Origin of the sequence: Antarctobacter sp. (genome assembly GCF_965277915.1) — a bacterium.
Taxonomy (GTDB): domain Bacteria; phylum Pseudomonadota; class Alphaproteobacteria; order Rhodobacterales; family Rhodobacteraceae; genus Antarctobacter.
In genome coordinates this window covers 171693-400466 of sequence record NZ_OZ255849.1, presented here as the reverse complement: position 1 = coordinate 400466, position 228774 = coordinate 171693, and the positions used below count along the sequence as shown (strand labels likewise).

Annotated in this window: 203 protein-coding genes, 1 tRNA gene and 6 pseudogenes (2 of these 210 running past the window's edge); 109 read left to right on the top strand and 101 right to left on the bottom strand. The window is 64.8% G+C overall.

Annotation, left to right across the window (positions count from 1 at the left end; all coding sequences use genetic code 11):
* The 3 genes from ACQY5B_RS02815 to ACQY5B_RS02805 all read left to right on the top strand — a co-directional run.
* Positions 1–531 carry the 3' portion of an NAD(P)/FAD-dependent oxidoreductase gene (locus ACQY5B_RS02815; protein ID WP_420326462.1) on the top strand. It extends 675 nt beyond the left edge of the window, so the window shows 531 of its 1206 coding nt (coding positions 676–1206); the start codon falls outside the window, past its left edge; its stop codon occupies positions 529–531.
* Positions 528–1094 carry a 16S rRNA (guanine(966)-N(2))-methyltransferase RsmD gene (gene rsmD, locus ACQY5B_RS02810; protein WP_420326463.1) on the top strand — a complete coding sequence of 189 codons (567 nt, stop codon included), beginning with the start codon at positions 528–530 and terminating at the stop codon, positions 1092–1094. Before ACQY5B_RS02815 ends, rsmD begins: the two co-directional genes overlap by 4 nt.
* A gap of 126 nt (positions 1095–1220) precedes the next feature.
* The gene (locus tag ACQY5B_RS02805; protein ID WP_420326464.1) at positions 1221–2201 is read left to right on the top strand and encodes an MBL fold metallo-hydrolase; all 981 of its coding nucleotides are present in this window, start codon (positions 1221–1223) and stop codon (positions 2199–2201) included.
* Between the two features lie 51 nt (positions 2202–2252).
* Here the strand turns inward: ACQY5B_RS02805 and ACQY5B_RS02800 are convergent, their stop codons facing one another.
* Entirely contained in the window at positions 2253–3458 is a 1206-nt protein-coding gene (locus ACQY5B_RS02800; RefSeq protein WP_420326465.1) for an MFS transporter, read from the bottom strand.
* Positions 3459–3465: 7 nt separating this feature from the next.
* A complete protein-coding gene (gene map / locus ACQY5B_RS02795; protein WP_420328721.1) occupies positions 3466–4203 on the bottom strand; it encodes a type I methionyl aminopeptidase in 738 nt (245 codons plus the stop codon).
* A gap of 293 nt (positions 4204–4496) precedes the next feature.
* Between map and ACQY5B_RS02790 the strand changes: the two genes are divergently transcribed.
* The 4 genes from ACQY5B_RS02790 (at position 4497) to ACQY5B_RS02775 (ending at position 7863) form a co-directional block, all read left to right on the top strand.
* Complete coding sequence (locus ACQY5B_RS02790; protein ID WP_420326466.1) at positions 4497–5156, top strand: histidine phosphatase family protein; 660 nt, start codon at positions 4497–4499, stop codon at positions 5154–5156.
* Positions 5157–5234: 78 nt separating this feature from the next.
* Entirely contained in the window at positions 5235–6290 is a 1056-nt protein-coding gene (locus tag ACQY5B_RS02785; protein WP_420326467.1) for a saccharopine dehydrogenase, read from the top strand.
* Entirely contained in the window at positions 6287–7417 is a 1131-nt protein-coding gene (locus ACQY5B_RS02780) for a saccharopine dehydrogenase C-terminal domain-containing protein (protein WP_420326468.1), read from the top strand. Before ACQY5B_RS02785 ends, ACQY5B_RS02780 begins: the two co-directional genes overlap by 4 nt.
* Positions 7414–7863, top strand: coding sequence for a hypothetical protein (locus tag ACQY5B_RS02775; protein WP_420326470.1), 450 nt, complete (start codon positions 7414–7416; stop codon positions 7861–7863). The genes ACQY5B_RS02780 and ACQY5B_RS02775 overlap by 4 nt, the downstream gene beginning before the upstream one ends.
* 143 nt (positions 7864–8006) lie before the next feature.
* Here ACQY5B_RS02775 and ACQY5B_RS02770 read toward each other — a convergent pair whose 3' ends face one another.
* From ACQY5B_RS02770 to ACQY5B_RS02760, 3 genes are read right to left on the bottom strand one after another with little or no spacing between them, the layout of a single operon-like run.
* On the bottom strand, positions 8007–9134 hold the full coding sequence (locus ACQY5B_RS02770; RefSeq protein WP_420326471.1) for a CaiB/BaiF CoA transferase family protein: 1128 nt from the start codon (positions 9132–9134) through the stop codon (positions 8007–8009).
* On the bottom strand, positions 9131–9805 hold the full coding sequence (locus ACQY5B_RS02765; RefSeq protein ID WP_420326472.1) for a DsbA family protein: 675 nt from the start codon (positions 9803–9805) through the stop codon (positions 9131–9133). Before ACQY5B_RS02765 ends, ACQY5B_RS02770 begins: the two co-directional genes overlap by 4 nt.
* A gap of 36 nt (positions 9806–9841) precedes the next feature.
* Positions 9842–10354, bottom strand: coding sequence for a DUF721 domain-containing protein (locus ACQY5B_RS02760; RefSeq protein ID WP_420326473.1), 513 nt, complete (start codon positions 10352–10354; stop codon positions 9842–9844).
* Between the two features lie 94 nt (positions 10355–10448).
* Here ACQY5B_RS02760 and mutY point away from each other — a divergent pair, with 94 nt between their 5' ends.
* From mutY to ACQY5B_RS02745, 3 genes are all read left to right on the top strand, one after another.
* Positions 10449–11495: an A/G-specific adenine glycosylase gene (mutY, locus tag ACQY5B_RS02755; protein ID WP_420326474.1), complete on the top strand. Its 1047-nt coding sequence runs from the start codon at positions 10449–10451 to the stop codon at positions 11493–11495.
* Positions 11496–11562: 67 nt separating this feature from the next.
* Positions 11563–12696, top strand: coding sequence for an alkane 1-monooxygenase (locus ACQY5B_RS02750; protein ID WP_420326475.1), 1134 nt, complete (start codon positions 11563–11565; stop codon positions 12694–12696).
* 112 nt (positions 12697–12808) lie between these two features.
* Positions 12809–13729 (top strand): manganese-dependent inorganic pyrophosphatase, encoded by a 921-nt coding sequence (locus ACQY5B_RS02745; protein ID WP_420326476.1) that lies wholly within the window; start codon positions 12809–12811, stop codon positions 13727–13729.
* A gap of 107 nt (positions 13730–13836) precedes the next feature.
* Here the strand turns inward: ACQY5B_RS02745 and sfsA are convergent, their stop codons facing one another.
* Complete coding sequence (sfsA, locus tag ACQY5B_RS02740) at positions 13837–14559, bottom strand: DNA/RNA nuclease SfsA (protein WP_420326477.1); 723 nt, start codon at positions 14557–14559, stop codon at positions 13837–13839.
* Between the two features lie 48 nt (positions 14560–14607).
* Here sfsA and ACQY5B_RS02735 point away from each other — a divergent pair, with 48 nt between their 5' ends.
* The 4 genes from ACQY5B_RS02735 (at position 14608) to ACQY5B_RS02720 (ending at position 17645) form a co-directional block, all read left to right on the top strand.
* Positions 14608–15342, top strand: coding sequence for a competence/damage-inducible protein A (locus ACQY5B_RS02735; RefSeq protein WP_420326478.1), 735 nt, complete (start codon positions 14608–14610; stop codon positions 15340–15342).
* A gap of 86 nt (positions 15343–15428) precedes the next feature.
* Positions 15429–16166, top strand: a complete 738-nt coding sequence (locus ACQY5B_RS02730; RefSeq protein ID WP_420326479.1) for a GNAT family N-acetyltransferase — start codon at positions 15429–15431, stop codon at positions 16164–16166.
* On the top strand, positions 16163–16732 hold the full coding sequence (locus ACQY5B_RS02725) for a peroxidase-related enzyme (protein ID WP_305969234.1): 570 nt from the start codon (positions 16163–16165) through the stop codon (positions 16730–16732). The genes ACQY5B_RS02730 and ACQY5B_RS02725 overlap by 4 nt, the downstream gene beginning before the upstream one ends.
* Positions 16704–17645 carry an OmpA family protein gene (locus ACQY5B_RS02720; protein WP_420326480.1) on the top strand — a complete coding sequence of 314 codons (942 nt, stop codon included), beginning with the start codon at positions 16704–16706 and terminating at the stop codon, positions 17643–17645. Before ACQY5B_RS02725 ends, ACQY5B_RS02720 begins: the two co-directional genes overlap by 29 nt.
* Before the next feature lie 12 nt (positions 17646–17657).
* Here ACQY5B_RS02720 and ACQY5B_RS02715 read toward each other — a convergent pair whose 3' ends face one another.
* Positions 17658–18563 carry a LysR family transcriptional regulator gene (locus ACQY5B_RS02715; protein ID WP_219513589.1) on the bottom strand — a complete coding sequence of 302 codons (906 nt, stop codon included), beginning with the start codon at positions 18561–18563 and terminating at the stop codon, positions 17658–17660.
* A 162-nt stretch (positions 18564–18725) separates the two neighbouring features.
* Here ACQY5B_RS02715 and ACQY5B_RS02710 point away from each other — a divergent pair, with 162 nt between their 5' ends.
* A complete protein-coding gene (locus tag ACQY5B_RS02710) occupies positions 18726–19211 on the top strand; it encodes a DUF4399 domain-containing protein (protein ID WP_421917720.1) in 486 nt (161 codons plus the stop codon).
* An 88-nt stretch (positions 19212–19299) separates the two neighbouring features.
* Here ACQY5B_RS02710 and ACQY5B_RS02705 read toward each other — a convergent pair whose 3' ends face one another.
* The gene (locus tag ACQY5B_RS02705; RefSeq protein ID WP_420326481.1) at positions 19300–19860 is read right to left on the bottom strand and encodes a type 1 glutamine amidotransferase domain-containing protein; all 561 of its coding nucleotides are present in this window, start codon (positions 19858–19860) and stop codon (positions 19300–19302) included.
* Positions 19861–19938: 78 nt separating this feature from the next.
* Positions 19939–21963, bottom strand: a complete 2025-nt coding sequence (locus ACQY5B_RS02700; protein ID WP_420326482.1) for an FAD-dependent oxidoreductase — start codon at positions 21961–21963, stop codon at positions 19939–19941.
* 155 nt (positions 21964–22118) lie between these two features.
* Here ACQY5B_RS02700 and deoC point away from each other — a divergent pair, with 155 nt between their 5' ends.
* The 6 genes from deoC to rlmH all read left to right on the top strand — a co-directional run bounded on the left by deoC (position 22119) and on the right by rlmH (position 27356).
* Positions 22119–23114, top strand: coding sequence for a deoxyribose-phosphate aldolase (deoC, locus tag ACQY5B_RS02695; RefSeq protein WP_305969239.1), 996 nt, complete (start codon positions 22119–22121; stop codon positions 23112–23114).
* Between the two features lie 133 nt (positions 23115–23247).
* Entirely contained in the window at positions 23248–23532 is a 285-nt protein-coding gene (locus tag ACQY5B_RS02690; protein WP_428400316.1) for a hypothetical protein, read from the top strand.
* A complete protein-coding gene (locus ACQY5B_RS02685; RefSeq protein WP_420326485.1) occupies positions 23529–23888 on the top strand; it encodes a hypothetical protein in 360 nt (119 codons plus the stop codon). Before ACQY5B_RS02690 ends, ACQY5B_RS02685 begins: the two co-directional genes overlap by 4 nt.
* Positions 23885–26218, top strand: a complete 2334-nt coding sequence (locus tag ACQY5B_RS02680; RefSeq protein ID WP_420326486.1) for an aldehyde dehydrogenase family protein — start codon at positions 23885–23887, stop codon at positions 26216–26218. The genes ACQY5B_RS02685 and ACQY5B_RS02680 overlap by 4 nt, the downstream gene beginning before the upstream one ends.
* A 184-nt stretch (positions 26219–26402) precedes the next feature.
* Positions 26403–26882 carry a ribosome silencing factor gene (gene rsfS, locus ACQY5B_RS02675; protein ID WP_305969243.1) on the top strand — a complete coding sequence of 160 codons (480 nt, stop codon included), beginning with the start codon at positions 26403–26405 and terminating at the stop codon, positions 26880–26882.
* 3 nt (positions 26883–26885) lie between these two features.
* Positions 26886–27356: a 23S rRNA (pseudouridine(1915)-N(3))-methyltransferase RlmH gene (rlmH, locus tag ACQY5B_RS02670; RefSeq protein ID WP_420326487.1), complete on the top strand. Its 471-nt coding sequence runs from the start codon at positions 26886–26888 to the stop codon at positions 27354–27356.
* A 3-nt stretch (positions 27357–27359) separates the two neighbouring features.
* Here rlmH and ACQY5B_RS02665 read toward each other — a convergent pair whose 3' ends face one another.
* Complete coding sequence (locus ACQY5B_RS02665) at positions 27360–28163, bottom strand: undecaprenyl-diphosphate phosphatase (RefSeq protein ID WP_305969245.1); 804 nt, start codon at positions 28161–28163, stop codon at positions 27360–27362.
* A gap of 227 nt (positions 28164–28390) precedes the next feature.
* On the opposite strand from ACQY5B_RS02665, the gene ACQY5B_RS02660 reads away from it, so the two are divergent.
* The 5 genes from ACQY5B_RS02660 to mtgA all read left to right on the top strand — a co-directional run bounded on the left by ACQY5B_RS02660 (position 28391) and on the right by mtgA (position 36687).
* Positions 28391–29827 carry an NAD(P)-dependent oxidoreductase gene (locus ACQY5B_RS02660; protein ID WP_305969246.1) on the top strand — a complete coding sequence of 479 codons (1437 nt, stop codon included), beginning with the start codon at positions 28391–28393 and terminating at the stop codon, positions 29825–29827.
* 134 nt (positions 29828–29961) lie between these two features.
* The gene (locus tag ACQY5B_RS02655) at positions 29962–30690 is read left to right on the top strand and encodes a hypothetical protein (RefSeq protein ID WP_420326488.1); all 729 of its coding nucleotides are present in this window, start codon (positions 29962–29964) and stop codon (positions 30688–30690) included.
* Positions 30687–31133, top strand: coding sequence for a GFA family protein (locus tag ACQY5B_RS02650; RefSeq protein WP_305969248.1), 447 nt, complete (start codon positions 30687–30689; stop codon positions 31131–31133). The genes ACQY5B_RS02655 and ACQY5B_RS02650 overlap by 4 nt, the downstream gene beginning before the upstream one ends.
* 147 nt (positions 31134–31280) lie before the next feature.
* Positions 31281–35816 carry a glutamate synthase large subunit gene (gene gltB, locus ACQY5B_RS02645; protein WP_420326489.1) on the top strand — a complete coding sequence of 1512 codons (4536 nt, stop codon included), beginning with the start codon at positions 31281–31283 and terminating at the stop codon, positions 35814–35816.
* Positions 35817–35949: 133 nt separating this feature from the next.
* On the top strand, positions 35950–36687 hold the full coding sequence (mtgA, locus tag ACQY5B_RS02640; protein WP_420326490.1) for a monofunctional biosynthetic peptidoglycan transglycosylase: 738 nt from the start codon (positions 35950–35952) through the stop codon (positions 36685–36687).
* A gap of 202 nt (positions 36688–36889) precedes the next feature.
* On the opposite strand, the gene ACQY5B_RS02635 is transcribed toward mtgA, so the two are convergent.
* From ACQY5B_RS02635 to ACQY5B_RS02615, 5 genes are all read right to left on the bottom strand, one after another.
* Entirely contained in the window at positions 36890–48226 is an 11337-nt protein-coding gene (locus ACQY5B_RS02635; RefSeq protein WP_420326491.1) for a DUF7933 domain-containing protein, read from the bottom strand.
* Positions 48227–48543: 317 nt separating this feature from the next.
* Complete coding sequence (locus ACQY5B_RS02630; protein ID WP_420326492.1) at positions 48544–49752, bottom strand: type II secretion system F family protein; 1209 nt, start codon at positions 49750–49752, stop codon at positions 48544–48546.
* Positions 49749–51251, bottom strand: a complete 1503-nt coding sequence (locus ACQY5B_RS02625) for a GspE/PulE family protein (protein WP_420326493.1) — start codon at positions 51249–51251, stop codon at positions 49749–49751. Before ACQY5B_RS02625 ends, ACQY5B_RS02630 begins: the two co-directional genes overlap by 4 nt.
* A gap of 106 nt (positions 51252–51357) precedes the next feature.
* Positions 51358–53253, bottom strand: coding sequence for a type II secretion system secretin GspD (gene gspD, locus ACQY5B_RS02620; RefSeq protein WP_420326494.1), 1896 nt, complete (start codon positions 53251–53253; stop codon positions 51358–51360).
* Between the two features lie 155 nt (positions 53254–53408).
* Positions 53409–53882 (bottom strand): type II secretion system protein N, encoded by a 474-nt coding sequence (locus ACQY5B_RS02615; protein WP_420326495.1) that lies wholly within the window; start codon positions 53880–53882, stop codon positions 53409–53411.
* A 116-nt stretch (positions 53883–53998) separates the two neighbouring features.
* Between ACQY5B_RS02615 and ACQY5B_RS02610 the strand changes: the two genes are divergently transcribed.
* Positions 53999–54511: an outer membrane protein assembly factor BamD gene (locus ACQY5B_RS02610; RefSeq protein WP_420326496.1), complete on the top strand. Its 513-nt coding sequence runs from the start codon at positions 53999–54001 to the stop codon at positions 54509–54511.
* A 7-nt stretch (positions 54512–54518) separates the two neighbouring features.
* Here the strand turns inward: ACQY5B_RS02610 and ACQY5B_RS02605 are convergent, their stop codons facing one another.
* On the bottom strand, positions 54519–55505 hold the full coding sequence (locus ACQY5B_RS02605) for a DMT family transporter (protein WP_305969257.1): 987 nt from the start codon (positions 55503–55505) through the stop codon (positions 54519–54521).
* Positions 55506–55638: 133 nt separating this feature from the next.
* Here ACQY5B_RS02605 and ACQY5B_RS02600 point away from each other — a divergent pair, with 133 nt between their 5' ends.
* Together ACQY5B_RS02600 and ACQY5B_RS02595 are read left to right on the top strand one after the other, a co-directional pair.
* Positions 55639–56577 carry an ABC transporter ATP-binding protein gene (locus ACQY5B_RS02600; protein WP_420326498.1) on the top strand — a complete coding sequence of 313 codons (939 nt, stop codon included), beginning with the start codon at positions 55639–55641 and terminating at the stop codon, positions 56575–56577.
* Positions 56574–57335 (top strand): ABC transporter permease, encoded by a 762-nt coding sequence (locus tag ACQY5B_RS02595; RefSeq protein ID WP_420326499.1) that lies wholly within the window; start codon positions 56574–56576, stop codon positions 57333–57335. Before ACQY5B_RS02600 ends, ACQY5B_RS02595 begins: the two co-directional genes overlap by 4 nt.
* A gap of 12 nt (positions 57336–57347) precedes the next feature.
* On the opposite strand, the gene ACQY5B_RS02590 is transcribed toward ACQY5B_RS02595, so the two are convergent.
* Both ACQY5B_RS02590 and ACQY5B_RS02585 read right to left on the bottom strand, forming a co-directional pair.
* Entirely contained in the window at positions 57348–58148 is an 801-nt protein-coding gene (locus ACQY5B_RS02590; protein ID WP_420326500.1) for an alpha/beta fold hydrolase, read from the bottom strand.
* Positions 58148–58747 carry a 2-hydroxychromene-2-carboxylate isomerase gene (locus ACQY5B_RS02585; RefSeq protein ID WP_420326501.1) on the bottom strand — a complete coding sequence of 200 codons (600 nt, stop codon included), beginning with the start codon at positions 58745–58747 and terminating at the stop codon, positions 58148–58150. Before ACQY5B_RS02585 ends, ACQY5B_RS02590 begins: the two co-directional genes overlap by 1 nt.
* A gap of 99 nt (positions 58748–58846) precedes the next feature.
* Here ACQY5B_RS02585 and ACQY5B_RS02580 point away from each other — a divergent pair, with 99 nt between their 5' ends.
* Positions 58847–59854, top strand: a complete 1008-nt coding sequence (locus ACQY5B_RS02580; protein ID WP_420326502.1) for a ribose-phosphate pyrophosphokinase — start codon at positions 58847–58849, stop codon at positions 59852–59854.
* A gap of 137 nt (positions 59855–59991) precedes the next feature.
* Here ACQY5B_RS02580 and ACQY5B_RS02575 read toward each other — a convergent pair whose 3' ends face one another.
* The 9 genes from ACQY5B_RS02575 to ACQY5B_RS02535 form a co-directional block, all read right to left on the bottom strand.
* On the bottom strand, positions 59992–60339 hold the full coding sequence (locus ACQY5B_RS02575; RefSeq protein ID WP_420326503.1) for an H-type lectin domain-containing protein: 348 nt from the start codon (positions 60337–60339) through the stop codon (positions 59992–59994).
* Between the two features lie 76 nt (positions 60340–60415).
* Positions 60416–61066, bottom strand: a complete 651-nt coding sequence (locus ACQY5B_RS02570; protein ID WP_305969263.1) for a MarC family protein — start codon at positions 61064–61066, stop codon at positions 60416–60418.
* A 96-nt stretch (positions 61067–61162) separates the two neighbouring features.
* Positions 61163–62386, bottom strand: coding sequence for an MFS transporter (locus tag ACQY5B_RS02565; protein ID WP_420326504.1), 1224 nt, complete (start codon positions 62384–62386; stop codon positions 61163–61165).
* Between the two features lie 98 nt (positions 62387–62484).
* Positions 62485–62916 (bottom strand): F0F1 ATP synthase subunit epsilon, encoded by a 432-nt coding sequence (locus ACQY5B_RS02560; protein ID WP_420326505.1) that lies wholly within the window; start codon positions 62914–62916, stop codon positions 62485–62487.
* A gap of 55 nt (positions 62917–62971) precedes the next feature.
* Complete coding sequence (gene atpD / locus ACQY5B_RS02555; protein ID WP_305969266.1) at positions 62972–64396, bottom strand: F0F1 ATP synthase subunit beta; 1425 nt, start codon at positions 64394–64396, stop codon at positions 62972–62974.
* Between the two features lie 19 nt (positions 64397–64415).
* On the bottom strand, positions 64416–65297 hold the full coding sequence (locus ACQY5B_RS02550) for a F0F1 ATP synthase subunit gamma (protein WP_420326506.1): 882 nt from the start codon (positions 65295–65297) through the stop codon (positions 64416–64418).
* Between the two features lie 12 nt (positions 65298–65309).
* On the bottom strand, positions 65310–66845 hold the full coding sequence (gene atpA, locus ACQY5B_RS02545) for a F0F1 ATP synthase subunit alpha (RefSeq protein ID WP_305969268.1): 1536 nt from the start codon (positions 66843–66845) through the stop codon (positions 65310–65312).
* Complete coding sequence (locus ACQY5B_RS02540; protein ID WP_305969306.1) at positions 66846–67412, bottom strand: F0F1 ATP synthase subunit delta; 567 nt, start codon at positions 67410–67412, stop codon at positions 66846–66848.
* Positions 67413–67790: 378 nt separating this feature from the next.
* Positions 67791–68531, bottom strand: coding sequence for a methyltransferase domain-containing protein (locus ACQY5B_RS02535; RefSeq protein WP_305969269.1), 741 nt, complete (start codon positions 68529–68531; stop codon positions 67791–67793).
* 68 nt (positions 68532–68599) lie between these two features.
* Between ACQY5B_RS02535 and gloB the strand changes: the two genes are divergently transcribed.
* The 3 genes from gloB to ACQY5B_RS02520 all read left to right on the top strand — a co-directional run bounded on the left by gloB (position 68600) and on the right by ACQY5B_RS02520 (position 72812).
* The gene (gene gloB, locus ACQY5B_RS02530) at positions 68600–69361 is read left to right on the top strand and encodes a hydroxyacylglutathione hydrolase (RefSeq protein ID WP_420326508.1); all 762 of its coding nucleotides are present in this window, start codon (positions 68600–68602) and stop codon (positions 69359–69361) included.
* A gap of 149 nt (positions 69362–69510) precedes the next feature.
* The gene (gene clpA / locus ACQY5B_RS02525; RefSeq protein ID WP_420326509.1) at positions 69511–71841 is read left to right on the top strand and encodes an ATP-dependent Clp protease ATP-binding subunit ClpA; all 2331 of its coding nucleotides are present in this window, start codon (positions 69511–69513) and stop codon (positions 71839–71841) included.
* Complete coding sequence (locus ACQY5B_RS02520; RefSeq protein ID WP_420326510.1) at positions 71838–72812, top strand: M23 family metallopeptidase; 975 nt, start codon at positions 71838–71840, stop codon at positions 72810–72812. Before clpA ends, ACQY5B_RS02520 begins: the two co-directional genes overlap by 4 nt.
* Positions 72813–72841: 29 nt before the next feature.
* On the opposite strand, the gene ACQY5B_RS02515 is transcribed toward ACQY5B_RS02520, so the two are convergent.
* The 3 genes from ACQY5B_RS02515 to ACQY5B_RS02505 form a co-directional block, all read right to left on the bottom strand.
* A complete protein-coding gene (locus ACQY5B_RS02515) occupies positions 72842–76303 on the bottom strand; it encodes a peptidoglycan -binding protein (protein WP_420326512.1) in 3462 nt (1153 codons plus the stop codon).
* A gap of 3 nt (positions 76304–76306) precedes the next feature.
* Positions 76307–77482 carry a biopolymer transporter ExbB gene (locus ACQY5B_RS02510; protein ID WP_305969274.1) on the bottom strand — a complete coding sequence of 392 codons (1176 nt, stop codon included), beginning with the start codon at positions 77480–77482 and terminating at the stop codon, positions 76307–76309.
* A gap of 115 nt (positions 77483–77597) precedes the next feature.
* Positions 77598–78227: a TetR/AcrR family transcriptional regulator gene (locus tag ACQY5B_RS02505; RefSeq protein WP_420326513.1), complete on the bottom strand. Its 630-nt coding sequence runs from the start codon at positions 78225–78227 to the stop codon at positions 77598–77600.
* Positions 78228–78361: 134 nt separating this feature from the next.
* Between ACQY5B_RS02505 and ACQY5B_RS02500 the strand changes: the two genes are divergently transcribed.
* Entirely contained in the window at positions 78362–79318 is a 957-nt protein-coding gene (locus ACQY5B_RS02500; protein WP_420326515.1) for a homocysteine S-methyltransferase family protein, read from the top strand.
* Between the two features lie 59 nt (positions 79319–79377).
* Here ACQY5B_RS02500 and ACQY5B_RS02495 read toward each other — a convergent pair whose 3' ends face one another.
* Positions 79378–79911 (bottom strand): gamma-glutamylcyclotransferase, encoded by a 534-nt coding sequence (locus tag ACQY5B_RS02495; RefSeq protein WP_420328723.1) that lies wholly within the window; start codon positions 79909–79911, stop codon positions 79378–79380.
* A gap of 66 nt (positions 79912–79977) precedes the next feature.
* On the opposite strand from ACQY5B_RS02495, the gene ACQY5B_RS02490 reads away from it, so the two are divergent.
* The 3 genes from ACQY5B_RS02490 (at position 79978) to ACQY5B_RS02480 (ending at position 82701) form a co-directional block, all read left to right on the top strand.
* Complete coding sequence (locus tag ACQY5B_RS02490; protein ID WP_420326517.1) at positions 79978–80889, top strand: DUF2125 domain-containing protein; 912 nt, start codon at positions 79978–79980, stop codon at positions 80887–80889.
* A gap of 58 nt (positions 80890–80947) precedes the next feature.
* Positions 80948–82219 carry an acetylornithine deacetylase/succinyl-diaminopimelate desuccinylase family protein gene (locus ACQY5B_RS02485; RefSeq protein ID WP_420326519.1) on the top strand — a complete coding sequence of 424 codons (1272 nt, stop codon included), beginning with the start codon at positions 80948–80950 and terminating at the stop codon, positions 82217–82219.
* 65 nt (positions 82220–82284) lie between these two features.
* A complete protein-coding gene (locus ACQY5B_RS02480; protein ID WP_305969279.1) occupies positions 82285–82701 on the top strand; it encodes a hypothetical protein in 417 nt (138 codons plus the stop codon).
* Positions 82702–82718: 17 nt separating this feature from the next.
* Here the strand turns inward: ACQY5B_RS02480 and panC are convergent, their stop codons facing one another.
* Together panC and panB are read right to left on the bottom strand one after the other, a co-directional pair.
* The gene (gene panC / locus ACQY5B_RS02475) at positions 82719–83561 is read right to left on the bottom strand and encodes a pantoate--beta-alanine ligase (protein ID WP_420326521.1); all 843 of its coding nucleotides are present in this window, start codon (positions 83559–83561) and stop codon (positions 82719–82721) included.
* Positions 83558–84391, bottom strand: a complete 834-nt coding sequence (gene panB, locus ACQY5B_RS02470; protein ID WP_420326522.1) for a 3-methyl-2-oxobutanoate hydroxymethyltransferase — start codon at positions 84389–84391, stop codon at positions 83558–83560. The genes panC and panB overlap by 4 nt, the downstream gene beginning before the upstream one ends.
* 183 nt (positions 84392–84574) lie before the next feature.
* Between panB and ACQY5B_RS02465 the strand changes: the two genes are divergently transcribed.
* From ACQY5B_RS02465 to ACQY5B_RS02400, 14 genes are all read left to right on the top strand, one after another.
* Positions 84575–86044, top strand: coding sequence for an ABC transporter substrate-binding protein (locus ACQY5B_RS02465; protein ID WP_420326524.1), 1470 nt, complete (start codon positions 84575–84577; stop codon positions 86042–86044).
* Positions 86045–86200: 156 nt separating this feature from the next.
* Positions 86201–87085 (top strand): alpha/beta fold hydrolase, encoded by an 885-nt coding sequence (locus ACQY5B_RS02460; protein WP_420326525.1) that lies wholly within the window; start codon positions 86201–86203, stop codon positions 87083–87085.
* Between the two features lie 67 nt (positions 87086–87152).
* Positions 87153–88094, top strand: coding sequence for an ABC transporter permease (locus ACQY5B_RS02455; RefSeq protein ID WP_420326526.1), 942 nt, complete (start codon positions 87153–87155; stop codon positions 88092–88094).
* Complete coding sequence (locus tag ACQY5B_RS02450; protein ID WP_305969285.1) at positions 88091–88906, top strand: ABC transporter permease; 816 nt, start codon at positions 88091–88093, stop codon at positions 88904–88906. The genes ACQY5B_RS02455 and ACQY5B_RS02450 overlap by 4 nt, the downstream gene beginning before the upstream one ends.
* Complete coding sequence (locus ACQY5B_RS02445) at positions 88903–90543, top strand: ABC transporter ATP-binding protein (RefSeq protein ID WP_420326527.1); 1641 nt, start codon at positions 88903–88905, stop codon at positions 90541–90543. Before ACQY5B_RS02450 ends, ACQY5B_RS02445 begins: the two co-directional genes overlap by 4 nt.
* Before the next feature lie 204 nt (positions 90544–90747).
* Positions 90748–91479, top strand: coding sequence for an SDR family NAD(P)-dependent oxidoreductase (locus ACQY5B_RS02440; RefSeq protein WP_305969287.1), 732 nt, complete (start codon positions 90748–90750; stop codon positions 91477–91479).
* An 11-nt stretch (positions 91480–91490) separates the two neighbouring features.
* The gene (locus ACQY5B_RS02435) at positions 91491–92231 is read left to right on the top strand and encodes a glucose 1-dehydrogenase (protein ID WP_420326528.1); all 741 of its coding nucleotides are present in this window, start codon (positions 91491–91493) and stop codon (positions 92229–92231) included.
* Positions 92232–92353: 122 nt separating this feature from the next.
* Positions 92354–92923, top strand: coding sequence for a hypothetical protein (locus tag ACQY5B_RS02430; RefSeq protein ID WP_420326530.1), 570 nt, complete (start codon positions 92354–92356; stop codon positions 92921–92923).
* Positions 92920–93582, top strand: a complete 663-nt coding sequence (locus ACQY5B_RS02425; protein WP_420326532.1) for an ABC transporter ATP-binding protein — start codon at positions 92920–92922, stop codon at positions 93580–93582. Before ACQY5B_RS02430 ends, ACQY5B_RS02425 begins: the two co-directional genes overlap by 4 nt.
* Positions 93579–94733, top strand: a complete 1155-nt coding sequence (locus ACQY5B_RS02420) for an ABC transporter permease (RefSeq protein ID WP_420326533.1) — start codon at positions 93579–93581, stop codon at positions 94731–94733. The genes ACQY5B_RS02425 and ACQY5B_RS02420 overlap by 4 nt, the downstream gene beginning before the upstream one ends.
* A gap of 37 nt (positions 94734–94770) precedes the next feature.
* The gene (locus ACQY5B_RS02415; protein ID WP_420326535.1) at positions 94771–95535 is read left to right on the top strand and encodes a DUF4198 domain-containing protein; all 765 of its coding nucleotides are present in this window, start codon (positions 94771–94773) and stop codon (positions 95533–95535) included.
* The gene (locus tag ACQY5B_RS02410) at positions 95532–95867 is read left to right on the top strand and encodes a hypothetical protein (RefSeq protein WP_420326537.1); all 336 of its coding nucleotides are present in this window, start codon (positions 95532–95534) and stop codon (positions 95865–95867) included. Before ACQY5B_RS02415 ends, ACQY5B_RS02410 begins: the two co-directional genes overlap by 4 nt.
* Positions 95867–96739: a metal ABC transporter substrate-binding protein gene (locus ACQY5B_RS02405; RefSeq protein ID WP_420326539.1), complete on the top strand. Its 873-nt coding sequence runs from the start codon at positions 95867–95869 to the stop codon at positions 96737–96739. Before ACQY5B_RS02410 ends, ACQY5B_RS02405 begins: the two co-directional genes overlap by 1 nt.
* A gap of 332 nt (positions 96740–97071) precedes the next feature.
* Positions 97072–98070, top strand: a complete 999-nt coding sequence (locus ACQY5B_RS02400; RefSeq protein ID WP_420326541.1) for a P1 family peptidase — start codon at positions 97072–97074, stop codon at positions 98068–98070.
* Positions 98071–98078: 8 nt separating this feature from the next.
* On the opposite strand, the gene ACQY5B_RS02395 is transcribed toward ACQY5B_RS02400, so the two are convergent.
* Together ACQY5B_RS02395 and ACQY5B_RS02390 are read right to left on the bottom strand one after the other, a co-directional pair.
* Complete coding sequence (locus ACQY5B_RS02395) at positions 98079–98873, bottom strand: SseB family protein (protein ID WP_420326542.1); 795 nt, start codon at positions 98871–98873, stop codon at positions 98079–98081.
* The gene (locus tag ACQY5B_RS02390) at positions 98870–99451 is read right to left on the bottom strand and encodes a uracil-DNA glycosylase family protein (protein WP_420326543.1); all 582 of its coding nucleotides are present in this window, start codon (positions 99449–99451) and stop codon (positions 98870–98872) included. Before ACQY5B_RS02390 ends, ACQY5B_RS02395 begins: the two co-directional genes overlap by 4 nt.
* 236 nt (positions 99452–99687) lie before the next feature.
* Here ACQY5B_RS02390 and ACQY5B_RS02385 point away from each other — a divergent pair, with 236 nt between their 5' ends.
* The 4 genes from ACQY5B_RS02385 to ACQY5B_RS02370 all read left to right on the top strand — a co-directional run bounded on the left by ACQY5B_RS02385 (position 99688) and on the right by ACQY5B_RS02370 (position 103519).
* Positions 99688–100032: an ArsR/SmtB family transcription factor gene (locus ACQY5B_RS02385; protein WP_305969298.1), complete on the top strand. Its 345-nt coding sequence runs from the start codon at positions 99688–99690 to the stop codon at positions 100030–100032.
* Positions 100025–101050: a permease gene (locus tag ACQY5B_RS02380; RefSeq protein ID WP_305969299.1), complete on the top strand. Its 1026-nt coding sequence runs from the start codon at positions 100025–100027 to the stop codon at positions 101048–101050. The genes ACQY5B_RS02385 and ACQY5B_RS02380 overlap by 8 nt, the downstream gene beginning before the upstream one ends.
* 149 nt (positions 101051–101199) lie before the next feature.
* On the top strand, positions 101200–101859 hold the full coding sequence (locus ACQY5B_RS02375) for an ABC transporter ATP-binding protein (RefSeq protein WP_305969300.1): 660 nt from the start codon (positions 101200–101202) through the stop codon (positions 101857–101859).
* Positions 101837–103519: a KpsE/RkpR family capsule polysaccharide export protein gene (locus ACQY5B_RS02370; RefSeq protein WP_420326544.1), complete on the top strand. Its 1683-nt coding sequence runs from the start codon at positions 101837–101839 to the stop codon at positions 103517–103519. Before ACQY5B_RS02375 ends, ACQY5B_RS02370 begins: the two co-directional genes overlap by 23 nt.
* Positions 103520–103531: 12 nt before the next feature.
* Here ACQY5B_RS02370 and ACQY5B_RS02365 read toward each other — a convergent pair whose 3' ends face one another.
* Complete coding sequence (locus ACQY5B_RS02365) at positions 103532–104224, bottom strand: nitroreductase family protein (protein ID WP_420326545.1); 693 nt, start codon at positions 104222–104224, stop codon at positions 103532–103534.
* Between the two features lie 157 nt (positions 104225–104381).
* Here ACQY5B_RS02365 and ACQY5B_RS02360 point away from each other — a divergent pair.
* The 6 genes and pseudogenes from ACQY5B_RS02360 (at position 104382) to ACQY5B_RS02335 (ending at position 111085) form a co-directional block, all read left to right on the top strand.
* Positions 104382–104471, top strand: a tRNA-Ser gene (locus tag ACQY5B_RS02360).
* A gap of 450 nt (positions 104472–104921) precedes the next feature.
* Positions 104922–105173 (top strand): DUF6880 family protein, encoded by a 252-nt coding sequence (locus tag ACQY5B_RS02355; protein WP_420326546.1) that lies wholly within the window; start codon positions 104922–104924, stop codon positions 105171–105173.
* An 88-nt stretch (positions 105174–105261) separates the two neighbouring features.
* A pseudogene (locus ACQY5B_RS02350) lies at positions 105262–106028 on the top strand (DUF6880 family protein).
* 220 nt (positions 106029–106248) lie between these two features.
* The gene (locus ACQY5B_RS02345; protein WP_420326547.1) at positions 106249–106404 is read left to right on the top strand and encodes a hypothetical protein; all 156 of its coding nucleotides are present in this window, start codon (positions 106249–106251) and stop codon (positions 106402–106404) included.
* 80 nt (positions 106405–106484) lie between these two features.
* Positions 106485–107420 (top strand): sulfotransferase, encoded by a 936-nt coding sequence (locus ACQY5B_RS02340; protein ID WP_420326548.1) that lies wholly within the window; start codon positions 106485–106487, stop codon positions 107418–107420.
* Positions 107417–111085 carry an amino acid adenylation domain-containing protein gene (locus tag ACQY5B_RS02335; RefSeq protein ID WP_420326549.1) on the top strand — a complete coding sequence of 1223 codons (3669 nt, stop codon included), beginning with the start codon at positions 107417–107419 and terminating at the stop codon, positions 111083–111085. Before ACQY5B_RS02340 ends, ACQY5B_RS02335 begins: the two co-directional genes overlap by 4 nt.
* A gap of 143 nt (positions 111086–111228) precedes the next feature.
* Here ACQY5B_RS02335 and ACQY5B_RS02330 read toward each other — a convergent pair whose 3' ends face one another.
* Entirely contained in the window at positions 111229–111939 is a 711-nt protein-coding gene (locus ACQY5B_RS02330) for a GntR family transcriptional regulator (RefSeq protein ID WP_420326550.1), read from the bottom strand.
* Between the two features lie 247 nt (positions 111940–112186).
* Here ACQY5B_RS02330 and ACQY5B_RS02325 point away from each other — a divergent pair, with 247 nt between their 5' ends.
* The 6 genes from ACQY5B_RS02325 to ACQY5B_RS02300 are packed head-to-tail and all read left to right on the top strand — an operon-like array spanning position 112187 to position 118381.
* Complete coding sequence (locus ACQY5B_RS02325; protein ID WP_420326551.1) at positions 112187–113755, top strand: ABC transporter substrate-binding protein; 1569 nt, start codon at positions 112187–112189, stop codon at positions 113753–113755.
* Positions 113752–114735 (top strand): ABC transporter ATP-binding protein, encoded by a 984-nt coding sequence (locus tag ACQY5B_RS02320; protein WP_420326552.1) that lies wholly within the window; start codon positions 113752–113754, stop codon positions 114733–114735. The genes ACQY5B_RS02325 and ACQY5B_RS02320 overlap by 4 nt, the downstream gene beginning before the upstream one ends.
* Positions 114732–115757 carry an ABC transporter ATP-binding protein gene (locus ACQY5B_RS02315; protein ID WP_420326553.1) on the top strand — a complete coding sequence of 342 codons (1026 nt, stop codon included), beginning with the start codon at positions 114732–114734 and terminating at the stop codon, positions 115755–115757. The genes ACQY5B_RS02320 and ACQY5B_RS02315 overlap by 4 nt, the downstream gene beginning before the upstream one ends.
* A complete protein-coding gene (locus ACQY5B_RS02310; protein ID WP_420326554.1) occupies positions 115754–116680 on the top strand; it encodes an ABC transporter permease in 927 nt (308 codons plus the stop codon). The genes ACQY5B_RS02315 and ACQY5B_RS02310 overlap by 4 nt, the downstream gene beginning before the upstream one ends.
* Positions 116640–117503 carry an ABC transporter permease gene (locus tag ACQY5B_RS02305; protein ID WP_420326555.1) on the top strand — a complete coding sequence of 288 codons (864 nt, stop codon included), beginning with the start codon at positions 116640–116642 and terminating at the stop codon, positions 117501–117503. Before ACQY5B_RS02310 ends, ACQY5B_RS02305 begins: the two co-directional genes overlap by 41 nt.
* A gap of 17 nt (positions 117504–117520) precedes the next feature.
* Complete coding sequence (locus tag ACQY5B_RS02300; RefSeq protein WP_420326556.1) at positions 117521–118381, top strand: endonuclease/exonuclease/phosphatase family protein; 861 nt, start codon at positions 117521–117523, stop codon at positions 118379–118381.
* A 213-nt stretch (positions 118382–118594) separates the two neighbouring features.
* Here ACQY5B_RS02300 and ACQY5B_RS02295 read toward each other — a convergent pair whose 3' ends face one another.
* From ACQY5B_RS02295 to ACQY5B_RS02270, 6 genes are all read right to left on the bottom strand, one after another.
* Positions 118595–118858, bottom strand: a complete 264-nt coding sequence (locus tag ACQY5B_RS02295) for a type I restriction-modification system subunit M N-terminal domain-containing protein (RefSeq protein WP_420326557.1) — start codon at positions 118856–118858, stop codon at positions 118595–118597.
* A gap of 1069 nt (positions 118859–119927) precedes the next feature.
* Positions 119928–120986, bottom strand: coding sequence for a helicase RepA family protein (locus ACQY5B_RS02290; protein ID WP_420326558.1), 1059 nt, complete (start codon positions 120984–120986; stop codon positions 119928–119930).
* On the bottom strand, positions 120983–121786 hold the full coding sequence (locus tag ACQY5B_RS02285; RefSeq protein WP_420326559.1) for a bifunctional DNA primase/polymerase: 804 nt from the start codon (positions 121784–121786) through the stop codon (positions 120983–120985). Before ACQY5B_RS02285 ends, ACQY5B_RS02290 begins: the two co-directional genes overlap by 4 nt.
* A gap of 134 nt (positions 121787–121920) precedes the next feature.
* Positions 121921–122325 carry a helix-turn-helix transcriptional regulator gene (locus ACQY5B_RS02280; protein ID WP_420326560.1) on the bottom strand — a complete coding sequence of 135 codons (405 nt, stop codon included), beginning with the start codon at positions 122323–122325 and terminating at the stop codon, positions 121921–121923.
* A gap of 25 nt (positions 122326–122350) precedes the next feature.
* Positions 122351–123037, bottom strand: coding sequence for a hypothetical protein (locus ACQY5B_RS02275; protein WP_420326561.1), 687 nt, complete (start codon positions 123035–123037; stop codon positions 122351–122353).
* Positions 123034–124326 carry a tyrosine-type recombinase/integrase gene (locus ACQY5B_RS02270; protein ID WP_420326562.1) on the bottom strand — a complete coding sequence of 431 codons (1293 nt, stop codon included), beginning with the start codon at positions 124324–124326 and terminating at the stop codon, positions 123034–123036. The genes ACQY5B_RS02275 and ACQY5B_RS02270 overlap by 4 nt, the downstream gene beginning before the upstream one ends.
* Positions 124327–124902: 576 nt before the next feature.
* On the opposite strand from ACQY5B_RS02270, the gene ACQY5B_RS02265 reads away from it, so the two are divergent.
* From ACQY5B_RS02265 to istB, 5 genes and pseudogenes are all read left to right on the top strand, one after another.
* Positions 124903–125196 (top strand): hypothetical protein, encoded by a 294-nt coding sequence (locus ACQY5B_RS02265; protein WP_306043515.1) that lies wholly within the window; start codon positions 124903–124905, stop codon positions 125194–125196.
* Positions 125197–125354: 158 nt separating this feature from the next.
* A pseudogene (locus ACQY5B_RS02260) lies at positions 125355–125655 on the top strand (transposase); the annotation flags it as partial.
* Positions 125656–125765: 110 nt separating this feature from the next.
* Positions 125766–126785 carry an IS110 family RNA-guided transposase gene (locus tag ACQY5B_RS02255; protein ID WP_420324722.1) on the top strand — a complete coding sequence of 340 codons (1020 nt, stop codon included), beginning with the start codon at positions 125766–125768 and terminating at the stop codon, positions 126783–126785.
* Positions 126786–127100: 315 nt separating this feature from the next.
* Positions 127101–128125, top strand: a pseudogene (locus ACQY5B_RS02250) (Mu transposase domain-containing protein); the annotation flags it as partial.
* Positions 128058–128786, top strand: a complete 729-nt coding sequence (gene istB, locus ACQY5B_RS02245; protein WP_420326563.1) for an IS21-like element helper ATPase IstB — start codon at positions 128058–128060, stop codon at positions 128784–128786. The pseudogene ACQY5B_RS02250 and the gene istB, both read left to right, overlap by 68 nt.
* Before the next feature lie 135 nt (positions 128787–128921).
* On the opposite strand, the pseudogene ACQY5B_RS02240 reads toward istB, so the two are convergent.
* The 13 genes and pseudogenes from ACQY5B_RS02240 to ACQY5B_RS02180 all read right to left on the bottom strand — a co-directional run.
* Positions 128922–129263 (bottom strand): annotated as a pseudogene (locus ACQY5B_RS02240) (transposase); the annotation flags it as partial.
* A gap of 334 nt (positions 129264–129597) precedes the next feature.
* Positions 129598–130224 carry an isochorismatase family protein gene (locus ACQY5B_RS02235; protein WP_305971743.1) on the bottom strand — a complete coding sequence of 209 codons (627 nt, stop codon included), beginning with the start codon at positions 130222–130224 and terminating at the stop codon, positions 129598–129600.
* 86 nt (positions 130225–130310) lie between these two features.
* Positions 130311–131342, bottom strand: coding sequence for a 2,5-dihydroxypyridine 5,6-dioxygenase NicX family protein (locus tag ACQY5B_RS02230; protein WP_420328724.1), 1032 nt, complete (start codon positions 131340–131342; stop codon positions 130311–130313).
* A 23-nt stretch (positions 131343–131365) separates the two neighbouring features.
* Complete coding sequence (locus tag ACQY5B_RS02225) at positions 131366–132151, bottom strand: alpha/beta fold hydrolase (protein WP_420326564.1); 786 nt, start codon at positions 132149–132151, stop codon at positions 131366–131368.
* 10 nt (positions 132152–132161) lie between these two features.
* Positions 132162–132911 (bottom strand): maleate cis-trans isomerase family protein, encoded by a 750-nt coding sequence (locus tag ACQY5B_RS02220; protein WP_500862051.1) that lies wholly within the window; start codon positions 132909–132911, stop codon positions 132162–132164.
* A gap of 102 nt (positions 132912–133013) precedes the next feature.
* Positions 133014–133619, bottom strand: coding sequence for a TetR/AcrR family transcriptional regulator (locus ACQY5B_RS02215; protein WP_420326565.1), 606 nt, complete (start codon positions 133617–133619; stop codon positions 133014–133016).
* Positions 133620–133746: 127 nt separating this feature from the next.
* Positions 133747–135231, bottom strand: coding sequence for a tripartite tricarboxylate transporter permease (locus tag ACQY5B_RS02210; protein ID WP_421917722.1), 1485 nt, complete (start codon positions 135229–135231; stop codon positions 133747–133749).
* Positions 135232–135300: 69 nt separating this feature from the next.
* Positions 135301–135816 carry a tripartite tricarboxylate transporter TctB family protein gene (locus ACQY5B_RS02205; protein ID WP_420326566.1) on the bottom strand — a complete coding sequence of 172 codons (516 nt, stop codon included), beginning with the start codon at positions 135814–135816 and terminating at the stop codon, positions 135301–135303.
* Positions 135817–135876: 60 nt separating this feature from the next.
* A complete protein-coding gene (locus tag ACQY5B_RS02200; protein ID WP_420326567.1) occupies positions 135877–136863 on the bottom strand; it encodes a Bug family tripartite tricarboxylate transporter substrate binding protein in 987 nt (328 codons plus the stop codon).
* A 293-nt stretch (positions 136864–137156) separates the two neighbouring features.
* Positions 137157–138209, bottom strand: a complete 1053-nt coding sequence (locus ACQY5B_RS02195) for a 2Fe-2S iron-sulfur cluster-binding protein (RefSeq protein ID WP_420326568.1) — start codon at positions 138207–138209, stop codon at positions 137157–137159.
* Between the two features lie 25 nt (positions 138210–138234).
* Positions 138235–139305 carry an aromatic ring-hydroxylating dioxygenase subunit alpha gene (locus ACQY5B_RS02190; protein ID WP_420326569.1) on the bottom strand — a complete coding sequence of 357 codons (1071 nt, stop codon included), beginning with the start codon at positions 139303–139305 and terminating at the stop codon, positions 138235–138237.
* 246 nt (positions 139306–139551) lie between these two features.
* Positions 139552–140025, bottom strand: coding sequence for a MarR family winged helix-turn-helix transcriptional regulator (locus tag ACQY5B_RS02185; RefSeq protein ID WP_420326571.1), 474 nt, complete (start codon positions 140023–140025; stop codon positions 139552–139554).
* Positions 140026–140079: 54 nt separating this feature from the next.
* Entirely contained in the window at positions 140080–140544 is a 465-nt protein-coding gene (locus ACQY5B_RS02180; RefSeq protein ID WP_420326573.1) for a MarR family winged helix-turn-helix transcriptional regulator, read from the bottom strand.
* A 112-nt stretch (positions 140545–140656) separates the two neighbouring features.
* Here ACQY5B_RS02180 and ACQY5B_RS02175 point away from each other — a divergent pair, with 112 nt between their 5' ends.
* Positions 140657–140911, top strand: a complete 255-nt coding sequence (locus ACQY5B_RS02175) for a hypothetical protein (protein WP_420326574.1) — start codon at positions 140657–140659, stop codon at positions 140909–140911.
* 80 nt (positions 140912–140991) lie between these two features.
* Here ACQY5B_RS02175 and ACQY5B_RS02170 read toward each other — a convergent pair whose 3' ends face one another.
* The 13 genes from ACQY5B_RS02170 to ACQY5B_RS02110 all read right to left on the bottom strand — a co-directional run bounded on the left by ACQY5B_RS02170 (position 140992) and on the right by ACQY5B_RS02110 (position 154410).
* Positions 140992–142191 (bottom strand): alpha-hydroxy acid oxidase, encoded by a 1200-nt coding sequence (locus tag ACQY5B_RS02170; RefSeq protein ID WP_420326575.1) that lies wholly within the window; start codon positions 142189–142191, stop codon positions 140992–140994.
* Positions 142188–142481, bottom strand: a complete 294-nt coding sequence (locus tag ACQY5B_RS02165; protein WP_420326576.1) for an SMP-30/gluconolactonase/LRE family protein — start codon at positions 142479–142481, stop codon at positions 142188–142190. The genes ACQY5B_RS02170 and ACQY5B_RS02165 overlap by 4 nt, the downstream gene beginning before the upstream one ends.
* A gap of 20 nt (positions 142482–142501) precedes the next feature.
* Positions 142502–143545, bottom strand: a complete 1044-nt coding sequence (locus ACQY5B_RS02160) for a DUF475 domain-containing protein (protein WP_420326577.1) — start codon at positions 143543–143545, stop codon at positions 142502–142504.
* A 34-nt stretch (positions 143546–143579) separates the two neighbouring features.
* Positions 143580–144323 carry a ribonuclease activity regulator RraA gene (locus ACQY5B_RS02155; RefSeq protein ID WP_420326578.1) on the bottom strand — a complete coding sequence of 248 codons (744 nt, stop codon included), beginning with the start codon at positions 144321–144323 and terminating at the stop codon, positions 143580–143582.
* 26 nt (positions 144324–144349) lie between these two features.
* A complete protein-coding gene (locus tag ACQY5B_RS02150; protein ID WP_420326579.1) occupies positions 144350–145267 on the bottom strand; it encodes a sugar kinase in 918 nt (305 codons plus the stop codon).
* A gap of 29 nt (positions 145268–145296) precedes the next feature.
* On the bottom strand, positions 145297–146040 hold the full coding sequence (locus ACQY5B_RS02145; RefSeq protein ID WP_420326580.1) for an SDR family NAD(P)-dependent oxidoreductase: 744 nt from the start codon (positions 146038–146040) through the stop codon (positions 145297–145299).
* Positions 146040–146963, bottom strand: a complete 924-nt coding sequence (locus ACQY5B_RS02140) for an NAD(P)-dependent oxidoreductase (RefSeq protein WP_420326581.1) — start codon at positions 146961–146963, stop codon at positions 146040–146042. Before ACQY5B_RS02140 ends, ACQY5B_RS02145 begins: the two co-directional genes overlap by 1 nt.
* Positions 146964–146993: 30 nt before the next feature.
* Positions 146994–147326 (bottom strand): cupin domain-containing protein, encoded by a 333-nt coding sequence (locus ACQY5B_RS02135; RefSeq protein WP_305971759.1) that lies wholly within the window; start codon positions 147324–147326, stop codon positions 146994–146996.
* 22 nt (positions 147327–147348) lie between these two features.
* Entirely contained in the window at positions 147349–149673 is a 2325-nt protein-coding gene (locus ACQY5B_RS02130; protein WP_420326582.1) for a heparinase II/III domain-containing protein, read from the bottom strand.
* Between the two features lie 82 nt (positions 149674–149755).
* The gene (locus ACQY5B_RS02125) at positions 149756–151327 is read right to left on the bottom strand and encodes an extracellular solute-binding protein (protein WP_305971761.1); all 1572 of its coding nucleotides are present in this window, start codon (positions 151325–151327) and stop codon (positions 149756–149758) included.
* A gap of 81 nt (positions 151328–151408) precedes the next feature.
* A complete protein-coding gene (locus ACQY5B_RS02120) occupies positions 151409–152290 on the bottom strand; it encodes a carbohydrate ABC transporter permease (RefSeq protein WP_305971762.1) in 882 nt (293 codons plus the stop codon).
* Positions 152291–152305: 15 nt separating this feature from the next.
* Positions 152306–153310 (bottom strand): ABC transporter permease, encoded by a 1005-nt coding sequence (locus tag ACQY5B_RS02115; protein WP_305971763.1) that lies wholly within the window; start codon positions 153308–153310, stop codon positions 152306–152308.
* Entirely contained in the window at positions 153307–154410 is a 1104-nt protein-coding gene (locus ACQY5B_RS02110) for an ABC transporter ATP-binding protein (RefSeq protein ID WP_305971764.1), read from the bottom strand. The genes ACQY5B_RS02115 and ACQY5B_RS02110 overlap by 4 nt, the downstream gene beginning before the upstream one ends.
* A 216-nt stretch (positions 154411–154626) precedes the next feature.
* Between ACQY5B_RS02110 and ACQY5B_RS02105 the strand changes: the two genes are divergently transcribed.
* Genes ACQY5B_RS02105 through ACQY5B_RS02095 form a run of 3 tightly spaced genes read left to right on the top strand, consistent with a single transcriptional unit; the run spans position 154627 to position 157260 of the window.
* Positions 154627–155319 carry a GntR family transcriptional regulator gene (locus tag ACQY5B_RS02105; protein ID WP_305971765.1) on the top strand — a complete coding sequence of 231 codons (693 nt, stop codon included), beginning with the start codon at positions 154627–154629 and terminating at the stop codon, positions 155317–155319.
* A 40-nt stretch (positions 155320–155359) separates the two neighbouring features.
* Positions 155360–156739, top strand: coding sequence for an MATE family efflux transporter (locus ACQY5B_RS02100; RefSeq protein ID WP_428400315.1), 1380 nt, complete (start codon positions 155360–155362; stop codon positions 156737–156739).
* A 14-nt stretch (positions 156740–156753) separates the two neighbouring features.
* Positions 156754–157260 (top strand): hypothetical protein, encoded by a 507-nt coding sequence (locus ACQY5B_RS02095; RefSeq protein WP_420326584.1) that lies wholly within the window; start codon positions 156754–156756, stop codon positions 157258–157260.
* A 49-nt stretch (positions 157261–157309) separates the two neighbouring features.
* On the opposite strand, the gene ACQY5B_RS02090 is transcribed toward ACQY5B_RS02095, so the two are convergent.
* The 9 genes from ACQY5B_RS02090 to ACQY5B_RS02050 all read right to left on the bottom strand — a co-directional run bounded on the left by ACQY5B_RS02090 (position 157310) and on the right by ACQY5B_RS02050 (position 167878).
* Entirely contained in the window at positions 157310–158359 is a 1050-nt protein-coding gene (locus ACQY5B_RS02090) for a Gfo/Idh/MocA family protein (protein ID WP_420326585.1), read from the bottom strand.
* Positions 158360–158421: 62 nt separating this feature from the next.
* Positions 158422–159648, bottom strand: a complete 1227-nt coding sequence (manD, locus tag ACQY5B_RS02085; protein ID WP_420326586.1) for a D-mannonate dehydratase ManD — start codon at positions 159646–159648, stop codon at positions 158422–158424.
* Entirely contained in the window at positions 159645–160799 is a 1155-nt protein-coding gene (locus ACQY5B_RS02080; RefSeq protein ID WP_420326587.1) for a Gfo/Idh/MocA family protein, read from the bottom strand. Before ACQY5B_RS02080 ends, manD begins: the two co-directional genes overlap by 4 nt.
* Positions 160800–161154: 355 nt before the next feature.
* Positions 161155–162828: an ABC transporter ATP-binding protein gene (locus ACQY5B_RS02075; protein WP_420326588.1), complete on the bottom strand. Its 1674-nt coding sequence runs from the start codon at positions 162826–162828 to the stop codon at positions 161155–161157.
* Between the two features lie 3 nt (positions 162829–162831).
* The gene (locus ACQY5B_RS02070) at positions 162832–163659 is read right to left on the bottom strand and encodes a metallophosphoesterase family protein (RefSeq protein ID WP_420326589.1); all 828 of its coding nucleotides are present in this window, start codon (positions 163657–163659) and stop codon (positions 162832–162834) included.
* Between the two features lie 57 nt (positions 163660–163716).
* A complete protein-coding gene (locus ACQY5B_RS02065) occupies positions 163717–165267 on the bottom strand; it encodes an ABC transporter substrate-binding protein (RefSeq protein WP_420326590.1) in 1551 nt (516 codons plus the stop codon).
* A 46-nt stretch (positions 165268–165313) separates the two neighbouring features.
* Positions 165314–166198 (bottom strand): ABC transporter permease, encoded by an 885-nt coding sequence (locus ACQY5B_RS02060; RefSeq protein WP_420326591.1) that lies wholly within the window; start codon positions 166196–166198, stop codon positions 165314–165316.
* Between the two features lie 4 nt (positions 166199–166202).
* A complete protein-coding gene (locus tag ACQY5B_RS02055; protein WP_420326592.1) occupies positions 166203–167129 on the bottom strand; it encodes an ABC transporter permease in 927 nt (308 codons plus the stop codon).
* On the bottom strand, positions 167126–167878 hold the full coding sequence (locus ACQY5B_RS02050) for an HAD-IIA family hydrolase (protein ID WP_420326593.1): 753 nt from the start codon (positions 167876–167878) through the stop codon (positions 167126–167128). The genes ACQY5B_RS02055 and ACQY5B_RS02050 overlap by 4 nt, the downstream gene beginning before the upstream one ends.
* Positions 167879–168064: 186 nt before the next feature.
* On the opposite strand from ACQY5B_RS02050, the gene ACQY5B_RS02045 reads away from it, so the two are divergent.
* On the top strand, positions 168065–168937 hold the full coding sequence (locus tag ACQY5B_RS02045) for a LysR substrate-binding domain-containing protein (RefSeq protein ID WP_420326594.1): 873 nt from the start codon (positions 168065–168067) through the stop codon (positions 168935–168937).
* Positions 168938–169208: 271 nt separating this feature from the next.
* Here the strand turns inward: ACQY5B_RS02045 and ACQY5B_RS02040 are convergent, their stop codons facing one another.
* On the bottom strand, positions 169209–170213 hold the full coding sequence (locus ACQY5B_RS02040; RefSeq protein ID WP_420326595.1) for a 1-aminocyclopropane-1-carboxylate deaminase/D-cysteine desulfhydrase: 1005 nt from the start codon (positions 170211–170213) through the stop codon (positions 169209–169211).
* Between the two features lie 187 nt (positions 170214–170400).
* On the opposite strand from ACQY5B_RS02040, the gene ACQY5B_RS02035 reads away from it, so the two are divergent.
* From ACQY5B_RS02035 to ACQY5B_RS02025, 3 genes are read left to right on the top strand one after another with little or no spacing between them, the layout of a single operon-like run.
* A complete protein-coding gene (locus ACQY5B_RS02035; RefSeq protein ID WP_420326596.1) occupies positions 170401–172260 on the top strand; it encodes an ABC transporter ATP-binding protein in 1860 nt (619 codons plus the stop codon).
* A complete protein-coding gene (locus ACQY5B_RS02030) occupies positions 172257–172949 on the top strand; it encodes an SDR family NAD(P)-dependent oxidoreductase (RefSeq protein WP_420326597.1) in 693 nt (230 codons plus the stop codon). Before ACQY5B_RS02035 ends, ACQY5B_RS02030 begins: the two co-directional genes overlap by 4 nt.
* A gap of 1 nt (position 172950) precedes the next feature.
* Entirely contained in the window at positions 172951–174303 is a 1353-nt protein-coding gene (locus ACQY5B_RS02025) for an NAD(P)/FAD-dependent oxidoreductase (RefSeq protein ID WP_420326599.1), read from the top strand.
* 16 nt (positions 174304–174319) lie between these two features.
* Here the strand turns inward: ACQY5B_RS02025 and ACQY5B_RS02020 are convergent, their stop codons facing one another.
* Genes ACQY5B_RS02020 through ACQY5B_RS01995 form a run of 6 tightly spaced genes read right to left on the bottom strand, consistent with a single transcriptional unit; the run spans position 174320 to position 180700 of the window.
* Positions 174320–175141 (bottom strand): sulfurtransferase, encoded by an 822-nt coding sequence (locus ACQY5B_RS02020; RefSeq protein WP_420326600.1) that lies wholly within the window; start codon positions 175139–175141, stop codon positions 174320–174322.
* A 17-nt stretch (positions 175142–175158) separates the two neighbouring features.
* Positions 175159–176115, bottom strand: a complete 957-nt coding sequence (locus tag ACQY5B_RS02015; protein ID WP_420326601.1) for a hypothetical protein — start codon at positions 176113–176115, stop codon at positions 175159–175161.
* Positions 176112–177452: a M20/M25/M40 family metallo-hydrolase gene (locus ACQY5B_RS02010; RefSeq protein ID WP_420326602.1), complete on the bottom strand. Its 1341-nt coding sequence runs from the start codon at positions 177450–177452 to the stop codon at positions 176112–176114. The genes ACQY5B_RS02015 and ACQY5B_RS02010 overlap by 4 nt, the downstream gene beginning before the upstream one ends.
* Entirely contained in the window at positions 177449–178369 is a 921-nt protein-coding gene (locus ACQY5B_RS02005) for an ABC transporter permease (RefSeq protein WP_420326603.1), read from the bottom strand. The genes ACQY5B_RS02010 and ACQY5B_RS02005 overlap by 4 nt, the downstream gene beginning before the upstream one ends.
* Entirely contained in the window at positions 178369–179208 is an 840-nt protein-coding gene (locus ACQY5B_RS02000; protein WP_420326604.1) for an ABC transporter permease, read from the bottom strand. The genes ACQY5B_RS02005 and ACQY5B_RS02000 overlap by 1 nt, the downstream gene beginning before the upstream one ends.
* Before the next feature lie 4 nt (positions 179209–179212).
* Complete coding sequence (locus ACQY5B_RS01995; protein WP_420326605.1) at positions 179213–180700, bottom strand: ABC transporter substrate-binding protein; 1488 nt, start codon at positions 180698–180700, stop codon at positions 179213–179215.
* Between the two features lie 177 nt (positions 180701–180877).
* On the opposite strand from ACQY5B_RS01995, the gene ACQY5B_RS01990 reads away from it, so the two are divergent.
* Positions 180878–181555 (top strand): GntR family transcriptional regulator, encoded by a 678-nt coding sequence (locus tag ACQY5B_RS01990; RefSeq protein ID WP_420326606.1) that lies wholly within the window; start codon positions 180878–180880, stop codon positions 181553–181555.
* 38 nt (positions 181556–181593) lie between these two features.
* Here the strand turns inward: ACQY5B_RS01990 and ACQY5B_RS01985 are convergent, their stop codons facing one another.
* Genes ACQY5B_RS01985 through ACQY5B_RS01975 form a run of 3 tightly spaced genes read right to left on the bottom strand, consistent with a single transcriptional unit; the run spans position 181594 to position 186004 of the window.
* Positions 181594–182352 carry a helix-turn-helix domain-containing protein gene (locus tag ACQY5B_RS01985; RefSeq protein ID WP_420326607.1) on the bottom strand — a complete coding sequence of 253 codons (759 nt, stop codon included), beginning with the start codon at positions 182350–182352 and terminating at the stop codon, positions 181594–181596.
* Positions 182349–183953, bottom strand: a complete 1605-nt coding sequence (locus tag ACQY5B_RS01980; protein WP_420326608.1) for a hydantoinase B/oxoprolinase family protein — start codon at positions 183951–183953, stop codon at positions 182349–182351. Before ACQY5B_RS01980 ends, ACQY5B_RS01985 begins: the two co-directional genes overlap by 4 nt.
* A complete protein-coding gene (locus tag ACQY5B_RS01975; RefSeq protein WP_420326609.1) occupies positions 183950–186004 on the bottom strand; it encodes a hydantoinase/oxoprolinase family protein in 2055 nt (684 codons plus the stop codon). Before ACQY5B_RS01975 ends, ACQY5B_RS01980 begins: the two co-directional genes overlap by 4 nt.
* A 274-nt stretch (positions 186005–186278) precedes the next feature.
* On the opposite strand from ACQY5B_RS01975, the gene ACQY5B_RS01970 reads away from it, so the two are divergent.
* Positions 186279–186452, top strand: coding sequence for a hypothetical protein (locus ACQY5B_RS01970; protein WP_420328733.1), 174 nt, complete (start codon positions 186279–186281; stop codon positions 186450–186452).
* Between the two features lie 106 nt (positions 186453–186558).
* Here ACQY5B_RS01970 and iolE read toward each other — a convergent pair whose 3' ends face one another.
* The 3 genes from iolE to iolC are packed head-to-tail and all read right to left on the bottom strand — an operon-like array spanning position 186559 to position 191026.
* Entirely contained in the window at positions 186559–187464 is a 906-nt protein-coding gene (gene iolE, locus ACQY5B_RS01965) for a myo-inosose-2 dehydratase (RefSeq protein WP_420326610.1), read from the bottom strand.
* Complete coding sequence (iolD, locus tag ACQY5B_RS01960) at positions 187464–189296, bottom strand: 3D-(3,5/4)-trihydroxycyclohexane-1,2-dione acylhydrolase (decyclizing) (RefSeq protein ID WP_420325827.1); 1833 nt, start codon at positions 189294–189296, stop codon at positions 187464–187466. The genes iolE and iolD overlap by 1 nt, the downstream gene beginning before the upstream one ends.
* Positions 189293–191026: a 5-dehydro-2-deoxygluconokinase gene (gene iolC, locus ACQY5B_RS01955; protein WP_420326612.1), complete on the bottom strand. Its 1734-nt coding sequence runs from the start codon at positions 191024–191026 to the stop codon at positions 189293–189295. Before iolC ends, iolD begins: the two co-directional genes overlap by 4 nt.
* 89 nt (positions 191027–191115) lie before the next feature.
* Here iolC and istA point away from each other — a divergent pair.
* Positions 191116–191934: pseudogene (gene istA / locus ACQY5B_RS01950) on the top strand (IS21 family transposase); the annotation flags it as partial.
* A 24-nt stretch (positions 191935–191958) separates the two neighbouring features.
* Positions 191959–192327, top strand: a pseudogene (locus ACQY5B_RS01945) (ATP-binding protein); the annotation flags it as partial.
* 86 nt (positions 192328–192413) lie between these two features.
* On the opposite strand, the gene ACQY5B_RS01940 reads toward ACQY5B_RS01945, so the two are convergent.
* Both ACQY5B_RS01940 and ACQY5B_RS01935 read right to left on the bottom strand, forming a co-directional pair.
* Positions 192414–192926, bottom strand: coding sequence for an ABC transporter permease (locus tag ACQY5B_RS01940; RefSeq protein ID WP_420326613.1), 513 nt, complete (start codon positions 192924–192926; stop codon positions 192414–192416).
* Positions 192927–193027: 101 nt separating this feature from the next.
* Positions 193028–193201, bottom strand: coding sequence for a hypothetical protein (locus ACQY5B_RS01935; protein ID WP_420326614.1), 174 nt, complete (start codon positions 193199–193201; stop codon positions 193028–193030).
* Here ACQY5B_RS01935 and ACQY5B_RS01930 point away from each other — a divergent pair.
* A complete protein-coding gene (locus ACQY5B_RS01930; RefSeq protein WP_420326615.1) occupies positions 193187–193672 on the top strand; it encodes a hypothetical protein in 486 nt (161 codons plus the stop codon). The genes ACQY5B_RS01935 and ACQY5B_RS01930 overlap by 15 nt on opposite strands.
* Here the strand turns inward: ACQY5B_RS01930 and ACQY5B_RS01925 are convergent.
* Complete coding sequence (locus ACQY5B_RS01925; protein WP_420326616.1) at positions 193661–193852, bottom strand: hypothetical protein; 192 nt, start codon at positions 193850–193852, stop codon at positions 193661–193663. The genes ACQY5B_RS01930 and ACQY5B_RS01925 overlap by 12 nt on opposite strands.
* A gap of 129 nt (positions 193853–193981) precedes the next feature.
* Between ACQY5B_RS01925 and ACQY5B_RS01920 the strand changes: the two genes are divergently transcribed.
* Positions 193982–194638: a substrate-binding domain-containing protein gene (locus ACQY5B_RS01920; RefSeq protein WP_420326617.1), complete on the top strand. Its 657-nt coding sequence runs from the start codon at positions 193982–193984 to the stop codon at positions 194636–194638.
* The gene (locus ACQY5B_RS01915) at positions 194595–194777 is read left to right on the top strand and encodes a type 1 periplasmic-binding domain-containing protein (RefSeq protein ID WP_420326618.1); all 183 of its coding nucleotides are present in this window, start codon (positions 194595–194597) and stop codon (positions 194775–194777) included. Before ACQY5B_RS01920 ends, ACQY5B_RS01915 begins: the two co-directional genes overlap by 44 nt.
* 387 nt (positions 194778–195164) lie before the next feature.
* Here the strand turns inward: ACQY5B_RS01915 and ACQY5B_RS01910 are convergent, their stop codons facing one another.
* From ACQY5B_RS01910 to ACQY5B_RS01900, 3 genes are read right to left on the bottom strand one after another with little or no spacing between them, the layout of a single operon-like run.
* Entirely contained in the window at positions 195165–195344 is a 180-nt protein-coding gene (locus ACQY5B_RS01910; protein WP_420326619.1) for a hypothetical protein, read from the bottom strand.
* A gap of 20 nt (positions 195345–195364) precedes the next feature.
* Positions 195365–196057 (bottom strand): MOFRL family protein, encoded by a 693-nt coding sequence (locus tag ACQY5B_RS01905; protein ID WP_420326621.1) that lies wholly within the window; start codon positions 196055–196057, stop codon positions 195365–195367.
* An 11-nt stretch (positions 196058–196068) separates the two neighbouring features.
* Positions 196069–197142: a tartrate dehydrogenase gene (locus ACQY5B_RS01900; protein WP_420328726.1), complete on the bottom strand. Its 1074-nt coding sequence runs from the start codon at positions 197140–197142 to the stop codon at positions 196069–196071.
* A gap of 192 nt (positions 197143–197334) precedes the next feature.
* On the opposite strand from ACQY5B_RS01900, the gene ACQY5B_RS01895 reads away from it, so the two are divergent.
* The 12 genes from ACQY5B_RS01895 to ACQY5B_RS01840 all read left to right on the top strand — a co-directional run bounded on the left by ACQY5B_RS01895 (position 197335) and on the right by ACQY5B_RS01840 (position 212342).
* Positions 197335–198249 carry a LysR family transcriptional regulator gene (locus ACQY5B_RS01895; protein WP_420326622.1) on the top strand — a complete coding sequence of 305 codons (915 nt, stop codon included), beginning with the start codon at positions 197335–197337 and terminating at the stop codon, positions 198247–198249.
* Positions 198250–198371: 122 nt separating this feature from the next.
* Complete coding sequence (locus ACQY5B_RS01890) at positions 198372–199151, top strand: SGNH/GDSL hydrolase family protein (protein WP_420326624.1); 780 nt, start codon at positions 198372–198374, stop codon at positions 199149–199151.
* 467 nt (positions 199152–199618) lie between these two features.
* Entirely contained in the window at positions 199619–200587 is a 969-nt protein-coding gene (locus ACQY5B_RS01885) for a TAXI family TRAP transporter solute-binding subunit (RefSeq protein WP_305967817.1), read from the top strand.
* Positions 200588–200681: 94 nt separating this feature from the next.
* On the top strand, positions 200682–202886 hold the full coding sequence (locus ACQY5B_RS01880; RefSeq protein WP_420326626.1) for a TRAP transporter permease: 2205 nt from the start codon (positions 200682–200684) through the stop codon (positions 202884–202886).
* 249 nt (positions 202887–203135) lie between these two features.
* Positions 203136–203684, top strand: coding sequence for a hypothetical protein (locus ACQY5B_RS01875; RefSeq protein WP_305967815.1), 549 nt, complete (start codon positions 203136–203138; stop codon positions 203682–203684).
* A gap of 104 nt (positions 203685–203788) precedes the next feature.
* The gene (locus ACQY5B_RS01870) at positions 203789–205264 is read left to right on the top strand and encodes a glycosyltransferase (protein WP_420326629.1); all 1476 of its coding nucleotides are present in this window, start codon (positions 203789–203791) and stop codon (positions 205262–205264) included.
* Positions 205265–205531: 267 nt separating this feature from the next.
* On the top strand, positions 205532–206911 hold the full coding sequence (locus ACQY5B_RS01865) for a nucleotide sugar dehydrogenase (protein WP_421917727.1): 1380 nt from the start codon (positions 205532–205534) through the stop codon (positions 206909–206911).
* A 52-nt stretch (positions 206912–206963) separates the two neighbouring features.
* Positions 206964–208202 carry a calcium-binding protein gene (locus tag ACQY5B_RS01860; RefSeq protein WP_420326633.1) on the top strand — a complete coding sequence of 413 codons (1239 nt, stop codon included), beginning with the start codon at positions 206964–206966 and terminating at the stop codon, positions 208200–208202.
* 127 nt (positions 208203–208329) lie between these two features.
* The gene (locus ACQY5B_RS01855; RefSeq protein ID WP_420326635.1) at positions 208330–208833 is read left to right on the top strand and encodes an Lrp/AsnC family transcriptional regulator; all 504 of its coding nucleotides are present in this window, start codon (positions 208330–208332) and stop codon (positions 208831–208833) included.
* Positions 208834–208973: 140 nt separating this feature from the next.
* Complete coding sequence (locus ACQY5B_RS01850) at positions 208974–210113, top strand: glycine cleavage T C-terminal barrel domain-containing protein (RefSeq protein WP_420326637.1); 1140 nt, start codon at positions 208974–208976, stop codon at positions 210111–210113.
* Positions 210114–210276: 163 nt separating this feature from the next.
* Positions 210277–211677, top strand: coding sequence for a selenium-binding protein SBP56-related protein (locus ACQY5B_RS01845; protein ID WP_420326639.1), 1401 nt, complete (start codon positions 210277–210279; stop codon positions 211675–211677).
* A 2-nt stretch (positions 211678–211679) separates the two neighbouring features.
* A complete protein-coding gene (locus tag ACQY5B_RS01840; protein WP_420326640.1) occupies positions 211680–212342 on the top strand; it encodes a hypothetical protein in 663 nt (220 codons plus the stop codon).
* 77 nt (positions 212343–212419) lie between these two features.
* Here the strand turns inward: ACQY5B_RS01840 and ACQY5B_RS01835 are convergent, their stop codons facing one another.
* Entirely contained in the window at positions 212420–213310 is an 891-nt protein-coding gene (locus ACQY5B_RS01835) for a LysR family transcriptional regulator (protein WP_420326641.1), read from the bottom strand.
* Positions 213311–213408: 98 nt separating this feature from the next.
* Between ACQY5B_RS01835 and ACQY5B_RS01830 the strand changes: the two genes are divergently transcribed.
* On the top strand, positions 213409–214968 hold the full coding sequence (locus tag ACQY5B_RS01830) for a proton-conducting transporter transmembrane domain-containing protein (protein WP_420326643.1): 1560 nt from the start codon (positions 213409–213411) through the stop codon (positions 214966–214968).
* Positions 214965–217322: a YbcC family protein gene (locus ACQY5B_RS01825; protein WP_420326645.1), complete on the top strand. Its 2358-nt coding sequence runs from the start codon at positions 214965–214967 to the stop codon at positions 217320–217322. Before ACQY5B_RS01830 ends, ACQY5B_RS01825 begins: the two co-directional genes overlap by 4 nt.
* A 338-nt stretch (positions 217323–217660) precedes the next feature.
* Here ACQY5B_RS01825 and ACQY5B_RS01820 read toward each other — a convergent pair whose 3' ends face one another.
* Both ACQY5B_RS01820 and ACQY5B_RS01815 read right to left on the bottom strand, forming a co-directional pair.
* On the bottom strand, positions 217661–218323 hold the full coding sequence (locus tag ACQY5B_RS01820) for a flavin reductase family protein (RefSeq protein WP_420326647.1): 663 nt from the start codon (positions 218321–218323) through the stop codon (positions 217661–217663).
* The gene (locus ACQY5B_RS01815) at positions 218320–219006 is read right to left on the bottom strand and encodes a GntR family transcriptional regulator (protein ID WP_305967802.1); all 687 of its coding nucleotides are present in this window, start codon (positions 219004–219006) and stop codon (positions 218320–218322) included. The genes ACQY5B_RS01820 and ACQY5B_RS01815 overlap by 4 nt, the downstream gene beginning before the upstream one ends.
* Before the next feature lie 167 nt (positions 219007–219173).
* On the opposite strand from ACQY5B_RS01815, the gene ACQY5B_RS01810 reads away from it, so the two are divergent.
* Genes ACQY5B_RS01810 through ACQY5B_RS01775 form a run of 8 tightly spaced genes read left to right on the top strand, consistent with a single transcriptional unit; the run spans position 219174 to position 227792 of the window.
* The gene (locus tag ACQY5B_RS01810; RefSeq protein ID WP_420326649.1) at positions 219174–220748 is read left to right on the top strand and encodes an ABC transporter substrate-binding protein; all 1575 of its coding nucleotides are present in this window, start codon (positions 219174–219176) and stop codon (positions 220746–220748) included.
* A 57-nt stretch (positions 220749–220805) separates the two neighbouring features.
* Positions 220806–221798 carry an ABC transporter permease gene (locus ACQY5B_RS01805; protein ID WP_420326650.1) on the top strand — a complete coding sequence of 331 codons (993 nt, stop codon included), beginning with the start codon at positions 220806–220808 and terminating at the stop codon, positions 221796–221798.
* The gene (locus ACQY5B_RS01800) at positions 221791–222768 is read left to right on the top strand and encodes an ABC transporter permease (protein WP_420326652.1); all 978 of its coding nucleotides are present in this window, start codon (positions 221791–221793) and stop codon (positions 222766–222768) included. The genes ACQY5B_RS01805 and ACQY5B_RS01800 overlap by 8 nt, the downstream gene beginning before the upstream one ends.
* Before the next feature lie 4 nt (positions 222769–222772).
* Positions 222773–223948: an amidohydrolase family protein gene (locus ACQY5B_RS01795; protein ID WP_420326654.1), complete on the top strand. Its 1176-nt coding sequence runs from the start codon at positions 222773–222775 to the stop codon at positions 223946–223948.
* On the top strand, positions 223945–225375 hold the full coding sequence (locus ACQY5B_RS01790; protein WP_420326655.1) for a chlorohydrolase family protein: 1431 nt from the start codon (positions 223945–223947) through the stop codon (positions 225373–225375). The genes ACQY5B_RS01795 and ACQY5B_RS01790 overlap by 4 nt, the downstream gene beginning before the upstream one ends.
* Positions 225372–226340 carry an ABC transporter ATP-binding protein gene (locus tag ACQY5B_RS01785; RefSeq protein ID WP_420326656.1) on the top strand — a complete coding sequence of 323 codons (969 nt, stop codon included), beginning with the start codon at positions 225372–225374 and terminating at the stop codon, positions 226338–226340. The genes ACQY5B_RS01790 and ACQY5B_RS01785 overlap by 4 nt, the downstream gene beginning before the upstream one ends.
* A complete protein-coding gene (locus tag ACQY5B_RS01780; protein WP_420326658.1) occupies positions 226337–227299 on the top strand; it encodes an ABC transporter ATP-binding protein in 963 nt (320 codons plus the stop codon). The genes ACQY5B_RS01785 and ACQY5B_RS01780 overlap by 4 nt, the downstream gene beginning before the upstream one ends.
* Entirely contained in the window at positions 227292–227792 is a 501-nt protein-coding gene (locus ACQY5B_RS01775) for a nucleoside deaminase (RefSeq protein ID WP_420326659.1), read from the top strand. The genes ACQY5B_RS01780 and ACQY5B_RS01775 overlap by 8 nt, the downstream gene beginning before the upstream one ends.
* Positions 227793–227795: 3 nt before the next feature.
* On the opposite strand, the gene ACQY5B_RS01770 is transcribed toward ACQY5B_RS01775, so the two are convergent.
* Positions 227796–228774: the 3' portion of a TRAP transporter large permease gene (locus tag ACQY5B_RS01770; RefSeq protein ID WP_305967793.1), read on the bottom strand. The gene runs 350 nt beyond the window's last position; 979 of the gene's 1329 nt are visible here — the last part of the coding sequence; its start codon lies beyond the right edge, outside the window; the stop codon is at positions 227796–227798.

Here is a 228774-nt window from a genome sequence, read left to right as displayed (position 1 = left end):
ACCGTTCTGGACGTGGATTTCGTGATCGTCGGTGTTGGCATCACCCCCACCACCACCCTCGCCGAGGCCTGCGGGCTGGAGATCGACAACGGCATCGCCGTCAACGCGCAGGGCCAGACCAGCGATCCGGCGATCTGGGCGGCGGGCGACTGCGCCTCCTTCCCGCAGCACGGCCAGCGGATGCGGCTGGAATCGGTGGGCAATGCCATCGACATGGGCGAACTGGTGGCCGACAACATCATGGGGGCCGGGCGCGACTACATCGCCAAGCCCTGGTTCTGGTCGGATCAGTACGACGTCAAGCTGCAGATCGCCGGGCTGAACGCGGGCTATGACCGGATCGTGGTGCGCGAGGACGGCGAGGCCCGGTCGCATTGGTACTATGCCGGCGACACCCTGTTGGCGGTCGACGCGATGAACGACAGCCGATCCTACATGGTGGGCAAACGCCTGATCGAGGCGGGCAAGAGCCCCGACCCGGCGGCAGTCGCGGATCCGGAAACGAACCTCAAGGCGCTGCTCAAGGCGTGAGGATCGTCGCGGGAGACTGGCGCGGGCGGCCGCTGGCCGCCCTTGGCAAGGGGGATGCGGGCGCGCATCTGCGCCCCACCACCGACCGCGTGCGCGAGGCGCTGTTCAACATGCTGGGCGGCGGCCGTTTCGGCGATCCCTTCGACGGGACGCGGGTGCTGGATCTCTTTGCGGGGACCGGCGCGCTGGGGCTAGAGGCACTGTCGCGTGGGGCGGACAGCGCGGTATTTGTCGATGACGGGCGCGTGGCGGGCAAGCTGATCCGCGAGAACATCAGGTCGCTGGACTGCGGTGATCGCGCCCGGCTGATCGCGCATACGGCCAGCCGCCTGCCCCCAGCCGAAATCCCTTGCGAGCTTATCTTCCTGGACCCGCCGTACGGCAAGGCGCTGGGGGAAAAGGCGCTGGCCTCCGCAAGGGCACAGGGCTGGGTCGCGCCGGGCGCGCTGGTGGTCTGGGAAGAAAAGACGGCGCAGGTGGCGCCCGAGGGCTTCGACCTGCTGGACACGCGGCGCTATGGCGACACGCATGTGACGCTGCTGCGGGCGACGGCGCAAGAGTGAGACGAGACCTCGGCCTGTAGGCCGGGATTGGGCCAGCGGAAGGACGGGATCCGCCCCTGCCAAGCGGCTGGAAGTTTCGCGTTCAGATGGTATCTTCCAATTCAAATGAATGAATGGGAGGTATCCATGTCGATCTTTCGCCCTTCGCGCCGTGACCTGCTGAACATCGCGGCCCTGTCGCCGGGGCTGGCGCTGCCGGCATTGGCGGCCTCGCCCGCCCGTGCGCAGACACTGGGCGCCCCCGCCGGGGCCAACCCCGCGCATTTCCGGTTCCAGCTGGGTGAGGCGGTGCTGACCGTCGTTTCGGACGGGCACCTGGGAATCCCCGCCAACGGGCTGGGCGTGAACGCCGATCCCGAAGAGGTAAAGGCTTTCCTCGAAAGCTATTTCCTCTCGACCGAGACGAATTATTCGCACACCAACCACCTGGTGATCGAACTGGGCGAGGCCAAGGTGCTGGTCGATGTCGGATCCGGCAACCGGTTCCTGCCGACCGCGGGCAAGCTGATGGAGAACCTCGACAGCGCAGGGATCGACGCCAGCGGGATCACCCATGTGGTCATCACCCACGCCCACCCCGATCACGTCTGGGGCATCCGCGACGATTTCGACGAGGCGATCCTGCCGGACGCCCAGTTCTTTATCGGTGAGACCGAGCGCGACTACTGGTTGCAGGACGGGCTGGTCAACAACGTGCCCACCGAGATGCAGCAATTCGTTGTCGGCGCGGTGAACTCGCTGAACGTGGAGGGGGCGGACTGGACCGTGGTCGGCGACGAGGCGGAAATCGCGCCGGGCATCCGGGTCATCGACACGCCCGGCCACACCATTGGGCACATGTCGGTCGTGGTCGAATCCGGCGGTAAGCAGCTGATTGCCCTGGGTGACAGCATGAACCACGCCTGGATGAGCACCGTGCGCCCCGAGTGGGTCAGCAACTTCGACATGGACGGCGAACAGACCGTGGCCACCCGCAAGCGCCTGCTGGACATGGCGGCGACGGAGCGGATGGCGGTGCTGGGTTATCACTTTCCCTTCCCCGGCGTGGGGCACATCGCCGCCGAGGGGGACGCCTATCGCTTTGTTCCCGCGCTGTGGCAGTGGTGAGCGAGTAGGAAATCTGGCGCCTCCGGCCAAGGGGGCGCCTATCCGAAACGGTCAGCGCGCCTCTGCCCGGCGGCGGGCGGCGCGCTCTGATCCGATCAGCACGCCCAGCGCCAACAGGGCCACCGCACCCGCCGCCGGCCCCAGTGCCATGAGGCCCGCACTCTCGACCACCAGCCCGCCCAGCCCCGATCCCACGGCGATGCCGATGTAGATCGAGGCAGCGTGCAGCGACATCAGCACCGGGGCGAGTTGCGGCGCCAGCGACACCAGCCGCAACTGTTGCGACGGCGAGAACAGCCAGCCCACCAGCGACCAGAAAAAGATGAAGCCGAGCAGAACCGCGCCGGGCAGCGGCAACAGGACAAAGAGCGGCAGGCAGAGCACCTCCAGCCCGCAGATCAGGGCAAGACTGCGTGCAGGGCCAAGCCGGTCGGCCATGCGGCCGCCGACCATGTTCCCCAGCGGCGCCCCGATGCCGAAAACCAGCAGCGCCAGGCTGATCCCGTCGCGGCCATAGCCCATCGTGCCGGACAGAAGCGGCGGCAGATAGGTGTAGACCATGTAGATCGACCCCAGGAAGATCACGGTGAAGCCGACCGTCATCAGTGCCACCGGGTCGCACAGCACACCGCCGAGATCGCGCAGCGAGACCGGGGAAAAGCGCAGGCCCGCCGGCACCCGCGTCCAGACCAGCCAGAGACAGGGCAGTGCCATCGCGGCGACCAGCCCGAAGACGCTGCGCCAGCCGAAGGTATAGGCCAGCCAACTGCCCACCGGCACGCCCGCAACCTGCGCCAGCGTGATGCCGAGAAAGACCGAGGAGAGCGCCCGCCCGCGCCGCTCTGGCGGGGCCAGCGCAGCCGCGATGGCCAGCGCCACCGGAGAAACCATGCCCGCGCCTGCCGCCGCCACCACCCGCGCCGGGTAAAGCAGCGCCATGCCGGGCGCCAACGCCGCGAGCGCCGTTGCCGTGGCGAAGATGGCCAGTCCGGCGCTCAACACGCGGCGCCGTCCCACATGGCCGGTCAGCGCCACCAGAACCGGCGAGCACATGGCGTAGGCCACGGAATAGACGGTCAGCAACGAGGCGACGGAGGTCACGGGCGCGTCCAGCGCCTCGGCCATGGGTTCCAGCATCCCGATCAACGAGAAAGCGCCCATGCCGATCACGAAATTGCACAGCGACAGGATCGCGTAGATCCCGCGTGGATCGGCCTGCCCGTCTGTTCTTTGCGGCCCGGCCTGCGTCGCGCTCATCGCAGGGTCAGTAGGTCGGGTGGAACAGCCCTGCGGGCGAGAGGGTAAAGATCTCGACCCCGTCTGCGGTCACGCCCACCGAATGTTCGAACTGGGCCGAGAGCGACTTGTCCCGGGTGACGGCGGTCCATTCGTCGGCCAGCACCTTGGTTTCGGGGCGGCCGAGGTTCACCATCGGTTCGATGGTGAAGAACATGCCCTCTTCCAGAACCGGCCCGGTTCCGGGGCGGCCATAGTGCAGCACGTTGGGCGGCGCGTGGAACACCTGCCCCAGGCCGTGACCGCAGAAATCGCGCACGACGGACATGCGGTTGGACTCGACAAAAGTCTGGATGGCATGGCCGATGTCGCCGAAGGTGTTGCCCGGCTTGACCGCCTCGATCCCCGTCAGCAGAGAGTCATGCGTGACCTGGATCAGGCGCTCTGCCTTTCGGCTGAGCTTGCCCGCGACATACATCCGGCTGGTGTCGCCGTACCAGCCGTCGACGACCACGGTGACGTCGATGTTCAGGATGTCGCCATCCTTCAGCTTCTTGTCGCCGGGGATGCCGTGACAGACGACATGGTTGACGCTGATGCAGGTCGCGTGCTGGTAGCCCTTGTAGCCGATGGTCGCCGAGGTCGCGCCCTCTTCGGTCACGCGTCGTTCGATGTAGGCGTCGATGGCGCCGGTGGTCTGGCCCGGTTCGACCAGTTCCGCCACCTCGTCCAGCAGTTGCGCGGCCAACCGCCCGGCCACGCGCATTCCTTCGAAATCCGCCTGGGTATGGATGCGGATGCCGTCGCGGGTCAGTCGGTGTCCAGCCTTGTCTTTCACGTCGCGTCCTCTGCTTTTGCCCCTTATCTAACCGCCGGGAACCGGATTTGCCAGTGGGGGCGCCGTGGATGAGGCCCCGAAGGGCCGCCAAAGTCGCATTTGACCGCGTCCCGAACGGGGGCCACCGCCCTGCCCCGACGATTTCCCTGCCCGGGTCCGGGTAGGCCTTTCGCTTGGCGCCGCCGCGGCGTATCAGCCGGGCAAAAGAGCGGAGTTCCTCCATGTCCTTCATCACCCTGGTCCGCCACGGGCAGGCCAATTCCAGCGCCCGGGACGAAGGCAGCTATGACCGGCTGAGCGATCTGGGCTGGCAGCAGGCCCGCTGGCTGGGTGGCTATTTCGAACAGACGGGCGAGAAATTCGCCCGCGTCTACTCTGGCACGCTGCGCCGCCATGTCGAAACGGTCGAGGGGATCTCTCCGGCCAGCATGGCGGACCCGGTGCAGGACGCGCGGCTGAACGAACTGGCCTATTTCGACATGGCGCAGCTGATGGAGGCGCAGCACGGCATCGCGATCCCCGGCGACCGCGAGGAATTCATCCTGCACCTGCCGCAACTGCTGACGCTCTGGCGCGACGGCGCCCTGCAGGACGTCCCGGAAACCTGGCAATCCTTCGAGACCCGCGTGACCGAAGCCCTGACCGAGATCGCGGGCGGCGAGGGCCGCGCATTGGTGGTGACCTCGGGCGGGCTGATCGGCATGGCGATGCGGGTCATCATGCAACTGGAGCTGAAGGCGATGGCGCATCTCTGCCTGGCCATCGAAAACAGCTCTCTGCACCGTATCCAGCCGCTGGCGACCGGTCTGGCCATGACCCAGTTCAACGCCCTGCCACATCTCGACAGTCCCGAACGACAGCACGCCCGCAGCCACCTGTAAGCTGCGGTCGGAGGAAAATCCTTGCACCCCGGCCCGCGCGCAGGTTCTCTGCCCGGCAAACACCCACCAGGAACGCACATGACACATCTGTGGATCCGGGCGGAAAGCCGCCCCAACGAGGAACGCACCGGCATCACCCCTGCGGGCGTCACCGCTCTGCGCGACAAGGGGTTCCGCGTCACCATCGAGGACAGCCCGACCCGCATCCTGCCGATCGACGATTTCGTCTCGGCCGGGGCCACGATCGTCGCCGAGGGCAGCTGGCCCGAGGCCCCGCGCGACGCGATCATCTTTGGCCTCAAGGAACTGCCCGAGGCGGACACCCCGCTGGTGCATCGTCACATCATGTTCGGCCATGCCTACAAGGGGCAATCCGCCGGCGCGCGGTTGCTGAAACGCTTTGCCGCCGGAGGCGGCGCGCTCTACGACCTGGAATACCTGGTGGACCAAAACGGTCGCCGTGTCGCGGCCTTCGGCTATTGGGCGGGCTATGCTGGGGCGGCGGTGTCCCTCCTGGCTTGGGCGGCGCAGGCAGACGGCAAGACCTGCCCCCCGGTCCAGACCTGGCACGACGCGAACATGCTGCAGGACGACCTGCGCGCGGCACTCGACATCGCGCCGTGCCGGTCGGCCATCGTGATCGGCGCCCTGGGCCGCGTCGGCAGCGGCGCCCGCGATCTCTGCGCGCAGATGGACGTGCCCGTCACCTGTTGGGACATGGCCGAAACAGCCCATGGCGGCCCGTTTCCGGAAATCCTGGACCACGGGGTCTTTCTGAACTGCATCCTGGCGACCGAAGGCGTACCGGTCTTTGTCCCCCCCGCAGCCGTCGACAGCCCCCGCGCCCTGCGCGTGATCGGCGATATCGCCTGCGACCCGGACAGCGCCTTTAACCCGATCCCGATCTACGACGCGGCGACAAGCTGGACCGCGCCGGTGAACCGCGTCTGCGAAGCACCGCCGCTGGATGTCATGGCGATCGACAACCTGCCCTCGCTGCTACCACGCGAATCCTCGCTGGATTTCGCCGAACAGCTGCTGCCCCACCTGCTGGCGCTCGATTCCATCGAGACCGGCGTCTGGGGCCGCGCGCACGAGACCTACCTGAAACACAAACCGGAGGAACGCACATGACCATCCATTGGTGCGGCACCGGCCTGTCGGCCGTGCCCGGCCTGCGCCGCCTGATCGAAAACGGCCACCCCGTGACAGTCTGGAACCGGACAGAGGCCAAGGCCCGCGAGGCGGTCGGCGACCTGACCGAAGACATCCGCGCCTGCGACATAGATGCCCTGGGCGCGGTGCTGGAAAAGGGCGACGTGATCGTCTCGATGCTGCCCGGCGACTGGCATGTGCCGCTTGCGGAACTCGCTCTGGAGAAGGGCGCCGATTTCGTCTCATCCAGCTATATCGCGCCCGAAATGCGCGCCCTGGATGCCAAGGCCAAAGCCGCGGATACACGTCTGGTGAACGAGGTCGGTCTCGACCCGGGCATCGACCACCTGATGGCGCATTGGCTGATGGCGGACTACCGCGCGTCGGATGCCTTCGATCCAGACAACGCGCTGTCCTTCACCTCCTACTGTGGCGGCGTGCCGAAGATCCCCAACGCCTTCCGCTACAAGTTCAGCTGGGCGCCGGTCGGTGTTCTCAAGGCGCTGCGCTCTCCCTCGCGGTCGATCCGCCAGTTTTCCGAACTGAACGTTAACCGCCCCTGGGATGCGCTGTCGCGCTATGACGCGCCCCTGCCCACGCCCGAAAGCTTCGAGGTCTACCCGAACCGCGACAGCCTGCCCTTCATGGCGGAATACGGGTTTGAAGAGGGCTGGAAGGTCAAGGATTTCGTACGCGGCACCCTGCGCCTGAACGGCTGGGCAGAGGCTTGGGCGGACATCTTTGCCGAGGCCGGCACCGCCACGGATGCCCGCCTGCAGGAAATCGCCGACAAGCTGCTGGAAGAAAACGCCTACGACGAGGGTGAGCCCGACCGCGTGGTGCTCTGCGTCGCGCTGGAGGCGCAGAAGGATGGCGTACCGGTCTATCACAAGACCTATGTCATGGATGCCTGGGGCGACGAGCGCAGCTCTGCCATGGCGCGCCTGGTCTCTGTCCCGGTGTCCCTCGCGGTGGAATCGGTGCTGAACCGCGAGGTGCCGGCCGGTGTCAGCGCGGCGCCCTCGGACCCGAAACTGGTCGAGCGCTACATGGCTTCGGTCCAGACGCTGGCGCAGCACCTGGCCGTTGTGGATCACCTGGCATGAAACCACTCGCCCTGATCGCCGCCCTGCTTGCGGGCCCGGCCTGGGCAGGGGATGTCTGTCACGACATCGACGCCACGCAAGGCTGGCAGGATGCCGAATTCCCCGCGGGCCTCGTGCAGGACGTGCGGTCCACCGGCTTCTGGTCGGTGGCCCCGGGTCTGACCCCGGCGGGCACGTCGGGGCACGGTGGGCTGGACGCCAAGGCACTGGCCGCGCGCGCCGAGGCGCGCCCCCTGGTCAGCGCGCTGCACGGCGCGCTGCTGGTCCGTTTCGAAGTGGCCGGCACCCGGCAGGAAATGGACTGGGCGCGCTTTCACGGCGCGATCCAACAGGTCGGGTCCTTCAACATGAATGTCGACAGCATCGCCTTTCGCATCAACGAGGGCGACGCGGACCTTGCGGACAACGATGGCGCGCTGACCGTCTGTTTCCGCTACAGCGACTGAGCTCCGCCACCCCGGGGGGCGTCGTCCCCTGCGCGCCCTGCGCCCTGCTTCTTTGGGTCAAAAATACCTCTGGGGGTGAATACGAGGCACGCGCAGAGGGGGCAAAGCCCCCTCCCCGCTGTCAACACAGGCGACAGAGCACGTCAGCTGTCGGCATCCCCCAGCTTTGGCGCCGGATGGTCCAGCACCAGATCCGCGTCCGAGAACCGGAAGGGCGCGCGCACGCCCGGCACGCCTTCGGGCGCGATTTTCAATCCCCGCGCCACGACCTGCGGATCGGCAAAAACCTCTGCCATGTCGTTGATCGGCCCGGCGGGCACGCCCTGTGCCTCGCAAGCGGCCAACAGGTCGTCGCGCGTGCGCTGGCGCGTCGCCGTCATCAGCCGCGCGATCATCGCCTCGCGGTTGGCCACCCGATCGGCGTTCGAGGCGTATTCCGGCGCCTCGGCCATCTCGTCCAGCCCCAGAAGGCGGCAAAGCCGCTGGAACTGTGCGTCATTGCCGGTGGCGATGATGATATGGCCGTCCGAACAATCGAAGACTTGGTAGGGGGTCAGGTTGGGGTGGTAATTGCCCGTGCGTCCGGGCGGCGTGCCGGTGCTGAGATAGTTCAGCGCCTGGTTCGCCATGGCCGAGACCGCACAATCCAGCAGCGCCATGTCGACGTGTTGGCCCTTGCCAGTCCGCTCGCGCTGGTGCAGCGCGGCGAGGATCCCCGAAACGGAATAGAGGCCGGTAAACAGGTCGGTGATCGCCACACCCGCGCGCTGTGGCTGGCCGTCCGGATCGCCGGTGATCGACATGAAGCCGGACATGCCCTGGATGATGTAGTCATAGCCCGCGCGATGTGCGTAAGGCCCGTCCTGCCCGAACCCGGTGATCGAGCAGTAGATCAGGCGCGGGTTGACCTCTGCGAGAGAGGCATAATCCATGCCGTATTTCGCCAGTCCGCCGACCTTGAAATTCTCGATCAGGATGTCGGCCCCGGCCACCAGTTCGCGCATCCGCGCCTGGCCCGCGGGGCTGGTCAGATCGACCACCTCGGAGCGTTTGCCGCGATTGCAGGAATGGAAGTAGGCCGCCGAGGTGTCGCCGTCCCTCTCGATGAACGGTGGACCCCAGTTGCGCGTGTCGTCGCCCTGGGGCGCCTCGATCTTGATGACCTCGGCGCCAAGATCGGCAAGCGTCTGACCGGCCCAAGGGCCGGCCAGGATGCGTGCCAGTTCGATGACCCTTACGCCTTCGAGGGGGCCGCGTGGTGCCGATGTCATTCGCCCAGCTTGTCGTCCAGGATCTCTGCGAACTCGTCGTAGCTCATGTTCGTGTACTTCTTGCCGTCGATCACGAAGCTGGGGGTCGAGTTGATGTCATGTTCAGAGGCGTTCTTCTGGTACCAGGCCACGAGCGTCGAGATCTGGTCGGTATCGTTCAGGCAAGCCTCGATCTGGTCGCCTTCCATGCCGGCCAGGCGCCCGATCTTGCGCAGTTCGTCGACGACCGCAGCCTCGGAGCCCTTGCGCGCCCAGTCCTGCTGCCCCTTGTAGATCAGGTCGGTGATGCCAAAGAACTTTTCTTCGCCGCCGCAGCGGGCAATCAGCGAAGCCCAGACACCGACCTTGTCAAAGTAGACCTCGCGGTAGACGAATTTCACCTTGCCGGTGTCGATATAGTTCTCTTCCAGCTTGGGGATCAGGTTCGCATGGGCCGAGGCGCAATGCGGGCAGGTGTAAGAGGCGTATTCGATCACCTCGATCGGCGCATCCGCATCGCCCTTGACCATCTCGACCACGGTCGAGGTGTCCACTTCTGGCGATTGCGCCTGGGCCGCACCCGGCAAACGCACGTCGGCGGCCCCGGTCTGCCCGCCCCCCTGGGTCAAGTACCACGCGCCACCGGCGACCAGTGCCAGCGCCACGGCGCCCGCGGGAAGAATGGATTTCATGTCGTAAGCCTCTTTCCTGTCGGTCCTGGGGCCAGGTCAGTCCCGGCCCGTCCTCGATATGACGTTTGCCGCCAGACGTTCAAGCGCCGCGCGCAGATCCGCGTCGCCCACATCCTCGGCCACGGCGCGGGCCCGGGCCTGAACCTCGGGCGCGGGCATGGCCCCCGCGCTGTCCTTCTTGCGGTACTGGAAATCGACCTGCCCTTCGGCAAAGCCGGTGGCCGCGGTCTGCGTCACACGCACCCGCGAAATGGCGTTGTAGCCATAGACCGCGTTGATCCGCGCGCGGATTTCCTCCTTGCGCATCTCGACCATCGGCGCCCGTGCGCCGGAGGTCAGCAGGGTCAGCGTGCCGCCGAAACCGCCCTTGGAGTAGCTCACCTCGACGGGGCGGGCGATTCCGGCCAGGTCGGCGCCGGCGATCTCCTCCCAGTGGGTCAGCACGCGTGTCTGGGCGAATCCCCGCCCCTCCGCCGCCTGGCGGATGCGCCCCTGCAAAAGCCTGGAGGCGCTTGAAAACCCGTAAGTGGTGGTCTTGCGTCCGGCCACGTTTGACTCCCTTTACCGCGCGCTATTCTAGTGGCACGGCAGGGCGGCGCCAGCCCCCTTCCCACACGGAGTTTCACCCTTGCGTGATGAGCCCATGCCACGACCCGACCCGCAGGCGTTGCTTGACTGGTACGACCGCCACGCGCGCGCCCTGCCCTGGCGCGTCGGCCCTGCCGCGCGCCTGCGCGGAGAGCGTCCCGACCCCTACAGGGTCTGGCTGTCCGAGATCATGCTGCAGCAGACGACCGTGGCCGCCGTGCGCGATTATTTCCACGCCTTCACAACGCGATGGCCGACGGTGCAAGCCCTGGCGGCGGCCGAGGATGCCGATGTCATGGCCGCCTGGGCGGGCCTGGGTTATTATGCCCGCGCCCGCAACCTGCTGAAATGCGCCCGGGTGGTGACCGACAGCCATGACGGCATCTTTCCCGATGATCACGCCACGCTGCTGACCCTGCCCGGGGTCGGCCCCTATACCGCCGCTGCCATCGCGGCGATTGCCTTTGACGACCCGCAGACTGTGGTGGACGGCAACGTGGAGCGGGTCATGGCACGGCTTTTCGACGAACACACGCCCCTGCCCGCCGCCAAGCCGATCCTGACCGATCACGCCGCCCGACTGACCCCGCAAGAGCGCCCGGGATGTTATGCCCAAGGGGTCATGGACCTGGGCGCGACGATCTGCACGCCCAAACGCCCGGCCTGCGGGCTCTGCCCCTGGCGCAAGTCCTGCGTCGCCTGGGCGCAGGGCACCGCCGCCGAGTTGCCAAAAAAGGCGCCGAAGAAACGCAAACCCACCCGCCTGGGGATCGCCTATCTGGCGCGCCGGATCGACGGCGCCTGGCTGCTGGAACGGCGCCCGGACAAGGGGTTGCTGGGCGGGATGCTGGGCTGGCCAGGCTCCGACTGGGCCGAGGAAGCGCCACAAGAGGCCCCGCCGATCCGTGCTGAATGGAAAACCGTAGCGGGCGAAGCACGCCACACCTTCACCCATTTCCACCTGCGCCTGACGGTGAAAACCGCGCTTGTGCCTATGGAACGGCAACCGGATCGCGGAGAATTCATCGAATTGCCCGATTTCAGCCCCGCCGATTTGCCAACAGTGATGCGCAAGGCCTTTGACCTTGCACAAGGAACGTAACGGCGCGCTTGGGCCAAAGTGAGGGCGGTCATATGATCCCGACAACGGCCCCAGATCGGAGACGCCCATGTTGACCGCAACACAGGTTGCCAGACCCGCCGCCGCCCTGCCTTTTTACCTGTCCTACGGGTTGATTCCGCTGGTCTGGATCGCGGCGGTGCAAGGCGGGTTCTGGGTCTTTCTGCCCATTGTCGCCACCTGGTATCTGTTTTCCGCGCTTGATGCGGCGCTGGGGCTGAACACGGAAAACGCCGATCTGGACACCCCGGATGCCGCGCTTGGTCTTTACAAGCTGCTGACCGCGCTTTGGGTGCCGCTGCAATTCCTCAGCCTTTTTGGCCTGATCTGGTACGTCAGCGATGCCGCGCATCTGTCCGGGGTGGAGAAATTCGGCGTCTTCTTCGGCGTCGGCGTGATGACCGGCACCGTGGGCATCACCTACAGCCACGAGTTGATGCACCAGAAAAACCGGATGGAGCGGTTCCTTGGCGACCTGCTTCTGGCAATGGTGCTCTATTCGCATTTCCGCTCGGAACACCTGCTGGTGCATCACCGCTATGTCGGCACCCCGCGCGACCCGGTGACCGCGCGCTACAACGAAGGTTTCCACCGGTTCTATCCCCGCGTGCTGCACGAAAGCCTTGTGTCCAGCTTCAAGGCGGAAAAAGCCATGCTGGCCCGCAAGCGCCTGCCTTGGACGGAGTTTTCCAACCCGTTCTGGCGCTATTGGACGCTGCAACTTGCCATGATCGCGCTGGCCTTGGGACTGGGCGGCTGGGCCGGACTGGCGCTGTTCCTGGTGCAGGCGGGTGTGGCGATCTGGCAGTTGGAACTGGTGAACTACGTCGAACACTACGGGCTGACCCGCAAGCACCTTGGCGATGGCAAATACGAACATGTCCTGCCGCGCCATTCGTGGAACGCGGCGCAAAAGGCATCCAACTGGTTGTTGATCAACCTGCAACGCCATTCCGACCACCACTACAAGCCTGACAGGCGCTTTCCCCTGTTGCAGAATCATTCCGAGACCGACGCGCCGCAGTTGCCTTATGGTTATCCTGTCATGACCATGGCGGCGATGATCCCGCCGCTCTGGCGTCGCGTGATGAACCCGCGCGTGCGGGCGTGGCGGCGCCAATATTACCCCGAGATCACCGACTGGTCTGCCTATAACAAGGCGTCGACGCCGCTGCCGCGCTGAGCCCGGCCCGGGCGCTGCCCCAAGGTCGCACCCCTCGTCAAAAGGGTGACAAGCCGCCCTGCCGGGTCTATGAGGCCCGCAAAATCGACGTTTCCACGGAAAGAGGATTCCCATGACCACGCAGGTTTTCGGCCACAAGTCCCCCGACACCGACAGCACCGGCAGCCCGATCATCTGGGCCTGGTACCTCAACGAAGTCAAAGGCGAGGCCGCCAAGCCGGTCCTCCTGGGCGAGCCCAACACAGAGGCCGCCTTCATGCTGAGCCACTGGAACCTCGACAAGCCCGAGATCATCTCGGACGTGGCCGCCGACGCGCCCGTCGTCATCGTGGACACCAACAACCCCGCCGAACTGCCCGCCTCGATCAACTCGGCCGACATCCGCGCCATCATCGACCACCACAAGCTGGTCGGCGGCCTGGAAACCAAGGGCCCGATCGACATCACCGTGCGCCCGCTGGCCTGCACCGCCACCATCATGGTGGACCTGATGGGCGACGACGCCGCCAAGATGCCGAAAGAGATCAAGGGCGCGGCGTTGACCTGCATTCTCTCGGACACGATGGAATTCCGCTCGCCCACCACCACCGACCATGACCGCGCCGTGGCCGAGAAACTGGCCGCCGACCTTGGACTCGACGTCTCGGATTATGCCGCGCAGATGTTCGCCGCCAAGTCCGACGTTTCGGCCTTTTCCGACGCGGACCTGATCCGCATGGACAGCAAGGAATACGAGGTCGATGGCGTGAAATTCCGCGTCTCGGTGCTGGAAACCACGGCGCCGGAAATCCCGCTGGACCGCAAGGCCAGCCTGATGGACACCATGAAGACCGTCTGCGCCGAGGACGGCGTCGACGACGTTCTGCTCTTCGTGGTGGACATCCTCAAGGAAGAAGCCACCCTGCTGGTTCCCAACGATCGCGTCAAAGGCGTGGCCGAGAAGAGCTTTGGCGCCAGCGTCTCGGGCGACAGCGTCGTCCTGCCCGGCATCATGAGCCGCAAGAAGCAGATCATCCCGAATCTCAAGGTCTGAGGATCGGCGCCCCTTACGGGCGGTCAGGATCGGAACACTGGACGGGGGCCTGCGCCCCCGTTCTTTTTTTCGGGTGGGGCTCTGCCCCCACACCCCCGTAGGTATTTTCAGCCCAAAGAAACTGCGGGGGTCGAAAAGGGTATGGGCCCGCCGAGCGTGACACCCTCCGGCGAGATATGACAGCCCAGCGCCAACACCTCGACACCGGCGTCCCGCGCACCGGCGAAGGCCGCCGCATAGGCCGGGTCGATGTCCGCTGCCAGGGTCGCCCGGGTGCAATCCGTGCGTTGGACGAGGTAGAGCATCACCGCGCGATGCCCCTGCCCCGCCATCATCGCAAGCTCACCCAGGTGTTTGGTGCCGCGCGCGGTGACGCTGTCGGGAAACTCGGCGAGGCCGGGCGTGCGCGACAGCGTCACGGATTTCACCTCGACATAGCAATCAGGCCGGCCCGCGCCGGTCAGCAGAAAGTCGATACGGCTGTTCTCGCCGTATTTCACCTCGGGCCGGACAAGGTCGTATCCGTCCAGGCCCGCGACCTCGCCCGCCATCAGAGCGGCCTTCAGAACGCGGTTGGGCACGCCGGTGTCGACGCCAGTGAAATGGCCGCCTTGATGTTCGACCAGCCGCCAGGCCCATTTCAGCTTTTTCCTGGGGTCGTCGTTGGGTTCCAGCCAGATGCGCTGGCCCTCGTCCTTGAGGCCCAGCATGCTGCCGGGGTTGGCGACATGGGCTGTCACCTCTCTCCCATCTTCCAGCAGGCAGTCTGCGAGAAAGCGTTTGTAGCGGCGGATCAGGGTCGCGGGGACCAAGGGGGTTTGAAAGCGCATGGCTGCCGCCTATACCCTCTGGAAAACATCGCGCCAAGGAGCTTGCCCATGCCAAATCCCACCGCCGCCATGCTGGTCATCGGGGACGAGATCCTGTCGGGGCGCACCCGGGATGCCAACATGCATTACCTGGCGCAGGAATTCGCCAAGCACGGCATCGACCTGAAAGAGGTGCGCATCGTTTCCGACGACCGCGACGCGATCGTGTCGGCGCTGACCGCGCTTCGGGACGGCTTTGACCATGTCGTGACATCGGGGGGGATCGGACCGACCCATGATGACATCACCGCGCCCTGCGTGGCCGAGGCGTTCGGCGTGGCGATCAGTGTCCGCGACGACGCCCGCGCTATCCTGCAGGCACATTATGACCGGCAGGGATCCGAGTTGAACGAGGCGCGGCTGCGCATGGCCCGCATTCCCGACGGCGCCACCCTGATCGAGAACCCCGTTTCGGCGGCACCGGGATTCACCCTGGGCAACGTCCATGTGATGGCGGGCGTACCGGCGGTCTTCCAGGCGATGGTGTCCAGCGTGCTGCCAAAGATGACCGGGGGCCAGCCCCTGTTGTCCCAGACGCTGCGGATCGAACGCGGAGAGGGCGACATTGCCGGGCCGCTGAGTACCCTTGCGGAACGGTTTACCGACCTGTCCATCGGATCCTACCCGTTTCAGCGCAACGGCGTCTACGGCGCCAACGTGGTGATCCGCGGCACCGACGGCGGGCGGATCGATGCGGCCATGTCCGAGCTGAGCGCGCTGTTCCCAGAGGCGGTCGCCCAATAGGTGCCGCGCGAAAGGCACGCACGCCGCATGGACAGCCAATCCGGCAGCGGCCATAACGGAACAAACCGCAATTCCGGGCCGCCGCAATGACCGACGACCTTTCCGATTACTTCGAGGCACTTGATGCCACATGGCCCGCGGCGTCGCGGGTCGAGGCCGGGCCATGGCTGCTGCGCGAGGGGCGCGGCGGCGGCAAGCGTGTCTCGGCCTCAACGGCGCGTGGCACATGGGACGACGGCGACCTCTCCGCGGCAGAGGACGCGATGCGCCTCATGGGACAGGACCCGCTGTTCATGGTCCGCCCCGAGGATGCGGCGCTGGACGCGGCCCTGGCCGGACGCGGCTATGAGAAAATCGACCCGGTGCGACTGTGGTCGGCGCCCATCGCGCTATTGACTGACCTCAAGCTGCCGCGCGTCACCGCCTTTGCGATCTGGGAACCGCTGGCCATCATGCGCGAGATCTGGGAGGCCGGCGGCATTGGCGCCGAACGCCAGCGGGTGATGGAACGCGCCCCCATGCCCAAGACCGGGTTGTTCGGCCGCGTGTCGGACAAGCCCGCCGGCGCCGGATTCTGCGCGGTCCATGCCGGCATCGCGATGGTCCATGCGCTGGAAATCGCGCCCGAGCACCGTCAGAAGGGGCTGGGGGGCTGGATGATGCGCTGTGCCGCACTTTGGGCGGCACAGAACGGGGCGGATCGCATAGCCGTGGCCGCGACCGAGGAAAACACCGGCGCCAATGCGCTTTATGCAGCCTTGAAGATGGAGGTCGTGGGGCACTACCATTACCGCATCCTGAACGGCGACTGCGAGGAAACGTGACCGACGCCCTGCCAACCGCGCTCAACCTGCCCATGGTCGATCCCTTACCGGAGGCCACGCAGAAATATTTCGATGTCTGTCAGGACAAGCTGGGCCTCGTGCCCAATGTCCTCAAGGCCTATGCCTTTGACATCGACAAGCTCAACGTCTTTACCGCCATGTACAACGACCTGATGCTGGCGGAGAGCGGGCTGACCAAGCTGGAACGCGAGATGATCGCGGTTGTGGTCTCGTCGGTGAACAAGTGCTTTTACTGCCTGACCGCGCATGGCGCCGCGGTGCGCGAACTGTCCGGAGACCCCAAGCTGGGCGAGATGCTGGTGATGAACTGGCGCGTGGCGGACCTGAACCACCGACAACGCGCCATGCTGGGATTTGCCGAGAAGATGACCAAGGCCAGCGCGGAAATCGCCGAATGGGACCGCGAAGCCCTGCGCGATGCGGGCTTTTCGGAACGTGACATCTGGGACATCGCCAATGTGGCGGGGTTCTTCAACATGACCAACCGGGTTGCCAGCGCCACCGACATGCGTCCGAATGACGAGTACCACGCGCAGGCGCGCTGAGGCGCTGGCACTTGGCCTCGTGCTGGTGGCGGGCGGTGCGGCGGCGGCCGAGCTGACCTTGCCGCGCGGCGCACAGCAAAGTTTCGGAACCGTGCGGTCGCCCGGGGCCTACGCCTTGCCAACCGGACCCTGGGCGAACGGCCATCTGCCGGTCGAACGTGTCGAAGGCCGGATCGAGGTCGCCGCCTGGCACCTGCCCGACAACGACGAGACGCCTTTTCAACTGGCACAGCCATTGCGCGACAGCCTGATCGAGGACGGCTTTGACATCCTGCTGGATTGCCGGGCGCGGGCCTGTGGCGGCTTTGACTTCCGCTTTGCGACTCTGGTGCTGCCAGCGCCGGAAATGTTCGTGGACCTGAGCGATTATCATTTCATTTCCGCGATCTCGGACAAGGAAGGCGCGGTTTCGATCCTGACCAGCCGTGATGCGCGCGCCGGGTACATCCAGATCATTCGCGCAGGCGGCAGCGTGGGAGAAATCCGGCCCGGTTCCCGAGTGGACCCGGAGCCGGCCGCGCCCGCGCTGCCACGCGACGACATCATCACGTCGCTGGAGAGCAGCGGGCATGTGATCCTGCGGGACCTGCTGTTCCGTTCGGGCTCCACCGCCCTTGGTGAGGGGCGCATCGCTTCTCTGGATTCCATTGCCGCCTACCTGGCGGCCAATCCGTCGCGGCAGGTCCTGTTCGTCGGGCATACGGATGCGACCGGGTCCCTGGAAGCGAACAGGCGCGTGTCCCTGCGCCGGGCCGAGGCGGCGATGAGCTATCTGCGCGACCGCCACGGCACGCCGCCTGCACAGATCGGTGCGGAGGGCGTGGGATACCTGGCCCCGGTCGCGTCAAATCTCACGCCCGAGGGGCGCGAGGCGAACCGCCGTGTCGAAGCGGTGCTGATCTCGACAGAATGACGGCGCGTCGGTCTACCAGGTCTGAGGACCTTTCTCGGCAAAGGCATGAACGAGAAAGTCGATGAAGGCGCGCACCTTGGGCTGGGTGAACCGGCCCGGGGGATAGACCGCATAGATACCCTGCGTTTCCACCGGCAGATCGGGAATCGCGTCCTGGACCAACCCGGCCTCCATCGCCTCATGGTAGAGGTAGGACGGAAGGTAGGCGATCCCAAGCCCTGCGATACAAGCGTTCAGCAGCGACTGGCCGTCGTTGACCGTCAGCCATCCGGCGGTGCGCACCTGGCGTTTCTCGCCCGAGGGCGCGGTCAACTTCCAGACGTTGCCGGAAGACTGGTTGGAATAATGCAGCAGCTTGTGTTCGTTCAGGTCGTCGATGCGCTGCGGGCGGCCGAACTTCTGGAAATACGAGGGCGAGGCGATCATGCGCTTGGTGGTGTCGGTCAGCTTGCGCGCGCGCAGCGTCGAATCCTCCAACTCGCCGATCCGCACCGCCATGTCGAAGCCTTCCGAGATCAGCTCGACGTAGCGGTTGTTCAGCACCATGTTGACGGTGATGTCGGGAAACTCGGCCAGGAATTCGCCCAACACGGGGCTGAGATGATTGACCCCGAAATCCGTCGCCACCGAGATCCGCAGCAGCCCCGAAGGCGCAGACTGCATGGAGGTGACCAACGCATCCGCCTCTCCCGCGTCATTCAACACCCTGCGCGCGCGGTCGTAGTAGGCCAGGCCGATCTCGGTGGGCGAGACACGGCGCGTCGTGCGGTTCAATAGCCGCGCGCCAAGCCGCGCCTCCAGGCTGGACACATGTTTCGACACCGCAGACTTGGAGATCCCCATCTTCTTGGCCGCATCGGTGAAACCGCCCTGGTCCACGACAGTGGCAAAGGCCTCCATTTCGGTCAGACGGTCCATTCAGGTCTCCATTCCAAAGTCATTCGTTCTGCGATCTATGGCGTCGAACTGGGGCGCAACTTTGGCACGGAGGCGACAATTGAGGGGTAATCGGTTTCGCTGTCTGCGACAGGGAAACACAAAAGCCTGACCGGAATCGCGTGAAAAGTGTAGTCTGCGGACATGAAGGCAACTTCGGCAGAACTGATTTTCAAGGAGGATCACCCCATGTTTCGTTCAATACTCTGCGCCGCCGCCCTGGCCGTGGCCCCCTTGGCCGTCATCGCCGACGGCGTGCCCGCCCCCGAGGGCGCCAAGGTCTATTTCATCAACATCGCCGATGGCGATACCGTGCAAAGCCCTGTCACCGTCCAGTTCGGTCTGTCCGGCATGGGCGTGGCCCCGGCCGGTACCGACAAGGACAACACCGGGCATCATCATATCCTGATCGACCGCCCGCCCTTTGGCGAAGGGGTCGAGGACGCGGATTTCGCCAATTACGGCATTCCGGGAGACGACAACCACCGGCATTTCGGCGGCGGCCAGACCGAGGCCACTCTGGGGCTCGATCCGGGCACACATACGCTGCAACTGGTGCTGGGGGACATGAACCACATTCCGCATGACCCGCCGGTGGTGTCCGAACAGATCACCATCACGGTGGAGTAACCTTTTCCGAACAAACAGCGGGCGCGCCGCAACCGCGACGCGCCCTTTTTCGTGTGCCGATCTTCATGTCCCGGAAGAAGACCCCGTATCAGGCGGCCTTGCGGCTATGGCGGCCCTCTTCGACCTCTTCCACGATCTTGGCCACAAAGGCATCCAGGTCGCCCGGGTTGCGGCTGGTGACGATGCCGCTGTCGGCGATCACAGGCTCATCCATGACCCGTGCGCCCGCGTTCTTGAGGTCGGTGCGGATCGACGGATAGGCCGTCATTTCGCGTCCCGCCACGATCTCCGCCTCGATCAACACCCAAGGTGCGTGGCAGACGGCGGCAATCACCTTGCCCTGTTCGGCAAAGGCCTGCACCAGCGCGATCACCGGCGCCTCGACGCGCAGCAAGTCCGGGTTGATCTGGCCGCCCGGGATCACCAGCGCGTCATATTGCGTTGCGTCCGCATCCGCGACTCGCAGGTCGGCCCCCGCCGGGCGCCCCCAGTCGCTGCCTTCCCAGCCCGTCGCGGCTTCGCCGTCGAGCGTGGCGACATGGACCGTCGCGCCCTTGGCGCGCAGCTGGTCGCGGGGCACTTCGAGTTCGGACTGTTCAAAGCCATGCGTGGCGACGATGAGGATTCTTGCGTTGCCGATATCGGCCATGACAAACCTCCTTGATTTCGTTTCGGTTGCGGGGAAAACGCCCGCGACGGCAACGCGTTCCAAGAAGGTTCGATCTCTTCAGAGCACGGCGGCCAGCCGCGTGCCCTGGTCGATGGCACGCTTGGCATCCAGTTCCGCCGCCACGTCGGCGCCGCCGATCACGTGCGTCTCGATCCCCTTCGCCTCCAACACATCGGCCAGCGACCGTTCGCTGACCTGTCCGGCACAAAGCACGATGGTATCGCAGGCGATCACCTCGGGCCGCTCGCGCGTCTCGCCATAGCTGACGTGCAGGCCCGCATCGTCGATGCGCTCGTAGTTCACGCCGCTGCGCATCTCGACGCCCTTCATCTTCAGTGCCGCCCGGTGGATCCAGCCCGTTGTCTTGCCCAGGCGCTTGCCCGGGCGTTCCGCCTTGCGCTGCAGCAGCACGACCTCGCGTTCTGCGGCATCGGGCCGAGGTCCTTCGGGGGCAAGTCCCGACCGTGCCTCGGCCGGGTCCGTTACGCCCCATTCGCGCATCCAGTCAGGCAGGCTTTCGGTCGGACTGTCCCCGGTCACGAGGAATTCGGCCACGTCGAACCCGATCCCGCCTGCGCCGATGATCGCCACGCGCTTGCCGACCTCGGCGCCGTCGCGCAGAACGTCGACATAGCCCCTGACCGATGCATGCTCCTTCCCGGGGATCTGCGGATCGCGCGGCAGGACGCCGGTCGCCACGATCACCGCATCAAAGCCTTCCAGAGCCTCGACCGTCGCCTCGGTCCCGAGGCGCAATTCGACGCCTGCGGCCTCTGTCATGGCAGCGAACCAGTCCACGAGGCCATGGAACTCCTCCTTGCCCGGGATCTTGCGGGCCATGTTCAACTGTCCACCCAGGCTGTCCGACTTGTCAAAAAGCACCACCTCGTGCCCGCGCTCTGCCGCCGTGATCGCCGCCGACAGGCCGGCAGGACCGGCGCCCACGACCGCGATGCGTCGCGGCGTCTCTGTCGGTTCGACCACCAACTCCGTCTCGAAGGCCGCCTTCGGATTCACGAGGCAGCTGGAAACCTTGCCCTGGAATGTGTGGTCAAGGCAGGCCTGGTTGCAGGCAATGCAGGGCGCGATCAGATGCGATTGGCCGCGCGCGGCCTTGGCCACGAAATCCGGGTCGGCAAGAAAGGGCCGTGCGAGGCTGACCATGTCGGCACAGCCCTCGGCCAGCACCTGTTCCGCCACGTCCGGCGTGTTGATCCGGTTCGACGTGATCAGCGGTACACCGACCTTGCCCATGAGTTTCTGCGTCACCCAGGCAAAGGCCCGGCGCGGCACGCTGGTGGCGATGGTGGGCACCCGCGCCTCGTGCCAGCCGATGCCGGTGTTGATGATATTGGCCCCTGCCGCCTCGACCGCCTGCGCAAGCTGCACGACCTCGTCATGGGTGGAGCCGTTCGGGATCAGGTCGATCATCGACAGGCGGAAGATGACGATGAAATCCTCGCCCACCGCCGCACGCACCCGGCGCACGACCTCGACCGGCAGGCGCATCCGGTTCTCATAGCTGCCGCCCCAGCCGTCGGTGCGCTTGTTGGTATGGGTGACAAGGAACTGGTTGAGAAAATAGCCCTCGGACCCCATGATCTCGACCCCGTCATACCCTGCCTCGCGGGCCCGGGCGGCAGAGGTTGCGATGTCGGCGATCTGTTTCTCGATGCCGGCCTCGTCCAGTTCTGTGGGCGGGAAAGGAGAGATCGGCGATTTCACCGGCGAGGGCGCGACGCAATCGGGACCATAGGCATAGCGGCCCGCATGGAGAATCTGCATGGCGATCTTGCCATCCGCCGCGTGCACGCGGTCGGTGATCATGCGGTGATTGGCGATGTCCTCCGGGGTGAAGAGCCCTGCAGCCCCCGGAAAGACACCGCCTTCGCGGTTGGGCGCCATGCCCCCCGTCACCATCAGGCCGACCCCGCCGCGCGCCCGGGTGGCGTAGAATTCCGCGACCCGGTTCCAATCACCCCGCTCTTCGAGGTTGGTGTGCATCGAGCCCATCACCACGCGGTTCTTGAGCGTGGTGAAACCAAGATCGAGCGCGCGCAGCAGGTGCGGATAGTCTGTCATCATGTCCTCCCGGGGTCCTCGCGGACACCTCACATGATGCACCTGACGCTGTCACGATCAACGTCACGTCATGGCCCTGCACGCCTGCCTCAGCGTTCCGCTTGAAATGCCCTGCCGCCGGGGGCAGTTTGATCAGGAACCAGTTTGGAGGGCGCATGACACCCGTCACCGCCAAAGGCGATAAGACCGCGCAACTGCCGCAGCTTCAGGACGCGCGAAACCCCGGCATGCTGCTGGACATGGACTGGGTCCGTGCCGCGCGTGCCAACCGCTCGGCGATCGAACGGCGCGCGGCCACCCTGCCCGGGCGGCGGTCGGTCAAGAAGGAATTCCAGGCGGCCTGGCTGGCCCGCGCGATTTCCTGCATCGACCTGACGACGCTGGCCGGCGATGACACGCCGGGGCGCGTCGCCAGGCTGTGTGCCAAGGCACGGCATCCGGTCCGCGCCGACCTGCTGGAGGCGCTGGGGCTGGACGGGCTGACCGTCGGCGCCGTCTGTGTCTACCACGACATGATCGGCCCGGCGCTGTCGGCCCTGCAGGGCTCCGGCATTCCGGTGGCTGCCGTGTCGACCGGCTTTCCCGCCGGCCTGTCGCCCTTTCGCCTGCGCGTGGCCGAGATCGAGGAAAGCGTGCAGGCCGGCGCGCAGGAGATCGACATCGTCATCTCGCGCCGCAAGGTCCTGACCGGCGACTGGCAGGGGCTCTACGACGAGATGCGCACCTTCCGGGCGGCCTGTGGCGAGGCGCATGTCAAGGCGATCCTCGCCACCGGGGAACTTGGCACGCTGCAGAATGTCGCCCGCGCCAGCCTTGTCTGCATGATGGCGGGGGCGGATTTCATCAAGACCTCGACCGGCAAGGAAAGTGTCAATGCCACCCTGCCCGTCAGCCTGGTGATGATGCGGGCGATCCGCGCCTATCACGAGGCCACCGGGTATCGCGTCGGCTACAAGCCCGCGGGCGGGATTTCCAAGGCCAAGGACGCTGTCACCTACCTGTCCTTGGTCAAGGAGGAACTGGGCGACCGCTGGCTCCGGCCCGACCTCTTCCGCTTTGGCGCCTCGTCGCTCTTGGGCGACATCGAACGGCAGTTGGAACACCATGTCACCGGGGCCTATTCGGCCTCGTGGCGGCACGCAGCGGGGTGAGACCCGGTCCGCTCAGCGGCAGGCCGCCCGGCGGACGATCTGAGGGCCGAGCGGGCGGAGCCCCGAAACGACAGGAAACAAGACCGATGGCGGCAATGACACGTCTGACACCAAAGAGCGCCTCCCCATGCAGATGACACCGCAATGGTCGCTGATGATGGTCACCGTCTTCCTTGTGATGGGGGTCAGCAACTGGCGGCGGCGGCGCCTGAAACGCGCCGCGCGCGACCTGCCGACGCGGCTGTTCCGGCAATTGGGGCCGGAGCCGGAATACGATTTGCCCGACAGCCCGCCCGAAGGGCTGGAAGATTTTGCCGCCCTGCAAAGGCGCAGTCTGCGCGTGCAACACTGGGTCTGGGGCCTCGCACTGCTTTGGCTGGTCTACGTTTTCTACCTGGCAATGGGAGCCACGCAATGAACGCCATCCTGACGGTGCTTGCCGCGCTCGGACTTGCAACACCCGTTCTGGGCCAGAGCTATGCCTGTGCACCCTCCGGCGCGGCGTCGGACGCGGCCCGGATTGCCGCGATCACGGTCAGCCAGCGCATGATAACCATCGACCAGGGTGGGCTGAAGACCACGGCGCGGATGGCGCAAGGCACGTTGGAACGCCGGGTTTTCCTGGCCGAAGACGCGGCGCTGATCGTCTATGGCGACGCGGTTCTGAAAGCCGGGCAGCCGCCCGCCTTCGGGGATCGCGTCACGCTCCAGCACCTGCGTTTCGACGCGACGGCCCCAACCCTGACGCAAACCGCCTGCGAGAGGCTGAAATGACCATCAAAGAGATCTTCGAAAGCATGGATTACGGCCCCGCGCCCGAAAGCGCCGGGGATGCGCTGGCCTGGATCGTCGATCAGGGATCCCGATTCGGGCACTTCATCGACGGCGCCTTTACCGAACCCGGCGAAGGCTTTGACAGCCGCAACCCAGCCACCGGCGAAGTGCTGGCGACGCTGACGCAGGCGACGCCGGAAGACGTGGACACCGCCGTTGCCGCCGCGCGCGCGGCCCAGCCGGCCTGGGAGGCGCTGGGGGGGCCGGGGCGCGCGCGCTATCTCTATGCGCTGGCGCGGCTTTTGCAGAAACACGCAAGGCTGTTCGCGGTGCTGGAAACGCTGGACAACGGCAAACCGATCCGCGAGAGCCGCGACATCGACATTCCGCTGGCACAACGGCATTTCTATTATCACGCGGGCATGGCGCAGCTGATGGACAGCGAGTTGCCGGATCGGCAGGCGCTGGGGGTTTGCGGGCAGATCGTGCCATGGAACTTTCCGCTGCTCATGCTGTCGTGGAAGATCGCCCCGGCGCTGGCCACCGGCAACACGGTGGTGCTGAAACCTGCCGAATGGACCTCTCTGACCGCACTGCTGTTTGCCGACATCTGCCAGCAGGCCGGACTGCCCAAGGGCGTGGTCAACATCGTCACCGGCGACGGCACGGTGGGCGAGATGATCACCGGTGCCGACGTGGACAAGATCGCCTTTACCGGATCGACCGAGGTGGGGCGCAAGATCCGCAAGGCAACGGCAGGGCGCGGTATCGGCCTGACGCTGGAGCTGGGGGGCAAATCGCCCTATGTCGTATTCGAGGACGCGGACCTCGACAGCGCGATCGAGGGATTGGTGGATGCGATCTGGTTCAACCAGGGACAGGTCTGCTGCGCCGGGTCGCGCCTTCTGGTGCAGGAGGGGATCGCCGAGCCCTTTTATGACCGGTTGCGCGCCCGGATGGACAAGCTGCGCATCGGCAACCCGCTGGACAAATGCATCGACGTGGGCGCCATCGTGGATCCCGAACAACTGCGCCGGATCGAAGGCATGGTTTCCGGTGCCGAGGGCACGGTCTATCGCGCCAACTGCCCCATGCCAGAGGGATGTTATTACCCGCCCACGCTGATCTCCGGCCTGTCGCCCGCATCGCCCCTGATGCAGGAGGAAATATTCGGCCCGGTGCTGGTCTCTTCGACCTTCCGCACACCTGCCGAGGCGGTGCAACTGGCCAACAACACGCGGTACGGGCTGGCCGCCAGCCTCTGGTCCGAGAACATCAACACCGCGCTGGACGTGGCGCCGCAACTGGCGGCCGGGGTCGTCTGGGTCAACGGGACCAACATGTTCGACGCCGCTGCCGGGTTCGGCGGTGTCCGCGAAAGCGGCTTTGGCCGAGAAGGCGGCTGGGAGGGCCTGCGCGCCTACACCCGCGCCCGTGGCGAACCCGCGAGCCTGTCCCCGGTCGAGGCCTTCGCCGGCGACAGCGCAGAGCCACAGCCGGTGGACCGCACCGCCAAGCTGTATGTCGGCGGCAAGCAGGCCCGGCCCGACGGAGGCTACGCGCGCAGCATATACGACCGTGCGGGCAAGCTGATCGGCCAGGCCCCCATCGCCAACCGCAAGGACATCCGCAACGCGGTCGAGGCCGCACGCGGCGCAGGCGGCTGGGGCAAGGCCACGGCGCACAACCGCGCGCAGGTCTTGTATTACATCGGCGAGAACCTTTCGGCGCGCTCCGGGGACTTCGCGGCCCTGATCGACCGGCTCACCGGCGGCAACGGCGGCGCGGCTGAGGTCGAGGCCAGCGTGAACCGGCTGTTCAGTGCCGCCGCCTGGGCGGACAAGTTCGATGGCGGCGTTCGCAGCGTGCCCATGCGCGGCGTGGCGCTGTCGATGAACGAACCCTGCGGCGTGATCGGCGCGCTCTGCGCGGACGAGGCACCGCTGCTGGGGCTGGTCTCGGTCATGGCCCCGGCCATCGCGATGGGAAACCGGGTGGTGCTGGTCGCCTCCGAGCCCTCCCCGCTTGCGGCGCTGGAATTCTACCAGGTGCTGGAAACCTCGGACGTGCCGGGCGGCGTGGTGAATATCCTGACCGGCTCCCACGCGGAATTGGCCCCCACCCTGGCCGAGCACATGGATGTGGAGGCGGTCTGGTCCTTTTCCTCGACCGATCTGAGCGGCACGATAGAGGCGGCCTCGGCCGGCAACCTGAAACGAACCTGGGTCAACGACGGGCGCGCGCGTGACTGGCTGGATGGCGGCGACGCACGCGAATTCCTGGAACAGGCAACCGAGGTAAAGACCGTCTGGGTGCCCTACGGAGCCTGAGAGGCGCGGCGGGGCGCCGGAAGGCACGTCAGGCTCACCTTGGATGTCCTTTCGCCTTTGTCTGCATGGCTCCCTGGATGCCCCTGCAGCCCATTGGGCGCGACGTGAAAAGCTGAAGGCTCGGGCAGATAATGCGCCCGTCCCCGGTCCTTCTGCCGCGCGACATTGAGAATTTACATTTCCGATGCTATCTTGGAGACATGCCCATGCGCCCGGGCTTGGAGGGCGCGTAGCGACACAGGAGGACATTGTCCTGTCTTCGACGACACTTGCGGCGCATGCCGCTGATCAGGGCCGGGGCATTTCGGCCATGACGCAGAGCGAACCAACCGCCGAGAGCCTTCTCGCGGCAGTGCTCGAAACACTCTCCGACAACAAGGCAGAGGATATCGTGCAGATCGACCTGCACGGCAAATCCTCGGTGTGCGATTACATGGTCATCGCCACGGGCCGCTCGTCGCGCCAGGTCGCGGCGCTGTCGGAAAAGTTGGCGGATGAACTCAAGCAGCGCTTCGGTGTTCTCTCCACGATGGAGGGCAAGGATACCGGGGACTGGGTGCTCATCGATGCGGGGGACGTGGTTGTCCATCTCTTCCGCCCCGAGGTGCGCGAGTTCTACCAGCTGGAAAAGATGTGGGCTCCGGTGGCAGGCAACCAGGCCTGAGCGGTGCGCGTACATCTTTGCGTGGTTGGCCGGCTCCGCAAGGGGCCGGAAAAGCCGCTTGTCGATGATTACCTGACGCGTTTCGACCGGACGGGCCGGGCGCTGGGGCTTGGCCCGACACAGGTGATCGAGGTCGAGGATCGCAAGGGCGGCGGCATGGCGGGCGAAGCCGCACTGCTGCGACGCGCGCTCCCGTCGGGCGCACGCGTCTGCGCACTGGACGAGCGCGGGCACACTTGGACCTCGCCCGAGTTTTCCGAAAAACTTGCGGATTGGCGCGATGGTGGTGCGCAGGATCTGGCCTTTGTCATCGGCGGCGCCGACGGGATCGACCCCGGCCTGCGGGCCGAGGCACAGGACCTGATGTCATTCGGACGGATGGTCTGGCCGCATATGCTGGTGCGCGTCATGCTGGCTGAACAGCTATACCGCGCCGCCTCGATCCAAGCAGGCGCGCCCTATCACCGGGTGTGACGCTCAGGCGTAGGCGATCCAGAGCAAGATCAGCCCCAGGATCACCCGGTAGACGACATAGGGCGTAAAGCTGACAGAACGCAGAAGGCGCATCATAAGCCAGAGCGCACCCAGCGCCGACACGAACGCCAGAGCCGCTGCAATCGCGCCATCTCGCGCGGCCTGAACATCGGCAGTTGCGATGACCTCGGCCCCCAGCAGCGCGGCAGAGGCCATGATGGTCGGGATCGACATCAACATGGCCAGTTTCGCGCCATCGTGCCGGTTGTAACCCAGTTGGCGCGCCGCCGTGATGGTAATGCCGGACCGGGAGGTGCCGGGGATCAGGGCGACGGCCTGCCACAGCCCCATTATGATCGCATCCCGCAGGTTCCAATCGCTGTCCGACTTGTCCTGCGCGCCTTTCATGTCCGCCCAGTAGAGAACGAGACCGAAGACAAGCATGGTCCAGCCAATCACCGCCGTCGAACGCAGCATGTCGTCCAGTCCCGACAGCTTGAGCGCCAATCCGAACAGGATGACCGGGATCGTGGCCACTAGCAGCAGGAAGGCCAGGCGCGCGCCCGGCGTGTCCATGCGCCCGGTCATGAGCCGCAGCGTGCCGGTGGCCGCGCCCCCCACATCGGTCCGGAAGTAAAGGATCACCGCAAGCAAGGTGCCGACATGAACGGCCACGTCGATCACCTGCCCCTGGTCCTGCAGGCCCGTCAGGTTCGGCAAGAGAATCAGGTGGCCCGAGGAGGAGACCGGAAGGAATTCGGTAACTCCCTGTATCAGGGCAAGAATCAGCAGTTGCGTGAAAGCCATTGTCGCGGTCCAATCAAAGCTATGGGCCTTGGTATAACTCCTTGTTTCAGAGCCGAAAGTGACAATTTGGGTCCGAATTGGACCTAAATTTGAGTACAGCACGTCGTTTCTGACGCCGAAAATCGGTAATAATCTGGATATAGGTAAGCACTGCTGACTTTCATTCTGAGGCAAGCTTCTGTAAGGAGACGCGGACGATCTAGAGATTACCTGCAAAGGGTGGATGAATGGCGAAGCAGCCGATGCTGAAATTTGTGTCCGTGGGGCGGGAGATGCCGGTCAAGCGGGAGGCCGCGGAGCGCCGGACGGATTTCGACGAGATCTATGCCGAATACGCCGACGCGAAGGCCGAGGAACAGGCCGCGCGCTGCAGTCAGTGCGGCGTGCCCTATTGCCAGAGCCACTGCCCGCTGCATAACAACATCCCCGACTGGCTGCGCCTGACCGCCACGGGCCGCCTGCAGGAGGCCTATGAGGTCAGCCAGGCCACCAATACCTTCCCCGAGATCTGCGGCCGCATCTGCCCGCAGGACCGCCTGTGCGAAGGCAACTGCGTGATCGAGCAGTCGGGCCATGGCACCGTGACCATCGGCTCGGTCGAGAAATACATCACCGATACCGCCTGGGAAGAGGGCTGGGTCAAGCCCGTGACCCCGGCGCAGGAACGCACCGAAAGCGTCGGCATCATCGGCGCCGGCCCCGGCGGGCTGGCCGCGGCCGATATGCTGCGCCGCGCCGGCGTGCAGGTCACGGTCTATGACCGCTACGACCGTTCGGGCGGCCTGCTGACCTATGGCATCCCCGGCTTCAAGCTGGAGAAGGACATCGTGATGCGCCGCAACAAGCAGCTCGAAGAGGGCGGCGTGCGTTTCGTGATGAACTGCAACGTGGGCGAGGACATTTCCTTCGAGGAGATCCGCGCACAACATGATGCGGTGATCATCGCCACCGGCGTCTACAAGTCGCGTGACCTGGGCGGCCCGGGCGCGGGTGCGCAGGGCATCGTCAAGGCCATCGACTACCTGACCGCATCGAACCGCGCGTCGAACTTTGGCGACAGCGTGCCGGAATTCGAAAGCGGCGAGCTGAACGCCAAGGGCAAGAAGGTCGTCGTGATCGGCGGCGGCGATACGGCGATGGACTGTGTTCGCACCGCTGTTCGCCAGGGCGCGACCAGCGTCAAATGCCTGTACCGCCGCGACCGCGCCAACATGCCGGGCAGCCAGCGCGAGACGCAGAACGCCGAGGAAGAAGGCGTTGTCTTTGAATGGCTTACCGCGCCCAAGGGCTTCAAGGGTGAGCCGGTCAATGCCGTGGTGGTCGAGAAGATGCGCCTGGGCGCGCCGGATGCCACCGGGCGTCAGCGCCCCGAGGTGATCGAAGGATCGGACTACGACGAGCCCGCAGACCTGGTGATCAAGGCCCTGGGCTTCGAGCCCGAGGAACTGCCGACGCTCTGGGGCTGCCCCGAGCTGGAAGTGACCCGTTGGGGCACCATCAAGGCAGAGTTCACCAGCGGCCGCACCGCCCTGCCCGGCGTCTATGCCATCGGCGACATCGTGCGCGGCGCAAGCCTTGTCGTCTGGGCCATCCGCGACGGGCGCGACTGTGTCGAAGCGGTCCTGGAGGACCTGAACAGCAAGGGAGCCGTCGCCGCAGAGTGACCTGGTCGGTTTGTACGTTTTGTACAAAACGTACAGCGTTTCCAGCATTTTGTACAAACCGGCAAGGGTTGGTTAACCAAGGCGCAGGCGGCGCCGGAATGAGTCAGAAAGGCTGTCTCATGTGGCTCGAAAGATTGACCAGGGGTAAAGGCTCCACCGCGCTTTGCGCCGGTCTGGCGACACTTGCGTTGCTGGGCGGCGCCAGCACGACCCAAGCCCAGGGCGGGCTTTTCACCCCGCCCGCGGGCTGCGAGACCTACCTGACGGTGCAATCCCGCAGCTGCGTCGTGACCAACCACTATGTCTGCCCGCAGATCGACCCGGATCACCGGTTCCGCACCGATTTCGGCGAGGCCGGCGCCTATTTCACCAGCCGCATCGACGATGACGGCCAGTGGATCGAAAGCGGCCCGCCCGAGGATCCGACCCGCACCCGGACGGTGCGCCCGATCCCCGATCCCGGCAGCATTTCCGAGCTGGTCGAGAACGGCATCGACAGTTTCGATTTCACCCAGCGGTCGCCCCTTGACGGGCCGACCCGCGTCACCGGCTTTGACCGGATCATCGGCGAGATCGAGATCGACGGCGAAAAGCTGTACCGGACAGAGTTCGAGATGACCCGTCGCGATGCCTCGGGGCGAGTGATCGAACACGTGCGGGGGCGCGAATACGTTTCCGACAAGCACAAACGCTTTTTCGCGGGGTTTGCCGTGGATGTCACCGAGGACGAGCGCCAGACCAACGCGCGCGACCGCAGCCCGGTGGAGTTCATCTATCCCGGCGAACAGGGGTTCCGCGGGATCTATCCGCGCCACGATTGCGACCTGATGAGCGGGTTGCCGACACAGGAGGACATGGCATGACCGGCGTGACACGCGGAGGGTGCCTGTGCGGCGCGGTGCGGTACAGCCTGTCGAAAGCGCCGGAGGCCTATGGCGCCTGCCATTGCGGCATGTGCCGCAAATGGACCGGCGGCATCGAACTGGGCATCGAGGTCGCGCCGGGCGGGATCACCTGGGAAGGTGAGGACAATATCGCCACCTACAAGAGTTCCGACTGGGCAGAGCGCGGCTGGTGCCGCAACTGCGGGTCGAACCTGTTCTGGCGGCTGACCGCACCGGGACCGATGCACGGGCTTCTGGCGCTTTGCGCCGGGTCCCTGGACACGTTGGAGGGCCTGGATCTGCAATCCGAGGTCTACATCGATCACAAACCTGCCGGGCACGCCTTTGCCGGCGACCGCAAGCGCATGACAGAGGCCGATGTTCTGGCCGCAGTGGGCGTCACGCCGCCCGAAGGCGGATAACGGCCACAACCGACACCGAGAATGAGGGGCCCGCCCCTCACGCTCCCCGAAGAAATTTTCGCCCAAGGAAACCGGCAACGGTTGCGCGGGCCGAACAGGATAGACGAGGGACCGCCACGGCGGCCCGTGAGACGGAGGGCTTAAGCCATGACCAAATACGATGCCGACTGGGTGCATGCCGAGGAAGCCAAGCGCAAGTGGATGAGCGAAAACGGCCTGTACCACGAAAGCGACGAGCACAGCTCTTGCGGCGTGGGCCTTGTCGTGAACCTCGACGGGAAACCGTCGCGGCGGGTTGTCGAGGCGGGGATCACCGCCCTGAAAGCGATCTGGCACCGGGGCGCGGTGGACGCGGACGGCAAGACCGGCGACGGCGCCGGCATCCACGTCCAGATCCCGGTTCCCTTCTTCTACGACCAGGTTCTGCGCACCGGCCACACGCCCCGCAAGAACGAGATGATGGCCGTGGGCCAGGTCTTTCTGCCGCGCACCGACTTTGGCGCGCAGGAAGCCTGCCGGACGATCGTGGAAACCGAGGTCCTGCGCATGGGCCATTACATCTACGGCTGGCGCCACGTCCCGGTGAACGTCGAGTGCCTGGGTGAAAAGGCCAACGCGACCCGCCCGGAGATCGAGCAGATCATCATCTCGAACGCCAAGGGCGTGGACGAGGAAACCTTCGAGCGCGAGCTTTATGTCATCCGGCGCCGGATCGAGAAGGCGGCGGCTGCGGCGGGGATCACCCAGCTGTACATCGCCTCGCTGTCCTGCCGGTCGATCATCTACAAGGGCATGATGCTGGCAGAGCAGGTGTCGGAATTCTATCCCGACCTGCAGGACGAGCGGTTCGAATCCGCCTTCGCGATCTATCACCAGCGCTATTCGACCAACACCTTTCCGCAGTGGTGGCTGGCGCAGCCGTTCCGGATGCTGGCCCACAACGGCGAGATCAACACGCTCAAGGGCAACGTCAACTGGATGAAGAGCCACGAGATCCGCATGGCCTCGGGCGCCTTCGGGGACATGGCCGAGGACATCAAGCCGATCGTGCCCAACGGGTCGTCGGACTCGGCGGCGCTGGACGCGGTCTTCGAGGTGCTGGTGCGCGCCGGGCGCAACGCGCCGATGGCCAAGACCATGCTGGTGCCGGAAAGCTGGTCCAAGCAGGCGGTGGAACTGCCGCAGGCCTGGCGCGACATGTATTCCTACTGCAACTCGGTGATGGAGCCCTGGGACGGCCCCGCGGCGCTGGCGATGACCGATGGCCGCTGGGTCTGTGGCGGATTGGACCGCAACGGTCTGCGCCCGATGCGCTACGTCGTGACCGGCGACGGCATGCTGATCGCCGGGTCCGAGATCGGCATGGTGCCGACGGACGAGGCGACGGCGCGCGAGAAGGGGGCGCTTGGCCCGGGCCAGATGATCGCCGTCGACATGAAGGACGGCAAGCTCTACCACGACGTCGAGATCAAGGACCGGCTGGCCGCCGCGCAGCCCTTTGGCGAGTGGGTCGGCAAGATCACCGAGCTGGACGAGCCGCTGGCCGCCGTCAGCGAAAAGCCCCTGTTCGAGGGCGCGGAACTGCGCCGCCGCCAGATCGCGGCGGGCTATACCGTCGAAGAGCTGGAACAGATCCTGGCGCCGATGGCCGAGGACGCCAAGGAAACGCTGGCCTCGATGGGCGATGACACGCCCTCTGCGGTCCTGTCCAAGAAGTACCGGCCGCTGAGCCACTACTTCCGGCAGAACTTCAGCCAGGTGACGAACCCGCCGATCGACAGCTTGCGCGAATTCCGGGTCATGAGCCTCAAGACCCGCTTCGGCAACCTCAAGAACGTGCTGGACGAGGACAGCAGCCAGACCGAGATCCTGGTTCTGGACAGCCCCTTTGTCGGCAACGCGCAGTTCGACGAGCTGAAGAACCACTTCAACGCGCCCTGCACCGAGATCGACTGTACCTTTGCCGCCGGTGAAGGTGCCCTGCGCGAAGGCCTGGCGCGTATCCGGGCCGAGGCCGAGGATGCCGTGCGCTCGGGATCGGGCCACCTGATCCTGACCGACGAGCACAGCGGCCCGGGCCGGGTCGCGATGCCGATGATCCTGGCCACCAGCGCGGTGCACAGCCACCTGACGCGCAAGGGGCTGCGGACCTTCTGCTCGCTCAACGTGCGGTCGGCGGAATGCATCGACCCGCATTACTTTGCCGTGCTGATCGGCGCGGGCGCGACCATCGTGAACGCCTACCTGGCCGAGGACAGCCTGGCGGACCGCATCAATCGCGGCCTTCTGGACATGACCCTGACCGAAGCGGTGGCGCGTTACCGCGAGGCGATCGACCAGGGCCTGCTGAAGATCATGTCCAAGATGGGAATCTCGGTGATCTCCTCCTATCGCGGCGGCCTGAACTTCGAGGCCGTGGGGCTGAGCCGTGCCATGTGCGCGGAGTATTTCCCCGGCATGATCTCGCGCATCTCGGGCATCGGGGTCAGCGGCATCCAGCACAAGGCGGAACAGATCCATGCGCTGGCTTTCGAGCGTGGCCAGGACGTGCTGCCCATCGGCGGTTTCTACAAGGCACGCAAATCGGGTGAGACGCACGCCTGGGGCGCGCAGACCATGCACCTGATGCAGGCCGCCTGCGACCGCGCCTCTTACGAGATGTGGAAGCAGTATTCGAACGCGATGCAGTCGAACCCGCCGATCCACCTGCGCGACCTGCTGGCAATCAAGCCGCTGGGCAAGGCGCTGCCGATCGAAGAGGTCGAGAGCATCACCTCGATCCGCAAACGGTTCGTGACGCCGGGCATGTCGCTGGGCGCGCTGAGCCCCGAGGCGCACAAGACGCTGAACGTGGCCATGAACCGCATCGGCGCCAAGTCGGACAGCGGCGAGGGCGGCGAAGATCCGGCGCATTTCGTGCCGGAGCCCAATGGCGACAACCCCAGCGCCAAGATCAAGCAGGTGGCATCGGGCCGCTTTGGCGTCACAGCCGAGTACCTGAACCACTGCGAGGAATTGGAGATCAAGGTGGCCCAGGGCGCCAAGCCCGGTGAAGGTGGCCAGTTGCCCGGCATGAAGGTCACCGACCTGATCGCGCGGCTGCGGCATTCGACCAAGGGCGTGACGCTGATCTCTCCGCCGCCGCACCACGACATCTACTCGATCGAGGACCTGGCGCAGCTGATCTACGACCTCAAGCAGATCAACCCGCGCTGCAAGGTGACGGTCAAGCTCGTGGCCTCGTCCGGTGTCGGCACCATCGCCGCGGGCGTCGCCAAGGCCGAGGCCGACGTGATCCTGATCTCGGGGCACAACGGCGGCACGGGCGCCAGCCCTGCCACCTCGATCAAATATGCCGGCCTGCCCTGGGAAATGGGCCTGACCGAGGCGCACCAGGTGCTGGCAATGAACAACCTGCGCGAGCGGATCACGCTGCGCACGGACGGCGGTCTGCGGACCGGCCGGGACATCGTCATGGCCGCGATGCTGGGCGCCGAGGAATACGGCATCGGCACCGCCGCGCTGATCGCGATGGGCTGTATCATGGTGCGCCAGTGCCAGTCGAACACCTGCCCGGTGGGTGTCTGCACGCAGGATGAATCCCTGCGGGCCAAGTTCACCGGCAATGCCGACAAGGTGGTGAACCTGATCACCTTCTACGCGCAGGAAGTGCGGGAAATCCTGGCCGAGATCGGCGCGCGTTCGCTGGACGAGGTGATCGGCCGTGCCGACCTGCTGAGCCAGGTCAGCCGTGGGTCGGACCACCTGGACGACCTGGACCTGAACCCGCTGCTGATCCGCGTCGACGGGTCGGATGACATCGTCTATGACCGCAACAAGCCCCGCAACGAGGTGCGCGACACGCTGGACGCGGAAATCGTGCGCGATGCGCAGCGGTTCCTGGAAGACGGCGAGAAGATGCAGCTGTCCTACGCGGTGATGAACACGCATCGCACAGTGGGCACCCGCGTCAGCAGCCACATCGTGCAGAAGTTCGGGATGCGCAACGCGTTGCAGCCGAACCACCTTCACGTCAAGCTGACCGGCAGCGCCGGCCAGTCGCTGGGCGCCTTCGCGGCGCCGGGCCTCAAAATCGAGGTCTCGGGCGATGCCAACGACTATGTCGGCAAGGGTCTGTCGGGCGGTCTGATCGTCGTGCGCCCGCCGCTGGTCTCGCCGCTGACCGCGGCCGAGAACACGATCATCGGCAACACGGTCCTGTATGGCGCCACCGACGGGCATCTCTTTGCGGCGGGCCGCGCAGGCGAACGCTTTGCGGTGCGCAACTCGGGCGCCAAGGTGGTGATCGAGGGCTGCGGGTCGAACGGCTGTGAATACATGACCGGCGGCGTCGCGGTGATCCTGGGCAGCATCGGGGCCAACTTCGGCGCCGGGATGACCGGGGGCATGGCCTATATCTATGACCCCGAGGGCACCGCACGGCAGATGATGAACATGGAGAGCCTCGTCACCTGCCCGGTCAGCGTGACCGCCTGGGAGGACCAGCTGAAAGGTCTGATCCAGCGCCACGTCGAGGAAACGGCCAGCCGCAAGGGCAAGGACATCCTGCAGAACTGGGACCTCGAGAAGGCCAATTTCGTGCAGGTCTGCCCGAAAGAGATGCTGGACAAGATCTCTCACCCGCTGGGGATCGAGGGCGATCTGGCGGTGCCGGCGGAATAAGCCGCCACGGAACAGTCACGAAGGGGGCCCGGTCACGCCGACCGGGCCCTTTTCTTTTGGGCTATTGCGGATCGAGGGGCTGTCCCGCTTTCGGGCGATTGGCGCCGCCGCGCCGCTGGGGTAGAGAACGGACATGGCGACCAAGGCGAAGAAACCGGCGCGCAAGCGCAAGACGAAGGGCAAGGTGGTGCAACGGCCCCGGCGGCTGGCCTTCCTGCGGCGCTGGCTGCTGCGGGTGGCGCTTGGCGCGGCAGGGGTCGCGGTGTTGGCGGTGCTGCTGTTCCGGGTGGTGAACCCGCCGGTCACCCATACCATCTGGTCCGAGTCGCGGCGGCTGGGCGGGGTCGAACGCGCCTGGGTGGACGTTCAGGACATCGCGCCGGTCATGCTGCGCTCCGCCGTGGCGGCCGAGGACGCGAATTTCTGCACCCACTGGGGCTTTGACATGGGCGCGATCCGCGCGGCGATCGAGGAAGGTGCCCGGCGCGGCGGCAGCACGATTTCCCAGCAGGTGGTCAAGAACGTCTACCTCTGGCAGGCGCGCAGCTACACACGCAAGGCGCTTGAGGCGCTGATGACGCCGCTGGTCGAGGCGTTCTGGCCCAAGCGCCGCATCCTAGAGGTCTACCTGAACGTGGCCGAGTTCGACGAGGGTGTCTTTGGCGTCGACGCGGCGGCGCGGCATTATTTCGGCGTGGCGCCAAGGGACCTGAGCGCGCGGCAGGCAGCGCTGCTGGCCACGGTCCTGCCCAATCCCAAGGGGCGCGAGGCGGACCGGCCCAGCGCCGCGATGAACCGCCGGGCGCGGACGATCATGGACGGCGCCGCGCTGATCGCGCAGGACGGGCGGGCCGCCTGTTTCGAACGCTAGGGGTCAACCGGCGGCTTGCCGCTGCCCGGCTCATGGCCGGTGAAGGCCCGGGCAAAGGCGACATGGGTGCCGGAGCAGCGGATAGCGTCGCAGGACCGCGTCAGGTCAGCACGTCGGCGTAGAAACCCGTCGCCACCGCCCGCGCCCCGGTGCGCAAGCACCCGGGCGTCCGGTTCCCGCCTTCTCGCCTACCAGTCGAGGCCTACCAGTCCAGCTTTATCCCGTGTTCGACCTGCAGGGTCTGTGCCGCCGGGGCCGAGAGCCGAGTCACCACCGAGCCGAAGCCATTGGCAATCGGACGCTCGCGCTTGACGTTAAAGGTAAAGCGGCTGGTCTCGTCGATCTTTTCGACATCCACCTCCAGCCCCCAGGTCATGCCACTGGCAACGTCCCGGCGCTCCAATGCCAGGGCCAGGCCAAGACCACAGTCCGCCTCGTCCTCGTAAGAGGACAGCGTACAGGCGAGGCGCGGGGTGAAGGCGGTGCGCATCTGCTGGGCCAGGGCCTCGGACCCGTCGGGCGTGGCAAGGCTTTCGAACCGGACTTCCGCCGTGGCGCGGGCGCCCCGGAAGTCATCCAGCTGGATCGCGCCGGTATGGCTCAGGCCCATCTGGCGCGCCGTCACATCCGCGTCCCCGGCCCGTGCATAGGCAAGGTCGAGACCGACGCGCGGTTTCATCACGAAGCCGTCGAAGTCACGCTGCCCCGAGATGCCGAGGCCCGCGAAGCCGGCCAGGTAGGTGTAGTCGCCGGTCGCGTTGATCGGCGCGGTGGTCGCGTCAAAGTTGATGTCGAAGCTGTGCCGCCCGGCGGCCCCGGCCATGTAGTAATCCAGGAAGAGGCCCTGTCCAAAGCCGCGGGCACCGTAGACACCGCCGTTGACACCGAAGCCGTCGATCAAGCCATCCCCCAGCCCTCGGACATCCGTCCGGCTGTAGTAGCCGCCCATGAAGTAGCCCGCGATGGAGGTGTCGCTGGTAAAGCGTTCCCGCTGCCAGGCGAATTGCAGCAGCGCCTGCAGGCCCGTGTCCTCGGTCTTGTTCAGCGAGAAGGTCCCGTCCAGGATCTCGCGGCTACCGGAGACACAGTTGTAGCGATCGCTCTCGAAGGTGCCCCGCGCGTTGCCGGTGGCATCCTGGATCTGGATGCTGCCATCCACGTCAAAGGCCTGAAGCGTGCCACAGGGCAGGTCGCGGCCCGCCTGCAGCCGGTCCAGCGCGCCCTTTGCCATCCGGCTGAAGGCCCGCGACTGGGTGTCGATGGTCTCTGACAGGTCATCCTCGAGGATTTCCGTCAGCGGCTCGCGGATCTGGTCGACAAGGTCGTCGGTGATGGTCACGGCGGCCAGCGACAGCGGCGCACCGTCATAGCGCGTATCCGCCGAACTGACGGCGACCGTGGGCTGGCAGCTGTGCGGACCCTCGACCTTTTCATCGTTGATGGCGCGGATCGTCAGCGCCTGCGGCGTGGCATAGTTGGCCGCGGTAAAGGTCATGGTGGCCGGGGCAACGGTACACTGGCTGTCGCCCGCAAAGCTGAGCGTGACCGGCGATGTCGGTGTCCCCATCAGCGCAAAGGTCATGGTGGCATCGTCGCCGCCGCCCTCGTTGGTGACGAGATCGTCGTTGGTCACCGCGATGTCCGCAAAATCATCGTCGGTGATGGTCGCGGTCTGGGTCAGCGTGCCGCCAAGGATCGTGGTCAGGTCGCCCGAGACCAGGGCATCGACCGTCAGGACCACGGTTTCCGGGCCTTCGATCTCGCCGTCTTCCAGCACCGGAACGGTGATGGTGATCGAGGTCTCGCCCGCCGGGATCGTGGCCGTGCCCGAAAGCGCGGTGAAGTCCGTCCCCGGGGTGGCGGTGCCGCCGACGCTGTAGCTGACGACCGTGTCCTGGGTCGAGGCGCGCGCCTGCGTCAGGGTAAAGGTCACGTCGGTGGGAGTGCCGGCATTGGCCTCCAACCCGTCGGTGGCCGCGCTCAGCGTGACCGCGTTTTCGGCGCATTGGGTCATCGGAATGTTGTTGCCGACGACATAGGGATCGCCCGGTTCGATCACGAAGCTGGTGTAGAATTCCGGGTTGGCCGCCAACGATGTATCCGCCAGGAAGCCGGTCGAACCGTCCTCGGACGAGCCGATGGATGCGGGGTTGTCCGGCAAGAGCGTGGTCAGGTCCAGCGTGCCCGAAGAGGTGCGCGCGGTGCTGGGGATTCCGACAGCGGTCGGGTAGACCACCGACATGGTGTAGGTCCCGGGGCGCAGCGCGAACCACTGCAACTCGCCCGTCGATCCGTCGCGGGTGATATTGATGAAGTTCGTCGTGCCCAGCGTGCTGTTGGCGCCCGACGGCCCGGTGACGGTGAACCCGCCCCCCGGGATGATGCGGCCGTCATCCTCGCAGTAGAAATAGCCCTGCGGGTCAAAGTCCTGGTCATCGGGGATACCGTCGCCGTCGCGGTCGCCGGTTTCGAAGAGGTCCGGAATGCCGTCGCCGTCCGCATCGGGCAGCGGATTCGGGTTCGGGGTGCCGGTCAGGTCGGCGGTCACGGTGATCGGCGCGGCCGCGGTGGCAAGGTTGCCCGCCGCGTCCGCCGCAGCACCCGCATCGACCGAGATTTCCACCGGGCCGTCGTGATCAGGCGTGACGGAAAAGCCGTAATCCGCACCGCTGCCGGTCAGGGCCGAGGCCGTGCCGTTGGTGATCTGGACCGAGGTCAGGGCAAGGCCCGTCACGTCCTCTGAGAAGGTCAGCGTGACCGGGAAGGGATCGGCCTGCGCGTCCAGCGGTCCGGCCAGGGTGGCGGTGGGAATCTCGGCGTCCTTGACGGCGGTCTCCGTGGCGTCGAGGCCGGTGTTGCCCGCCGGGTCGGTCAGGGCCACGGTCAGCGTCAGGGTTCCGTCGTTCAGACCGCTGAGGTCCAGCCCTGTGACCTGGTCCGTCGCCGTGGCGATGGTGCCGCTGCCGGTGACGGGCGCGCCCCCGCCGTCCGAGGTGATGGCATAGGTGAAGCTGGCCCCGGGTTCGGCCCCGGCGAAGGTAAAGCCGACAGCCGCCTGGTTGGTGTTGTTCACCGGGTCCTGGTCGAAGGTCACGGCATAGCCGGTGGGCGCAGTGGCGTCCTTGGTGGCCGTGGCCGTGGCCTGCGGCGCGGGGTTGCCGGCAGCGTCCGAGGCGTCTGCCGTCAGGCTCAGCGGGCCGTCCGCGAGGCCGGAAAGATCCAGCGTCACGGTCCAGGTGCCGGCGCTTACGGTGGCGGTGCCGGTGACAGTGGCGCTGCCGTCGCCAACCGTGACCGCGACCGGTGTGCCATCGGCCAGCCCGGTCGAGGTGCCGGTGACGGCCAGGGCGCCGGCCTCTGCCGCGTTGATCACACCGTCCGTCGTCAGCGGGATGTCGATGGTCAGCTCGGGCGCGGTGGCATCCTTGAGCGCCTCGTCGGTGGCGTCGGGACCGGTGTTGCCCGCCGGGTCGGTCAGGGCGACGGTCAGCGTCAGGGTGCCGTCGTTCAGCCCGCTGAGGTCCAGCCCGGTGACCTGGTCCGTCGCCGTGGCGATGGTGCCAGTGCCGGTGACAGGCGCGCCGCCACCGTCCGAGGTGATGGTGAAGGCATAGGTTGCGCCGACCTCGGCCCCGGCAAAGGTAAAGCCGGTGGCGGTCTCGTTGGCGACATTGACCGGATCGTCATCCAGAGTGGCGGTGTAGCCCGAGGGCGCGAGCGTGTCCTTGGACGCGCTGGCGGTGGCCTGCGGCGCAGGGTTGCCCGCCGGATCGGTGGCGTCGGCGGTGACGCTGAGCGCACCATCGGCGAGGCCGGTCAGATCCAGCGTGAGGGTCCAGGCGCCGCCGGTGACACTGGCCGTGCCGGCAACATTGCCGCTGGCGGCATCGGCCACCGCGACGGCCACGTCGGTACCGTCGGGCAGATCGCCGGAGGTGCCGGAAATCACCACCGTTGCGGCCTCGGCGGCGTTGATAACGTCATCGCCCTCGATCGGGGTGGCGATGGCCAGGACCGGGGCATTGGTGTCCTTGGTCGCGGTCGCGGTGGCTGCGGCACCGGTGTTGCCCTTGAAGTCGGTCAACGTGACGCTCAGCGTCAGTGTGCCATCGGCCAGGCCGGAAAGGTCGAGGCCTGTCACCTGCTGGGTGGCGCTGGTGATCGTGCCGGAGCCGGCCACAGGCGTGCCGCCGCCATCGGACGTGATGGTATAGGCAAAGGTGACATCCGTCCCGGTCACGCCCGGCCCGACCTCTGCATCGGCAAAGGTAAAGCCAATCGCGGCCTGGTTGGCGATGTTCACCGGGTCCTGGTCGAAACTGGCGGAATAGCCCGCCGGCGCCGTCGTATCCTTGAGGAAGGTGGTGGTCGCCGAAGAGCTGTTGCCCGAACTGTCGAAAACCTCGGCTGTCAGGGTGATGGTGCCATCCGCCAACCCGGAAATGTCGAGCGCGTCGGACCAGCTGTGGAAGGCCCCCGGACCGGCGGTCAGGCCGGTGGTGACGGAGACGGACCCCGTCGCGCCGTCGGTGGCGGTGATGACCACTTGCACCGCATCCGCGGCGTTAAGGGCGATACCCGAGGCGGTGAAGGCCGCCGCCTCGGCGGCGTTCACCGCGTTGGCATAGAGACTGTCGGCCACGGAGGGATCGGGATCCTGGATCTCGATCGAGGGGGCCAGCCCATCCTTGGTGATCGTGGTCACGGCCTGAACCGCCGGGTTGCCCGCCGCATCCGTGACATCGGCAGAAAGGTCATAGTCTCCGTCCGGCAGCGCCGAGATGTCGAAGGAGATGCTGTAGGTGCCGCCGGTGGCGGTGGCTTGCCGGTTGTAGACGGCCGCGCCGCCGGTATCGCGCAGGATCAGGCGCACGAGGGTGCCGTCGGCCACGCCGGACACCGTGCCGGAGACGGTGAATGCCCCTGCCTCGGCGGTATTGATCACGTCATCGCCCGCGATGGGCGTGTCGATGGTGACACCGGGAATGCCGGTGTCCTTGGTGGCCGAGATGGAGGCCTGGGGCGCCGGGTTGCCTGCCGGGTCAGAGGCATCCGCGGTCACGGTCAGCGGTCCGTCCGCCAGCCCCGACAGGTTCAGCACGGCCGACCAGGCATTGCCGGTGATGCTCGCGGTTCCCGTCACGAGGCCCGCGCCGCCATCGGAGACCGCGAGGCTGACAACGGTGCCGTCCGGCAAATCGACCGACCCGCCGGAGACCGTCACCGCGGTTGCCTCGGCCGCGTTGACCACGGCGTCACCGGCCAACGGCGTGTCGATGGCCAGGGCGGTGGGCGCGGTGGCGTCCTTGGTCGTGGTGTCGGTGGCATCGGGGCCAACATTGGTGGCCGCGTCGGTCAGGGCCACGGTCAGGGTCAGCGTGCCGTCCGGCAGGCTGCTGACATCGACGCCCGTGATCGCGTCGGTCGCCGTGACGATGGTGCCGTTGCCCGACACGCTGCCGGCGCCGCCATCCGAGGTGATGGTATAGGCGTAATCCGCCCCCGGTTCGGCCCCGGCAAAGGTAAAGCTGACCGCCGCCTGGTTGGCGATGTTCACAGGGTCCTGGTCGAAGGCCACGCTGTAGCCGGTGGGAGCGGTGACATCCTGCGCGGTGCCCGAGACGGTGATGTCATAGGGCGCCTCGTCCACGTCGTCATTGCCCAGCGAGAGGTCAAAGCTGAACGGCAGCGTCGTGGTCGGGTCGGTCTGGATCGCCGTGGCGGGCGTGTAGAGAATGGTGATCGTGGTATCGCCACCAATCGGCACGGTGGTCGCCAACGGCCCGGTGACGCTGTCCACCACGACGTTGGTTGCGCCCGAGATCACGGGCGCGGCGGCCAGCGTCAGGGCATCGGTGCCGGTGTTCGAAATGGTCAGGACAAGGCTCTGCTGCGTGCCCGCGTCCAACGTGCCCTGGTCAAGGGTGCCGCCGTCGGCCACGGCGCCACCGATGGAACCGCTCAGCCCGATCTCGGGGGTGATCACGGTCAGCGTGTCGGCGGCGGTGCCGGAATTGCCCAGCACCGAGGTCAGGTCGCCCGTGGTGTTCACGAAGTCCCCGGCGGTGGCGGGGGTCACGTCGACGCTGACGGTACAGGTGGTCGTCGCCGGGGCGGTGCCGCCGGTGTAGCTGATGCTGGAGGCGCCGGCCGTCGCGGTCAGCGTGCCGCCGGTACAGGTGGTCGAGGCATTGGGCGTCGCCGCCACCACCAGGTCCGTCGGCAGCGGATCGGTGACATCGAGCCCGCTGGCGTCAAGGATGGAACCGCTGTTGTCGATGGTGAAGGTCAGCGTCGAGGACTGGCCAAGGTTGATCGTGTCGGGGGCAAAGACCTTGGTGAAGACGGGCTGCGGAACGACGGTCAGGGTCGCGTTCGCGGTGCCCGAGTTGCCCAGCGATGAGGTCAGATCGCCGCTGGTGTTCACCTGCGCGCCCACTGCCGTGCCGGTCACGTTCACCGCGACGGTACAGGTGGCCCCGGCGGCCACCGTTCCGCCGCTGTAGCCGATGGTGCCCGCGCCGCCCGTGGCGGTCAGCGTGCCGCCGGAACAGGTGGTCGAGGCCGCCGGCGTCGCCGCAACCTGCACGCCCGCGGGCAGATTGTCGGTGAAGTCCAGCGCCGTGGCGTCGATGATCGAGGTGCTGTTGTCGATGGTGAAGGTCAGCGTGGTGTCAAAGCCCAGCGCGATGGCCGGGTCGGCAAAGCTCTTGGCAAAGCCGGGCTGCGGCATGACGAAGAGCACATCGGTCGCGGGGCCGGAATTGCCCATCGAAGAGGTCAGGTCGCCGCTGGTGTTGGTGTAGTTGCCTGCCCCGGCCGCAACCACGTCGACCGCGATGGTGCAGGCCCCGCCCGCCAGCTGCTGGCCACCGGTCAACGAGATCGACCCGTTGCCCGCCACCGCGGTCACGGTGCCCGAACAGGTGTTGACGACATTCGGGGTGGCGGCGACGACGACGCCCGCCGGCAGATTGTCGGTAAAGGCCAGGTTGGTGGCGTCCAGCGTCGCCGGGCGGTCGTTGTCGATGGTGAAGGTCAGCGTGCTGACCTGGCCCGCGCCCAGCGTGTCCGGGGCAAAGACCTTGGTGAAGGCAGGCGGCGGCACGACGGCCAGCGTGTCCGAGGCACTGCCGGAGTTGCCCAGGCTGGAGGTGAGATCCCCCGAGGTGTTGTTCAGCAGGCCCGTGGTGGTGGCGGTTACGTCCACCTGAACCGTACAGATCGACGAAGCGCCCACAGTGCCGCCGGTATAGGCGATCGTCCCGCTGCCGCCCGCGGCGGTCAGCGTGCCGCCGGTACAGGTGGTCGAGGCATTGGGCGTCGCCGCCACCTCGGCCCCGGCGGGCAGGTTGTCGGTGAAGTCCAGCGCCGTGGCGGCCAGGACCGACTGGCTGTTGTCGATCTCGAAGACCAGCGTGCTCGAGAAACCGTCGGCGATCAGGTCGGGGGTGAATTCCTTTTCGAAACCGGGCTGCGGCACGATCGTCAGGGTTGCGCCCGCATTGCCGGAATTGCCCGCCGAGGAGGTCAGGTCGCCGGTGACGTTGGAGGATGAGCCGACCGCGGTGGCCAGCACGTCGACCGTGACGGTACAGGTGGCGCCGCCGGCGACGGTGCCGCCGGTATAGCTGACCGTGCTGGTGCCCTGGGTGGCGGTCAGGGTGCCGCCGGTACAGGTGGTCGAGGCATTGGCGGGCACGGCGACCAGCATCCCTGCGGGCAGGTTGTCGGTGACGGTCAGCCCGGTCGCGGCAATCGACGCGCCGCTGTTGTCGATGGTCAGGGTCATCGTGGTCGTCTGGCTCAGCGCGACGGCACTGGCGGCAAAGCTCTTGTCGAAGAGGGGCTGTGGCTCGGCCGTCAGGGTGTCGGACGCAGGACCGGAGTTGCCGCTGCTGGAGGTCAGGTCGCCGCTGGTGTTGACATGCGCACCCGCCGTCGTGGTCGTCACATCGACAGAGACGGTACAGGTCGTACCGGCTGAGACCGTTCCGCCGGTATAGGAGATCGTCCCGCTGCCGCCCGTGGCGGTCAGCGTGCCGCCGGTGCAGGTGGTCGAGGCGTTCGGGCTGGAGGCAACGACGACCCCGGCCGGAAGCCCGTCGGTGAAGTCGAGGCTGCTTGCCGCGAGGCTCGAGGCGCTGTTGTCGATGGTGAAGGTCAAGGTCGAGGATTGCGACACGAAGACCGTGTCCGGCGCAAAGGCTTTTGCAAAGGTCGGCGCGGGCTGAATGCTGAGACTGGCCGAGGCGGGCAACGAGGTCGGGAGGCCCGCAACGAAAAGCTGGCTGGACGTGTTGCCATAAGAGCCGGGCGCGGTCGCGGCGGGAACATTGACGGTGGCGGTCAGGGTGCAGGTCTGCCCGGCGGCGATGCTGCCGCCCGCAAAGGTCAGGAAGGAGGAGCCCGACAAAACGCCGCCGCCGCAGCCGGCGCTGGCCGAATGCCCGGTCGCCGTCGCGCCGGTCAGCATCGCGTCCAGATCATCCGAGAACGAGACGTTGGACGCACCGACCAAGCTGTTGTTGACGATCTCGAAGGTCAGGACCGCGCTGCCGCCCGCGACGGCGTCACCGTCGAAGGACTTGCCAAAGCTCAGCGCCAGCCCGGCGCCAATGCTGAGCGTGTCGGTGGCCGCTGCGCCGGTGACGCCCAGGCCCGCGATCGTGCCCGTGACGTCACTGGTGGTGTTGATCGCCGTGCTCAACGGTGCCGCCGCGGCGGGCACCGTGACCGCCAGGCTGATGGTACAGCTGGCGCCGGCCGCCAACGAGATGCCGGACACATCGACCAAGGAGGTCCCCGTCCCGGTCAGGGTGCCAGAGCAGTTGTCGAACAAAGTGCTGTCGTAGCTTGCCCCGGCGAGCATCGCGTTCAGGTCGTCGGTAAAGGCGATCGAGCTGGCGGCGCGCGTCGTGTCGAGGTTGGTAACGGTGAATTCCAGCGTGACCTGATCGCCGGAGACAACCGGATCGTCGACAAAGCTCTTGGCGAGGCCGAGCAGCTCGCTCTGAACCTCCAGTTGCGTGCCCACCGGATCGGTGGTGCCGAAATTGGACGTCAGGCTGCCGGTCGCGGTGGTGTAGGTGCCGTCGGCTGCGGCTGCGGGCACCAACACGTCAAGTTCGATCACGCAGCTTGCATCTGCGGCGACCGCGCCGCCGCTGTAGACCAACACGGACGTAATGCTTGTCATTGTGCCCCCGCAAGTGTCGCTGGCCGGGGGCAATGTGGCGGACACCCCGGACAGGATGTCCCCGAGAGCATGCGTGAAGGTGATGCTGGAGGCATCGCCCGACGGGCTGCTCAGGTTGGGGTTGGTGATCGTGTAGCGCAGGGTAACCGTCTGGCCCGCGATGGCGGGTCCATCGGGAAAGGCGATCTCGAACCGCGGCAGCTGGCTGTCCGCACCGGTCACGTCGATGCTGTCAGAGGCCGCCGTGTTCGGCAGGAGCGCGGCCCCTGCATCGTTGATGTTCGCGGTCAGGTCGCTGGTGGTGTTAATATAGGTGCCGTCCGCCCCGGCCCCGAGCGTCACGGCGATGGTGGTGGTGCAGCTGTCGCTGATCGCGACCGACGCACCGGAAAAGGTAACGGTAGACGTGCCGGTGACCGAGCTGAACCCGCAGCCATCGCTGACCACCGAGGAAAAGGTGGAGCCGGGCAGGAATGCATCCAGATCGTCGGTAAAGCTGATGTCGGTGGCGGTCTGTTCGCCGTTGTTCAGGATGAAGTCGATGTTGACGAGCGCGCCTGCCAGCGCGGCGTTGTCCTGGAACCCCTTGGTCAGCGTCAGATCCACGTCACCCGCGCCCCAGGTAAAGGAGGCCTGAGCCGGGTCACCATCTGCCGCTTCGTTCGACAGGATCACGTCACTCGGCGCGGAATAGGTGCCGTTGTCCAGCGCCGTGCCGGTGTCGTAGGTGATCGTGAAGGAACAGCTTGCCCCGGCAGCAAGGCTGCCGCCGGTATAGACGAAGCCCGCGGAGGCCAGAGCCGGGAAAGGCGGCGAAGGCAGGGTCGAGTTCGGGATCGAGCTGAGCTGTCCGGTGCAATCGCCCGGAACCGCGATGCCACTGCCCATAATGCCGACCGCGTTGCCCAGGCCGACGAACGATCCCGACCCCGAGTTCAGCAGGTCGCTATTGTCATCGGTGAATCCCAGACCGCTGAGGGCGCTGCCGGCGTTGGGGTTTGTCAGGGTGTAGACCACTTCGACCGTGGTCGCCGGCAGCAGCGGATCGCTCTGGAAGACCTTTGTCAGGACCGGGGGCAGCACCGCGGGGGCCGCCTCGACCGTCAGCCTATCCTGGCCGAGCGCCGAGCCGACGCTGGGCACGCCGCCGATCGAGGCGGTCACCGCGCTGGTCGTGTTGACGTATTCGCCCGCGGCCGCGCCACCCGGAATATCGACTGTCACGCTGAAGCTGCAGGAGTCACCGGGGGCGAGCGTGCCGCCCGCGAGGGTCAGCAGGCCGCTGCCGCTCAGCGAAGAGCCCAGACCGCAGGGCGCCGACGGCAGGCCAGAGGCGACCGCTCCACTCAACATCGCGTCGAGATCATCGGTAAAGGTTATCCCTGTGGCGGTGCCGGAGCGGTCGTAGTTGGTCAGCGTGAAGTCCAGGGTTGTGCTGCCCCCGGCCGTCACTGGACCGGCGGCAAAGGACTTGACCAAACCCACGCCCGTGGGGGTGTTGACCGTCACGCTGGCATAGCTGCTGCCGTCCGAGAAAAAGCCCGGGGCGGCGCCAGAAAGATTTCCGGATTCAAGGTCGAACTGTCCGGCCCCCATCGCCAGCAGGTCGACCGTGACGGTACAGGTGGCATTCGCCCCAATGCTGCCGCCGCTCACGGACAGCGACGAGCCGCCCGGCGTGGCGTCCACCGTGGGTACGCCAAAGAAGTTGCAGGTCGAGGCAGCATTGGCCGGGCTGGCAATGACGAGGCCGGACGGAAACGTCTCGGAGAAGGACAGGCTGCTGGCGAATGCCGCGTTGAGCGAATTGTCGATCGTATAGGTGACGGTCGTGGTCTGGCCAATGTCCAGCGTGCCGGGCGACACGCTCTTGCTGAACCCCGGGCGCGAGGCATCGACCGTCAGGTCGGTCGCAAGCGACATCGAGTTGCCCGCCGAAGACAGCAGGGTAATGGCCGGAAGCGTATGCGTGCCCGGCGTGCTGGACGTGACGTTGACGGTGATCGTACAGCTGGACGAGGCGCCAATGGCGGAATCCGACAGCGAGACCGTCCCGCCGCCACCCGGCGCGACCAGTGTGCCGATGGCGCAGCCGCCGTCGTCAGAGGCAGAGCCCACCAGCGTCACCGAGGCCGGCAGGACGGCGGTAAAGCCGAGATCGGTCACGGGCGAAACGGCGCCGTTGGTGATGGTGAATGTCAGCTCGGAGACGTTGCCGGGACCGATGATCGAGGGGGAGAACTGGGTTGCCAGTGTCGGTTGAGACTGTGCCGCCGCTGGCGACAGCGCCGCCATGAGCCAGAACACACAAACCCCAAGAACCCGCTGAATCGCCGACATACCGTGTTTCCCCTCGTCCCGTATCGGCCTTGCCTCTGCCAGGCGCCCGGAGCTGGGCGCAGCTTTGATCACGGCTGACCGATCTCTTGTGGCACTTGCGTAGCCGAGCGGATTACGTCGGGAAAGGCTGGCGTACCGGCGACCGGGCGAATTCCGCAAAGCGACCCGCGAAGTGCGGCTTTCTGGCGACACAAGGCGAGGCGAAACCATCCCTCCCCCGACAACCCACGATCAAAAGGTCAACCGCGCCAGCCCATTGCAGCGAAGATCTTAGGCGATACCTCAAGGGCATATCAGCAACAGTTGTGGGTCTGGGATCACGGGGCGACGAGGGTCTGCAAGTCGAAGATCGGCAAGAGCACCGACAGGACGATCACCAGCACCATGGCCCCGACAACCATCATCAGCGCCGGTTCCATCAGCGACGCGATCCGCTTGCGCCGTGTCGAGAGGCCGTTTTCGACCAAGGCCGCCGCGCGTCCCGCCATCCGCGCCAGCCGGGCCGAGACCTCTCCGGCGCCGATCAGCTGGCGCGCCACCGGCGGCACGAAACTGAGCGCGGCAAGCGCATCCGACAGGGATTCCCCGGCTCGGACCGACGTTGCGACCTGTTCCGCCTCGATGCGAAACTGGGTGATGGTCAGGACCGACCCGGCGCTGTCGATGGCGATGGGCACCGTGTGGCGTGCCTCCAGCACCAGCGCCAGCGTGCGCAGGTACTGCACCGCCGCCGCCTGCTGGATCAGCCCGCCCACCAGAGGCAGGCGCAGCAAGAGCCTGTCCCGCCTTTCTCGCAGGGCGGCGATGCGCCCGCTCAGCAGGATCAGACCCGACAGGCCCAGCGCGACGGCGGCCAGCAGGGGCCACTGCGCTTCGACCCAACGGGCAAAGCCCATCATGACGCGCGTCAGGTCAGGCAGAGGGCGCCCCGATGTTTCGAACAGCGCCACGATCTCGGGCGCGACGGTCACGAAGAGCACCCCCGCCACCAGCACCGAGACCACCGCCACGAAAGCCGGGTAGACCAGGGCCGACCCCAACTGCGCCCGATCGCTGCGGGCAGTTTCAAGGTGATCGGCCAGACTGTTGAAGACGCTGGACAATTCCCCTGCCCTTTCGCCCGCCTGCACGGCGGCAAGGTAGTAGCGGGGAAAGCCAGCGCCGCTGTGCTCCAGCGCCCGCGACAGCGGTTCTCCTTCCAGCAGGGCGGCCTGTGCGCGCGCGACCACGAGGTCCAGCGCCGCCGTGCTTCCGGCGCTTTTCAACGTGCCCAATGCCGCGTCCACCGCCATTTCCGCCCCCAGCAGGACCGCCATCTGGCGGGTGAAGACCGCCTGCAGGTCGCGCGACAGCCGGGCGCGGCCCAGCACTGGCCCACGCGCGGCGCGTGTTCGCGCCGTCAGCTCGGAGACATAGAGCCCCTGTGCCTTGAGCTGGTCCGAGGCATGGGCCTCTGTCTCGGCGACCAGGGTGCCGGACTTGCGCCGTCCCTCGGCGGTGTAGGCTGTATAGGCAAAGGCCCTCACGCGCCGTCCCCGACCACGCGCAGCGCCTCGGCAAGGCTGGTCTGGCCCGCGGCCACGGCGCGCAATGCCTGGCCGATCAGCCGATTTCGCGGCGGCAGGGCCGAGGCCCAGAGCGCAGCCTCGCCCGCGCCGTGGTTGATCTCTTCGCGCAGGTCCTCGCCCACTTCGAGGATCTCGAAGATGCCCAGCCGCCCGGCATAGCCAGTACCATTGCAGGCGCCGCAGCCCTGCGCATCATGCAGCAAGGTGGGCAGGGGCAGATCCACACGGTCGAACTGCGCCGCCTCGCTGGACGACGGCGGGTGCGATCTGCGACACTCGGGGCACAGCCTGCGCAAGAGACGCTGTGCGATTACCCCGCGCAATGTGGCCGCGATCAGGAAGTTTTCCAGCCCGAGGTCCCGCAGGCGCACCACCGCCGCCACCGAGCTGTTGGCGTGCAGCGAGGAAAACACGAGGTGCCCAGTCAATGCCGCCTGCGCGGCGGTGCTGGCGGTTTCGGTGTCGCGGATCTCTCCAACCAGGATCACATCCGGGTCCTGCCGCAGTGTGGCGCGCAGCCCGGCGGCAAAGCTCATGCCGATTTCGGCGTTGATCTGGGTCTGGCTGATCCCGGTCAGGTCGTATTCGATCGGATCCTCGACCGTGACGATGTTGCGTTCCTCGCGGTCGGCCAGCTTCAGCAGGGAATAGAGCGTCGTGGTCTTGCCCGCGCCGGTGGGCCCGGTTGCCAGGATAATGCCGTTGGGGGTGGCGGCGAGCCGTTCCAAGAGCGCGATCTGACCGGCGTCCAGCCCCAGCCGGTCCAGAGGCATCAGCCCCGCCGCCCGGTCGAGAATGCGCAGAACGATGCGTTCGCCATAGTTGCCGGGCAGCGAACTGACGCGCGTGTCGATCATCCGTCCCCCCAGCCGCAACGGGATGCGCCCGTCCTGCGGCAGCCGGGTTTCGGCGATGTCCAGCCCCGCCATGACCTTGAGCCGCGAGACCACGCGTTTCACCGGCACGTCGGCGCGGTCCATGACCGTTTTCAGGAACCCGTCCAGGCGCATTCGCGCGCGCAAACCGCCCTCGTGCGGTTCGATATGCAGGTCCGATGCGCCATCCAGAACCGCCTGCCGCAAGAGCTGGTTGACCAACTGGATCACCGGCGCTTCCTCGGCATCCTCCAGCAAGTCGCGGCCGCGCGTGTCACCGGCGGTGTCGACAAGATCGAAGGTGACGCCCTCCGCCTCGCCGTCGCGGGCCCCGGAATGGTAGAGCCGCGCCAGAACCGCCTCGAAGCCCGTCGCATCCTCTCGGTCCAGCGGCGCGGCAAGTCCCGCGCGGCGCTGCGCCTCGCGCAGGCCCGTCACAGAGGCCCCCGGCCCCGCAACGACGCGCCCGCCATCCAGCGCCACGCCGTGATCGCGGGCAAAGGCATAGGGCAGCAGGGCCTGTGCGACGGAAGGCGGGTGATCTTCGGGCATTGAGGGGGCCATGTTCTGCGGATCCGCCATCTTTGTGCCTGCAATTCGACCGGCGCCGCAAGAGGAACACTCAGGCTCGTGCCCACCGCCGGGGCCGGCTCCCTTGCAGGAAACCAGACGGGCACTGGCTTTTGGCCTAGTATTTGCCGTTGAACTTCAGCCGGCTGGGCAGCGGCGGATAATTCTTGCTCCGCGCCGCCTTGTCGATAAAGGTCTCGTCGAAGGGCTGGTTCAGGTCGGCACCGTCAAAGGGCAGCGCGCCCAGCGGCGTCTGCGGGAACCGGGTGCTGTCCTCGGGCTGGATCGCCAGGCTGGCCCGTTTCGCCTCGCGGGCCAGTTCGCGGGTCAGGCGTGTCGCCTCGCGGTCGGAACTGACGATCCGGGGCCGCAGCATGACCAGCAGGACGCGCTGGTTCTTGGACCCGGACTTGCCCCGGAACAGACCGCCCACGACGGGCAGCTTGGACACCCCCGGCACCCGCTGCGCGTTGGAGCCAAAGCCGTTTTCCAACAGCCCGCCCAGCATGATCACGTTGCCGTCGCGCACCAGCACGGTGGTGGACAGCGCACGTTTCGCGGTGATCTCTCCGCCCGCCGAGGAGGTGGCATTGGTCAGGTTCGACACCTCCTGCTTGATCACCAGCCGCACGGTGCCGTCGGCGTTGATCTGCGGGGTCACGTTCAGGGTCAGGCCGACGTCCTGGCGTTCGATGGTCTGGAACGGCTCCTGCACGGCGCCCTGCCCCACCTGGGTGAACTGGCCGGTGACGAAGGGCACGTTCTGGGCCACCACGATTTCCGCCTCCTGCCCGTTCAGGGTCAGGATCGAGGGGGTCGAGAGCAGCCGCGTGCTGCGGGTTTCGGCGATGGCGGTCAGCAGGCCCGCGATGCCGGTGTGGGAGTCCCCCGCCCGGCCGCCGATCACGCCGCCGTTGCCCGGGTTGGGCGCATCGCCGTTCAGGACGGTGGACACGAGGCTGGTCAGGCTGGGCCGCCCTTCGAGCGCGAACTGCACGCCACCGACGATGGCGTCGTTCAGGATCGTGCCGAACTGGACCGAAAGATCGGCAAAACCGTCCACCGACATCTCGAAGATCACCGCCTCGACCAGCACCTGCGTCGGGCGGCGGTCGAGATGCTGCACCATCGCGACGATTTCATGCATCCGGTCGGCCGGGGCGGAAATCAGCAGCGAGTTGGTGCCCGGCTCCGGCACGATGCGGATCTGCCCGCCGGTGCCGTCGCCCTGGAAACTGCGCAACACCACATCGGCCAAGGTTGCCGCCTGGGCATAGTTGACCTGCACCACCCGGCTTTGCTGGCTGTTCTGCTGGGCGTCCAGCCGCCCAGCCAGCACCCGCACCTGTTCACGCAGCGATTGCGGCCCCAGCACCAACAGCGCGTTGGACCGCGCGTCGACGCTGACGCTGGCGCCGTCGGGGACGATGCCCATAGACTGGATCACCTGCAGCACCTCGCGCGCGTCGGCATTGCGCAGGCGGATCATCTCGATCGGCTCGGAGCGGGGCTGATCGAGTTCCGAAATCAGCGCCTGGATGCGGCGATGATTGCCCGAACGGTCCGACAGGATGATCAGCCGCGCGTCGGGGACGGTGGAAATCACCGCCTCGGACGGCAGAAGCGGCCGGACCACCTCGACCACCTCAGACACCGGGATGTGGTTGACCCGGATCACCCGGGTTTCATAGACGCCGGATCCGGCGACACCGGGCGAAAGCTCGCGCGCCGTGGTCAGCGGGACGATCCGGTCAGCATCGACGCCCTTGACGATGGTGAGGCGGTTGACCTCCAGCACGTTGAGAAAGATCTCGTACAATGCGGCGGGGGTGACGTTTTCCGGCGCCAGAACGGTCACGGTGCCACGCACGCCCGGGTCGATGACGAAATTCCGGTTCGTGGCCTCTGACACGATCTCGACGAAGCTGCGCAGGTCCGCATCGCGCAGGTCCAGCGCGCCCTGCGCGCGGGTCAGCCCCGGAACCGTCACCAGAATTGCTAGGAGTAGCGCCACGCACCACGACCGCACCCACCGGGGGCCGGCCATGTCGACCGAAGTTCCTGCCCGCACTTTCGTGCCCTCTCGATTATGTTCTTGCCGCCTGTTTCGCGGTCGTTGCGCGCAACATATCGCGAAACGGACGGCTTGTCTCCCCCCGGGTGGCGGGCTCAGTCGGTGAAGGACAGGAAGGCCGGGGCGCCGTGATTGTCCAGCCGTATGCCCCCCGCCTCGATCGCGGTCACGGTGATGCCATCGGCCAGCGTATCGCCCACCCGCATCAGCCTTTCGCCCGTGGGGTGCGAGACGATGGCCCAGCTGCTGTCGCCGTTGCTGACCACGCCTTTCAGCGCAAAACCGAGGCTGTCGATGGGCGGCGCGGGCGGCTGCGGTTCATCGACGACGGGCGGTGCGGGCGGCTTCGGCGGCTGCGGTTCCGGCGGCTTGTAGCTGCCGAACAGCGAGGGCCAGCGCATCGGCGGCTGTGGCTGTGGCAGGTCCAGCGCCAGCCCCGTGTCCGGCGTGGACAAAGGTGCCGTGCGAGGTGCGGGCAACGGGTCCTGCAGCGTCCGATACAGGGTGTTCCCGGCCCATATCGCGGCGGCCAGGGTCAGCGGTGTCAGGAGCCAGGCCAGCCAGCGCATCACGGTTTTCCATCCATCCCACGGGCGGGCTTGGGTTTTCGTGGACGCCGCCCCCGGTCAGGTGGTATCATGACCGGCGATCAAGGCAAACCTTGGCGACGTTGAGGACAGAGCAGATGATGATGGGACGGATGATGCCGGCGCTGATGGCGTTTGGCGTGATGTTGCCGCTGGCGGCCTGTGACACCGCAGAGGGCAACGCTTCGGGCTTTCGCAAAAATTATTTCGTGGCGCGCTCGGCGCTGGAAGAGGGCGACTACGGCCAGGCAAACCGGCAATATGCCAGGCTGATGAGCAGCGCGGGGCCCTTCCTGCCACGCATCCAGTTGGAATATGCCCACAGCCTGTTGCGCGCCGGGGACTATGCCCAGGCCGCCGACATTGCCGAGGGCATGGCGATGAACAACGAGGGCGCGGCCAGTTCGGCAGCGCTGGCCGTTGCGGCCACGGCGCGGCACGAACTGGGTCTGGCGGCGCTGGCGCAGGGCGACCGGCAAGGCGGCAAGGCACAGTTGGAGCGCGCGCAGACAGCCATGGCGCAGGTGCTGGACACCCACCCCGAACTTGATCCGCTGGGTTCTCTGGCCGGACGGCAGGCCAGCATCGCGGTGCGGCTGCGCGCGCTCTGAACCGGCGCTAGCGGCGCCCCCAGCGGGCCCGGCGCCCCGGCATGGGGCGGGCCTTGGCCTGTTCGCGGAGAAAGACAAAGACCCCGGCGCCGATGATCAGCACGCACCCGGCCCAGGTGGCCGGGACCGGCCATTCCCCGAAGATCATCCAGCCCCATAGGATCGCCAGCGGCAGGCCGATGTATTCGAACGGCGCTATGGTCGCCGCGTCGGCCAGCCGGTAGGCCGCGCTGAGGCAATAGCCCACCACACCCGAACAGACGCCCAGCCCCAGGAACACCAGCCAATCGTCCGGCGTGGGCCAGACCCAGGCGCGCAGAAGGAACACCAGGCTTTCGTTCTGGATGCCCTCGGCATAGCGCCCGTCGCCTGCAACCAGGTAGAACACCGCCGAGACCATCAGGAAGGTGCCCTGGATATAGACCGCCAGCGCCGAGGCGCGCGTGGTCATGCCCAACCGCCGGGTCAGCACCTGCATCAGCGCGTAGAATGCCGCCGCGATCACCGGCAGAAGCATGACAAGACGTGAAACCGACAGGTCGGCCTTCCACGGCTCTTGCATGATGATCACCCCGGCAAAGCCCACGATCACCGCGCCGATCCGCAGCGGCCCCACCTTTTCGCCGAGGATCGGGATCGACAGCAGCGTGATCATCAATGGCGCGACAAAGAAGAGCGCCGTCGCCTGACCCAGCGGCAGCACCGCCAGCGCGCAGAAATAGGTCATGTTGGCACAGACGACGAGCAGCCCGCGCAAGAGGTGCAGCCCCGGTGTCGCGGTTCTCAGCAGGCCCAGCCCGCCCTCGGCAAAGACGAAACCGAAGGTAAAGACCAGCCCGATGGCAGAGCGGGTAAAGACCATCTGGTGCAGCGGATAGCCGCCCGACAGGACCTTGATCAGCATGTCGTTGACCGAAATCGCGAGGATCCCGAGACAGATGTAGAAGATGCCCAGCGCGGGGCGGTTGATCGCGGCTGTCGTGATGGAGGTCATGCAAGGGGCTTAGAACGGGGTTGCCGGGGGTGCCAGTCTGTTTGCGACATGCATGTGCCCTATGCATTTCTGCTCAATTGCGCATCACGTCGTTAGGTTTAGTTTGCACCCGTGCGAACAAGGAGGGCGGACCATGCCCACGGTAGAGATCCGCGATGTGCGGAAACGGTACGATGGCGGCTTCGAGGCGCTCAAGGGCGTCTCGCTCGACATCGAGGAAGGAGAAATCCTGGCGCTGCTCGGCCCCAACGGCGCGGGCAAGACCACGCTGATCTCGGCGATCTGCGGCATCACCCGCATCACCGACGGCAGCATCCGGGTGGGCGGACATGACGTGGTGACAGAGTTCCGCGAGGCGCGCAGCCTGGTCGGACTGGTGCCGCAGGAAATGAACCTGGAGCCGTTCCAGACGGTCATCGCCGGGGTGCGGTTTTCGCGTGGGTTGTTCGGCAAGCGGCCCGACGAGGCGCTGATCGAACGCATCCTGCGGCGGCTATCGCTCTGGGACAAGCGCAACGCCAAGGTGATGGAACTGTCCGGCGGTATGAAACGCCGGGTGCTGATCGCCAAGGCGCTGGCGCATGAACCGCGCGTGCTCTTCCTGGACGAGCCGACGGCGGGCGTGGACGTGGAACTGCGCCGGGACATGTGGGACACGGTGGCCGAGCTGAAACGCGATGGCGTGACCATCATCCTGACCACCCATTACATCGAAGAGGCCGAGGCCATCGCCGACCGGGTAGGCGTCATCAACAAGGGTGAGATCCTGCTGGTCGAGGACAAGGCCAGCCTGATGACCCGCATGGGCCAGAAGGAACTGACCATCGAGCTGACCGACCCGATCGACAGCGTGCCCCCTGCCCTTTCAGACTATGACCTGCGGCTGAGCGAGGATGGCGGTAGCCTGACCTACCGCTACGACACCGGGGCCGACCGTACGGGTATCGGGCGGCTGATGGGCCTTCTGGTCGAGGCGGGATGCCAGGTGCGCGACGTGCACACGGCACAGAACTCGCTCGAGGATATTTTCGTCGGGCTGGTCGCCCGGCAGGAAGAGGAGAGCGCGGCATGAACCTTCCCGCGATCTGGGCCATCTACAAGTTCGAGATGGCGCGTTTCTTTCGCAGCATCCTGCAAAGCTTCGTCTCGCCGGTCATCTCGACCTCGCTGTACTTCGTCGTCTTCGGGGCCGCCATCGGATCCCGCATCGACCAGGTCGAGGGGGTCAGCTACGGCGCCTTCATCGTACCCGGGCTGATCATGCTGTCGGTCATGACACAGGCGATTTCCAACGCCAGTTTCGGGATCTACTTTCCCAAGTTCATCGGCACGATCTACGAGCTGCTCTCGGCCCCGGTGAATTTCCTTGAAATCGTGCTGGGCTTTGTCGGCGCGGCGGCGACCAAGGCGCTGTTCATCGGCGTGGTGATCCTGGGCACGGCGGCGTTTTTCGTCGACCTGCAGATCCTGCACCCGGTGGCGATGGTCATTTTCCTGCTGCTGACCTGCGTGAGCTTCTCATTGCTGGGCTTCATCATCGGGATCTGGGCCCGCAACTTTGAACAGTTGCAACTGGTACCGCTGCTGGTGGTGACGCCCCTGGTCTTCCTGGGCGGCAGTTTCTACTCGATCTCGATGCTGCCCCCGGCCTGGCAGACGGTCGCCTATTTCAACCCGGTGGTCTACCTGGTGTCGGGGTTCCGGTGGTCGTTCTTCGGGTTGGCGGATGTGCCGATCGCGGTCAGCCTGCTGGCGATCGCCGGGTTCACCGCGATCTGCCTGGCGGCGGTCTGGTGGATCTTCAAGACCGGCTGGCGCATCCGCACCTGACCGGGCGGCGGGTCAGGGCAGCGCGTCAAGCTGCTCTGACAGCGCCTGCGTCACGGCCTGGGGATGTGACGTCAGCACCATGTGGCCGGCCCTGCCGACCACCATTTCCGAGGCCATCGGCAGGCGCGCCATCAGGCCCCGGTGCACCTGGGCGATGATTGGCACGGTGTCAGCCCCCCGCAACAGCGTGACCGGAAAGGTCAGCTCTTCCAGCCCGCCGGCGGCCAGCATCCCGGCGCGATCCCCCCACAAGGCGGGCTCTGTCGCGCGGACAAAGGGCATTTGGGCGGCCATGCCCTTTTGCACCTTCTCGGGGAAACTGGCCCAGGGCACGCCCCCACCCCACAGCCGGTTGAAACCGCGCGCGGCCGGCAGGAGGTTCCCGGTGTCGACGTCGACGTACAGCGCATCCTCGGCGGACTTGTGGTCACGCTTCAGCGCGCTGTCTGGGGCCGCGGCAAAGAACACCGGCTCGATCAGCAGGAGAGAGGCGATACGCTCCGGCGCCTCCAGCGCCAGCCGCAGGGCCAGCGTTGCGCCAAAGCTGTGGCCCGCCAGGTGGATGCCGTCGGTCAGATGCGGGCGGAGCGCTGCGCAAGCCGCGTCGTGAACGTCCTCGCCTTCGGGGAAGGACGGGCTGCGGCCATGCCCCGGCAGGTCAGGCGCACGGAAACGACACCGGTCTTCCAGCGCCTGCGCCACGGCTTTCCACATGCCGCCCTGTCCAAGACCGCAATGCAGGGCCAGCACATTCGCCGGCCCCTGTCCCCAGTCCCGCCAGTGCAGCGCCGTTTCCGGGCCTGCGTCGCGCATCAGAGCTTGCCCGCCAGGTGCGCGTCCAGATCGTCCAGCCGGTCGTTGCCCCAAAAGACCTGGCCGCTGTCCACGACATAGGTCGGCGCCCCGAAGACACCCTTTTCGACCGCCTCTTCGAGGTTGGCGGGATAGGTTTCGGCCCCGGCCAGCAGCCCGGTATCCGCCAGCGACGGGTCGAATCCGGCCTCCGTCAAGCAGGCCTTGATCACCGCGTCCTCGGCGATGTCCTTGTCCTGCGCCCAGCAGGCGGCCAGCAATCCGTGCACCAGTTTGCCCAAGTCACCGCCACCTGCCTTCTGGGCGGCGATCACCGCGTAGGAGGACGGTGCCGGGTTGGTCGGGAAATGCGCGGGTTTGGTATTCACGGGCAGGCCGGTCTTCTTCGCGGTGCGCTCGATCTCCTGCAGGCGATAGGCCTGCCTGTTGGGATGCCGTTCCGCAGGGGTCACACCCCCGGTGCGACCAAAGAGGGCGACGATATCAACGGGTTTGTACGCGATGCTGGCGCCGTGCTTCGCGGCGATCTCTTCCAGTCGCATGCCTGCAAAATAGGAAAAGGGAGAAATCGTGGAGAAGAAGTAATCGATATGAGCCATGCTGTCGCCTTCCGGTGCCTGTGCTGGCGCCGACCGTAGGCCCATGCTAACGGGACCGCAATATCGTCACGAATCCGTCATCCGCCGAGGACGCATCACATGCCCACCGTCATCGAACCCAAACTGATCGCAGGCAACGCCAACAAGCCGCTGGCACAGGCCATCGCCCGCCGCATGTCGCTGTATCGCGGCATGAGCGTCGGCCTTGTGGACGCCCGCGTCGAGCGGTTCAACGACCAGGAGATCTTTGTCGAGGTCTTCGAGAACGTCCGCGGCGAGGACATGTTCATCCTCCAGAGCACCTCGAACCCGGCGAACGACAACCTCATGGAACTGCTGATCATGTCGGATGCGCTGCGCCGGTCTTCGGCGGCGCGTATCACCGCCGTGATCCCCTATTTCGGCTATGCCCGCCAGGACCGCCGCACCAAGGCCCGCACGCCGATCACCGCCAAGCTGGTGGCCAACATGATCGCCGAGGCCGGGATCGAGCGGGTGCTGACGATGGACCTGCATGCGGCGCAGATCCAGGGCTTCTTCGACATCCCCGTCGACAACCTCTATGCCTCGCCGATCTTTGCCATCGACATCAAGAACCAGTTCGAGGACCTGAGCGACGTGATGGTGATCTCGCCGGACGTGGGCGGCGTGGCCCGCGCGCGCGAACTGGCCAAGCGGATCGAGGCACCGCTGTCGATCGTGGACAAGCGCCGCGAGAAGCCCGGTGAAGTGGCCGAGATGACGGTGATCGGCAACGTCGAGGGCAAGCGCTGCATCATCGTGGATGACATGTGCGACACCGCCGGCACGCTTTGCAAGGCGGCCGAGGTCCTGATGGAACACGGCGCGACCGAGGTGCACGCCTATATCAGCCACGGCGTCATGTCCGGCCCGGCTGTCGAACGCGTGACCAAGTCGGTGATGAAATCGCTGGTTCTGACGGACTCGATCCAGCCGACCGACGCGGTGGCCGGGGCCCCCAACATCCGTATCCTGCCGACTGCGCCGCTCTTCGCGCAGTCGATCCTGAACATCTGGAACGGCACCTCGGTCTCGTCCCTGTTCGAGACCGAAACGCTTGGGCCGATCTACGAAGGCATTCTCTGACCCCCGGACCAACGGGGCGGGCAAGGTCACTTGCCTCGCCCCCTCCAACCGGCATGGGCTGGTCCATGTCGGGATAAGGTGAGGGAACACCGCTCTGGTGCGCGGGAACTGGACGCGCGCCCGATGCCCTCGGGCGTCTAGAGGTCCCAGTCATCCTCATTCTTGATCTCGCCAATGGCGAGCCAATTCATGCGAACCCTCGCAACTCGGGTATCGGCCCAGGTGCGAAACACGAGGTCGAACCCGGTTTTCGTCACCTTCTCGGCCGTGATGTCCGCGCGAATGTTTGCACGTTGATCCATGTCCCAGAGCGACATGCCCACCTGGACCGTTGGCGGCATCCGGAACGGTTCGGAAAAGCGGACGGACTTGCGGCGCTCGCGGTTGCCCTCCCCCGTCCACATGTCACCGCCGGTGGCAAATTCGGAAAAGACTTCCTCGTCTCCCTGGTCGATCCCGACCCGGCTGGCGGTCAGTTTCTTCATGTCCTGCCCTTCGTCATTCCACGCGGCATAGTTCTGCAATCGGGCGGAAATGTGAAGGCGGGGCGCCGGTTTCCGATCAGAGCGGTCCGGATCCGGATTGCAGATTGAGAACGCCCACCTCGGCCAGACCGCCCAGAACTGCATCCACGGCCACCGTTGCAAGGATGATGCCCATCACGCGTGAAATCACGGAGGCCCCAGAGTTGCCGAGAGCCCGTTTGAGCACCGAGCCCAACAAGAGCAGCAGAAGCGTTATGCCAAGCACGATGGTCAGAAGGCCCGCAGTCACGATCTGATCGGGGATGGAGTTCTTGTGGTTGTCGGTCAGCACAACCACGGCCAGCATCGCCCCGGGCGAGGCGATGGACGGCATCGCCAAGGGAAAGATGGCCCCCGACAGGTCGCTGCGCCCGGCCTCTTCGATCTCGCGGTCGGGTTTCGACTCGCCAAAGATCATCGTCAGGGCAAAGAGAAACAGGACGATCCCGCCCGCGATCTGGAAAGAGCCGAAACGCAGGCCGACGCCTTCGAGCAGCAGCTGGCCCCCGATCAGGAAACCCATCAGCACGACCCACGCGACAAAGACGGCCCGCAGGGCAAAACGCCAGTGAAGCGCCCTGGGCACGGCCGAGGCGGCAAAGTAGAACACCGGGAGCGACCCTATCGGGTCGATGACGACGAGGAGCGTGATGAACTCGCGCAGCAGGGCGCTTGTGTCGAATACCATGAGAGATTTTCCGCGCGGGCCGACACCTTGGCGGGCCGGTTACATGCGATCTGTCAGATCGCACCCATTCATGCAAGTCGGTGGGAGAACCTGGTTTCAGACGGTGGTAGACGGCTGCCGACCTGAGCGCAGTGGCCAGAAAACAAGCGCGCTGAGAACGAGCAGCAGGGCCGTCATGAGGAAAGGTGCCCCGGGCAGGTAGACCGCCGCGTCGGGCGCGGCAAAGGTCCGGAACAGTGGGGTCACGATCAGCGGCGCGGTGATGGCAGCCACCGCGCTGAGGCTGGCAATGACGCCCTGCAACACTCCTTGCCGCGCCTCGTCCACCAGGTTCGAAGCGATGCCGGTGGCATTGGGCGGAGCCATGTCGGACAGGCAGGCAAACGGCAGGAAGGCCCAGACCAGCCAGGCCGCCGAAATGAACCCGTAGGCGACAGAGGCAACGACGCCCGCGGCCACCGCAACCATCAGGGTGCGCCATTCGCCGATGCGCGGGATCATCACCCGCATCAACCCGCCCTGCGTGATGACGACACCCACGCCGTAGGCCGCCAGCGACAGGCCGATCAGGGGCGAGGGCCAGCCAAAGGCCTCGCGCGTCCAGAAGGCCCAGAGCACCGGGTAGACCATGTTGGCGAACTCGAAGAGGAAGAGGCCGAACAGCGGCAGGCCCAGCCCGGGCAGACGTGCGGCTGCCAGGATGCTGCCGAAGGGGTTGAGATCCTTGCGGTCGAAGCCGCGACGCTTCTCGACGGGCAGGCTTTCGGGCAGGACAAGGAGGCCGAACAGGAAATTCGCCGCCGCCAGACCCGCCGCCGCCCAAAAGGGCGCAGTGACGTGGACGCCGGCCAAAAGCCCCCCCAGTGCCGGGCCGAAAATGAAACCCACCCCGAAGGCCGCCCCGATCAGGCCAAAGTTCGCGGCGCGGTCCTTGGGCGCTGAAATATCGGCCAGGTAGGCCGAGGCGGTGATGTAGGTGGCGCCAGCCACCCCGGCGAGGAAGCGCCCCACCAGCAATAGCCAGAACGAGCCTGCCAAGGCCATGATGACGTAGTCGACCGCCAGCGCCGCCAGTGTGACCAGCAGAACCGGCTTGCGCCCCAGCGCATCCGAAATACCGCCCATCGCCGGCGAGAACAGGAACTGCGCGCCGGCGTAGGTTGCCAGCAGGACACCGCCCCAGAAGGCGCCGGTGGCGGTATCCCCCGCCCCCACGCGGGCCATCAGGTCCGGCATGATGGGAAAGATCAGCCCGATACCGATGGCATCGAGCAGGATCGTGGCCAGGATGAACCAGACGGCGCCGCGTTTCGTTTCCATGTTGTCTGTCCCGGGGCCACCGCAAAAAACCGGTGGGTCACAAAAATGAAAGGCCCCGCCGGGTGGCAGGGCCTTGTCAGAATAGTCTGTCCGGTGCCTCAGATCGAGGGCTGTTTCGGGTCCAGACCGATATGAGAGCCGACAGCCACCATGTCCTGCAGCAGCTTGACCGCGTCATCCACCAGGCCCGGATCCTCGGCGGTTTCCTTGGTCTGCTGGTAGATGCGGTGAGCTTCGTCCACCAGGGCCTCGTAGGTGGCCTGGTCGACATCCTCGCGCGGCAGGGCTTTTTCGGCCAGGACCGAGAGGCTCTCGCCGATTTCGGCGAACCCGCCGGTCACGACGAACTGCTCCGCCCCCTTGGCGGTCTCGACCGTCAGGATGCCGGGGCGCAGCGTGGTGATCAGCGGCGCGTGGTTCGGCATGGCGGTCAGGTCGCCATCGGCGCCGGGGATCTGAACCGAGGTCGCCTCGGTCGACAGCAGGCGGCGCTCGGGCGACACCAGGTCGAATTGCATCGTATCTGCCATGTTGTCCTCCGTTCAGGCCGGGGGCGCGGCAGGCGCCCCCGAGCGGTGGATTGGATCAGGCAGCCTCGGCGGCCAGTTTCTCGGCCTTGGCGAGCACCTCGTCGATGCCGCCAACCATGTAGAAGGCCGCCTCGGGCAGGTGGTCGTATTCACCGGCAACAACCGCCTTGAACGACTTGATCGTGTCCTCGAGCGGAACCTGCACACCGTCCGAACCGGTAAAGACCTTGGCCACGTCGAAGGGCTGCGACAGGAAGCGCTGGATCTTGCGGGCACGGGCCACGGTCAGTTTGTCCTCTTCGGACAGTTCGTCCATCCCGAGGATGGCGATGATGTCCTGGAGCGACTTGTAACGCTGCAGGATCCCCTGCACGTCACGCGCGACCTGGTAGTGCTCTTCGCCCACGATCTGCGGGTCCATCAGGCGCGAGTTCGAGTCGAGCGGGTCCACGGCGGGGTAGATGCCGAGTTCCGAGATCGCACGGTTGAGAACCGTGGTCGCGTCGAGGTGCGCAAAGGTGGTTGCGGGTGCGGGGTCGGTAAGGTCGTCCGCGGGAACGTAGACGGCCTGGATCGAAGTGATCGAGCCCGACTTGGTCGAGGTGATGCGTTCCTGCATGGCGCCCATGTCGGTCGCCAGCGTCGGCTGGTAACCCACGGCCGAGGGGATACGGCCGAGCAGAGCCGACACCTCGGAGCCCGCCTGCGTGAAGCGGAAGATGTTGTCCACGAAGAACAGAACGTCGGTCCCGGACTGGTCGCGGAACTGCTCCGCCAGCGTCAGGCCGGTCAGGGCGACGCGCGCACGGGCCCCCGGAGGCTCGTTCATCTGACCGTAGACCAGGGCCACCTGGCTCTCCGACAGGTTGTCGGGCTTGATGACGTTGGATTCGATCATCTCGTGATACAGGTCGTTGCCCTCACGGGTCCGCTCACCAACACCGGCGAACACGGAAAAGCCCGAGTGCACCTTTGCGATGTTGTTGATCAGTTCCATGATCAGAACGGTCTTGCCCACGCCGGCACCGCCGAAGAGGCCAATCTTGCCGCCCTTCGAGTAAGGCGCCAGCAGGTCGATGACCTTGATGCCGGTGACGAGGATTTCCGATTCCGTCGACTGCTCCTGGAAGGCCGGGGCTTCGGCGTGGATCGGACGGTATTCGTCGGCGTTGACCGGCTCGCCTTCGTCGACCGGCTCGCCGATGACGTTCAGGATGCGGCCCAGGGTTGCGTTGCCGACCGGCACCGAGATCGGCGCGTCCGTGTCGGTCACGGTCTGGCCGCGGACCAGACCTTCGGTGGCGTCCATCGCGATGGTGCGGACGGTGTTTTCACCAAGGTGCTGGGCCACTTCCAACACCAGCTTCTTGCCGTTGTTGTCGGTGGTCAGCGCGTTCAGGATTGCCGGCAGGTGGTCGTCGAACTGAACGTCGACCACGGCGCCAATCACCTGGGTGACCTTGCCTTGTGCGTTTGCCATGTTTCGTCTCCGGGTGTCTTTAGAGCGCCTCGGCGCCCGAGATGATTTCGATCAGTTCGTTGGTGATGACGGCCTGACGCGAGCGGTTGTATTCGATGGTCAGCTTGTCGATCATCTCGCCTGCGTTGCGGGTCGCGTTGTCCATCGCGGACATCCGTGCACCCTGTTCCGACGCGCCGTTTTCCAGCAGAGCCGCGAAGATCTGCGTCGCGACACCACGCGGCAGCAGGTCGGCGAGGATCGCCTCTTCGTCGGGCTCGTAGTCGTAGAGCGTGCTTTCGCCCGAATCGTCCGACCCTTCGCTTTCGTAGGCGGCAGGGATGATCTGCTGCGCCGTCGGGATCTGCGCGATGACAGACCGGAACTGCGCATAGAAGATCGTCGCCACGTCGAATTCGCCACCGTCGAACCGCGCCAGCACATCGCGGGCGATGTCCTGGGCATTGCCGTAGCCGATGCGCTTGACCTCGGAGAGGTCGACGTGTCCCACGAAGAGATCGCCGTAGTCGCGCTTCAGCTGCTCGCGGCCCTTCTTGCCGACGGTCAGGATCTTGACCGTCTTGCCTTCGGCCTGGAGCTTTTCGGCATGGGTCTTTGCCAGCTTCACGATGTTCGTGTTGAAGCCGCCGCAGAGCCCCCGCTCGGAGGTCATGACCACCAGCAGTTGCACGTCCGACTTGCCGGTCCCCGCCAGAAGGCGGGGAGCCGAGTCACTATCACCGACCGAGGCCGCAAGCGACGCCATCACACCATTGAAGCGTTCCGCGTAGGGGCGGGCCGCCTCGGCCGCTTCCTGGGCGCGGCGCAGTTTTGCGGCCGCGACCATCTGCATGGCCTTGGTGATCTTGCGCGTCGACTTGACGCTCTCGATCCTGTTTTTTAGGTCCTTCAGGCTGGGCATCTGATGATCCCCTTACGAGAAGTCGGCGGCGTATTCGTCGAGAACCGCTTTGATCTTGGCTTCGTTGTCACCCTTGATCTTGGGATCTTCGTTGGTGATCCAATCCAGCAGATCCTGGTGCTTGCCACGGACATGGGCCAGCAGGCCCTTCTCGAAACGGCCCACGTCGGACACGGCGACCTTGTCGAGGTAGCCCAGCGTACCGGCGCAGATCACGACGACAATCTCGGCGTTGGTCAGCGGCGAATACTGCGGCTGCTTCATCAGCTCGGTCAGGCGCGAACCACGGTTCAGCAGCTGCTGGGTGGCGGCGTCGAGGTCGGAACCGAACTGCGCGAAGGCGGCCATCTCGCGGTACTGGGCGAGCGACAGCTTGATCGGGCCGGCGACCGATTTCATCGAGTTGGTCTGAGCGGACGAACCCACACGCGAAACCGACAGACCGGTGTTCACGGCGGGGCGGATGCCCTGGTAGAACAGTTCGGTTTCCAGGAAGATCTGGCCGTCGGTGATCGAGATCACGTTGGTCGGAATGAAGGCCGAAACGTCACCACCCTGGGTTTCGATGATCGGCAGAGCGGTCAGCGAACCGGCACCGTTGTCCTCGTTCAGCTTGGCCGAACGTTCCAGCAGGCGCGAGTGAAGGTAGAAAACGTCGCCCGGGTAAGCTTCGCGGCCCGGCGGGCGGCGCAGCAGCAGGGACATCTGGCGGTAGGACACGGCCTGCTTGGACAGGTCATCGTAGATGATCAGCGCGTGCTTTCCGTTGTCACGGAAGTACTCGGCCATCGCGGTCGCGGCGTAGGGCGCCAGGAACTGCATCGGGGCCGGGTCGGAGGCGGTTGCCGCCACGACGATCGAGTAGTCGATGGCGCCGGTCTCCTCCAGCTTCTTCACCAGCTGGGCAACGGTCGAACGCTTCTGGCCGACGGCGACGTAGACGCAGTACAGCTTTTCCGAGTCGTCCTTGGCCGCGTCGTTGTACGACTTCTGGTTCAGGATCGCGTCGAGTGCGACGGCGGTCTTGCCGGTCTGACGGTCGCCGATGATCAGCTCGCGCTGGCCACGGCCGATCGGGATCATGGCGTCGACGGCCTTGAGGCCGGTCGCCATCGGCTCGTGCACCGATTTACGCGGGATGATGCCCGGCGCCTTGACGTCGGCCACGCGACGCTCGGAGGCGTCGATCGGGCCCTTGCCGTCCAGCGGGTTGCCAAGGCCATCGACGACGCGGCCCAGCAGCGCCTCACCGGCGGGCACGTCCACGATGGAGTTGGTGCGCTTGACGGTGTCGCCTTCCTTGATGTCCCGGTCGGAGCCGAAGATCACGATACCGACGTTGTCGGTTTCCAGGTTCAGCGCCATGCCCATGATGCCACCGGGGAACTCGACCATCTCACCCGCCTGGATGTTGTCGAGGCCGTAGACACGGGCGATACCGTCACCGACCGAGAGCACGCGACCGATCTCGGCAACTTCGGCATCCTGGCCGAAGTTCTTGATCTGGTCCTTCAGGATCGCAGAAATCTCTGCAGCTTGGATACCCATTTATCCGACCTCTTTCATTGCATTCTGGAGGGAGTCGAGCTTCGAACGGATCGAGGTGTCGATCATCTTCGAGCCCACCTTGACGACAAGACCGCCGATGAGGCTTTCATCGACGGTCGCACTGATCTTTACATCCTTGCCGACCTTGGCCTTCAGCGCGTCCGCGAGCTGGGCCGCCTGTGCGTCGGTCAGAGCCTGGGCAGAGGTCACTTCTGCGGTGACTTCGCCCTTTTCCTTCGCGATCATCTCGCGCAGGAGGGTGACCATCTGCGGGACCACGAAAAGACGGCGCTTGGAGGCCATCAGCCCCAGCACGTTGGTCATGGCCGGCATCAGGCCCATCTTCGAGGCGACGGCCTTGATGGCGGCGCCCTGCGCTTCGCGCGAGTAGACGGGGTTGACCAGGAGATCCCGCAGATCTGCGCTTTCAGCGAGCGCGGCAGAGAGATCATCCAGGTTGCCTTCGAGCGCGGGAAGCTCGCCGGCCTCCTTCACGATCTCGAAGACGGCGGTGGCATAGCGCTCTGCGATGCCGGAGGAAATCGATGCTGAGTCAGACACGTCCACCCTTCCGATAGTAAGCCGCCAAGACACGCGCGCCCCGGGCCGGGGCGGCGTCTGGCAGCGTTTCCTCACCTTGACTTGCGTCAAAGCAATCAAATCGTGGCGGATGTAGCAGAGCCTCCCCCACCTCGCAACATGCTTAGGAAAGATAAACGCCCGGGCTAAATCGTTTATTTTCAGTCGCTTGACCAAAACACCCCATTTGGTGCGACCTTTCGTGCTCTGCCAAGATGCCTCAAAGCCACAGTTTTTGCTGCAAATGCACGATTCCCGGGCGGTTTCAGGCGCCTCTGACGGCATTTTTCGCAGGTCACGGAAGCTTTCGGCCCTGAAATCGGTCGGGCACGTCAGAATCCGGTCCTGACGTGCCGCCGGACGGGTTCAGATCGGCTTGGCCTTGCCGGCCGGGCTGAGCACCTCGAGCGGGTTGAGAACCTTGGCGGCCTCGCCAACTCCGCGGCGCGATGGCGGGTGTCGCTTGGAGGCCTCGACCATCATGACGCCGCCCGCGGTCACGGGCACCGCGCGGCCCATGCGCTCCCAGACCGGGCCGGTCTTCATCCAGAACCGGCGGGTCGAGGGTGGCTGGTACAGCACCGAAACATGCGCCTCGGGGACGAAGTCGTGACGTTTCAGCTGCGCCTCGAGCTGGCCCAGCGAATAGGGGCGCCCATAGCCGAAAGGCGTGTGATCCGCCCGCGCCCAAATCCCTGCCCGGTTGGGCAGGATGAACAGCGCCCTGCCCCCCGGCCCCAGCACGCGATACGCTTCGTCCAGCAGGTCCGACGGCCGTTCCGAGGTCTCCAGCCCGTGCATCAGGATCAACCGGTCGGTGTGCCCCGTCTCAAGCGGCCAGAGTGTCTCTTCGCTGAGAACAGAGACATTGGGCAGCCCCGCGGGCCAGGTCATGACACCCTGCGGCGCGGGCATCAGCGCCACGACCCTGCGCGATTCCTTCAGGTAGGGGCGCAGCATTGGCACGGCGAAGCCGTAGCCCACCACCGTCTGGCCCTGGCATTCGGGCCAGAAGCGCTGGACCTGTGTGCGCAGGATCTTCTGCGCCGCGCGCCCCAGCGCACTGCGGTAATAGAAATCGCGCAACACCTGCACATCCAGATGCATTGATACCCCAGCCCTGATGCGCCACTCTGACGATAAGCGCATCCTGACAAAGCCGCGAAGGAAAGACCATGCCCCTCGAGATCGTGACCGTCCCCTGCCTCAAGGACAATTACGCCTACCTTGTGAACGGCCCCGACGGCGTGGCCCTGATCGACGCCCCCGAGGCCGGGCCGATCATCGAGGCGCTGGAAGCCCGCGGCTGGTCTCTGGGCGTCATCATGATCACCCACCATCACCATGACCACGTCGGCGGTGTCGCCGAATTGCGTGCGAAATACGGCTGCCCGGTCATGGGGCCCAAGTCCGAAGAGGACAAGTTGCCGGAACTGGACATGGCGGTCGAACCCGGATTTTCGGGTGGCACGGGGGATGGCCTCTGCGAGGTGATCGCGGTGCCGGGCCATACGCTGGGCCACGTCGCCTATCACTACCCAAAAGGCGGTGCCGTCTTTACCGCCGACAGCCTGATGGCCCTGGGTTGCGGCCGCATCTTCGAGGGCACGCCCGAAATGATGTGGGAAAGTCTGGAAAAGCTGGCCTCTTTGCCGCCGGAAACCGTGGTATACTCGGGGCATGAATACACAACGGCGAATGCCGCCTTTGCCCTGACCATTGAACCGGAGAACGAAGCGCTTATCTCTCGCAAGCGGGAGATCGACGCAGCCCGCGCCGAGGGACGGCCCACCGCACAGGTGCCGCTTTCGGTCGAACTTGAAACGAATCCCTTCCTCCGAGCCACCAGCGACAGCGTGAAAAAGGCCGTCGGCCTGCCGGACGGAACGGATGCAGAGGTCTTTGCAGAGGTGCGCGCGCGCAAGGACCGGTTCTGATCACGCACACGGCAGGTTTCGTCGGTTTGTCCAAAAGTGATGCAGGAACCCCGAGAAAAAACTTGAAGAGTGGCCGCAATCGACCAAACTTTAACCCTATGAGGCAATGCTGATCCTCACGGATCGGCGCAGACAAGAGGAGCACTCCCGTGCCTTCATTCTCGAACACACTTGAGCAGGCAATTCATTCGGCGCTGGCACTTGCGAACTCTCGCAGCCATGAATTCGCGACGCTCGAACACCTTCTTCTTGCGCTGATCGACGAACCGGATGCCTCCCGCGTGATGAAAGCCTGCTCGGTCGACACCGAAGAGCTGCGCACAACGCTGGTCGAATTCATAGACGACGATCTGTCGAACCTCGTCACCGATGTAGAGGGATCCGAGGCGGTGCCGACCGCAGCCTTCCAGCGGGTGATCCAGCGTGCCGCGATCCATGTCCAGTCCTCGGGCCGGACAGAGGTGACGGGCGCCAACGTGCTGGTCGCCATCTTTGCGGAACGCGAATCGAATGCGGCCTATTTCCTGCAGGAGCAGGACATGACGCGCTACGATGCGGTGAACTTCATCGCCCATGGCGTCGCCAAGAACCCGGCCTACGGCGAGGCACGCCCCGTCCAGGGCGCCACCGAGGCAGAGGAAGAGGCGCAGCAGGCCGAGGCCGCAGCACCCGGTTCGGACAAGGAATCGGCGCTGGCGAAATACTGCGTCGACCTGAATGCCAAGTCGCGCGACGGCGACGTGGATCCGCTGATCGGCCGCAATTCCGAGGTCGAGCGCTGCATTCAGGTGCTCTGCCGCCGCCGCAAGAACAACCCGCTTCTGGTGGGCGATCCCGGCGTCGGCAAGACCGCCATCGCCGAGGGGCTGGCGCGCAAGATCGTCGCCGGCGAAACCCCCGAGGTCCTGTCGAACACCACGATCTACTCGCTCGACATGGGCGCGTTGCTGGCAGGCACGCGCTATCGTGGCGATTTCGAGGAACGGCTCAAGGCCGTGGTGCAGGAGCTTGAGGAACACCCCGACGCTGTGCTCTTCATCGACGAGATCCATACAGTGATCGGTGCCGGGGCCACATCTGGCGGGGCGATGGACGCCTCCAACCTGCTGAAGCCCGCGCTTCAGGGCGGCAAGCTGCGTACGATGGGCTCCACTACCTACAAGGAGTTCCGCCAGCACTTCGAGAAGGACCGCGCCCTGTCGCGCCGGTTCCAGAAGATCGACGTGAACGAGCCTTCGGTCGATGACACGGTGAAGATCCTCAAGGGCCTGAAGCCCTATTTCGAGGAGCATCACAGCGTCAAGTACACCGGCGACGCGATCAAGACCGCCGTGGAACTGTCCGCGCGCTATATCAACGACCGCAAACTGCCCGACAAGGCCATCGACGTGATCGACGAGGCCGGTGCGGCGCAACACCTGGTGGCGGCATCCAAGCGGCGCAAGTCCATCGGTACCAAGGAGATCGAGGAGGTCGTGGCCAAGATCGCCCGTATTCCCCCGAAGAACGTCTCCAAGGACGATGCCGAGGTGCTCAAGGACTTGGAGAACACGCTCAAGCGCGTGGTCTTCGGCCAGGACAATGCGATCGAGGCGCTCAGCTCGGCGATCAAGCTGGCCCGTGCCGGCCTGCGCGAACCGGAAAAGCCCATCGGCAACTACCTGTTCGCGGGCCCGACCGGCGTCGGCAAGACCGAGGTGGCCAAGCAACTGGCGGATACGCTGGGCGTGGAACTGCTGCGCTTCGACATGTCCGAGTACATGGAGAAACACGCGGTCTCGCGCCTGATCGGCGCGCCTCCGGGCTATGTCGGCTTTGACCAGGGCGGCCAGCTGACGGACGGCGTCGATCAGCACCCGCACTGCGTTCTGCTGCTGGACGAGATCGAGAAGGCCCACCCGGATGTCTACAACATCCTGCTGCAGGTCATGGACCACGGGTCGCTGACCGATCACAACGGCCGGACCGTGGACTTCCGCAACGTGATCCTGATCATGACCTCGAACGCCGGGGCGACCGAACAGGCCAAGGCGGCCATCGGCTTTGGCCGTGACCGCCGCGAGGGCGAGGATACGGCGGCGATCGAACGGACCTTCACGCCGGAATTCCGCAACCGTCTGGACGCGGTCATCAGCTTTGCGCCGCTGCCCAAGGACACCATCCTGCAGGTGGTCGAAAAGTTCGTGCTGCAACTCGAAGCCCAGCTCATGGATCGCAACGTGACCATCGAACTGACCAAGCCCGCCGCCGAATGGCTGGCCGAAAAGGGCTACGACGACAAGATGGGCGCCCGCCCGCTGGGCCGCGTCATCCAGGAGCACATCAAGAAGCCGCTGGCCGAGGAACTGCTCTTCGGCAAGCTGGCCAAGGGTGGCGTGGTCAAGGTCTCGGTCCGCGACGGCGAGTTGTTCCTAGACCTCAGCGGCCCGGACAACCCGCGGCTGGGCTCCAAGAAGCCGCCGCTTCTGACCGCGGAATGACACCTGCGCGCGCCGCCTTCGCGGCCGCGCTGGCCCTGATCTCCTCCGTCCCGCCTGCCGGGGCGGAGGATTTTCGCCTTTCAGTACCTCTGGACTGCACTCTGGGCGAAACCTGTTTCATCGAAGATTACGTCGACAACGACCCGGCCCAGGGGCGCCACAGGGATTTTGCCTGCGGCATCAACTCCCGCGACGGGCACAAGGGCACGGATTTCGCCCTGCTCGACTTTGCTGCCATCGACACGGGCGTTTCGGTGCTGGCCGCCGCCCCCGGCGTGGTCAAGCGCACCCGGGATTCGATGCCCGATGACCGGCTGATGCGCGGCGTCACCTCGGAAAATGCCTGTGGAAACGCCGTGCTGATCGATCATGGCGAAGGCTGGCAGACGCTTTATTGCCACTTGCGGCTCGGCTCTGTCTCGGTTGCGCCGGGCGATCTGGTGCAACACGGCGACCCGCTGGGGGTCGTCGGCTTGTCAGGTCAAACGAACCATCCCCATGTGCACCTGACGCTCCTGCGCAACGGCAAGGTGGTCGACCCCTTCCGTCCCGGCGCCACGGGGACATGCGGTGATCCCGGTCCGACTCTCTGGACCGATCCGCCTGCCTACACCAAGACGGGCCTCGTCACGGCCGGTTTCTCGGACGCGGTGCCGTCTCTGCAGGCCGTGGGCGACGGCTCTGCACGACGCCCGACGCTCCGCCCGGACGAGGCAATGGTGGTCTATGCGCACGCGGGCTATGCCCGTCCCGGCGATGTCCTGACGATATCGGCGCAGAGTCCGGACGGCAGGGAAGTGTTTCGCCAAGCCATCACGCTGGACAGCGACCAGGTCAGCCAGATGCGCGCCCTGGGCCGCAAGGCCCCGGCCTCGGGCTGGCCCGCCGGCGAATACTTGGGCCGCGCCAGGCTGACCCGCGACGGCAAGGTGATCGCGCATCGCTTTGCCCATGTGACCGTCACAGACTGAGCGCGGGACAACGCGCCCGCCCCCCCAAGTCAGCGTTCGGTCAGTTTCAACTCGATGCGCCGGTTCCTTGCCCGCGCCTCGGGCGTATCCGCCGGATCAATCGGCTGGAACTCGCCAAAACCGTTGGCCGACAGCCGGTTGGGCGGAATGTCGTAATTGTCGATCATGTCCCGCACCACGGACAGGGCCCGCGCCTGGCTGAGTTCCCAGTTGTCCGCGAAATCGCCTCCCGGTCGGATCTTCTGGCTGTCGGTATGGCCGTCCACCCGGATCACCCAGTCGATGCCCTGCGGAATATCCTCGGAGATGTCGCGCAGGATCTGAGAGACCTTCTCGATCTCGCGCCGGCCTGCCGCCGACAGATCCGCCGAGCCGACTTCGAACAGCACCTCTGACGAGAAAACAAAGCGGTCGCCCTCGATCCGGATGCCCTCGCGGTCGCCCACCACAGAGCGCAGCTTGCCGAAGAACTCGGACCGGTAGCTTTCCAGGTCCTTCTTTTCGGCCTCCAACTGCCTGGCGCGTTCTTCTTCCAGCTTGCGCTTTTCCTCTTCGGCCTTCCGGCGTGCCTCTTCGGCCAGACGGCGGCGGCGTTCTTCCTGTGCCACACGCGCAATCGCCGCGTTCAGCTCCGATCCCAGGTTCTGCAGCCGCACCTCGGCCGCCGCATCGCGGACCTTGGAATCGTCCAGCAACGCCTGCAACTCGCCCAACTGGCGGCGTAACTCGGCCACGTTCTGGTTCAGCGCCTCGACCTGCAGCTCCGCCTTGGTCGCGCGCTCTTCGGTCAGGGCCAGCTTCTGGCGCGCCGTGTTCAGCAGGATCTGCCGTTCCTCCACCTCGTCCAGGCGGGCATCCAGCTTCGACTCCGCCGCTTCCTGCGCCGCCAGCGCCGCGGCAAGCCGGTCGCGTGTCTCGTCAACCGTCGTCTCGGCGGCCAAGCGCGCGGCCAGCGCGGCGGCCAGCTTTTCCTCCAGGCTGCGGGTATCGTCGCTCTGCTCGGCGGCCCGGGCCTCGGCCTCGGCCAGCTTCTGGCGCAACTCCGCGATCACCGCATCGCGCCGCGCATCGCGGGACCGCAGCGCTTCCAGTTCAGAGGCAACCCGGTCGATCCGGGCCTTGAGCAGGTCCAGTTCCGCGTCCTTGGCCGCGCCTCGGCCGTCAGCCTCGGCCAGGCGGCGTCCAAGGTCGGCGTTCTCCGCCTCCAGCGAAATCACGCGGGCAAGCCCCTGCGCAGCACGCGCCTGCGACGCCTCCAACCGGGTGCGCAACTGCGCCAGTTCACCGCGCAGCACCTCCACATCGGCTGCCTCGGCGGTACGGTCCTCGGCGCGGGCCTCGGCCTGCGCCAAATCCTGCCGCAGGCGGGCCATCTGGGCGTCGCGTTCTGTCGCCCGGGCCCGCGCCGCATCGAGTTCCGCCGACAAGCGTGTGTTCGCCGCCTCCAGCGCGGCCACCGCCGCATCCTGTTCCGCCGCCTCGCCGCCCAGCCGGGTCAGGCGCGCCGACAGATCGTCATTCTCCGTTTGCAGCCGATCGATCCGGTCGCCGCGCTCCTCGACCCGTTTCAGGGCCGAATCCAGTTGCGCCTGGACCTGGGCCACCTGGCCGCGCAGGCCCTCGATCAGCTCTGTCCGTTCAGCAACACGTCCCTGCGCCTGGGCCAATTGCGCCTCGAGCGCGGCCACCTGGTCCTGCAAGGAGGCCACTGCGCCGCGTGCATCGCCCACGTCGCCACGCGCGCGGGTCAGCGCCGCGTCCAACCGGTCCCGCTCTGCCCGCAGCTCTTCCAACGCCGCGGCACGATCATCGGCCTGCCCCTCGGCCGCCGACAGGTCCGAAACCAGCGAGTCGTTGCGGGCCCGCAGCGCCTCCAGCTCGGTCCGGAGCGCCTCTGCCTCGGCCAGCCGAGCCAGCGCCTGTGCCAGTTGCGCAGAAAGATCCGTCAACCGTGAGGCGCGCGCCGCGGCCTCGGCCTGCGCATCCTTCAGGGCGCGCTCGGCCAGGGTGCGAGCCGCCGTTTCCTGCGCCAACGCCTGTTCGGCATCGCGCTGCGCCTTCAGCGCCTCGGTCAGGTCGCCGCGCAGCCCTGCAAGACGGCTGTCGGTCTGCGCCCCCTGCGCCCGCGCATCGGCCAGCGTCTCCTCAAGCTCCGAGATCCGCGCAAGCGCGGCGTCGATGCGGCTTTGCAGGGCGCGGGCCTCGCGTTCACCATCGGCAAGCACGGTGGCCAGTTCCTGGTTCAGCTTGGCCTCGTCCTGCCGCGCCTGCGACAGCGCCGCCTCCAGCTCGGTGATGCGGGCAAGCGCCGCATCCACCCGGGTCTTCAGTGTTGCGGGCGGAGTGTCGGAGGGGCCAAGCCCGGCGGTCAGTTTCTCACCGGCCTTGGCCGCCTCGTCCAGGTCGGCCTCCAGCCGGGCGATACGCGCCGTCGCGTCGTCGATCCGCGCCTTGAGCCGCTGCGCCTCGAGCGCGCTTTCATCCCGAAGATCGGCCAGTTGCGCGGTCAGGCGGGTTTCGTTCCGCCGCGCCTCGGCCAATTGCGCCTCCAGCGCGTCGATGCGCGATTGCAGGTCGTCGCCCTGCTGCCGCCCGGCCAGCAAGGCCGCCGCCAGTTGGGCGTTCAGATCCTTTTCCGCCTCGCGGGCCGCCGCCAACAGGGTCAGCGTCTCCTCGGCCCGGGCGCGTTCCTGTTCCAGCGCCAGCGTCATGGCGGTCAGTTCCGCATCCGCCTCTTCCAGCCGCTTGCGCAGCGCCGCGGCGGCCTCGGCCTCGGCCAGCTTGGCCTGTTCCTCTGCGGTCAGGGCCTGTTCCGCTTTGTCGAGGTCGGCGGACAGGGCGGCGATCCGCGCGTCCCGGTCCGCGTTGCGGGCGCGCAGATCGGTGATCAGGGCCTCCAGGGCCTCGCGCCGCGCGGCGGCCAGCTTTGCCGCCTCGGCCTGTTCGTCGATCTCGGTCCGGGCGGTGGCCAGCGCCGCGGTCAGCGCATCGCGTTCATCGGCCAGTTCGTCGCGTTCCTCGGCCAGGGCGTCACGGGCGACGGTCAGGTCCTGCACCTCGTCCCGCGCCGTGTCCCGTTCCAGAACCAGTGTGGCCACCCGTTCCTCGAAGGTCGCGATGCGCGCCGCGGCGGCGGCAAGCTGATCCGCCTGCCGGTCGCGTGTCGCGGTCAGGCTGTCGATGATGGTCTGCTGTTCGGCCAGTTGCAGATCACGGTCGCCGAGCGTCGAGGTCATGCGCCCCAGTTCTGTTTCCAGCCGGGTCGCACGGGTTCGTTCCACGCCCAGCGCCTTGGACAGGGCGGTGATCTCGGCGCTGAGCGTGTCCAGTTCGCTTTCCTGCCCCGAGATCGTTTCGTTCAGGACGAATTGCATGACCAGGAAAATCGACAGGACAAAGGTCAGCACCAGCAGGAGGCCCGTCATGGCATCCACGAAACCCGGCCAGATCGAGGCCTGAAAGCGCGCACCGGTGCGTCGCGACAGGGCCATGCGTCACCCGTCCCCGCGGGGCCGGGAATTGCGTGCCGTGCCCAGCGACCGTGAAAGCGCCGCAAGATCGGTCCGCAATTCGGCCATGCTTTCCTGCCGTCCGGCGCTGATTTCCTCGAGGATGCGCAACATCTGCACGTCGATCGACCGCAGCCGCATCCGGCTTTCGGCGTCCAGCCCCTCGTCGCTTTCCTTTTCGCGGATCGCCTGCGCCAGCAGTTCCTGCCCCTCGGCAATCCGCGCCAGCGACGAGGCCGAGGGCGATGTCGCCTCGATCCGTTCGGTCAGGCGCTCGACGCTGTCGGCCAGTTGCGACAGCCGGGTATCGACCTCGGACCGGCTCTGTTCCGCCTCGGAGAAAAGGTACTGGAGGCGGTCCATCTGCTCGGCCATCTGGTCCAGCACCAGCCCGGCCGGCCCAAGGTCCGGCCCCTCGCCATCATGCGAAAAACCCAGCCGGGTGATCGAGGACAGCCATTCCTCAAGCTCACGGTAGAACCGGTTCTGCCCGTGGCCGGCGAATAGCTCCAGCAGGCCGACGACCAGCGAACAGGCCAGTCCCAGGAGAGAGCTGGCAAAGGCCACGCCCATGCCGCCAAGCTGTCCCTCCAGCCCCGTCATCAGGCGGGCAAAGGCGGCGGTGCCGGTTTCCCCCTCCTGCGGAGCAAGGCTCTGGATGGTTTCGACCAGTGCGGGCACCACGGTCGCCAGACCGTAGAAAGTGCCCAGCAGGCCCAGGAAGATCAGCAGGGAAACGATGTAGCGCGTGATCTCGCGCGCCTCGTCGATCCGCTGCGCGACGGAGTCGAGGATCGACCGGGTCGAGGTCGCCGTGATCTGCATCCGTTTGTCCCGGCGCGACCGCAAGAGCGCGGCCAAGGGCGCCAGCAGGCGCGGCGGCGTGGCCCGCACCCCCTGATCACCACGCGCGGTGAACCGTTCGATCCAGCGGACCGAAACCATCAATTGCGCCACCTGCCAGAAACAGGCCAGCACGCCGACGACAAAGACGATCAGGATGAAGCCGTTCAAATAGGGATTCGACTGGAACACCGGCAGGACGCGCGGCAGGGCCAGGAAAGCGCCAAAGCCCGACAGGCCCAGCACCGCCAACATGAGGACCACCTGGCGGAAGGGCTGGCTGAAATGTGGCTCGGCCTCGCGGTCGGGCTGGTCCATCGGACACCTGACACTTGTTCTCTCTTGTCGAACCTAGGGGTTTAGCGCCGAAGAGCCAAGAAGTTATAAACAATTCCGCGTCAGCAGCGGCGAAAACCGGCGCTTTGCGCAGGCGTCATTCACCCTCGCTGAACAACCCGCGCACAAAGGTCTCGTAAAGGCCGATCTGGCGCGGCAGCGCCTCTTTCTCGCGGACGGTCTTGGACAGGATGATCGCCCCGTCCACAAGCACCACCAGCATGTCCGCCAGCGCCTCGAGGTCGACCTGCTGTCGCGGCGGGTTCGCCTCGGCGATCTCGGTCAGGCGGGCGTGGAACCGCTGCCGCCAGGCCAGCAGGTTCTGCCGCGCAAGGTCATGCACGACCTGGGTGAACAGCCGCTCCTGGAAACAGGTCGCCGCGATCAGGCAGCCGGGATGCACGTCCGGCAGCGCCTCCATCTGTTCGCGCAGGATCCGCAGGAAGGCCAGGAACTCTGCCAACGGGTCGTCGCTTTCCGCGGCGGCGCGGGCAAACAGCCCGTCGAGCCAGGCCTCCTCGGCGCCAAGGTGACGCTCGAGGATCGCCTCGACCAGCGCACTCTTGTCCTTGAAATGGTAAAAGAAACCGCCCTTGGTGATCCCCACTTCGGCGATCAGCTCCTCGATCGACGTGGCGGCATAGCCCTTGTGCAGGATCGCCATTTCCGCCGCCGTCAGCAGGCGGTCGCGGGTCGTCTCGGTGCTGCGCGGCTTGATGAAGGACATCGGCGGCTCTCCTCTCCGGGTCAGCTTACCGCAGGCCGCCGCAGGGGTCACTGTACCGTCGGTACAGTAGACCGCGAGTCCACTGGCAAGAGGCGCGCCCTCCGATCCAGTCTGGGGCGGAAAGGAGCCCTGCCATGCCCCCCGTATTCGCCCCCCATCCCGACGGCCTGCCCTGGTTCACCGAAGGCGGCACCGAAACCGAGCTCATGTACCGCCACGGGTTCGCGTTCGACCATTTCTGCGCCTTCACCCTGCTTGACGATCCGCGTGCGATGCAGGTCCTTCACGACATGTACCGCCGCCTGTTGGATGCCATCGCGGCATCGGGCGGCTGTGCCTTGCTGGCAGGCCTCGACTATCGCGCCAGCCCGGACTGGGGCGCCCTTGTCGGTTACGACGGCGCCGCGCTCGACGACATCCAGCGGCGCAACATCGCCTTCCTGCGCGAGGTCAGCGCGCCATACACCGGCCAGATCCCGCAGATCCGCATCGCCGCCATCCTCGGGCCGCGCGGCGACGCCTATGCGCTGAACCGCACCATCACCAAGAACGAGGCGGAAGCCTATCACGCCCGCCAGATTGCCACCTGCGCCGACGAAGGTATCGACCTGCTCTGGGCCGCCACGATCAACAACGTCCCCGAGGCGATCGGCATCGCCCGCGCCTCCGCCGGGGCCGATGTGCCGGTCAACATCTCCTTCACCCTGACCGAGAACCACCGTCTGCGCGCCGGTGCCCACCTTGCGGAGGCGGTCACCGCCACAGATGCCGCCTGCGGCCCCCAGGCGCGGCCCGACAGCTACGGCGTGAACTGCTCCCATCCGCTGGAATTCGAACCGGCGCTGACCGCCGGCAGCTGGCAGACCCGCCTGCGCAGTTTCCGCCCCAATGCCGCGGCGATGGACAAGATCGCGCTTTGCAAACTCGACCACCTGGAAGAGGGCGACCCGCAGGAACTGGCGGCGCAGATGGCCGCCCTCGCCCGCCGGTTCCCGCAGGCCGATATCTGGGGCGGCTGCTGCGGCAGCTGGGACACTCATCTCGCCCGGATCGCCCCTGCCGTGATGCAGGCGCGCCGCCCGGCGGCCTGACCCGCGGGCGCGGCGTTTCTTGCTAAAACACCCCGACGGAGGCCGTGCCCCCTGCCCCGCTACCGGTCCCGCGACAGCGCCCGCACCTCGCGCACCAGCCATTGCAGGTCCGCGTCCGGCACGCCGATCTCGTCCAGGTGGGCGGCGGTGTTGTACAGGTATTCGGTGTTCGGCCCGCGTCCGCCATGCGCCCGCGCGATGATCCGCGCCTGTTCTTCCAAGGCCAGGTGGCAATACTGGACGTGATGCGGGTCGATCACATAGGCCACCGCCTCGACGTGGCGCCCGTCCGTCAGGCTGAGTTCCAGCCTCTTTTCCAGGTAGGCCGAGGACACCAGCTCGCGTTCGCGCAGATAGGCCAGCGTCTCTTCCTCGCTGCCCGGCGCCGCGCGCAGGGCCAGCCCGTCGCAACAAGCGCCCTCCTGCTCGTCCAGCGCCAGCACCAGCCCGGGCGTTTCCTCGGTGCCGCGATGATGGATCGAATACATGCAGAAACTGCGCGAATAGCCATAAAGCCGCGCCTGCACCCGTTCCGCCACCGGAAATCCCGGGTTCCAAAGAAGTGAGGCGTATCCGAACACCCAAAGCGTCATCATTCTGGTCCTTCCCGCTATGGGCCTGTAAACACGATCGGGTGCGGCAGGAAAAGGGGGGCGCGCGTGGCACGTTGGATCTTTGCCGTGACCTTGGCGCTGGGACTGGCCTGGTCGGCACTCTGGATGACCGCCTCTTGGGCATTGAAGGCCGATATCGCCAACTGGTTCGAGGCGCGCCGTGCCGAGGGTTGGCAGGCAGAGTATTCCTCGCTCTCCGTGCGCGGCTTTCCCAGCCGTCTCGACGCCACGCTGAACGATGTGGTCCTGAAGGACACCGCGCGCGGTATCGGCTGGCAGGGGGATTTCTTCCAGGTGCTGGGGCTGACCTACCGGCCCGGGCACCGCATCCTGGTCTGGCCCGACAGCCAGACCGTGACGCTGCCCTCCGGCCCGGTCACGGTGCAAGGCAGGGGCCTGCGCGCCTCCCTGATCCACGACGCCGAGGGCGTGATCCTGCGCGCCAACCTCGAGGCGGACAGTTTTCGCACCGGCAAACTGTCCCTGTCCGACCTACGCGCGGGCCTGCTGGACGTGCCGGCCACACCGGGTCTCTACCGTCTGGGATTGAGCGCCGGGTTCGCCGGAACGCCGGCGGACAACGGGTTGGCCCTGCGGGCCGAGGTCACCTTTGACCGGGACTGGCACCTCGACAGCCTTGCCGGACCCGTGCCGCAGCCCGTCAGGATCGACCTGCGACAGGGCAGCTATAGGTCCGGCGGCGCACAGCTTGACGCCAACGGCCTGCTGGAGATCGACGCACAGGGACGCCCCGGCGGAGATCTCGCCCTGGGCACCGACAACTGGACCACGCTGCTGGACAGCGCCCGCCGGGCCGACCTGATCCCCGCCCCGCTGGCCGACGCACTTGAACGCGCGCGCGAGGACAGCTCCGACCTGCGGCTGGTCTTCGACGCGGGACAGGTCTCGCTTGGCGACACCCTTCTGGGCAGGGCGCCCCGGCTACGGCTGCCCTGAGCACCGGTCGCGGCTGCGCCCCCTTGCGCCGTCGCGACAAGCGGCAGAAACTTTGCGCATGACAGATTCCCTTTTCGCGCGGATCGATGCCGCCCGCGACGACCTGATCGCGCTGACCCAGGCCCTTGTCCGCTTGCCCACGCTGAACCCGCCGGGCCGGCACTACCGCGAGATCTGCGAGCTCTTGCAACAGCGCCTCGCGCCCTCGGGGTTCACCTGCGAGCTGATCCGGGCGACCGGCGCGCCGGGCGACAGCGACCGTTGCCCGCGCTGGAACGTGGTCGCCCGGCGCGAGGGCACGCGCCCCGGTGACTGCGTGCATTTCAACAGCCATATCGACGTGGTCGAGGTCGGCCACGGCTGGACCCGCGATCCCTTTGGGGCCGAACTGGACGGCGACAGGATCTATGGCCGTGGCACCTGCGACATGAAGGGCGGGCTGGCCGCCTCGATCATCGCTGCCGAATGTTTCATCGCCGAACATCCCGACTATGCCGGCGCCATCGAGATTTCGGGCACCGCGGACGAGGAAACCGGCGGCTACGGCGGCGTCGCGCACCTGGCCCGGCTGGGGTATTTTTCGCCCGACCGGGTACAGCACGTCATCATCCCCGAGCCGCTCAACAAGGACCGCATCTGCCTGGGCCATCGCGGCGCCTGGTGGGCCGAGATCGAGACCAAGGGAGAGATCGCGCATGGCTCCATGCCCTTCCTCGGCGATTGCGCCGTGCGCCACATGGGCGCCGTGATGCAGGCCTTCGAGGACCGGCTGTTCCCCTCTCTGACAACGCGGGAAACCGCCATGCCCGTCACGCCAGAGGCCGCACGGCAATCGACGCTCAACATCAACTCGGTCCACGGGGGCGAACCGGAACTGGAGGATTTCACCGGCCTGCCCGCGCCCAATGTCCCCGACAGCTGCCGCATGGTGATCGACCGGCGGTTCCTTGTCGAAGAGGCCTACGACGAGGTGCGCGGCGAGGTCATTGCCCTGCTCGACGATCTCAAGACCCGCCGCCCCCGGTTCGACTACGCGATCCGCGACATCAACCGCATCGACCCCTCGATGACGGCGCAGGACGCGCCGGTGGTGACGACGGTGGCCGAAGCCATCGGCGACGTGCTGGGACAGGCGCCGGAGTACGTCGCCTCGCCCGGGTCCTACGACCAGAAACACATCGACCGCATCGGGCGTCTGCAGAACTGCATCGCCTACGGGCCGGGGGTGCTGGAACTGGCGCACAAACCCGATGAATGGGTCGGCGTGACGGATATGCTCGACAGTGCCAAGGTCATGAGCCGCACGCTGGAAAAGCTGCTGTTGCCCTAGAGTTTCGTTGACAGGGCCGCGGCCCGCTCCGATCCTTTGCGCGGTATTGCATGAAAGGATTTCTCATGACTCGCGTTGCCATCCTCGCCGCCGCGCTCTGGGGCCTTGGCGCACCGCTGGCACAGGCCCAGGACTGGGGCGAGGTCGCCTGGTACGGGGCGACCATCGGGACCGACGATCTTTACAATTCGCGCGGCACCCGCCTGACCGATCCCCGCGCGGTGATCCAGCAGGACCGCGCCAATTATCATCGCTTCGGGCTGCGCCAGCAGGGCGACACGGGGGATCCCATCTTTCATGCCCGCGACGCCCGCGCGCGCATTCCCGGCATCGTCGACCTTGGCGCGGCACAGGGCTTTGTCGCGGATGTCCGCGCGGGCCGCCCCTCTGCGGTCGAGGTCTATGTCTGCGGACGCGGATGGGCCGAGGTCATGCTGGTCGTCGACCGCGGGGCCATGGGCGGGCATTCCGGCTGTTACTAGGCCCCGGCGCCCGGCGCTCACACCGCGATATTGTCGATCAACCGCACCCCGGCAAGCCAGGCCGCGACCAGCAGGCGCGCGGGCCGATCCGGCCGGTCCAACAGCGACAGGTCGTCATTGGCGCGCAGGTCCAGGTATTCGACCTGCGTAAAGCCCGCCGCCGCCAGCCGCGCCTCTGCCCCGGGGCGCAGATCAGAGGCCGAACGCCCGGCGCGCAATCCATCGGCCATCTCCTCCAGCGCCTCGTTCAGGGCCGCCGCCCGTGCCCGCGCCATGTCGGACAGCAGCAGGTTGCGTGAGGACATGGCCAGCCCGTCGATCTCGCGGATCGTCGGGCAGCCCACGATTTCGCAGGGAATGTTCAGATCGGCCACCAGCCGCCGCACCACCTGCAATTGCTGCCAGTCCTTCTCGCCGAAAAAGGCCCGGTCGGCGGCGGTCTGCAACAGCAGCTTGGTCACCACCGTCGCCACCCCGTCGAAATGCCCGGGCCGGTGCGCGCCGCACAGAACGTCGGTCAGGCCGGACACGGACACGCCGGTCGCAAACCCCTGCGGGTACATCTCGTCCCCGTCGGGGACAAAGATCGCGTCGACGGAAAATCGCTCGAGCTTGCGGGCGTCGTCATGTTCGGTACGCGGATATTTCTCGTAATCCTCGCGGCTATTGAACTGCCTTGGATTGACAAAGATGGTCACGATCACCCGATCACAGCGGTCCTTGGCCGCCGCGACAAGGCTGAGGTGGCCGTCATGCAGCGCCCCCATCGTCGGCACCGCACCAATGGTTTCCCCCGCGCGGCGCCAGCCGTCGGTGAGTTCGCGCAACTCGGCGACGCTCCGGACGATCGGCGCGATCATGCCTTGCCCTCCGGCGCGTCGTCGCCAAAGACATGCTCGGGCGCGGGGAAGCTCCGCGCGCGGACCTCGCGGGCATAGTCGGCAATCGCCGCCTCGCCGTCCGCGCCCAGGGTCGCGTAGCGTTTCACGAATTTCGCCTTGAAGGCCGTGAACAGCCCCAGCATGTCGTCCACGACAAGGATCTGCCCGTCACAGCCGGGTCCCGCGCCGATGCCGATGGTCGGGATCGACACCGCCTCCGTCACCGCGTCGGCCAGCGAGGCAGGCACCTTTTCCAGCACCACCGAAAACGCCCCCGCCTCGGCGACGGCGCGGGCATCGGCCATCAGCGCCTCGCCCGCCGTGCCGCGCCCCTGCACCTTGTAGCCGCCCAGCGTGTTGATCGACTGAGGCGTCAGACCGACATGCGCCATGACCGGTATACCGCGTTTGACGAGAAAGGCGATCGTCGGCGCCATCTCCACCCCGCCTTCCAACTTGACCGCGCCCGCGCCGGTTTCGGCCATCAGTCGCGCGGCATTGCGAAAGGCCTGCTGGGGGCTTTCCTCGTAGGATCCAAAGGGCATGTCGATCACCATCATGGCGCTGGACAGGCCCCGCGCCACCGCCTGACCGTGCAGGATCATCATCTCCATCGTCACGCCCAGGGTCGAGGGCAGCCCGTGCAGCACCATGCCCACGCTGTCGCCGACCAGCACGAAATCGCAATGCGCGTCCATCATCTGCGCCATCGGCGTGGTATAGGCCGTCAGGCTGACCAGCGGTTCGCCGCCTTTGCGGGCGCGGATATCCTCCGCCATTAGCGCTGTCTTCTTCGCGGTTGCACTCATCGCCTGGGCCTCCTCCCTGAGCGTGGCGCAAGGACCGGACAAGGTCCGGCGCCCCTCGCGCAACAAAGTTGCGCACCCACCTACCATTTGCTGCAACGCAGAACCAGAGCCCATTTGCAGCCCGTGCTTGAACCGCGCCCGGCAAAGCGCAACACTCGACCCCAAAGCAACAGGGGAACCGACATGACATTCCGCCTTACCCTCGCCGCCGCCCTTCTGGGCGGGACCGCGGCGCTTGCCCAGCAGACCGACCTGACCATCGCGATCCAGCTGGAACCGCCGCACCTCGATCCGACCTCGGCCGCCGCCGGGGCGATCGACAGCGTGCTCTACTCCAATGTCTTCGAAGGTCTGACCCGGTTCACCGGCGATGGTGCCATCGTCCCGGCACTGGCCCGCTCATGGGAGATCTCCGACGACGGGCTGACCTATACCTTCCACCTCGCCGAGGGTGTCGTCTTTCACGATGGCACCACCTTCGACGCCGAGGACGTCAAGTTCAGCCTCGACCGCGCCCGGGCCGAGGACAGCACCAACGCCCAGAAGGCGCTGTTTTCCGACATTGCCGAGGTCACGGTGATCGACCCCGCCACGGTCGAGCTGACCCTGAATGCGCCCAACGGCAACCTGCTGTTCAACCTGGCCTGGGGCGACGCGGTCATGGTGGCCCCCGAAAGCATCGAGGACATCCAGCAGACCCCCATCGGCACCGGCCCGTTCAAGTTTGATGAATGGCGCAAGGGCGACAGCGTCCGCCTGGTGCAGAATGCCGACTACTGGGGCGATGCGCCCCATCTGACAGAGGCCACGTTCAAGTTCATCTCGGACCCGACCGCCGCATTCGCCGCCATGATGGCGCAGGACATCGACGTGTTCTCTGGCTACCCGGCGCCCGAAAACCTGCCCCAGTTCCAGGGCGACCCGCGATTCCAGGTGTTGCTCGGCTCGTCCGAGGGCGAGACGATCCTGGCGATGAACAACAAGCAGCCGCCCTTCGACGATCCCCGCGTGCGCGAGGCGGTGGCCCATGCCATCGACCGGCAGGCGATCATCGACGGCGCCATGTTCGGCCTGGGTACGCCCATCGGCACGCATTTCGCGCCGCACAACCCCGATTACGTCGACCTGACCGGCCTGTCGCCGCATGATCCCGACCGCGCGCGCATGTTGCTGGTGGACGCGGGCTATGCAGAAGGGTTCAAGACAACGCTCAAGCTGCCGCCCCCCTCCTACGCCCGCCGCGGCGGAGAGATCATCGCCGCGCAACTGCGCAATGTCGGAATCGAGGCCGAGATCACCAACCTGGAATGGGCGCAGTGGCTGGAGGAAGTGTTCAAGGGCAAGGGCTACGGACTGACCATCGTCAGCCATACCGAACCGCTCGACATCGGCATCTATGCCCGGCCCGACTATTACTTCCAGTACGACAGCCAAGAGTTCCAGGCCCTGATGACGACCCTGAACGCCACCACCGATCCGGCGGCACGGTCGGACATGCTGGCCGAGGCACAGACGCTGATCGCCCGCGACTACGTCAACGGCTTCCTGTTCCAGCTGGCGTTCCCCACCGTCGCCGATGCCCGGATCGAGGGCCTGTGGGTCAACCAGCCGACGCAGGCAAACCCGCTGGCCCAGGTGCGCTGGACGCAGTAACCCCGGGGCGCGCCTTGTCGGTGGACAGGGCGCGCTTGCCTTCGGGCCGTCGTGAAAGGGCATGGGACCAGCCCGCCCGTCGACGCATTTCCCAGACGCCGCATTTCAGATCCCCGGCCGGGACGAAATCCTCTGCGTGACAGGAGGCTGGACGCCATGCTCCGCAACGACATCCCCGGTTTCACCCCTGCCAGCGCCGAGCTTGACGGCACGCGGATCGCCTATGAACACGGCGGCTCCGGCCCGCCGCTGCTGTTGCTGCACGGTTTTCCCCAGACCCGCGCCATGTGGGCCGAGGTCGCCCCCACCCTCGCCCGAGATTTCACCGTCATCTGCCCCGATCTGCGCGGCTACGGCGAAAGCGACAAGCCCGCAGGCGTCGCCAGCTACAGCTTTCGCAACATGGCCCGCGACCAGCTGGCCCTGATGCACCACCTCGACCATGAGAGCTTTCACCTTGTCGGACACGATCGCGGCGCCCGTACCGCGCACCGCCTCGCGCTTGACGCGCCCGAGGCCCTGCGCTCGCTGACGGTCATGGACATCGTGCCCACCCACCACCTGCTGACGGACCTGACCCACGACGTCGCAAGGGGCTATTACCACTGGTTCTTCCTCGCCCAGCCGGAACCGTTCCCGGAAACCCTGATCGCCGCCGACCCAGAGACCTTCTACACCCGCTGCCTGCTGGGCTTCGGCAAGGCGGACCTGTCGGATTTCCCGCCTGCCCAGCTCGATGCCTACCGCACGGCATGGGCCGATCCGGAGTGCCGCCGCGCGATGAACGACGACTACCGCGCGGCGCTGGACATCGACCTGCAGCATGACACGGACGACCTCGACCGGCGCGTGACCTGTCCCGCGCTGGTTCTCTATGGCGCCGAGGGCGCAATGGCGCGGGCCTACGACGTGCCCGCCACCTGGGCGCCCCGGCTGGATGACATGCGGGCCCGCGCGATCCCCGGCGGGCATTTCTTCGTCGACCAGTCCCCGGCCGAGACGACCGAGGCGTTGCAGGGCTTCCTGTCCACGCCGGACTGATCCCCCGGACCGGCCCGCCGCCTGCAACCCTCTGGACGCCGCCACGGGCCGACCATACGGTGCCCCCATGCTGGCCTATCTCACCCGACGCCTGATCTCGCTGGTCCTCAGCCTCGCCGTCGCCTCGGCGGTGATCTTCCTCGTCGTCGAAGTGGCCCCGGGCGATCCGGCCAGCTACATGCTGGGCATCAACGCCCAGCCCGAAACCCTGGCCGCCCTGCGCCAGGAACTGGGCCTCGACCTGCCGAAATGGCAACGCTACCTCGCCTGGACAACCGGCATGCTGAGCGGCGATTTCGGCATGTCCTACACCTACCGCGCCCCGGTCTCCGAAATCATCGGCGAAAGGCTCTGGATCTCGCTGCCGCTGGCGCTTTTCGCGCTGACGCTGGCGGTGCTGCTGGCCTTCCCGGCGGGGCTCATTGCCGCCGCCACCCGCGGCCGCGCACCGGACCTCGGCGTCATGGCCTTCTCGCAACTGGGCGTCGCGATCCCGAACTTCTGGTTCGCCATGCTGCTCGTGCTGGGCTTTGCCATCACCTGGCGCATCTTCCCCTCCGGCGGCTTCCCCGGCTGGGAGGACCCGCTACAGGCCATCCGTGCCCTGACCCTGCCCGCCGTGGCCCTGGCCCTGCCGCAGGCCGCCATCCTTGCCCGCGTGCTGCGCTCCTCGCTCATCGACGCGCTGGGAGAGGACTATATCCGCACCGCCCGCGCCAAGGGGCTGACCCGCACCCAGACGCTCTGGCGGCACGGGGTGCGCAACGCGCTGATCCCGGTACTGACCATCATCGGGCTGCAATTCTCCTTTCTCATCGCCGGGGGCATCATCATCGAGCAGGTCTTCTACCTGCCCGGCCTCGGGCGCCTGATCTTCCAGGCCATCAGCCAGCGCGACCTGATCGTGGTGGAAAGCACCGTCATGCTGCTGGTCTTTGCCGTCATCCTCGTGAACTTCCTCACCGACCTCGCCTATGCGCTGGCCGACCCGAGGCTGCGCCACGGATGAGCCGCAACCTGATCCTCGGCGGTTTGCTCACCGCGCTCTTCCTGGCCGCCGCGGCCCTGTCCTTTGTCTGGACACCGGGCGACGTCACCGCGATGAACATCCCGGGCCGCCTCCGGCCGCCGGGCGGCGCCCACCTGCTCGGCACCGATCACTTCGGCCGCGACATCCTGAGCATGCTGATGGTCGGCGCGCGCACCTCCATCGCCGTGGCGCTGGTCGCCGTGGGCATCGGCCTGACGCTCGGCGTCCCGCTCGGCCTCGCCGCCGCCGCCCACCGGGGCGGCCTCGTGGACGAGCTCATCTCGCGCAGCTCCGACCTGATCTTCGCCTTTCCCAGCCTGGTCATCGCCATCCTGATCACCGCCGTCTTCGGCCCCGGCGCGATCAACGCCATCCTCGCCATCGGCATCTTCAACATCCCCGTCTTCGCCCGGCTCGCACGCGGCGCCGCGCTGTCGCTCTGGACGCGCGAGTTCATCCTAGCCGCCCGTGTCGCGGGCAAGTCCACGCTGCGGATCAGCGCCGAACACATCCTGCCAAACATCGCCAACCTGCTGATCGTGCAAAGCACCATCCAGTTCTCCCTCGGCATCCTCGCCGAGGCCGGCCTCAGCTATGTCGGCCTCGGCGCCCAGCCCCCGGTCCCCTCCTGGGGGCGGATGCTGGCCGATGCCCAGACGCTGGTCTCCCTCGCCCCGCATGTGGCCGTGATCCCGGGCCTCGCGATCGTCTTCATGGTGCTGGGCCTGAACCTCCTGGGCGACGGGCTGCGCGACGCGCTGGACCCGCGGCTGAAGGTCCTGCGCACATGACGGCTTCTTCTCTCGAAAAATACTCCGGGGGAGGCCGCAGGCCGGGGGCAGCGCCCCCCCTGCTCGACATCGACGCCCTCACCGTCGAGATCCAGGGCACGCGAATCCTCGACGCCATCTCGCTGTCGATCGCGCCCGGTGAAATCCTCGCCCTGACCGGCGAATCCGGCTCCGGCAAATCGATGACGGCGCTGGCGGCGATGGGCCTCCTGCCGCAGGGCGCGCGGGCCGCGGGGCGGATCGTGCTGGACGGCACCGATCTGCTGTCGCTGTCGGAACGCAGGCTCTGCGACATCCGGGGCCGCGACATCGGGTTGGTGTTCCAGGAACCGATGACCGCGCTCAACCCGGTGCAGAGCATCGGCGCGCAGGTCTCGGAAACCATCCTGCAACACGCCCCCCGCACTTCCCGGGCCGAGGCGCGCACCCGCGCCAGAGAGGCGCTCGCCCGCTGCGGTCTCGACCTGCCGCTGTCGCGCTACCCGCACGAACTCTCCGGCGGCCAGCGCCAGCGCGTGGTCATCGCCATGGCCATCGCGCTCCGGCCCCGGCTGCTGATCGCGGACGAACCCACCACCGCGCTCGACGTGACCACCCAGGCACAGATCCTCGAGTTGCTGCAGGACCTCACGAGGACCGAGGGCATGGCGCTGATGATGATCACCCATGACCTCGCCGTGGTCGCCGGCATGGCCCATCGCATCGCCGTCATGCAAAAGGGCCGCATCGTCGAAAGCGCCCCCACGCACCAGCTCATCGCCCGTCGCGACCACCCCTATACCCGCGCCCTCTTCGAAGCGTCGGGCCATCAGCCGCACCTGCCACCGCGTCCTGACAGCGGCGCCCTGCTCGAGGCGCAGCGCGTGACCTGCACCTACCCGCTGCCGCGCCCGCATCCTCTTGCCGCCCATCCCCGGTTCACCGCCGTCGACGATGTCAGTTTTGCCATCGGGCGTGGCGAACGCGTCGGCCTCGTCGGCGAATCCGGCTGCGGCAAGTCCACCCTCACCCGCGCCCTGCTGGGATTGACGCCCATCGCCTCGGGGAACATCACGCTCGACGCCACGCCGGTCTTCACCCATCACCGCCCCAACCCGCAGGTTCGGCGCAAGGTGCAGGTGGTCTTCCAGGATCCCTACGGCAGCTTCAACCCCCGTCACCGGGTCGCGCGGCTGATCTCCGAACCCTTCCACCTGCTGCCCGATCCGCCCCGGGGCAAGGCGCGTGAGGATGCCATCGCCGAGGCGCTCACCGCCGTCGGCCTGTCCCCCGACGACGCGCAGAAACACATCCACGCCTTTTCCGGCGGCCAGCGCCAGCGCCTCGCCATCGCCCGCGCGCTCATCATCCGGCCCGAGCTGATCGTCTTCGACGAGGCGGTCTCGGCGCTGGACGTTCGCGTGCGGGCGCAGATCCTCGACCTGATCGCCGGTCTCAGCGCCAGCTACGGGCTGGCCTATCTCTTCATCAGCCACGATCTGTCGGTGGTGCGCGGGATCACCGACCGGGTCATGGTCATGCAGAGGGGCCGCATCGTCGAGCAAGGCCCGACCGGGCGGATCTTCTCCGCGCCGCGGGATCCCTACACCCGAACCCTGCTCGACGCCGCCCCCCGCCTGCCGGACCTTGCCTCCTGACCCCCTCACCGGCTGGTCCAGCCGCCCGGCCTGGTCCCCGGAACCTCCGAAAGAAGGCCTACAGGCGCAGCCTGTCCCAAGGGTCGGCGGGCGGGCGTCTTTGCGGCGCCAGCCGCAAACAGAGCCGCCCCGCCGACCGCGCGCAATCCTCTGGACCTCGCCGCAGCAAGCCCGCAACATGCCGCGCAAAAGGGAGGACACTGAATGCGCTTCGAAAACCGCCACGCGGTGGTGACAGGCGGCGCCTCGGGCATCGGCGCGGCCATTTCGCGCCGCCTTGCGGCCGAGGGCGCCATCGTCACGGTCTGGGACATTTCCGCCGACAACCTCGCCGCGATCGAGGGCGAAACCAACATCCGCACCCGCGCGATCGACGTCACCGATCCGCAGGCCGTCACCCGCGCGATGGCAGAGGACCAGACCGCGATGGGCGGGCTCGACACCCTGGTCTGCTCCGCCGGGATCACCGGCCCCAACACCACCGTCATCGAATACCCCACCGAGGCCTGGAAACAGGTGTTCGAGCTCAACACCCACGGGCTGTTCTACTGCAACCGCGCCGCCGCCGCGCTGATGCGGCCCGCGGGCTTTGGCCGGATCGTCAACATGGCCTCGGTCGCCGGGAAAGAGGGCAACCCCAACGCCTCGGCCTATTCCGCCTCCAAGGCCGCGGTCATCGGGCTGACGAAATCGCTGGGCAAGGAACTGGCCGACACGCAGATCACCGTCAACGCCATCGCGCCTGCCGCCGTGCGCACCGCGATCTTCGACCAGATGACGGACGAGTTCATCGCCTACATGGAATCGAAAATCCCGATGGGCCGCTTCGGCACCATCGACGAAATTGCCGCGATGGCCTGCTGGCTCGCCTCGTCCGAGGCGAGTTTCACCACCGGGGCGGTCTTCGACCAGTCCGGCGGCCGCGCCACCTACTAGGGAGACCCAGCATGAGACTGCAAGGAAAACGCGCCATCGTCACCGGCGGCGGCTCCGGCTTTGGCGAGGGGATCGTCACCCGGTTCGCCGCCGAGGGCGCGCAGGTGGTGGTGGCCGACATCAACTATGAAAACGCCCGCCGCGTGGCCGAAGAGACCGGCGCCCACCCCCTGCACACCGATGTCGCCGACGGGGCCAGCGTCCGCGCCCTCGTGGCGCTGGCGACCGAACACATGGGAGGCATCGACATCCTGGTGAACAACGCCGGCATCACCCATCTGCCCGCCCCGATGGAAGAGGTCAGCGAAGAGGACTTCGACCGCGTCTTCGCCGTCAACTGCAAGTCCGTCTACCTCGCCGCCCGCGCGCTTGTCCCTGCGCTCAAGGCGCAGGGCTCGGGCGCGATCCTCAACGTGGCCTCCACCGCCGGCGTCTCGCCCCGGCCGAACCTGAACTGGTACAACGCCTCCAAGGGCTGGATGAACACCGCGACCCGGGCCATGGCGGTGGAACTGGCGCCCGCCGGCATCCGTGTCAACGCGCTCAACCCGGTGGCGGGCGAAACGCCCCTGCTCGCCAGTTTCATGGGTGAGGACACGCCAGAGATGCGGGCGAAATTCCTCTCCACCATCCCGCTGGGCCGGTTTTCCACGCCCCGCGACCTCGCCAACGCCGCCCTGTTCCTCTGCTCGGACGAGGCCGACATGATCACCGGCGTCTGCATGGAGGTGGACGGCGGCAGGTGCATCTAGCGCGCGCCGGAAAACACAGGCGTCGCCCCCGGATGCAAGGCGAACCATCCCGGCCCGCCTTGCACGCGATCCGGTCTGCACTATGCTCTTGGCGACAGTTCGGAAGGCGGTGCAGTCGTATCATGTTCAGAAACATCTTGGCCGCGGCGCTGGCGGCGGCCGGCATCGCGATCGGCGCCTGGACCTTCATCGCGCCAGACCGGACGGGCCCCGTCACCGCCGACGGCATGTCGCCGCAGGAATTCTCGCGCGAAAGCCCCCTGTTGCTGCCGGGCATCCTCGCCACGATCTACGAGGCCTTCAGCCAGACCGAAGAGACCGAGATCTACGACCGGCTGGCAAAGGTGGCCACGGGGCCGGCGCTGGAACAGCTCTACCTCGAACGGGTCGGGGCAATGGCCGGGGGCGGCCTGAACCCGGACCAGGAAATCCACGAGGTCTCGCTACTGGGCATGAGCGCGCGCCGAAACGGCGACATGGTCGAGATCACCGCCAGGTGGCGCGTCCTTGGCGTGGTCGGCCATGCCGAGCACATGCACATGCGCGGCAACGCCTACGCCGCCGATCTCACGATGGCCGCCGACCAGGGCGCCTGGAAGATCACCGGCTTCTCGCTGACAGAGGTCGACCGCAGCGACGCGGGGACGCTCGAACGCAACGCCGACGCGCCTCCCCCGGGAGACGGCAGTTGATCGCCGCCCGCGACCTGTCCTTTGCCTATCCCGGCGGCGGCTTTGCCCTGAAGGTGCCCTCGCTGGACGTGGCGCCGTGCGAACGGGTCGGCGTGATCGGCCCCAGCGGCACCGGCAAGACGACGCTGCTGAACCTCGTGGCCGGGATGGTCCGGGCGGACGCCGGCGCATTGACCGTCGCCGACACCGATCTGGCGACGCTGGACGACGCCGCGCGCCGCCGGTTCCGGGCGACGCATGTGGGCTTCATCTTTCAGAATTTCGCGCTGGTCGACTACCTGAACGCCTACGAGAACATCCTCTATCCCTATCGCGTCGGCCTCGGGCTGCGGCTCGATGCGCAGGTCAGGGAACGGGCCCGCGCCCTGGCAGAGGCCTGCGGAATCGCGCATCGCCTGAAAAGCCATCCCGCCGCGCTGTCGGGGGGCGAACAGCAGCGCGTGGCCATCTGCCGGGCGCTGGTCACGCAACCGAAACTGATCCTCGCGGACGAGGCCACCGGCAACCTCGACCCGGAAACCAAGGAAGCCATCCTCGACCTGCTGTTCGACCGGGCCTCTGACATGCAGGCGACCGTCCTCGCGGTGACACATGACCACGACCTCTTGCCCCGGTTCGACCGGGTGATCGATTTCGCATCGCTGAGACAGCCGGCATGAACGCGCTTTTCCTGGCCTTCGCCCACCTGCGCTGGACATGGGCGCGCAGTCTGCTGCTCGTCGTCGTGGGCGCGCTGATCCTCTCGGTCCCGCTGGTGACACAGGTCCTCTTGCGCGGCTCCGAAGAGGCGCTGACCCGCCGGGCCGAGGTCACGCCGCTGGTGCTGGGCGCGCGCGGCAGCCAGCTCGACCTGGTCATGAGCACGGTCTATTTCTCGCAGGACCGCGCCCAGCCCATTACCCGCGCCGCCGAGGACGCGGTCTGGGACAGCGGGCTGGCCCTGCCGATCCCGCTGCACACCGCCTTCCAGACCAATGGCGCCCGGATCGTGGGCACCTCGCTCGACTATTTCGACTTTCGCGGCCTGCAGATCGCCGAGGGGCGGCAGATGGCCCTTTTGGGTGAGGCGGTGCTGGGCGCGCAGGTGGCGGACCGGCTGGGCCTCGGCCCCGGCGACACCGTCGTCTCGGCGCCGGAAAATCTCTTCGACCTCGACGGGGTCTATCCGCTGGAACTGCAGATCACCGGCGTGCTGGCCGCCACCGGCACCCCCGACGACGAGGCCGTCTTTACCGACGTCAAGACCACCTGGATCATCGCAGGCATCGGGCACGGGCATGATGACGTGGTGACACCGGACGCCGCGGGCAATGTCACCGCCAATGCCGCCATCACCCAGTTCCAGCGCATCACGCCCGAGAACATCGACAGCTTTCATTTCCACGGCGCCGCCGGAGACTACCCGCTCTCCGCCGTGCTGGTCGCCCCCTATGACACCCGCTCGGGCACGATCCTGCGCGGGCGCTATCTCGACCCGGAAAACCCGCTGCAGATGACCGTCCCGGCAGAGGTGGTCGCGGGACTGGTCGATCGGATCTTCCGGATCGCGACGCTCCTGGACGCGGTCACCCTGGTGATCGGGATCGCCGCGCTTGGCGCCATCGGCCTGTCGCTCTTCCTGGCGTGGAGCCTGCGCGCGCCCGAGATCGAAACCGCCCGGCGGCTCGGCGCGGGCCGTTTCATGATCCTGCGATTGGCCTTCGCGGAAATTGCCCTACTGTTGATCCTGTCGGCAGGGATTGCCGCGGGGCTTGTCACGCTCGTCACGATGAACGGCGACAGCCTTGTTGCCTGGATCCTTGCACTTTGAGTAGCCATTTGACCTGACCTGTAACGGAGACATCCCGATGAAGACACTGATGACCGCCGCGGCCCTTGCCGCCTTCGCCACGACGGCAACGGCCCACTACGGCATGATCATCCCCTCCGACAACATGGTCAGCCAGGAAGACGGGCGCAGCATCGACCTGACGCTCTCCTTCTCGCATCCGTTCGAGGGCGTGGGCATGGTGCTGGAAATGCCCGAGGCCTTTACCGTGACACACGGCGGCGAGACGACAGACCTGCTGGACACGTTGGAGGACACGCAGGTCATGGACCACGCGGGTTTTACCACCGAATACCGGCTGGAACGTCCGGGCACGCATGTCTTTGCCCTGACGCCCAAACCCTACTGGGAACCCGAGGAAGACGCCTTCATCACCCATTTCACCAAGACCTACGTCTCGGCCTATGGCGACGATGAAGGCTGGGACGCGGAACTGGGCCTCAAGACAGAGATCGTGCCGCTGTCCAAGCCCTTTGCCCTGTGGGAAGGCAACCTGTTCCAGGGCATCGTCAAGCTCGACGGCGAACCCGTGCCCTATGCAGAGGTCGAGGTCGAATACTACAACGAGGACGGCAGCGCCGTCGCGCCCTCGGACCTGATGATCACCCAGACGATCAAGGCCGACGCCGATGGCGTCTTCAGCTATGCCGTGCCGACCGCCGGATGGTGGGGCTTTGCCGCACTGAACACCGCCGCAGAGCCGATGCAGCATGACGGTGAGGACAAGGCCCACGAACTGGGCGCGGTGATCTGGGTCCACTTCGAGGACTGGGCGGCGGAATGATACGCGCGCTTGTCCTTGCCATATGTGTCGCCGCCACGCCCGTCGCGGCGCATGACCTGCGGGTCTTTGCCTCTGTCTCGGGGCAGACCGTGACGGTGGAATCCACCTTTTCATCCGGCCGCACCCCTACAGGGGGCGCGGTGCGCGTGCTGGATGCCGACAACGTCCTGCTGATGACGCTGGAGATCGGCGCCGAGGGCAAGACCCAGTTCACCCTGCCAGAGGGCACGGCGAACACCGGCCTGATGATCGAGGTCGAGGTCAACGAGGGCCATTCCGATTACTGGATGCTGACACCGGACGACATCGCCTACGGTCAGGGAACGTACTGATGCTCAAACCTCTTGCCTTTGCGCTGGCCGTTCTGGCTGGCGCCGCCAGCGCTCAGGACCGGCCCGTGGTGGCAACCGTGAACTACCCCTTGGCCTGGATGGCGGAACGGCTGGGCGGCGATGCGATCGAGGTGCTGTTCCCGGTGCCCGAGGGGCGCGACCCGTCCTTCTGGCGGCCCGGCCTGTCCGACATCGCGGCGATCCAGCAGGCGGATCTGATCGCGCTCAACGGGGCCGGGTTCGCGGCATGGACGACGCGCGCCTCGCTGCCGCGCTCGCGGCTCATCGATACCTCCTCGGACCTGTCCGGGGCCTTCATCGCCACGCAATCCGTGACCCACAGCCACGGCGAGGATGGTGAACATTCGCACACCGGCACCGCCAGCTATACCTGGCTCGATTTCGAACTGGCAGCCGGACAGGCGCAGGCATTGGCGGCCGCCATGCAACGCCGGATGCCCGGCCTGAGCGATCAGGTGGCGGAAACCCTGCCCGCGCTGCTGGCCGATCTGGACGCCCTCGACAGCCATGCGCGCGAGGCCCTCGCGGCGCTGCAAGGCACGACGATCATCGCGACCCACCCCCGCTACCAGTATTTCGCCCGGGCCTACGGTCTCGATATCGCCGCGCTCGAATGGGAGGCCGGCGCCATGCCGGACGAGGCGCAGTGGCAGGACCTGCAGAACATGGTGACGGACACCGGCGCCACCCTCCTGATCTGGGAGGCCGAACCGCCCCGGGAGGCCAGGGACCGCGCCGCCGAGATGGGGCTTGCCTCCGTCATCTTCGCGCCGCTCGCGTCGCGACCCGCCAGCGGGGATTTTACCTCTGTCATGCGGGCGCAGATCACGGATCTGGCCGGGCGCCCCTGAGCGCACCGGCCCCCGTATCGCCGGCCTTAACCTTTTCAGACGCAACGTCATCTTCATGACCGGACCAAAGCGCGAACGGTTTTGTACGTTTTGCGGAAAACGCCGTACGTTTTGTACAAAACGTACGGATCAGGCCGCCCTGTCTCTCTGTTTCCAACCGTGTCCGGACCGGGCATGACCACAACATCTTGTGCCGTGTTGCGGCGCGCACGCCGCGTTAACCCCCTCGCCCGCCGCCGTCACCGGATCTTCATCGGTCGCGGCCAAGGCCCCTTGCGATTCTGCGGAGGGACCCGGATGCTGCGCGCAAATTCCCGAGACCAAGGCCAGCCATGCGACCCGGAAACCGTAACCTGATCACCGACGTGCCCGGCCTTCTGGTCGGCAATGCCGAGGACGAAACGCTCCGGTCGGGCACCACGGTCCTGACTTCGGACTGCCCGTTCACCGCCTCGGTTTCGGTCATGGGCGGGGCGCCCGGGACACGCGAAACCGACCTGCTGGCGCCGGACAAAACGGTCGAGGCCGTGCATGCGCTGGTGCTGTCCGGCGGCAGCGCCTTTGGGCTTGCCGCGGCACAGGGCGTGATGGACGAACTGCATGAAAAAGGCAAGGGATTCAGTATCTTCTCGGCACGCGTGCCAATCGTCCCGGCGGCCATACTCTTCGATCTGCTGAACGGCGGCGACAAGGCCTGGGCCGACAATCCCTATCCTGCGCTGGGTCGGCGGGCGCTGACCTCGGCGGCCGCGGACTTCGCCCTGGGCACCGCTGGTGCGGGCACCGGCGCGCAGACGGCGCAACACAAGGGCGGGCTGGGCTCCGCCAGCCTCGTGCTGGACGACGGCATCACGGTGGGCGCGCTGGTCGCCGCCAACCCGATGGGCAGCGTGACCACCCCCTCCGGGCGCCATTTCTGGGCGGCCCCTTTCGAAATCGGGGCAGAGTTCGGCGGCCTCGGCGTGGACCCGTCCCCGGGCCTCGCCCTCCCCCCCAGCCGCAAACTCGGCGCAATGGCCGCCCAGGGCAACACGACCATCGCGATCGTGGCCACCGACGCCGCGTTGAGCAAGGCACAGTGCCACCGCGTCGCCGTTGCGGCCCATGACGGGATCGCGCGGGCGATCCTGCCGGCGCATTCACCGATGGACGGGGACCTTGTTTTTGCAGCCGCTACAGGCGCACGGCCCTTGGACGATCCGGGCACGCAGGGAACGATGATCGGCCATGCGGCCAGCCTGTGCCTGTCCCGCGCCATCGCCCGCGCGATCTGGGAAGCGCAGCCCCGCCCAGGGGATACCCTGCCGACGCTGAGGTCCGACTTGGCCTGACCGGAAGATCAGCGCAGGATCGGCGGCTTTTCCGGATCGGTCCCGGGGGCCAGACGCTCGACCCGCTTTGGTTCCTGAGCCTCTGGCAGGTCAAAGCGCAGCGCGACGCGGGCAAGATCGGCTGTCAGTCGGTCGCTGTCCGACAGAAAGGTGACGTCCAGCGCCCCCGCCTCCAACCCCGAGAAGACCAGCGCCTCGTTGATGGCCCCGGCCAGCGCGGTTTCGGCGCCCGCAACGGCGCCGGTGATCCCCAGAAGGTGCCCCCGCGTCCCGTCGTCATAGATCACCTCGGCGAGGTAGGCCTTGCGGGCAAGCCCGGCGCCGGTGGCCAGACGCGCATCCAGCGCCGTCACCAGCGCCTCTGGCACGCGCGGGGCGCGGAACTCGGCGGGGCGCGCCTCGGCCTGTTGCGGGCCGTGACCCAGAGTTTCCGCCAGCCAGGCCAGTGCCTCGGGCGGCAGCAGGTACTGCGAAGGGGCGACCTCGAGGTTCAGGGCCAGGCCGATCCCCTGCCCCGCCAGCATCGCGGCCAGCGCCCGGCCGGACAGTGCCGCGTAGGGAACGGCCCGCCCGGCAAAACCGGACAGCCGTTCCTCCCGGTCGAACCCCAGGACGAAGCGCGCGTCGCCCAGTTCGAAGATCTCGGGAGAGATCTCCTGCCCCTGCGGTTCGGCGGCAAGCATCAGGTACAGTTCGGTCGTGGCCAGCCGGTCGTAGTAACGCAGGCGCAGAGCGTCATCATCCGGCGCGGCCTCCATCGCCGCATGGGCGCGGTCCAGTTCGGTCAGGGTCTCTTCGCTCATGCCAGCACCTCCGCGACACGGGTCCGCAGGACGGGCAGCAGCTCGGCCTCGAACCAGGGATTGCGTTTCAACCATGCGGTATTGCGCCACGAGGGATGCGGCAAGGGCAGTGCCGCGGGCGAAAAGTCGCGCCAGCGGGCAACGGTCTCTGTCACCCCGCCTTTGACACCCAGATGCCATTTCTGGGCATAGCCGCCGACGAGGACGGTCAGCCGGACATCGGGCAATGCATCGATAACCTGTTGCCGCCAGGTGCGGGCACAGATCGGCGGCGGCGGCAGGTCCGAGCCCTTGCGGTAGCCGGGAAAGCAGAAGGCCATGGGCACGATGGCCACGCGGGTCTCGTCGTAGAAGGTCTCGGCGTCGACGCCCAGCCAGTCGCGCAGACGGTCTCCGGAGGGATCGGTAAACGGCAAGCCCGAGTGATGGACCTTCATTCCCGGGGCCTGACCCGCGATGAGCAACCGGGCCGAGGGCCGGGCCCGCAGGACCGGGCGCGGCGCATGTTCCGTCTCGGTGGCGGCGAAACGCTCGGCGCAGAGACGGCAGGCGCGAATGTCGGCAAGCAGTTGATGCATTGCGCAAGTCTAATGCGCCGATGCGTCGAGGTCACGCCGGGAGGGGGCGCTGCCTCCTCGGCCTTCGGCCTCTCCCCGGGAGGTATTTTCGGCCCAAAGAAACACAAGCGGCCGGGAGTACGCTCCTCCGGAGCTGCCGCAATTTCCGGCAACGCTGGCGCCTTGACCAGCACTCATTTCGAAGGTTGTCGAAATTTGACTTGCGAAAGCGCCTTCAGTTCGACATTTTTAGAATTATGAAAATGACCGATTCTCTTCCCCTGACCGTCGAAACGGCGGCCTCCAAGTTCGCCGCGCTCGGGTCCGAACAGCGCCTTCAGGTTCTGCACACGCTGGTGCGGGCCGGGCACGACGGGCTCAGCATCGGCGCACTGGGTGAACGTACCGGGATCACCGGATCAACCCTCACCCATCACCTGAAAATCCTCTCTGCCGCCGGGCTCGTTACCCAGGCGCGGCAGGGACGCTCGATCATCTGCGCCGCCGCCGACTATTCCGAGGTCGAGGCGCTGTCGGACTACCTGCTGCGCCAGTGCTGCGCGGATGCCTCGATCTGCCACAAGGACATCGACAATGGCTGATACGTCAACAACGGCCACACGCCGCCTGCCGCCCGTTTCCAAGGCCTGGCTGGCCAGTGCCGTGCTTCTGGCTCTCGTCGCGCTGATCGACTGGCCCCAGTTCTGGCCGACGGTGACTTTCACCGCGGGGGCCCTTGGCCATACCGCGCCGTTCATCCTCTTTGCCGTGCTGGCGGTCGCCTATCTCAAGGCCACCGGGGCCGAAACGCTGCTGGCGAGGGCCTTTGAGGGGCGCGAAGTCCGGATGATTTTCCTGGCCGCGCTGCTGGGGGGCATGTCGCCTTTCTGTTCCTGCGAAGTGATCCCCTTCATCGCGGCGCTGCTGGCGGTGGGCGCCCCCTTGTCGGCGGTCATGGCCTTCTGGCTGGCCTCGCCGCTGATGGATCCGGCCATGTTCCTCATCACCGCGGGCACGCTTGGCTGGGACTTCGCCGTGGCCAAGACCGTCGCTGCCGTCGGCCTGGGCCTTTTGGGCGGGTTCGGGACCAAGACCCTGGCCGATAGCCCGGTCTTCCGCGCCCCACTGCGCGAAAAACCGCAGGTGGGCGGCTGCTGCGGCGTCAAGAAACCCTTTCAGGGCAAGCCCGTCTGGGCCTTCTGGCAAGAGAGCGAACGCACCGCCACCTTCCGCGATACGGCATTTGAGAACGCCCTGTTCCTGCTGAAATGGCTGACATTGGCCTATGTCATCGAGGCGTTGATGATCCACTACGTGCCCGCCGAAATGATCGCCGGCGTGCTGGGTGGCACCGGGTTCATGCCGGTCCTGCTGGGCGCATTGGTCGGGGCGCCGGCCTATCTGAACGGCTATGCCGCTGTGCCGCTGGTCGATGCGCTGCTGGCGCAGGGCATGGCACCGGGCGCGGCGATGAGCTTTGTCGTCGCCGGTGGTGTCAGCTGCATCCCTGCGGCCATCGCGGTCTGGGCGCTCGTCAAACCCCGCGTATTCTTGGCCTACTTCGTCTACGCGTTGCTGGGGGCACTGATCGCAGGCATGACCTGGGGTCTCGTCGCCTGAACCTCATGGAGAATTGTTGACTTGCCGGGTCCCTGCACGGGGCCCGGTTTGTTTTTGTTTCGCGCCAGCGCCATAATGTGAACAAATTGTCTACCAAGTTGGCGCATACACCAGATCATTAGGGATCCGAGCGTAGTCAGGGCACCCAGATGTTAGAGTTCGACATGGTCAGCAAGTCCTTCTGGACGGGCGCCCAGCGCAAGGTGATTCTTGACCGGGTGTCGTTCCGCGTTGACCTGGGTGAATCCCTTGGCATCCTCGCCCCCAACGGCACCGGCAAATCCACCGTCATCAAGATGATGGCAGGACTGGAAAAACCGGATGAGGGCGAAATCCGGCGTGGTTGCCGTGTCTCGTTTCCACTGGGCTTCATGGGCGGCGTCGTGTCCAAGATCTCGGCCAGGGAAAACGCCCGGTTCATCGCCAAGCTCTACGGGATTGATCCCGACTACGTCGAATCCTTCTGCCGTTGGCTTTGCGATCTGAAGGAGTATTTCGACCAGCCCATCGGCACATATTCGTCCGGTATGAGGGCCCGGTTCACCTTTGCCCTGATGCTGGCGCTGGATTTCGACATGTACCTGATCGACGAGGGCATGCCCAATTCCACCGACGCCGCGTTCAACAAGCGCGCTGGCGACATCCTGGCCGAAAGGCTGCGGACGACGACGATCGTAATCGTCAGTCACCAACCAAAGGTGCTGGAGAAATTTGCCCGCAAGGCGGCTGTCCTGATGGACGGCAAGATGTACATGTTCGACACCCTGGAAGAAGCGAAACGGCTGTATGACTATGAAACCGAAGGCTAAGAAGTTCCGCATTCGGCGTTCACCGGCCGCTGCCGCCCAACCAGGCGAGGGTGCCGAGACCGATCGTACCGCGCCGGCAGAAACACCTGCCCCAACGCCGCCCGAGTCCGGGGGCAACCGGCCCGCAGCGGGACGACCGCAGTTCTCGAACACCGAGACTTCCGCAAAGGCCCGCAGTGACGAGGTCGCCGCTTCCCGCCAGGTCGCGGGTGAGACGGACATCGACTCGATCCGCGCCGAGGGGCTGACCGCGCGTCAATTGCGCATGGCCCGCCGTGTCGCCAACAAGCACGGGTTCGAGGCGACATCGGATTTCGACGCCGTGCGTCTGTTGCGCCAACGTGGGATCGACCCGTTCCAGCGCACCAACATGCTGGAACTTGTGAAGGCCGACCCCGACAACACGCCCGCCTCGCCGCAGCAGTCGAAACCGGAACCCAAGGTGCAACTGCCCCAGACCATCAAGATGGAAAAGGCGCAACTGCCTTCGACGGAAACCATCAGCCCGGCAGAGCGCCGCGCCACCGAAATACGGCAGATCCAGCGCGAACTGGCGGCACGACGCCGCAAGAAGATGATGCTGCTCATGGTGCGGCTTGCGGCCTTTGTCCTGCTCCCCACCCTCGTCGCCGGCTATTACTTCTATGCCGTTGCGACCCCGATGTATTCGACCAAGTCGGAATTCCTGATCCTCAAGGCCGAAAGCTCGGGCGGGGCGATGGGGTCGCTTTTCTCGGGCACCCAATTCGCCACCAATCAGGACGCTATCGCCGTGCAATCCTACCTGACCTCCAAGGATGCCATGCTGCGCCTGGATCGGGACGAAGGGTTCAAGTCGCATTTCACTCAAGGGTTCATCGACCCGATCCAGCGGTTGGAACCGGAGCCCACCAACGAAGAGGCCTATGCCTTGTACAAACGTCACGTCCAGATCGGCTATGATCCGACCGAGGGTGTGATCAAGATGGAAGTCATGGCCGCCGACCCGCAGGTCGCCGCCGATTTTTCCAGCGCGCTGATCGGTTATGCGGAGGAACGGGTGGACAACCTTTCGCTGCGCAAACGATCCAACGCGGTCAAGGACGCAGAGGAAGGTTTGGCCGATGCCGAAGCCGCCCGCCGCGACGCTCAGGAAAAGCTGGTCCGCATGCAACAGGAAGGCAACGTCATCGACCCCGAAGGCCGGATTGCCGCGTTGCGCTCACAGATCAACACATACGAGCTGCAACTGCAGGAGAAACAACTGCAACTGCAGGCTCTGCTGGATAATAGCCGCCCGAATTCCGCCAAGGTCGAAGGCGCCCAGGGCGACATTCGCCGCCTTGAGGCGCTGCTGGACCGGCTCAACCTCGAGATGACGACGGCCACAACGGGAAAGGGCTCCCTGGCCGAGGTGGCCGTGCAGATCAAGCTGGCAGAGGCAGATCTCTCGACCCGCGACCTGATGCTGCAGACCGCGCTGGAACGCTTGGAACAGGCCCGCCGCGACGCCGACAGCCAGGCCCGCTACCTGACCACATCGGTGGTTCCCGTACCTTCGGAGGACCCGAGCTACCCCCGCAAGTTCGAGAACACGATGCTGGCCTTCCTGATCTTCGGCGGCATCTACCTGATGATCTCGCTGACCGCCTCGATCCTGCGCGAACAAGTCGCGAGCTGAGGCCCCTGCCGCCTACTCGATCAGGGTCAGGATCTCGTCCAGAGGTTTCTTGATCTTGGCCACGGCGGGGACCTTTGCCCCGGGCGCCGGATGCCCCGCAGCGATAATCATCACCGGCTTTTCCGAATCCGGCCGCCCAAGCAGCGCGTTCAGGAACCGCATCGGGTTTGGCGTGTGGGTCAGGGACACCAGCCCGGCATGGTGCAAGGCCGCCAGCAGAAAGCCGGTAGAAATGCCGACGCTTTCGGGCACGTAATAGTTCTTGAACCGCGTGCCATCGTCGAACTGCCCATAGCGTTGGGCAAAGACCACAATCAGCCAAGGCGCGATCTCAAGGTGCGGCTTGTCCGGCCCCGTTCCGATCGGTTCCAACGCCCGCAGCCATTCATCCCCCGCCGCCCCGTCATAAAAGCGGCGCTCTTCTTCCTCTGCCGCGGCACGGATGCGCGACTTCACCCCCGAATTCGAGATCGCCACGAAATGCCACGGTTGGTGGTTGGCACCCGAGGGCGCCGATCCCGCCGTCCGGATACAGTTTTCGATGACCGCCCTTGGCACCGAACGGTCAGAGAACTCTCGCACCGAATGCCTCTGTTTCATCCGGTCATGGAAATCGGCCGCCGCCCGGACCATTTCCTCATCCGGCATCGAAACCCGGTCGGGCAGATCCACCGCCTCGTATTTCAACTGCTTGCGCGCGAACATCCCCGCCCTCCTTGCATTTCACCACACAGAGTGCGGTGCACGTGCTCATACATGCAAGCCTGACGCGGGGCGCAGGTTACCGTGCCGACAAATGACAGGGAGAGAAGGTCGGAATGCCTCTTGCAGCCGACGCGCAGTCCTTGCTAAACGGGTCGACGGAGAGGTGGCCGAGTGGTCGAAGGCGCACGCCTGGAAAGTGTGTAGGCGGGAAACCGTCTCGAGGGTTCGAATCCCTTCCTCTCCGCCACTATTTTTGGCTAATATGCTGTTTTTGTTGACAGAAATAGCGCTGAAAAAAATTTCACATCCCCCGGAACATCCCCCACTTTGTCATGGACCGCCCCGGTGCATGACGGAACACCTCCAGGGATTCTGTGGCGGGACCAACGAGCAGCTCCCCCGTTAGCAAAGTCACTTACCACCTGCTGACCGAGATTTTTTGTCCAGTCGAACAGCCGCCGGTTGGGGCAGGGCAGTTTCAGTCGGCATCGTTCAGAGATCTCGTTTGATCCCAATTTCATGACGCCAATCCCCGCCTGATACGCCCTGCGTCATTGCCGCGGTTCGCAGCTCCGGCATTGCCCAGTGCGACGGGCGGACACTCCCGCCGCCTCTCGTCAGTCGAACCTCAAGACTTGTCCAAACGATCTGTCCGAGGCAGGTACTTTGACAAACCGCCCAACACCGAGACCCGCCCATGGCCCGCAAACCCGCCCTCACCACCGACAAGCTGAAAAACCTCGGCGCCGAGAAACTCGCGCAGTTGGTGCTGGACGAAGCAGAGCGTAACGCCGGGTTCCGGCGGCAGGTCAAGGCAGCGCTGGCCGGCAAGTCCGAGCCAGAGGCGATTGCCAAGCTGGTCGACCGTCGCCTCTCCGGCTTGGCGCGGGCCAGGAGTTTCATTGAATGGGACAAGGCCCGCACCTTTGCGATGACCTGCGCAGCCTGACTGATACCCTCACCTCCGAGCTGGGCGCCGCGGCGCCTGCGTTGGCCGTAAACAGGTTACTGCGCTTCATAGCTACGCATGAGCTTGTGTGTTCGAACGCGTCGATGATCCCTCGGGCCGTGTTCAAGACGTCTATTACCAGGCGATCGCGGCGATCGGCGACCTGGCCCCGCGACTGACACCCGCGGAGGCGGATCAGTTGCCCGAGAAAATCATAACTGCTCTCGGCGATAGCACACTGGGTACCTGGCCGATGTCACCACCGCCGTGGCGCCGCATCTGCCGCAAGACAGCCTGGCGCGCTGGGATGCCGATCTGAAAGTGGCCATCGCCGAGCGGCAGGCCGAAGAAGCCACACGCGCGCCGGAGGGCTGGTTTTATTCCATGACCTCGCAATGGGTTGAGATGCGCCAGGCCATCGCCAGGGCGCGGGGGGATCTCGATCTGCTCGTCGCGCTGGAAACAACAAAGCGCCCGCACATGCAGGACACCCTGGGAATCGCGGCACAGTTTCTTGAAGCCGGGCGCAGTGCCGAGGCGCTGGATTGGGTGCGCAAGCCGGGGCGGCGCGCTCTTGTTGAGGACGAGGAGGATATGTCCCCGCCACGGGTCAGCCTGGAGGCGCGCATTCTGGGGGCCCTGGGCGACGCACCTGCCGCGCAGGCCCTGCGCTGGCAGTGTTTCGAGACCACCTTGTCCGCCGAGATCCTGCGGGACTACCTCGGCCAATTGCCGGATTTCGAGGATATCGAGGCCGAAGACCGCGCTCATGCCTTTGCCCTTGAAAACCCGCGCCAGAGGCGGCCCTGCAGTTCTTCCTCGACTGGCCCCGAACGGATCTGGCGGCCGAGATGATCGTGATGCACCCGGACCAATGGGACGGTGGCGATTGGCACATCCTGCCCCAAGTGGCAAGGAAGAAGGCCCCGTGTCAGGAAGGCAACAGCCGATGCCTCTGGATGTCACGGTCACGGCTGCACGACGGATTGAAAAAAGCGACAGAAGTCGGGCACGGAATCTCGGCTGACTGGAACGGGAATTTGGCGTGAGCTTTCCTGAAACCGGCCCGCCTGCCATGAAGCCGGACGAGGCCAATGCGCGCATCCGCGGACTGGACAGGGTAACTGATATCTGCGCGACAGATCCGGAACGGATCGAGGCCTTGCGAGCTGAGATCTCCCGGCTCAGCGCGAACCGCCAGGGCCTGTTGGACATGTTTCGGCGCCTGTGACGCCGTCTCAAGCAAATGCGCTTCAAAATCACAGCGGCAAGAGGCATAAAGCCTCCGCAACGACCGGAGCTAGCCAGAGAATGCGCGACAGACCCACCTGCCTGATGATCTCGGGCTCCGGCCGTTCGGGAACAACGATCCTTTCCGTCCTGTTATCGCAGGGCGAGGCTGTCATGAACATCGGACAGTTGCGCGATGTCTGGTCCGGCTGGGCCCGGGATGTGCCCTGCACCTGCGGCAAGAGCCTGACAAACTGCGCCTTCTGGGGCGCCGTCCGAGAAGAGGCCTACCCGGAACAGACCGCAGAACAGGCAGGCCGGATTGAGTCAGAAAGACGCGCCTTCATGGCCGAGGCCGCAGGTCTGCGCAACTGGAACACGCCAGATGCGCTCGAAAGCCTTGGCCGAGCACATTACAGTTTCCTGGAGGCTCTTGACGCCGCACTAAGGGCGCTGGTCCTCGTGTCCGGTGCCCAGGTTCTAGTGGACAGTTCCAAGTCGCCCGAGTTCGCGCTGGCCTGCCACCTGATCGGGACCATGGACATTCACGTCCTCAACCTGATCCGGGATCCGCGTGCGGTCGCCTGCAGCTGGGCCAAGCGGAAGCCGCGCAGCATAAACCAGCGGCTCGATGCCTGGGGCCGGCGGCAACGCCGGCTAGCGGGCTGGCAGGAGACAGATGGGCTGCGACACCGGTCCCTGCGCTACGAGGATTTGACAGCCGCGCCGCAGGAGACACTCGCACAAGTGCTGGACTGGGTCGGTGAGGACCTACCCCCTTCCGTCTTCGAAAACGCGCCCAAGGCGCGGGTTTCCTGGGCGCGACAGCATCTCTTTCCCCCTTCGAACGAAAAAGTCATTGGCGAATTGCGCACCGAAGTCGAGATTCGCGCACCGTCGGATTGGCGGGCCATGCGCCACTGGCCGCTACATGTGAAGGCCCTGGTGCGCAGTTTCCCCCAAGGTCCGGCTTACATCCTCGGTCTCGACAGCTCCGAAAGAATGCTAAAGCCATGACCGACGCCGCCGTGATATTTCTCATTTGCTCCGAACGCTCCGGCTCAAACTTGATCCGAGCCATGCTGGACGCCCATCCTGAAATCAGTGCACCACAACCGCTGCACTTGGTCCGGGACGTGATTGCACGGGCTGATGCGTTCGTGCACGGCGAGCGCGACGGGCCGGTGGCAGAAGCCATGCTGGCGCATGTACGCGAAAGCCTAAACAAGCAGTTCCCGCAAGCCGTAGCAAAGGCCGTTGCCGAAAGTGTCGAGGCGGCCGAACCTTTCACACCGGGCGAAATCCTGCGTGCCCTTTATGGCGGTATCGCCCGGGAAACCGGGGCCTCCGTGGTGATGGTCAAGGAAAACGAGCTGCACGAGGCCGCCGCGCAGATCATCGATGCCTTTCCGGACGCGCGGTTCATCTTTCAGACCCGCGACCCGCGGGACTATCTCGCCTCGGCGGTTGCGCTCAAGTCCGGCGCTTTCGGCAACAAGTTCGGCTCCTTTCGCAACGCCATGCAGGTCTGGGCGGCGGACCAGAAATTCGGCTTGCGGATGCTGGGACACTTCGGACCAGACAGGGTGTTCTTCCAGCGATACGAAGACCTCGTATCCAATTCCGAGGGAGTATTACGCGAACTCTGCCGCTTTCTCGGACTTCAGTTCTCACCCGCGATGCTGGAGTATCATCGGAATGAGAACGTGCAGGAATTCTCATCTCGACGGGAAGCCTGGCAAAACCTCGCGCGCCCGGTGATGAGCGGCAATTTTAACAAGTATCGCCAGACCTTGTCCAAGCGCCGGATCAGGGCGGTAGAGGCGATGGTCGGCCCGCTCATGGACCGGCTGGGGTACAGGCGCGATTTTCCGGCTTCCGACGGCACAAGATGGCCGCTGGTCTGGACATCACTTGTCGAGCCATTCGAACGCTGGGCCAACAAGGCGTGGACGCCTTTCTATACCGTCCAGCAGACCAAGCACCACGATCGGCTGGACCGCCTTGCGGCACCCGTGGCCCTGCGCCATGTTCGACGCTCCGCGACCGACCTCCCGCCGGGACAGCATGTGCCGAACCTGGCAGAAAGGATCGCCGTCTCCGCTGCTGCACATCCGCAGAACATCGCCTTGCGGGTGGACGGCGAGACATGGAGCTATGCAGAACTTTTCGGCGCGGCCACCGCACTGGCGTCGCGACTGCCGGCAGATCACCCGGTGATCGGCATATATGCCGCGCGCCACGGGTCGACCTATGTGGGCATTCTCGCCACGGTACTTGCCGGCGGAACCTACGTTCCGCTCAATTGTCGGTTTCCCGACGCTCGGAACCGCGAGATCCTGCGCCGAACGGGCGCCTCGCACTTGCTCTGCGGTGCGACTTTCAAAGATGCTGCCACGCGCATTGCCGAAGGCTCGAATGCCGAGCTACGCACGGTCGAAGACGCCTACGTCAGCGGGGTGACCGATGGCTGGGCGACGGGCCGAGCACGCCCCGACGATGCGGCTTATATCCTGTTCACCTCGGGTTCGACTGGCACGCCAAAGGGCGTCGCAATTACCCACGCCAACCTTGGCGCCTACCTCGATACGGCGCTTTCCCTGCTGTCCCCCAGCCCCGACGCCCGGTTCTCGCAGACCTTCGACCTGACCTTCGATCTCTCGGTCCACGACCTGTTCGTCGCCTGGTCGAGCGGCGCGACGCTCTGCGTGGCCTCCACCGGCGATCTGACCGACCCCGCGGCCTACATGGTGCGCGAGGGAATCACGCACTGGTTTTCCGTACCCACGCTAGCGGGCGCGCTGCATCGAACCGGCGCCCTGAAACCGGGGGCCTTTCCCGATCTGCGTTGCGCGCTGTTCTGCGGCGAGGCGCTGCCGTCGGACTTAGCCCGCGCCTGGCTGGAGGCCACTCCGCAGGCGCGTCTTGAAAACTGGTACGGGCCGACCGAGGCCACTATCGCCTGCGTACGCCATGACCTGAAGAAGGGAACGGGCGAGGGCGTCACCCCTATAGGCAAACCGTTTGCGGGCATGACCGCGCTGGTGGTCGGAGATGATGGCAAGGAAGTGACCGCAGGTGAGATCGGCACGCTGTATCTCGGCGGGCCGCAGGTGGCCGAGGGATACCTCAACGACCCGGAGCGCAGCGCGCGCAGTTTCGTTAACCTTCCGGGGCGCACAGGGCATTTCTACAACACCGGCGATCTGGTATCCCGCAACAGGGAAGGGCTGCATTTTCATGGCCGCAGCGATTTCCAGGCCAAGATCCGTGGCTACCGCGTGGAACTGGGCGAGATCGAGGCCGCATTGCGCGCCCAGTACCCCGGCGACAACGTCGTCGCGCTGACCTGGCCACCGGCCGAAACCAACGCGACCCACGTGATTGCCGCTGTCGAGACAGAAACGCCGGAACCTGCTCTGGACCGCGCTGCGCTGCGCGAAACCCTGCCAGACTACATGGTGCCGTCCAGCGTCTTCGGTTTGCCGGGATTTCCCATTAATACCAGTGGCAAGATCGACCGACCAGCCATCGCCCGCGCCATCGAAGGCCGCCTGGCTGCGCGCGAAGCGGTTGCATCCGGCTCTTTCGAGGCACGGATTCTGGATGCCATCCTGAAAATCAAGCCGACACTTTCCGCCGATGAGATCCGATCCGCCGACAACCTGCTGATGGCCGGCATGGACAGCCTCGATTTCGTCAATCTCACCATCGTGTTTTCCGAGGAGTTCGGCGTGAACCTCGACGAGGCACGTGTCGCCCTTCTGGCGAACCTGGGCTTCGCCGAGCTTGTCGACAACCTCGAAAGGGGACGGGATGCAAGCGCCGCATTGGCTGCCATCCCGGACGACAGGATCGCCCGGGCCAACCGCGCGGTGGCCTTTCTGAACCGGGCGCCAGCCCTGCTTTCAGGAACGCGGCATCCGCTTGTGCTGGCCTTCGGCTCTTCCGGCACAATGCGGGCGATCGACACTGCACACGCCGAGTCATTCCTGCGCTCGGCGGGTCACGATGCCCACGTTCTTAACATTGGCCTGCCGGCGATTACCGCCATTGGTCTTGCACGCATCGCGCGCCACCTGGCGGACATCGCGGCAGCCAACCGGGTGACCGCCATCCTGCATGAATTCGATCCGGTCCTTCTGTCCACGGTCCCGCCGAAAGGCGACGTGGACCTCGACGAAGCGTTTTTTGCTTCGTCCGGATCGCTTCGCAATGCGAAAAGGGCGGGAAAGGAACTTGACTGGGCGACGAACATGCGCGGAATGCTGTCCGAAGACCAGAGAATGCCGGAAAAGAAAAAGAAGAAGAAAAAAGCGTTGTGGGAGCGGGAACGTGATCACGAGATCGCGCGCGTCTACCAGGGTGCGATTCCCTTTGACCCGGTGTCTCTGGATGCATGGCGTGCAGCGAGCGCTTCGCTCGCCACGCTGGGCGCCCCTGTTCTTGGCTGGATCCATCCGCTAGCCGAAGGCGTGACGGGCGGAGGCGCTTTCGATGCCGCGGTCGCGGAGTGCGAAACTGCCGATTGCCCGCGCATCCTCCGCCCGGCGGCCTTCGGCCTCTCAGCAGAGACCTTTCTGAACATCAATCACGTGGCACCCGGCGCCGGGATGCGCGGATTGACCGAATGTCTGATCCAGGAAGTCGTCGCAGACCTGAGCCAAAAGGTGACCGCGTGATCCCGAGTCATCATCACCGTTTGGTGTTTCTCCAGAAGCGATTTGCGCAGCATGGAACATGCAGCGCCACATTGAACGGTTGTTAGACATTTATAGCCAAACGAACTAAGGGCTGCGCATGTCGCGCCTATAGCACGGGCCGGTCACGCCGGCGTTGTTGGCACCTCGTAGGCGACAAGGTCGGCACGGGCCACGGCACGCGACAATTCCAGGATGCGCCCGTCCTTGCTGCTGACGTTCAGCGCCGTTGTGACCATAACCGGCTGCAAGGGCGGAATATCCAGCGTCAACGCGTCATGCCGGGTGGGCAATCGCGCTTCGAACAATGTATTATGTCGGTGAAATCCGGAAAAACCCGTGTCGGCAAGGGCCTGGCTGACGCTGCCGCCCCGATGGGCTAGGGCATCCAGCAGGTTCTCCGGCAGGTCCGGGGCAAAACTGTGCTGCCCCAGAACTGCAGGGCGATCCTCAATATAGCCCAGCAACAGCGCAAATGGTACCGCTGTGCCGACCGTGATCCCTAGGTGCGCCGCGACTTCGTCCGGAGCGCGGCGCATACCACAATCAAGGATTTCAACCCGCCCGGAACGGCCATCGCGTCTGACATTGGTGCTGAACCGTGTTGTCGAGCTGACCCGAAAGCGCAGCGGGCGCTCCGCCACGTAGTTGCCGCGCCCTTGCCAGCTGTGGACCAGGCCCTCGGCGCGTAAGGCCTCGATGACGCGGCGGGCCCCGAACCGTGTCAGCCCGAACCGCGCCTCAACCTCGGCCAGCGAGGGCAAGCGGCTGCCGGGGGCGATGCGTCCTTCGCGGATCTCCTGCCGGAAATGGCCAAAGCAATCGCGCCACGACATCCACTCCGCGCTGGGGGCCGCGGCAAATTTTTCGGGGTCTGCTGACAAATCCGAATCCCGTGTCCTCACACTGCCACACAGTTAGCGACTGTGAGTGAAACTTTCATTAACCCCGGCACTCTTGACCACAGTTGTTATCCGATTGTCATGAACGGCGGTGCATCTCGACAGCGCGAGCAGGCACGGCGCCGCGAAACTCTTTTGCGCTTGCCGTCTGCTCGGACCCTTGTTGCAACCGGAGACCCCGATGACTCGTCTTCTGCTTCCCACCCGCCGCCAGTTTCTGGCCGGCGGCACCGCCCTTGCCGCCAGCGCAACGCTTGGCATGCCTGCCCTGGCACAATCAGGCCGCCCCGACGTGACCATCGCCGTTCAGGCGCTTGTCGACAATTTCGAACCGATCCAGGCGATCTCAAACGTCGGCCTGCGCGTCGTTAACGCCATGTTCGACACGCTGATGTACCGTGACTATCTTGGCAACGCCGACGGTAGCGGCACCCAGATCCAGCCCGCCATCGCCACCGGGATCGAGCGTCTGGGCCCGAACCGCGTCCGTGCCACCATCCGCGACGACGTTCTGTTTCACAACGGCGAACGCCTGACCGCGCGGGACGTGGCGTTCTCCTTTGGCGAAGACCGCATGTTCGGCGCTGAGCCGATGACTCCTCGGGCGACCTACTTCCGTCCCGATCTGGTCGAGGTCACGGCCCGCGACGACCGCACCGTTGATTTCGTCACCGCCGGCCCCGATTATGCGCTGGAAAAGCGTCTTGCCTCGTGGATTGGTTGGGTCGTTCCAGAAGGTCCGTTCCGCGACATGGGTCTGGACGGGTTCGGCGCGGCTCCCATCGGCACCGGCCCCTACAAGCTGAAGGAATTCATCCGCGGAGACCGGATCGTTCTGGAAGCCAACGATGACTACTACCGCGGTCGCCCCACCGCCCGCACCATTACCTTCGTGGTCGTTCCCGAAGCGTCGACCCGCGCGGCGGGCCTGATCTCGGGAGAGTATGATTTCGCCTGCGCCTTGTCGCCGGACGATATTGCCCTGCTGGACCGCTATGACAACGTCGACGCGCGCGGCGCCACCATCGAGAACACGCATCTGATCGTCCACAATCAGGTCGACAACATCCTGTCGGACAAACGCATCCGCAAGGCAATGTCGCTGTGCGTCGACCGCGACGCCCTGAACACTGCCCTGTGGAAAGGAATGGCCGGCGTCACCAATGGTTTCCAAATCCCCTCGCAAGGGATGGCCTATGACGCGGACCGCCCGGCCTATGGCCAACATGTCGAAACAGCGAAACAACTGCTGTCCGAGGCAGGCTATACCGGCGAAACGATCACCTTCCGCACACTTAACGATTACTATGTGAACTCTGTCGCCGCCGCGCAAGTCATGCAGCAATGGTGGCAAGAGGCCGGGCTGAACGTCGAACTGGTCATCATGGAAAACTGGGGACAGGTCACCGGCGACGGCTTGATGAGCCGCAACTGGTCGAACGGTTTCCCGCTGCCCGATCCTGTTGCCCCGCTGACCACCGATTGGGGCCCGACCTCGAACGTGCAGGCCAACTATGGCTGGAAAGCACCTGAAGAGTTCAACAACCTGCTGGAAACCATCAAGGTATCGCCTGACAGTCCCGAACGGACGGCGGCCTTCCAGCGAGCGCTCGACATTTTCGACGACGAAGCTCCGGGTTTCCCGCTCTATCGCCCCTACGAACTGTATGGCGTGCGGGCCGACATCAATTGGCGCCCGGTGACCTTCGAATGGATGGAACTGCGTCCCAACAACCTGAGCTTTGGATGACCGGATCCATGCACATCGAGGAGGCGACCTCCGCCTCCTCTTCCCCGTTGCTGGAGGTCTCGGAACTGGCCATCGGACCCAAGGGGGCCGATCAGCCGCCGCTGATTTCGGACGTGTCGCTGCGGCTGATGCCGGGGCAGACAATGGGCATCGTGGGCGAAAGCGGGTCCGGCAAAAGCCTGACCTGCCTTGCCATACTTGACCTTTTGCCGCCAGCGCTGTGCAGGACCTCGGGCAGCGTCCGTTTCAAGGGGCAGCAAGATGCAATCGCCACCGCACGCGGAAAACATGCGGCCATGGTGTTTCAGGATCCTTTTGCCGCGCTGAACCCGATGCGCCGGGTCGGGAGGTTCCTGACCGATCTTCTGCGCTTGCATCGCGGACTGACAGGCCGCGCTGCCGAAGCCGAGGCGATCCGCCTGCTGGACGCCATGGGCATCCCTGGCGCCGCACGCCGGATGAAGAGCTATCCGCATGAATTGTCCGGTGGCCAGAACCAGCGGGTGCTGATTGCGGGGGCGCTTGCCGGGCGGCCTTCGTTGCTGATCGCGGACGAGCCAACCACAGCATTGGACGTAACGACCCAGTCCGACATCCTCGACCTGTTGAAGTCCCTGTGCCGGGAACAGGACATGGGCCTGTTGATTGTCAGCCATGATTTCGGGGTGATCGCCGAAACCGCGCAGGATGTTGCCGTCATGTACGCTGGCCGCATTGTCGAACGCGCCCCGGTGGCACAGTTGTTCGCAGCCCCTGCCCATCCTTACACCCGCGCTTTGCTGGGATCGATCCCGCCGGAACATGGCGCGGCCCCGCTTGCTCCGCTGCCCGGGCAGGCCCCTGCCTTTGCCGTCGCCGGGCGGAACGCCTGCGCGCTGGCCGACCGCTGCGCCCATACCACCGAAACCTGCCGCCAGATGCGCCCCGAACCACATCGGCGCGGCGCTCATGACGTGTTCTGCCACATGGGGTTTGCATGACCATGCGCCTTTTGCCCCCGCCCCTGATCGAGGTCGCGGATCTGTCGCAGTCGGTTCCGGCCGGCGGATGGATGTTCCGGCGGCCGCCGCTGCGGATCCTCTGTGACCTTTCGTTCCGCGTCAGCGAGGGCGAGATGCTGGGCATCGTCGGAGAGTCCGGTTGCGGAAAGTCCACCCTGGCGCGGCTTCTGGCGGGGCTTGACCGGCCCAGCGCGGGCCGGATCACCGTTGCCGGCACCGATCCCGCGCCGCGCAACCGGTTGGCCTACCGCAAGTCACGGTCGCGGCTGCAATACGTGTTTCAGGATCCCATGTCGGCGCTGAACCCGCGCCTTACGATCGGCTATCAGGTCGCCGAAGGCATCCGCACACATCGTGTGGCCGAAGATCCGCAGGCGAAGGCCCGGGAATGGCTGTCCCGCGTGGGCCTTGGCCGCGATCATGCAGAGCGCTATCCGCATCAATTGTCCGGTGGGCAGCAACAACGGGCGGTGATGGCACGGGCGCTAGCGGTCGAACCCGTCTTTACCGTCTTTGACGAGCCGGTTTCCGCCCTCGATGTCTCTGTGCAGGCACAGGTGCTGAACCTGCTGGCGGACCTTCGGCGGCAACTGGGGCTGACCGGGGTCTTTATTTCGCATGACCTGCGGGTGGTGCGCTATATCAGCGACCGGATCGCCGTCATGTACCTTGGACAGATCGTGGAACTGGGCACGGCGGACGAGGTGTTTCACGATCCGCGCCATCCCTATTCCCAAGCATTGATCGGCGCGCTTCTCAGCCCCGATCCGGGCGCCCCCCGCCGCCGCAAGGCTCTTGTCGGCGGGCCGCCCGACATTTCGGCCCCGCCTCCGGGCTGCCGTTTTCACCCGCGTTGCCCGCGCGCGACACAACTGTGCCGCGAGGCTCCGCCGGTTCTGACGCGCGCCCGGGACGGTCGGCAAGTGGCCTGCCATCACGACCAGACCGGCGCTCTCCCCTCAACGCCGCAAGCGGCCCGGGCCAAGGTGATGGCACAATGACCCGGATGCTGATCACCCGTCTGATCCGCGCGCTCATCACCGCGTGGATAGTCGTCACCTTCACGTTCTTTGTGCTGCGCATCACCGGCGATCCAGTCCTGTCGCAGTTCTCGCCGGAAACGACCCCGCCCGAGATCATCGACTATTATCGCAAGCTCTGGGGGTTGGATCAGGCGCTGTGGTCGCAATACGCCATCTATATCGACGGGCTGTTGCACGGACGGCTTGGTACCTCCTATTCGGACGGTCGGCCCGTGGCCGGGATCATCGCGGAAAGGCTGCCCAACACGCTTCTGCTGATGGGGCTGAGCTTTCTCTTCATGCTGGTGTTCGGCCTGCCTGCCGGTGTCTTTGCCGCGTTCCGGCAGGGGAAATGGCTGGACCGTCTGGTCATGTCGCTCGCCGTGGCCAGCTATGCGATGCCCTCTTATGTCCTGGGCGTCGGGCTGATCTGGGTCTTTGCCGTGGAGTACCGCCTTTTGCCAAGCTCGGGGCATGGAACCCCTGCGCATCTGGTTCTGCCGCTGCTGACTCTGGCCACGGCCAATGCGGCGATCGTGGCCCGCTATGCCCGCGCAGCCACGCTGGAAGTCATGGGACTGCCGCATGTTCTGGCCGCACGGGCGCAGGGATGGCCGATGCGACAGGTGATCCTGCGCGACATCCTGCCAAATGCCGCGATTCCGCTGGTGACGGTCATGGGCTTTATCGCCGGTGGTCTCGTCGGTGGGTCCATCATCGTTGAATGGATCTTTGCATGGCCCGGGATCGGGCGACTTCTGATTGATGCGATCACGGCACGGGATCTTGCCGTGGTGCAAGCTCTGGTCCTGCTGTTTGCGGGCACCATGATTGCCGCCAACTTCATTGTGGATTTGACCTATGTTCTCCTCAACCCCCAGCTTCGCCTTTCCCGCCGCTAGGCGCCGCTGGCCGTTTGGCCTGATGCTGGCCATAGGCTGGCTGGCCGTGATGTGCCTAGTGGCGCTGTTTGCGCCGGTGCTGGCTCCCTATGGCTACGAAGAACAGGATCTTTTGTCCCGCCTCGCCCCCCCGGTTTTCCTTGGCGGCAGTTCCGATCACCTGCTGGGCGCCGATCACCTTGGCCGGGACGTCCTATCGCGCCTGATTTACGCCATCCGCATCTCGGCGATTGTCGCACTGGCCGGCACGGTCATCGGGGCCGTCCTGGGCACGCTGCTTGGGGTGCTTGCCGCGCAATGGGGCGGCCTCTTCGAAGAAGCCGTGATGGCGTTGGTCGATGCGCAATCCGCTTTGCCCTTCCTGATTTTCGCGCTGCTGATCATCGCCTTTTTCGGCAACAACCTTGCGCTGTTCATCCTGCTGCTGGGGTTTCAGGGCTGGGAGCGATACGCCCGTCTGGCACGGGGGCTGGTCCTGGACGCCAATACGAGGGGATACGCCCGGGCGGCCCGCGCCATGGGTTTGGCCGAATGGCGGGTGACGCTGATCCACCTCGCGCCGAACATCGCCGGGGCCATCGTGGTGCAATTCACCATCAACCTGCCCGAGACCATTTTGCTGGAAGCCGGGCTGAGCTTTGTCGGGCTTGGCATCCAGCCGCCCATGACCTCTCTGGGGCTGATGCTCAATGAATCCCGTGGCCACATGGTGCTGCACTGGTGGCTTGCCGCCCTGCCCGCCTTGGCCATTTTCCTCACCGCCCTCGCGATCAGTCTGCTCGGAGACAGCCTGCGCGACCGTCTTGACCACGCAAGCCACTGACTAAAAGGACTCTTTCCATGCTCTGCGCAAGCTACAACATCCAATATGCCAAGGGCAAAGACGGCCGGTACGATCTGGATCGTATTGTGGCCGAACTGGGTGACGCTGACCTGATCGCCCTGCAAGAGGTGGAAACCCACGTTGAACGCAGCGGCGACCTGGATCAGGCAAGGGAACTCTCCGAACGGATGCCGCATATGTACTGGTCCTACGGGCCGGGGATCGATGCGGATGTGTCGGTTGTTCAGAACGGGCGGGTCATCAACAAGCGCCGGCAGTTCGGCAACATGATCCTGTCGCGTTGGCCCCTGCTGTCGGTTACCAATCATCCCCTACCAAAGGTGGCGCTACACGGGCTTGTTCATTCGCGCCGCGCAATGGTCGAAGCGGTGATCGACACTCCGATGGGCGCACTGCGCTGCGCCTCGGTTCATTTCGATCACATCGGTCCGTCGACTCGTCTGCCGCAGATTGCCCTTGCCAAAGAGATCCTGCTGGACGGACCGCGTGCCGGGGCCAGCTGGGGCGGCCCCTTCGACGATGGTTGGTTCGAGCGCCCCGAACCGCCGATGCCCGCCCCGGTCATCCTGATGGGGGATTGCAACTTTGCTCCGGACAGTGCCGAATACGACGTGATGGTCGGTGGCAAGTCGCGCCTGTTCGGTCGGGTGCGCGAAGCACATGGCTTTGCCGATGCCTGGGTTGCCGCCGGTCACGCCGAGGACGAAGGTCCGACCATCTTCTTTGACACTTATGCCGAACGGATCGACTATTGCTTTGTCACCCGGGACCTCGCAGCACGTGTCTCCAAGGCATGGGTCGACACGGGGGCACAAGGCTCGGACCACCAGCCGGTCTTCTTCGAATTCTCGACCTGACGCGATCCGGTCTGTCGCGGGGGGAGCAGTATCCACTCGCGACAGACCGGGCAGACAAGCCAGACGAGTGTAGACCTCCAACCCTGGCATAGCGCTGCCGTGGGAGGGGCCACATCATTGTAACCCCACCGTTGGTGAACGACGTGCGACAATCCTGTTTGGGAACCGTCATCACAGGTTTGGCCGATCGTGTGCTGTTTGGGTTTTCAAGTGCTATCCGCGATAGGTTCCGAAAGATTTGAACTGGCTTCCGCTGAATTCCCATTTATCGGCATGGCCTTCGGGGAAGAAGCGACGGGCGATGGGGCCACCGAGGTCCTCGACCTTGCGTTCCTCGACCGTGTGCAGGTCGTCGAGCCGCTTGATGAACATGAGGAAGGTGAGCTGTTCGATCACGGAGAGCGGGTTGGAGACCCCACCGGACCAGAAGGCGTTCCAGACCCGGTTAACCTGGTTTCGGATGTTGCCTGTCAGCATGTGCGCCCCTCGTGGTTTTTTCGGCGACTATACATGTGGCGATGGTGGGGGAAATGTGATGGCGGCGCGGAATTTCCGCCGGTTTTGCGCTGATTGTGGTGACGTTGTTATGGGCCCGGATCCCGATTGCAGCGATCCCGCCTGTTAGTACAGGCGGACGCCTTATCGGTGGCCACGGGCAAGGGGCGGGCGCATTTCATCAGGGCATTGAGCAATGCCGCCACTGGGTCGGCCCGTTGGGATTACTCATGAAGGCCGAAATGGCAGAACAGGCGATCCAGGGTGGCGGTCTTGTCCCAAAACTTGATCTCGGTCGTGAACACCATTTCGCCTGCGTCGGAGGCGGGAACGGCTTTCGAGGTGACCTTGATCGACTAGATGGCCCTGGCGGTCCTGTCGGGCATGGCCTCCACGGGCAGGAGGTTGCCGTCCTGATCGCAGAGCTCGCGGATGTCCGATGTCTTCCAGCACCTGTGCCGCCATCATTTCAGCCCGTTCGGCGGCAGCGTCCTGCAAGTCGCGAATACGCTGCCGGATGCTTTCATTTGCGTTCATCTTGGCGGCGGTCGAGGGGCTTGTTTTGTAACCTGCTTCGACATAGGCCGCGACTGTCGTCGTGCCGGCAGCCGGGGCCTGTGCGAAGGCGGTGTTCTTTAGGGTGGGCAAGCTGGCCCTGCGGCTTTTGGGGGAAACGCTACCGACCATGTCAATGGCTGTAGAGGCTGGTACGGCTTCACGCATTTCCTCGGCCTCTCTAACGATGGGATCCTCGTAGGTGAGGAACTAAGGTCGTAGCAGGCGACGTCATCGCTCATCGCGGCCTCCGCTCATACCGAAAGTCGCTGCGACTGCGCTAAGGTCCCAGAGCTTCTCCGGGCCGGTAGAGACGGCATCGAAACGCTTTCAGCCAAACGTTGGGTTCCGTGTACTGCTCTTGTCGTTGTGCCACAGCCTGCCCAATCGCCAGAGGGAAAGACAGGACACCTCCTAGAGGTGTGTCCCGTCCGTCCCGTTTAACTGACCCGGACATGTCCCGGACTGTCCCGCAATGTCACGAATGTCCCGGTACTCAGTCATCATCCTTTACCTTCCAAACGTGGTCGCCCCACACGCGCACCTCGTCCAATTCCATGAGTTTCTTCTTGTTGCGGACGAACGCCTTGCGGGCCGCACTCGCACTGTCGCCCTTGGTCAGGCCGTGGACGCCACATGCCTCGCGCCAATGATCCACATGGACCACCTTGCGGTTGCTCGGGTATGTGTCGCCGCTCCTGGTCTCGCCGTGGTTGCGCAAGGCGTCATCCAGCGCCTGCATGGCAATCTTATGCGTGCCGGTCAGGGCCTTCTTGGGCGGCTCGCTGGCCTCGACCACCGCGCTTGTGACGGGATCACCATCCTCGTCCCGCCCCAGCGTGACCGACCGCAGGGTGAAGTTCAGCGGCTCGGCATAAGCCATGTCCCGCTGCTTCTTGCATACGATCTCGCCTTTGGACGTGACGCTGATTTCAGTATCCACCGCAGCCCTCAGCGCAGACGAACCCCGTGCCCCTCGATCCTCGTCCTTGCCAGTGTGATGCACCACCATGACATGCGCCCCGGTGGCCTCTCGGATCAGGTCGCAGTTCTTCACGAACATGGCCGCATCTTTGGCCGTGTTCTCGTCCCCGACGCCCATGCTACGGGCCAGCGTGTCCACGACCACCAGGGCGGGGGCCGCATCAGGGATGATCTCGCAGACGGCCAGCGCGTCCCCTTGGCCGTGCATGTCCAGACTGATGGGCAACAGGGTGAAGGGTGCGGACGCCATATCAGGGCGCTCTCGCTTGAACGCAGCCAGCCGGTTGCGGACGCCCGCGCCTCCCTCAGCGGCGATGAAGAGCACCGCTCCACCGTTCACCCGGCACCCGCGCCACGCTTTGCCCGCCGCAATGTGCATGGCGATGTCCAAGGCCACGAACGTCTTTCCCGCGTTCGACGGGCCGTAGAGCATGGACAGCCCGCCACGGGACAGCCAGCCCTTGACCAAGTGGTTGAGCGTAAGTACCGGCTCGATTGCCGACAGGCCCACAAGACGAGCCTCGATCTCGGATGCGCGGGGCCGGTTGCTGTTGAGGTTGATGATGGTCATTGCGCGCGCCTCCGCGCAATCTCGGACAAATCGGCCCCGTGCTGGCGCGCCAGTGCCGGGATGGTCGAAAAGGTCACGCCGCTGCGCTTGAATGACCGCCACTTCGCGGCCACCACGCCGGGGCGATACTTCTTCCCGCCCGCGCTCCACTGATCCGCCAAAGCCAGCCCTTCCTCGGACCCGCCGTAGCGGTCATGCAGAGCCATCAGGACGGCCAGCCAGTCCGAATAGGGCAAATCTGCCGGGATATGCGACAGCAACTCGCGCACCTCGTCAGTAGGCGTGGTGCAGCCTGTGTTGCGTGCCGGCGTCGCAGGCTGCCTCAGTAGCAACGCGCGCAGCCCGAACGGCACCGTCTCAAGCACAGGGAAGTAGCCTTTGTATTCCCCGCCTGCAGTGACCGAGCCAGGCGCAATCACGAACCCGCCTTCGCCGCGGGTGTCGATCTTTTTACCAATCTTACCTGTCGTGTTCCGTGCGCCATCGAAGTGCTGAAGATAGATGTGTGCGCCTCCCGATGGTGTTCGAACATTGATCTTGTCCAGCAGCGGCGCGTAGCTGACGGCCTGCATCAAGAACTGCTCGCCAATGCGATCACCAGTGACCTTGTCCACGTCCAGGTCGATGACAAACAGCCCATTGGCTGCACCGCAGGGAATGCCCCAAGCCCGGGCTCCGTGAGCGTGCCACTGCGAAATTGTTTGCGGGTCGCGCGTGGCCTTCCACTGCCAGCCGGAAATGAGGGGGGCCTTGTTGGGCCCCGCTGGGAAAATGTCGAAGGGGATGTCGGGAACGCTCATGCCCACACCCACAAGTGCATTGCCACAAGGGGAAGAGCAGCGATATACTCTCCACAGAAACTGAAGCTTTGCATGAGGCTTTCGACTCCGGTCGCGCCCGCCAGCGCGCCGGGGTTTTCATTGGCGGCCATCGTTCAGGACACCCGCGTTTTGCGGCTTTCGAGCCAGGCGACTATGTCGGTTTCGCGCCACGCGACGATACGCGCCCCCAACTTAACAGGCCTGGGAAATTCACCACGCTTCATCCAGTCATAGAGTGTAGAGCGAGAGAGCCCTGTACGGTTCTCCACCTCGCGGCGGCGGAGAAGGCGAATGTGTGAGGCATGCGGGGAAATGTGTGAGGCATGCGGGGAACTGGCTTCTTGCGCCCAGTCAAACCTAGAGATTCGACCTGCTTCCACTCTGGCCTTTTCGTTGGCCTCTGCCTGCTTCTGCGCGCGACGTGCGATTTCGTGTTGCGCGTGGGGCTTCTTGCTGTGGGCATCCATCATTTTTTCCCTTGTGTGTATCTTGAACACACCGGGAACGTGACGGAACATGGAATGCAAAGATAAGGGAGGAAATTCAGTTCTTTTCTGAATTATTTCTCCTCATAGAATCAATCGCTTGCTTGGCGTACTCTTCTGGGCTCGCGTCTACTTCTCCAGCTTCGAAGATGGTTTTCACAAACGAATAGAATCGGCCTTCCGTCGTATGTGCGTAATCGTTCCAAGTTGGGTGAGCCGGTTCAGCAACGTACTCCCTGAAAGCCAGCGCACAACACTGCGCCACCGCAAACGCGCCATCCTTAGGTGGCGCCCCTCTGCCAAAGGACTGTAACCTGCCCTCAAGCTCGGATGAGGTTCGTTCCAAGGATTGGCGCAGCGCGGTGCACAGGCGACTGAAGTCATCAGCTACATTGGATGAGCCCAATTTTGTGCCCGCCCAGACGAACTCCTCGAACTCTCCGTTCGATAAGTCGAGCAAACCGTCATGATCACGCGCCAGGAGTTCACGGGCCAGCGGGTTCAGGCCCCACAATGCGGTTTCAACTTTCTTGAGCAAATGAGCGATGTTTCTGAGTTGTTTGTCTGCCTTGTTCTTCTCTGCTTCGAGGGGCCTTCCGATGCGGTTCTCTTTAGCGGCCATTATCGCCGAAAGAAAAAAATCAACCAGCATGCTACGCGCAGATCCAGGCACTTCGTCCAAGCCGAGATGCTGCTCCAAGATCGGTTCGATACGGATTTTCAGTTCATCGCGTGATGCCTTCATTTGGGCATGGCCATGTTAATCAGGTTGCCGTTGGTCACCGCTTGCCCTCTGAGAAAGGCAGCCCAAGCCGCCATCATGTCCCGCCGTCGGTCGAGCATGTCGGATCTTTGATAGGCCCGCTCCACCTCCGAGCCGATGAAGTGGGCCAGCGCGATTTCGGCCATGTCACGGGGATAGCCCCGCTCTGCCGCCCATTGCCGGAATGTCGAGCGCAGACCGTGCGGCACGGCGGGTCGCTTGTTGCGCGGGTCGAGATAACCCGCACGGCCCGCCTTAACCTCGGCGTCTTGCATCCGCCGCATGACCGCTGAAATGGACATGTCCGACAGCATCCCGCCACGCGGGGCGAAGAACACGTACGGCGAGCCATCCATTCGCGGCAGGGCTTCCAGCACCGCGACAGCCTCGGGCGTCAAAGGCACGCGATGCTCCCGCCCGTTCTTCATCCGCGATGCCGGGACGGTCCAGACGGCTCCCCGTGTCGCAGAAGTCGCGGATGTCGCAACGGTCCCGAGGTCGATTTCGTCCCATGTCATGCCGCGCACCTCGCCCGAGCGGGCAGCCGTCAACGCCAGGAATTCGAGCGCCCGCGCGGCCATGCCGTCGCGTTGCCGCAGATCGGTCCACCAACGCGATACGTCCGGCAGCGCCAAGGCCGGTTGATTGTCTCCCTTGGCCACCTTCGCGGGCTTGGGCAGCGTCTCGGACAGGTTGCCTTTCCACCTCGCCGGGTTGTCACCCTTGCGATGCCCTGCCACCGTGGCCCAGGACAGCACGTTTTCAATCCGCCCGCGCAGGCGGGAAGCGGTTTCGGTCTTCACGGTCCAGATCGGTTGCAGCACGCGCAGCACGTCCTGCACCTCGATCTCCGAAACAAGCTTCGGCCCGAGAACCGGCGCGGCGTAGGTGTCCAGCGTCGAACGCCATTGCTTGCGGTGCTTGTCGTTCCTGAATTCATCCAGTTTCGAAGACAGGTATTTGTCCACGGCCTCGCCGAAGGTCATGCCTTCGCGGGCCTTGCGCTTGTCAGCCAGCGGATCGCCGCCCAGCATCGCCTTGCCCCGGTTTTCAAGCGCGACCTTGCGCGCCGTCGCCAGCGTCACGGCGGGCGGGCTGCCGAGCCCGAGTTCCGTCCGCTTGCCGCGAATGACGATGCGCTGCACCCATTGCTTCGCGCCGTTCCTTGCCACCCTTAGAAAGAGCCCGTGTCCGTCGAAGTATTTGCCCGGGTCGGTGACGCTCTCCACGAAACGGGCCGACAGCGCTTTTTCTGGTTTCCTGATATTCATGGTCAAACATATCCCCCAGCATGTCCCCCACCTTGACGTGGATTGCCTCGGATCATGCCGGAACACCTTGCACAAGTGAAGGTGGTTTTTTTCATTAACCGTTGAACATCTTGGGATCTTTGCGGCAGGTGCCGGACTAACCTATGGCGGCCTTCCTCTCCGCCAAAAACCGGCGCAACCACCTGATAATACGTAGAGTTTTAAAGCTCTCCTCCTGCGCCTCACCCTCCTTCCCACCATCAAAATCAGCATGCGGTACAGCCACTTGCGACCGCGAGTATTTCGACTTGCGTTGTGAATGTTGTATTCACGTTCACAACGGAGATCACGGGGATGCAGATTCAAAAAAATGGCACTTTTAGCAACTGAGCGCAAAAGACGACAACTGGAACGGCAACGCGAAGAGGAGCGTCGCCAGGAGGACTGCACATACCGGTACCTCCGAATACCCTTCTTCGAACACCTCGACGATCACGAGGACTTCAGTGTGCGCGAATCAACTTCGAACTTATGGGGATCGAGATGCCGGTCTTTGAGGATGACAGAGGTCCTGAAGCCTTTGCATTCGAAGAAGCAATGGGCGACGGTGACCGTGACGAGATGTTCCAGGGGGCACGCGGATCCATCGGGCGCGCCGAGAACATGATCGATAACCTGCTGTTCGCAGCGGTCGAACTCGCTTTGGTAGTTAACCGATTCAAGAAAGAAGAGCTTCAGGCCCGCCTTCGGGAAATCGAGAACGCCGATCTCGCGGACCCCGCCGCGCGCAAGGCGGCTCTCGCGGACGTGGCGCATATCTCGGCAGTGCTGGCGGAACTTGACAAGAACGTCCGCTGGACACTCCCCAAGTGGCGCGTCAAGGGCGTCTGACGACCCGGCACCCACCGAAACAAGACAATGATCTCGCGAGCGCCGCCCCTCCCGGGCGGCGAACAGATGATGTTTGCCCGAAAGCACAGGACTGACCTGCCCCCGCGAAATCCCTCACCGTAATGTAGAGGCAGAGCAAACTTTGAAGGAGCAGACAAATGCGAAAGAGCCGTTTCACCGAGGCGCAAATCATCGGGATGATCAAGGAAAAGGGTTCAAGCGTGAAGCGATTGATCCAGTGGATCAATCGTAGCGCCGAACGGAATGCCGACTGCGGAGGTGTGCCGTAGGCATGGCCTGAGCACGGCGACGTTCTACAAGCTGAAGTCCAAGTATGGCGGCCTGGACGTATCCGAGGCCGCCAGGCTGAAGGCACTGGAGGACGAGAACGTCAAGCTCAAGCGCCTGTTGGCCGATACCATGTTGGACAACGTCGTCTTGAAGGACCTACTGGGAAAGAGCTAACGGTGAGCCATTGATGCGCCATTGATGGTGTGGATGGCCCCACCAGCGGCTTCGCGTTGTGCCAAGGTGGGTCTGTGAAAGCCCGCACCTGAGAGGAGCCATCCATGGACCAACCCAACACCATCGGCCTCGATCTGGCCAAGAACGTTTTCCAAGTTCACGGAGTGGACACGGAAGGCACGGTCATCTGCCGCCGTCAGTTGCGGCGGTCGCAGGTCCTGGTGTTCTTTGCCCGGCTGGGCCCTTGCCTCGTTGGCATGGAAGCCTGCGCGGGGGCCCATCATTGGGCGCGAGAACTGGCAACCCTTGGCCATGAAGTCCGTCTCATGCCGCCCGCCTATGTGAAGCCCTACGTGAAGAGGGGCAAAACTGATGCCGCTGATGCCGAGGCCATTTGCGAGGCGGTGACCCGCCCGACGATGCGCTTCGTGCCGGTGAAGTCGGCGCAGCGGCAGGCGGCCCTGCTCGATCACAAGGCACGGGACTTCCTCGTCCGGCAGAGAACGCAAATCGTAAACGCGATCCGTGCGCACCTCGGCGAGTTCGGGATCGTCGTGCCGAAGGGAATCCATCACGTCGATCGCCTGCTCGACGCAGCCCGCGACGTGCATTCTACGGCGCGTCCGGCGCTGGACATGCTGGCCGGTCAACTGCGCGACACACAGGCCCGGATCGAAGAGGTCACTGCGCGGATCGGGGAGATGCAGGGCGAAGACGCGCTGGCGCGTCGACTTGCGACGGTACCCGGGGTGGGTACGATTTCGTCCAGCGCGTTTGCGGCCACCACCCCCGATGTGGCCGCCTTCCGCAGCGCGCGCGACTACGCGGCGTGGCTCGGCCTGACGCCGCGAGCTCATTCCAGTGGCGGGAAAGAGAGGCTCGGGCGGATTTCCAAGGCTGGCAATCGGTACCTGCGCAGGCTGCTTTACCTCGGCGCCATGGCCCAGATCAGTGCGCGGCGCGGACGTAGAGAGGGTGCATCAGGCCGGGTGCCGGACTGGATCGACCGGATGCTCGCCCGCAAGCCCGTAAAGGTGGTCGCTATCGCACTGGCTAACCGCATGGCCCGGACGATCTGGGCGCTGATAAGGCGGGGCGACAGCTACCGGAACACCATGGCTTGAGACGATAAAGAACGGCCAGGCAAAGAACGGCCAAGCCGGTCGCGAACCGGCAGGCCCAGAGATGGTGAGGCGCAGCGTGAGGTGATGGCACAGGGACGGTAAGAAGCGGAACGGGATACCCAGTTCGGACCGGAGCACCTCGAAGTGCGTGCCATTGATCGGGACCCGCCCGCCGGCTGACTTCATCAGGGCGCGCAGCCGTAAAACCGCTGCACACAGACGCCGAATACATGGCCGCGACCGACCAGATTGCCGGACCCGAACAAAGCTCTTGCCAAGGGGCCATCCATACATGGTCCGAGGACAATGGACGCGAAGACGGCGGTGGACACGATCTTTGTTGGCAAGGACCGCGCCTACAATCGCCGGTTCCAGCAGATGTGCGGGCACTACTTGGTCGATCCGGTCGCCTGCACGCCCGCATCGGGCTGGGAGAAGGGCCAGGTCGAGAACCAGGTCGGCGTCCTCCGGCAGCGCTTCTTTGTACCGCGCCCCAAGTTCAAATCCCTCGCCGAGTTGAACGCCTGGCTCGAGGACCGTGTATGGCCCACGCCAAAGCGAACAAACATCCCGACATACCGGAGAAGACGGTTTGGGAGGTGTCCCAAGCCGAGCGGCCGAGCCTGATCCCTTATGTCGGCCCGTTCGATGGCTTCCACGCGGTGCCGGCATCGGTGTCCAAGCCCGGGGCTCCGCCCGTTCAGGGCTGAATTGGTCCACTGTACCAATTCCTGGACGCCCTTCACCCTGCCTCGTGCGCTTCGACAAGAACCTCTACTCGGTCGATGCTCGGACTGTTGGGCGGCCGGTCGAGATCAGGGCCTACGCCGACCGTTTGGAATGCTGGCAGGACGGGCAGGTTGTCGCTCGCCATGATCGGGTCTTCGGGCGAAACACCACCGTCTACGATCCCGTGCATTACGTACCCGTCCTGGCGCGCAAACCTGGCGCGTTGCGCAACGGCGCGCCCTTCAAAGAATGGGAATTGCCGCCGGCACTGCGCCGTGTGCGGCGCAAGCTGGAGCACCAGCCCGGTGGCGACCGCCAGTTGGTCGAGATCCTCGGTGCCGTGCTCAGTGATGGCATCGAAGCCGTCGAAGCGGCCTGCTCGGAGGCGCTGGCGCACAACGTCTATTCCGGTCGTTCTGAACATTCTGGCGCGCCACCGCGAACCGCCACCGCCGTTGACAATCACGACGCCGGATGCGCTGAAGCTGGCCTGCGAGCCTGCTGCCAATTGCGATCGCCATGACAGTCTCCGGAGAAAAACCGATGGAACGATCACAGGTGCTGGACGCCATGGGCCAGTTGAAGCTCTACGGCATGAGGACGGCCTACGACGAGATCATCACCACGGCGATCAAGCGCCAGTACGAGCCACAACAGATCATTGGCGACCTCCTGGCCGCCGAGATCAGTGAGAAACAGGCGCGCGCGATCAAATACCAGATGACGATCGCCACGCTACCTCTGACGAAAGAGGTCAAGGAGCTCGACTTCGAGGGCACGCCTGTCAACGAGACGCTGGTGCGCGACCTGGCCGCCGGGGGCTTCCTTGAACAGCAGCGCAATGTTGTGCTCATCGGCGGCACCGGGACCGGCAAATCCCACCTTGCTGTGAGCATCGCCCGGGCCTGCATCCGGCGAGGCAAACGAGGGCGGTTCTTTAATGCCGTGGACTTGGTGAACAAGCTCGATGCCGAAGCTCGTGCCGACCGGCAGGGGCGCACCGCAGACCTGCTGTGCCGCCTCGACTTCCTGATCCTTGACGAGCTTGGCTACCTTCCCTTCGCCCAGACCGGCGGCCAGTTGCTGTTCCATCTCATCAGCCGCCTCTACGAACGCACCTCGATCATCGTGACAACCAATCTCGACTTCGGGGAATGGCCTTCGGTCTTTGGCGACGCCAAGATGACAACCGCGCTCCTCGACCGGCTGACCCATCACTGTGACATCCTCGAAACCGGCAACGAGAGCTGGCGCTTCAAGACCCGTGAATGACCGAGAACCCGCGGGCCCGATACGGCTGCGCTGTGTGAGGACTACGCAGCGCCGGGCCAGCTCAGCTCCGAGGGGATCAATTTTCGGCGCCGATAAGGGGGCAAGATTGCCTGCCGATTGACAGCCGATCATGCTTTTTTTGAGCAGCCGGTTCTCGAGCGTCAACTCGGCGACCACCTCCTTCAGGGCAGCAGATTCCGACCGCAATTCCTTGACCTCGGGCGCCGTCGCCTGACGTGCGGTGTCGCCCGACAGTCTGGCCTTCCCTGCCTCGAGGAACGCTTTGGACCAGGAATGGTACAGGCTCTCGGCAATCCCCTCGCAGCGACACGGCGCGGCGATGCTTTCCTCGTCCCGCAGGCCAGCCAGGACGATCCTGATCTTCTCTTCGGCCGAGTAATGCTTGCAGGTCTTGCGTATGATGCCCCTGACCAGCTTGCCAGCGGCGTCCTTCGATGTTCTGGATTTCTTGTTCATCTTCGCCCCATAATGGGTTCGATGAACCAGAAATCCTCCGTAATGCAATCACGCCGATCTGTCCGGTAGGGATAACGTCAGAAACACGAGAACACCCGGCACGACCCGGCAACCAAGGTACAGACGGTCTCGGACGCGAACACATGGTTGAAAGAGCCCGAAAAGCCCAAGCGAGTCTACAACCATGACCCGATGACTGCGACTTTCGGCGATCCCTTCACACGTCGGAACAGCCCCGAGTTCCGGGGCTGTTTTCCTTTGCAAAGCATGCGAAATCCGGCTGCAAAAATAGGCGCTTTTCGCGTGCCATTTTCTTGGTGACTATCTGCGTCATTCAGGCGGAAAGGGTTTCCATCCAGCCTAGGATTTCCTCTGCGTTGGTGACGTCGGCGTATTTTTGTCCGATGTCGTACAGATTTGCGTCATGAGGTTGTTTTGCCCTGTCCGCGCAGCAGTCTTCGGGGACGAGGACGTTGAAGCCAGACTGGACGGCGTCGACGACGGTGGCGCGGACGCAGCCGGAGGTCGTGGCACCGGTGACGATCAGTGTGTCGATGCGGGCGCCGGTGAGCAGGCCGGCAAGGTTGGTGCCGTGGAAGGCCGAAGCGCCGTGCTTAACGATCACCGGATCCTCGGGGCGGATGCCGGTGGCGGCGTCGATCTCGACCAGGCGCGAGCCCGCGGTGAGCGCGGCCATGCCCGTGGCCTTCTGCAGCCAAGGCAGGGTCGCCGCCTCCCAGGGCTGGTAGGCGATGGTGGTGTAGATCACCGGGAAACCGGCAGCACGCGCGGCCTCGGTCAGCCGGCGGGTCGCGGCGATCTGGGCACTCATGTCGGCGGCGGTAGGATATTGCGTGTCGGTGAACCCGTAGGAAAAATCCACCACCACGATGGCCGGGCGGGTGCCGCGTGGCACTTTCCGCCCGAAACCGGCGTCGTCATAAACCTGTTGCTGGGACATCTCGTGTAACTCCGGAGGGGCGCGTCCGCCCCGCCGGATCGCGGGACCCGGACAGAGACGGCGCTGACTGGGGGAACGGGCCGCGCTCAGCGGCGCGCGATCTGCATCTCCTTCACGACGAGATCGCCGTCGATCACGATCGGCTCGTCGTCGAGGAAGAGCGAGCAGCCGCGCATCGGGATATCCAGGTGGCAGGCGGTGTCGTTCGGGCCGCCCAGTTCATTGTTGGGCCCGGTCGAAAACATCACGTTGCCGTAGAAGCTGCGCGGCTCCATGCCCATGCCGCCGGGGAATTCGCCCGGGGTCATGCCGTGCCAGTGCGCATCGCGGTTCATGCCCCAGCCTACGTGGCTCATCCCCATGCCGCGCGGGTCGTCGAAAGCGGCCATGTAGGACTTGACCAGTTCCGCATCCAGCCCGCCGCGGATATCGGTGATCCAGCCCTTCTCGATCGTGTAGGTGATCGGGTCGCGCACGTACATGTTCTGCGGCAAGAGCACGTCGCCCGGCGCCACCACGATCTGCCCGTCCACGCCGTCGTCGTCCCCGCCGGTGAAGACGAAGCCCGAGGGCCAGTGGTCCCAGCGGCCCGGTTGGTCGGTGCAGGCGTATTCGGCCACGGTGGGATAGGTGTTGAGCTTGTAGGTGACATCGGTGCCATGCGGCGAGGTAATGCGCATCACCTTGGCCTTCGCCAGATACTCGGCGCCGATCTCGACCTTCTCGCGCAGTTCCTGGCTGGGCAGCATCCGGGCCAGCAGCTCGGGCGGCTCCACCGCGGTCAGGATCCGGGTGCCCGCGTCCTGGATTGCGAACTGTTCCGGGCTGAACAGCAGGAACACGCAGTCGATCAGCATGTCACAGTTCTTCAGGGCCTCGACCGCTTCGGGCATCGCCGCGAGGCCGGTCTGCCCCACAGCCCAGGCCCCGACGACAGGCGGCGCCGGCAGGCGCATGTGATACATGTTGGCGCCCAGGATCCGACCGGCGGCCATGAAGGCATCGGCGTAGTCCAGGCGTTCGTTGCCCTGGGTCAGCACGATCAGGCGTTCGTCCTTCCGCACGCCGGACATCTTCAGCTGGTGCAGGCAGATATCTGTAAAGCTTGCATGATCCATCACGGATCCTCCCTGTATGAGGTTTATCGGGCGTCGAAATCCATGACCGCGTCCAGGAAGCCGTCGAGGCTGTCCCAGGGGATCATGTGGCCGGCCTTCGGCACGATGCGCTGTTCGATCTTGGGGTTCAGCTGCGCGACCTCTGCCTGGTCGGCTTCGTCGACCACGGTGGCGCCGCCGGCGATGACCAGCCGCGCGGGCTTGTCGATCTTCGGCAGGTCCTGGTGGATGTCGTCGGTGTGGAAGCCGTCGAAGGCGATGCGGATTGCCCCCCAGTGGCAGGTATGCAGCCACTCCGCGCGCAGGGCGACCTGATCGTCGGTCCAGGTCGGGCAGAAGGCGCGCATCTCCTCGACCGAGCAGCCCCGCGCTGCCATCTGGATGCTGTCGCTGTACCACGGCCATTTCGACGGATAGGCACGGCGCCCCGGCCCCGACATCGGCGGATCGACCAGGATATACCCGGCAAAGGGTTCGGGGTCGCGGGCATTGGCGCGGATGGCGATGCGCGCGCCCATGGAATGGCCCAGGATGATCGGGTGCCGCAGCGTCCGCGCCACCGCGATGGCATCGTCGGCCATGGCGTCCAGCGTGTAATCCAGGTCACCGCTCTCCGACAGGCCACGGCCGCGCACGTCCAGCACATGCAGCTCAAAGCGCTGCGCCAGCCGTTCAGCGACAAATCCCCAGGTGATCGCGGGCGAGGTGATGCCCGGGATCAACAGCAGTTGCGGTGCCCCTTCGGGTCCGTCCCAGCGGATCAGGTGCTGACGGATGCCGTTGGCGTGAATGTTGTATCCAAAGCTCATGTCACCCTCCTCAATAGGCGCCGGAAAGCAGCGTGCCGCCGCCCGGAACGCGGGTTTCCAGATCAAGCGCCTTGAGCATCTGCCAGGTCGTGGCGATGGCTGCTGTCAGCACCGGCTTTCCGACTTGCGCCTCGACGGTGGAAACCGCCGGCAGCGAGGGCATCTGAACACAGGCCGAGAGCACCACCGCGTCGACGCCGGAGGTGTCCATATCCGCGACGATCCCGGGCAGGTTCATCGGGTCATGCGCCGCAACGGCGAGGTTGTCCTGGATTTCCAGCGCCCGCCAGGTGACCACCTCGATGCCCTCGTTGCGGATGTAGTCCACCACCATCTCGGTCAGCGGCTTCATGTAGGGCGCGACCACGGCGACCTTTTGGGCCCCGATCGCCTTGATCCCCTCGACCAGGGCACCAGCAGAGGTGACAACCGGTGTCTCCGCGTCATTGTCCCGTGTCACGCCGCGCAGCCGCTCTTGCGAAGTACGGTGATAGCCGTGTCCCATCGACATGATGGCAACGAGGCAGGCATAGCCCATCACGTCCACCTTCGCGTCCGAGAGTTCGAGCGCACAACGGTCGCTGTCCGCATCCATCGCCGCAAGCTCTTCCTTGGTCACGTGCTTCATCCGCATCCGCGAGGAATGAAACGTGAAACGCTCCGGAAAGACCGCCTCTCGGGCACGCAAAAGCGCGGGGATCTCTGTCTCCATCGTAACATTCGAACTCGGCACGATCTGGCCAACTCGGATCGGGGTCATGATTCTCGCCTCTGAAATCAACGTCCCACTCCGGATAATTACTCGAAGGTATAATTTCAACAAAAATCGTTAGCACACAAATGTATTTGAACAGCAGCGCCGTCAGGTGCTCAGCGGTGCAGCAAGACCTGCGGAAATGAAGGTAACAAGTTGATCCAGAAGCGCGGCGCCGCCGAGGTCCCCGACCTGACCGTCGGTCAGATCGTTGATGCGCCCGAGATCGTTCAGCATGAACATGTAGGTACCCACGGCAAAGGCCATCCTGGTCGAGATCACCTTTTTCGGAATCTCGGGCAAGATCTCTGAAAGCGCCTCGATGTATCGCTTGACGGACGCATCATAGACTTCGCGCCGCAGACGAAAGGCGTGCTCTTCCTGCTCGGCGTGCAAACGCGCCTGAAGGCGGACAAATGCCGCGCCGTTTGGGCCGGAATTTTTCATGTCCCACTGCGGCTTTAGATAGCATCGCACCAATTCCGCAACGGTTGGCGCCACATCGCGCGACAGAAGCTCGTCCAGCAGCACATGCCGGGCGCCCGAAATCACACTTCCACGCCGGCGAACCACCGCATCGAACAGATCTTGCTTTGAGCCAAAGTAGTAACGGACGAGGGCTTGGTTGACTCCGGCCTCCGTCGCGATGTCCCGTACCTTGGCGCCATTGAACCCATGATCGGCAAACAGCAATTCGGCCCGGTCCAGGATCACCTCGCGGAGTTCCGGCCCGCCCTTTGGGCGCCCCGGTTTACGACGTTGGCTTGTTGAGGTCATGGCGCTATCCGGTTTTCAGAGTCCCCCCCCTACTAGCCGTTGCACAGGCAAATCCTCAAGTTAATTACTCACCAGGGTAATTTTTGGGGATGTTTTCGCTCTTCTTGCCGGCAAGCGATCCCTGGAGGCGGTGCAGCAACGCGGTGATCAACGGCAAGGCCACCAGAAGGACGCAGACACCAAGCAAAGTTGCCGAGATCGGCCGATCGATGAAGATCTTCCACGACCCCTGGCTAATCATCAGGCTGCGCCGCAGGTTTTCTTCCAGTATCGGGCCGAGGATCAGCCCGAAGGCCAGCGGCGTCACCGGCAAGCCGATGCGCGAAAAGACGAAGCCGACCACACCGAAGGCAATCATCACGTAGACGTCGTTCATGTCATTGCGGATTGCAAAGGCGCCGATAACGCAAAACACTGCGATAAAGACATACATCAGTTGCGGCGGAATGCGCGTCACCAGCACGGCAGCACGGATCATGCCAAGGCCCAGAACCAGCGTCGCCACCAGCGCCAGAAGCACCGAGACATAGATCCAGGACACGAATGTCGGGTCATTGGCAAAGAGCAAGGGCCCGGGCGTCAGGCCATGCACCATCAACGCGCCCATCAGAACGGCGGTGATCGTGTCTCCCGGAACGCCCAGCGCGATCAAGGGAATGAGCGAGCCACCGACCGAAGCGGAGTTTGCGGCCTCCGGCGCGACGAGGCCGTCAGGATGGCCGGTGCCGAATGTCTCGGGCTCTTTCGACAACCGCCGCTCCTGGGCATAGGCGATGGAAACCGCCACCGCGGATCCCGCCGCCGGAATTGCTCCGATGAACGTGCCGATCACCGAGCCCCGCAGCATGACTTTCCAGCGCCTGGCCAATTCTGCAATCGGCAGCATCACCTTGCCAATGGCAGGTCGCGCCGTTGGCGCGTCACCAAAGCGCACGAGGTTCTGCAGGATCTCACCCAAGCCGAACAACCCGATGATGACAGGGATCAGATTCAAGCCCGATTGCAGCATAGGTTGGTTCATCGTCATCCGCTGTGCATCCGTCAGCGCATCGAAGCCCACCATGCCCAGCAGGATGCCGACAAAGCCGACCACGCTGGCCACCAGGGTCGAACCGTTTGACGCGAAGGACAACATGACGATGCCGAACAGCGCCACGGCGGCAAATTCGGGGCTGCGGAAATTCGTCGCGAAATCCGCCAGCACGGGGGCCAGCACGACAAGCAAGGCTAGGCCGACCATGCCGCCGACCGTAGAAGCCACCAACGCGTAGTTCAGGGCGTGGCCGGCCCGACCGCTCTGCGCCATCGGATAGCCGTCGATCTGGGTAAAGATCGACGCCGGCGTGCCAGGCAATTTCATCAGGATGGCCGATATCGAACCGCCATAGACGCTCGACATGAAAACCGAGATCAGGAACAGGATTGCCACACCGGGTTCCATCGTAAAGGTCACCGGCATGAGGATCGCCAGCGCCATCGTCGATGAAATTCCCGGTATTGCCCCCAGCACCAGTCCGAGGATTGCGCCAAGCCCGACGAGACCCAACATGGCAGGGCTCGTGGCGAAATCGGCGAGCACAGTGAAGAACGATTCAAGCAACATCGGTTCGACCCTCTCTCAAACGGGCAGCGGGAGCGTCAGTAGACGCACGAAGAACAGATGGATGAACACGGCGGTGGCCGCACCGAAGGCCGTCGCCTCGATTAGGTTTCGCCACGAATGGCCGCTGATGGAGACGAGCAGTACGTAGATCCAGCCGATGGAAAAGAGCGCCACCGCGGCAGGCGTCCCCAGCAAGCGCATCGCTGCCGGCATCGCCAGCAATGTCAGCACGAAACCGGCCGAGAGCGACCACTCCCGCACCGTGTTCACTATGGCCCCTGTGTGTCTGTGTGGACGCGTCTCGCGCGCCCAGCTACAGCCCCCGAACACCAGCAGAAGGACGCCCGCGAGTGCAAGAATTGTCAGGCACAACTGGGACAGGAAGAAGGGCCCAGGGTCACCTGGCATCTGGTTTCCAGAAAACAGCGTGATGCTGTGTCGGAGCAGAAGCCAACCCGCACCCGCCAGAAGGAGAAAGAAAAGACCGGCTGCAAAGGTCTTGCGGGCGGATTCCTCGATGGGCGGTGTCATGGCTGGCTCCTGTTTCGGGATTTTGGAAACGGGGCGCAGTCACTGCCCCGTTTGCGGGCGTCACTTCCGCTTCAGTTCCTCGGCAACAAGGTCGGCTTGCTCGAGGATAGGGTAGACAAGCTCAACCTGTTTCGCGAGTTCCTCCGCCGCCATATCGGCACCTCCCGGACGCAGCACCATGCCGTTTTCCGCTGCGGCAGAGGTAAAGCCGGCACTGTTGATTGCCTTGAGCAATCCCTCTTCCAGCTTGGCCCGGACATCCTGCGGAATACCGACCGGCGCCACCAGCATGACGAAATCATTCACCACGATGTCGTAGCCCTGCTCTTTGAACGTGGGAACGTCAGGCAGTTGCGGATGGCGCTGTTCCGCAGCGACCCCGAGCACCTTCACCTTTCCGGCCTTGGCGTGTTCGAGGATCGGCGGGATCGGAAGCGTCGCTGTCTGGACCTCGCCGGTCAGCAAGGCGGTCACGGTGGGGGCATGCCCGGGATAGGGGAGCTTCATCATGTTCACGCCCAGAGCGTCCGGGATGACGCTCGCGAAGATGAAGGAGTTGCCGCCCTGCGGATCATTGCCGTTCATCAGCGACATCGGGTCCGACTTCATCGCGGCGATGTAGTCGTCAAGCGTATCGATCCCCATGTCGACGCTCACCTCAATGGCGCCAGGTTCGTCGCTGATGTAGGCGATCGGGTCCAGACCGTCGAGCTTGGGTGCTGCAGGGTTCATGAAGGATTGCGACACGGCATGCAGGCCCATCACGCCAATGGTGTAGCCATCCGGGTCTGCCTCGGCGATGTGGCGGATGCCGGTCGAGCCACCGGCACCGGTCACGTTGTCGACCACGACCGCGGTATCCATGATCTCGGACAGCTCATGGCCGATCAGGCGCCCGACCAGGTCATGCCCGCCACCGGCCGGCCAGACGACCGTAATGTGGATCGGCTCGCTGGGATAGGCATCCTGCGCCAGCGCGGACGTCATCGGGAGGCTGGCAAGCGTCATCAGCCCCGTGACGGTAGCGAAGAGTTGACGGCGTTTCATGGCGTTCCTTTCGTCGTTTCCCTGTTGATTTCGGCAGGCACATCCCACCTGTTCACGGCCCGCCTCGCAGCCCGCGACATTCGCTATTGCCCCTCATTCCAAGGCAGATTTTCCTAGTTTTTCCGCGGCCGGTTGGCGGCGTTCTTCATCGTCTCGTCACATAAAAGCGCGGAAAAATTCATTTGCATAGAAACAATATTCCTCGCTGCATGTTTTTTTCGTGCGCCCCATGACCCCACTCTGGATCTGCACAATTTTTGAGCAGATTTTGAGGGGTAATTGTGCGAAGAGCGTCACAAATCGAGGGTCACGTCCCCTTTCGGAAACGAGCAACACAAGAGGACATGCTCCTCTCCGGGCGAATCGAGCGGCTCTTCGGAATAGGAAATCTCGCCGGAGATCTTCCGGCAAGCACAGGTGCCGCAGATGCCGTCACGACATTCAAAGTTCGGTGCCAACCCCTGCGCCTCGGCGAATTCAAGGAGGGTTCCGCTCGATCCGTCCCAAGTGACTTCGAGGTCCGACCGCGCAAATCTGACCACGGGACCGGCCCCGTCCGACGCCGCCGCAGGTCGGCCAGACGGCTCACGTTGCGAGCCATCGGCAACGGCCCCGCCAAAAGATTCCTGGTGAATTTCGCTGTCCGGCACGCCAAGGCTGACCAGTTCCGCCCGCATCGCCTTCATGAATCCGTCCGGCCCACAGAGGTAGACGCGATAGGCGTCTTGCGGCAACAGCCTGCGCAGCGTCTCTCGGTCGAGTAGTCCGACAGACTGGCAACGTCCGTCGGCGATATCCTCCTCGTCCCCTTCGGCATAGGCGACATGCGTGGTCACGTTCGGGGCGGCCTCTGCCAGCACCTTCACCTCGGCAGCGAAGGAGTGCTCTTCTGCATTCCGGCAGGCATGCAGAAACCACGTCGGCCGATCCGGCTGTCGGGCCAGTTCAGACAGCATCGCCAGCGCTGGCGTCACACCGATCCCGCCGGTAAGTAACAGGACCGGACGTTCATCATCTTCCAGGACAAACGTCCCCCGCGGCCGTTCGGCCGGGAACCGTGCGCCGACCTCGCCAACCTCGTGCAAATGGCGAGAGCCCCCCTTCCCCTCTGGCTCCAGCTTGACGCTGATCCTGTAGCCGCTGCGGTCGCGCGGGTCGGAGGATATCGTATAGGTCGATATCGGCCGCTCCGGCAGACCAAGACGGATAGGTAGGTATTGGCCGGGGATGAAGGGCGCCATCTCGCCCTCCACCACCTTGAACCGGAAGGACAGGACGTTTCGACTTTCCCGCACACGCTCTGTCACCTCCAGAGTGAGCGGCGCCGTCTTGCCCATATCAAGCATGTCAGCGCCTCCGGCCAGAACAGCATCAGTCATGGTAGACGAAGGACGCATTGCTCTCTGCCGAGGCGTCGAGCGTCCGCTCGGTTTCCAGAAGGTCGTTGATGCGCTTGCGGTAAACCATCGGCCCACGATCGATGGCGATACGGATCGGGCGCCGCTTCATCGGGCGCTGCTCCTCTGCGTGCACAGCCTCCAGAATCTCCTTGTCCTCGGCGAACGCGATGCGCAGCATTGCATCAATCTTGTCCGAGGCCTCTTCGGTATCGACCGCCGTGTTCCGCAGGTGCATCCAGCGGTCGATGGTGTAACCCTCATCGACAGGCGTCATGAAGTGCAGTGCAAGCACTCGGATGCCACTATCCCGATCGTCTTCGGCAATCTGATCGGCCACGTCCGCCGAGCCGAAGTCGATCACCGCGATCGACGGCAGATGCAGGTGATAATAATGCCAGCGATCGACATTCCCCTCAAAGCCGCCGAATGCCTTGAAGAAGCCAATCGGCTCCGCATCGCGGATCCACCGCCAGGCAGTGATGGTCTCGCCTTCGGTCGAGACATGCACCGGCACGTTCTCCGAGGCCGAGTTGCCCAGTGTCGTCGGGTGCACAAAACTCACATGCGCCGGGTCCACCAGGTTTTCGGCCACGTTGAGGTAGTTGGATTCCAGGTGCAACGCGTCCCCGTGATGGGCATGCCAACCCGGGTCGGTGAATTGCGGCAAATCGAAAATCGCATCCGGATCTGCGCGGTGCCGCTCACCCATCCAGATCCAGACGATCCCGTGACGCTCCTCGATCGGGTAGCTTTCGACATAGGCCGAGGGCGGAATCTTGTCCTGCCCCGGAACCCGGGTGCACTTGCCGTCAGGACCGAAGGTCAACCCGTGGTAACCGCATTGCACCGCATCTCCGATCCGCTTGCCTTTTGACAGCGGCAACAACCTGTGCGGGCACCGATCCTCCAACGCAGCAACGGTGCCGTCCGTGCGGCGGTAGAGAAGGATGTGATCGCCGAGGATGGTGAAACGCCGCAGTTCATCGTCAATCTCGCGCGACCAAGCGGCCACGTACCATGCGTTCCGAACCAGAGTCGTCATCCCATCACTCCCGAGCTTGCGTTCTTAAGGGGCCTTCCCGCAGGGGCCAATTTGCTACGCACTCAAAGTAAAATGATTCAGATCAACGGCGCAACATTTTATTTGGGAAGAGCTGGAAACTTTGCTTAAGCCGCGATTTTGGCTCAAAAATCAATCAAAGGGCCGGCCCACATCCGAAGCATCCGAAGCGAACGGACGAAATTTTAAACGTGTACGCATCAAAATGGCAGTACGGGCAGCGAGACGTCAGTCTTCGGCGGCAATCACCTTTCGCAGCAACTCCATGAAGAGTTGCTGCTCGATCACGGTGAGCGGCTCGAGCAGTTTTTCCCCCGCTTCCACGCTGACCGGAACATGATTGATCGCGCATTGGCGTCCGGCTTCGGTCAGTTCGATAACCGACGAACGCTGATCCTCGAGACTCCGCCGCTTCTCGATCAACCTTTCGCGCTCCAGCTTGCGCACCACCACCGTCGTGGTGGACGGATCCATCGAAGTCAGCCTCCCAAGCATGCTTTGAGTTACAGACCCCACCTTCAGCAGCGTGACCAGAGCCACGAACTGCGTCACCGAAAGGTTCGGATGCCGCACGTTCTGGGTAAAAAGCTGGGCCCCGCGCTGGTGGACACGGCGCACCAACTGCGCCGGGTGGTTGCGCGGATCGTAGGCTTCGATCATCGCGGACACATCACCGGCGCGTTTCGTGGTGTGGTCGTTCATCGCCCTTGACCTCTCCGCAACCAGGCGCCCCAAGTTACACGCACAACGCGCCAATCAACTCAGCTTTGCCAGCAATCGCAGGATCGTGCGCCGTTCAGCAACGGTAAGGGGTGCCAACGTTGCCTCTGTGATGTCCGCCATCACTGGCATTGCCGCCTTGATCAGCTCCCTGCCCTTCGCGGTAGCCTCGATCACGTAGCGCCGGCGGTCAACCTCGTCCTTTCGGGTCACCACAAGGCCGCGCGCCTCCAATCGGTTGACGACCCCTTTTATCGTAGCCGCATCCATCGCGACACTGCGTCCAAGCGCATTCTGGGACTGCGGCACGGGGTTTTCAACCAGGCGGAAAAGAGCTGAAAACTGAGTTGGCGTCAGGCCGTCAAGCATCCTTTCGCCAAAGATGGTCATGTGCCGCTGGTTTGCCTTTCGCAAGGCATAGCCGATCTGTTCGTCAAGAACATAGGCCGCAATGGCATCCTCCGAGGTGTCGTTGCTCGGATCATGTTTCATATCATCCATCGGGCTCTTCTCACTTTCCCGGCACTACCGATGCCAGTATCCAACATTCAATCGGTTCCCGGGTCACATGCAGGCAGAAACACCGGAACAATACCATGGGAAGGCGTCCAAGATGCCCAACCTTGTCAAGAAAATCGGGCCGCCTTCCTCATCAAAACCGTTCATTGGTATACAAATGTATTCCAAGACAGAGTGCAACCCTTTCCTGAAAGGACGAATTCGTGGCCAAGCACCGCGCCCCGCCAAAGCGAGCTTCCCCAAACTGCTGATCGGTTTCGATTTGATTGAAATAGGTAACGGCGGGCAGCGGACCATTGGTCAATGCGATGCGCACAGCTTCTGCACGAAATTCCTCGGTTGGTCGTAGTGCCATAAAGGTTCGCCTTTGCGCCACGATACGTGCTCGAAGGCGCGGCACAATGCTCTGACAGGTCCAGCGGGGCAACGTCAAGATTGAGGGCAGCTCCTCCTGAACCGACCCTGATCCAGGATCGACGGCCCCAACTCGCTCAGACGGACGCAACCAAGCATACCCAAGTCGGCGCGCAGCTGAACCCGCAAGAGATCAATCGCATGGGCCATGCCCGCTTCACCGGCAAGACTGGCGGCATAGTTGAACGGACGGCCGACAAAGGCAAAGCCTGCACCGAGCGCCAGCGCTTTCAGGATGTCCGTGCCGCGCAGAATACCGCCATCCAGCATGACGGCCATGTCCCCGGCGCGATCGAGCGCAACCGGGAGAGCGCGCAGCGGGGCGACGGCGCCGTCCAGTTGGCGGCCGCCATGGTTTGACAGGATGACCCCCTGGGCCCCCAGTTTCCGCGCACGGCTGACGTCATCGGGGTGCAGGATGCCTTTCAGGACAAGGCGGCCCCGCCACAACCGACGCACCTCGGCAAGCGTCTCCCAATTCAACACCTCGCGGCCGGAGAAATCCCGCACAGCTTGCCGTGACAGCAATGGCGCGCCACGCGTCGCCGTGGCGTTTTCAAAATGCGGCGTGCCGTGTTGCACGAATGTGCGCAGAAAGGTGCCCAACGCCCATCGCGGATGGGTCACACCTTGATAGAAGAGGTTCAGGTTCGGCCTGAGCGGTGTGCGATACCCGGACCGCAGGTTGTTTTCCCGGCTGGGCACCACCGCACTGTCCAGCGTCACGACGAGCGTTTCGATCCCGCATTTGGCCACTCGGGCCAGCAGCGCGGCAATGTCGGCCGGATCGGGGGGAAGATAGGCCTGATACCAGATATTGGGGTTTTCCGCAGCGATCTCTTCGAGAGGGATCAGCGACGCCGCGCTGACGATCATCGGAATATTCGCCGCGCCGGCGGCACGCGCATAGACCAGATCGCCGCGATACGCGGTCAGAGCAGCAGCCCCCATCGGAGCCACGCCAAAGGGCATGTCGAAGTCCAGCCCCATCACGTTGCAGGTGAGGGACCGCGCCGAAACATCGACGCCCACACGGGGCACAAAGCCGATTTCGGAGAATGCCGCCCGGTTATCATTCAGCGATGCGTTGGTCTCTGCCGCGCCCGCGACATAGCCGAAGATGGGGGCGGGAAGATGGCGCTTTGCCAGGGGCTCGAAATCCTCAAGAGCAAAGACCTTCCGAAGGCGTCGTGACGAAGATCCCACAGCCGTCATTCCCTGAACCGCATTTGCGCCCTGCCCTCGGCCCCGAGGCCGCCAAATGCAATCAGGCGGCCAGTTTCGGGTTGGAGGTCTACTCGGCCCGCGGTCTGTTGAAGAGAAGTGACAAAACGGATGTCGAAGCCATGACCCCCGAACGGCACCCCGGCGGGCTTTGCGACGGGATCGCCGACGCTTTGCAGGATCTCGCCTTGGGGCGAAGACCGATAATGGCACCCGCCGTCGATGGCGGATCGTGACGGGACAAAACCGGTGCTCTCAACTGCCATGTCCATGTCCTGCATGGGAAAAAAAGTGTGCGGGATCACGCCGACCTCCGCACGGTCTTTCTGTGATGGTTTGAACTGACCAGCGCCGCTCCGATGAAGAGCACACCGACCAGCACTGTCACGACCTCGGGCACGGGAACAACGGCATGGGCAAAGAGAGCCAGCGACAGGAAGAACACCGAGTAGAATGCGCCGTGCTCCAGATAACGGAACTCCGCCAGGGTTTGCCGTTCGACGATCATGATGGTGAACGAGCGCACATACATTGCGCCGATGCCGAGGCCCACGGCAATCAGGAACAGATTCGTTGTCAAGGCAAACGCTCCAATCACCCCGTCAAAGGAAAAGCTGGCATCAATGACCTCGAGATAGAGGAATGCGCCCAGCCCACCCTGAGCGCCCGCCCGCACGGCGGCACCGCTGTCCAGCACATGACCGACCACGTCGACGATGCAGAAGGTCAGCAGGCCGAACAGCGCCCCGAACAGGAATTGCGCATCGTCGCCCTCGGCGAGGAACAGTGAGACCCCTGTCACCGCAACAAGCACAAGCGCCGTTTCGAACCCACGGATCGCACCGCAGGTGCTCAGCCTGGATTCAAGGCGCTTGATCCAGTGGATGTCCTTGGACTCGTCCACGAAATAGGTCAACGCGACCATCATCAGGAACGTGCCGCCAAAGGCCGAAATCGACAGATGCGCCTCTTCGATGATGTGCGCATAGTCGTCGGGGCGGGCTATCGCCAGGCTGAGAGCTTCGAACGGTCCGATCCGTGCCGCAACGGAAACGACCGCCAGCGGAAAGACGATGCGCATCCCGAAGACCGCGATCAGGATACCCCAAGTCAGGAAACGCCTGCGCCAGATCTCGGTCATGTCTTGCAGCCGGTTGGCATTGACCACGGCATTGTCAAAGGACAGGGCGATTTCCAGACTTGCCAGTATGGCGCCGATCAGCAGAAACGAAAGCACGCCGCCAAGGCTGCCCTCATGCAGCCAGCCCAACCATGCCGACAAGACCAGGCCAATGACGGTCACGATCAAGGGCCATTTGAAATAGGACAGCAACGGACCGCTCATCTGGCCGTACCTTTCTGTTGATCAGTGAAGGGATTCATTCCTGTCGCGCTTGGCGCCAGTTCTCGAACCGCTCCAGAACGGCCGGATCCGTAGCGGGGTAGAGGCCGATCACCGGCGTATTGCGGCGCACTTCCTCCAGGACGAAAGCCTCGAATTCCTCCATGGGACCGGCTTCTTCAGCGATTTCATCGGCCAAGTGACGGGGGATGATCATCACACCGTCGCCGTCGCCCAATACGACATCGCCGGGATAGACGGCAACGCCGCCACAGCCAACCGGTAGGCCCATGTCTATCGCGTGGTGCTTGGTCAGATTTGTCGGCGCAGCGGGCTTTGCGGCAAAGACCGGCATGTCAAGCGCCGCCGCACCGTCGGCATCGCGGACACCACCATCGGTCACCACGCCCGCCGCGCCGCGCATCTCGAGCCGGGTCAAAAGGATCGACCCCGCGGACGCGGCAGAGGCATCCTGCCTGCAATCCATCACCAGCACCGCACCTTCCGGGCAGGTCTCGATTGCGACGCGCTGCGGGTGATCGGGCTCACGGAAGGCCTCGATGGGGTCGGTATCAGGCCGCGCGGGAATATAGCGCAAGGTGAACGCCGGACCGACCATGGTTGGTTGGCCCTTTGCCAGGGGGGCGACGCCTTGCACATAGGCATTGTGAAAGCCGCGCTTATACAGCAGCGTGGCGACCGTTGCCGTGCTGGCCCGCGACAGGCGGTCAAGCGTGCGCGGATCAAGTGGAACGGCGTCGGCGGCTGGGGGATTTGGCATGGGGAGTATCCTTGTCGTTCGCGCGGTCAGGCAAATTGATCCAGCAGATCCAGGCCAACCGGAACCAACGCACCTTTGCCCTGCACGACCTGACCGGCCAGACGGCAGGCCTGTTCGATCGAAGAGGACAGCGGCAGCGCAGCAGAAAGACCTGCAAAGACCGCAGCGTTGAAGCTGTCCCCGGCAGCGGTCGTGTCGATGACAGAGGTCAGGCGTGGCACCATCGTGATGTCATCTGTGCCGTCCTCACGATACAGAACCGGTTCCGGACCGTTCTTGACGATGATGGTGCTTGCACCAGCCCTTGCGTAGCGTTCCAGCGTGGCCTTTGCGTCCTCATCGCCGAACCAACGCGCCTCGTCCTCGAACGAGGGAAGGGCAATGTCGCAGCAGGCGGCGGCGCGCATGATCGCTTCCGTCATCTCTGTCGGAGTGCTCCAGAGGTGCACACGCAGGTTCGGATCAAAGGCGACGCTCTTGCCCGCGCTTCGGGCAGAACGAAGCGCTTGCAAAAGCGTTTCGCGGCCGCCCTGCTCGAGAATGGCCAAGGTGATGCCGGAGACATAGACCAGATCGGCCTCGGCGATGGCGGCCGCCAGTGCTTGCGCGTCCCCGGCCAGGCTGCGCGCGGCGGACTGGCCGCGCCAATAGGAAAAGCTGCGTTCGCCATTTTTCAGGGCGATCATGTACAGCCCGACGGATTTCCCGGGCAGCCGGCGGATGTGACGGGTGTCGATCCCGCTGTCAGAGATGACTTGTACCATCCGGGCGGACAGGGCATCATCTCCGACCGCCGTGAAATAGGACACCTCCACGTCCGGCGACAGCATCGCCAAGTACCAGGCGGTGTTGAACGTGTCGCCGGCAAAGCCCAGACGGTAATCGTCCGGGCGCTCTGCCGGGGCCAGTTCGGCCATGCATTCGCCAATCGCGAGAACGCGCATCTTGATGCCTCCGCTTGCGGTGGCGGGGCTCAGGAAAAGAGCATCCCGCCATTGATGTCGACATTCGCCCCGGTGATGTAGGCGGCCTCGTCGCTGGCGAGATAAGCCACCAGGTTGGCGGTATCTTCGGGCGTGCCTTGCCGTTTCAGCGGCGCGGCGGCTTCCAGACCACGGCGACCGGCATCGGGCGTGTGGATGTTGTGGAAGTCGGTGTCGATCATGCCCGGGCATAGCGCGTTGACGCGGATCTCCGGCCCCAGCTCCTTGGCCAGTCCGCGCGTCATGGTCATGACGGCCCCTTTGGACGTGGCGTAGGCCACCGCGCCGGGACCACCGCCATCGCGCCCGGCCTGGCTGGCAAGGTTGACGATTGCGCCCCTGGTCATGTGCGGCAGGCAGGCCTTGATCATCAGGAAGGTGCTGGTCAGATTCAGGTCCATCACCGCCTGCCAATGTTCCAGCGGCATCTCCGCGATGGTCTTGCGGGCGATCAGGCCGCCCGCATTGTTCACGAGGATATCGACACCGCCAAAGGCTTCGACCGTTCTGGAAACCAGCGCGTCGACCTCGGCCGGTTTGCTCAGATCGCCCTGTACCGCGAGGGCCTTGCCACCCTGTCTTTCGATCTCTGCCACCGTGGCTTCGGCCCCGGCGCTGCTGGCGAAATAGTTGATCGCCACGTTGGCCCCCTCGGAGGCCAGCTTGATCGCGCAGGCGCGCCCGATGTCGCGGCCACCGCCGGTGACGATGGCTGTCTTGCCTTGGAACCTCATCAGCTTGCCGCGCTTTGCGTCGTGGCTTCGCGGTCCGCGCCGTCGGTCGCCAACTCAAGGAAATAGTCGAAGATTTCCGGAACGTTGCCATCGCCCAGACCGGCCGCCACGGCCGCGGCGAGGTTGTGCGAGGTGCCTTCGGCGATCTCGGCCCGGGTGCCCAGGTCTTCGGCCATTTTCAGGAAATACCCGAGGTCCTTGTTGGCGTTGTTGATCGAGAAGCCAAGGTCGCTGACACCATCCACGGCGTAGTTCTTGCAGAACCCCATGAAGGGCGAATTCGACGGCCCGGTCGACATGATGTCATAAAGCTGCTGACGGTCGACCCCGGCACGCGTCGCAACGGCGAAGGCCTGGCTCATGGTGCAGACCGTGGTCATGCCCATGAAGTTGTTGATCAGCTTGGTGGTGTGTCCCGCGCCCAGTGCGCCGAGGTAGAAGATATTCTCGCCCTGTTCTTCGAGCACCGGCTTGACCTTGTCAAAGGTCGCCTTGTCGCCGGCGGCCATGATGTTCAGCAGGCCGTCCTTTGCGTGGGCCGGAGTGCGGCCCAGCGGCGCGTCGACCATACCCGCGCCCTTCGCGGCGAGGTCGGCGCCGATCTTGCGGGTCGAGGCCGGGATCGAGGTACCGAAATCGACCAGCACCTTGCCTTCCGAGATGCCGGCCAGGATGCCGGTGTCACCGTAGACAACCTTTTCCACCACCTCGGACGTGGTGAGGCAAAGCATGACGATGTCGCTCGCCTCGGCCAACTCCTTGGGCGACGCGGCTTCTTTCGCGTTTCCGCGGTCAAGGACCGCTTTCACCGCGTCCTTGTTGAGGTCCATGACGACCAGTTCGAAGCCCCTCTTCTGAAGGTTCTCCACCATGTTGCCACCCATGAGGCCGAGGCCGATGAAACCGATGACGGGTTTGGTCATGTCTTTGTCTCCCATTTGTTTTTTGTTGGATCAGAGGAAGTCTTCGCGGTGCGGCGTGAAGATATCGAGGAGCGTGCCCGCCTCGAGGCAGGTCGCGCCGTGTTCGATATTCGGCTGCTTGTAGAGCGAGTCCCCGGGGCCGACGATGTAGGTGTCATCGCCGACGGTGAATTCGAACCTGCCCGAAATCACATAGGTGATCTGTTCGTGCGGGTGATGGTGGCGTGCCGCGACGGTCCCCTTTTCGAAGTGCACTTCGACAACCATCGCGTTGTCGTTGTAGGCGCCGACCTTGCGGGTCAGGCCGCCGCCGGCGTCGAACAGGCTGTTTTCCTTGGCGGGAAAATAATTCTTTACTGACATGAGCGTGTCCTCGTGTGCGGTATCAGGTGTTGGCCAGCTTCTTCATCACGACCTTGAACGTGTTCTCGTCCGCATCGGTGAAGTAGAGGTCGGCGTCGTAGCCCTGGTCATCCATGAAGTTGAAAATCCGCTTGGGTTCTTCCAGCCGGTAAGGCACCAGCAACGTGGCGATCCGGTGGCGGGTGGCCGCCGGGTACTGCGCGTGCAGGCAGGTGCTTTCGGGCAGGCCTTCGTAGTCGGCCGGGTCGACACCGGGGAATCCGGTTTCCTGGGTGAGCGTCGGTTTGCCCGCCTCGGACCAGACGACCTGGCCGTAGAAGCCGGCCTTCTTGCCGGTATTGCGGAACGAGGTCTTGCCCAGCTCGTAGGGCTGGTTGGCGTGAAGCAGCCAATCGATGGTGACCGGCTCGGAGGCGTCGACCTTGTCGACGATCACGAAATAGCTGCCACGCACGAAATAGACCTCACGTTCGGCCAGTGTCACCTCGGGCGAAAGCGACTGGTAGGCCGCGGTGGCGTCGCCCTTGATGTAGATGTGATCCTCGTGTTCCTCGGCAGCGAGGATCTTGCCGGTCGCGGCCATGGCCTTGGTCTTGTCCTTCTCGGCGTATTGCCCCTTGCCGTTGATCAGGATGGCGTTCTTCGACCGGGTCTGGCGCCGCCAGAGCCGGTGCATGGTCGAGTTGAAGGCCACGTAGTAGCCCGACTGGATGGCCAGGTCTTCGCCAAAGGCGGCCATGCAGAATGCGTTCTGGTCGCCGTGGCTGTGGCTGATCGAGCCGAAGCGGGAGGATTTGAACACGAACTGGATGTGCTTTTCCGGGTTCGCCATTTCATGCTGGATCCCGACCCAGCCGATGCCCTTGAAGTGGCGCATGCCGGACGGCGGGTCCGACGCCTCGACCAGCGGGAAATCGGTCAGGTAGGTCAATTCGTCGAAATTGGTGTCCCACCAGCCCCAGTTGTAGAAGGCGCCTTCGGTGCCGGGGTTCAGACGGGCCAGTTCCTCGTGGTACCACTGGTAGGCGCCGTTGCCGGTGACGCCCGCGTATTGGCGCAGGTTGATGCCGGTCTTTATGCAGGGCAGATCGCCTTGCGTGCTGTCATCGCCGAAGGTGGCGCGGCGCGTGTTGGGCGCCTTGCAGAACAGGGGGAAATCGCCGGTGTTGCGGAAGAAGGGCCGCTGATACAGGTCGATCCCGGCAAAGCTTTTCAGCCGGTTGGCCGCCTCGATCAGGTAGGCCATCCCCATCATCCAGTAGTTTGTGCCCTCGGCCCAGCCGCCATCGCTGTCGCCCCAGGGCGAATAGACTGTGGCGAGAAACTCGATGCAATAGTTCAGCCAGTCGCGCGCCTCGTCCTCTTCGTCATCGCCGAGAAGCGCGATGCAGGCCGGGATCAGCGTCAGCGAGACCGAGCGGACCGCGTGGCTATCATAGGGAAAGAGGTGGATCTTGGCGTTGATGATCGCGTGTTCCGCTATATCGCGGGTGCGCGCCAAGAGGGCAACGCGCACCCGCGCGCGCTCGTCCTCGTCCAGCTGGTCATGCAACCAGTCGTAGCCCCAGGCGAGCGCATTGGTGACCCGGTAGGCCCATTCGTCGGTATAGGCCCGGCTGGTGACGCCCATCGGGTCCCAGCTTGCCGCCTCCAGCAGCCATTCCTTGGCCCGGTCCAGCATCGCCTGGTCCTGCGTGACCTGACCGCCGATGGCCAGATGGCGCACCGCGTACATGTGCTCCTGAAGGTCGATATAGGTCTGACGCCAGACCGGCGCGGTACGCTGATGGTTCGGATACCCGGCGGGCTCTTTCATGACCTCACGATCCAACCAGGGCAGAACGGATTTCTCGTAGAAGGTGGACCATGTGCAATGGTTCGGATCGGCCTTCACCGCGTCCCGGAACTCTTCCAGCCGGTCTTGGGACAACCATAGCCGCGGATGGCCGACCGGGGCCTCCCGGAACCGCACCTTGCGAGACGGCAGCGGAGACTGCGGCAGGTCCCCGGTAATGGTGAAGCGGCGCGAGGAACTCCAGCTGGTGACGGGTTTGCCGGTCTCCGGGTCGCAGACCGCGTAGGACCAGACATAATCTCCGGGGGCCAGCGCCACGTCGGGCGTGAAGAAGTTGAGCGGAAGGCGGCTGTAGTAATGCGTGGCCCCGGTGGCGTAGTCGGGATCGGTCGAGATGCGCAGCACATATTGCGCTTCGTCCTCGATCACCGGCAGCCATGTGAAACGCGGCGGGTTCTCGGTGACGACGGTCTCGGCATCGGGCGCATACTGGATCGTCAACCGTCCGGTCTTGGGTTCGTCGAGCTTGGTAAGGACAGCGGCGCCATGCATGGGTCAGGTCTTTCTTCAGGTACAAGAGGGGGGTGTGCGGCCGGGGGTCGGCCGCACGCGTGTTCTTGGGAAATGGACGGGATCAGCCGCCGTACTGGCGCTCGTAGGCCGAGTTCATGACCTCGAGAACCTTCTGGTAGCCCATGTTGTTCAGGGCCTCCATGTAGTCATCCCAGTCTTCCTTGACGTCGCCTGTGCCAAGGATCCAGGCCTGCTGACGCTCCAGCATGTAGGTCTGGATCGACGGGTAGTACCGGTCGTAGACCTCCTGCTCTTCCTTGTTGAAGGACACGCCAAGGAACTGCTCGACCAGCAGGTCTTCGGTGTCGTAGAGCTTGATGCCTTCGCGGGCCGACTCGCGGGTCCACTGCCATTCATAGCGGTAGTCCTGCGGGTAGCCGCGATAGACCTGCGCGCCTTCCAGGTACATCTGGCTGTTGACCGGGCGGCCCGAGTCCAGCACCTCCGGCTTGTAGATCGGCTCGCCGTCGACCATGTCCCAAGTCTTGCCCTCGACACCGAAATTGGCCAGCAGCGCGCCCTCTTCCGAGAACCAGTAGTCGAAATACTTGATGGTCTCGACCGGATGATCGTTGGTGTAGCTGATCGCCCAGCCATCCGGTTTCATCGGAATGCGGCGGTTTTCCTCGATCCGCTTTCCCGACACCGATTTCGGCGGCAAGAACGGAACGAAGTTGAAGCCTTCGACCTTGTCGGCCAGCGCCACATTGTAACCCGAGGTAGAGGCGAACCAGTCATGCGTCATGCCGCCCAAGTTCTCGCCCAGCAGGTAGTCGCGCGCCGAGGAGCCACGGGTGAAGAGTTCGGCGTCGATCAGGCCCTCATCATACCATTGCGCGATATTGGCCAGGCCGTCGCGATAGGCTTCCTGTGCGTAGGGGTGCACCACCTTGCCGTCCTTGAGGTAGAACTGGTGGTAGACATCGGCCCCGGTCGAACGCGCGTCCCAAAGCGTCAGAAGGCGCAGGACCTCTTCCCAGTCACGGACAAAGAAGGGGATTTCGTCCTTTACGCCGTTGCCGTTCGGGTCCTGGTCGCGGAAGGCCACCAGCACCTCGTAAAGCTCGTCGACATTGTCCGGTCGTTCCAGGCCCAAGGTGTCGAGCCAGTCCTGACGCACGAACCAGGCGCGGGCATACTTGCCGTCCGGAAGATACGGGATGTAGTAGACGTTGCCGTCATAGGCCGAGATCGCGTCCCAGATCTCGGGGTGTTCGTCGAACCAGGCTTGGATGTTGGGCGCGTGTTCCGCGACCAGATCGTTGAGCGGCACGAAGGCGCCCTGCGGGCCGTATTCGTTGACCGGCTGGCGGATGTTGGCACCGCCCACGATGTCGGGCAGGTCGCCGGTGGCCAGCAGCAGGTTCATCGCTTCCGCGTTGTCGGTCGTGTTGCGGCCCGAGGTCTTGTCGATCAGGTGTATGTTGGTCTGTTTGCGCGCCACTTCCTCGACAGGGTAGATCTTGGAAGTGTCGCCGCCCGGCCCGTAGCCCTGGGCCCGGGCCCAGTGCATGTGGACCGTCAGTTCCAGCGGCTCGTCGACGATCGGCAGGTCGATGTCCTGCGCCACGGCCGGGCTCGTCAGGGCTGTGGTTCCAAGGATGGCAGCGGCTGCCAGGTTGAAGGTTCGCATGGTATCCTCCCTTTTGCGACTCTGTGAAGTTCGGGGTCGTTTCGGTCGAAGCCCCCGGTCACAGGGGCTTGCGACAATTGCTCACTCCTTCACGCCACCCAGCAGGATGCCCTTGCTGAAATACTTCTGGAGGAAGGGATAGATGAGCAGGATCGGAATGATGGAGCAGACGATGATGGCGGCGGTCACGGTCTCGACCGAATAGGCCGCGGTCAGCAGCGTCGTGGCGAATTCCTCGTCGTCCGAAAGCTCCACGATGACCTTGCGCAGGTAGACCTGTAGCGGGATCTTTTCCTCGTCCTGCAAGAGCACCATGGCCCAGAAAAACCCGTTCCAGCGCGACACGACACAGAAGAGCGCGACGGTGGCGATGGCCGGTTTGCTGAGCGGGACGTAGACCTTCCAGAGCACCTGGAATTCATTGGCCCCGTCCATCCGCGCGGCCTCTTCAAAGGACTTCGGGATGCCCTCGAAGAAGTTGCGCAGCAGGATGATGTTGAACCCGTTGACCGCGAAGCCGATGATGATGCCGAAGTAGCTGTCCAGCAGGCCGAGATCGCGCATGTTCAGGAAGAACGGGATCAGACCGGCGTTGAACCACATGGTAAAGGCCACCACCAGGTTCCAGAACCGCCGCCCGTAGAGCTGGGGCTTGGACAGGGCATAGGCGCCGGGAATGATGAAGGCGAGGCTCATCAAGGTGCCGCCGATCGTGTAGATGAAGGTGTTCTTGTACGACGACCAGAACAGCGGCTCGCTCAGGACCTGCTTGTAGGCTTCCAGCGTGAACCCGACCGGAGTCAGGATCACATTGCCGGCGCGGGCCTCCATCCCGGCGCTCATCGACAACGAGGCGATGTAGATGAACGGGTAGAGTGTCGAGAGGGTGAACAGGCCGATGAGAACCATGTTCAGGATGACGAACATCTTGTCGCCGCGTGAATAGAGATTCATGTTGGTCATGACTGGCTCTCCCCCTTACCAGAGCGAGGTGCGCGAGTAGCGCTTGGAGATTGCGTTCGCCGTCATCACCAGGACGAAGGCCACCACCGCGTTGAACAGGCCCGCTGCAGCGGCAAGGTCGTACTGGCCGCCCTGGATGCCCTGGCGATAGATGAAGGTGTTGACGACGTCGCCGGTCTCGTAGGTGGCCGGCTGGTAGAGCAGGATGATCATCTCGAAGCTGATCTCCAGCATGTTGCCGATCCGGATGATGAGCATGATGATGATGGTCGGCAGGATCGACGGCAGGGTGATCTTCCACATCATTTGCCAGCGGCTTGCGCCGTCCACGACCGCGGATTCGTAGAGCGTCGGAGAAACACCCGCGATGGCCGCGAGGTAGACGATCGACTGGAAACCCGCCTCTTGCCAGATACCGGTGCCGACGAAGATCGGGCGGAACCACTCCGGCTTGGTCAGGAAGTAGATGGGGTCCATCCCCAGCCATCCGAGGATGGTGTTCACGATGCCCGCGCTTGGGCTGAAGGCCGTGATGACGATACCCGCGATGATCACCGAAGAGACGAAGTGCGGCAGGTAGACGATGGTCTGTGCCGTCTTCTTGAAGCTCTGCTTGAGGATCTCGTTGAACATCAGCGCCAGCAGGATCGGCATCGGGAAACCGAAGATCAGGCCGTAGAAGCTGATGATGATCGTATTGCGCAGTGCGCGGATGAACTGGTCGTTGCCGAACAGGGTCTGGAAATGCTCCAGCCCGATCCAGGGGCTGTCCGCGACACCGCGGAAGATCGAGTAGTCCTTGAAGGCGATCTGCAACCCGTACATCGGCTTGTATAGAAAGATCGCCAGCCAGAGGATCGTCGGGATCAGCATCACGTAAAGCTGCCATTCCCGCTTCAGGTGGTCGCCCACCCGCTGCATGGTGTTGGGCTTGCGGCGGCGCTGGGCCTCCTTGGCATCGAAGACCAGTTCCTCGGTCGTCGGTCCGGCGGCACCGGTAAAGTTGGGATCGTTGGTCATTGTTCCAGCACCTGCCCCGGCAGCACCTCGCCGGACTTGGCGTCGAAGACCTTCACGAGGTGGGGTTCGATGGTGAACCCGCGGATCCCGTCCAGCACATGCATCTGGCCGACGGTGTCGGTACGGATGACAAAGGGTTCGCCTTGCAGGCTGGCATGGATCAGCGCCTCCGACCCCAGCGTTTCCACGAGGTCCACGTCGAGATTGATCAGGTTCGGATCGTCCTGGTTCGCGACGGCGACGAACTCGGGGCGGATGCCGAGGATGACTTCCTGCCCGACTGCGTTGGTCAGCGACGGAATTTGCTGAAGCTGGACGCGCTGGCCGTCGAATTCGGCCACCGGCCCCTGATCGCCCGCAACGACCGTGGCCTTGACCATGTTCATCGGCGGGGATCCAAGGAACCCGGCGACAAAGGTGTTGGCCGGGTTCAGGAAAAGCTCCATCGGAGAGCCGATCTGCTCGATCCGGCCGTCATGCATGACGACGATCCGGTCAGCCAGCGTCATCGCCTCTACCTGGTCGTGGGTGACGTAGATCGAGGTCGCGCCAAGCCGCTTGTGCAGGCGCTTGATCTCGGCGCGCATCTGGGTGCGCAGCTTGGCGTCGAGGTTCGACAGCGGCTCGTCGAACAGGAACACCTTGGGGCGGCGCACGATGGCGCGGCCCATGGCGACCCGCTGGCGCTGGCCGCCGGACAGGTCCGCCGGGCGACGCTCGAGGTAGGGCGTCAGGCCGAGAATGCCGCCGACCTCCTCCACCGAAGATGCGATCTTGTCCTTGCTTTCCTTGCGGATACGCAGGCCGAAGGCGATGTTGTCGGCGACGTTCAGGTGCGGATAGAGCGCGTAGTTCTGGAACACCATCGCCACGTCACGATCCTTTGGCGCGACGCGGTTCACGTGCCGGCCGTCGATGGTCAGATCGCCGTCCGAGATCTCCTCCAGCCCCGCGATCATGCGCAACGTGGTGGACTTGCCGCAGCCGGATGGCCCGACCAGCACGACGAATTCCTGCTCCTGAACTTCGAGGTCGATCCCGTGAACGACCTGGACAGCCCCGTAAGCCTTGACGAGTCCTTTAAGAGTAACGCCGGACATATCCCCTCCCGCTTTCCGCATCGCCTCCCAGTGATGCGTTGATGCCACCGGCCGATTCGTGGCCGTGCAATCTGGTATACTAGTAACTAAACTGGTATACTAGTCTAAATTTGGGTGGGCATCCCCCGGGACTTGGGCTAAAACCCTATTGCGCACGTCAAACGGCGCGCCATTTGGCGTGAACGCTTGGGCCGGCGCATATGCAGGAGAAGAGAGATGGTTCAGACGGCCCCGGTGGGAGAGCGGCGAACAAGCGTCGACGACATATTCGACTACCTTTACGACGAAATCAGCGGCCTGCGGCTGCGCCCCGGAGACAGGATTTCCGAGGCGGACATCGCCGCACGTTTCGGCGTGTCCCGTCAGCCCGTGCGCGATGCGTTCAACCGCCTTGCCAATCTTGACCTGCTGCTCATCCGTCCACAGCGCGCCACCGAGGTGAAACGCTTCTCGATGCGCGAGATCGAGAAATCCCGCTTCGTGCGCGCCTCGGTGGAGAAAGAGGTGCTGCGCCGCGCCGCTGAACGCTGCGACGGGGTCCAAGCGGCCCAGCTGGATGCGGCGCTGATCCAGCAGGAAGCGGTCGTGAAGGCGGGGGACTTCGACGCCTTCGGTGCGCTGGACTATGAGTTCCACAAGACTCTCTGCGCCATCGCCCAGGCCGAGTTCGCCTTCGACGTGATCCTCGCCGAGAAGTCCAAGGTCGACCGACTGTGTGTGCTGGGGATGGACAAGGAATCCCGCATGCCCGAGCTGGTGGACGACCATCGCGCCATCGCAGAGGCGGTGAAGGCGCACGACCCCGAGCGCGCGGTCGCCGCCGGCGTGCTGCACCTCTCGCGCCTCGACGAGACGATCAATCGCATCTCAACCAACAATGCAAACTACTTCGAACCGGAAGACCGCTGAGCCACCAAGCGCAGCGCGCCTGAACTGAACGGACCCCATCGTGACAACCGAAATGCCGCCAGCTGCGCAGGCCGGCGCCCGATCTCCCACGGCCAGGGATGTTCTGACCCTGGCCTGGCCCATGACCCTCAAGGCGATCATGCTGCACGGCACCGTCGTGATCGACGCCTACCTCGTCGCGGGGCTGGGCGAGGCGTCGCTTGCGGCCATGGGACTGGCCGCGGCCGTCGCGGGTTTTGTTCTGGGCGGCATCCTTGCCTTCTCCAACGCCATGCAGATCCGAACGGCACAGGCCGCCGGCTCTGGCGATCCCGTCTACCTCAAGTCCGCCCTCGCCGCGGGGCTGACCATCAGCCTGCTGGTTGGGGCTGCCGGTCTTGCCGCGATCACCGTGTTCGGCGGCCCTGTCGTCGCCGCGATGGCCCCAAGCGCCGAGGTTGCGGGGCTGGCCACGCGCTACCTTTCGATCTTCTCGCTCGTCATCATCGGCGAAGCCTTCGGCCAGTGCATGTCGAGTTATTTCAATGGCTGCGGGCGCACGCGCCTGCCCCTCTACAGCTTTTGCCTGTCGCTGCCGGTGAACGTGGCCGCCAGCGTCGTGCTGATCCACGGCCTTCTCGGGTTGCCCGCCTTCGGCGTGGCCGGGGCGGCGATGGGCAGCGCCATTGCCGCGTCGGTGCAGGTTGCCTTCCTCGGTGCCAACCTTCTGCGGACGGACGGTTACCTGATGCGTGTCTCGGGCTGGCGACAGACGCGTTTTGCCCCGACGCTGAAACGGCACTTCGTCTTTGCCCTGCCGATTGCCGCCACCTTCTTCAGCGCAACCTTCGCCACCCATGTCTGCACGCTGATCTACGCCAATCTCAGCCTTAACGCCTTTGCCGCGATGACTCTGATCGCGCCCTGGATCATGGTGACGGGCACGATCGGGATGCAATGGGCGCAGGCCTCCGGGATCATCGTGGCGCAGCTTTTGGGGCAACGGCAGCCCGCGGCGGTGCTGGATGCCTTCCTGTCGCGCGCTTGGCGTGGCGCCTTTGTCGCGGCGGGCTTTGTCGCTTTGCTCCTTGCAGGTGTCTGCCTGTCCGCAAACCTCCTGTACCAGGACCTGAGCGTCGAGACCCGCTCCACGCTTCTGGCCTTTCTTCCGATCCTGTTGATCCTGCCATTTCCGAAGGGATCGAACGCGATATGCGGCAACACACTCCGGGCCAGCGGCGACACGATCTATGTCATGCACATCTTCGTCTGGTCTCAGTGGCTGTTCCGGGTGCCTGCCACGGCGCTCGCCGTCCTCTGGCTGGACCTGCCTGCGGTCTGGGTCCTGTCGCTGCTGCTGGTGGAGGAGTTGGTGAAGTTCCCAGCCTTTCACGCGAGGCTCTACAAGGGGGCGTGGAAACAGGCAACACTATCGGAGTAGCATCGACGGGATGATTGGACGGTCTGACCAGCCCAGCCAAGGAAATAGTCATGGATGCCCATCCTCAATTCGCCGACACGCCTTTTCCAGTGCGGACATTCCTTGCCGGGTTCGACCTGGCCATCCTCTCTCCGCTTGATGCCGATGAGGACTTCGCGGCGATCGACGAGTCCCGACCGATTCTGGATGGCCTATTCGGTGACAATTGGCCAAAGGGCGTGACTTATGAAAGCAACCTCGCCGATCTGGCCCGGCACGAACGTGAGTTTGAAGCGCGTTTTGCGTTTTCCTGGACGATCCGGTCGTCCGATGAGGCCTATCTCGGCTGCGCCTATTTTCGTCCGACGCATGGGGTCACAGGTGTCGGACGCGCGGCATATTGGGTTCGTGAAGGACCGGACAGAGTTGACCTGCTCAGAGCATTTGGCCCGGCCTTTCGGAAGTGGCTAGGTCAGTTTTTGCCCGACGAGTTTGAAGTGAAGTGGTTCTGCAACGACTGGGATGTTCGACGGATTTCGTGACGAAGATCGCACAAACTTGTATCCTTGAACCCGCCTACGCTCATCCCGATCATAGGTCCACATTCACGCTGCTGCCGGATTGCGAAGACAAATGGATGGCCTCGATCACCCGATGAGACCGTAGCGCCTCACGCGCTGTCACAAGTGGCTTGCCGCCAGAGCGCACGGATTCCACGAAATCCCTGATCACGGCGCCATGCCATTCGTGATTGCCGGTCAGCGGACGAACCGGCCCGGCCTGCGCGGCCTGCGCCTCGGTCTGTACGCGGCCGTCGCGCCAGCTGACCTCCAGTCCGTTCTTGTCGATCTTGAGACTGGCGTTTTCGTGGTGCAGCCGGATCACCTCGGTTCGATGCGGAAACATCGCGGTGCTGGCGACAAAGGTGCCGACGGCCCCGCAGGCGAATTCCAGCCCCGAAACCGCCAGATCCTCGGCCTCCATCTGGTGCAACGGTGTGGTCGCGGTCATCGCCTGGACACGCGTCACCGGGCCCGTGAGGCTGAGCGCAAGGTCGATGGAATGCACCGCATTGGTGATCATCACGCCGCCGCCGTCGCGGTCATAGGTTCCCCGCCCAAGTTCATCGTAGTAGGACTGATCGCGCCACAACGGCACGGAAATCTCGACCAGCCCGAGTGCCCCCAGCGTCCCGCCAGCCACAAGGCGCGCGGCCGCACGCGACGGGGCCCGTACACGGTGCTGGAACAACACCCCAAGCGTGACCCCGGCGCGCTCGCAGATCTCTGCAATCTCGCAAGCCTCCTGCACCGTGCGTGCGACCGGCTTTTCCAGCAGGATGTGCTTGCCCGCCCGCACCAGCGGCTCGATCACAGCCTTGCGGACGTTCGGCGGCGTGGCGACAATCGCGATCTCGACAGACGGGTCATTCGCGATCGCGGCGAGGTCTGCGGTAAATGCCGGGGGTGGCCCGTCATAGAATTCCGCAAGCGGGCGTGCCTTGTCCGGATTGCGTGAGACGATCGCCTTGAGGTCTGCAATGTCCTGCATGGCGCCCAGCGCGCGGATGTGCGTCTTGGCAATCATGCCGGCACCGATCAAGGCGATGCCAATCGGGCCGGTCTCTGTGGGTTCGGTCATTCGGTCGGCTTTCTTGCCCCTGTGCGTCTCTGGCGCGACGCCATTATGCGGACGGGGTGGTGTCAGTAATTCCACATCGTCCCGTCTTCCAGACGGACGACCGGATGAGCGCCGGGAGCATATTCGTAGCGCGCGGCCTCCCGTTCATCGAAATCGACACCAAGGCCCGGTGCGTCGCTGACATGGACCATGCCGTTTTCCATCCGGTGTTCCGACGGGAACAGCGCGTCACACTCCGGCGTGCCCAGCACCAGGTATTCCTGCACGCCGAAGTTCGGCGCCCAGGCGTTCAGGTGATGCTGTGCGGCCATGGAAATCGGCGAGTGGCTGGGGGCGCCATGGAAACCGGTGCGAACGTGATGCAACCCGGCAAGATCGACGACCCGGCGCGTATGCGTGATGCCGCCGCAATAGGTGACGGCCACACGGATGAAATCGATCAGTTCGGCCTCGATCATCTTGTTGCAGTCCCAGATCGAGTTGAACACCTCTCCGATGGCGATGGGTGTCGTCGAATGCTGCCGGATCAGGCGCAACGCGTCCTGATCCTCGGCCGGGGTCGGATCTTCCATCCAGAACAGCCGCACGGGTTCGACCGCCTTGGCGAATTCCGCCGCCTCGCGGGGGAGCAGACGGTGGTGGACGTCGTGCAGGATATGCAACTCCGGGCCAAACCGGTCACGGATTTCGGCCAGCGCATCGGGCATGTAGCGGATGTAGCGATCCGTATCCCAGACCTCGACCTTTGGCTGGATGCCCGTGTAGTCGGTGATGTAGTTCTTTACGTCGCCCTTTTTCTCGGGCACCGCGTAACTGGCAGAGGGCATTCCCGGGATGCCGCATTGCACGCGCACCGCCTTGTAGCCCTGCTCGACATAATGGGCGACCGAGTCCATCAGATCCTCAAGATCGGCGCCCGTGGCATGGGCATAGACCATCGCGCCTTCACGGCTTTTTCCGCCCAGCAATTGGTAGACCGGCATGTTCGCCAGCTTGCCCTTGATGTCCCACAGCGCCATGTCGATGGCTCCGTAGGCCGCCATGGCAATCGGCCCGCGCCGAAAATAGGCGCCGCGATAGAAGAACTGCCAGATGTCTTCGATGTTGCGCGGGTCTTTCCCGATCAGGTTCGGGATCAGGTAGTTTTCAAGGTAATGCGCCGGCAGCGTTTCGCGGTTGTTCAGCGTGGCGTCACCAAGCCCATGGACGCCCTGATCGGTCATGATCTTGAGCGTGACGTAATTCTTCTTCGGCCCGCCGACAAAGACCTTGGCATCGGTGATTTTCATCGTGCGCCTCCCTGCCCCAGCGCCGGTATGTCGGTCACGGTGCCACCGCTGCGGATCAGGTCGATGATCTGCTGGTACTGCGCGCCCTCGCGGAATGTGGGATACGCCGGGGCGCTTTGCCCCTGAATGTCGCGGACGAAATCCCGGGCGAGGACATGCCAGCAAAGCTCTGTTTCTCCGGCCACGTCCGGCGTGGCGGCGACAATATCGTCGGGCAGCGGCAAATCGCTCCAGCCGGTTTCGCGGGTGTAGTGCGAAAGCTGCCCACTGCCGTAATGGCCTTTGAGGTAGATCGCGCCCTCGGTGCCATAGAACACGATGTGATCGTCGCCAAAGCGCGGCACAAGCCCGCCATGTTTGAACAGGACCGAAACCGGGCGTTCGGCCAGGGCGCTGTCGATTTGCGCCATGACGGTATAGGACCATTCCACGTTGCTCTCGCCCCATTTGAGCGACGGATCGTTCAGGTCCTTCGGGATGTGCTGCCGGCGCGTTGCGAAATTATGCACCCCCTCGACAATCGGTGCGCGGCCCAGGTCGTCCCGGACCTCCCCGGTCAGTTGAATGATTTCGTCACCGATCACGTCGGTCACGATCGACAGCGTGTGGGGAAAGTTGTTGTTGAGCCGCCCGCCACCCGCTTCGGCGCGGTGCGACCAGCCAAAGGGGATGTCACGTTCAAGGTTGAAGTGTGAAATGCACTCGACCTCTGTCGGGGTCCCTATGGCGCCCTCGGCAACAAGCCGCTTGGCGTGCTGGACGCTGGGCGTATAACGGAAACTCGCGGCGTAGGCGGTCTTGACGCCTCTGGCCTGTGCAAGATCGCGCAGTTCCACGGCCGAAACCCCGGTTGCGGTCATCGGCTTGTCACAAAAGACGTGACAGCCATGGGCGATGGCCTGTTTGATCGGGTCGTAATGTGCTCCGCCGGGTGTCGCGATCGAGACGATGTCAGGCTTGCAGGCGTTCAGCGCCTTCGCCCAATCCGTCCCCGCGTACGAAATGTCCTTCTTGTCAGCGACCGCACGGACCACATGCTCTGTCCGTCCGACCATCCCCACGACGTCTGCGCCGGCTGCCCGGAACGCATCGGCATGCCCCTCGCCGGCAAAGCCTGTGCCATGCACAAGCACTTTGAGTGTGTCGCTCATCGTGGTCCTCCCCTGCTTGGACGCGATACTAGTATTCCAGTTTGCGAGTTGCAATACTAGTATTCCAGACATTTATGAGATCAGGCGACGCGCAGAGGGCCCGGAACATTGCTCGCTGCTCCGGCATTCGTGAGAACCGGGTTCCAAACAGGCCGAAGGTCAGTTCTTCACCAACTGGCGCGCAGCAATGCGTCAAACGCCAGAAAAGTACTGCCTTCGGACCCGCCTGCGCCGCGACCACGTCAAGAGGGATGCGGGCTCGCCGCCGGCGTAAACTTGCGCCCGGTCGTGTGGCCGCAAGACGCAGGCACCTCCCGCTTCCCCGGTTGGCGCCGCTTACGTCTTCGAGGGAAATCTATCCACGAGAGAAGACCAGAGCATCGCTCGGAGGCACATGACCAATGCCGCGGGATGGCCCAGATGGAAAGGGACTGGGCACGGCAGATAGCAGGCCCTTCGTGTAGGGATGGCGGGGCGATCGCAGCACTTGCGCGGTCTCGCCCATTTCGACAACCTCGCCCCGGTACATGACCGCGATCCGGTGGCTGACACGTTCGACGACGGCGATGTCGTGCGAGATGAACAAGAATGCGATGCCCAACCTGTCCTGAAGATCCTGCATCAGCGTCGTGACCCGGGCGGCGGTCGAGACGTCAAGCGCGGATACGGCTTCGTCTGCGACGATCACCTTTGGCGAGACGGACAGCGCGCGTGCAAGGCAGAGCCTCTGGCGCTGGCCGCCCGAGAACTGGTGCGGATAGCGGTCGGCAGCCGAGGCATCAAGCGTCACCATGTCCAGCAGATCAGCCGCCAGTTTCGTGCGGGCGGCCCCCTGCAGGCCGCTGTGCAGATAGGCCGGTTCGGTGATCAGATCGCGGACTTTCATGCGGGGATTGAGGCTGGCGAATGGGTCCTGAAACACCATCTGTACGTTCGCCCGGGCCTGTTGCAGGGCCTGTGCGTCAAGTTCGGTGATCTCCCTGCCGTCCAGGATCACCCGGCCGGCATCCGGCTCGATCAGGCGCATGAGGGCGCGCGACAGGGTGGACTTGCCACAGCCGGACTCCCCCACGAGCCCCAAAGTCTCTCCGGGGCGGATCTCGAACGACACGTCCTTGACCGCGGGCACCTTGACCTTCGGCTTCAGGAATCCGCCGCTGCGGGCAAAGCTTTTTGACAGGCCTTCGACCTTCAGTACCGGCGCCACGGACGGAACCTGCGGTCTCAAGGGCGACTGGCCCAGCTTGGGCGTCGCCGCCATGAGATCGCGCGCGTATTGCGACTGGGGCGCATTGAAGAGGGTCCTGGTATGGGCGACCTCCTCGGTGTTGCCGTGCCGCATGACGACCACACGATCGGCGACTTCCGCCACCACGCCCATGTCATGGGTGATGAACAGGATTGCCATGCCGATTTCCCGTTGCAGGCTTTTCAGCAGCTTCAGCACCTCGGCCTGCGTGGTGACGTCCAGCGCGGTTGTCGGCTCGTCGGCGATAAGCACGTCCGGGCGGCAAGCCAGAGCAATGGCAATCATCACCCGCTGCCGCAACCCGCCGGACAGTTCGTGCGGATACTGGTCCAGCCGGCGCGCCGGATCCGGGATACGCACCTGGTCCAGCGCGCGTTCCCCGGCAATGCGGGCCTCGGCCCGTCTCAGCCCTTGGTGACGGCGCAGCACCTCGCCCAGTTGCTCGCCGATCCGCATGACCGGATTCAGCGAGGTCATCGGCTCCTGGAAGATCATCGAGACGCGGTTGCCCCGATACGCCTGCATGGCGCGGTCGGACAATTGCGCCAGGTCGACCGGCACCTGCGCACCCAACCGGATCTGCCCGGACGAAATGCGCCCGCCCTCGCGTTCGATCAGGCGCATCACCGACAGCGCGGTGGCCGATTTTCCGGAGCCGGACTCACCGACCAGCGCCAGCGTTTCCCCGGCGTGAATGTCGAAGGACAGATCGCGCACGGCGGTATGACTGCCAAAGGCGACCGAGAGCGATTTTACGGAAAGGACGGGAGCATCAAGCATGGGTCAGAACCGCCCCATCGGGGGCGTCCAGCGCCCTGCTGTCGGTGTGATGCGCGCCTCGAACGGATCCTTGCCGAAGACTTGCCAATGCACCGTGTCCGACAGCTCCAGCATCCCCCATGCACCGGCGGGGGTGCCCTGGGTGGTAAAGCTTTCGGTGAGGCTCTGCTGGGTCAGATGGGTGATGCCGTTGACCGTGGTTACCGTGTTCCAGTGGACGTGTCCGGCGATGCAGACCACCGGCACGCACGCCTGTGCCAGCGCCTGCCGGACACGCGGGCTTTCGGGGTAGCGTGAGACCTCTTCGTTGCGTTCGAACCAGTAGTTCCCGGTCTGACCATGTCCGGACACAGGCACATGGCTGGCCACGAGGGTCGGTTTCTCCGCAGCCTGCATGGTGCGCGACAGCCAGAGCAGGTCGCTTTCCGGCAGGGTGAAGCGGTGGAGGCTTTCGCTGCGGGTGATCTTGGGGTCGGCGCGCCACAGGGCAATTTGCCAGTCACCGCAATCCAGAAGCTGGTTCTGCAGGCTTTGTCCAAGGATATCCTCGTTCTGGGCGGTGCTCAGGTAGTCCCGGTCATGGTTGCCGTTGACGTGATGCACCGGGGCCTTGACCGCCTTGAAGGCCTCGGCCACCTCGGACTCCAGCCGCAGGTCGGTTTCCTCGTCGACGTCGGAAATGCGATCGCCCAGATCAAGCACGAGATCGGGCGCTTCGGCATTGGCCCAGTCTGCGAATTCGGCCATCAGCGCGAGCGCGGCATCCCCGCGTTTGCTCTGGGCCGGCTCGCCGTGGTGAATGTCGGTGACGATGGCGATGCGAAGGGTCATGTGTCTGGTCCTGAAGGGAGGGGTGGCGCGCCCCGGTCAGGGACGCGCCGGAACGGTTCAGCTGTCGGCAAGCGCGATGGCGCCGGAGCGGAAGTCCAGCACGTAGGGGATGTGGCCGGGCTGCGGCGCCCAGTCGATGCCCTTGTTCATGCCCCAGCTTTCGAAAGGACGGTACAGCGGCAGGACCGGCGGATCCTGCTTGATGCGGTCCATCAGCTCGGCATAGGCGGCCTTGCGCTCTTCGATGTCCTTGGAAAAGCGGAAGCGTTCCCAGATCGCGGCATATTCCGCATCGGTGTTGAAACGGCCGGACCCCTCGGACGGACCATTGGGCGCCCACATCACCCCGAACGAGCCGAAGGGGTCGGCAAAATACATCGGGTTCGACCAGCTGCGCGCCATCAGGTCGGGGCTTGCGCCCGTCCAGGTTTCGGTCACGTTCACGCGGCCCTTGATGCCGACCTCGGCCCACATCTCGGTGATGGCCTGCGCGGCCAGAACACCGTTGGTGTAGTAGACCGGGTAGGCGTCAAAGACGATTTCCTCGCCGTCGTAGGAGGATTCCGCCAGCAGCTCGCGCGCCTTTTCCGGGTTGTATTCAAAGGTGTTGAGCTCGGGCATGTGCAGCTCGCCCATCTCTTTCATCGTGTGGGTCGAGGGCACGATCGCCTTGCCCAGCCACAGCGCCTCGTTCAGCAGGTCGCGGTCGATCGCCATCGACATGGCCTGGCGGATCTTGGGGTCGACCAGGTTGGGGTGGTTCACGTTCATGATCATGACGTGGAAGAGCGCCGTGGCCGAACCTTCGGTCTTGAGGTTCGGATCGGCGTTGATCAGGTCCAGCTGATCGGGTGCGATGTTGGTGACGATATCCGCCTCGCCGGTTTTCAGCGCGGTGATGCGGCTAGCGGTTTCGGGGATGCGGATGACGGTGGCCTGTTCCAGCGGCGCACGGTCGCCCCAGAACTCATCAAAGCGCGAGTAGACGACCTTTTGCCCCGGGACGAATTCCGAGATCGCGTAGGGGCCGGTGCCGACGGGCGCCAGCGAGAAGGCCTCGAAATCGCCGTCTTCGGCCACTTCGGGATCGCCGGTCAGCGCCTTGGTGTAGTCCTCGGGGATGATCATGACCTGTTGCAGCGAAACCAGCGTTTCCCACAGCGGTTCGGGGCGTTCGACCTTGATCTGAACGGTATAGTCGTCGATCTTCACCGCCTCGGCAAAGTTCGCCAGGCGGTCCTTGGAGCGCACGACATAGGGGGCAAAGGTCGCCTGGTACATCCGGTTCAGGGAAAAGACCACGTCATCGGCGGTCATGTCTTCGCCGTTGTGGAACTTGACGCCCTCGCGCAGCTTCAGCTCCATCGTGGTGTCGTCCACAAGTTTCCACTCGGTGGCCAGCGCGGGCACCCATTCCGGTTCCAGCTTGGAATGGTCGCGATCGATCAGCGTGTCGAAGCTGTTGTAGTAGAACTGCGAGCCCACGTTCGAATGGTCGCGGCCCGGATCGAGGTAGTCCGAGATATTGGCCGCGCCGACGGTGATCGACTGGGCAAGGGCCGAGCCAGCCAGGAGCGTGGCGGCGGTGGTCATCAGAAGGGTCTTCATGGGTTTCTCCATTGAGGAAGTTTGAAGGGCGTCTTCGGCCTCTTGGTTAGCGGTCGCGCAGGCGGACATCGGCGCGGTCACGCAGCCAATCGCCAAGGATCTGCACGGAAAAGGTGACGAGGATGATCAGCACGGCGGGCGCGATCACCATCCAGGGGGCGGTGGGCATGTAATCGCGGCCATAGCCGACCATGCTGCCCAGCGTGGCGGTGGGCGGCTGCACTCCAAGGCCCAGGAAGGACAGCGTCGATTCAAGGATCACGATGTTGGACAGCGACAGGGTGAACTGCACCACCAGCGGCGAGACAATGTTCGGCAGCACATGGGTCAGCGCGATGTACCGCTGCCCGCCGCCCGAAGCGCGCGCCGCCTCGATGAAGGGCAGTTCGGTGATCTTGCGCACCTCGGCACGCACGATGCGGGCGTATTGTTCCCATCCCGCGATGCCCAGCACGCAGATCATGACGGTCAAAGACGACCCGAAGAGCGCCAGGATCAGCAGCGCCAGCAGGGTGAAAGGCACGGCGATCTGCAGATCGACGGCGGCCATGATCGCGTCTTCGGCCCAGCCGCGGCGCAACCCGGCGAACAGGCCCAGCGTGCCGCCGATCAGCAGGCCGATGGTCGCCCCCGCCAGAGCCAGCCCAAGGGTCAGTTGCAGACCGTGCAGGCTGCGCGAGAGGACGTCGCGGCCCAGTTCGTCGGTGCCCAGGTAGAACCCGTCCTTGTAACGCTCGAACCCCAGCGGCGGGCGCAGGCGAGAGATCAGGCTTTGGGCCAGCGGATCGAACGGGGCGATCAGCGGCGCCAGCAGCGCCATCAGGACCAGGGCCAGACCGATCAGGGCCGCCGCCTTCTGGATGACATTGCTGTCGCGCCAAAGCGTCAGTGGTAGAGAGGTGCTCGACGGGATGTGGGTGGTGACGGTCATGGCTTTATCCTTTCGCCATGCGGATCCGCGGATCCGCGACGACATAGGCGATGTCGGTGAGGGCATTGATGACGACCACGGCGAAGGCGACGGAGATCACTCCGAACTGCAGCACCGGGTAGTCCCGCATGATGGCGGCCGAGACGAGCAGTTCTCCGATGCCGGGCCAGCTGAAGATGGCCTCGACCACCACGTTGCCCGCCGCGGCCATGCCGGCGATCTGCAGGCCCAGCACCGACAGAACGGTGACACCCGCGTTGCGCAGCCCGTGTTTCAGGATCACGACGGTTTCCGGCAGCCCCTTGGCGCGGGCAGTGCGCATGAAATCCTGCCCCAGCACGTCCAGCATGGCGTTGCGGGTGAAACGGGTCAGCGCCGCGATCAGAACCCCGGACATGGCGATGGTGGGCATGATGAAATGCCAGGGCGTGCCGTTGCCCACCACCGGCAACCAGTTGAGAGAGAAGGCAAAGATCAGCACCATGAAGGTGGCGATGACGAAATTGGGCACCGCGTAGCCGATAAAGGCCAGCCCCATGACCGCGCTGCCGATCCAACTGTCGCGCCACAGCGCCGCGACCACGCCCAGCGGAACGGACACCACCAACGTCAGCGCCAGCGCGCTGCCCAACAGTTGCAGCGTGGGCCAGATACGTTCGGCAACGATGTCGGCGACCGGACGGCGCTCGATGAAGGACAGGCCAAAGTTGCCCTCGAACACGCCGCGCAGATAGGCGAGATATTGATACCAGATCGATCGATCCAGCCCAAAATACTCGATCATCAGGGCACGGTCTTCCTCGGCCAGGCCGTCGCCAAGCGCGGTGTCCAGCGGGCTGCCCGACATCCGCGTGGCAAAGAAGACAAGGGTGATGATGGCGAAGAGGGTCAGCACCATCTTCAGCAGGGTGCGCAGGATATAGAGTGTCATTCCGGGGCTCCTGTACGGCGAAGCTGGACAAAGCGGGTGCCGACCGCCCGCGCGACGGCGCCGTCCGTGTCCGGGTTGTCCCCGACAAAGACGGCCTCTGCGGCGGCGACACCGGTGCACGACAGCGCCAAGGCGGCGAGGTGAGGGTGCGGTTTTCCGATGCTTTGGAAATTCAGTTCCGACAGCATGGCGCGCAGCGCGGCCAGCAGCGCGCCGGTTTCGGCGATGGGCTGGCCAGCGTGGCCGGGGTGCGCTGTGTCGGTATTGGAGACCCAGAAGACCGCGCCGCCCCGAACCAGGGCCGCCACTGTATTCAGCCTCTCCAGTGAAAGTTGCGTGTCGCGGCACAAGAGCACTAGGTCAGCGGCCTCGGACGTCAGGACGAAACCAAGCCGCCGGGCCTCCAACTCCATCGCGGCGCTGGCAAACAATGCCAGACGCGCCCCGGGATGCAGGCGTGCCAGATGCGCCAAAGTCTGCTGGCCCGCCAGCAAGATCCGGTTGGCCGGTACGTTCAGCCCAAGCGTCGCCAGGTGCGTGCTCAGGTCTGCCGCGCAATGGGTCGAATTGTTGGACACCAGCCACAGCCGCTGTCCGCAGCTGGCCACGAAGGTGACGGCGTCGCTGTAGGCCCGCCCTTCCGAAACAAGACAGCCATCGAGATCGCACAGCACAAGGCGGTCCTGCGCGACCAGGTCAGGCGAAAGCTGGCTGGATATCTGGTTGTTTACGGTCAGTACTGAGGCCACGGGCAAAGGCTCCCTGGGCCTCGGCGCTGGAAGCGCCGAGGCGGTTTGGTGTGGGGACAAGATTTCGTTCAGGTTCGAGTGCGACCGTTTCCGGCCTCGGCGGCACATCTGCCTGCCGGCCGTGACATGGCTGTGACAAAGCAAAGCTATGCTTTGAGAAAATCATAATCTCGCTTTGGAGCGCCCATGACTATTTCCCTTCGCACCCTCGAAGCGCTCCGTTCAGTGGCCGAATCCGGCTCTTACGCTGCGGCCGCGCGACAGTTGAACGTCACCCAGCCGGGAATCTCGCAGCAGGTGCGCAAGCTGGAAGAGGACTACGGCGTGGTGCTTTTCGTACGCGAAAAGGGAAAGCTGCACCCGACGCCCTTGTGCGAAAGGCTCTGCGATGCGGCCGAGCGCGTGATCACCGAGTATGAATCGCTTGAGCAGATGCTGCGGCGTCACGGGTCGCTGACCAAGGGAGAACTGTCCGTGGGGCTGGGCAACGCGATGCCCGGCATGTCGGTGATCGCCGCTTTCAACAAGGCCTATCCGCATATCGCCTTGCAGGTCACCACCGGGTCACATGACAAGATCATGCGGCAGGTCATCAACCACACCGTCGACGTGGGAATCCTGCCAGAGGTTCCCAAGGACGGACGGTTCCGCCGCAAACCCCTGTTGAAGAACAATGTCGTCGCCATCGTGACCCCGTCACACCCCCTGGTCCACGCAGATGCGGTCACATGTGAAGAACTGCTTCGCCACCGGCTGATCTTTCGAACGACCGGGTCGTCGACCCAGAAGGTTCTGGACCGCTATTTTCGGCGCCACGATGTGTCCCCGGTGCCTTTCCTGACCCTCGACAACCGGGATGGGGTCTACGAGGCCGTGGTCAATGGCATGGGCGTCGGTTTCGTCTGGAGGACGGGCACGGGCCGCAATGAGGATGTGAAACAACTCAGCTTGCTCGGAGCAGACACATCAAGCGCGGAGGTGGTCTTTGCCCCGGCCGAACGCAAGATGGAGACGCTGAATGCGCTCTTCGGACTGATCGACGGCATCGAATTGCGATAGCGTTGGCAAGCGACGCGGAACCGACTGAACGGGATTTGGGGCCAGCGCGTTATCATGTAACGGCAGCATTTGTCTCGCCGAGCAAAACTCGGCGCGGTTTGACCTGGCCCCGCGAAATTCCTCACCGTGATGTGGGGTCCGCGCCAAACTGATGTGTTCCCCGATGCCGGACCACCGGCAGTTACGGCGCCTGTACGCCAGGCGCCGGTCCTGCATCAAAGAGTAAACCGGAACACTCAGGTGGGTCTGATCACCAGGGCGCAGGCACCTGTCACGCGCTGACGTCGGCCGTCAGTTGGTCGCTGAAGGGGAACAGCGCAGGGGTGCCGCCGCAATGCACGAACAATACATCCGATCCCTGTTCGATGGCGCCGCGCTGCGCGAGATCAATGATCCCGGCCATCGCCTTGCCGGTGTAGACAGGGTCTAAGAGCACGCCCTCGGCATGACCGGTCCGCAAGATGGCCGCGTTGCCCTGCTCGGAGGGGATGGAATAACCCGGTCCGACATAGTCATTTTCGATCCGCAGATCCTCGGGCGTGAACCGCTGCTCCAGGTCCAGCAAATCGGCCGCGTCGTTGGCCATGACGGCGATCCGCTCGGCGAACGGCACGGCGGTTCCGGTCACGGCGATACCAAGCACCTTGGTCTCCGGCCACCAGATCGAACAGCCGACGACCATGCCCGCCAGCGTGCCGCCCGATCCGACCGGCGCACAGATGTAGTCCGGCGCCTTGCGGCCCGTTGCGGCGTATTGTTCCGACAATTCGCGGATCGCGTTCACATAACCCATCGCGCCCAGTGCGCTGGCCCCGCCCAGCGGGATGATGTAGGGCCTCTCGCCGCGTTCCTCTGCGGCGTCGGCATGGGCCTGCATCCGCGGATTGATCTGCTCGAAATAGGCATCCGGGTCCAGGAAATCGACCTCGGCCCCCAGGATGTGATCCAAAAGCAGGTTGCCCTGCCAGGCGTCTGGACGGTTGCCGCGCAGCACAAGGATCGGCTTCATGCCGAATTTTCGGGCAGCCGCGGCTGTCATCCGCGCATGGTTCGATTGGTGCCCGCCGGTCGTGATGACCACCTGAACGCCGCGCGCCACCGCATCCGCCATCAGGAATTCCAGCTTGCGCACCTTGTTGCCACCACCGCCGAAGCCCGTGAAATCATCGCGTTTCACTGAAAGCGAGACGCCCAGTTCCGCGCTCAGGCGGGGCAGGTCCTCGACCGGGGTGGGCAGGAATCCCAGCGACAGCCGGGGCAGTTCATCGAGTTTCATGCTCGGTCCTTTCTCTTGATTGGCCCGCCGGGGCGAGTTTCCCCTTGCGTGATCGGACCTCTCTTGTCACGATATATGATATATCCTGAACGGCAACCCCTCGTTTTCCCGGTTCGCGCCACTCGGCGCTCCCTTCCGGAACGGCGGGCAAGCCGCTACGCTTGAACCGATCGAAACGGACCGCGCCATGACCGAACCTGTCTTCTCCGTCTCCGGACTCGAGGTCGCCTTTCGCGGCCGCTCCGGCTGGACCCCGGTGGTCCACGACATGTCGATGCAGATCGCGCGGGGCGAAACGCTGGCCCTCGTGGGGGAAAGCGGGTCGGGGAAAAGCGTCACCTCGCTGGCCTCGATGCGCCTGCTCGACCCGGAGACAAGCCGCATCAGGGGCAAGATCCTGCTGGAAGGCCGCGACCTGCTGGCGCTGTCGGAGCCGCAGATGCGCGGCGTGCGCGGCAACGACATGGCAATGATCTTCCAGGAGCCGATGACCTCGCTGAACCCCTCGATGAAGATCGGCGAACAGATCGCCGAGGTTCTGGAGGCGCACCAGGGCATGGACCGCAAGGCCGCCCTGGCCGAGACGCAGCGCCTGCTGGAACGGGTGCGCATTCCGGCGGCGCGGCAACGGATGGGCGAATACCCGCACCAGTCCTCGGGCGGGATGCGCCAGCGGTTCATGATCGCGATGGCGCTGGCCTGCCGCCCGCGCCTGCTGATCGCGGACGAACCTACGACGGCACTGGATGTGACGATCCAGGCGCAGATCCTTGAATTGATCAAGGTGCTGCAGGAAGAAGAGGACATGGCCGTTCTTTTCATCACCCATGATATGGGCGTGGTGGCCGAGGTCGCTGACCGAACCATCGTCATGTACCGCGGACGTGCCGTGGAACAGGGCCCGACAGAGGCGCTGTTCGCCGCACCGGAACAGCCCTACACCCGCGCGCTGCTGTCCGCGGTGCCCCGTCTGGGGTCGATGACCGGCAGCCGTCAGCCCGCGCGCTTTCCCCTGGTCGAGGCCGAAACCGGCATTCCCCTTCCCGCCCGCCCGGTCGAAGCGCGCGTGGATGACAGCATTGCCCCCCTGTTGCAGGTGCGCGGCCTGACCACGCGCTATGCCACCGGCGGCGGCTTCTTGGGCCGGGGCGCGGGGCGCGTCCACGCGGTCGAGGGCATCGATTTCGACATTCACCCCGGCGAGACCCTGGCCCTAGTGGGTGAATCCGGCTGCGGAAAATCCTCCGCCGGGCGGTCTATTTTGGGGCTGACCCCGGCGCAGGGCGGATCGGTCAAGCTGGAAGGCGACGAACTTCTGGGCCTGTCGCGCCGCGCCATCCGCCCCTACCGACGCAAGATGCAGATGATCTTTCAGGATCCTTTTGCCAGCCTCGATCCCCGGTTCCGCATCGGGGATGCCATCGCCGAACCGATGCTGACCCACGGACTGGTCTCGCGTGCCGAGGCGCCAGCGCGCGTGGCGGACCTGCTGGAAAAGGTCGGGCTGAAAGGCGACATGGCGCGGCGCTATCCCAACGAGTTTTCAGGCGGTCAACGCCAGCGCCTTTGTATCGCCCGCGCGCTTGGCATGACGCCCAGCCTGATCGTCGCGGACGAGGCCGTGTCCGCGCTTGATGTCTCGATCAAGGCGCAGGTGATCAACCTGATGCTGGACCTGCAGGAAGAGATGGGCCTGTCCTACCTCTTCATCAGTCACGACATGGCGGTGGTGGAGCGGATGAGCCACCGCGTCGCGGTCATGTACCTTGGCGAGATCGTAGAAATCGGCCCACGCGCCGCGATCTTCGAGACCCCGCAGCATCCCTACACCCGCCGCCTGCTGTCGGCCGTGCCGGTGCCAGACCCGGCGCGCAGGGACGTGCGGCGCGGGCTGGACGTGCGCGAACTGAAAAGCCCGGTGCGCCCGCTGGACTATCAGCCGCCAAAACGCGAATGGCGCGAGGTTTCGCCGGGGCATCGCGTCCAGGTGCCCGGCCCGGAATGGGCTGGCGAGATCGCCGAGCAGGCGGCGGGCATCCCGGCATGAGCCGCCCCGTCGTGATGATTTCCGGCGCCAGCCGGGGCATCGGCGCGGCCATCGCCGCCGAGATGCAATCCGCCGGATGGGCCTTGAGCCTGGGCCTGCGCGATCCGGCCAGCAGCCCCCTGCCCGCCTCGAACCACGTTCTGACCTGCCGCTACGACGCCACCGACCCGGACAGCGAAAGAACCTGGACCGCCGCGACGCAGGCGCGTTTTGGCCGGCTGGACGGGCTTGTGCTGAACGCCGGCATCCACAGTGCCCATTCGGTGCTGGAGGCCAGCGAGGCCGAGTTCGACCGGCTGTTCGACGTCAATGTGAAATCCCCGATGCGCCTGTCGCAACTGGCCTGGCCCCTGCTCGAACGAGGCCCGGGCCGGATCGTCACCATCGCCTCGCTCTCTGGCAAGCGCGTGAAATCGCCGGGTTCGGGCCTGTATGCCATGTCGAAATTCGCGCTTGTCGGGTTGACCCATGCCTTGCGGCAAGCCGGCAAGGACAGCCGTGTGCGGGCCACCGCGATCTGTCCCAGCTTCGTGGCCACGGACATGGGCCGCGCCGCATCGGGCACCGATGGCAGCGACAAGACCCGCCCCGAGGACATTGCCCGCATCACCCGCACCGTGTTGGAATTGCCCGCCTCTGCCAGCGTGGCCGAAATCCCCGTCCACTGGGGGGTCGAGGATTGTTTCTGACATGACACTGCCCAATCGCGGCCCCGCCCCGCTTTCGGTCGCCAGTTCGGGCGATCTGCCTGCGACGGCAGATGTCGTCGTCATCGGCGGCGGGATCATCGGCGTCGCAACGGCACTGGACCTTGCCCGCGCCGGCCATGGCACCTGCCTGCTGGAAAAGGGGATCATCGCCGGGGAACAATCCAGCCGCAACTGGGGCTGGGTCCGGCAGGCCGGGCGCGACCTGCGCGAACTTCCCCTGTCGAGCCTGGCGCGGCGCCGCTGGCAGACCCTGTCGGACAGGATCGGCCCCGATCTTGGCTATGTCGAATGCGGCATTGCCTATGTCGCCCGCTCCTCTGAACAGGCGGCCCGTCACCAGGCCTGGGTGACAGAGGCCGCGGGGCACGGCATCGCCGCCAGGATACTGGACCCCGAAGGTCTCATGGCCATCGCCCCAGGGTTGGCCCGAACCGGGCTGTCCGCGCTTTATCTGCCCGGTGACGGGCGAGCCGAACCGCAAAGCGCCGCGCCGCTGCTGGCGCGCGAGGCCATCCGGGAGGGGGCAAGCATCCACCAGAACTGTGCCGCGCTGGAGATCGAAACCGACCATGCAGGCATCTGCGGAGTGCGTACGGAACGGGGGCAAATCGCAACGCGGAGCGTCGTCGTCGCGGGCGGCATCTGGTCCGCGCCGCTGCTGCGACGGCTGGGGGTCGAGCTGCCCCAGCTCAAGGTCCTGTCCTCGGCCTTCCGCACCGGCCCGCTGACAGAGGCACAGAGCAGCGCCTTCATCCCGTGCCTTTCGCTGGGGGGCGTTGCCCTGCGGCACCGTGCGGATGGCGGGGTCACGATGGCCAGTTCCGCGACAGCCGTGGCCGAGATCGTGCCGGACAGTTTCCGCCACATGCGGGCCTTTCTGCCCGGCTTGCGCAGCATGCTGCCGGGCCTCAAGCTGCGGCTGGGCGCCGCCACCCTGCGCGAGGCCGGCTGGTTGCTGTCCGGCACTGCGCTGGAACGCAGCCTGACGCGCCACCGCATCATGGATCCCACGCCGGACCGCCGCGCCCTGCGACAGGTCAAGCAGCGCCTTGCGGAGAGCTTTCCCGCGCTGGCGGACCTCGAAGAGGTGCAGCGCTGGGGCGGCCTGATCGACGTGACACCGGACGTGATCCCGGTCATCTCGACCGTCGCCGGCGTGCCGGGCCTGGTCGTCGGGACGGGCTTTTCCGGGCATGGTTTCGGTATCGGCCCCGGTGCCGGGCGCGTGCTGGCCGAACTGGCCACGGATCAACGGCCCAGTGTCGACCTGCGGGAGTTCCGGCTTGACCGTTTCGGCAAGGGCAGGCGGGTAGAGATCCAGTCTTGGCTCTGACGCACTCGGCCACCGGTCAGGCGGCGGGCCCCGTTTCCATCGGCAAGTCCGGATCGGCGGCCCATTCGTGCCAGGAGCCGACAAAAATGCCGACCCTGTCGAACCCGGCCATGCGCAAGCCGTAGAGCGCTGTCGCCGCCCGCGCGCCACGATGGCAATAGGTGACGACAGGCCGCGCCGGGTCCAGCCCGGCAGCAATGGCCGCCGCGCGGATCTCGTCGGAGGGCCGATAGCGCCCGTCGCGGATCATGTCCTCGTAGAACATGAACAGCGCGCCCGGAACACGCCCGGCACGGGCGCAGCAGTCATGCGCGAAACTGCCGTCGAATTCGCTGGGACGGCGCACGTCGAAAATCTGCAACTCTGGCGCCGGTGTCAGAAGGGCGTCGCGGGTCAGGGCCAACTCGGGACGCCAGCCCTCTGGCGCGGGCCCCTCCACATGGGTGATCGCCTCGGCCACCCCTTGCCCCGGCGCCGTCGCCCCGCCGATCTCGCGCCAGGCCCCCAGCCCGCCATCCAGGATCACGCCACCGTCACGCCCGAGGAGCTCCTGAAACCACAGCCCACGTGGCGAGCGCATGCCCGTTTCCTCCTCGAACCAGACCACGGTCCGGGCCTTGTCCAGTCCGGCCCGGCGAAAGGCCTCGGCGGCGCCCGCCGCCATGCCGGCATAGCCCACATCGGTGCTTTCCGGCACGAAATAGTCGTAGACGTTCAGAAAGATCGCGCCCGGCAGGGTTTCCTGCTCCCATGCCTCGCGGGTGCGTGTATCAACCAGGACAAGCCCCGGTTCATCCAGCCGGGCGGCAAGCTCGCTTGCGGAAATGGTCACAGGCATGTCGGTCCTTTCGGAAATCAGTCGGTTAGGATCTGCCCCAACCCCAGGTCGGTGGCGCGACGCATCAGCCGCGCGGCAAGGGCGATGTCGAAGATGTTCAGCCCGAAGCTGGAGAAATAGACGCAGGCCGCCGGGTCCGGTCGCCAGCCGTCCAGCAGGATCGCAGGCGCGTCGGCGGCGACGCGACTGGCCGGAAATCGCCCGGCGCGGTGCATCTGGAACAGGCTCTTGGCGCTGGTGCGCGCGAAATCTCCCCAGAGATCGCAGGTCACGGCATCGGCGCGGTCGATCGCGTCAAAGCTGACCTCGTGAAAGCCGGTCTGCAGGACCAGCGCGCCCCTGGTCATCACCTCCGGCCCCAGGATCGGTTCGGGCGCCGAGGTACAGGCAAATGTCACCTCCGCCGACAGGCTGGCCGCCGAGGCGGTCCTGTGAGAACGGACCAGGACGCCTTCGGGCACCTGCAATGCGCGTCCCGACCGCGTCCAGTGATGCACCTCTGCCAGGTCGGGAAGCACGGCCTGTGTCATCCGCAGGTGCATTTCGGCCTGTGCCCCGGCGCCGAGGATCGCGACACGCCGGACGCGGGGTTTCAGCGCTCGCACCACCGCCCCGGACAGAGCCGCGGTCCGCACGCGGGTCAGCATGGCGCTGTCCACGACACCCATCGGCAGGCCCGTGTCCAGATCGTCGAGGATGGTTCGCGAGGTGATCGCCTCGCCCCCCTGCGGCGCCTCGGGCCGGTGGATGGTCCATTTCAGCCCGGCAGCGGCAAAGCGCCCGCCGACCCGGGCAGGCAGACCATATCCCTTGGCGCGGGGATCAGCCCCCAACGGCAGGACGTTCTCGGCGGCCATCTCGGCCTTTCCGTCACGCAACAGGGCCAAGGCGTCATGCACATCGGCAAGGGCCGCGTCCCAGTCAAGCGCCCCGGCGGCGACGAGGTCACGGCGGTTGAGGTAGCGGTTGGTCATACGCCCTGCCCCATGTGGGTCAGCCAGGCCTGGACCGAGGCGATGAACCGCCCGAACCCCTCGACCTGCAGGAACTCGTCAACCGCATGGGCATTCCCGCCCCGTCCCGCGCCTCCGATCAGAAAGCTCTCGGCATGGCGGGCAAAGGCGTGCCCGGGGGCAGAACCCAGGGCCCAGGGCCAAACCTGCGGCGCCTGCGAGGTCTGTTCATAGGCCGCGATCAGGGCCAGCGCACCCCGACTGTCGGCGCCGAACCGCACGCCCGGTGCGCTCTCTCCTACCTCCAGCGTCACGGCGCTGCTGTCCAGCCGGGCGCGCTGCGCCGCCAGGAAACGGTCGGCCTCCAGCCCCGGCGGGGTGCGCAGGTCGAACAGGGCCTCGGCCCGGTGCGGGATCACGGCGGTGTCGCCCGCCGGGGCGCTGACCAGCGAAGAGATATTGAGCGAGGCGGTCCGCAGGACATGGCGCAGCAACGCCTCGGCCTCTCCGCCACGGGCAAAGCGACTGGCAGTGCGAAAATCCAGTTCGGACTCCGGGTCGAACCCCTGCGCCAGCCGCGCGATCAACCCAGAGGCCTCTTCATCCAGCGCGACCTGATCCAGTTCGCCCGTCACCGCACCGCCGAAGTCCGCCAGCGCGTCGACAAGCACCCGTGCAGGGTTGGCGATCCAGGGCGCGTTGCTGGAATGAATCGCGGTGCGCGGGCCGCCCCACTCCCCACCCTCGACCAGCAGTCGGCCCTTGGTGATCCCCGAAAAACCCAGGAACAGACGCGGCGCCCCGCCGCCATATTCGCAAAGGCTGGGAAACAGTCCGCCCGCGCAGGACGGCAAGGGACACCCGGGCGCGGCGAGGTAGCGCCGCATCGCGGGCGAGCCCTGTTCTTCTTCGCCGTCCAGAAGGATCTCGACGTTGACGTCCAGGCGACCGGCGCGGTGCAGGTCGCGCAGGGCGACAAGCATGCCGGCCAGCGGCCCCTTGTTGTTCTCGGCACCGCGGGCGACAAAGACCTCGCCCAGCCCCTCCATCCGGGTCCGTCCGCCCGTCCAGGGATCGACGCGCCAGCCTTCGGGCGCCGCGGGCATGACGTCATACATGTTGTAGAGGATTACGCTGTCGTCCGCGCCCACGTCCAGCCGCGCATGGATCACCGGGGCACCCTCTGGCTCTTCGATCGGCGCGATGATGGTCGCCCCCAGGTCGCCGGTCAGCCAGTCCAGCAGCGCGGTCACCTGGCGTGTCTGCGCCGCCGGGTCACCGGCGTGCGAGGGGATCGCGCACCAACGCGCCGTCAGATCCAGCGCCTCGTCCAGCAGAGGGCCGGACGCCGTCCTCACAGGCGGATCCTCGGGTTCAGCCAAGTGTAGGCCACATCGACAAGGAAATTCGCCACGACAAAGACCAGCGCCGCGAACAGCACCACCGCCTGCACCACCGGGAAATCGCGGTTCTGGATCGCCTCGACCGCCAGCCGCCCGATGCCCGGCCAGGCAAAGATGATTTCGGTCACCAGCGCACCGCCCATGAGCGAGGCCAGGTACATGCCCTGCAGGGTGACAACCGGGATCATCGCGTTGCGCAGCGCGTGGCGGACGACGATGCGCCATTCGGTCAACCCCTTGGCGCGCGCGGTGCGGACATAGTTTTCGCCCAGCGTCTCGATCAGGCTGGACCGTACCAGACGCGTGATTGCCGAGAGGTAGTAGGCGCCCAGCGCCAGCGAGGGCATGACCAGGTGGCTGAGGCTGCCATAGCCGCTGGACGGCAGCCAGCGCAGGTTCAGCGAAAACAGGATGATCAGCATCAGCGCCAGCCAGAACACCGGCACCGCCTGCCCCAACAGGGAAATGACACGAATGGCAAAATCGATCGGGCTGTTCTTGCGCACTGCGGCGATGGCGCCCAGCAAGAAACCCAGCAAAGAGGACCAGAGCAGGGCCGAAAGCGCCAAGAGCGCGGTTGCGCCCAGCCGTTCGGTCAGCAGGTCCATCGCCGGGCGGCTGTAGCGCAGGGATGACCCCAGGTCTCCCTGCAGCGCATCGACCAGGAACCGCCCGTACTGGACGATGATCGGATCGTCGAAGCCCATCGCTTCGCGGAAGGCGTCGATTTCCGCGGCGGTAGAGTCCGGCGCCATCATCAGCACCGCCGGATCGCCGGTCAGGAACAGCGCAAAGAACACCAGCGCCGAGACGCCGAACATCACGATCAGCCCCTGAGCGGCGCGGGACAGCAGGAAGCGCAGGCCTTTCATCAGGACACCTTGCTTTCGGCCCGGCGGACCAGCCAGTCGCCAAGCAGGTTGCAACCGATGACCAGCGCGCCGATCATCAGTCCGGGATAGAGCACCAGCCAGTTCGCGATCAGGATGACGGACCGGCCCTCACCGATCAGGTTGCCCAGCGTCGGCATCGGTGGCTGCACCCCAAGCCCGAGAAAGCCGACAGAGGCCTCGAGGATGATCAGGCGCGGCAGATCCAGCGTCAGCAGCACGGTCTGCGGCCCGATGATATTGGGCAGGACATGGCGAAAGATGATCGTCATGTCCGACAGCCCCATCGCGCGCGAGGCGTCGATGTATTCCAGTTCGCGCACCTCCAGTGTGCGTCCCCGGGCGACCCGGGCAAAGATCGCCCAGCCCGTCAGGCCCAGCACGATCACGAGATTCGTCATCGAAGGCCCCAGCACCGAGACCAGCAATAGGATCAGGAGGATGAAGGGTACCGCCAGCTGGATGTCCACAAGACGCATGATCAGCGCATCGACCCAGCCGCCGTAATACCCCGCGATCATGCCCAGCGCGGTGCCCAGCACGACAGAGATCATTGCCGCGATCAGTACGATCCCGAAGGACACCAGCGTCCCCAATCCCAGCCGGGCGAGAAGATCCCGCCCGAGCTGATCGGTTCCCAGCGGATGAAGCGAGTCCCCCACCACTGTCATCGGAGGTTTGAACGTCGCGGAGATGTCACCGCGCAGCGGGTCCAGCGGCCAGGCCAGCGGGACCAGGATGCAAAAGGCCACTGCGGCCACGAGGAGGACGACCGCAAGGGCGGCGTCCTCGTTTCCCTTGATGCGCAAACTTCCGGTCAAGAGGTCAGTCCATCGTGATCGAGAAGACGGGGATACGAGCGTCGGCCCGGCCGTCGAAATTCACGTTCGGGGCTTTGCCCATCAGCTTGTCTTCCTGGTAGAGCGTCACCAGCGGCACCTGCTCGGCGGCGACTTCCTGGATCTCCTGCAGGATTGCCGCGCGCGCCTCGGGATCGACGGTCGACCGGCTCTGGTCCAGCAGCGCATCAAGGGCGTCGATCCGGGCACCCGAATAGGGCTCACCCGATTTCATGATCGCATAGATGGCCGCATCCGCGTCGAGCGTCTGGGTGGATCCCCAGCCCAGCATGTAGATCGGTCCCTCGAAAGGCACGGTCTGGGTGTAGACCGACCATTCCATCGTTTCCTGGTTCACATCCAGGCCGATGTCGTTGAAGCCCTGCGCGATGGTCTGGGCCACCTCGGCGTTCTTCATGTAGCGGAAGGACGATTGCAAAGTGATCTCGAACCCGTCTTCAAAGCCGGCCTCGGCCAGCAGTTGCTTTGACAGTTTCGGGTCGAATTCCGGGACCGGCACGTCGAGATAACCGAAATCGGCGGCACCGACCTGCGTACCCTTCGGCGTGGCAAGACCACCCAGCAGGTTCTCGGTGATCGAGACGCGATCGATGGCGTGGTTCAGGGCCTGGCGGACCTTGACGTTGTCCAGCGGCGCCTTGTCCATGCGCAGGCCCAGGTAGATGGTCAGGCCACCGTTCTCGACCTGCACAAGGTCGGCGTCAGGCGTTTGCTGCAACAGCGGCACCAGGTCGACCGGCACGTCCTCGATCAGCCCGACCTCGCCAGTGATCAGCGAAGTGATCCGCGCCGTCGCATCGGGGATCGGGCGCCAGATCACCGTCTTGATGTCTGGCTGGCCGCGCCAGTAGTCGGGGTTGGCCTCCAGCGTCACCCGCTCGTCGGGCACGAAATCCACGAAGGTATAGGCGCCGGTGCCGACGGGATTGTTGGCGAAATGCTCGCGCCCGTGTTCGGCGATGTATTTCGGCGGCACGATGTAGGCAGGGTAACGGCTCATCCGTGTCGGCAACAGCGGATCGGGCTTGGCCGTGATGATGCGCACGGTCATCGGGTCCACCACCTCGACCGAGGAGATCGTGCGGATATAGGAGATGGTCGGCGCCTTGTTGTCCGGGTTCAGCACGCGGTCGAGGCTGAATTTCACCGCCTCGGCGTCAAAGGGTTCGCCGTTGTGAAAAGTCACGCCTTCGCGCAGCGTGAACTCCCAGGTGGTGTCGTCGACGGCGGTCCAGCCGGTCGCCAGGCCCGGAACCAGCTTCATGTCCTCGTCGCGCATGACCATCGTGTCAAAGATATTGTCGACGATGGTCGCCGCCTCGCGCAGGAAACCGGGGTCAAGCGCGTTGGTCGAGGCAGATCGCCCAATGACGAGCGTGTCGTCCTGTGCGAATGTCGCCGTGGCCGGAAAGGCCAAGGCAAGACCGAGGGCAAATGCAGAAATATTCTTCATGTCGTGAGACCTCCTATTGGATGCAGTCGCAAGTTGGATGGGAAAGCGGGCCGCCTGTCTTGGCCTCGTGATTGGATCTTTCGCAGCGATCCAGAATATAATATATCATATATCATAACTCCACAAGCCGGGCGTCGCCCCGCGTGCAGTCGGACCACATGCAGGAGATCATTTTTTATGCAGACCGGATTCAGCGCCCCGCCCCGCAAGAGCCTGACCGCCCATGTCGAAAGCCAGCTGCGCGACGCGTTGATCGAAGGCCGGATGGAACCGGGCACGCGGCTGGTGACAAAGGACCTGGCGACCTCGCTGGGGATGAGCATCACGCCGGTGCGCGAAGCGCTGGTGCGTTTTGCGGCCTCGGGCGTGCTGACGGCGGAACCGGCCAGTTCGTTTCGCGTCCCCGTCATGACCGTGGCCAGCTACGCCGAGCTGGGGGCGATCCGCAAACGCGTGGAATCCCTCGCCGCCGAGACCGCGGCGCAAAAGATGACCCCCGCCCAGATCGACGCCCTGGAACAGCGCGTGCAGGCCTACATTGAAGCCAAGCACACCCGCGACCCGCATGAGGCGCTGAAGGAAAACAAGGAGCTGCGGTTCAGCCTTTACGCCGCCGCCGAAATGCCGATCCTGCTGCAGACGATCGAGACGCTTTGGCTGCGCGCCGGCCCGGGGTTCAACTATCTCTTTCCTGATCCCGGGGCGAGCCGGACAGAGCACGCCAATTACGAGGCGCTGATAAAGGCGCTGCGCGCAGGGGACCCCGAGGCCGCCGGAGCGGCGATCTGCCGTGCGATCGACGACGGGTCGGAACGGGTGTCTCGTGCTCTTGCGGAACGTGAACGCCAGGCTTGAGCGGACTGGGGGTTCCGAAGCCCGGGCACAATTCATGATCACAGTTCCATCGCTGACAGGTGACGGGACAGGCTGTCGCGGACGCGCTGTTTCAGCTCTGCCTCCATGTCGCGCCCCGGCGCCAGCACCGAGACCGCCAGCTCGACGCCACCCCGCCCGACGTTGTCGCGCACCGGCATCGCCAGACTGCACACATCGACCTTGCCGGAACGTCGGGACACCAGCAGCCAGCCCTGTTCGAGATAGCGGGCCAGTTCATCCCGGACCCCGGTCTCGCCCAGACCCCAGTCGGCGTAGCGCGGCGCATTGATGCGCAGCACCTGCTCGCGGCCCGGGGCGTCCATCTCGCCCAGCACGACCAGGCCGCCGACGCCCACACCAAGAGGCAGCCGCCCGCCGATGCCGTCGAACATCGCGGGCACCTGGGCGAAACCGCTTTGCCAATCCAGGCAAACGGAATCGAACCCCGCCCGCGCCATCAGGAAGGTCGGCAGGCCCGTTTCCGCCGCCACGTTGATCAGCAAAGGACGCAGCGTGGCGGTCATGTCCCCCACCGCGGCCTCCTTGAGTGCTATGGCATGGATCGCGGGACCGACGTGGTAATTCCCGCGCCGCCCGATCTGCATGACGAACCCGTGGTCGGCCAGCGCCGCTACCGCGCGATGGACCGATGCGCGGGGATCGCCCAACGCCTCTGCCAGGGCGGTCAGCGAAAGACCTTCGGCCCCGGCTTCGCCCAGAACGGCCAGGATGCGCGCGGCGCGGGCCGCGTTCGAAGAGGTGCGCGGCGAACTCATGCTCGGGCCGCCTTGCGCCCTGCCCGCGCATCCGCGTCCCTCAACACGGCAGAGCGCCCTGCCGGATCGCCGTGGCCCCCGCCGCCGGGCGTGATGACCTCGAAGATATCGCCCGCCGCCAGGTCCGCGCTGCCCGACAGGCCGATGGCCTGCGGATCGCCGTTGATGCGGAAGGCGCCGCTGGCCCCCGGGCCGCCACCGGCCAGCCCCCAGGCGCGCGACGTCAGCCGCGCGCCCATGATCTGTACCCGGCAATCGGCATCGGCGCGATAGACCCGCCTTACACCCATGCCGCCCAGCCAGGTGCCATCACCGCCGCTGTCCTCGGCAAATTCATAGGCCATCAGCGTGATCGGGTATTCCGCCTCCAGTGCCTCCAGCGGCAGGTTGGAAGTGTTGGTCATATGCACTTGCACCGCATCCAGACCGTCCTTGTCGGGCCGTGCGCCAGAGCCGCCGGCGATGGTTTCGAGGTAGACCCAAAGTCCACCATCGGGGCGCGTACCGCTGAAACTGGCCACATGGACCGAACCGCAGGCCGCCGCGCTGACGCGGTCCGGGACCACCTGCGCCAGCGCGCCGTGGATCAGGTCGACCACCCGCTGACAGGCAGAGATACGTCCGTCCACCGCTGCCGGGTGCACGCAGTTCAGCAGCGTTCCGGGCTGCGCCGTGATGCTCAGGGGCCGCGTAAGCCCTGCGTTGGGCAGGATCGTCGGATCGACCACCGACTTCACCGCGTAATAGACCGTCGCCTGCAGCGCGGTGTAGATCACGTTCAGACCCGCCCGCACCTGCGGCGGGCTGTCGAAGGTCAGCGCCATCTCCTCGCCACGGATCGTCAGCGTGACGGACAGCGTCATGTGTTCGGCCTGGCTCTCGGTCTCGAATATGTCCGAGAAGGTCCATGTGCCATCCGGAAGCGCCGCGATCCCGGCGCGCATCTTGCGTTCGGCATAGGCCATCAGCGCGACACCCGCCGCCTCCACCGTCTCGACGCCGAAACGGGCGCAGAGTTCCTGCATCCGCAACACGCCCAGCCGGTTCGCCGCCATCTGCGCGCGCAGGTCGGACAGGCGTTCATCCGGCACCTGGCAATTCAGCAAGAAAAGACGCATGACCTCTGCCTGGCGCACGCCGTCGCGTTGCAGGCGGGTCGGCGGAATGCGCAAACCCTCCTGGTAGACATGGGCGTGGCCCCGGTCGGCGAAATCCGAATGATGCGCGGTATTGATGGCCCAGCCGAACAACGCGCCCTCGACGAAGATCGGCACTGCCATGACGATGTCCGGCAGATGCGTGCCGCCCCCCGCGTAGGGATCGTTGCCGATAAACACATCGCCTGGGCGCAGGTCCTCTGCCGGATAAGCCTCCAGCAGGCGCGGCACGAATTGCAGGAAGCTGCCAAGGTGCATCGGGATATGTTCGGCCTGGCAGAGGATTTCGCCCTTTGCCGTGCAAAGCGCGGTTGAACAATCGCGCCGCTCCTTGATGTTGGTGGAATGACTGGCGCGCACCAGCGCCTCGCCCATCTCGTCCACCGCAGAGGAAAAGGCGCTGCCGATCACCTCGACGGTCACGGGGTTCAGCGTCCGGGTCATGTGCTGCGCTCCAGGATCAGGGTCAGGTAGGGGTCGACGCGCGCCGTCATTCCCGGCGGGACGACAGTGGTGGTATCCAGCTGGTCAATGATCGCAGGCCCTTCGATCAGATTCCCCGGCCTCAAGAGGGTACGATCATAGATGGGAGTCTCGGCGAAACCGCCCGCTTCGCGCATCCAGACCGGGCGTTGGCCGGTCTGCGCGGCAGAGGCATCCGGCCCCGCGTCCGGATATGCTGGCATCTGCGCTTTGGACACGAGACCGGTGGCCTGCAGCCGATAGGTCACCATCTGGATCGCGTCGCCCTCGGCCACGAAACCGTAAAGCTGTTCGTGCCGGGCCAGAAACCCCTCGCGCAACGCGGCAAGGCTGTCTTCGTCGATCGGCCCCTCGGGCAGATCAACGGCAATCTCGTAGTTCTGGCCAGCATAGCGCATATCGACGTGCAGGCTCAGCCGCTGCGCCTCGGGCGCGATGCCTTCGCGGGCAAACCAATCACGCGCCTGATCCGCCAAGCCCTCGAAGACCTCGGCCAGATGCGCGGGCCGCGCCTCGTCCAGCAGCCGGATCTGCGTCGCGGCATAGTCCGTCCGCAGGTCCGTCAGCAACAGGCCCAGTGCGCAGAGAACGCCCGGCGTGCGCGGGATCAGGATACGGTCCATGCCCAGTTCCGCCGCCAGCCGCGCGGCGTGCACCGGCCCGGCGCCACCAAAGGCCATCAGCGCATAGTCGCGCGGGTCATGCCCGCGCTGGACAGAGATCAGGCGGATCGCCTTGGCGGTATTCGCGGTCACGATGTCCAGGATACCGTCCGCGGTTTCCATCACGCCCAGGTCCAGCCGGTCGGCGAGCCGTTGCATCGCCGCCAGCGACAGGTCACGGTCGATGGGCATCTGCCCGTTCAGCAGAGCCTTGGGGTTCTGGGTCTGCAGAACCACATTGGCATCGGTCACGGTCGGGTCCTCGGTGCCCAGGCCATAGCAGGCCGGGCCCGGGTGGGCCCCGGCGCTGCGCGGGCCGACCTTCAGCAAACCGCCGCTGTCGACACGGGCGATAGAACCGCCGCCTGCGCCCACGGTGTGTATGTCCAGCATCGGGGTCTTGAGTGGGTACCCGTGGACATCCGCCTCCGCCACGAGGCGACAATTGCCGCCAGTCAGCAATGCGACGTCCGAGCTGGTTCCGCCCATGTCGAACGTGATCAGGTTGTCGATGCCGGTGACCTGGCCGATCCTCTGCGCCGCGACGACCCCGGTCGAAGGGCCCGAAAGCAGCGTACGCACCGGCACGCGCGCCGCGTGATCAAATCCCGCCACACCGCCGTTCGACTGCGTCAGGTTCGGCGCAACTGACAAGCCCGCGTCGTGCAGCTTTGACTTGAGCGCCGAAACATAGCCCCGCATCACCGGGCCGAGATAGGCGTTCACTACAGTGGTAGACAAACGTTCATACTCGCGGAATTCGGGCGCGACATCGCACGAAAGGCTCAGGAACGCTTGGGGGAACTCCTCTGCGATGATCGCTGCAGCGCGCCTTTCATGCCTGTCGGAGAGGAAGGCGTAGAGAAAGCTGACCGCGATCGCCTCAACCCCCTCGGCCCGTAGGTGCCGGACAGCTGTGCGCAGTTCCTCTTCGTCCAGCGGCACCTCTACGCTGCCATCTCCACGCAGACGTTCGCCGACACCCAGCCGCAGGTCGCGCGTGACCAGTTCCTGCGGCTTGTCGGCGCTCATGTCGTAAAGGTGCGGGCGCTTTTGCCGAGCGATGGCCAAGAGGTCACGAAAGCCCGCGGTGGTGATCAGCCCCGTCTTGACTCCACGATGCTGGATCAAGGCGTTGGTCGCAACTGTCGTGCCATGTCCGAAAAAGGCGACATCCTGCGCAGAAACCCCGGCGCGCGACAGACCTTCAGCAAAAGCCTGCACGATCCCGCGCGAGGGATCGTCCGGCGTCGACCTGACTTTCCAGATCTGCACTTCGCTCCTGTCTTCGTCGACGAGGCAAACATCCGTGAACGTGCCGCCCGAGTCGATGCCGATGCGCCAGGCCATCGCTTCATCCCATCTTCAATGTCTTCGACAATCGTTTAGGGCATGAGGCACAGCCACCAAAGACAGGACCATTTATCGGACCTGATTAATGATTATATTCCCATTATCGGATCTTATGTGATCAAGATTTACGCGATCGCGGAACTGGTTACCATTATCGGCGTCGCAACTCGCCAGGCACTGCAGGGCGTTTCGCACAGAGCGGCAGCAGCGGCAGTTGAACTGTTTCGCCGCCAGCGGAAATGGAACCAAACGAGACCCGAAATTCAAAGACATGCGCGTTCGACGCCGCGTCTCCCCCGCCACCGGCTGTCGCACCGACCTGACCGAAAGCGGGATCGGCAACAGGCTCGCCCGGACCAGCCGCTCCGGTACGACCAAAGCCCGGCCGAAATCGACGATGCCGGGGCGCGCTGCGCCCTTCAAGATCGACGTAGTTGATCAGTGATCCGCACGTCTTGCCCATCCCGCACATGCCTGTCTCTGCCGTTGGTCCTCGGGTGTGACCCATGCTCTGAATCCGGCGTCGAGGCCCCGCCAATGTCCAGCACCTGCTAACGCTCGATGGTCAAACCGGAGCATGTGCAATTATCGACGATATGGTCATAGCCCAGCTTCGAATATTCGAACGGGGGCGCCTTTGCCGGGTCCTGCTCGGCCTCGACGACGATCCAGCCGGTGTAATCCATCGCCTTCAGCTTGTCGGTCACCGCCTGGAAGTCGATACAGCCCTCCGGATCGCCCGGCACCGAGTAGACGCCTGACGCCACGCCGTCGAGAAAGCTTTTGTCTTCCCTGTGGACCCAGTCGAGCACGGGCGGACGCACGTCCTTGAAGTGCACGTGGTGCACCCGGTGGCCCCATTTATCCAACACCGCCACCGGGTCCGCCCCGGCAAAATGCAGGTGCCCGGTGTCATAGAGCAACATCAGATCATCGGTGGACCCTTCCATCAACCAATCGATATCCTCGGCGTCCTGCACGATGGCGCCCATGTGGTGATGATAGCTGAGGTCGGTGCCCTTGCCGCGCGCCCATTTCGCCACTTCCGACAGCTTGGCGCCATAGGCCATGACCTCGTCGCGCGTCAGCTTGGGCCGTCGCGAAACGGGGATGTCCTGCGCCCCTTGAATGGTGTTGGAACACTCGGCGTAGACGATGCAGGGGGCGTTCAGGGCGGCGAATTGTTCGACCTGTTCGCGGATCGCTTCCTTTTCGGTCTCGATGTCATTGACCAGCAGGTTGCCCGAACACCAGCCGCCGCAAAGCGCCACGCCATAGCGGTCAAGATAGGCGCGCAGACCTTCCGTGTCGGCAGGCATCCGGCGACCGCGTTCGACACCGGCATAGCCGATCTTCGCCGCGTCCTCCATCGCGCCCTCGGTGGTGTAGTCCCTTGTCAGATCCGGCAGGTCGTCGTTCTGCCAGGCGATCAGGGAAATGCCGATCTTCACAGCCATCAGTCGACCCTCTGCAATTTCTTCTTGGCCTCGTAATTGGCGCGGGCGTTGTTCACCTCTTCGCGCGCGGACACCTCGGGGACACCGACATCCCACCATGTCCCGCCATGTTCGGTGGAGGGATACGGATCGGTGTCGATCACGATGACATAGGGTTTCTTGTGCTCACCGCGTTTTGCCAGGGCCGACTCCAGCTCGGCAATCGAGCCGACCTTGACCGATATTGCCCCCATCGCCTCGGCGTGTTTGGCAAAGTCGATGTTGGAGTTTTCGCCGCCGATCGCGTGGTCCAGCAGGTTGTTGAACTCGGCCCCGCCGCAGCCCATCTGCAGCCGGTTGATGCAGCCATAGCCGCGGTTGTCGGTCACCACCACGGTGAAGGGAATGCCCATCATCGCCGCGGTGGCCATTTCCGAGTTGGCCATCATGTAGGTGCCGTCGCCGGTAAAGCAGATCACGTCGCGCTCCGGCTGCGCCATCTTGATGCCCATTGCGCCCGCGATTTCATATCCCATGCAGCTGAACCCGTATTCCATGTGGTAGCTGCCCGGCTTGCCCGCCTTCCACAGCTTGTGCAACTCTCCCGGCATGGTGCCGGCGGCGCACATCACCACGGTTTCCGCGTTGGCCGCACGCTGCACCGCGCCGATCACCTGCATGTCGGTGGGCAACTGGTTGCTGTCCTCTGGTGCGTCGGTCAGCGGATCGACCTTGCCGAACCAGTCGTCCTTCAGCCCGTCGGTCTTGCCCGGTGAGGTGAAGCCGTCAAGCGCCTGCCCAAGTTCCTTGAGGCCGATCAGCGCGTCGGACATCAGCGGCGTGGCGCCATGCTTCATCGCGTCATAGGCGGCGACGTTGAGCGAGGCCAGCTTGCGCTCGGGGTTTGCGAAGAGCCCCCAGGATCCGGTCGTGAAATCCTGAAACCGCGTTCCCACGCCAAGGACAAGATCGGCCTCGGCGCAAACCGTATTGGCCGCCGCGCCGCCCGTGACACCGATGGGCCCCATGTTCAGCGCATGATCCCAGGGCAGCGCGGATTTGCCCGCCTGCGTTTCGGCAACGGGGATGTTATGCGCCTCCACAAAGCGCGCCAATTCATCGGTCGCACCCGCGTAATGCACACCGCCCCCGGCGACGATCACGGGGCGTTTGGCGGCGCGGATCATCTCGGCCATTTCAGCCAGTTCCGCCTCGTCCGGGCGGATGCGGCGCTGACGCCAGACGCGTGGCGCAAAGAAGCTTTCCGGGTAGTCATAGGCTTCTGCCTGCACGTCCTGGCAGAAGGACAGGCAGACCGGCCCGCATTCTGCCGGGTCGGTCATGACGCGAAAGGCACGCGGCAGCGCGGTGAGCAATTGCTCGGGCCGAGTGATGCGGTCGAAGTAGCGTGTCAACGGTTTGAAGGCGTCGTTCACCGTCACCGTGCCGTCGGTCCAGTCCTCGACCTGTTGCAGCACCGGATCGGGGCCACGGTCGGCAAAGACATCGCCGGGGATCAGCAGCACCGGCAGCCGGTTCACATGCGCCAGCGCGGCCGCCGTCAGCATGTTGGCGGCCCCCGGCCCGATGGAGGAGGTCACCGCCATCGCCTTGCGGCGCCCAGACTGCTTGGCATAGGCAATCGCGGCATGGGCCATGGTCTGCTCGTTGTGCCCGCGCCATGTCGGGAAGGTGTCCTTGTTGGCGTGCAGCGCCTCGCCGATACCGGCCACGTTACCGTGGCCGAAAATCGCCCAGCAGCCCTCGATGAACCTGTCGCCCTGTTCGGTCATCTGCGCCGCGATATAGCGCACCATGGCCTGCGCGGCGGTCAGACGGATCGTCCCGGTCATGCGGCATCCTCCTTGTCGCCCTTCCGGGCCTCGTTTCTGGCCTGGTCCCAGATGGTGCATAGTCGGCTGTAGTTCTCGGCCATCTCGGACACCGCTTCGCCGTCGGTGTTGTTGCCCGCCAGCCAGTTCCGCGCGGCATTGCCAAAGATCGTGCGGCCCACGGCGAAGCCCTTGACCAACGGCTGTTTCGCCGCCAGCGCAAAGCTGGCCGCCAGTTCGGCCTCCGGCGCATCCAGCCCCAGCACCACGATGCCGCGCGTGCGCGGGTCGTTGCGGGTGATGGCGTCCACGGCGTTCTGCCATGCGGCTTCGGTCTTGAACGGCTCCAGCTTCCACCAGTCGGGGTAAATGCCCGCCTCGTAGAACGTCTGGATCAGCTTGGCCGAGGTCTCATCGTCTACCGGACCAACCTTGGACGGGATGATTTCCAGCAGGAACTCCAGACCGTTGCGCCGGGCAGCCGTGAACAGGCGGCGAACCCTGCGGATATGGGTTTCCATCGTCTCCGCGTCGTCGCCCGGGTGGACGAAGACCAGCAGCTTGACCACGTTTTCGCGCGCCCATTCACGGAATCGGCCGAAATCCTCGCCCAGGTCCGGTTCAAACTCGATGGGGCGCGAGCCCGGCAGTTCCGTCGGCCGCCCGATCCACAGGCCGGTGCCAGAGGCACGGTGCAGGGCGGTGCGCCCGATGCGGTTGTCGCAAAGGATGCCATAACCCTGCTTGCCATCGGCAACCTGCAAGGCGGCATCGAGGCAAAGCTCCTTGAATGCGGCACCCTTTTGCAGCGTGTACCCCTCCATTTCCTCTAGTTGCAGCCGATGATCGAAGGCGAAGGTCCGGACAGAGGACCAGTCCCCATGCCGATTGGTGGCCCAATGCACCTGCTCCAGTTCGGCATCATGACGCAGGTCGGGGCGTTTGATGCCTCGGTCAAAGAAGAATTGCAGCTCCTCCCAGCTGGGGTAGGCAGGCGTGCAGCCATGGCGCGAGACAGCGAAGGCGCCGCAGGCGTTGGCGTATTTCAGCGCCGTCGGCCAATCCTCACCGTCCAGCCACCCTTTGAGCAGCCCGGACATGAAGCCATCCCCGGCCCCCAGCACGTTGAAAACCTCGATGGGAAAACCCGGCCCGGCCTCGCCGTCATCCAGGCTGTTGGGCACGTCGCCGGTGAAGGCCACCGCCCCCGCCGCCCCGCGCTTGCAGACCAGCGTGGCCTTGGACACCTTGCGCACCGCGCGCAGCGCTTCGATGGTGTCGGTGCTGCCGCCCGCAATGTGAAACTCTTCCTCGGTCCCGACGATCAGATCGAACAAGTGCAGGCTTTCCTGCAGCTTGGCCGTCACCTTGGCGCTTTCGACAAAGCGGCTTTCGCCGTCGCCATGGCCCGCAACGCCCCAGAGATTGGGACGATAATCGATGTCCAGCGCGGTCTGCAGGCCCGCCTCGCGTGCGATGGTCAAAGCCTTCAGCGTCGCCGCCTCGACCTGTGGGTGCGACAGATGCGTGCCCGTGGCCACGACCGAGCGCGCCCGGCGAATGAACGCCTCGTCGATGTCATTTTCGGTCAGTGCCATGTCGGCACAGTTTTCGCGGTAGAAGATCAGCGGGAACTGTTCCTGATCCCGGATGCCCAGCAGGACCAGCGCGGTCAGCCGGTCGGGGTCCACCTTCACGCCTTCCGTGCTGACGCCTTCCCGCGCAAGCTGTTCGGTGATGAAGCGGCCCATGTGCTCATCCCCGACCCCGGTGTGTAAACGGCAGAGCAATACTCGGCCACGGTAGCGGCGCCGTTGTGGTGTCGCGGGTGGCGCCGATCCGGCGGCCGAAGCTGGACCCGTTCACGGATCAGATTGACCAGTGGCCGGTTGGGGACAAAGTCCGGCCACGCAAGCAGCGCCACACCGCAAAGCGGATCTTCGAGCGGTTGCGGGATAAGTGCTGGCTCGGAAGCGGTCCGGCAAGGAGATGTTCGTGCCGCTCAGCCATCCGCCGGGACACGCACAGGCGGTTTTCGGCGAATCTTTGGTCGTGATCTGCGGGGTGGAGCAGAAGGCGCATTTCTTCGCCTTTGACCTGCCGCACAGGGTTGCCTGTCTTATCCGGGCCTATCCTGCGGCCACCACCGAGGCCTGGCTGGATGGGCACGTCCATGCCTTTGCGTTCTTCGGCGCGGTCCCCCGGTCGATCCTCTACGACAATGACCGCTGTCTGGTTGCAAGGGTTCTGCCCGATGGCCCCCGGAAGCGAACACAACGGTTCAGCGCATTGATGTCTCACTACGTGATCGACGACGGCTACGGGCGACCCGGCACGGGCAACGACAAAGGAGCCGTGGAGGGTCTGGTCGGCTACGCGCGGCGCAACTTCATGGTGCCGATTCCGTCCTTTCCGGACCGGGCCGCGTTCAATGCTCATTTGGAAGAGCAATGCCGCAAACGGCAGGGCGATGTCCTGCGCGGCCACACGACCAGCATTGGCGAACGGCTGCAAGCCGATCTGGCGGCGATGCAGGATTTGCCCGCCGCGCCCTTTCGAAGCCTGCGATCTGCAAAGCGGCCAGGTCACCTCCACCTCGGTGGTGCGCTATCGCGGCAACGATTGCTCGGTGCCGATTGCCTATGGCCACCGAGCGGTCTGAATCAAGGACATCGTCACCCGCGTCGCCTTCGTGACCGCCGCGGCTCTCGTGCACGAGATGATGGAAACCCGCGACGAAAAGCGCCTTCTGCAGCTTCAACGCAAGCTGGCCATGATCAGGCTGCAGATCATCGACGAGCTGGGCTTCGTGCCGCTCGGCAAGACCGGCGCCGAGCTCCTGTTCGAACTGATCTCACAGCGCGACGAGCGCGGCTCAACAGTGATCACAAGCAATCTCCCTTTCGAGGAATGGACCGAAACCTTCGGCACCGAGCGCTTGAAAGGCGCGCTGCTGGACCGCCTGACCCATCACGTCAACATCCTGGAAATGAACGGCGAAAACTGCCGTCTCAACCAAAGCCGTGCCCGCCCGGCCGCCACCAATAAGTGATCCTCAACAAATTGGACTGACGGCCAATGCACATTGGAACGTGCTTACCACTTGCGGGCCACACGCTCCAAGGCGCGCACCCCAAACTAGCCGGATTTTTGCTCCGCTGTTGACAACAGGGTCAGCGTCAGACCGGCAACCGCGAAAAGCGTGGCCAGCGTGACGATGAAGGACGGCACCTGCGTGCGGGTCACGATCATGCCGTTGACGAAGCCGAGCAGCGCGCCGACCGCGAGTGACGCGAATATCCCGAGCAGGATGGGCATCTCGTAGTAGCCAGAGATTATTGCAACCGTCATGGCAGAGGCCGGAAGGACCGCGCCGGTGGAAACAGCATGCTCTCCCGCGATCATGAGGAAATCAACCGGGATCGCAACCATGCCGACGGTCGAGGCAAAGTTCACCCAGGTCAACACACCGCCGACCGAAAGGAAATTGCGCTGAAATCCGAATATGGCGAATACGATGAACAACATCGCGAAACCCATGAAGGCCGCCGCTGCAGGGCTGCGCATGAGGACTCCGAAGGAAAAGCTAGAAGAGGTTTCTTCGGCGCTTGGGATTCCACTGAAACCGCCTTTGGAAGTTGTGTCGGTCATTGAGCCCTCTCCAGAAATGTATCGCACGCACGCCACCTTGGGTGGGGCGTTGGAGGGGACCCGGTCGGCGACCGACGAGGTCCCGTTTCGCAGAGGAAGGATCAGCGCGCGCCGAGCTTCACGCCCTCGATGGAGGTCTCGACGTTCGATGCGTCGACGATGGCCGGACCGGTCAGGACGGGCTTGATGGCCCGTTCGGTGCAGAACTTCAGGTTCGATAACAGCATCGACGTCGACAGGAAACCCTGCAGGTAGGGTAGTTGGAGGATCGCCATGGTTTGCGTTCCGGCCTAGATACGGTCGATGGCCGATGCAGAAGCGTCAGCCGCCCGGGCCGCGAGGTTGATAACCGCATCGATGTCCGGATCGACAATCAGTTCGGATTTGATGACCTCGGACGTACCGACCATGTCCTGGTCGAGGGTGGCCGGAACCCGCAGGATCTAGGTTTCGGCCTCCGCTTCGGCGGCACCGTCCTGAACACCCTTGCAGCGGGGTTCCAGGTTGACCGCATAGGGGTTCTGGATGTGGCACATGATCTTGGTCGCGCCGTATTCACCCATTTCCCGCTGGCCCGCGTCGAACGACATGATCGCGATGCCCTGATCCGCCGCGACCTTCAGGGCGGGCGTTTCCTGTTCGGGCAGCCAGTTCGGGATGGCGATGCCATCGACGCCCTGCGCAACCGCTGGTTCGATCAGCGAAACCAGGTCCGGACCAAAGTTGTCGTAGTTCTACGTCTGTAGGAAATTCACTGTACCACAGTTGTCATCGACCATCAGTGCGGCGTCCTCCGCACCCTTTTTGACCGTATTCCAGAAACCGTCCTGCGCAGAGCCAACACTCACTGCGATGTCCTGTGCCATGGCACCTGTGGACAGGCTGGCGGCAACGGCCGTGGCTGCGATGGTTGTGGTGAATTTCATGCCGATTTCCTCCTCTGATATCCCGCCGTCTCGACGATCCAAATTGGCTGCAATTCGGCCCGAAACATCACTTGATGAGACGCATTTCTTGGTTCTTGATGTTAATAACATCAAAACCTGGAGAACGAGATGGCCATGACCTCAGCCAAGGGCCGCTGGAAGGGGCCGACGGTCGAGGAGACCGCGAAGCTGGCCGGGGTCGGCACAGCCTCGGTCGACCGCGTCCTCAACAACCGTCCCGGCGTCAAGGAAAAGACCCGGACGAGAGTGCTTGCCGCCTTCGACAAGCTGAAGCATGAACAGGGCGAGGCCGCGACGTCACTGCGGATCCGGCTACTCTGCGATTCCGGCGAAAGCTCTAACGCGATGGTCGAACTGGCCGTCGACCGGGTCAACCGGAGCGTCACTGGCATCGAGATCGATGGCCACTACGATTCGACCAACGAAATGGACCCGCTCCCGTTTGCCAGCAACATCGAGGACGCTGCCGAAGCCGACGGCGTGATCGTCATCGCGCGCGAGCACCCGGCGATCAATCGCACGATCCGCAAGCTGTTGGGCTCTGGCCAACCGGTTGTGACCCTGACGACGGATCTGCCTTCTTCACGCCGCTCGGCCTACATCGGCAATGACCAATACGCCGCTGGCAGCGTCGCCGCGCAGTTGATCGGCCAGATTCTGCCCGAGAAACGCAACAGCATTCTTCTGACACTCAGCGTTTCGTTCACAACAAGAACGCGAAATGGGGTTTCGACGCGTGCTGCGCTGCGAGTTCCCGCACCTTAAGATCGAGGAACGGGTGACCTCGGACGACAGCACCGGCACGACCCGCGAACAGTTGGTCGCCCATATCGAGGCGCATGGTTGCCCGGCGGCGGTCTACAACCTGGCAGGCGCGAACCTCGGCGTGGCCGAGGCGCTGTAGGCGTTCGGCAAGACCCATGAAACGGTCTTTGTCGGGCACGAATTGCCCCCCTGTTCGCGCGGACTGCTGGAGGCAGGAACGATGGACTACGTGATTTCGCATGACTTCGTCGGCGAGGTCGCAAGCGCCCTAGAATGGATCCGTGCGCATGCAAGCGGCGCCGGTGTTGCGAACCCGGCGCCAACCCAAATCTCCATTCATACACGATACAATTGCGGGCTTTGATGCCGCCGGCCTGACGCAAGAGGCTGGCGGCGACGGGAAACCGTCGGGAAAGGGACTTGAAGAACAGCCCCCAGTCTTGTGGGGGTCTCGGCGTAGAATTCATGCAGCAATTCCCGGGCTGTGAGCGAGAAGCCTTCCCTCCTTGCCCATGTTGTTTTGGGCTCACGTCCGCACGCTGATGGGTTCCGGCACGTCGTCGATGGCTTCGACGACGCAAAAGTCCAGCCATTCCTGCCACCTCCTCCGGCTGTCGCGCCCGACATTGGCGGGCTGCCGAGGCGAGCCCGGCTGGATACGCGTCAACGCGGCACCTGACGGCCCCTCGCCAATGGCTGCCTTCACAGGGCGCTCTGACGGCGCGTTCACGCTTGGACCAAGATCGCCCGGAAGTCACTCACATTTGTCAACGTTGGCCCCGTTGTAACTAGACTGCCGAGTTTCTCGAACACCGTAAAGCTGTCGTGCATCTCGAGCTTGCAACGCACGTCGATGCCGCGGCGGGCCGCATCGCCCTGAAAATCGGGATCGATGATCGCACCGGCAGCGGTCTCTGTCCCATCGATCCCGTCGGTGTCGGCCGCGATCGCGGAGATCAATTTGTGACCGTCCAGCGCGAGCGCGAGAGAGAGCAGGAACTCGGTATTGCGTCCACCCCTGCCGGGAGGCCCGTCGCCAACCGTCACGGTGGTCTCGCCGCCAGAGATCAGCACGAGAACGAGGTCGTCGGGTTCGGCTTCGGCGACCGCGAACATGAGTTCGACCGTTGCGGCGCGCGCGGCGTCGGGAACCGGGTGCGATGCCTCGCGCAGGGTGATCCGGTCCGTGGGCACCGCGTGCCCGTAGCGCATCACGACGACGCCGGACAGGTCCACATCGGGCCAGGCGCGTTCAACCGCCTGCGCCATGGAGGCGGCCGACTTGCCGCCGCCAACCACGATGCATCGACCGCGCGATTTTTCCGGCAGGTGCGCGGCAAGGACACGTGCAGGATCGGCAGCGCCGATTGCTGCCCGCAGCATACGGCCCAGCAGGCCGCGCGCGTCATCGTGCGTCATGCTCCAGAGGCTCAGATATTCTCGCCGCGGATCGCTTCGCACACCGCGTCTGTTACCTCCTGCGTGGTGGCCTTGCCGCCCACGTCAGGGGTCAGGATACCGTCGGCGCAGACCTTTTCCACCGCGCGCATCAGCCGGTTCGCGGCGTCAGCCTCGCCAAGATGGTCGAGCATCTGGCTGGCGGTCCAGAAGGTGGCCACCGGGTTGGCGATGCCCTTGCCGGTGATGTCGAAGGCCGAGCCGTGGATCGGTTCGAACATCGACGGGTAGCGGCGCTCGGGGTCGATATTGCCGGTGGGCGCGACGCCCAGGCTGCCCGCCAGCGCGCCCGCCAGGTCGGACAGGATATCGGCGTGCAGGTTGGTCGCGACGATCGTGTCGAGGCTTTTCGGATCCTTGACCATGCGCACAGTCATGGCGTCGACCAGCATCTTGTCCCAGGTCACGTCAGGGAAGTCCTTTGCCACCTCGGCGGCGATCTCGTCCCACATCACCATGCCGAACCGCTGGGCATTGGATTTCGTGACCACGGTCAACAGCTTGCGCGGGCGCGAGCGGGCCAGCTCGAAGGCATAACGCATGATGCGGGTGACGCCGGTGCGGGTAAAGATGGACACCTCGGTGCCCACTTCCTCGGGCATGCCCTGGTGCGTGCGGCCACCGTTGCCGGAATATTCACCCTCGGAATTCTCACGCACGATGACCCAGTCGAGGTCACCTGGCCCCACACCGGCCAGCGGCGAGGTAATGCCGGGCAGGATCTTGGTCGGGCGCACGTTGGCGTATTGGTCAAAGCCCTGGCAGATCGGCAGGCGCAGCCCCCAAAGCGTCACGTGGTCGGGTACGTCGGGTGCGCCTACGGCCCCGAAAAAGATCGCGTCGAAATCCTTGATCTGGTCGCGCCCGTCCTCTGGCATCAGTGCGCCGGTTTGCTTGTAACGCTCGGATCCCCAGTCAAAGGCCGTCACGTCGAAGGTAAAGCCGCCATCGCGCCGCGCCAGTGCCTCGAGCGCTTGCAAGCCCGCCGCGATGACCTCGGGCCCGATCCCGTCGGCCGGGATTGAGGCGATCCTGTAGGTCTTCACCGCATCTTTGGCCGCTTGCGCACCGCCGGACGGCGTCGTTGCCGTATCCCCGCCTTTCAGGATCGTCATGTTGTCTCCTCCTCGTGAACGCTCGTCCCGTTTGGGCGAGAGCCTACAGGCGCCGGTCCGGGCTTCTCAATTCCACACCGATTATATAAGATTTCGCTATAAACTAGCGAGCAGGAGCCCATCGTGAACGTCACGCAGTTGAAATGTTTCCTTGCCGCGGCAGAGACGCTGCATTTCGGACGCGCTGCACAGTCGCTGGATATTCTGCCCGCGACACTGGGGCGGCACGTCAAGCAACTCGAGGACCATCTGGGCGTGTCCCTGTTCCATCGCACCACGCGGGCGGTGTCACTGACCGAGGCGGGCAACCGCGTTCTGGAAGATGCGCGCGCCCTGGTCACCCAGGCCGAAGCGCTTGAAGAAAAGGCGCGCGCCGTGCGCACCGCCGAGGCGCATGTGCTGCGGGTGGGCGCCATCGACAGCGCGGCCGCCGGGCTGATCCCGCAGATACTGCAGCCCCTGCACGAGTCGCACCCGGATCTCGAAATCCAGATCGTCGAGCAGAAGACCATCCACCTGCTGCCGAAATTGCTCAGCGGCAGTCTCGACATCGCATTCTGCCGTCCCCCCGACGTGCGCGATCCAAGGCTGGTGTTCCGCACGCTGTTTTACGAGACCGCCGTGGTGGCCCTGCCCAAATCTCACCCGCTGGCCGACCGCGCGGCGATAGAGATCGCCGATCTTGCCGAAGAACCGCTGATCGTCCCTGACCGGCGGTCCCGGCCTCATTCGCATGACTTGACCATGTCGCTGTTTCTTGGCGCCGGATTGACGGCGCGCGTGGCCCAGATCGCGGAAGAAAAGCAGACCATCGTCAACCTTGTGGCGGCGGGCACCGGTCTTGCAATCGTGCCACGCTGGACATCGCGGCTACGGGTCGAAGGCGTGCGCTTTATCCCGTTGGCCAAGACGGACGCGACATCGCAGGCGAAACTGATCCTCGCCGCCTCCTGGGCAAGAGGCACGCGCGATCCACTGCGGGACGTGTTCCTGACCGTTCTTGAGGCTGAACTGGAGGCGCTCGAAGCCTCTGCCTGATTAAACCGCGAGAGAATATAATCTATGTCGAATTGAGTTGGGCAAGCTGCCTTGCCCACGCTTCCAGATGCAGGGCGTGCACGTCCAAAGTGCGCCACAAGAAATACCGGAGGAGAAAACCCATGAAATTCAAGACAATCCTTGCCGCCGCCGCATGCTTTGCCGCGCTGCCCGCAATCGCCCAGGACGCGCCCGAGATCGACAGCCTGGACATGGAAGCGCCCAAGCGTCTCCTGTTCGTTGGCAACAGCTATCTGTACTACGGCGACAGCCTGCACAATCACGTCGTCAGACTGGCGCGCGCTGCCTATCCCGATGACAGCTTCACCTACAAGTCGGCGACGATTTCCGGCGCCTATCTCGATCACCACGATATCGACAGCCACCTCGAACCCGGCAAGCTGGGCGTCGACGACCCCTTTGACGTGGTCATCCTCCAGGGTCATTCGACGGCCATGACCACCGACGAAAAGGTCAAACGTTTCAATGACGCCGCCAAGGAGATGCAGGCCGCCATCGCCGCCACCGGCGCAAAAACCGCACTCTACATGACCCCTGCCTACAGCGATGACCACCGCCGATATGATCCCGGGATGTTCGACAAGGTCGACGCAGGGTACACTGCGGCCGGCAACACGCTCGACGCGTTGGTGATCCCTGTCGGTCTCGCTTTCGAAATGGCTTATGAACGACAGCCAGACATCAATTTGCACAAGGATTTCGACGGCAGCCACCCGACCCTTCTCGGCACGTACCTGGCGGCGGCCACGACCTATGCAGCGCTCTACGGCGAATCCGTCGTTGGCAATCCCTACGACTATTTCGGCTCTGTATCGGAAGAGGACGCGGCCTTCCTTCAGCAGGTCGCCGAAGACGCCGTCGCGGCCTATTATTCCCGGTAATCCTGACCAGACCTGAGTTTCAGAGCACTAACCGACCCGGGCGGACTGCCGCCCGGGTCGGATCATGGCGATGGACCCGCGATCCGAGGCGCTTCCCCTGAAGGCTGGGTACGGGCAAGACACTCAATGCCTTTGGCAGGTCGCTACCGAAGCCGTATGCAGGCGCAACCAATCGCAAGCCAGAGGTGCCGGATATCAGCGCCGGACCTGAAACGCCGGCCGTTGCCGCAAGCACTCAACTTGCCTTGCAGCCCCCACACCTGAAAAACCTATGCATTGCCTCCCCGGCGATAGGCGCCGGTTCCGCGCTGGTCGCCTGAAGCGCCCATTGGCTTCGCCACAATTATAACGTGAATGAATATAATCCGTGCCGAATTGAGTCGCGCACGGTCCTTCGCCCACTATCCCATTCGGAGGACGCGCCTCCAGCAGGCGCGCAACAGGGAATACAACGGAGGAGGAAACCCATGAAATTCACGACATTCCTTGCAGCCGCTGCTTGCGTGGTCGCGTTGCCCGCAGTCGCACAGGACAATGCAGATTGGCCAGCCAGCATCACCATCGGCACCGGCAGCCAGGGGGGCACCTATTTCGGCTACGGCAGCGGTTTCGGCGCGATGATCAGCGAAGAACTGGGCGTCAATGCCGGGGTCGAGATCACCGGCGGCCCGGTACAGAACGTCACACTCGTGGAAACCGGCGAGCACCAGCTTGGCTTTGTCACCCTCGGACCCGCCGACGAGGCACGCCGCGGTGAAAGCCCGCTGATGCCCGGGACGCCGCACGAGAACGTGCGGGCCCTGTTCCCGATGTACCAGACACCGCTTCAGGCCGCTGTTCTGGCCTCGTCGGACATCGAGAGCTTTCAGGATCTGCAAGGCAAACGCGTGGGGGTCGGCCCGGCGGGCGGCACATCGGCAACCTACTGGTCCCGTTTCTTCGAGAACGCCGAAGGCTATGAAAACGTGAAGCTGTCCTTTGCGGGTGGGTCCGATACAGCAGGCCAACTGAAGGACGGACTGATTGACGCATTCGTTTATGCTGCGGGTCTGCCGACCGGCGCCTATGCGCAACTTGCAGTCGAGAACGACGTGCGTTTCCTGTCGATGGACGCAGAGACGCTGGCGACGATGAAGGAAATCGTGCCGGCGATGGCGGATTTCACCATCCCGGCTGACACCTACGACGATCAGCCCGACCCGCTGCAGACCGTGTCGCTTTGGAACTTTGCCATTGCGCACAAAGACATGCCGGAAAGTCTCGCCTACGAAATCACCGCGCTGGCGATGGAAAACCACGACCGCATGATGACAAACCACGCTGCCGCACGGGAAACCCTGCCGGAAAACGTTGTCAAGAACACCGTGGTCCCGTTCCACCCGGGCGCTGTCCGCTGGTTCGAGGAAAACGGCTTTGACGTCCCGACGGTCGACTAAGCATCCGCTTTCCACGACGACGGCATGACTTTTCTCAGGCGGCGATCCCCGGTCGCCGCCTGTTCTGTTCCCATTCTCACGAGCGATCCGGACCATGAGCAACGCGCAGCAGCACGGCCCGACCCCGGCCGAAGAGGACGGCAAGTCCGCAATCGAGCAGGAACTGGCCAGGGCCAATGTCGACAACGACCCCGTCGCCGCAAACCAGAGGCTGTTCACCGGCACCCGAAACATGGTGATCGCGCTGATGTGCGTGGCCTACACGGTGTTTCACCTCTTGGTCATGAACGTCTACCCGCTGGAGACATGGGCCTACCGGCTGACCCACGTTGGTGGAGGCCTGCTGCTGGGCTTCCTGCTGTTCGGCTCGAAGGCTTTCGCAGAGGACACCGATGCGACCCATCGCGACAGCCTGCTCTCAAAGGCGCTGCTTGGGCTTGCAGGGGCAGGTATCGTCTACGGGCTGTTCGGGGTCGGGGCGGTCTGGATCAACGGGACCGTGCTTGGCGAGCGCCTGCCGCCGCAATGGGCGATGTCCACCTTCGGCATTCCGCTGACCGCGGGCACCGCGCTGGCCATCGTGCATGGCTGGGTATTTCCTCATCGCGGACGGATGCAGTTCGCGCCGGGTGACGTGCTTCTGGGTCTGGCTGCCGTCGCCTTTACCGCCTACCTGATCTTTTTCGCCCGGCAATTGCAGTTGCGGGCCGGGATGCCCATGGCGCTGCCGGGTGACATGTGGTCGGCTATCACCGGCGTTCTGCTGATCATCGAACTGACGCGCCGCCTGGCAGGTCTTGCGCTGGTCATCATCGCCGGCGTCTTTGTCGCCTACGCTTTCGCCGGGCCTTGGCTGCCGGGCATCTTCGAGCACCGCGGCTATGACGTTAAGCGTTTCTTCTCCTACATCTTCACCGACAATGGCGTTCTTGGCGCCCCGATCGCGATCTCGTCGACCTACATCATCCTGTTCGTCGTCTTCGCGGCCTTTCTGCAGACCACCCGTGTGGGCGAGTATTTCGTCAACCTCGCCTTTGCCGCCGCCGGGCACCGGCGCGGCGGACCAGCCAAGGTGGCGATCTTTGCCTCGGGCCTGATGGGCATGATCAACGGCACTTCGGCGGGCAATGTGGTGGCGACCGGCTCGCTCACCATCCCGATGATGAAGAAGGTGGGCTATCGCAACCAGACCTCTGCCGCGGTTGAGGCCGCCGCCTCGACCGGCGGGCAGATCATGCCGCCGATCATGGGTGCGGGCGCCTTCATCATGGCCGAGATCACCGGCATTTCCTACATGGAGATCGTCTATGCCGCGATCATCCCGGCTGTGATCTACTTCGTCTCGGTCTATTTCATGGTCGATCTGGCCGCGAAGAAGGCGAACATGAAGGGCCTGCCGCGTAATCAACTGCCCAAGCTCGCCAAGCTGGCAAAGCAGATCTACCTGTTCCTGCCCATCGTCGTTCTGATCTACGCGCTGTTTGCGGGCTATTCCGTGATCCGCTGCGGCACGTTGGCGATGATCACCGCCGCCGTCGTTTCCTGGTTGACGCCCCACCGCATGGGACCGCGCCAGCTGTTCCAGGCGCTGGACAACGGTGCGCGGATGGTTCTGCAACTGGTGGCGGTCTGCGCCACGGCGGGCATCATCGTGGGGGTCATCGCGCTGACGGGCATCGGCTCGCGCTTTTCGACGGTGCTGCTGGCGCTGGCCGACCAAAGCCAGATCCTCGCGCTGTTCTTTGCCATGGTCGTATCGATCATCCTCGGCATGGGCATGCCCACGACGGCGGCCTATGCGGTGGCGGCCTCGGTCATCGCGCCGGGCGTCATCAACCTTGGCGTGGCACCGCTGACGGCGCATCTGTTCATCTTCTATTTCGCGGTGATGTCGGCCATCACGCCGCCGGTGGCGCTGGCCGCCTATGCGGGCTCGGCTCTGGCCGGGTCGGACCCGATCCGAACATCCGTGGAAAGCTTCAAGATCGGCCTCGCCGCCTTTGTGGTGCCTTACATGTTCTTCTACTCTCCGGCGATGCTGCTGGACGGCAACTGGTTCGAGATTGCCCACATCGCGGTCACCGCCCTGATCGGCGTCTACCTGCTGTCCTGCGCGGTGCAGGGCTGGTTCTTCGGACATGCGAACCCGGCCGTGCGCGCGGCCTTGGGAGCAGGCGGGCTGACGATGATCGCCGGCGGCTGGATCACCGATGCGATCGGCGTGGGCATCGCGGTTGCGTTGGTCCTGATCCAGAAAAGCCGCGTAACCGCATCAGACTTTGCCCACGGCGCCGACTGAGGCCGCGGCAAGGCGAAACGAAAGGGCCAGCGCCTGCTGCTGACAGATACGGGCTAGAGTGCTGGCCGCGTTCGGATAACATCGTTCGAGAAACATACAGACCCGCGCCACTGCGCAAGCAAATCTCATCGCATGATGGCAGTCCGGGAACGCCCGCACCACTGAAGCCCTGCGGCGAATATTGCCGCCAACCAGCCAAATTTTAACCATATTCGACCGGCATTTTATGGGCAATTGAGGATTTGTCCGATGAAAGTCAGGTACGAACCGGCCTTGCCGGATCTCAGCTATACTATCCAGGCGCCGCTACTGGTTGACCTCGAAGGTGCCGGTCATTTTTGGGCGGAGTCTTGGTCGTTGGAGCATGTCTCTCGGCCACAAGCAACGCCTCGTGCAAGCGGCACGGCCACGCTCACCATCCCGTTCCAGGGCTTCGGTATCACCATGCAGGTCGAATTGGCTTTTGACCCGGAAACAGATTGCTTTCGGTTCTCGGCCATCGGCCAGCGCGAGTTGGAAGTCCTCACGAATTTCTACCGTCAGATCGTAACGGGCCGGGCCATGACGATGGACCGCATGATCCTTTCGATGGATGCGCCGGTCGAAAAGATCTCGATGGAGCAAACGCCGAAGGAGGTAGCGGCCGAGACACGCCGCGCGTTGCCGCGCCCGACACGGATCCTGACCGCCGTCGCGATCTACGCGATGTTCGCGTTCTTCGCTTACAAGCCTGTGGTCCTTCCCATCTATCAAGCGCTGAGTTTCGCGCCGGCCGTGGCAGAGACGCAGAGCGACTGATGCCCGAAACCGACTGGCTTCCCACGGACCCCCATGCCGACATCGCCGAGCGCATGCGGGTTCATCAGGCCCCTGTGACCGGAAGAAAATGGCGGCTTCGCGACATGCTGGCCCTGGCAGGCATGGTGCTGCTCATCCTGTGTGCGATCGTCATGATCCCGGGGTTTCTCTACGACGTGGAACACCACCACGTCACATGGGCATTGGGGCTTCTGGGGATTTGGCGCTACGGCTGGTGGTTCAACCACGCCCAGCGTGCCCGTCGCTACGAAGAGGTCAAGTTCCCGAGCATACGCCGGCAGTGCGACAAGGTCTGGCACGACGGCTGGCGACCGCGCCACCTGCATATCCAGATGACCACCTACTACGAAGAAGAGGCCATCACGCGCCATGTAATGAAGGCGCTTCTGGATCAGATAAGCGAAATCGGCGTTCCCGCGACCATTTGGGTCGGCAGCGGCGCGCGACATGACGAACGCATCATCGAAGAGGTCGTCTGGGAGCATGGCGCCGATCTTGACGCCGAAGTCGCATTCATCCGCCAAAACCAGCCCGGCAAGCGAATGGCCATCGGTCTGGTGATGCGCGCCATCATTCGCACGGCTCCTGACGATGACGACCTGATCCTGTTCATGGATGGCGATGCCATTCTGGGGCCTGGCGTCCTGGCCCGGTGCTGCGCCATGTTCGGCGCGGACGACAAGCTTGAGGCCCTGACCACCGACGAAGAGGCCATCACCTACGGACCGGCCTGGCTGTGCCGCTGGTTGAACATGCGTTTCGCGCAACGTCGCCTGGCCATGCAAAGCCATGCCATGAGCGACAAGGTCCTGACCCTGACCGGCCGGATGAGCATGTTCCGGGCGCGGCAGATCTGCAACCTGCGCTTTGTCCGGACCATCGAGGCGGATTTTCTCGACCATTGGCTGTGGGGGCGTTTCCGCTTTCTCTCGGGCGATGACAAGAGCACCTGGTATTACCTGCTCGGACGTGGGGCAAAGATGCTCTATGTGCCGGACGTCTGCGTCTATACCGTCGAAGTCATCAAGGGCAGCGGCCGCGACCGGATGGTTCAGAACCTGCGCCGCTGGTCGGGCAACATGCTGCGCAACGGCGCACGCGCGCTGCAGTTGGGACCGAAGAAAGTCGGTTGGTTCATCTGGTGGTGCGTTCTGGATCAGCGTCTTGCGATCTGGACCATGCTGGTCAGCCCCACCCTGATCCTGCTCTCGCTGATCTTTGACCCGGGGTATGTCTGGATCGCGCTGTCCTGGGTGCTGGTGTCCCGCCTGGTGCTCAGCCTGTTCCTCTTCCGCTACGCCAAGCGGCCTGACATGACCTGGCCTTTCCTGCTGTACGTCAACCAGCTTTTGAACGCCTCGGTAAAGTCGTTCATGATCTTCTTTCCGCACAAGCAGCGCTGGGCCAACCGGGGTGGCCAGAGGGCGCAGCACGAAGTCAGCCTTGCCTACCGGGCCAAGTCGGCCATCGCGATGTTCCAGTTCGTCACGATTGTCCTTGTCTTCGTTCAGGCGGTGTCCTGGGTCATGGGCTCGGGCGCAGTGTTTCAGCCTTTCTGACTGTTCGGGCCAAACCCGTGGCCTGATGCGACGCCAGATGGCTGCGCCTGCCTTTCCAATTCCGCAACGAGCCAGCCGCCCCGCCGGATAGGGCAAAAACTGGCACGCCAAGCAAAAAACCACATAAAATCTGCACCTTATCGAATTCAAGCAAATCTTAACATATTCTTAATGGCGTCCAATTTCGGACATAAACGACGTTAATTTTCACATGCAAAGGAACATAGATCGAGGCAATGACAAATGTTGGACACCCTTTCTGAGACTGTGCAGCCAGACGTATCGCAGGGGTTCCAGCCCTACCTGGTGCCGGACACCAAACCCCGTATCAGTGTCGTGGGCCTCGGCTATGTCGGGTCAGTGACCGCCGGATGCCTTGCATCGCTTGGCCACCAGATCGTTGGCGTGGATGTCGATCCGCTCAAGCTCGCGAACATCATGGAAGGCCGGTCGCCGATTCACGAAGCGGGCCTCGACGAACTGCTTGCCGAAGGTGTCAAACGCGCCGCGATCTCGGCCACCAGTGACCTCTGTGCCGCCGTTGCCGACACCGATGCGACCTTTGTTTCCGTCGGCACGCCAACCGCTCCGGATGGCTCCTGTGACTTGCGGTACATCGAAAGCGTGGCCGACACGATCGGTACCGCGATCGCAGCCAAGGAGACGTTTCACGTTGTTGTCCTGCGGTGCTCTGTCCCCCCGGGCACCACGATGAACGTCATGGCGCGCCGGATCGAACAGGCGTCGCGCAAGGCGGCGGGCGTGGACTTCGGCATTGCCTTTGTCCCCGAGTTTCTGCGCGAGGGCGTCGCGGTGGACGACTTCCGAACACCCCCCAAGACGGTCATCGGCGCATCGGACGAACGCTCGGTCGGGATCGTGGCCCGCATCTTCGAGCCGGTCGACGCCAAGCCGATCGTGACCGAGATCGAAACCGCCGAACTGGTCAAGTACGTCGACAATGTCTGGCACGCCAACAAGGTCTGCTTTGCCAACGAGATCGGCCGCCTGTCCAAGGCGCTGGACATCGACGGACGCGACGTGATGGACATTTTCTGCCAGGACACCAAGCTGAACCTGTCGCCCTATTACCTCAAGCCGGGCTTTGCCTACGGCGGTTCCTGCCTGCCAAAGGAAGTGCGGGCGATGAACCACCTGGCGCAGACCCGCAACGTGGACCTGCCGTTGATCGGCAGCCTGGACCAGTCCAACGTGGCGCAGATCGACCGGGCCGTGGCCATGCTTCTTGCCGCGCGGCCGCGCAAGGTGGCCGTACTCGGGCTTGCCTTCAAGCCTGGCACCAATGACCTGCGCGAAAGCCCGATCCTCGATGTGATCGCCCAATTGCAGGCAAAGGGCATCGCCGTCAGCGCTCATGACCACTTCGTGACCTCTGACAATGTCGCCGAAAGCGCGCGCCACGCGGCCTCGACGAAACCGGGGTTGCAGGACCTCTGCCAGCAGTTGCCGCAACTTCTGCACGAAAACATCGGCGACACGCTTCAGGACGCGGACGCCGTGATCGTGACCCACGCCCTGCCGGAATACCGCCAGGCGGCGCAGGACGTGTTCGTCCCGGTCATCGACGTCGCTCGACTGTTCGCCGGACAGACCGAGCCCGCGAACTGCCAGGGCATCGGCTGGTAACCGGCTTGCGGCCCGTCAGGCAAAGCCGCGCAGTCAATTTCATTCGGAGTAAATGACCATGCCAGCACTCAAAGGCGCCAAGAATCTTGCGAAGTCGCTCGGTTCGGCGAGCAATGTCGCACGCGGACCAATTCCCGAGCTCGATCTTGCCCCGCCAACCGAAGCCCTCTTGCTGAAATGGGCGCGCTCGCTTGACGCGACCCGCCCCGGGAAAAAGGATCAAGGTAACGCGCTGCCCACGCCGGAGGAGATTCCGCAATCCTTCCTGGATCGCATTTCCAAGATCGGCGCGTCGATTGCGGTCAACCCTTCGAGCCTGTTTCTGCGCACCGTCGATTTGCACAATGAACCGGTCCAAGTTTCGATTGCTTCGGACGGAATAAGCATTGCCGACGACCGAGACCTGTTCACTGCCGAAGACGATTTCGTCTTCTTGTCTTCAACGGAAACGGAACTCGATGCCAAGGGCGGCGACGACACGGTCATCCTGCTTGCGGGGGGCGCGTCCGGGCCCGTCTTTGGCAACTCGGGCAACGATACGGTTCTTGGAAACGCGGCGGACGACAGCCTTTTCGGTGACTCTGGCGAGGATCTCCTGATGGGGGGTGCCGGGGCGGATGAATTGTCCGGCGGTAATGACGCCGACAACTTGCAAGGCGGCGACGGCGCGGACCTGCTGAAAGGCGGCAAAGACAATGACCTGCTGGTAGGTGGCGCGGGCGAGGATCGGCTGTACGGCGATACGGGGGACGACAGCCTTGATGGCGGTGACGATGCGGACGTGATCTACGGCGGCAACGGCGATGACTCGATCAACGGCGGCGAGGGAGCAGACAGCCTCTTTGGCGGCAAGGACAACGACACCATGACCGGCTCTGCCGGTGATGACCTGCTCAAAGGCCAAAGCGGCAACGACTCCATGAACGGAGGCGATGGGGACGATACGATCATCGGAACCTCCGGAGACGACACCCTGATCGGCGGATCTGGCGCCGACAGCCTGTCGGGCGGCTCCGGGGCGGATTGTTTTGTCTTCGAAGCCGGAACGAGCGACGGTTCCAGGGACACGATCGTCGATTTGCGTGCGGACGACCTTATACTTCTGGCCGGTTTCGATGAACTGTCTTTGGCAGCGGATCCCCTGACCCTGCTTGCCGATGCCTTCACCATGCAACCGTCGGGGAATGGCCTCCTGCAACTTGGCGACCTTGATATACTCATTGAGAACAGCAAGATGCTCGACGAAGCCGCCTTCGAAGAGCTTGTGATCGGAGCCATTCAGATCGCCTGACGCGACCGGTTCGGCAAAAGTCGCAATATTGCGGCCGCAGCTCGTGAAATCGACTATATTGTGGGCGTGGCGCCCTGTTCGGACGCCACGCCATGTTCCGTTTCGAAAGAGCGAGGGCGCCCCATCGGTGAAAAAGCTGAGCCTTGATGCCACGGATATTCGCATCCTGAGTGCCGTTCAGCAGTATGGGCAGCTGAGCAAGACACGGCTGTCAGAGATCGTGAACATCTCTCCTACGCCCTGCTGGGCGCGGCTCGACCGGCTCAAGGCGGCGGGATACATCCGCGGCTACCATGCGGACATCGCGCTTGACCGGCTGTGCGACGTCACGCAGGTCATCGTGACCGTCTCGCTGACCCACCATCGCAAGTCCGATTTCGACCGGTTCGAGGCCTGGGTTGCCCGCCATGACGAAATCACCGAGTGCATCGCCACAGGCGGCGGCATGGACTACGTGATGAAGACGGTCTGCACGACGCTGGCCGCCTTCCAGGAGTTGATCCAGGACATGCACGACGCCGAACTGGCGGTCGACCGCTACATGACCTACATCGCGACCCGCGTGGTCAAGACCGGGCGCCCGAACATCGCCAGTCTGGCCCGTCCCCAACAGCGCGACCAAACGGTCTGACAGGGGGCGGAAATAAAGCCCGAACAGACCAGACGCGGCCCGTCATTTGGTCTGCGGACCGGTGGCTTTCGCACCTAGATAAGCGTCATCATCAACCGTGTTCCGGGCCGCCAGCCCGGAGACAGACAAGGACGCACGCTATGCACGCAGACGAGTTCGGCTTTGGCACGCAGATCCGCAAATCCCCCTATTTCGACGCCACCGTGCGCTGGGGGGCAAAGGGTTTCTCCGTCTACAATCATATGTATATCCCACGCGACTTCGGCGATCCGGAACAGAACTTCTGGAACCTCGTGAACGATGCGATCCTGTGTGACGTGGCCGTGGAACGGCAGGTGGAAATCACCGGCCCGGATGCCGCGCAATTTGTCCAGATGCTGACCCCGCGCGACCTGTCGAAGATGGCCGTGGGTCAGTGCAAATACGTCCTCATCACCAATGCGCAGGGCGGCATCCTGAACGATCCGATCCTGCTGCGCCTGGCAGAAAACCAATTCTGGATTTCCTTGGCGGACAGCGACATCCTGCTGTGGGCGCAGGGCGTTGCCGTGAATTCCGGTCTCGACGTGCACATCTGCGAACCCGATGTCTCGCCTCTGCAGTTGCAGGGCCCCAAGTCGGGCGAGATCATGCGCGCCCTATTCGGTGACGGCATCATGGATCTGAAATACTACTGGCTGCGGGAAATGGAACTCGACGGCATCCCGCTGATCGTCTCGCGCACCGGCTGGTCCAGCGAACTGGGCTACGAACTGTACCTGCGCGACGGCAGCAAGGGCGACGCCCTGTGGGAGCGGATCATGGCGGCCGGCCTGGAATTCGGGCTGAAACCCGGACACACCTCGTCGATCCGGCGTATCGAAGGCGGGATGCTGTCCTATCACGCCGATGCCGACATCCACACCAACCCGTTTGAACTGGGTCTTGACCGGCTGGTCGATCTCGACATGGAGGCGGATTTCATCGGCAAGGCCGCGCTGAAACGCATCCGTGACGAAGGCGTCAAGCGGATGCAGGTCGGGCTGATCATCGAAGCCGACCCGCTGCGTGGACCAAACACCACCTTCTGGCAGGTCAACAAGGACGGGGCAGAAATCGGCAAGGTCACCTCGGCGGTCTACTCGCCCCGGCTGGACCGCAACATCGCGTTGGCGATGGTCGCCATCGAACATGCCCACCTGGGGATGCAGGTCGAGGTCGTCCTGCCCTCCGGCCCCAGTGTCGCCACCGTGGTGGAACGCCCTTTCTTCGACCCTAAGAAGTCGCTGGCCGCGGCCTGAGATGACAAGGCGCCGGTTGGCGCCCTGCACAAGGCAAGTTCCCGCCGGGGCCGGACGACGGACCCCGGCAAATTTCTTCGGCGACTCTGCAATTTATGGCAGAGTGATGGCCTGTATTCAGAGGACGCGCATAACGACCAGAATTTCCAAGGGAGGAGAGACCATGAACTTGAGACCGGACCCGACATTCCACGCGACCCCCAGGCTGGCGATGGAGGCGCCGGCCGAGACGCTGGCCTTCACGCTGATGCTGTCGCCCGACGGCAGCCAGCCCGACGGCCTGGCGGTGGTGGACGTGGACCCGAAATCCAAGACCTACGGCGAGATCGTGCACAAGCTGATCATGCCGAACAAGGGCGACGAATTTCACCATTTCGGCTGGAACGCCTGTTCCTCCTCCCTGTCGCCGCTCTCAGGCCACGCGTTCCTTGAACGGCGCTACCTCATCATCCCGGGCATCCGGTCGTCGCGCATCTACGTCATCGACGTGAAAGAGCCGTTGAAGGCCAAGATCCACAAGATCATCGAACCCGAAGAGGTGCTGGCCAAGACCGGTTATTCACGGCCCCACACCATCCACTGCGGCCCCGAAGGTATTTACGTCAGCACCCTTGGGGGCGGTGGCGCGGATGGCACCGACGGCCCTCCGGGCATCTTCATCATGGATTGCGAAACCTTCGAGATCCTGGGCCGCTACGAGATGGACCGCGGCAAGCAGGAAAAGCACTACGATTTCTGGTGGAACCTGCCGCGCGACTACATGGTCAGCAGCGAATGGGGCCTGCCACCGCAGTTCGAGAACGGGCTGGTGGCAGAGGACCTGCTGTCGAACAAGTATGGGCACCAGATCCACTTCTGGAACCTTCGGCAACGCAAGAACGTGCAGACCATCGATCTGGGCGAAAACCACCAGATGGCGCTCGAGATCCGGCCCGCCCATGACCCGGCCAAGGACTACGGGTTTTGCGGCGTCGTGGTGGACACGACAAACCTGCAAGGCGCGATCTTCACCTGGTGGCAAAGGGACGACGGCACCTTCGAGACGAAAAAGACCATCACCATCGACCCGCGCCCGGAAAAGGCGGAAAACCTGCCCCCGCTGCTGCAAGGGTTCGAGGCGGTGCCGCCCCTCGTGACGGATATCGACCTGAGCCTGGACGACAAGTATCTCTATGTCGCCTGCTGGGGCCTGGGCGAAATGCACCAATACGACGTCTCGGACCCGATGAACCCGACGCTGGCCGGCAAGGTCGAAATCGGCGGCATTGCGCGCGGCACTGCGCATCCGAACGGCAAGCCCTTTGCCTACGGGCCGCAGATGGTCGAGATCAGCCGCGACGGCAAGCGGGTCTACTGGACCAATTCGCTCTATTCCACATGGGACGACCAGTTCTACCCCGACGCGAAAGGCGGGCAGATGGTCATGGCGCATGTGGGTGAAAACGGCGGCCTGACGTTGGCCGAGGATTTCTACGTGCAGTTCCCAGAAGGTTACCGCAGCCACCAGATCCGCCTGGAAGGCGGGGACTGTTCGACCGACAGCTTCTGCTATCCCTCCGCCTGAGAATGGACGGACTGACCACCACAACGGCCCTCTGGGGGGCCGTTGTCGCGTCTGGACTGTACCACGGGGTAAATCCGGGGATGGGGTGGCCGCTGGCCGTCTCCGCCGCATTGATGGATCGCAGCCGGCGCAGCCTGTGGCGGGCATTGGGCGCTTTGGCGCTGGGGCATGTGTTGGCCATCCTGGCGATCCTGCTGCCCTTTGGCGCGCTGATGTTCCTTGTCGAATGGCAGCGCGAAATCCAGATCGGCGCCGCCTGCGTGGTGATTGCCCTGGGCGTCTACCTGCTGATCAGTCCCCGCCACCCAAGGTTCCTGGCCCGCGTGCCCCCGTCGCGGCTGGTACTATGGTCCTTCCTCGCGGCTCTGGCGCATGGTGCGGGCCTGATGCTGGTGCCGATCTATCTCGGGATCTGCCGCACGGTGGAAACCGATTCCGGCCACGCCGCGGCGGCGGACCTTATGGCCGGCAATACGGGGGTGGCCGTGCTGGTCTCCCTAGCGCACACGGTCGCCATGTCACTTGCGGGCGGTGCATTTGCCTTTGCCGTCTACCGCTGGCTGGGGCTCAAGGCGCTGTCCCGAAGCTGGTTCAACCTGGACAGGGTCTGGGCGCTCAGCCTTGTGCTGGTCGGAGGAATTTCCCTGCTGACGTTGCATGGATAAAGGTTCATGGCCCTGCGCCGCCAGCGCCATCGTTCGGGATCGGACCCACTTTTTCTGCCCCCGCGAACACCGGGACCTCACCCCGATGAGCCATCCCCGGCGAGGCCCTCCGATGCGATCAATCGCCCGACAAGCGGATGCGGAAAGGTGCGTGGCGCCGTGACCGCGTAAAAACTCTCGACGATGTCGAGTTCAAACGGGGCGCTGGTCAACAGGCCATGCGCCAGTTCGTCAGCCAGGACAACGGCGGGGGTTATGGCCAGCCCAACGTCGTCACGGGCCAACAGCCGGACCATCGCCATGTCATCGACCACTGCCGCGATCCGGGGCGTGACGCCAAGGCGGGCAACAAGGCTGTCAAATCCCGTGCGGATCGAGCTTTCGGTCGGCAGGATCACCGGTTCCGCGGCCAGAAGCTCTGCCAGGGTCCCGTGACCAAGCCGACGCGCGGTTCCATGGATCGCTACGGGCTGTTCGTCGATGCGATGTGCCACAAGGTGGGGAAAGGAGTCGCGCGGCGGCGGGTCCGTCAGCAGGACGACATCAAGCGCCAGATCCTCCAGCGCGCGCAGCAGCCGCTGGCTGTTGCCGGACGACAGGACCAGTTCTGCCCCGGCATCGGACAGAACCGGGCGCAGGAACTGCAACTGGAAATTCCGCGACAGGGTCGACAGGGCCCCGACGCGCAAGGGCGCCTTCACCCGACCGGTCCCGGTCATCGTGGCGACAAGGTCTTCGCCGACGTCGAAGATGCGCTCGGCATGGTCCAGCGCAATCCGCCCTGCCTCTGTCAGGACCATTGCCCGGCTGGTGCGTTCGAACAGCGCGTGCCCGAACCGCTCCTCCAGTTGCCGGATCTGGGTCGATAATGCGGATTGCGACAGGTTCAGCCGCGCCGCCGCGTGGGTCAGGTTTCCTTCCCGCGCGACGGCCTGAAAATAGTGCAGATGACGGTAGTTCAGGTGCATCCGTTCTATTTAATAGAACGCCATGATCCAAACAATATAATTTTTATTATACCGAGAGCCGTCTAGATCGACCGCCGACACGGAATCGGAGGTCCACGATGAGCTACCTGCTTCTTTTCTCTCCACTTGCGCTGGCCGCCGCCGCGGTTGCGATGGCTGTATTACCGCCTGCCCGCGCCCATTGGCGCCTGCGCCTGCCAGAGATCGCCGCGCTGGCAAGCCTCGCGCTGGCAGTTGCGGCGGCAGTTGACCTTGCGCTGTCGGGTCCCGGCACAACGCCTCTCGTCGGTGTCGAGGGTGTAGGCCTGTCGGCACGGGTCGATATCGTCAGCGTGGCGATGACATTGACCGTTGCCTTCGTCGGCTGGATCGTCCTGCGTTTTTCGCGCGTGGCGCTGGACGGCGAGGCGCGGCAACCCGCCTTCATGGGCTGGATGGCCGCGACCATCGCCTGTGTCCTGCTGCTGGTCGGCGCGGGCAACGTCGTGCAACTGGTCGTCGGCTGGGTCGCGGTCGGGATCACGCTGCACCGCCTGTTGCTGTTCTATCCGGAGCGCCCACGCGCCCGGCGCGCCGCCCGCAAGAAAGCGACCAGCGGGCTTATGTCCAGCGCCGCACTGATAGCGGCGGCCGCCCTGATCGTGGTCAGCTTTGGCACATCGGACATTGCGACGATCAACGCCGCCGCGCGGGCTGGTGAGGGGGCCGGTCCGCTCTGGCTGGCCGCTCTGTTCCTGGCCGCCGCGGCCATCCTGAAATCCGCGTTGCTGCCGACACACGGCTGGCTGACAGAGGTCATGGAAGCGCCGACACCCGTTTCGGCCCTGCTGCATGCGGGGGTCGTCAATGCGGGCGGGTTCCTCTTGATCCGCTTTGCCGACGTGATGCTGGCGGCACCCGGGGTGCTGGCCTTCCTGGCCCTTGTCGGCGGCTTCAGCGCGCTGATCGGGGCGGCCGTCGCCCTGACCCAACCTGCGGTCAAGACAGCGCTGGCCTGGTCCACCTGTGCGCAGATGGGGTTCATGGTGCTGCAATGCGGGCTTGCGCTCTTTCCCCTGGCACTGCTGCACATCGTGGCGCACTCGCTGTACAAGGCCCACGCCTTCCTGGCCTCGGGCGGCGCCGTGCGCGAAGTTGCCTCGATCCGCCGCCCCGGCCCGGTCGCCGTACCCGGTCTTGGCGCCGTTGCAAGGGCATTCGGCCTCGCACTTTGTCTCTACCTCGTGGTCGGGCTGGCCTTCGGGATTTTGTCGAAACCGCCGCAGACCGTGGCACTTGGCGCGATGCTGATCTTTGGCGTGGTCTACCTGATGGCCCAGGGATTGGCCGACCTGGCCCCCCGCGCCCTGGCCTGGCGGACCGCCGCAATGTCGGTCAGCGCGACCATCGCCTATTTTGCGCTGCAACAGGGCGCGATCTGGCTCTCTGCCGGCACCCTGCCTGCCCCGCCCGCCCCTGACGGTCTGGTCTGGGCGACGATCGTTCTGGCTTTGGCGAGCTTTGCGCTGGCCGCCGTGGCGCAGACGACCTTTCCGCTCTGGGCCGGGCATCCGGCCACGGCGGGATTGCGCGTGCACCTGATGAACGGCCTCTACCTCAACGCGGTGTCCGACCGGCTGTCCGGCCGCTGGACGCCCAAGTCCGGAGCAACCCAATGAACGCCCATGTCACCTGGCCCGGCCAGACACTCGAACTCTTTGCCGCCGCAGAAAGCGCAATCCGGCAAATTCCCCCCGCCTTTCCCCTCGATGCCACCGTGGCCGTAAACCCCTGGCTGGGACAGGCCAGGGAGGACCGCAGGGCCGCTGCCGCAAGGCTGGCCCGCGTCGGTGGCGGCCGCATTTTCCTGCCCAGAGAGACGGTGGCCGCGATGATCGACGCAGGAGAGGTCACGGCCGAGGATCTGCGGACCGTAGAGGCGGCTCACGGGATGGCACCCGGCACACTGGCAAAAGCGGCACGGCAGACGGCGTCGAAGACCGCCGTGCTGCCCGCGTTGACGGACCTCGCACAGGACGACAGCGGCATCGACTGGCCCGCCTTTGTCGAGGATCGGATCGGGCTGTGGGCCGCGGCACATTTCGATCGCGGCCAAGCCTTCTGGCCTGCGCCCGTGGGCAGGGCATGGACGTCCTGGCGGACTTTCGCCAGCCGGGACCTGACCTCAGAACTGGCCGGGTTGTCGGGCTTTGCCGCGCGCGTTGCAGCGATGCCCACGGATGCGCGCGCGGCCTTTGCCGACGCCTGTGTGGCCCTGGGGCTGACGCAGGACGCCGCCCCCGTCTATTTCCACAGGCTGCTGGTAACGCTTGGGGGATGGGCGCAATATGCGCGTCATCTTGGCTGGATCGCAGAGCGCGACGGCCGGCGGGACGAAACGCTGTTCGATCTTCTGACGATCCGCCTGGTTTGGGAGGTTGCCTTGCTTGAGCAGGCCGCCGAAACACGGGCGGCGGCCTGGGATCGGGCATTGCAGGACTATGGGCGCCCTCTTGGCACCGACGAGGGCACCACCCTGGAGGCCGCCTTGCAAGAGGCCGTGGACCGGGCCGCGGAACGGCGTCTTGGCGACACGCTTTCGGGGCCAACCCGGGCAGAGCCCGATGCCCGGCCCGCGATCCAGGCGGCCTTTTGTATCGACGTGCGCTCCGAACGCCTGCGCAGGGCGCTGGAGGCATCTAACCCGGGGCTGCGGACCATCGGCTTTGCGGGCTTCTTTGGCCTTGCCGTCAGGCATCACGCCCATGCCTCGGACATTGCCGAGGCCCGGTCTCCAATCCTGCTGTCGCCCGGCGTCACAAGTGCGACCAGCGGCGACGACACCGGCCCCCGCATCCGTTTGCGGGCCGTCCGGGCCTGGGGCCGGTTCAAGCGCGCCGCGGTTTCGGCCTTTGCCTTCGTCGAAGCGGCAGGCCCGCTCTATGTCGGCAAGTTGCTGCGGGACAGCCTTGGCCGCCGGGCATTGCCCAAGGCTGATACGGCCCCGCATCTTGACCTGCCGCTGCCGGTACGCATCGACATGGCCGAAAAAACGCTCAGGGCCATGTCGCTGACGTCGGGATTTGCGCGGCTGGTGCTGATTTGCGGACATGGCGCCACCGTCACCAATGCGCCCCATGCAAGCGCGCTGCAATGTGGTGCCTGTGGCGGTCACGCGGGGGACGTGAACGCCCGGCTGGTGACCTCGCTGCTCAACGATGCCGCTGTCCGCGCGGGCCTGCAGGACCGGGGGATCGAAATCCCCGAGGACACCCGGTTCGTCGCCGGGCTGCACGACACGGTGTCCGACGAGGTTCGCCTGTTCCAAGACGGGCAGCCCGCTGCCACCGGAGAGGACCTGGACCGTTTGAGATCGTTCCTGTCGCGCGCCGCCGCCCTGGCGCGGGCAGAGCGGGCGGCCACGCTGCCTCGGGGTGAGGCCGAAACACTTGCCATGCGTGGGCATGACTGGTCGGAACTGCGGCCGGAATGGGGGTTGGCCGGATGTAAGGCCTTCGTGGCTGCCCCACGCACACGCACCGCCGGACGGGATCTGGACGGGTCCACCTTCCTGCATGACTACGACTGGCGGCAAGATTCCGAGGCCGCGACGCTTGAACTGATCCTGAGCGCACCCGTGGTGGTCGCAAGCTGGATCGCGCTGCAATACAACGGCTCGGCGGTTTCGCCAGAGACATTCGGCGCGGGCAACAAGCTGTTGCACAACGTGGTTGGAGGCATCGGCGTGCTCGAGGGCAATGGCGGCACATTGCGCGTCGGGCTGCCCTGGCAATCGGTACACGACGGGACGACTCTGCGTCATGTGCCCAGCCGGCTGATCGTAGCAGTCGAAGCCCCCGAAGCCATGATCCAGCAGGTCCTGCACCGGCTACCGGATGTCCGCGCACTGTTCGACAACGGCTGGCTGACCCTTGTCAGCATCGACGGCAAGACAGGCGTCTTCCGGCGCTACGACGGCGGAACCTGGGTTACGGGCGCATCGTCCTTGCCGTCCGTTGCCATTGCTGCGTGACGCTGCAGATCACCGCGCGGTGATCCTTGTCGGCTCTTCGCGTCCGGGCCATCGCGAAAACCAAACCGGACCGCATGCGCCAATGAGGGCGATTCAAGCCATTTTTTCGGCGCCTCGGCGGGCCGCCCGTCTTGGCTGATGTCGAACAGCGCCCGGACATTTGGGACACTCTGGATGACGAGGATGATCATGCGGCCTGCCACGTCCTGCGGATGACCTCATGGGTGCCTTGAACAGGGTCATGAAATCGGGAACGGGCGCGCACAGGCCCCGGGGCACCACAACCCGTCCATTCCGGCCAGAAGCGTCGGGAGAAGCAGACCATCGGCCTGGCGTGATCAGGCCCGCCGCGCCTTGCGTGCGGACAGGACCCCCGCGGCCGAGGGGGTGGGAAGGTCGAAATAATCCAGCGTCCCGGCATACCCATCGCCGCCCATGCGGCCCAGCGCATCCAGCGCCGTATGGGTCGAATAGTAGGTGTCGAGGTCGATGATATCCTCGCGCACATGCGCCATGACGATCTGGCCAAGAATGATCTCGCGCGCCGAGCTGATCTCGATCCCAAGGTAGCGGCGGCATTCGAAGGCGACGGGCGCCTCCTTGATCCGCGGACAGGCGACCATCTCGCCCGGGGCCGCCGTCAGGCCCGCCATCTCCAGTTCATCCACCTCTGGCGCAAAGCCCGCCGCTGTAACGGACATCGCCTCGACATTGGCGCGATCGACGATGTTGACGGTGAAACACTCGGTCATGCGGATGTTGTAGGCGGTGTCTTTGAAACTGCGGTCGGGCTTGTTCTCGACGCCCAGCGCCAGGATCGGCGGATCGGCCGACAGGCAGTTGAAGAAGGAATAGGGCGCCGCGTTCACCACGCCCTCGGGCGAGATCGTCGTCACCCAGGCAATGGGGCGCGGCACGATGGTCCCGATCATGACCTTATAGGCCTCGCGCGGCGTGAGATCCGCAAATTTCAGCGCGTGGTGTATCCGCGTGTCGGTCACTGTCCGAGTTCCTTGCCATAGTGAGACAGGATCGAAGAGACGCTGTCCGGTTGTTTTTCCAGCTCGGCCCGACCGGCAACCGCGCCAAGGTGGTGGTCCATCAGGGTCATTGCCCTGTCCATGTCCGCGGTCCGGATCGCCTCGATGATCTGCGAGTGCTCGTCCACGGCACAGTCCGACGAATGGGTCCGGGCGTACATCGCCATGATCAGGGAGCAGCGCAGCACCACCTCTGACACGTAACGGGACAGAACCGCGTTGCCGGTCAGTTCCGCCAGAAGCGTGTGGAATTCGCCGGCGAGGCGAATCGACACCGGACCGTCCTTGCCCTTGACGCTCTGCTCGCTGCGGACGTGCGCCTCCAGCTGGTCAAAGCCGCTTTCCGGCAGCCGCTCGACCAGGATCCGGATCACCTCGCGCTCCAGCGCGCGGCGCACCTCGAAGATCTGCTTGGCCTCTTCCAGCGAAGGTTCGGCGACAAAGGCCCCGCGATTGCGTCGCGCGACCACCAGCCCCTCGTTCTGCAACCGCACCAGAGCATGACGCACGATCGTGCGCGACACGCCGAACTGTTCGCCCACCGTATCCTCGGGCAGGCGCATCCCTGGCTTCAGGGCCTGCTCGATGATCGCCCGCTTGAGAAGCGTGTGAACGGCATCCGTCAGGGTGGTCTGGTCACTCATGACTCGTCTTCTTGTTTGTTCTTTGTGCACTTGAAATAGCGTATCCACTCATCCTCGTCAATTGGATACAATTTGCTTGCCAAAATAGAATCAATCCCGCATCAAGATCGCATCGTATCCAATCCTACCGATTCCCAAGTACAATCCAACAACAGGGACCAGACGATATGACGATCAGAAAACTCCTGCTTGCTTCTGCGGCACTTGCTTCTCTCGCGGGCGGTGTGCAGGCCGAGAATGTCCTGAAATGGGGCGCCAATCGCGACATCGGCTCGCTCGACCCCTACTCCTATGGCGACAGCTTCACGATCAACGTGCTGAACCACGTCTACGAGGGGCTCGTGCGCTATGATGCCGACCTCAAGATCGAGCCTGCGCTGGCCGAATCCTGGGAGATCCTCGACGACCAGGTGACATGGCGCTTCAAGCTGCGCGAAGACGTGACATTTCACGACGGTGCGCCCTTTACCGCCGATGACGTCGTCGCCTCGCTGGAACGGGTGAGCCACGAGACTTCGCCGCTCAAGGGCAACCTGCCGGCCTATGTCTCGTCCGCCGTGGTGGATGCCCACACCGTCGACATCACCCTGAACGGCACCTATCCCCTGCTGCTCAACGACCTGACGAACATCCATATTTTCGACAAGGAATGGATGGAGGCGAACGACTCTCTGCTGCCGACCGATATCGGTTCGGGCAAGGAAGGCTATGCCACCTACAATGCGAACGGCACCGGGCCCTTCATCGTCGAAAGCCGCCAACCGGACGCCAAGACCGTCTTTGTCGTCAATCCCGACTGGTGGGACGACCCCCGGCACAACCTCGACCGGATCGAGCTGACACCGGTGACATCGGCCGCGACCCGCGTAGCCGCCCTGCTTTCGGGCGAGATCAACTTTACCAATGACGCGCCGGTGCAGGATCTTCCGCGCCTCGAAGCGGCCCCGAACGTGAACGTGCTGGAAGGCGTCGACCTACGCACCGTGATGATCGGCTTTCCCTTCCGCGACACCCTGACAACCGGTGAGCCCAACCCGTTCAAGGACAAGGCCGTGCGCGAGGCGCTGTACAAGGCTATCGACCTTGATCTGATCCACCAGCGCGTGATGCGTGGCAAGTCCCGGATCGCGGGCGCAACCGTCGCCCCGCCGATCCCCGGATACGCCGAAAAACTGGATACGGTACCGGGATACGATCCGGACGCCTCGAAGAAACTGCTGGCCGAGGCGGGCGTGCCCGAGGGGCTGACCTTTGAATTCAACTGCCTGTCCGACGGGCTGGTGAACGAGGAACAGTTCTGCCAGGCCATCGCCTCGATGTGGTCGCGCATCGGGCTGGCGCCCAAGCTGGACGTGGCACCGCGCGCGGTTCAGACGCCCAAGCGCACCCAGGGCAAGACCGACATCTACACCCTAGGCTGGGCCACCCTGCCGATGCTGGACGCCTATTCGCCGCTGCTGCAGATCTTCCACTCCAAGGAAGGCAACTCCGGCGTGTTCAACTGGGGCGGCTGGTCCTACCCCGAGCTTGACGGGCTGATCCAGCAGGCCGGCATGGAACTGGACCTCGACAAGCGCCTGTCGCTGGAAACCGAGGCCCTGGGCATCGTCAAGGACGAGATGATCATGATCCCGCTGCACCAGCAGCCAATGGCCTGGGCCGTCACCGAGGACGTGGCCGAGATGCCCCTGTTCCCCGACAACAAGCCGCGGCTCTGGTTCGCCCGCGTCGCCCAAGACTGATCCGACAGGACGGGCTGCGGGGATCTCCCCGCAGCCTCCCACAAGACCGGAGATCCCATGCTCGCCTTCCTTATCAAGCGCACGGCCAACGCCGCCTTCGTCATGCTGGCGGTGGCCCTGCTGGCCTTCATCATCTTCCGGTTCTTCGGCGACCCGGTCGAGATGATGGTCAATGAACAGGCGACACAAGCCGACCGCGCGGAACTGCGTGAACGCCTTGGCCTGAACGACGGGTTCGTCACGCAGTACACGCGCTTTGTGACCAACGCGGTCCAGGGGGATTTCGGCATCTCCTACCGCAACCAGCAGGACGTGATGGTCCTGATCGGAGAGCGGTTTCCCGCAACCTGCGAACTGGTCCTTGTGGCCACGATCATTTCCCTGGTCGTGGGCATCCCGCTGGGTGTCATCACCGCCGTGCACAGGAACTCGCCACTGGCCAACGCCCTGCAACTTGGGTCCATCGTCGGGGTGTCGCTGCCCTCCTTCGTGGTGGGCATCATGCTGATCCTCGCCTTTTCCGTCTCGCTGGGCTGGCTGCCCGCTTTCGGACGGGGAGAGACGGTGGACATCGGATGGTGGTCGACAGGTCTGTTGACGCCTTCGGGCCGGGCGGCCTTGGTGCTGCCGGCGATTTCATTGTCGACCTTCCAGATTACCCTTGTCATGCGACTGGTCCGGGCCGAGATGCTGGAAACCCTGCGCACCGATTACGTCAAGTTCGCCCGTGCCCGCGGGGTGCCGGTCGGACGGGTCAACTGGGTGCATGCGCTGCGCAACTGCCTGATGCCGGTCATCACCCTGACGGGCATGCAGATCGGCAACCTGATCGCCTTTGCCCTCGTCACCGAGACAGTCTTTCAATGGCCGGGCATGGGTCTGCTCTTCATCCAGGCAGTGACCTTCGTCGATATCCCGGTGATGGCCGCCTACCTGATGCTCGTTTCCTTCATCTTCGTCGTCCTCAACACGGTTGTGGACGTGACATATGCCTGGGTCGATCCGCGCCTGCGCGACGACGCCGCCAAAGCCGGAGGGGCCAATGGCTGACCTGTCCATGACCACCGAGACCGACACAGAGACCGACGCAGCCCCCCAACCCGCCCGCAGGGCAAGCCTGGCAGCGATCCGCGACAGCGACCTGTGGTATTCCTTCCGCACCCACCCCAGCGCGGTTTTTGCCGCCTGCCTGCTGGCGCTGGTGGCACTGACCGCGCTCTTTGCCCCATGGATCACACCGCAGGACCCTTATGACCTGGCCGCGCTGGAACTTTGGAACTCCGAGATCCCGCCGATCTGGAACGAGGCCGGCCAATGGCCCTATATCCTTGGCACCGACACGCAGGGGCGCGACATCCTCTCGGCAATCCTTTACGGCTCGCGGATTTCGCTGATTATCGGTTTTGCCTCGGTCATCGCGGCGCTGTCCGTTGGCCTGAGCCTGGGGCTGATCGCAGGCTATTTCGGTGGCTGGGTCGACAACGTGATCATGCGTCTGGGTGATGTGCTGCTGTCGATGCCCTTCATCCTGATCGCAATCCTGATCACCGCGGTCGCCACCGCCTCCTTGCCGACGGGGTTGAAGGACGTGCTGGCCGCGCCGATCCTGATCCTTGCCATCGCCGTGCCAAGCTGGGTCCAGTACGCGCGGACCGTCCGCGCCAGCGCAATGGTCGAACGCAAGAAGGAATACGTGCAGGCCGCGCGGCTGATCAGGGTGAAACCCTGGCGGATCATGTTGCACCACATCCTGCCCAACTGCCTGACGCCGATCCTGGTTGCGGCCACGCTGAACTTTGGCCTGGCGATCCTGTCGGAGGCGACGCTGTCCTTTCTCGGCGTGGGAATGCCGCCGGATCAACCCAGCCTCGGCACGCTGATCCGGATCGGCAACCAGTACCTGTTTTCCGGCCTGTGGTGGATCGTCGTGTTCCCCGCCGTCCAGCTGTGCCTGATCGTGTTGTCCGTCAACATGATCGGCGACTGGCTGCGCGATGCCCTCAACCCCAAACTGAGATGACCCCATGAAGACCCTCAAGAACTGCCGCCCGATGGGTGGCCCCGCAACGGACCTGCACATCGCCGATGGCGTTTTCGTCGAAACCGCCCCCGATGGCGCCGAAACCATCGACTGCGGCGGGCGCATCCTGATCCCGGGCCTGGTCGAGGCGCATACCCACCTGGACAAGTCCCTGCTGGGGATGCCCTGGTACCGCAACGAGGTCGGCCCGCGCCTGATCGACAAGATCACCAACGAGCGCGAGGTGAAGGTCTCGCTCGGGCTTGATCCGCAGGTCCAGTCAGAGCGGCAAGCGATCCTGTCGGTCAGCCACGGCACGACACAGATCCGCAGCCACGTCGACGTCGACACCCATCACGGACTGGCCGGCATCGAAGGCGTCATGGAAACCCGCGACAAGCTGAAGGACATCGTCGACATCGAGATCGTCGCCTTTCCGCAGTCCTCGATGATGCCGCGGCCCGGCACGGTCGAGATGATGGACGAGGCGCTGGCCCTGGGGGCCGATATCGTCGGCGGGATCGACCCCTGCGGGATCGAACGCGACCCAAAGGGTCACCTCGACGCCGTGTTCATGCTGGCGGAAAAACACGGCAAGCCGGTCGATATCCACCTGCACGAACGCGACGCCCTGGGCGGTTTCTCGATGGAAGAGATCATCGCCCGGACCAGGGCGCACGGGATGCAGGGCAAGGTCACGATCAGCCATGCCTTTTGCCTGGGCATGATGGACCGCGCCTATGTCGCCGACCTGCAGGCGCAACTGGCGGAAAACCTCATCCACATCATCACCACCGCCCCCGCCTCGGCCCCGGTTCCGGCGGTCAAGGAACTGAAAGCGGCGGGCATCCTGACCGGGTCTGGCTCGGACGGCATCCGCGACACCTGGGGCCCCTACGGCAATGCGGACATGCTGGAACGCGCCATGTTCATCGGCCAGCGCAACAACCTGCGCCGGGATGACGAGGTCGAGCTTGCGCTGGACATCTGTACCTTTGGCGGTGCCGCGATCATGGAAACCAAGGGCTATGGCCTCGGCATCGGCGACCGCGCCGACGCCGTCCTGGTCGAGGGCGAGACGCTGGCCGAGGCGGTCGCCCTGCGTGCGCCCCGCAAGCTGGTGCTCAAGGCCGGCGCCGTGACGGCACGGGACGGTGCCTGCGTGGTGGCAGCCCCGTGAGCCGGACCTGTCTTACCGCACGGTGGGTCGTCGGGCACCGGGACGGCGCCCATGTGGTCTTCGAGAACGGATGTGTCGTGATCGAGGGCACGCGCGTCCTGCATGTCGGCAGCAGCTTCGACGGCGAAGCAGGGACACACATCGACTATGGCGAAGCGATCCTGTCGCCCGGGTTCATCGACCTCGACGCGCTGTCCGATCTCGACACGACGATCCTGGGCTACGACAACGGCCCGGCGTGGAAAAAGGGCCGGGTCTGGCCGCAAAGCTATGTCGATGCAGGCCCCTACGAGATGTACTCGCCCGAGGAACTGGCCTTTCAGAAACGCTTTGCCTTTGCCCAGTTGATCCGCAACGGGATCACCACGGCCCTGCCCATCGCCTCCTTGTTCTACCGCGCGTGGGGAGAAACGGTGGCGGAATTCGATGCCGCCGCGGCCGCCGCCGAGGATCTGGGGCTGCGCGCCTACCTTGGCCCGGCCTACCGGACCGGCGGGCAGGTCACGGACGAGGCCGGCGCCATCCGCGCGACCTATGACGAGGCGCGTGGCCTGCGGAACCTGGCCGAGGCGGCAGACTATGCGCGGCGGATCGACGGTATCGCGGGCGGGCGTATCCGCGCAATGTTCGCCCCCGACCGGATCGAGACCTGCACCGAAACCCTGCTGCAACGCACCCATGCGATAGCTGCGGAACTGGGCGCACCCGTGCGCCTGCATTCCTGCCAATCGCCGACCGAGATCAGGCTGGTACAGGAACAGCACGGGACTTCGCCCATCGACTGGCTGGATCGTATCGGCGCCATCGGGCCGAACTGGCTGCTGCCGCATGGCACACAGGCGACCGAGCGCGACTTTGACCTGATGGCGGACTACGGGGCGACACTGGTGCATTGCCCGCTTGTCGCCGCGCGACATGGGGGCCTGCTCCGGTCCTTTCCGAAATGCCGCGACAGGGGCATCAACATCGGGCTGGGCACCGACACATGGTCGCCGGACATGATCCTCAACATGCAACTGGGCATGATGACCGCCCGGATGGCCGAGGGCATGGACGCGATCCGGTCCGAGGCGATGTTCGACGCGGCAACGCTTGGCGGCGCGCAGGCGCTTGGCCGGGACGACATTGGCCGGCTGGCGCCCGGAGCCTGCGCCGACATAACCGTGATCGACCTGCGCGGCACCTTGCAGACGCCGGACCCGATCCAGACCCTGATGACATCAAGCTCGGGGCGGGACGTGCGCGACGTCTGGATCGACGGGCGCCGGGTCATGGCCGATGGCGAGATCCCGGGGTTCGACGCGGTGGCGGAAACCGCGCGGGCGCAGGCACAGTTCGACGGCCTGATCGCCAAGTACCCCGACCGCACGGTGGGCCACCCGCCCGTGGCCAAGATTTTCACCCCCAGCTACCGGAGGGCACAATGACCCAACCCGTTCTGGACGTGCAGGGCCTGCGCGTCGAATTCCCGACCCGACACGGCACGCTGACTGCGGTCGACGACATTTCCCTGACCATCGGCCGGGGGGAAATCCTGGGCGTCGTCGGAGAATCCGGCGCGGGCAAGTCGATGACCGGCATGGCCATCCTGGGCCTTCTGGAACCGCCGGGCCGGATCGCTGCGGGCAAGATCCTGCTGTCCGGCGACCGTATCGACACCCTGAGCGAACAACAGCTTCAGGCCGTGCGCGGACGCCGGATCGGGGCGATCTTCCAGGATCCCCTGACATCGCTCAACCCCTTGTTCAAGGTCGGGGACCAGTTGGTCGAGACGATCCGCCTGCACACGCCGATGACCCGCGCCCAAGCCCGCGCGCGCGCCATCGAACTGATGCAAGAAGTCGGCATTCCCGCCGTCGAGGAACGCATCGACAATTACCCGCACCAATTCTCCGGCGGGATGCGCCAGCGGATCGTCATCGCCCTGGCCCTGTGCGCGGAACCCGAACTGATCATCGCCGACGAGCCGACAACCGCGCTTGACGTGTCGATCCAGGCCCAGATCACGGCGCTGTTGAAACGGCTCTGCCGGGAACGCGGCACGGCCGTGATGCTGGTGACGCACGACATGGGCGTCATCGCCGAAACCGCCGATCGCGTGGCGGTGATGTATGCCGGACGGCTGGCCGAACTTGGCACGGTCGAGGACGTGGTCCGCAGACCGCAACACCCCTACACCGTCGGTCTCATGGGCTCGATCCCCTCGCTGCGCCGGGACGAGACCGAGCTTCAGATGATCCCCGGCGCCATGCCGCGCCTGAACAGCATTCCCCCCGGATGCGCCTTCAACCCGCGCTGCGCACAGGCGGGACCGAAATGCAGCCGGGACATCCCGCGCATCCACGGCGAAGGCGCCGCCTGCTGGCTGGCCCTGGAAGGAGCAACCGCATGACCCGCCCCATTCTCGAAGTCGATGCATTGGAACGGCGCTTTGACGTCTCCGCCCCCTGGCTGAACCGGCTGCTGGAAGGCAAACCGCGCCGCACCTTGCGCGCCGTGGACGGGGTGGATTTCGACATACTGCCGGGCCAGACACTGGCGCTGGTTGGCGAGAGCGGCTGCGGCAAGTCCACGATCGCCAAGCTGGTCACCGGTTTGCACGCGCCTTCGGACGGCAAGATCCGGTTCAACGGCGATCCGACCAAGATGCAGATGATCTTTCAGGATCCCTTTGCCTCGCTCAATCCGCGCTGGCGGGTGGGGCGTATCGTGGCCGAACCCCTGCGCACCCTGCTTCCCGAAACCACCGACGTGCAGGCTGAGGCCCGGGTGGGAGAATTGTTGAAGACCGTAGGCCTGTCGCCCGCCGATGCGGCCAAGTACCCGCATGAGTTCTCGGGCGGCCAGAGGCAGCGGATCTCGATCGCGCGGGCACTGGCGGGAGAGCCCGAGTTCCTGGTCTGCGACGAACCGACATCGGCGCTGGACGTTTCGGTCCAGGCGCAGGTGCTGAACCTGATGAAACGGCTGCAGCGCGAGATGGGACTGACCTATCTCTTCATCAGTCACGATCTCAGCGTCGTGCGCCACATGGCCGACGTGATCGCGGTCATGTACCTCGGCCGGATCGTCGAAATCCAGCCGACCGCCGACCTTTTCGCGAACCCGCTGCACCCCTACACCCGGATGTTGCTGGACACGATCCCGGATCTGGAGGCCCCGAAACGCGACCGCGCGCCGATGGGAGGAGAAGTCCCCTCGCCCGTGTCGCCGCCGTCGGGCTGCACCTTCCATCCGCGCTGTCCTCTGGCCTTTGACCGATGCAAGCGCGAAGTTCCGAAACGCACCCCGGATGTGCATGACCGCCGGGTCGCCTGCTTAGCCGCCGCTGAAGGAAAAACCGATGTATGATCCCGCATTCATGCGCCGCGCGCTGGAGATTTCCGCCGAGGCCCTGACGACCCCCGGAACCGAACCTTTTGGCGCCGTGGTGGTCAAGGACGGCAAGATCATCGGCGAAGGCATCAACCGCTCGGTGATGAACCACGACCCGACAAGCCACGGAGAGACGGAGGCCATCCGCGATGCTGCCCGCAACCTCGGCACCGTCGATCTGCGCCGAACCGCGCTTTATACCAGTTGCGAACCCTGCCCCCTGTGCGTGGCCGCCATGCTGATCGCCGGGGTAAGCGAGCTTTACTATGCCGCCGACATGGCGCAGGCTGGGCAGGCGCTGGGACAACTGCCGGAACACGCTCGCTTTCCCATCGACGTCGATCACATGCTGGCCCAATGCGGCCTGCCCGCGCCAGAACGCGACATGCCCAGCGCCCAGCACGCGGCGGACGAGGCCACCGATATCCTGGAACGCTGGGCCGCCAAGGTGGGCGAACCAGGCGCGTGACGCCTAGAGAAACAGGGTCACGGTCGCCGGAAAGAACGCCACGATCACCAGCACCAGCAGCATCACCGCGATGAAGGGCAGCGTGGCGCCGAATATCTGTTCGACCGAGACTGCCGGATTGTTCAGCGTGTTGTGCACCGTAAAGACCGATATGCCGAACGGTGGCGTCAGCAGCCCGATCTCGACCGCGATGACCGTCACGATCCCGAAATGCATCAGATCGATCCCAAGTCCCTGCGCGATGGGCGCCGCGATCGGCACCATGATCAGCAGGATCGAGGTGCTGTCGAGGATCATGCCCATCAGCAGGATGATCAGGGCATAGAAGAACAGGAAGCCCATCGGCCCGAAACCGGACTCGGTGACCAACCCGGCAATCGCGTTCGGCAGACCCGCGATGGCCAGCATCCGCGAATAGAAGGAGGCCGCCACCAGAAGCAGCAGGATCGAGACCGAGATCACCCCGGTCTGCTTCATCACCTGCCACAGCTTGTGCCGATCCAGGCTGCGCCGCGACAGGGCCACCACCAGCGCCCCGAAGGCACCGACGCCGCCGGCCTCGGTCGGGGTGAAATACCCGGTATAGAGCCCGCCCAGAACAAGGATCACCAGAAGGACGATCGGGATCAGCTTGAGCAGCATCCGGTCCAGTGGCATCGGCGTAAACTCGCTGTCCAGACGACGAGCCCGGACGCTGTCCGGGTCTTCCAGGACAAAGCGCGGAAACAGCATGGTGATTCCGATCAGCATGGCCACGAACCCGCCCGCCAGCATCAGGCCCGGGATGATCCCCGCGATGAACATGCCGCCGATGGAAACCTCGGCCAGCACGCCGTAGATGATCAGCAGCAGGCTGGGCGGGATCAGCATGCCCAGCACCGAGGACCCCGCCACGGTGCCCGCCGAAAAGGCCGGGCGATAGCCGTGACGCGTCATCTCCGGCACGGCGACGCGGGTAAAGACCGCGGCCGAGGCGATGGAC

Coding starts and splice junctions, on each gene's coding strand:
- ACQY5B_RS02805 (WP_420326464.1), top strand. CDS start 1,221: ATGTCGATCTTTCGCCCTTCGCGCCGTGACCTGCTGAACATCGCGGCC.
- ACQY5B_RS02505 (WP_420326513.1), bottom strand. CDS start 78,227: ATGTCCTTCATCAAGCCGCGCAGCACCGAGACGACCCGCGACCGCCTG.
- ACQY5B_RS02180 (WP_420326573.1), bottom strand. CDS start 140,544: ATGGATGATATGAAACATGATCCGAGCAACGACACCTCGGAGGATGCC.
- ACQY5B_RS02580 (WP_420326502.1), top strand. CDS start 58,847: ATGCCCACCGTCATCGAACCCAAACTGATCGCAGGCAACGCCAACAAG.
- ACQY5B_RS02190 (WP_420326569.1), bottom strand. CDS start 139,305: ATGACGACTCTGGTTCGGAACGCATGGTACGTGGCCGCTTGGTCGCGC.
- ACQY5B_RS02045 (WP_420326594.1), top strand. CDS start 168,065: ATGACTATTTCCCTTCGCACCCTCGAAGCGCTCCGTTCAGTGGCCGAA.
- ACQY5B_RS02515 (WP_420326512.1), bottom strand. CDS start 76,303: ATGGCCCTGTCGCGACGCACCGGTGCGCGCTTTCAGGCCTCGATCTGG.
- ACQY5B_RS02205 (WP_420326566.1), bottom strand. CDS start 135,816: ATGACACCGCCCATCGAGGAATCCGCCCGCAAGACCTTTGCAGCCGGT.
- ACQY5B_RS01860 (WP_420326633.1), top strand. CDS start 206,964: ATGACCATGCCAGCACTCAAAGGCGCCAAGAATCTTGCGAAGTCGCTC.
- ACQY5B_RS01880 (WP_420326626.1), top strand. CDS start 200,682: ATGAGCAACGCGCAGCAGCACGGCCCGACCCCGGCCGAAGAGGACGGC.
- mutY (WP_420326474.1), top strand. CDS start 10,449: ATGCCACGACCCGACCCGCAGGCGTTGCTTGACTGGTACGACCGCCAC.
- ACQY5B_RS01805 (WP_420326650.1), top strand. CDS start 220,806: ATGCTCGCCTTCCTTATCAAGCGCACGGCCAACGCCGCCTTCGTCATG.
- ACQY5B_RS02175 (WP_420326574.1), top strand. CDS start 140,657: ATGCCCAACCTTGTCAAGAAAATCGGGCCGCCTTCCTCATCAAAACCG.
- ACQY5B_RS02460 (WP_420326525.1), top strand. CDS start 86,201: ATGCTCCGCAACGACATCCCCGGTTTCACCCCTGCCAGCGCCGAGCTT.
- ACQY5B_RS02700 (WP_420326482.1), bottom strand. CDS start 21,963: ATGACAGACTATCCGCACCTGCTGCGCGCGCTCGATCTTGGTTTCACC.
- atpD (WP_305969266.1), bottom strand. CDS start 64,396: ATGGCAAACGCACAAGGCAAGGTCACCCAGGTGATTGGCGCCGTGGTC.
- ACQY5B_RS02330 (WP_420326550.1), bottom strand. CDS start 111,939: ATGTCGTGGCGCGATTGCTTTGGCCATTTCCGGCAGGAGATCCGCGAA.
- gltB (WP_420326489.1), top strand. CDS start 31,281: ATGACCAAATACGATGCCGACTGGGTGCATGCCGAGGAAGCCAAGCGC.
- ACQY5B_RS02235 (WP_305971743.1), bottom strand. CDS start 130,224: ATGTCCCAGCAACAGGTTTATGACGACGCCGGTTTCGGGCGGAAAGTG.
- ACQY5B_RS02550 (WP_420326506.1), bottom strand. CDS start 65,297: ATGCCCAGCCTGAAGGACCTAAAAAACAGGATCGAGAGCGTCAAGTCG.
- mtgA (WP_420326490.1), top strand. CDS start 35,950: ATGGCGACCAAGGCGAAGAAACCGGCGCGCAAGCGCAAGACGAAGGGC.
- ACQY5B_RS01795 (WP_420326654.1), top strand. CDS start 222,773: ATGAAGACCCTCAAGAACTGCCGCCCGATGGGTGGCCCCGCAACGGAC.
- ACQY5B_RS01915 (WP_420326618.1), top strand. CDS start 194,595: ATGGGGTTTCGACGCGTGCTGCGCTGCGAGTTCCCGCACCTTAAGATC.
- ACQY5B_RS02355 (WP_420326546.1), top strand. CDS start 104,922: ATGGCCCGCAAACCCGCCCTCACCACCGACAAGCTGAAAAACCTCGGC.
- ACQY5B_RS02300 (WP_420326556.1), top strand. CDS start 117,521: ATGCTCTGCGCAAGCTACAACATCCAATATGCCAAGGGCAAAGACGGC.
- ACQY5B_RS01925 (WP_420326616.1), bottom strand. CDS start 193,852: ATGAAATTCACCACAACCATCGCAGCCACGGCCGTTGCCGCCAGCCTG.
- ACQY5B_RS01800 (WP_420326652.1), top strand. CDS start 221,791: ATGGCTGACCTGTCCATGACCACCGAGACCGACACAGAGACCGACGCA.
- ACQY5B_RS02315 (WP_420326553.1), top strand. CDS start 114,732: ATGACCATGCGCCTTTTGCCCCCGCCCCTGATCGAGGTCGCGGATCTG.
- ACQY5B_RS02055 (WP_420326592.1), bottom strand. CDS start 167,129: ATGACACTCTATATCCTGCGCACCCTGCTGAAGATGGTGCTGACCCTC.
- ACQY5B_RS02400 (WP_420326541.1), top strand. CDS start 97,072: ATGCGACCCGGAAACCGTAACCTGATCACCGACGTGCCCGGCCTTCTG.
- ACQY5B_RS02495 (WP_420328723.1), bottom strand. CDS start 79,911: ATGACGCTTTGGGTGTTCGGATACGCCTCACTTCTTTGGAACCCGGGA.
- ACQY5B_RS01890 (WP_420326624.1), top strand. CDS start 198,372: ATGAAATTCAAGACAATCCTTGCCGCCGCCGCATGCTTTGCCGCGCTG.
- ACQY5B_RS02775 (WP_420326470.1), top strand. CDS start 7,414: ATGAAACCACTCGCCCTGATCGCCGCCCTGCTTGCGGGCCCGGCCTGG.
- ACQY5B_RS02025 (WP_420326599.1), top strand. CDS start 172,951: ATGACACTGCCCAATCGCGGCCCCGCCCCGCTTTCGGTCGCCAGTTCG.
- ACQY5B_RS02280 (WP_420326560.1), bottom strand. CDS start 122,325: ATGTTCCGTCACGTTCCCGGTGTGTTCAAGATACACACAAGGGAAAAA.
- ACQY5B_RS02635 (WP_420326491.1), bottom strand. CDS start 48,226: ATGTCGGCGATTCAGCGGGTTCTTGGGGTTTGTGTGTTCTGGCTCATG.
- ACQY5B_RS02090 (WP_420326585.1), bottom strand. CDS start 158,359: ATGACCGAACCCACAGAGACCGGCCCGATTGGCATCGCCTTGATCGGT.
- ACQY5B_RS02140 (WP_420326581.1), bottom strand. CDS start 146,963: ATGACCAAACCCGTCATCGGTTTCATCGGCCTCGGCCTCATGGGTGGC.
- ACQY5B_RS02665 (WP_305969245.1), bottom strand. CDS start 28,163: ATGGCTTTCACGCAACTGCTGATTCTTGCCCTGATACAGGGAGTTACC.
- ACQY5B_RS02605 (WP_305969257.1), bottom strand. CDS start 55,505: ATGACCTCCATCACGACAGCCGCGATCAACCGCCCCGCGCTGGGCATC.
- ACQY5B_RS02170 (WP_420326575.1), bottom strand. CDS start 142,191: ATGACGGCTGTGGGATCTTCGTCACGACGCCTTCGGAAGGTCTTTGCT.
- rsfS (WP_305969243.1), top strand. CDS start 26,403: ATGCTATCTTGGAGACATGCCCATGCGCCCGGGCTTGGAGGGCGCGTA.
- ACQY5B_RS02600 (WP_420326498.1), top strand. CDS start 55,639: ATGCCCACGGTAGAGATCCGCGATGTGCGGAAACGGTACGATGGCGGC.
- ACQY5B_RS02150 (WP_420326579.1), bottom strand. CDS start 145,267: ATGCGCGTTCTCGCGATTGGCGAATGCATGGCCGAACTGGCCCCGGCA.
- ACQY5B_RS02275 (WP_420326561.1), bottom strand. CDS start 123,037: ATGAAGGCATCACGCGATGAACTGAAAATCCGTATCGAACCGATCTTG.
- ACQY5B_RS02285 (WP_420326559.1), bottom strand. CDS start 121,786: ATGAGCGTTCCCGACATCCCCTTCGACATTTTCCCAGCGGGGCCCAAC.
- ACQY5B_RS02715 (WP_219513589.1), bottom strand. CDS start 18,563: ATGGACCGTCTGACCGAAATGGAGGCCTTTGCCACTGTCGTGGACCAG.
- ACQY5B_RS01870 (WP_420326629.1), top strand. CDS start 203,789: ATGCTGGCCCTGGCAGGCATGGTGCTGCTCATCCTGTGTGCGATCGTC.
- ACQY5B_RS02365 (WP_420326545.1), bottom strand. CDS start 104,224: ATGTTCGCGCGCAAGCAGTTGAAATACGAGGCGGTGGATCTGCCCGAC.
- ACQY5B_RS01905 (WP_420326621.1), bottom strand. CDS start 196,057: ATGACGCACGATGACGCGCGCGGCCTGCTGGGCCGTATGCTGCGGGCA.
- ACQY5B_RS02790 (WP_420326466.1), top strand. CDS start 4,497: ATGTCCTTCATCACCCTGGTCCGCCACGGGCAGGCCAATTCCAGCGCC.
- iolC (WP_420326612.1), bottom strand. CDS start 191,026: ATGGGCCGCTTCATCACCGAACAGCTTGCGCGGGAAGGCGTCAGCACG.
- ACQY5B_RS02590 (WP_420326500.1), bottom strand. CDS start 58,148: ATGCGCGACGCAGGCCCGGAAACGGCGCTGCACTGGCGGGACTGGGGA.
- ACQY5B_RS02625 (WP_420326493.1), bottom strand. CDS start 51,251: ATGGCGGATCCGCAGAACATGGCCCCCTCAATGCCCGAAGATCACCCG.
- ACQY5B_RS02060 (WP_420326591.1), bottom strand. CDS start 166,198: ATGACCGTCACCACCCACATCCCGTCGAGCACCTCTCTACCACTGACG.
- ACQY5B_RS02765 (WP_420326472.1), bottom strand. CDS start 9,805: ATGAAATCCATTCTTCCCGCGGGCGCCGTGGCGCTGGCACTGGTCGCC.
- ACQY5B_RS01815 (WP_305967802.1), bottom strand. CDS start 219,006: ATGAGTGACCAGACCACCCTGACGGATGCCGTTCACACGCTTCTCAAG.
- ACQY5B_RS02510 (WP_305969274.1), bottom strand. CDS start 77,482: ATGGACCAGCCCGACCGCGAGGCCGAGCCACATTTCAGCCAGCCCTTC.
- ACQY5B_RS02200 (WP_420326567.1), bottom strand. CDS start 136,863: ATGAAACGCCGTCAACTCTTCGCTACCGTCACGGGGCTGATGACGCTT.
- ACQY5B_RS02690 (WP_428400316.1), top strand. CDS start 23,248: ATGACACCGCAATGGTCGCTGATGATGGTCACCGTCTTCCTTGTGATG.
- ACQY5B_RS02265 (WP_306043515.1), top strand. CDS start 124,903: ATGGGCGACGGTGACCGTGACGAGATGTTCCAGGGGGCACGCGGATCC.
- ACQY5B_RS01970 (WP_420328733.1), top strand. CDS start 186,279: ATGCGCGTTCGACGCCGCGTCTCCCCCGCCACCGGCTGTCGCACCGAC.
- ACQY5B_RS02680 (WP_420326486.1), top strand. CDS start 23,885: ATGACCATCAAAGAGATCTTCGAAAGCATGGATTACGGCCCCGCGCCC.
- ACQY5B_RS02290 (WP_420326558.1), bottom strand. CDS start 120,986: ATGACCATCATCAACCTCAACAGCAACCGGCCCCGCGCATCCGAGATC.
- ACQY5B_RS02380 (WP_305969299.1), top strand. CDS start 100,025: ATGGCTGATACGTCAACAACGGCCACACGCCGCCTGCCGCCCGTTTCC.
- ACQY5B_RS02155 (WP_420326578.1), bottom strand. CDS start 144,323: ATGCCAAATCCCCCAGCCGCCGACGCCGTTCCACTTGATCCGCGCACG.
- ACQY5B_RS02705 (WP_420326481.1), bottom strand. CDS start 19,860: ATGGCCGATATCGGCAACGCAAGAATCCTCATCGTCGCCACGCATGGC.
- ACQY5B_RS02455 (WP_420326526.1), top strand. CDS start 87,153: ATGCTGGCCTATCTCACCCGACGCCTGATCTCGCTGGTCCTCAGCCTC.
- istB (WP_420326563.1), top strand. CDS start 128,058: ATGGAACGATCACAGGTGCTGGACGCCATGGGCCAGTTGAAGCTCTAC.
- ACQY5B_RS02750 (WP_420326475.1), top strand. CDS start 11,563: ATGTTGACCGCAACACAGGTTGCCAGACCCGCCGCCGCCCTGCCTTTT.
- ACQY5B_RS02535 (WP_305969269.1), bottom strand. CDS start 68,531: ATGCATCTGGATGTGCAGGTGTTGCGCGATTTCTATTACCGCAGTGCG.
- ACQY5B_RS02115 (WP_305971763.1), bottom strand. CDS start 153,310: ATGACCAACGATCCCAACTTTACCGGTGCCGCCGGACCGACGACCGAG.
- panC (WP_420326521.1), bottom strand. CDS start 83,561: ATGATCGCGCCGATCGTCCGGAGCGTCGCCGAGTTGCGCGAACTCACC.
- ACQY5B_RS02030 (WP_420326597.1), top strand. CDS start 172,257: ATGAGCCGCCCCGTCGTGATGATTTCCGGCGCCAGCCGGGGCATCGGC.
- ACQY5B_RS02395 (WP_420326542.1), bottom strand. CDS start 98,873: ATGAGCGAAGAGACCCTGACCGAACTGGACCGCGCCCATGCGGCGATG.
- ACQY5B_RS01850 (WP_420326637.1), top strand. CDS start 208,974: ATGCACGCAGACGAGTTCGGCTTTGGCACGCAGATCCGCAAATCCCCC.
- ACQY5B_RS02255 (WP_420324722.1), top strand. CDS start 125,766: ATGGACCAACCCAACACCATCGGCCTCGATCTGGCCAAGAACGTTTTC.
- ACQY5B_RS01810 (WP_420326649.1), top strand. CDS start 219,174: ATGACGATCAGAAAACTCCTGCTTGCTTCTGCGGCACTTGCTTCTCTC.
- deoC (WP_305969239.1), top strand. CDS start 22,119: ATGACACCCGTCACCGCCAAAGGCGATAAGACCGCGCAACTGCCGCAG.
- ACQY5B_RS02125 (WP_305971761.1), bottom strand. CDS start 151,327: ATGCGAACCTTCAACCTGGCAGCCGCTGCCATCCTTGGAACCACAGCC.
- ACQY5B_RS01920 (WP_420326617.1), top strand. CDS start 193,982: ATGGCCATGACCTCAGCCAAGGGCCGCTGGAAGGGGCCGACGGTCGAG.
- ACQY5B_RS02065 (WP_420326590.1), bottom strand. CDS start 165,267: ATGAAGACCCTTCTGATGACCACCGCCGCCACGCTCCTGGCTGGCTCG.
- ACQY5B_RS02020 (WP_420326600.1), bottom strand. CDS start 175,141: ATGCCTGTGACCATTTCCGCAAGCGAGCTTGCCGCCCGGCTGGATGAA.
- ACQY5B_RS01845 (WP_420326639.1), top strand. CDS start 210,277: ATGAACTTGAGACCGGACCCGACATTCCACGCGACCCCCAGGCTGGCG.
- ACQY5B_RS01885 (WP_305967817.1), top strand. CDS start 199,619: ATGAAATTCACGACATTCCTTGCAGCCGCTGCTTGCGTGGTCGCGTTG.
- ACQY5B_RS02145 (WP_420326580.1), bottom strand. CDS start 146,040: ATGAGGTTCCAAGGCAAGACAGCCATCGTCACCGGCGGTGGCCGCGAC.
- ACQY5B_RS02080 (WP_420326587.1), bottom strand. CDS start 160,799: ATGAGCGACACACTCAAAGTGCTTGTGCATGGCACAGGCTTTGCCGGC.
- ACQY5B_RS01785 (WP_420326656.1), top strand. CDS start 225,372: ATGACCCAACCCGTTCTGGACGTGCAGGGCCTGCGCGTCGAATTCCCG.
- ACQY5B_RS01940 (WP_420326613.1), bottom strand. CDS start 192,926: ATGACCGACACAACTTCCAAAGGCGGTTTCAGTGGAATCCCAAGCGCC.
- ACQY5B_RS02405 (WP_420326539.1), top strand. CDS start 95,867: ATGCTCAAACCTCTTGCCTTTGCGCTGGCCGTTCTGGCTGGCGCCGCC.
- ACQY5B_RS02340 (WP_420326548.1), top strand. CDS start 106,485: ATGCGCGACAGACCCACCTGCCTGATGATCTCGGGCTCCGGCCGTTCG.
- ACQY5B_RS02040 (WP_420326595.1), bottom strand. CDS start 170,213: ATGAAACTCGATGAACTGCCCCGGCTGTCGCTGGGATTCCTGCCCACC.
- ACQY5B_RS02270 (WP_420326562.1), bottom strand. CDS start 124,326: ATGAATATCAGGAAACCAGAAAAAGCGCTGTCGGCCCGTTTCGTGGAG.
- ACQY5B_RS01935 (WP_420326614.1), bottom strand. CDS start 193,201: ATGGCGATCCTCCAACTACCCTACCTGCAGGGTTTCCTGTCGACGTCG.
- ACQY5B_RS02615 (WP_420326495.1), bottom strand. CDS start 53,882: ATGCGCTGGCTGGCCTGGCTCCTGACACCGCTGACCCTGGCCGCCGCG.
- ACQY5B_RS02220 (WP_500862051.1), bottom strand. CDS start 132,911: ATGACCCCGATCCGAGTTGGCCAGATCGTGCCGAGTTCGAATGTTACG.
- ACQY5B_RS02800 (WP_420326465.1), bottom strand. CDS start 3,458: ATGAGCGCGACGCAGGCCGGGCCGCAAAGAACAGACGGGCAGGCCGAT.
- ACQY5B_RS02720 (WP_420326480.1), top strand. CDS start 16,704: ATGACGAGTACCACGCGCAGGCGCGCTGAGGCGCTGGCACTTGGCCTC.
- ACQY5B_RS02480 (WP_305969279.1), top strand. CDS start 82,285: ATGACTCGCGTTGCCATCCTCGCCGCCGCGCTCTGGGGCCTTGGCGCA.
- ACQY5B_RS02650 (WP_305969248.1), top strand. CDS start 30,687: ATGACCGGCGTGACACGCGGAGGGTGCCTGTGCGGCGCGGTGCGGTAC.
- ACQY5B_RS01980 (WP_420326608.1), bottom strand. CDS start 183,953: ATGACCCGGACGCTGAACCCCGTGACCGTCGAGGTGATCGGCAGCGCC.
- ACQY5B_RS01995 (WP_420326605.1), bottom strand. CDS start 180,700: ATGAAGAATATTTCTGCATTTGCCCTCGGTCTTGCCTTGGCCTTTCCG.
- ACQY5B_RS02160 (WP_420326577.1), bottom strand. CDS start 143,545: ATGAGCGGTCCGTTGCTGTCCTATTTCAAATGGCCCTTGATCGTGACC.
- gloB (WP_420326508.1), top strand. CDS start 68,600: ATGCCCCTCGAGATCGTGACCGTCCCCTGCCTCAAGGACAATTACGCC.
- ACQY5B_RS02685 (WP_420326485.1), top strand. CDS start 23,529: ATGAACGCCATCCTGACGGTGCTTGCCGCGCTCGGACTTGCAACACCC.
- ACQY5B_RS01840 (WP_420326640.1), top strand. CDS start 211,680: ATGGACGGACTGACCACCACAACGGCCCTCTGGGGGGCCGTTGTCGCG.
- ACQY5B_RS02195 (WP_420326568.1), bottom strand. CDS start 138,209: ATGCTTGATATGGGCAAGACGGCGCCGCTCACTCTGGAGGTGACAGAG.
- ACQY5B_RS02440 (WP_305969287.1), top strand. CDS start 90,748: ATGCGCTTCGAAAACCGCCACGCGGTGGTGACAGGCGGCGCCTCGGGC.
- ACQY5B_RS02485 (WP_420326519.1), top strand. CDS start 80,948: ATGACAGATTCCCTTTTCGCGCGGATCGATGCCGCCCGCGACGACCTG.
- ACQY5B_RS02445 (WP_420326527.1), top strand. CDS start 88,903: ATGACGGCTTCTTCTCTCGAAAAATACTCCGGGGGAGGCCGCAGGCCG.
- ACQY5B_RS02610 (WP_420326496.1), top strand. CDS start 53,999: ATGATGATGGGACGGATGATGCCGGCGCTGATGGCGTTTGGCGTGATG.
- ACQY5B_RS02335 (WP_420326549.1), top strand. CDS start 107,417: ATGACCGACGCCGCCGTGATATTTCTCATTTGCTCCGAACGCTCCGGC.
- ACQY5B_RS02570 (WP_305969263.1), bottom strand. CDS start 61,066: ATGGTATTCGACACAAGCGCCCTGCTGCGCGAGTTCATCACGCTCCTC.
- ACQY5B_RS02785 (WP_420326467.1), top strand. CDS start 5,235: ATGACACATCTGTGGATCCGGGCGGAAAGCCGCCCCAACGAGGAACGC.
- ACQY5B_RS02295 (WP_420326557.1), bottom strand. CDS start 118,858: ATGCTGACAGGCAACATCCGAAACCAGGTTAACCGGGTCTGGAACGCC.
- ACQY5B_RS02710 (WP_421917720.1), top strand. CDS start 18,726: ATGAAGGCAACTTCGGCAGAACTGATTTTCAAGGAGGATCACCCCATG.
- ACQY5B_RS01775 (WP_420326659.1), top strand. CDS start 227,292: ATGTATGATCCCGCATTCATGCGCCGCGCGCTGGAGATTTCCGCCGAG.
- ACQY5B_RS02780 (WP_420326468.1), top strand. CDS start 6,287: ATGACCATCCATTGGTGCGGCACCGGCCTGTCGGCCGTGCCCGGCCTG.
- ACQY5B_RS02370 (WP_420326544.1), top strand. CDS start 101,837: ATGACTATGAAACCGAAGGCTAAGAAGTTCCGCATTCGGCGTTCACCG.
- ACQY5B_RS02230 (WP_420328724.1), bottom strand. CDS start 131,342: ATGGATCATGCAAGCTTTACAGATATCTGCCTGCACCAGCTGAAGATG.
- ACQY5B_RS02035 (WP_420326596.1), top strand. CDS start 170,401: ATGACCGAACCTGTCTTCTCCGTCTCCGGACTCGAGGTCGCCTTTCGC.
- ACQY5B_RS02385 (WP_305969298.1), top strand. CDS start 99,688: ATGAAAATGACCGATTCTCTTCCCCTGACCGTCGAAACGGCGGCCTCC.
- ACQY5B_RS02500 (WP_420326515.1), top strand. CDS start 78,362: ATGCCCCCCGTATTCGCCCCCCATCCCGACGGCCTGCCCTGGTTCACC.
- ACQY5B_RS02375 (WP_305969300.1), top strand. CDS start 101,200: ATGTTAGAGTTCGACATGGTCAGCAAGTCCTTCTGGACGGGCGCCCAG.
- panB (WP_420326522.1), bottom strand. CDS start 84,391: ATGAGTGCAACCGCGAAGAAGACAGCGCTAATGGCGGAGGATATCCGC.
- ACQY5B_RS02595 (WP_420326499.1), top strand. CDS start 56,574: ATGAACCTTCCCGCGATCTGGGCCATCTACAAGTTCGAGATGGCGCGT.
- ACQY5B_RS01830 (WP_420326643.1), top strand. CDS start 213,409: ATGAGCTACCTGCTTCTTTTCTCTCCACTTGCGCTGGCCGCCGCCGCG.
- ACQY5B_RS01835 (WP_420326641.1), bottom strand. CDS start 213,310: ATGCACCTGAACTACCGTCATCTGCACTATTTTCAGGCCGTCGCGCGG.
- ACQY5B_RS02075 (WP_420326588.1), bottom strand. CDS start 162,828: ATGCTTGATGCTCCCGTCCTTTCCGTAAAATCGCTCTCGGTCGCCTTT.
- ACQY5B_RS02420 (WP_420326533.1), top strand. CDS start 93,579: ATGAACGCGCTTTTCCTGGCCTTCGCCCACCTGCGCTGGACATGGGCG.
- ACQY5B_RS02730 (WP_420326479.1), top strand. CDS start 15,429: ATGACCGACGACCTTTCCGATTACTTCGAGGCACTTGATGCCACATGG.
- ACQY5B_RS02560 (WP_420326505.1), bottom strand. CDS start 62,916: ATGGCAGATACGATGCAATTCGACCTGGTGTCGCCCGAGCGCCGCCTG.
- ACQY5B_RS01990 (WP_420326606.1), top strand. CDS start 180,878: ATGCAGACCGGATTCAGCGCCCCGCCCCGCAAGAGCCTGACCGCCCAT.
- ACQY5B_RS01985 (WP_420326607.1), bottom strand. CDS start 182,352: ATGAGTTCGCCGCGCACCTCTTCGAACGCGGCCCGCGCCGCGCGCATC.
- ACQY5B_RS02320 (WP_420326552.1), top strand. CDS start 113,752: ATGACCGGATCCATGCACATCGAGGAGGCGACCTCCGCCTCCTCTTCC.
- ACQY5B_RS02225 (WP_420326564.1), bottom strand. CDS start 132,151: ATGAGCTTTGGATACAACATTCACGCCAACGGCATCCGTCAGCACCTG.
- ACQY5B_RS02660 (WP_305969246.1), top strand. CDS start 28,391: ATGGCGAAGCAGCCGATGCTGAAATTTGTGTCCGTGGGGCGGGAGATG.
- ACQY5B_RS02130 (WP_420326582.1), bottom strand. CDS start 149,673: ATGCATGGCGCCGCTGTCCTTACCAAGCTCGACGAACCCAAGACCGGA.
- ACQY5B_RS01825 (WP_420326645.1), top strand. CDS start 214,965: ATGAACGCCCATGTCACCTGGCCCGGCCAGACACTCGAACTCTTTGCC.
- ACQY5B_RS02565 (WP_420326504.1), bottom strand. CDS start 62,386: ATGGAAACGAAACGCGGCGCCGTCTGGTTCATCCTGGCCACGATCCTG.
- ACQY5B_RS02185 (WP_420326571.1), bottom strand. CDS start 140,025: ATGAACGACCACACCACGAAACGCGCCGGTGATGTGTCCGCGATGATC.
- ACQY5B_RS02430 (WP_420326530.1), top strand. CDS start 92,354: ATGTTCAGAAACATCTTGGCCGCGGCGCTGGCGGCGGCCGGCATCGCG.
- iolE (WP_420326610.1), bottom strand. CDS start 187,464: ATGGCTGTGAAGATCGGCATTTCCCTGATCGCCTGGCAGAACGACGAC.
- iolD (WP_420325827.1), bottom strand. CDS start 189,296: ATGACCGGGACGATCCGTCTGACCGCCGCGCAGGCCATGGTGCGCTAT.
- ACQY5B_RS02745 (WP_420326476.1), top strand. CDS start 12,809: ATGACCACGCAGGTTTTCGGCCACAAGTCCCCCGACACCGACAGCACC.
- ACQY5B_RS02345 (WP_420326547.1), top strand. CDS start 106,249: ATGAAGCCGGACGAGGCCAATGCGCGCATCCGCGGACTGGACAGGGTA.
- ACQY5B_RS02465 (WP_420326524.1), top strand. CDS start 84,575: ATGACATTCCGCCTTACCCTCGCCGCCGCCCTTCTGGGCGGGACCGCG.
- map (WP_420328721.1), bottom strand. CDS start 4,203: ATGCGCGTGGCCGGGCGGTTGGCCGCGCAACTGCTGGACGAGGTGGCG.
- ACQY5B_RS02575 (WP_420326503.1), bottom strand. CDS start 60,339: ATGAAGAAACTGACCGCCAGCCGGGTCGGGATCGACCAGGGAGACGAG.
- ACQY5B_RS02105 (WP_305971765.1), top strand. CDS start 154,627: ATGGTTCAGACGGCCCCGGTGGGAGAGCGGCGAACAAGCGTCGACGAC.
- ACQY5B_RS02770 (WP_420326471.1), bottom strand. CDS start 9,134: ATGACATCGGCACCACGCGGCCCCCTCGAAGGCGTAAGGGTCATCGAA.
- atpA (WP_305969268.1), bottom strand. CDS start 66,845: ATGGGTATCCAAGCTGCAGAGATTTCTGCGATCCTGAAGGACCAGATC.
- ACQY5B_RS02410 (WP_420326537.1), top strand. CDS start 95,532: ATGATACGCGCGCTTGTCCTTGCCATATGTGTCGCCGCCACGCCCGTC.
- ACQY5B_RS02435 (WP_420326528.1), top strand. CDS start 91,491: ATGAGACTGCAAGGAAAACGCGCCATCGTCACCGGCGGCGGCTCCGGC.
- ACQY5B_RS02110 (WP_305971764.1), bottom strand. CDS start 154,410: ATGTCCGGCGTTACTCTTAAAGGACTCGTCAAGGCTTACGGGGCTGTC.
- ACQY5B_RS02450 (WP_305969285.1), top strand. CDS start 88,091: ATGAGCCGCAACCTGATCCTCGGCGGTTTGCTCACCGCGCTCTTCCTG.
- ACQY5B_RS02415 (WP_420326535.1), top strand. CDS start 94,771: ATGAAGACACTGATGACCGCCGCGGCCCTTGCCGCCTTCGCCACGACG.
- ACQY5B_RS02135 (WP_305971759.1), bottom strand. CDS start 147,326: ATGTCAGTAAAGAATTATTTTCCCGCCAAGGAAAACAGCCTGTTCGAC.
- ACQY5B_RS02005 (WP_420326603.1), bottom strand. CDS start 178,369: ATGAAAGGCCTGCGCTTCCTGCTGTCCCGCGCCGCTCAGGGGCTGATC.
- ACQY5B_RS02310 (WP_420326554.1), top strand. CDS start 115,754: ATGACCCGGATGCTGATCACCCGTCTGATCCGCGCGCTCATCACCGCG.
- manD (WP_420326586.1), bottom strand. CDS start 159,648: ATGAAAATCACCGATGCCAAGGTCTTTGTCGGCGGGCCGAAGAAGAAT.
- ACQY5B_RS02325 (WP_420326551.1), top strand. CDS start 112,187: ATGACTCGTCTTCTGCTTCCCACCCGCCGCCAGTTTCTGGCCGGCGGC.
- sfsA (WP_420326477.1), bottom strand. CDS start 14,559: ATGCGCTTTCAAACCCCCTTGGTCCCCGCGACCCTGATCCGCCGCTAC.
- ACQY5B_RS02735 (WP_420326478.1), top strand. CDS start 14,608: ATGCCAAATCCCACCGCCGCCATGCTGGTCATCGGGGACGAGATCCTG.
- ACQY5B_RS02520 (WP_420326510.1), top strand. CDS start 71,838: ATGACACCTGCGCGCGCCGCCTTCGCGGCCGCGCTGGCCCTGATCTCC.
- ACQY5B_RS01780 (WP_420326658.1), top strand. CDS start 226,337: ATGACCCGCCCCATTCTCGAAGTCGATGCATTGGAACGGCGCTTTGAC.
- ACQY5B_RS02210 (WP_421917722.1), bottom strand. CDS start 135,231: ATGTTGGGTCTCGTCGGGCTTGGCGCAATCCTCGGACTGGTGCTGGGG.
- ACQY5B_RS02070 (WP_420326589.1), bottom strand. CDS start 163,659: ATGACCCTTCGCATCGCCATCGTCACCGACATTCACCACGGCGAGCCG.
- ACQY5B_RS02390 (WP_420326543.1), bottom strand. CDS start 99,451: ATGCATCAACTGCTTGCCGACATTCGCGCCTGCCGTCTCTGCGCCGAG.
- ACQY5B_RS02015 (WP_420326601.1), bottom strand. CDS start 176,115: ATGACCAACCGCTACCTCAACCGCCGTGACCTCGTCGCCGCCGGGGCG.
- ACQY5B_RS01875 (WP_305967815.1), top strand. CDS start 203,136: ATGAAAGTCAGGTACGAACCGGCCTTGCCGGATCTCAGCTATACTATC.
- ACQY5B_RS01975 (WP_420326609.1), bottom strand. CDS start 186,004: ATGGCCTGGCGCATCGGCATCGACTCGGGCGGCACGTTCACGGATGTT.
- ACQY5B_RS02305 (WP_420326555.1), top strand. CDS start 116,640: ATGTTCTCCTCAACCCCCAGCTTCGCCTTTCCCGCCGCTAGGCGCCGC.
- ACQY5B_RS02585 (WP_420326501.1), bottom strand. CDS start 58,747: ATGGCTCATATCGATTACTTCTTCTCCACGATTTCTCCCTTTTCCTAT.
- ACQY5B_RS02165 (WP_420326576.1), bottom strand. CDS start 142,481: ATGCAGGACATGGACATGGCAGTTGAGAGCACCGGTTTTGTCCCGTCA.
- ACQY5B_RS02120 (WP_305971762.1), bottom strand. CDS start 152,290: ATGACCAACATGAATCTCTATTCACGCGGCGACAAGATGTTCGTCATC.